The organism is Rhizobium sp. 01T417 (assembly GCF_056398905.1).
Genome location: NZ_JBFTQH010000009.1, coordinates 1 through 178,287, shown reverse-complemented (window position 1 = coordinate 178,287; position 178,287 = coordinate 1). Strand labels below are relative to the sequence as shown.

Sequence of the window (178,287 nt, the reverse complement as noted above, 5' to 3'; positions counted from 1 at the left end):
CCTGGTTGACGCCGACATGGAAGAAGAGTCCTCCAAGCTCAGCGCCCTGCAGACCCAGCAGCAGCTGGCGATCCAGTCGCTGTCGATCGCGAACTCCTCTTCGCAGAACATCCTCTCGCTGTTCCGCAGCTAATAGCAGGAGCGCTCGCGGGCGCTTCAAACCGAAAGATCGCCGATCGAAGCCGCGCTCCCCCGAGCGCGGCTTTTTTATGTTTGTTAACTCGGCGTTAACCAAACTCATGTTTTCTGCCGTCAATGAAACGGTATGTTAACCAAGCTTAAGAAGCGGTTAGCGGGCATGAAGCTGATTGCCGTTCCCGGTGGCGGACCGGAGTGTCCTTTTCAATATTTGCCAGCCAAGGACCAATAATTTCATGACCAGCATTTTGACGAACGTCGCGGCAATGTCCGCCCTCCAGACCCTCCGCAGCATCAATGGCAGCCTGGAAGAAACGCAGAGCCGTGTTTCGTCAGGCTACCGCGTCGCGGAAGCCAAGGACAACGCTGCCTATTGGTCTATTGCGACGACGATGCGCTCGGACAACAAGGCGCTGTCGGCCGTCTCCGACGCGCTTGGCCTCGGCGCGGCGAAGGTCGATACCGCATATTCCGCCATGGATAGCGCCATCGATATCGTCAGCGAGATCAAGGCCAAGATCGTAGCCGCAACGGAAAAGGGCGTCGACAAAACCAAGGTTCAGGACGAAATCGCGCAGCTGCAGCAACAGTTGCTGAGTGTTGCGCAATCTGCTTCCTTCTCCGGTGAAAACTGGGTTGCAGGCAATACAACGAAAAGCGTGGTCTCCTCGTTCGTCCGCGACGCGAATGGACAGGTGTCCGTCCAGACGACAGAATATTTCCTCGATGACTCGACCAGCGGCAACGTTCTGTTTGGCATGACGACAACCGGAGCAATCGACACTGCGACTGGTATCATCGGAACCTCCTCGGGCAGCGTTGGCTCGATCTTCAGCATGGACATCACGAGCTTCAGCGACAGCGATATTAACCTGGCATTGACCACCGTGGAAAACGGCCTCAGCGCGCTGACGAAGGCGGGTTCGCAGCTCGGCTCGATCTCCACCCGTATCGATCTTCAGGAAAGCTTCGTTTCGAACCTCAGCGACTCGATCGACTCGGGCGTCGGACGCCTCGTTGACGCTGACATGGAAGAGGAATCGAGCAAGCTGACCGCGCTGCAGACGCAGCAGCAACTGGCGATCCAGTCGCTGTCGATCGCCAACAACAGCGCACAGAACGTCCTCACGCTGTTCAAGGGCTAGAACGCCGCCAGCCACGAAGTGAGACCGAAAGCCGCGTCGCGAGATGCGGCTTTATCTTTGTTTTTGAAGCGATAATCAAGGTTGCGCGAGGCTTGCGGCACCGACGCCGTAGCCCTTGCGCCGGTCCGGAGCCTTGGTTACCTTCGCTTAACAGTTGATTTGTTTTAGCGACAAACCGGCCTGGAGGATCCAGTCGGGGGCATGACGCCAGCTCAGTCGCTGCCGCTCGCCGGCCTGTCCCGTTTCCCTATTCAGAGCCAGAAAATGACATACAAAATTACCAGCTCGGCACAGGTGAACGCCCTCGCGGCGCTGCGCATCATCAACAAGGACGCCGCAACGGTTCAGCAGCAGGTTTCGTCGGGTTACCGCGTCGAAACGGCTGCGGACGACGCAACCTATTGGTCCTTTGCAAGCGTCATGCGCTCGGACAGCAATTCGCTGCAGAACATTCACGACGCGCTCGGCGTCGGCGCATCGAAGGTCGATACTGCCTATACCTCGATGGACAGCCTGATTGACCAGTTGGGCGAGATCCGCAAGACGCTGCTGACGGCGAAGGAAGCCGGCGTCGACAAGACGAAGCTTAATACCAGCCTCAGCGAGTTGAAGGGACAACTGCAGACGACGGTTCAGTCGACCAGCATCGCCGGCGAGAACTGGCTTCTTAACCGAGATGCCACGCTTCCGACCTCGCGATCCGTGATCGGCGGTTTCGTGCGCGGCGCGAGTGGTGAATACCAGATGCAAACCATCGATTTTCCGGCGGACCAGACCGTCATGATCGATATGACGGACGCCAATCGCGGACTGCTCACGAAAACGGTAGATGCGAACACCCTGAATTCCGACGGCACTGCGACGGCGCGCAACTATTATCTGCTTAGCGCCGGCTCGACGACGCCGGCGACCGGAACGGAAATAAAGCTCGATAGCAATACGACGTCCGCACAGGTGGACGATATGATCGCAGTGGTCGATTCCCTGTTGTCGACACTGACGGAGACCGCGGCTGGCCTCGGCACGATGAGCGCGCGTATCGGCGATCGCGTTGCCTACACCGCGGACATGTCTGACTTGATCGACAAAGGTGTCGGCGCACTCGTTGACACCGACATGGACGAAACGGCGACCCTTCAGAAGGCGTTGCTTGCGCAACAGCAGATGGGCATTCAGACGATCTCGATCCTGAACACAGCCGCCAGCAAAGTACTGCTACTGCTGCAATAGTGAGGTGAGGCGCGGGTGAGCTTGTTGGGCCTCACCCTTCATCCTCGCGCAAGTTTGACTGCCTAGTTTCGATACAAAGGCGCAGTGCGGAAACCGTGCCTGATGAGTTGTCAGTTCATGATGGGGCGCGGCATGTCGCAGTCTTCTGCAGCGAGAGGGTGGATTCGGTGAGCGCGCTGCTTTCTCGGTATCTCAAGGATTTTGGAGAACCGGCCGTCGCCGCTCCCGTCGTGGATGCGGACGATTTCGCGAACGACTTTGGCGGCTTTGCCGATCTTGCCTCAGAGTCTGTCGTCGATCTCGAAGAAGAGCGCCACAATGCTCACGCCGAGGGCTATGCGGAAGCGACCGCCGTGTTGACGGAGAAGTATGAACTGGAAGCGCAAACGGTCGCCTTTGTTCACCAGCGCGAGGTCGAAGAGCTTCGCGACCGCTACGAGGTTGAGACTGCGGCGCTGGTCGCCTCCCGGCTTGATGCCATGGCGAGCGCGATTGCCGAGCTTGTCAGCGCGACTGTCGCAAGGGCGCTGGCCCCCGTAATGACCGATGTCCTGTCGCAGAAGGCTGCCGTCGATCTCGCCGGCATTCTTCGCGAGGCGGTATTGGAAGGCGATGTCGGCACCGTGACCGTCAAGGGACCTGCCCGGCTGTTCGATGTGTTGAAGGGTACTCTTGGCGAAAAGGCAGGTCTTCTGCGCCACCTTGAAACCGGCGATGTCGACCTGACTGTCGAATTTGGCGACGCCGTCCTTGTGACGCGCATGTCGGCCTGGGCGACGAGCTTGAAGAAAGTTCTGGAATGAGTGAGAGCGAAAACCACCATCACGGCAAGAACGAGATCATCATCGTCAAGCGGCATGGCGGCGGCGATCACGATGGGGCGCATGGCGGCGCCTGGAAGATCGCCTACGCCGACTTCATGACGGCCATGATGGCGTTCTTTCTCGTCATGTGGCTGGTCAACGCCGCGAACGAGGAAACCAAGGCCTCCGTCGCGACCTATTTCAATCCGATCAAGCTCTCCGACGAGAAGCCCACGCAAAAAGGCCTGAAGAAGCCTGTCGATCAGGCGGATGGCGATCAGAATCAGGAGAAGTCGAAGGAAAAGGAGGACAAGCCCAACGAGGGCGCGGCGGCGGCAAACGGCGACGACCAGACCTCGACATCCGGCGACCAAACGAACTACTCCGAAGCCGACTTCTTCGAGAATCCCTATTCGGTCCTGGCAGAAATTGCGCAGGAGGTCGGCCAGCAGGCAAACGTCAGCGCCAAGGGTGAGGGCGGCGCGAGCGACTCCGGTCCTGCAACCGGAGCCGACGGTGGCCAGGCTTATCGTGACCCGTTCGATCCCGACTTCTGGACGAAGCAGGTCGAAGTTACCCATGCCAACAAAAGGCAGCCGGCTTCGAAAGATGTTCCTGCTGATGAAGCAGCGGACGCCACGGAAGTTGCGAAGGCCGAATCCGGGAACCCGGCGGATCTGACGAAAGCGGCGGACGCCGGCGAGAGTCAGGACGCACAAGCCGCAGCGACAGCAGAGGACAAGCCGCAAGCCGAGGCGCAAAAAGCCGTTGGGCAGAAGAAGGCCGAGGACCTGCAAAAGGAAATCGCGCAGCAGATCAGCGGCGTGGCCGGCAAGCTCGCCGAAGGCCTCACGGTTACGGCGTCGGAAGGCGGCCTCTTGGTCAGCATCTCCGATCAGAGCGACGATTCCATGTTCAATATCGGGTCGGCCGTTCCGCGCAAGGAAATGGTGCTCGCAATGGAAAAGATCGGTGAGATCCTGAAGAGCAAGCCGGGCGCAGTCGCCATCCGCGGTCATACGGACGGCCGTCAATACAAGGGTGAAAACGAGAACTGGCGCTTGTCCATGGATCGTGCCCAGGCGGCCTACTACATGGTCGTTCGGGGCGGACTCGACGAAAAGCGCGTCTCGCAGGTTTCGGGCTTTGCCGATCGCATGCTGAAGGAGCCGGCCGATCCGTTCAATGCTGCCAACCGGCGCATCGAGATATTGCTGCAGGCGGATCAGGGATAATCCATGGTCCGTCACCACCAACGTCTTCTGCTTTTGCTTTTGGGGCTTGCGGTGAGCCCTGCTACCGGCGTGCACGCGGAAGATCAGGAGGACATTGTCCCTTACAAGATGCTCCGGTCGCTGCAGTTCGTGCAGGATTCCGTCGTGCTCGGGGATCACTCGGCTGCCGAGATGCAGCGCTTCATGCTCGGGACGATCGATCAGCGTCTACGCACGATCGATCCATCGGTTTTCGATGATGAGCGTAATGTCGATGCGGCGCTAATCTACGCGATGAGCGGTGGTAATCCGGAGACCCTCGAATATCTCGTCGCGCGCGACGTGAACGGTCACTTCGACAACCGGGTCAGCGACGTCCTGCGGAAATATCTGAGCGGCAAAGGCCTGCTTGTTGCAAAGAGCCTTGTCGAGACCGCAAACGAATACAAGGACAAGAAAATCGGTCCCTATCTGGCGCTGGTGGGCGGCAACGTCACCATTGCCAAGAGTCCAGTGGAAGCGCTGAAGCTGTATGATCAGGCTCGCCTCTATGCGCCGGGTACGATCGTCGAGGAGGCGGCGCTACGCCGCTCCGTGTCTATCTGCGTCGAAGCAGGGATGGTGGATAAGGGTCTCGACTACTCGCAGCGCTACGTGCGCCGTTTCCTGCATTCGCCATATGCCAGCCAGTTCGCGGATCTTTTTGTCAGCCTGCTGGTCAATCACGATCATGAGGTGAAGCCGGACGACGTTGTTAACATCCTCTCCTTCATGGACGAGGCCAGGCAGCGCGAGGTCTACCTCCGTATCGCCCGCGCGGCGGCGATCGCCGGCAAGGGCGATCTCGCACGGATGGCCGCGGCGCGCGCCCAGACGCTTGCAGGCGATTCTGATAACGCCTTTGGAGCGCTGGCGGATTTCTACGGCGGCATGGCGGCGATCCCGACCGACAAGATCGATGCGGCCACGAAGAACATCGAATCCATCCCCGAGCAGGAGTTGTCGCCGCGCGACCAGGCCCTCAGAGCCGCGGCAAAAGCTATTGCGGAACAAGTGCTTCGTCCGCCTGAACCGGCAAGCTTGACGCAAGCGACGACCCCTAAATCTAATGGCCAAGAAATTACTTCTGAACAGGCTGAAGCGGATCAGGGGGAGGTACCAAACCCAGTTCCAGGTCCCGTTGTGGGAGAATCGGCGGGGGGGCCGCCATCCGATGTTGGGGGACAGCAGGACGCCGACCCGTCATTCAACGCATTCGTGACGTCAAGCCGATCGCAGTTGGATGAGATCGACGGCCTCTTGAACAAAGAGAGTAATTGAGATGATGGACATCAGTGTTTTGGGGGGAGCATCCGGAGCAGGGGCTGCCTCTGGCATTGGCCGCCAGACGGGCAGCGGTGGCGATGCGGATGCAGGCGGGTTCTCCGATGTCCTGAACAAGGCAAGCGGCGGAAAGCATGACTCCGCCGAACAGTCCACGACCGGCCAGCAGGCAGGCGACGGCACCGATTGCAGCACATCTCTCGCTGCGCAGGCGCAGATGAAAGAGAAAGCGTCTGGTTCGGCGGACGAAGAAACGAAGACGACGGAACAGAACGGTAAGCCTAAGGGCAAGCACGCTGATGAAGCCGATTTGCGGGATCTTTCGGATAGGCTGGATGATGACGCTGTAACGGTTCGAAAGGGCGCCAAGGAGACGAAGGCCGACGGTGCCGACGACCAGAAGGTCGCCCCGGACGATAGCACGCTGTCTGATGTCCTGAGCTTACTCAAGCAAGTCCCGACGGACGGAACTGCGGCTGCAGCGTTCGCGGCGATGGCAGCCGCGAAGCCGGAAGGCAAGGTATCGACAGAACCGAAAGAAAAGTCCGTTGCCAGCGTCAAAGCCAAGGATGAGATGTCTGTTGACGCAGGTCTGACCGGCGTCGATACGTCCGCGGACGTCCAGCTACCCGGCACTGAGGCCGAAGGCGGTATCGACGCGACGACATTCCGGCTGACCCGTGCCGACGGCCGTGGTCAGTCCATGGACATGCATCTTGGCGTTGACACGGATGCCACCGAGTCCGGCGGCAAGGCTAACATCGAGAGCGTCTCTGTTCTGGATTCGCGCCGCTACATCGGTCTTGCGCAGAACACCAATTCTGCCGCCGTGACGGCCGCCATTTCCGGTGATCAGGAATGGGCGCACGCCATGCAGGCGAGTTCTTCGCTGTCGAACGCTGCTGAGTGGACGAGCACCGGCAAGGTGGTGAATACACTCAAGATCCAGATGAACCCGATCGAACTCGGTCTCGTCACGGCGACGATGCGGCTGCAAGGCGACGCGCTCAACGTCGATTTGAAGGTCGAGACACCAGCTGCCTACCGGCAGCTCAAGGAAGACCACGGGAAGATCATCGAGGCATTGCGCAGCCAGGGCTTCGCGATCGACAACGTGACGATCAGCATGGCGCCAGTCGACCGTTCGGACACGGGCAACCAAGCGACCGCACAGGGCCAGCAGCAGGGCCAGGCGTTTGCCCAGCAAGGCCAAGGCGGGGAGGCGCGTGAGCGCCAAAATCACTCAGGACAGCGAACTGGCGGAGGCTTCAATGGCTCGGGCGAAAGCGGTGTTGAAAGCACTTCTTCTGGCGCCGCTGGCAGTAGTCGCACTGGCGACGTCTACCTCTAGCGCTGAAGCGTCGAACAGCGCCTGCGAGGTGGAGATTCAAGCCGCCGCACTGAAATACGGTATTCCGGAAGGCATACTCTATTCCGTGGGTCTGACCGAAACCGGGCGCAAGGGATCCCTCTACCCTTACGCGCTGAACATCGAAGGCAAAGCCTTCTTTCCGCCCTCCGAGCAGGATGCTCTGAGGCAGGTCGATGTGGCGCGCCGATCGGGCGCGAAGCTCATCGACATCGGCTGCATGCAGATCAACCAATACTACCATGGTGAGAATTTCCGGTCCGCGGAGGAGATGTTCGACCCCCGCCGCAACGTGGAATACGCGGCAAGGTTCCTGCGCAATCTCCACGACCGACACGAAACCTGGACGATGGCAGTGGCCCGCTATCACGCCGGCCCCAACAATGACCCTGCCCAGAAGCAGTATGTCTGCCGGGTCATCGCCAATCTGGTCGCCACCGGCTACGGCAAATGGACTCGCAATGCGAGCACCTTCTGTCAAAATTGATTCAATCAAAACTAGCAGAAAACAGAACAAAACAGAAATGTGTCATATTGTGGCGAGAATCTGTCTCAATATGGCAAGGCAAATCACATTTTAGACCTTGTTAACTTTTCCACGAAATTTTTGTGTGCATAATTTCGGACCGCTACTACATCTAGATCAAATCGCGCCTCAATTCTTAATCAACTATTAATTCCTGCCAGTAAGTTCCTACAGCTTGTCCCGGAATCGCGCGATTCGTACCCATAGAGCATCGAGGTACCACAAGTGATTCGGAGGCGGACGAATGATCGTAGTGGTTGATGAGCGTGAGCTCGTGAAAGATGGTTACACTTCACTTTTTGGGCGGGAAGGCATTCCTTCCACAGGGTTTGATCCACGTGAATTTGGCGAATGGGTTCAGACGGCGGCGGACGCTGATGTCGCGGCCGTCGAGGCGTTCCTGATCGGGCAGGGGCAGCAGACTTTCGAGCTGCCGCGCGCGATCCGTGACCGTACCATGGCGCCGGTTATCGCAGTCAGCGATCAGCCGTCGCTGGAAAACACCCTTGCACTTTTTGATTGTGGCGTCGATGACGTCGTGCGCAAGCCTGTGCATCCCCGCGAGATCCTGGCTAGAGCTGCCGCCATTCGGCGCAGACTGAAAGCGATTTCCAGCCACACGGATATCGGTGCGATCCGCGTGTTCTCCGACGGCCGCGATCCGGAAATTCACGGTGAGGTTTTTGCGCTCCCCCGTCGCGAGCGTCGCATCCTTGAGTACTTGATTGCAAACCGCGGTCGTCGTGTCACCAAGACGCAGATCTTCAACGCGATCTACGGGATTTTCGACGACGAAGTCGAAGAAAACGTGGTTGAAAGCCATATTTCCAAGCTGCGCAAGAAGCTCCGGAAGAAGCTGGGCTTCGATCCGGTCGACTCGAAGCGCTTCCTTGGCTATTGCATTGACTGGAACTGATTTTTTCAGAACGGGCCGCGTTGCCTGAACCTGGTCGCTGCATTCTCGCGACATTGGTTCAACGCCAGACAGCCTCACGCAAGGCCCACCAAATACTCTCAAGCCTACTAAGGGGATCGAGGTTTTCAGATGAGCATTTTTGGCAGCATGAAGACGGCCGTGTCCGGCATGAACGCCCAGGCAAACCGCCTCAGCACCGTCGCCGATAACATCGCGAACGCAAACACGACGGGCTACAAGTCCGTTTCGACCGCTTTCTCGTCGCTGGTCCTGCCATCGACCTCGGGTAACTATAATTCGGGCGGCGTCCAGACATCCGTTCGCCAGTCGGTTTCGGAGCAGGGCGACATCTCCTACACGACATCAGGCTACGACCTGGCGATCTCGGGCGACGGCTTCTTCATCGTTCAGAGCCCGGACGGCGTTCCGGTTCTGACCCGCGCCGGCGATTTCACCAAAGACCCCGAAGGCAACCTGGTCAATTCCGCCGGCTTCAAGCTGATGGGTTATTCTTACGACGCTGGCGCGCCGGCCGTCGTCGTCAACGGTTTCTCGGGACTCGTGCCGATCAACGTCAACCAGTCCGGCTTGACGGCCATCGCTTCGACGACCGGTACCTTTACCGGCAACTTGAACTCCAATGCCAACGTCGCAACTGGCAACCTTCCGTCTTCCAACACGGCGCCGATCACAGCTGACACGAAGCAGATGTCGATGGTTGGTTACGACAAGCTCGGCAACACGGTTCAGTACGATTTCTACTTCACCAAGACGGCCGTGACGACGCCCCCGCCGGCAGCTCCGGGTGTTGCGAGCACGTGGGAGGTTGCAGTCTTCCGTCATGACGATGCGGCAACAGGTGGAACCTCATCATTTCCGTACACTTCGACGCCGGGTCCGGCTCTCGTTGGCTCGACAAATTTGACGTTCGATGCCAACGGCAAGATGGTAAGCACTGGCGCCCTCACCATCGCCGATCCCGTCACCACCGGTTCGATCGCCATGGACCTCAGCGGTTTCACCCAGCTCGCCGCTGATTTTGCAGGTAGCGGCACGCCGAACGGCCAGGCCGCCAGCCCGGTCAAGGATGTCACGATCGATAAGGACGGCACGGTATATGCCAAGTATGCGGATGGCACGTCGAAGCCGCTCTACCGCATTCCGCTAGCGACCGTCGCCAGCCCGGACAACATGACGCTGATGAGCGGCAACGTTTATAGCGCAAACGGCCAGTCCGGCGTGACGGTCACCGGCTTCCCGCAGACCAACGGTTTCGGCACGATCCAGGCGGGAGCACTTGAAAGCTCGAACGTCGACCTCGCCGGCGAACTGACCGAAATGATCGAGTCGCAGCGCAGCTACACTGCCAATTCCAAGGTGTTCCAGACGGGGTCCGACATCATGGACGTCCTCGTCAACCTCAAGAGATAAGTAGGGTTCGGATAAGCCATGTCGCTCACTTCCGCACTGAATACCGCGCAGAGCATATTCAGCAACACCGGCACTCAAAGCAGTGTGGTGTCGAACAATATCTCGAACTCCAGCAACAGCGACTACGTGCGCCGGCAGGCGATGATCACCACGTCGCTGAATGGAGCGCAGGTTGTGAAGATCAGCCGCGCGCAAGAAGACGCGCTAATGCGTCAGTGGCTGAAGGCGAGTGCGCAAGACAGTGGCCAGCAGACGCTGCTTGGTGGTCTGACCGACCTGAAATCGATCATGGGCGGCAACGACTACGAGACGTCGCCGGCCAACTACCTGGCGACGTTCCGCGAAAAGCTGCAGGCTTTCCGCACATCGCCAAGCAGCACCATTGCCGCGCAAAGCGCAGTCACGGCTGCGCAGGACGTCGCCAATTCGCTGAACAACGCGACGAAATCCGTGCAGGCGGTACGCCTGGGCGCCGACAAGGAAATTGCAACGCAGGTTTCGACGCTCAATACGCTGCTCGCGCAGTTCAAGACGGCGAACGATGCCGTCAAGAGCGAAACGGCAACCGGTGGTAACCCTGCCGATGCGCTGGACGAACGCGACAAGCTGCTGAAGCAGATTTCTTCGATTGTCGGTGTCAACGCCGTCGACCGTCAAAACGGCGACATGGCGCTCTATACGACGGACGGAACCGTCGTGTTCGACACCATTCCGCGAACGGTTACTTTCGTCGCGCAGGACACTTACACCGCCCAGACAAAGGGCAACGGCGTCTACATCGACGGCGTGCTGCTCGGCAGTGGCAAAGGGTCGACAACGACGGCGCAGGGAAGCCTGCAGTCACTGCTACAAGTGCGCGATGACATCGCAACGACGTTCCAGTCGCAGCTCGATGAGATCGCAAAGTCTCTCGTGACGATGTTCTCGGAGACCGGCGGCACTCCCACTACGACACAGCCAGGTCTTTTCGTCTGGAAGACGGCGACCGGAGCAACTGGCGGCACACCGACGACCACAGGCGTGATCGATGGCATCGCGGGTACGATTGCGGTCAATGCCGCCGTCATCACCAACCAGGGCGGCGACCCGATGAAATTGCGTGACGGCACGATCACCGGCCTCACGAATCTCAATCCGACGGGCAGCAGCGGTTTCTCCGACAATCTCGATGCGCTCTACACGGCGATGGGCGCGGCCCAGACCTTCTCGTCGACCGCCGGCATCTCGTCCAACGTGAACATCATGGACTACGCCTCCAATTCGATCGGATGGCTCGAGCAGTATCGAAGCGATGCGACGACTGCGTCCGAGAATACGGCAGCGGCGCTCTCGCGTTCGACGGAAGCTTATTCCAACGAGACCGGCGTCAATCTCGACGAAGAACYGACCCTGCTCCTCGACATCGAGCAGTCCTACAAGGCGGCCACCAAGATCCTAAACGCTGTCGATGAAATGTTGAAGTCATTGCTAGACATAGCGAGTTAAGCCATGAAAAGTTCATTTATTTCTAGTTCGGCCATTCAGAACGCAATGCGATTGACGATCCGCCAGTCGCAGAAGCAATTGGTAACCGCGTCTCTCGAGGCGACAACGGGCGTTTACGCCGACATCGGCGCCTCCCTGGGCTCTGGTGCAGCCAAGAGCGTGAATTTCACAGCTGAGGTCAGCCGCATCAAGGCCCTCAAGGGCAGCAATTCCATCGTATCGGCGCGTCTCGAAGCTTCGCAGCTCGGCCTCAACAGTATGAAGACGGCCGGCGACGCACTGGTCTCCAAGCTGACCGCGCTTCAGGGAAGCCAGGACAAGACCAGCATCGCGGTGGCCATGCAATCTGCCGGCGACGCGCTTTCGCAGCTGATGGACACGGGCAATTCGATGCTCAACGGCGAGTACCTGTTCTCGGGTATCAACACCGATGTGCAGCCGCTGACCAACCAACAGAATGCCGCAACGACCGCCATTCAGACGAACCTCGAAGCCTACGCGAGCGGCCTGGGCAAGCCGGTAAGCTCTTTGACCGGCGCCGAGATGGGCACCTTCATCACGAACTTCGTTGAGCCGATGTTCTCCCAGGACACGTTCAACGGCACCTCCACACCGGTTGCATTCCCGCCGCCCGGCGCACCGACCCCGGTTGCACCCGCGGCCTACGTCACGCCGCCGGCCTGGAGCGATTGGTCGGCTGCTTCGAACCAGAACATGACGAGCCGCATCAGCAACTCTGAAGTCGTCACGTCGTCGACCAATTCCAACTCGGACGGCATGCGCTACTTCGCGCTGGCTTCGATCACAGTGTCGGCGCTGGCCAGCCAAAATCTGGGCGCCGACGCACTGAGCAAGGTCACCTCCACGGCGATTGGCTATGCCGCGCAGGCCACGACCGGCATCGTGACCCAGGCGAGCCAACTCGGCCTTTCGCAGGAGCGCGTCGAGAAGGCCAATGACGCTCTCGATGCACAGTCGAGCATTCTTCAGAACAAGCTCGTCGATCTTCAGGGCGTGGATACGTCGGAAGCGTCGACGCTGGTCAATACCCTCCAGACTCAGCTGGAGACCGCCTACACCATCGTATCGAAAATCCAGCAGTTGAGTCTCGTGAATTACCTTTGATGATCAAAGGTACGAAAGACAAAGAAGGATGCATGAATGTATCAGTTCTCTTACTCCGAGATCATGGAGGACTCGGTGGCCGATGCGAAGGAGCGGGAGCGTCAAGTTCTCGACCGGTCCATAGAGCTGCTGTCGATTGCGCGAGACAAAGAGAAATACAGCCGGGAAGCCATTGATGCATTGTTCTACACCCGGCGCGTTTGGGTAAGTTTTATCGAGGATCTCAAGCATCCGGACAACCAGCTTGAGATCCAATTGCGGGCCAACCTCATCTCCATCGCGATCTGGATCTTGAAGGAGTGCGATCGGATCAGGCGCCGGCAATCGACAAACTACCAAGGCATTATCGACGTTACCACCATCATCAGGGATGGACTAAAATGAAAAGCACACTTCGTATCTCGCTAAAAGCCGGGGAAAAGATCTTCATCAACGGTGCGGTCCTGCGCGTCGATCGCAAGGTCGCGCTGGAATTCCTGAATGATGTAACATTCCTTCTCGAAAACCACGTCCTCCAGCCGGAAGACGCGACGACGCCTTTGCGCCAGCTCTATTTCATCGCGCAGATGATCCTCATCAATCCGGAAGGCAAGGATCAGTCGACCGCGATGTTCCGCAAGTCGATCACGATGCTGCTGACCTGCTTCAAGAACGAGGAAGTCCTCGCCGAACTGAAGCGCGTTGACGGTCTCGTTTCGACCGGCCGCGCCTTCGACGCCCTGAAGGCGATCCGCGGTCTCTATCCGATCGAGGATAGCATTCTCAACAACCAAGAAATGCACCCGACGATGGTCGAGCAGATTCGCAAGGAGATCGCACCATGGCGGTAGACGGCGTCTCAAACGTCAATAGTTCTTCGTCGTCGAGCACCTCGAGCGCGCAACAGAAGGCGACGCTCAACTACGACAACTTCCTGCAGCTCCTCATCGCGCAGATGAAAAACCAGGATCCGACGGATCCGGTGGACGCGAGCGAACAGATGTCGCAGCTGGCGAGCTTCTCGCAGGTCGAGCAGACGATCCAGACGAACAGCAAGCTGGACACGCTGCTGGCGAGCTCCAGCCTGACGCAGGCTGGCAGCTACATCGGCAAGTACATGACCAGCGCTGACGGCAGCGTGAAGGGCACGGTTGCGTCGGTGAAGGTTTATTCCGACGGCATCATTGCGACGACGACGGATGGCGGTAGTATTCTCGTTCAGGCGGGAATCACCCTGGCCGACAAGGCTCCGACGACGACCGACACATCGTCTTCGAGCTAGTTGAAATGACAAGGCGGTTCGGCCACACCGGACGGACCGCAAGGCGATATGAGGTTGCCTGCAATGAATGAAGCTGATGCACTTGACCTATTCCAGGCAGCGATCTGGACCGTTCTTGTTTCCGCCGGCCCGGCGGTCGCAGCGGCCATGATCGTCGGTCTGATCATCGCGCTGTTCCAGGCGCTGACGCAGGTTCAAGAAGCGACACTCACCTTCGTTCCGAAGATCGTGGCCGTCCTCGTCACCATCGGCATCTCGGCTCCGTTCGTCGGATCGCAGATTTCGATTTTCACCAATCTGGTGTTTTCGCGCATTCAGTCAGGTTTCTGAATCACTTTCGCGCAAGCTTCGCCATTTAAGTCTCGTTCCGAATTGGTGGGCATCATGCCCGCACCTCTCATGAAGAGACGGAATCGAAATGGCGCAACCTCCTGCACTCCCCCTCCCAAAAGCCGGACTTAGCGTACGTGATATCGGTTTTGCCATGGGCATCATCGTTATTATCTGCGTGCTCTTCCTGCCGATCCCGCCGTTCCTGATCGATATGGGACTGGCCTTCTCGATCGCCTTCTCGGTGCTGATCCTGATGGTGGCGCTGTGGATCCAGAAGCCGCTCGATTTCTCGTCCTTCCCGACCATTCTTCTGATCGCGACCATGACGCGATTGGCGCTGAACATCGCGACGACGCGCGTCATTCTATCGCATGGCAACGAGGGTCATGATGCCGCCGGCGGTGTCATCGCGGGCTTTGCCAGCCTTGTCATGTCCGGCGACTTCGTGATCGGTCTGATCGTCTTTTTGATCCTGATCACCATCAACTTCATCGTTATCACCAAGGGTGCTACGCGTATCGCGGAAGTCGGCGCGCGCTTCACCCTCGATGCGATCCCCGGCAAGCAGATGTCGATCGACGCCGACCTTTCGGCCGGCATCATCGACGAGAAGGAAGCACAGCGCCGCCGCAAGGAGCTGGAAGAGGAAAGCTCCTTCTTCGGCGCCATGGACGGTGCGTCCAAGTTCGTTCGCGGCGACGCGATTGCCGGCTTGCTGATCACGTGCATCAACGTCTTCGGCGGCATCATCATCGGTTATTTCCGCCATGGAATGCCGATCTCCGAAGCCGCCGACGTCTTCGTCAAGCTCTCGGTTGGTGACGGTCTCGTTTCGCAGATGCCGGCCCTCATCGTTTCTCTCGCAGCCGGCCTTCTCGTGTCGCGCGGCGGCACCGTCGGTTCCACCGAACAGGCAGTCGTCAACCAGCTCAGCGGTTATCCGCGGGCGCTTTCTGTTTCGGCGGTTCTGATGGCGATCCTCGGCCTGATGCCGGGTTTGCCATTTGTGCCCTTCATGTTCCTGTCCGGTCTGCTAGCCTTTGGTGCCTGGTTCATTCCCCGCCAGGTCGAGGCGGAGAACAAGGCTCGTCGCGAGCTGGAAGAAAAGAAGGTCGTCCAGAACAAGGAACTCGAAAAGGATTCCGTCAAGTCGGTGCTGCGCACATCGGAAATCGAGCTCGCGCTCGGCAAGATGGTGTCGACACGCCTGCTCGGCGCTCACCAGGAGCTTGCCTTCCGCGTCGGCAAGATGCGCAAGAAGTTCGCGACGCAGTACGGTTTCGTTGTTCCGGAGATCAAGGTCACGGACGATATCGGCATTGCCGAGAAGTCCTATCAGATCCGAATCCACGGCACGACGGTCGCGTCCAACATGCTGCGCGTTGGCGAAGTTCTTGTTGTCACCGGCTCCGGCCGCAAGCCAAGCATTCCGGGCGACGAGATTCGCGAACCAGCCTTCGGCATGCCGGCGGTGTCCATACTCGAAGCATTCGCCGACGATCTGAAGCGCGAGGGTTTCCAGCCGATCGACAATGTTTCTGTCGTCCTGACGCATATGAGCGAAGTCATCCGCAACAATCTGCCGGCGCTCCTGTCGTACAAGGATGTGAAGGTCCTGATCGACAGGCTCGATCCGGAATACAAGAAGCTGGCGGACGAGATCTGCTCGTCGCACATGTCCTATTCCGGCCTGCAGGCCGTGCTGAAATTGCTCCTCGCCGAGCGTGTGTCGATCCGCAACCTGCACCTCATCCTGGAAGCCGTCGCCGAACTCGCGCCGCATGTCCGCAAGACCGAGCAGATTGTCGAGCACGTACGTGTTCGCATGGCGCAGCAGCTTTGCGGGGATCTCGCGGACAACGGCGTGCTTCGCGTGCTGCGACTCGGCAGCAAGTGGGATCTCGCCTTCCATCAGGCGCTGAAGCGCGACAACAAGGGCGAGATCATCGAGTTCGACATCGACCCGCGCATGCTCGAAGAGTTCAGCGAGCAAGCGACAAAAGTTATCCGTGAATTCATGGATCGCGGCCTGCCGTTCGCCCTTGTCACCTCGCCGGAAACACGCTCCTATGTGCGCATGATCATCGAACGATTGTTCGCAACGCTCCCGGTCCTGTCGCATGTCGAGCTGGCCAAGGGCATCGAGATAAAGATTCTGGGCTCCATTTCATGATAACAGACCCGCAAGGGACCGTCCTGGCGCTGTTCCTGATCTTCTGCAGGATCGGCGGCTGTGTTCTGGTGATGCCCGGCTTTTCGTCTGCCCGTGTCGCACCGCACTTGCGGGTTTTCATTGCAGCTGCCTTGTCCCTTGCGATCCTTCCTGTGCTCTGGGAAACGGTCTATCCGATCGTCCACACATCGAACGCCACCTATATTGGCTACATTTTCAGCGAGTCGCTGGTTGGCGTCATGTACGGCATGCTTGCTCGGCTTTACACGCTCGGCCTGCAGTTCGCAGCCAGCGTGATTGCGATGATGGTCGGCTACACTCAACCGAGCGCGGGCGATATCTTCGAAGATTCCCCGGAAAGCAGCCTTTCAGGCTTCATCACCTTTGCCGGTATGATGATCCTGTTCATGATGGACTTTCATCACGTCGTCTTCCGGGCATTGGTCGATTCCTACACGTCGATGCCCTTCGGAGGCATCCTGCAGATGCGCAGCACGCTGATCTCGTTCACGGACACGCTGTCATCGACATTCATGATCATGCTGCGGCTCTCAAGCCCCTTCCTGATCTACGGCCTGATGTTCAACATCGCGATCGGCTTCATCAACAAGCTGGCGCCGCAGATTCCGGTGTATTTCATTTCGACGCCCTATCTGCTTCTCGGCGGCCTGTTCCTGTTCTATTTCTCAGTGGCGGCGCTGGTCAGCCAGTTCGGCCAATCCTTCGCCAGCGTGTTCATCGGCAGGTAGCGACATGGTAGACAAGACGCGCTCACAGAAACTGAAACGCCTCGTGGCGGTTCAACGTCATCTGGAGCAGATGGCTGAATTCGACCTTGCCGAAACGAGCCGTCAGCGGTCGGAAGTCAACGAGCAAATGGACAGCGTCATCCTGGCGCTCGGCTCCATGGACCCGGTCCATCATGCCTTCTCGCAAAGCTATGCGGATCGCTTCAACCGATTGGGGATCAAGGACAAGCAGCTGATCGGCATGCAGCAGATTCACGAAATGCGCGTTGTTCAGGAACGCGCCAAGGGCGATCGCCTGGAAGACGGCATGCGTGAGGCGCTCGAGGCCGAGCGCCGCGAAGCCGCCGACAACGCAGTCTATGATCTCATCGATCAAAAATTCGGTACGCCAGCCTCCAGCAAGCTTCAAAAATCATAATCGACACAATCTTAATCAAGAGGATTGTGACTTGGCTATTTCACCTCCGAGTGATCTGGTCCTGGATGTTGTCAAAGCTGCCGACCCGCTCGAGGTGCAGGCAGCCCAGGAAAAACTGAAGGCAAACCAGGCGGCGTTTGCCGCCAACAGTCTCGCCGAAGCCGGCAACGGCTTTACCTCGGCCGTCGATATTCTCGATCGCGCCGCGGGCAAGACCGGTTTGAGCGACAGCAAAAACCGCAGCACCAAGACAGAAGAGGTGCCGGAAACCTACCGCAAGTTCGAGGCCATGGTCCTGCAGAACTTCATCAAGAACATGCTGCCGAACGACAGCGAAGAAGTGTACGGCAAGGGTGCCACCGGTGATATCTGGAAGGGCATGATGGCCGAACAGCTCGGCAACGAGATTTCGAAGGGCGACGGCATCGGCATTGCCAAGCAGCTCTATCACGATGCGCTGAAGAAGCAGGAAGGCAAGGTCGCCAACGCTTCCACCGATCAGGACGATCGCAACATGGCGATGAGCATGATCGACGACTTCCAGCGCAAGACCTTCGGTACACCAACTGCGGACAACAAGTCCGCCAATGACGCCTGAGAAAATCGAGGACAAAAATGGAAATAATCTCGAACGACTATCGTATCAAATCGGTTCTTGGACGCCTCGAAATGATCATCGACAACGAGAACACGCGTATCGGCAACGATCCGCAGTTCGATCTCAAGGTGTCGAACACGCACAAGAGCCGCTGCCTCTACGAGCTGTCGATGCTCTTCCGCGACACAGACCCGAAGGAACTGGCTGCCACGCATCTTGATCAGCTGCATGGGCTCAAGAAGAAGCTGGTGCTGAACGCACGGCGCGTCGAAGCGCATCTGGAAGCGGTCCGCACCGTTGCCGATCTCCTGAAGAATGCAGTCCAGGATGCGGACGCCGACGGCACCTATTCCCAAGAGCAATTCGTAGCACGTGACGCTTGATGATTAAGCTCGTTCTGACAGGCGTCTGGGTTTGCGCGATCACGCTGGCATCGGTCTATTTCTCGGTGCACATGGCAACGGCACCTGCGCCGGCCCCCGATGATTCCAAGCAAAGCCAGCTCGAGCTTGTAAAGGGCGAGACGATCACCGTGCCGATCATCGCCGACGGTACAATTACCGGCTACTTCCTCGGCAGGATCTCTTTCATGATGAACAAGGACGCGGTGAAGAACGTGTCCTTGCCTCTGACGGAAATGACGACCGACGAGCTCTTTACATTGCTCGTCGGCAACAAGATGATCGACATCTCCAACATGAAATCCTTCGATCCGAACGCCTTTCGGGAGATGATAAAGAAGGACGTCAACCAGCATCTGGGTGGAGAGTATATCGAGCAGGTCATGCTGGAACAGCTCGACTACCTCCCCAAGACGAGTGACTCCGGACAACACAAGAGGACGGGCAAGCCCGTCAACGTCGTCGCTCCGGAACCGGTAGCGGATTAAAGCTGCCAGAGAGTGACTCGGTCCTTGCTTTAAGCGGCGCCCTTGGGGCGCCGTTTCTGCGTTTTTGTGCCGACTGTAGACGGTTAATAATTCCTTCCACCAAGGGGCGAAATTCAAACGGTTTTCCTAAGAGATAGTTGAAATCGCGCTGTTACAAGACCGGCCCGATGGGCTGACTGTGCACTGACATTCTGTTTCTCGGAATTCTCTCATGCGCTCCCAGGCCAACGCCACGGGTCGATGTTGAATCGTCTGGTGCGGCTATGTGATCTGTTCGGGGATGCATGCGCATGAAACACTATCGTCAGGAAACCGGCATGAACCTGATCGCGAATTTCGCGGTCTTGTCGTCGCGCCGCGCGATTTTCGATCTGCCGGTCTGCGACCTAGGCTGGGATGACGCCCTGGTGCTTTTCAATGAACTCCTGTCGATACCGGTCGGGCAGACATCCGTTTCCTTCGTCACCGCGCGCAACATGCTCATGGCGCTGCGCGACAGCGGCTATCGCGCCGTTCTTGCACAAAACCTGCTGCTTCCCAATGGTCCAGGTTTCAACATCGCGTCGAAGGTGGCGCATGGCTCGCCGTTCCCTGCCAGGTTGAGGGCCGGCGATTTCGTGCCGGCGCTGCTGACGTTCATGGAGACACCGCGCCGCATCGGCCTTATCGGCACGAACCCTCAAGAGGTTCGCCTGACTGCAGCGAAATTCCGTCGGCACGCGCCATGGCACGAGTTCACCGTCATTTCCGACACCCTCTCCCACACAGAAGGCAGGTCGCGGATCGTAGATCAGATCGACGGGCAAATGCTCGACATACTCGTCGTCGGAGCGCGCACTCCATTTCAGGAAAAATGGATCCAAGAGAACATCCGGGCGGATCACGCTCGCCTAGTGCTTGCTGTCGGCGACCTGTTCGATGTCGTGGCCGGTATGATCCGCCCCGTGCCGAAGATTGTACGGACGGTGGGACTTGAACGCGCCTATCGCTGGACGCAATGGCCGGCGCGCCCTGGCCTTCGTTCCGGCCTGGGCTTTGCTGCCTTCCTGTACTACGCCCTCCGGTACGACGGAACGCCGCATGCGGATACGGAACTGACCGACGCAAGGCCCGCCAGTTAACCTTTTCTTTGCCATGAACTTTTAGTGTTGGTTAACCCGTCCGCTTTCGCGGATGGCTTCGACCGTTCATACGCATGAGATCTGGCGATGTACGACAACAACCCGAGAAGCCAAGCCTTCCGCCGACCTGTGGCGGTCGAGGGCGAGCGTGTGGCGATGCCATCCAAAACTGCGGCCGCGATGCCGGCTGCGGAGGCAGAATTGCTCGGGGTGATCGAGCGTGCGCTCGAGCGGCAGCGGGCCAGCCGTGATGCCGAGGCGCCGCCGCCGCTTGTCAGCCGCATCGAAACGATCCTGGGCAAGCGGCTCGAGGCTGCGAACGATGCAGCGGCTGCCGCGATCGATCCGTCCTCTGTTGTGCCTTCGGAAGTTACATGCGCCACAGAAGCGACAGCGACCCCGAACGTGGCCACGCTGCCTACCGAACACAGTGCACCGAAATCGCAGCGTCTGAAGCCACTTGCGATAGTTGCTCTCATCTCCGCATTGGGCGCGGCGAGCGGTGCCCTGATCCCGGCCGAAACGGCGCGCTATAGCGCTGACGCTGTGTTCGCTGTCCAAGGTGACGGCGAAGGCCGTGCGGCCGTCGCTAAAGCGGCCGAGAAGACGCTTCGGTCTTCCCACGCGATCGCCGCAACGGTCGCTGCGTTGAAACTCGATCGCGATCCGGAATTTTTCGGCCTCTCCTCGGATGCGTTTGCGGTGGCTGTCGACCTGCTTTCGACCGATGGCGCTGCCGCCGATCCGCTTTCGCACGCAGAAGCATCGCTCGTTTCCGCAATCCGCACCACGAGCGACCCTCACGCCGGCACCATCGATGTCCAGGTGACGACCGGCAGCGCCGAGAAATCCGCGCGCATTGCGAACTACCTGGCGTCTGTCGTGACAGGCTCAGGAACCACAAAGGCCGCGGTCGAAGACGGGTCGCTGAAGAAGGCGGCCGACGCGGCGCAACTCGATCTTACGGCCTTCACGCAGAAAAGTGGCGAAGGCAACGTGAAGGTTGCCATCGATCTGCAGAGGCAGATCGGGAGCATGGACGCGGAACTGAAGGCAGGGGACGAGCGAATTGCTGCTGCCCAGGAAAGGGCCCGTCGTCTGAAGGCGGCGAAGGTTGGCGATGTCATTGCCGGTACGCTGGATGCGGACCTCATGTCGCCGACGCTCGTCGATCGCCGCGACAAGTATGTGGCGGCACAACTGTCTCTTTCACAGCTGTCGGCCAATCTCGGTCCCCGCCATCCCCGCTTGCAAGCTCAGCAGGCAGAGGTCGACGGCTTGAAAGCAGCGATCGGTGACGACATCGCCCGGCTGCTCCGCGAAACGACCGACGAGATGAAGCAGGCGACAGTCGAGAAGCGGCAGCTAAGCGACAGTCGCAATGCACTGATTGCGCAAAGCAAGGATACGGGTGTCGACCTGGCGAAACTCGCCGAGCTTCGCGACAAGGCGAGTGCGGCACGCCAGCGCCTTGAGGATGCGATCACGACCGGAGCGGTGACGCCTGGTGCCGGCAGCCTGCGACTGCAGAAGGCGGTGCAGGTCGCCGCAGTGCCGGCGGAGGAGGGCTGGCTCCCCACGTTGCTCGGCGCCTTTGCTGGCCTCGCATTTGGTCTTGCGACAGTGTCTTTCAAAGCGCGCGCCAGGTTCACGGCGTCCGCAAGGAAGGAACCGTCGCTGCCCACTCCCGCCCCGAAGCCGGTTGTCGTCGCGCCATCGGCAGCTGAGCCTGCCGCGATGCCGCAGGAAGTGGACATTATACGCGCGGAGCTCGCCGCCATGCGCGACAGGTTGCGTACCCGGCAGGCGGCATCCTGACCAGCTGCGACACGATTGTTCTTGCATTTGCCATTTTAGGCAGGATAGGGCGTGGACAGGCAAATCGCGCTGGGCGCCACCGGCTACAATGGGCGAAAGCAAGGGCAGGAGATAGTCTTGACGACAGTGATTGATGGCAAACAGGTCGCAGCTTCCGTAATCGAAACGGTGAAGGCGGCGACATCGGCGCTGGACAAGCAGAGCGGTGTCAAGACGGGTCTTGCGGTCGTGATCGTTGGCAATGATCCGGCCAGCCACGCCTACGTCAACTCCAAGAGCAAGATGGCGAAGGAATGCGGCTTCAAATCCGTCCAGCACACTTTGCCTGTCGAGACCACGCAGGATGAGTTGGCGGCACTCGTCGCGTCGCTGAACAACGACCCCTCGATCCACGGCATCCTTGTGCAACTGCCGCTGCCGAAGCATCTGAAATCCGAACCGATCATCCAATCGATCCTGCCGGAAAAGGATGTCGACGGTCTGCACGTCGTCAATGCCGGCAAGCTTGCAACCGGCGATCTTGTAACGGGCCTGGTATCCTGCACGCCAGCCGGCGCGATGGTCTTCGTGCGCCGCACGCACGGCGAAGATCTCTCCGGCCTGAATGCCGTCGTCATCGGCCGCTCGAACCTGTTCGGCAAGCCGATGGCGCAGTTGCTGCTGAACGCCAACGCGACGGTCACCATCGCTCACTCGCGCACCAAGAATCTGCCCGTTGTCTGCCGCAATGCGGATATTCTGGTTGCCGCCGTTGGCCGGCCGGAAATGGTCAAGAGTGATTGGGTGAAGCCCGGCGCCACGGTCATCGACGTCGGCATCAATCGCATTCCGGCTCCCGAGAAAGGTGAAGGCAAGACTCGTCTGGTCGGGGATGTCGCCTTTGAAGAGGCGGCAAGGGTCGCCGATGTCATTACGCCGGTTCCGGGTGGTGTGGGCCCGATGACCATTGCGATGCTGATGGCCAACACCGTCATTGCCGCTCATCGCACCGCCGGTCAGACACCGCCGACATTCTGATCCTGCCGTGGAGCAGGGCCCGTTGAGGCCCTGACGATCAGCTCGGTCTTCCAGAGCTCCTGCTCCGGGAAGGGCCCTTCCTGCTTGATCGTTCCGATGAGCCGTTGAGCGATGCGCACGCCTGCCGCCCGAAGCGAGGATCGTGTCGTCGTCAGCGGCACCGAGAAGTTCTCGGGCTTCAGATGTGGCAGGACGTCGTCATGCGCGATCAGCGAGATTTCCTCCCCGAGCTTCAGGCCGGCCTGGTTTACGGCGCGGATCGCGCCAAGCGCCAACACCGTACTGGAGCAGAGGATGGCCGTCGGCCGCTCCGGCTTCTGCAGAAAGCGCTCCATTGCGGTCTGGCCAAGCTCGTCCGTCATTGATGTGTGGCTCATGTGATCGTCCGGAAGCGACAATCCCCGCTCGGAAAGTGCGGCAATCATTCCGTTCTTGCGACGGATCGCAAAGTCGAGATGCTCCGGCCCGTTGAGCAGGGCAAAGCGCGTATGGCCGAGCTGAAGCAGCAGGCGCGCGGCATCGTAGAAAGCGCCTTCATTGTCGATGTCGAGGTAGGGATAGTCCGGCTCGGAGCCGAAGGAGCGGCCATGCACGAGGAAGGGCATCGAAAGCGACTTCAGCATCGGTAGTCGCGGATCATGGCCGCGCATATAGGCGACGAACAGCGCATCGACATTGCCGCTGATCGCAAGCCGCCTCAGCGCGCCCACTTCGTCGTTGGGATCGGCCGGCATGATCACGAAATGAAAGTCGTGGCGCACGGCCTCCTCGCCGAGGCCCGTCAGGAATTCGCCGAAATGGACGTCCGAATAGTGGTCGGGAGCGGTTGGCATTACGAGGCCGATGGAACCGGCCTTGCCGGTCGCAAGCCGCTGGGCCGCCTTGTTCGGACGGTATCCGGTTTCCTTGACGGCCTGCAGCACGCGCTCGCGCGTCGCCTCATTGACTTCGGGGTAGCCGTTCAATGCGCGGCTTACCGTCGTCTGCGACAGTCCAAGCAATTCCGATAGCTGTTTGAGATTCACGTGTTATGCTTCCTCCGCTCGCACTGGCCGCCAGCTCCCAATGGCATCCAAAGCGCTTTCAATTATGTAGCAGCTGCACCGCTTGACTCAAGCAAAATCGCGCCATATTCCCAAGGGTGTGGCGTCGGTACTTCGGGGATAACAGGGCCACGTCTGCTGCCATTTTCGCGAAATAGCTTGACTCTTTTCCATCGAAAGTGAAATGAGTGCATTTGTCAAAGCGCTTTGGAACGGCATCCAAATAGTTTCAAAAGTGCGGTTGGGATTGTGATGGGAGGTTGATCACATGAGAAAGACGTTTTTGATGGGCGTTGCCGCGGCGGCGCTTCTTGCTGCGGGTGCCGCGTCGGCTGCCGATCTGAAGTTTGCCCCCGGGCAGGATTCGAAGTTCAACTGGAAGAGCTACGACGACTTCAAGGCTGCTCATGCCGACCTGAAGGGCGAGCAGATGACCATCTTCGGGCCATGGCGCGGTGAAGACGAAGCCTTCTTCCGCAGCATTCTGGCCTATTTCACCGAAGCGACCGGCGTGGACGCCAAGTACTCGTCTTCGGAAAACTATGAACAGCAGATCGTCATCGACACGCAGGCTGGCTCGCCGCCGAACATCGCGATCCTGCCGCAGCCGGGCCTTCTCGCCGACCTCGCCGGCAAGGGCTTCCTGACGCCGCTCGGCGATGAGACCTCTGCTTGGGTCAAGGAAAACTATGGCGCCGGCGACAGCTGGGTTGGCTATGGCACCTACAAGGGCAAGGACGGCAAGGAAGCCTTCTACGCCTTCCCATACAAGGCCGATGTGAAGTCGCTTGTCTGGTATGTGCCGGAGAATTTCAAGGAAGCAGGCTACAAGGTCCCGACGACCATGGAAGAGCTCCATGCCCTGACGGACCAGATCGTCAAGGACGGCGGCGTGCCGTGGTGCATCGGCCTCGGCTCCGGTGGTGCGACCGGCTGGCCGGCAACGGACTGGATCGAAGACATCATGCTGCGCCAGCAGAAGCCTGATGTTTACGACAAGTGGACGACCAACGAAGTGAAGTTCACCGATCCGGCCGTCGTTGCCGCGATCGAGGAATTCGGCTCCTTCGCCAAGAACGAGAAGTATGTCAGCGGTGGCGTTGCAGCCGTAGCCGCGACCGATTTCCGCGACAGCCCGAAGGGGCTCTTCGGCGTGCCGCCCAAGTGCTATCTGCATCACCAGGCTTCGTTCATTCCGTCCTTCTTCCCAGAAGGCACGAAGCTCGGTCAGGATGCCGACTTCTTCTATATGCCGACCTATGCGGCACATGCCGACCTCGGCAAGCCGGTTCTGGGCGCTGGTACGCTCGTAACCGTCACGAAGGACTCCAAGGCCGCCCGGGCGTTCGTTGAATTCCTGAAGACGCCGATCGCACACGAAGTCTGGATGGCGCAGTCCAGCTTCCTGACGCCGTACAAGGGCGTCAACACGGCAGCCTATGCAAACGATCAGATGAAGCGGGAAGGCGAGATCCTGACGACTGCGACGACCTTCCGCTTCGATGGTTCCGACCTGATGCCGGGCAAGATCGGCGCGGGCGCATTCTGGACAGGCATGGTCGATTTCGTTGGTGGCAAGTCTGCGGAAGACACCGCCAAGGAAATTCAGGGTGCCTGGGACGCGATCAAGTAACATCGCCTGAGTTCCATGCCGTCGGTTGCGGCGGCATGGTTGAAATACATGGCCGGATACTGGGAGTGTCCGGCCACTGTCGCCTGTCGCGTCGAGCGATGGCGGCGTGACGACATCGGCGCGCATACCCGTCAGGACAGACAGGGTAGCAGGGGGAGGGACGAATGCTGTCGCAGATAGTTTCCGCTTTGGGGGTCGTGGTCGTGGCGGTCTTCGCCTGCTCGGCCTACTTCTATTTTTCCAACAAGATCCTGGATTGGTCCCTGCCGGTGAAGGATGGTGACATCCATTCCGCAGCGCGCAACCTGAATCGCCGGGCGATGATCCGCCCGTGGCTGTTCATCGGGCCGGCCCTTCTCCTCCTTGTCGTCTACCTCGTTTATCCCGTGGTCGCGACGCTGATCCTGTCCTTCTATGATCGCTCCGGTGAGCAGTTTGTCGGCTTTGCGAACTATCAGTGGGCTTTCACCGACCGCGAATTCCGCCGGTCGATCTTCAACAACATCCTGTGGCTGGCGGTCGTGCCGGCGGCCTGCACCTTCTTCGGCCTCGTCATCGCCGTGATGACCGACCGCATCTGGTGGGGCAATATCGCCAAGAGCATCGTCTTCATGCCGATGGCGATCTCTTTCGTCGGCGCATCGGTTATCTGGAAGTTCATCTACGAATACCGCGGCGGCAACGATGTGCAGATCGGCCTCCTCAACGCGATCGTCCAGCTGTTCGGCGGGACACCTCAGGTATGGATCTCGGTTCCCTTCTGGAACAACTTTTTCCTGATGATCATCCTCATCTGGATTCAGACAGGTTTTGCGATGGTAATCCTGTCCGCGGCGCTCCGCGGCATCCCTGAGGAAACCATTGAAGCCGCCGTCATCGATGGCGCAAACGGCTGGCAGATCTTCTGGCGCATCATGGTGCCGCAGGTCTGGGGTACGATCGCCGTTGTCTGGACCACGATTACCATTCTCGTGCTCAAGGTCTTCGACATCGTGCTGACCATGACCAACGGTCAATGGAATACGATGGTGCTCGCCAACCTGATGTTCAACTGGCTGTTCCGAGGCGGTGGTGACTCCGGCCGAAGTGCTGTTATCGCGCTGATCATCATGCTGGCCGTGACGCCGATCATGGTCTGGAACGTCCGTCGCGCCAATCGCGAGCTGGGAGGCCACTGAGATGACGCTTACCCGAGATTTCTTCAAGATCGGCCCCGCCCGTCTCTTTGTCCACTTTGCGGTCCTCGTGATCGTCGTTCTGTGGCTGATCCCGACGCTCGGTATCTTTGTCAGCGCGTTGCGCGACAAGGACCAGCTCGTCGTCTCCGGCTGGTGGACGGCCTTTGCGGGCTCGTCACGCACCGTTGCCGTGCGCCTTGGACAGCCCGACCAGCAGAAGCAGGAAGGCGCCATTTACGTCATTTCGGGCAATGTGCTGGAAGGACAGCAGGGGCGCTCCATCCGCGCTTTCGGCACGCGCGTCCAGCAGCCGTCCGCCTACAAGGCGGGCGAGACGGCTGATCTCGGCGACGGCGTGTCGCTCACCGTCGCAGCCGACGGCAACTATCGCTATATGAAGTATGCCGCCTTCGGACCGGATGACGGCGGCCGCCGTGTCTACATTTCTGTCGCCACGCCGCCGGAATTCACGCTGCAGAACTACAAGAACGTTCTGACCAGCGAGGGTATCGGGCAGTCCTTCATCAACTCGCTGACTGTCACCATCCCGGCCACGATCATCCCGATCCTGATTGCCGCCTTCGCGGCCTACGCGCTGAGCTGGATGGAGTTTCCGGGGCGCGCGTTGTTGATCGCGCTTGTTGTCGGCCTTATCGTCGTGCCGCTGCAGATGTCGCTCATTCCGCTTCTGCGACTTTACAACGGCATCGGCGCACTGCTCGACGCTCCGTCGAAGACCTATCCCGGCATCTGGTTCGCGCACACTGCCTTCGGCATGCCGCTCGCAATCTATCTGCTGCGCGCCTACATCGCCGGTCTCCCGAGGGAAATTATTGAGTCCGCCCGCGTCGACGGCGCCAGCGATTTTGAAATCTTTACCCGTATCGTACTGCCCTTGTCCTTCCCCGCGCTCGCATCCTTTGCGATCTTCCAGTTCCTGTGGGTGTGGAACGACCTGCTTGTCGCCATGGTCTTCCTCGGCACCGACAGGGATCACCTCGTGCTGACAGGCGCGCTGAACGCGCTGCTCGGGTCACGGGGTGGCAACTGGGAAATCCTGACGGCCTCGGCCTTCGTCACCATTGTCGTACCGCTGCTCGTGTTCTTCGGCTTGCAGCGCTATCTGGTGCGTGGTCTGCTCGCGGGCTCGGTCAAGGGCGGTTAGCAACCCAAGACGATCGAACAGGAAACATGAGCATGGCATCCCAATCCATTTTGACGGCCGACAAGGACTGGTGGCGCGGCGCGGTGATCTATCAGATCTATCCGCGCTCCTACCAGGACTCCAATGGCGACGGCATCGGCGATTTGAAGGGGATCACCGCCCGGCTGCCGCATGTCGCCGCCCTCGGCGCCGACGCGATCTGGATCTCGCCTTTCTTCACTTCGCCAATGCGCGATTTCGGCTACGATGTCTCCGACTACGAGAACGTCGATGCCATTTTCGGCACGCTGGTGGATTTCGACACGCTGATTTCAGAGGCCCATCGCCTCGGCATTCGCGTGATGATCGACCTCGTCATCTCGCACAGCTCGGACCAGCATCCCTGGTTCGTCGAGAGCCGATCCAGCAAGACCAACGCGAAGGCCGACTGGTATGTCTGGGCTGATGCCAAGCCTGATGGCACGCCGCCGAACAACTGGCTGTCGATTTTCGGCGGTTCCGCATGGGCGTGGGATCCGACGCGCATGCAGTACTACATGCACAACTTCCTGACCTCGCAGCCGGACATGAACCTGCACAATCCCGAGGTTCAGGACCGGTTGCTTGATGTCGTCCGCTTCTGGCTGAAGCGCGGCGTCGATGGCTTCCGCCTCGATACGATCAACTTCTACTTCCACGACAGGGAACTGCGCGACAATCCGGCGCTCGCCCCCGAGCGCCGCAACGCTTCAACCGCTCCGGCGGTCAATCCCTATAACTTCCAGGAGCACCTTTACGACAAGAACCGGCCGGAGAACCTGGAGTTCCTGAAGCGCTTCCGCGCCGTGCTCGAGGAGTATCCGGCGATTGCTGCCGTCGGCGAGGTGGGCGACAGTCAACGCGGTCTTGAGATCGTCGGCGAATACACGTCAGGCAATGACAAGATGCATATGTGCTATGCCTTCGAGTTCCTGGCGCCTGACCCCTTGTCGCCCGAACGCGTCGAGGAGGTGATGGAAGACTTCGCGGCCGCGGCACCCGATGGCTGGGCCTGCTGGGCGTTTTCCAACCACGATGTCATGCGCCATGTCAGCCGCTGGGGCTCGCTGGTCGCCGATCACGATTCATTCGCCAAGCAGTATGCGTCGCTCCTGATGACGATGCGCGGTTCCGTCTGCCTCTACCAGGGCGAGGAACTCGGCCTGACCGAGGCCGATCTCGCCTATCAGGACCTGCAGGATCCCTACGGCATCCAGTTCTGGCCGGAATTCAAGGGCCGTGATGGTTGCCGCACGCCGATGGTTTGGGATAGCCAGGTCGCCCAGGGCGGCTTCTCGACCGTCAAGCCGTGGCTGCCGGTTCCTGTCGAACACATCCTGCGCGCCGTCAGCGTCCAGCAGGGCGACGAGAACTCGGTCCTCGAGCACTATCGCCGCTTCCTCGCCTTCCGCAAGCTGCATCCGGCCTTTGCCAAGGGCGAGATCGAGTTCATGGAACCGCAGGAGGACGTGCTGATTTTCGTGCGCGAGTACGGCAACGAAAAGCTGCTTTGCGTCTTCAACATGAGCGCTACCGAAAGTGCCGTCGTTTTGCCTGCCGGTGACTGGCAGGCGTTGACGGGCCACGGCTTCGTCAGCAATAACTACGGTGAGAAGATCGATATTCCGGCATGGGGAGCGTACTTCGCTCGTCTCGCCTGACGACTTGAGGAGGAGGATTTAATGACTGGACTGACGCTCAAGGATATTCGCAAATCCTACGGTTCCGTGGACGTTCTCCACGGCATCGATCTGGAGATCAAGGAGGGCGAGTTCGTTGTGTTCGTCGGTCCTTCGGGCTGCGGAAAATCCACCCTGCTGCGCATGATTGCCGGCCTGGAGAACATTACCGGTGGCGACATGTATATCGATGGCCAGCTGGTCAACGATGTGCCGCCGTCGAAGCGCGGCATCGCCATGGTGTTCCAGTCCTATGCGCTCTATCCGCACATGACGGTCTACGACAACATGGCGTTCGGCATGAAGATCGCCGGCGAAAACAAGCAGGAGATCGATCGCCGTGTTCGTGCGGCGGCCGACAGTCTTCAACTCGGCAAATATCTCGATCGCCTGCCGAAAGCGCTCTCCGGTGGTCAGCGCCAGCGTGTTGCCATCGGCCGCGCCATTTGCCGCAATCCGAAGGTCTTCCTCTTCGACGAGCCGCTGTCGAACCTCGACGCAGCTCTCCGTGTCGCGACCCGCATCGAGATCGCCCGCCTGAGCGAGCAGATGGCCGGCACGACAATGATCTACGTCACGCACGACCAGGTCGAGGCGATGACACTTGCCGACCGCATCGTCGTTCTTTCCGCCGGCAACATCGAGCAGGTGGGCGCACCGCTGGAGCTCTACGAGCGTCCGGCCAATCTCTTCGTCGCCAAGTTCATCGGCTCTCCGGCCATGAACGTCATTCCGTCGACGATTACCGAGGCTGGCAACTCAACGACGGTGACGCTGACCGGCGGCAAGTCCGTAACGCTGGACATTCCGACGGCGGGCTCTGAGAAGGGCAAGACCGCGAGCTTCGGCGTTCGCCCCGAGGATCTACGCATCGCCGGTGCCGGCGACGACTACCTCTTCGAGGGCGAAGTCTCGATCGTTGAAGCGCTCGGCGAAGTGACACTGCTCTACATCGAGGGTCTCGTTCCGGGCGAGCCGATCATCGTCAAGCTGCCTGGCATTTACGATATCAAGAAGGGCCAGAAGATGCACTTCTCGGCCGACCGCTCCAAGCTGCATCTTTTCGATGCGGAAGGGCGCACGTATCGTAAATAAAGTTGCCTCGTTGCGAACGAGAAAAATCAGGCCCGGGGACCGCGATGTGTTGCCCGGGCTTTGTTATGTATTTGATCGAAAACGGGTTTATTCTTGCAGGTTCGCTGCGGCGTTCAGTGTGTATAGCGTGCCGGATCGAAACTACTCTCACCTTCTGTTAAACATCGCCAGCTAGTATTTCCTCATTGAATATCGAAGGGAATACGGCGGTGGCAGCATCGAATCCAATGCCTTCCGGGCAGCACTTTCTAAATAAGGAGGAATCCTTCATGTACGACCGCGAAGTGCGGTTCAAAATGGAGGATACGATGAATGCCGCACGCATCGAATATACTGAGAAGGGCGTCATGCACATGGCGTCCCGGCGTTGCGATATCATTCGCATTTCGAAGAGCACGGCCGTCCTCGCGCTCCTCACCCAGTACGCCCTTCCGAAGCAGTTCTATCTCGATATCCCGGATGCACGCATCACCAAGATCGGCTGCATGCTAACGCGGGTGAATGCCAACAACACGATCGAAGTTCGCTTTCTGCGCATGCTAAATGATAAGGAACTCAACAAGATCTTCGTCTACAGCACACACCCGGCACACCGCGATCGCGTGCTCGACATCCGCGGCTGATTTCGCCAAGCATCAAAAGCAAAGCCCGCGAGTTTCCTCGCGGGCTTCGTTGTTTCTAGAGCGGGCTATTGCCTCAATGGAAGAGGACGCTGGCCCCGCGATCCGAAGGACCGACGGCGCGGCGGAAGGGCGAAAACAGCTCGCGGCCCATGCCGAATTCGTTCTCGGAAAGATCGGCAACCACGGACTCGCGTTCCGCCAGATCGGCAGCATCGACCAGAACCTCCAGCGTGCCGGCGATCGCGTCGAGGCGAATGATGTCGCCGTCCTTGATGCGAGCGATCGGACCACCATCGACAGCCTCCGGCGTCACGTGGATTGCAGCCGGAACCTTGCCCGAAGCGCCGGACATACGGCCGTCGGTCAGAAGTGCCACGCGGAAGCCGCGATCCTGCAGCACGCCGAGTGGCGGCGTCAGCTTGTGCAGTTCCGGCATGCCATTCGCCTTCGGTCCCTGGAAGCGAACGACGGCGATAAAGTCCTTGTTGAGCTTGCCTTCCTTGAAAGCGTCCTGCAGTTCCTGCTGGCTGTGGAAGACGATGGCCGGCGCTTCGATGACGTGGCGGTCCGGCTTGACTGCAGAGATCTTGATGACGGCCTTGCCGATATTGCCGCGAAGCATTTTCAGGCCGCCATTGGCCTGGAAGGGGGTTTCGATATTGGCAAGCACCTTCGGGTCGACACTCTTTTCCGGTGCCGGTTCGCGCACGATCGTGCCATCGTCACCGAGGCGGGGATCGATCGTGTAAGCCTGCAGGCCATGGCCGAAGACCGTACGAACGTCGTCATGCACCATGCCGTGCTTGAGCAGCTCCTTGATAAGGAAGCCCATGCCGCCGGCGGCGTGGAAGTGGTTCACGTCGGCAAGGCCGTTCGGATAAACGCGCGCCAGCAGCGGCACGATCTCGGATAGCTCGGCAATATCCTGCCAGGTCAGCTGGATGCCTGCTGCCCGCGCCATGGCGACGAGGTGTAGCGTGTGGTTCGTCGAGCCGCCGGTCGCGTGCAGGCCGACGACGCCGTTGACGATAGAGCGCTCATCGATCATCTCACCGGCCGGCGTGTATTCGTTGCCCTGGGCCGTAATCGCCAACGCACGCTTGGCAGCTTCGCGTGTGAAGGCTTCGCGCAGCGGAGTGCCTGGATTGATGAAGGAGGAGCCAGGCATATGGAAGCCCATAATCTCCATCAGCATCTGGTTCGAATTCGCCGTGCCGTAGAAGGTGCAGGTGCCCGGACCGTGGTAGGACTTCGACTCTGCTTCCAGCAGTTCGGCGCGGCCGACCTTGCCTTCGGCATAAAGCTGGCGCACGCGTGACTTCTCGTCGTTCGGCAGGCCCGACGTCATCGGACCGGCCGGCACGAAGATCGCCGGCAGATGCCCGAAGGAGAGGGCGGCGATGACAAGGCCGGGCACGATCTTGTCGCAGACGCCGAGGAAAAGCGCGGCATCGAACATATTGTGGGAGAGGCCCACGCCGGCAGCCATGGCGATCAGGTCGCGCGAGAACAAGGAAAGCTCCATTCCTGGCTGCCCCTGGGTGACGCCATCGCACATGGCAGGAACACCGCCGGCGACCTGCGCGATGCCCCCGGCTTCCGCTGCCGCCTCGCGGATGATCGCCGGATAATGCTCGAAGGGCTGGTGCGCGGAGAGCATGTCGTTGTAGGAAGTGATGATGCCGAGGTTTGGCACGCGGTCGCCTGCAAGCGCGTCCTTCTCGGCGGGGGAACAGACCGCAAAGCCGTGCGCGAGGTTGGCGCAACCGAGAACCGAGCGGCTTACACCCTTGGAGGTCGCATTGCGAAGGCGCTCCAGATAAAGTCCGCGTGTCGGCTTCGATCGTTCGACGATGCGGGAGGTGATCGCAGAAATGCGTGCATTAGCGGACATGGGAGGTATCCTGCCTTGTTTGCTCTTCAGTTTTTCGTTCGCGGCTATCTGCCCGAAGGCTTATGGAGCCCAGTAGATTTCGACGGGGCTCGCCGCCCGCCGCAAAATGGCGCGGATCGGCATCTCTGCCTCGTCGCCGGCGCTCTGCGCTTTCGTCAGGACGTCCTTCTTGCTCTCGCCTTCGATGTGAAGCACGAGCAGCTTTGCATCCTGAAGGCTGGAGAAGGTGAAGGTGAGCCGCGGCTCGCCCGCGCCCTCCGCCTCCATGGTGATGATACCACGCGGCGTGTTGGGGTCGAGCGCGACCTTCAGATTGCTGCCGCGCGGAAAGAACGAGGCGGTATGGCCGTCGCCGCCCATTCCGAGGATCGCCACATCGAAGGGATTGCCGATCGTGGCCGTCGCGCTCGTCGCAAGCCTCGCAGCCTCCTCGACCGAGCCTGCTGCCTGGTAGAGCGGCAGGAAGTTTGCAGCCTTCGCCTTGTTCCGCAGGAGGTTTTCGGCCACCAGCAGATGGTTCGAGCGCGGATTGTTCGCCGCTACGAAGCGTTCGTCGACGAGTGTGATGGTCACTTTGTTCCAGTCGAGATCGCGGGCCGAAAGCTCTTGGAAAAACAGTTTCGGCGTCGAGCCGCCGGAAACGGCAAAGGTTGCCGCTCCCCGTGCGTCGATTGCCGCGGAAAGCGACGCAGCGACTTTGTCGGCAAGGTTGCGAGCCAGTTCCGCGCCATTGGCAAAAGCATGCATCGTCGCTGCCATCGTTCTTTATCCTACAGGTTGTCGTGCCAGGTGCGGCCGTCACGCTCGATGAGCGCGATCGACTGGCTGGGGCCCCAGGTGCCGGCGGTGTATCCCTGTACCTTCTGGCCGGTCGAATCCCAACCCTTCAAGATCGGGTCGACCCACTGCCATGCGGCCTCGACTTCGTCGCGGCGCATGAACAGCGTCTGGTTTGAACGAATGACGTCCATCAGCAGCCGTTCATAGGCGTCCGGATTGCGGACCTGGAAAGCGTCGGCAAAGCTCATGTCGAGCGAGACGTTGCGGAGGCGCATGCCGCCCGGGCCCGGATCCTTGATCATCAGCGACTGCTTGACGCCTTCATCAGGCTGCAGGCGAATGATGAGCTGGTTCTGGTTGATACGGCCGGCGGACTGGTCGAAGACCGAGTGCGGGATCGACTTGAAGGTGATGACGATTTCCGACATGCGGCCGGCAAGACGCTTGCCGGTACGGATGTAGAAGGGAACGCCAGCCCAGCGCCAGTTGCCGATTTCGGCCTTGATGGCAACGAAGGTTTCGGTGTTCGAAACGCCGCCTTCGAGCTCCTCAAGGTAACCCTTGACCGGACCGCTGCTGGAAGCGCCGGCGCGATACTGGCCGCGAACGGTATTGGTCTCGACGTTCGATGCATTGATCGGCTTCAATGCGCGCAGCACCTTCAGCTTCTCGTCGCGGACGGCCTCGGAGTCCATCGAGGAGGGGACCTCCATCGCGACCAGGCAGACGAGCTGCATGATGTGGTTCTGCACCATGTCGCGCAGCGCGCCAGCGGTGTCATAATATCCGGCGCGGCCTTCGAGGCCGACCGACTCGGCAACCGTGATCTGCACGTGGTCGATATGGTTGGCGTTCCACAGCGGCTCATAGAGCGCATTGGCAAAGCGCAACGCCATCAGGTTCTGCACCGTTTCCTTGCCGAGATAGTGGTCGATGCGGAAGATCTGCTCTTCCTTGAAGACCTTGCCGATCGTGTCGTTCAGCTGCAGGGCGGAAGCAAGGTCGCGGCCGATCGGCTTTTCAACGACAATGCGCGTCGACTTGGTGATCAGCTTGTGGTCATGAATTTTCTGCGAAATGTCGCCGAAGATGCCCGGAGCAACGGCGAGGTAGAAGGCGCGCACGCGATCCTTGCCTTCGTCCAGAAGCTTCTTGAGCTGATCCCAGCCGGCATCCGAACGCGCATCCACCGGCACGTAGTACAGGCGCTGCAGGAACTTCGTAACCTCGGCCTCGTTGTATTCGCCCTTCTTGAGGTGCTCCTTCAGGGCGTCCTGGGCAAACTTGCGATATTCCTCGCTCGTCAGCGGGCTACGCGACGCGCCGATGATACGGGTCGGTTCGGAGAACTGCCCCTCGATCTGACGATGGTAAAGGGCAGGCAGCAACTTGCGTTCCGCAAGGTCGCCGCTGCCACCGAAAACGACATAATCAAAGGGTTCAACGGGGATGGTTTGGCTGCTCATGAGGATGTCTCTCAATCAGACGGGTTATTGGCTCTTTAATCTAATCGATTTAAAAAAGCCAGTGTGCGATGCAATGAATCTCTCGGAAAGAGGTTTTAGATCGAATTGCCGGGCGATGAAATCCGCAATCTGACTAAAACTTGTCGCGCAGTGCAAACCAGGAGAGCGCCAGGAAAAGCAGCGGCGCGCGCATGGCCGCACCCCCGGGAAAGGCCGGAATATCGAGCGACTTGAAAAGATCGAGATCCGCCGATTTTCCCAGAACCGCTTCGGCATAGAGCTTTCCGCAGTAATTGGCGAGCATGACACCATGACCGGAATAGCCGCCGATCGACGTCACGCCAGGCATGACCTCGCGCACAAAAGGCTGACGCGGCATGGTGATGCCGACCGAACCGCCCCAGGCATGCGTGATCTCGATGTCCCGAAGCGCCGGGTAAATCTCGGCGATCTGCCGGCGGATGTGCTGCGTTATGTCGCGCGGATTGTCGGCCGTATAGGCTTCGCGCCCGCCGAAGAGCAATCGTCCGTCCTTGGACTTGCGGAAGTAGCGCACGACAAAGCGCGAGTCGGCCACGGACTCGCCGCCCGGCAGCACCTGCGGATGCGCGTCGAGCGGCACCGTGGCGCCAATGAAGGAGCGGATAGGCATCACGTGACTTGCCGTCACCGGCTCGAGATTGCCGACATAGCCGTTGCAGGCGATCAGCGCCCTGTCGGCAGTGATCGTGCCCCTTGGCGTCTCGATCAACACCTTGCTGCTGCCATGAAGGATCGCCGAGGCCTTGGTCATCTCGAAGATCTGCGCGCCGGCATTGGCGGCAACCCGGGCAAGGCCGATCAGCAGCTTCAGCGGATGGATGTGGCCCGTCCCAATGTCGCGAACGCCGCAGTGGTAGCGCGTCGAGCCGAGCCGTTCCTGCGTTTCGGCTTTGTCCATGAAGCGCACATGCGGATAGTTGTAGCGCATCGCCGCGATCTCGGCGTTTTCGTAGTAGTTGGCCCTGTAGCTCGGCTTGTGTGCAACGTTCATCTGCCCCGGCATGTAGTCCATGTCGATCTGATAGTCGGTCGCGAAATCCATGAGATGGTGCTTGGCCGCCTCGGCGAGATCGAACAGCGCGCGCGAACGCTCGTAGCCGATCTTTTCCTCAAGCTCTTCCGGCCACCAGCGTTGCCCGGTGCCGAGCTGGCCGCCGTTGCGCCCCGAGGCGCCGTCGCCGAACCGGCACGCCTCGATGAGAACCACCGAGACGCCGGATTTGGCGAGATTGTAGGCGGCCTGAAGGCCGGTGTAGCCGCCGCCGACGATTGCGACGTCGCATGTCTTCGAGCCGTCCATTTCCGGGTAGGTCGGCCGCTCGCCTGATGTTGCCTGATACCAGGAAATGCCGGGCGCAATCGGGCTCTGCCATCTCTCCTGCGATGTCATGATGAAGCCCTCCCTAAACATTCAGCAGAAGGAATTCGCGCTCCCAGGGGCTGATCACCTGCATGAAAGTTTCGAATTCTCCGCGCTTCACACCGGCGTAGATGCCGAGGAACTCCTTGCCGAACACTTCCTCGAAGGCTTCCTCGTCTTCCATCAACGCGACTGCTTCCAGAAGGCCGCGTGGCAGTTCGATCGAGCCCTCGTTTGCCGTATCCTCTGTTGGTGCTGTCGGCTCGATGCCCTTCATGATGCCGAGCAGGCCCGATGCGAGCGAGGCGGCGAGCGCAAGGTAAGGGTTGGCATCCGAACTCGGCAGGCGGTTTTCGACGCGCCGTGCCTGCGGATCGGATACCGGGACGCGGAACGCCGTCGTGCGGTTGTCATAACCCCAGGCATTGTTGACGGGCGCCGACATGTCAGGCGTCAGCCGCCGATAGGAGTTCACATAGGGCGCCAGCATCACCATGGAACTCGGCACGTATTTCTGCAGGCCGCCGATGAAATGGAAGAACTCACGAGAGGCGGAACCATCAGGGTTGGAGAAGATGTTCTTGCCGGTTTCCTGGTTCACGACCGACTGGTGGATGTGCATCGCCGAGCCCGGCTGTCCCTGCATCGGCTTGGCCATGAAGGTGGCATAGATGCCGTGCTTCATCGCCGCTTCGCGGATCGTGCGCTTGAACAGGAACACTTGGTCGGCAAGTTCGATCGGATTGCCGTGGCGCAGGTTGATTTCCAGCTGCGCCGGGCCTTCTTCGTGGATCAGCGTATCGATCTCGAGACCCTGCTTTTCCGAGAAATGGTAGATGTCGTCGATCAGTTCGTCGAATTCGTTGATGCCGGCGATCGAATAGCCCTGACCCCCGAGGATCGAACGGCCGGAGCGGCCCTTCGGCGGATGCAGCGGATAATCCGGGTCATCATTCTTCGCCACGAGGTAGAACTCGATCTCGGGCGCCACGATCGGCTTCCAGCCGCGATCGCCATAGAGTTTCAGCACGCGCTTCAGAACGTTTCGCGGCGTGTAGGGGACCTCTTCCCCATCCACGCTAACGATATCACAGATCACCTGCGCCGTCGGGTCGGTTTCCCAGGGGACGACCGAAAGCGTCGAAAGGTCAGGCACCAGCTTCAGGTCGCTGTCGCGCGGCTCGTAGCGGAAGCTTTCCGTCTCGTCCGGATATTCGCCGGAGATGGTGTGACGGTAGATCGCCGAAGGCAGCGCAAGCGAGGTGTTTGACGTGAACTTGGAACTCGGCATCATCTTGCCGCGCGGCACGCCGGCAAGATCCGGCGTAATGCATTCGATGTCTTCAATGCCGCGCGCCCGTAAGAACTGCGCTGCTTCCTTCCAGTTTTCCACGCCGCGCTGATGTCCGGGGTCCGGGGGTGTCTTCTTCGAGGCAGGTACGTTTCTGGCAGGCTTCAGCGTCGTCTTTTTTGGGGACATGACACACCGGTTTGCGTTGATCGTGACGGCATCATAGCTGGAGTTTGGCAATTGGCGAGGGGGACGCACGTTGACTTTCGCCTCTTGATGGAAAAAGAAGATGCCTTTCGACAAGGGAAGTGGTTTTGCAGCGAAAAAGCGATGTGATCGTCATCGGCGCGGGCGCAGCCGGCATGATGTGCGCCATTCGCGCCGCTCAGCGCGGCCGCTCGGTCATCGTTCTCGACCATGCGAAATCGCCGGGCGAAAAGATCCGCATCTCCGGGGGGGGGCGCTGCAATTTCACCAACATTCACGCCGGCCCGAAGAGCTTCCTCTCCGCCAATCCGCATTTCTGCAAGTCGGCGCTGGCGCGCTTCACGCCTTCGGATTTTATTGCCATGGTCGATCGTCATCGGATTGCCTGGCGCGAGAAGACGCTTGGGCAGCTGTTTTGCGACGACAGCGCCAAGGACATCATCCGCATGCTTCTCGATGAGATGCAGGCTGCCGGAGCGGCGTTGCATCTGCGCACCGAGATCGCGGACGTGGAAAAGAGCTGCGAAGGCTTCCGCATCTCGACGTCGGAGGGGGCATATGAATGTCGCTCGCTGGTGATCGCGAGCGGCGGCAAGTCTATCCCGAAAATGGGTGCCACGGGCTTTGCCTATCGCATTGCTGAGCAGTTCGGCCTTCCCATGGTGGAGACGCGGCCTGGACTTGTGCCGCTGACCCTGGATCAGGCGACGCTCGAAAGCCTTTCCGACCTGTCGGGCATATCGGCGCCAGCCGAAATCCGTCACGGCAAGACAGCATTCCGCGAAGCCCTGCTGTTCACCCATCGCGGCCTCAGCGGGCCTGCGATCCTGCAAATCTCCTCCTACTGGCGCGAGGGCGAGGACATCACCGTCGACATCGAGCCCGATGTCGATCTGTTCGAACATCTGAAGGCGGCGAAAAGGGTGAATGGCCGGCAGTCCGCTCAGACGGCGCTGGCCGAGATACTCCCGAAGCGGCTGGCGCAATATATGGCCGACCGAGAAGGCATCGTCGGCCATATGGCCGATCTTTCCGACAAGGTCCTGGCGCGTTTGGCCGAAGCGATACAAAGCTGGAAAATCAAGCCGTCCGGCTCTGAGGGCTACAGGACTGCCGAAGTGACGCTCGGCGGCATCGATACGACGGGGCTCGACTCCCGTACCATGGCGGCGAAGAGTATTCCGGGCCTCTATTTCATCGGTGAATGTGTCGACGTGACCGGCTGGCTCGGCGGCTATAACTTCCAGTGGGCCTGGGCTTCGGGCTTCGTCGCCGGTGAATCTTTATAGGCGCGAAACTATCTGCTCGATTCAAGAGTTCTTAAGAAGGGTGCGCCATCCTGCCTCATGACGGAATGGAAAAGCACTTCCTAAATAGAGCTTTACCAACAGGTCGTTTTGTTGGATTGTTGTGTCAGAAATGAAGTGAGGTTCTGCAAAATGAACAGGAACGCACGACGCGCCCGCGCCATTGCAATCGCTCAAGCCAAGCCCGACAACAAGCTCGTTGCCGCACGCTACTTCGTCCTCTCTGCCAGTGCATTGGCCGCCGTGGCCGCTCTCCTCCTCGCACGTTGGTTCTGACACTCCCGATCTCGGATCTGTGAGCATCGGCCGCATTCGGGCCGCCGGCCATCTCTGGGCCAAATCGATTTGACCACCGCTAAAATCGATTTGATTGCGGCTATCCGTAATTTCCGCTTATCCGAAAATTAAGACATCCTCTGCAAAACTTGCTCGATGATTTTTTGGGCGCTTCCGCGTTGGCGTGAGGCGAACCGGCAATGACTGCCGACCGGGCCTCGCCGTCCGGGACTCCAATGTTCCAATAAAGCAGCTCGATGCACTCGGTCGGCGCCCCGCCAGGCGGCCGGCGGGAGGAGTGGTGTATGGAAGGCCGGAACCGCTATGTTGATTGACAAGTTTCTTTCCCGTTTCAAGATCAAGACCAAGGTCCTGATCTTTGTATTGCCCTTCGTCGTGAGCATTTCTGCCGTCGGCCTGACCGGCCTCTATGCTTCGGGCATGCTGCAGGGACGTATGGAAATCTCCAACAGCGTCCTGCAGTCGCTCAGCGGGTTCAAGGATCTCTATGGCTCCATGGACGACTTCCTGCAAATGACCAGCCAGGAAGCGCGTGACAAGCTTTACGGGGACATCAAGACGCAACAGGGCACGCTGAACGCCACGCTGAAGCAGATCGGCGACAATGGCGGTCGCGACAACCTTCTTGCCGCCATCGACGGTACCTCGGGAATTTCCGACACCGTGGGCAAGCTCTGGACCCTGCACGAGCAGGAGCTCGCCCTTCGCAAGTCGATCGATGACGCGCAGAAGGTGATGATCACCAGCCGCTTCAACGTCAACTACGATGCGCAGCAACTCGAGGAAAACATCCGCAAGGATGAGGGCAACGCCACTGCAACGCTGCGCGCCGCCGACCGCCTGCTGAAGGGCGGTGATACCCTTGCGGCCGTCATGGCCGACTTCAACAAGGCCCAGCTGCCGGCTGACAAGCTGAAGGTCGTCACGGACGCCATTCCCGCTATCGCAAAGGCGCAGCGCCTGATCGAGATTTCGGTCCCCGCGAACCAGAAGAGCATGACACAGTCGCTGTCGCAGACGATCAGCGACGTGAAGGCGCAGGCAACGGCGGCCGATGCCGGCACCGACGAGGCGATCGCCAATCTCGGGCGACTTGTCTCCCGCTTCCGTCAGATGTCGACCTATACCCAGCTGACGGCAACGCAGATGATGCGCGCAGCGACGACGACCTTCGTCGAGCTCGACAGCCGTATCGCGCAGACGAACTCTGTTCTCGAAGACACGCGCCGTCTGGAGAGCGCGATCTACTCGCTGCAACTCGTGCTCGGTGAGTTCGCTGCCAAGCCTGGCAAGGAAAATCGCGTCCGCCTGCATCAGGAGATCGCGACGCTCGGCACCAACCTAAACACGCTGCTCGCCAGCGCGAAGGGCATGAATTTCGCGGAAGACATCGTCGCGGCAATGTCGCCTGCCCTTGCCTCCATGGATAAGGATGCGCAGAGCCTGGTCGACACGATCAACCAGCGCGTCACCGACTACGCATCCGCTCGCCAGCAGCTTGATGCCGTCTGGGGGCAGCTCACGACGTTTGCCGAATTGCAGAAGAAGAGCGCCGGTGCCGAGCGCACCCAGGCAAATGGCATCTCCGTGCTGACGACGGGCCTCGGCATCCTGGTTTCGATCATCGGCGGCATTGCCCTTGTCCTGACGCTGCAGCGCCCGATCGGCCAGATCACCGCCGCGATGCGCCGCATTGCCGATGGTGCGCTCGACACCAACATCTCGGGCGACCAGCGGTATGACGAAATCGGCGACATTGCCCGCGCGCTTGGCATCTTCAAGGAAAATGCGATCTCCAAGATCCGCATTGAGGAGCAGAGCGAGGAAGAGCGCGTCGCGGCCGAGCATGAACGCCAGCGCAACGACGCCGAGAAGCGCGAAATGGACCGCCAGATCGAGTTTGCTGTCAATGCGCTTGCCTCCGGTCTCGAGCGCATGTCGCAGGGTGATATTTCGACCACGATCGACACGCCGTTCATCGGTCGCCTCGAGCAGCTCCGCCAGGACTTCAACGGTTCGATGATGCGCCTGCAGGCCACCATGAGCCAGATCCGCGACAACGTCGAGATGATCCAGGGCAACGGCAACCAGATGGCTCAGTCTGCTGAAGACCTCTCCAAGCGTACTGAGCAGCAGGCGGCTTCGCTGGAGGAAACCGCCGCTGCCGTTGACCAGATCACTGTCACGGTCCGTTCTTCGGCCGAGCGGGCCAAGGACGCCGATCAGATCGTGCGTCAGGCAAAACGCAGCGCCGACGACTCCGCAGTTGTCGTCAGCAACGCGATCGACGCAATGGGCCGGATCGAAGCGGCGTCCCGGCAGATCGAACAGATCATCGGCGTCATCGACGAGATCGCATTCCAGACCAATCTGCTGGCTCTGAACGCCGGCATCGAGGCAGCACGCGCCGGTGAAGCCGGCAAGGGCTTCGCCGTCGTCGCCATGGAAGTGCGTGAATTGGCGCAGCGCTCCGCTGCTGCGGCGCAGGAGATCAAGGGTCTCATTAACAAGTCGACCACCGAAGTCAGCTCCGGCTCGCAGTTCGTGCAGGAGACCGGCACGGTGCTCGCGAAGATCAGTGCCCAGATCGTCACGATCAGCCAGCATGTCGAAACGATCGCCCGCGCGAGCCATGATCAGTCGAGCGCACTTGGTGAAGTCAACGCGACGGTCAACCAGATGGACCAGATGACGCAGCAGAATGCGGCCATGGTTGAAGAGACGACGGCAGCAAGCCGCGAGCTTGCGGTCGAGGCGGATTCACTGCTGCGGCTCATCCAGCAGTTCAAGATCGACGGCGACATGCAGGCGAGCGTCTACCGCGCGGCATAAGACGACGACCAAAACAAGCGCTTGGAAGGCCCCGGTATACCCGGGTTCTTCTGTTTTTCCGAATATCGGCCGCGTCTTTTTAAGTTTTCGACGATTATCAATTTTTTGAAGATTTTCTTTAAATTTTCGCATTAGCCTCCGGGGCTTACGTCTCAGGGGATACCTATGCTACGCCTGTTCTCGGCTTCCATCGTACGTCAGATCGTCGCCATCACACTCGTTCTACTCGTCTTCAGCACCGCAGCGATCGTCTGCGCCACCTATTACAATCTGAGCGCTTACGTGATGACGAGCGCCGTGTCTGACGCCAAGGATGCAAGCAGGACGATGGCGGTCCTCTACGGCGCGAGCGATGCCGGAGTGAAGGTCGACGTGAGCAACAACGAGCTTGCCGGGGTAACCGAGGAAAAGCTGCCATCGCTCGGCGATCACGTTCTGGTCGATCGCACCGCACAGTCGATTGCTGGCGTTGCCACCGTCTTTGAACGCCAAGGCAGCGACTACGTCCGTGTTTCCACGAACGTCAAGAAAGAGAACGGCGACCGCGCTGTCGGCACGAAGCTCGCGGCGGATCATCCCGCGCAGGCGGTACTGGCCAAGGGGCAGGCCTACTACGGCCCGGCTGACCTTTTCGGTCGGAAGTTCATGACAGGTTATTTTCCGGTGAAGAACACGGCCGGTTCAAACGTCGGCATCCTGTTCATCGGCATCCCGATGGAGGTCTATTACAGCAGCCTGCAGCAACTGCTGATGCTGGTGGCCGGTGTCGGTGTAGCGGTATTGCTGCTCGTCGGCGTGGCAGCCTACTTCGCCATCCGGGCGTCCATCAGGCCGCTCGAGGCGCTGACGGCGACCATTCATACGATTTCCGACGGCAATCTCGACAGGCCGATCCCTTGCGTTGAGAAGCAGAACGAATTCGGCGCGATCGGACGCGCGCTCGCGCTGTTCCGCGACAACGCCCGCGCCCGCCAGGACTTGGAGATGCAGGCGGCCGAACAGCGGCAGCTTAGCGATAGTGAACGTGCCCGCAACGACGCCGAGAAGCGCGCGCTTGACGGCCAGATCGACTTCGCCGTCAACCAGCTCGCCGCCGGTTTGGGGCGCCTGGCGCAGGGCGATGTTTCGCAGACGATCCAGACGCCGTTTGTCGGTCGCCTTGAGCAGCTTCGCGTCGATTTCAATGCGTCGCTCGTGCGGCTGCAGGAAACCTTGGCGCGCATTCGCGACAACACCGCTTCGATCCAGAACAACTCCGGCGCGATGCTGGCGTCTGCCGATGAGCTTTCGAAGCGTACGGAAGCACAGGCTGCCAACCTGGAGGAGACGGCGGCCGCAGTTGAGCAAATCACCGTGACCGTCAAATCGTCGGCTGTACGTGCCCGCGAAGCGAATGATGCCGTGTCCGCGACCAAGAAAAACGCCGATAGTTCAGGCGCTGTCGTCACCGACGCGGTCGCGGCGATGAACCGTATCGAAGAGGCGTCGAAGCAGATCGAGCAGATCATCGAAGTCATCGATGACATTGCGTTCCAGACGAACCTTCTGGCGTTGAATGCCGGTATCGAAGCCGCCCGGGCTGGCGAGGCGGGCAAGGGCTTTGCCGTGGTTGCGCAGGAGGTGCGCGAACTTGCACAGCGGTCCGCCGATGCGGCGCGCGAAATCAAGGGGCTGATCGAGAAGTCGACGCGCGAGGTTACCGCAGGCTCCGGCCTTGTGCAGAAGACCGGTGCCGTGCTCGCTGCGATCAGCCAGGAGATCATTGCGATCAGCAGCCATGTCGAAATGATTGCGACGGCAAGCCAGGATCAGTCCGCTGCCCTGCAGGAGGTCAACGGCGCGGTCAATGCGATGGACCAGATGACGCAGCAGAACGCCGCCATGGTCGAGGAAACGACCGAGGCGAGCCGCCAGCTCGCCAACGAGGCCGATGCGTTGATGACGCTGGTACAGCAGTTCCGGTTCGAAGCCGCCCAGAATTACGACCGCGTGAGGCATGCGGCGTGACCGACGTTCCCGGATCGGCAAGCGTCCGTTCTTCCGGAGCGGCGCTTCCCGCTCCATAGCCACGGAGACGTGAGGAAAGCCGCGAAGCGGACCGCGCGGGAGCTGCCGAGGCTCTCGTAGAATTCGCTTTCGGCCTTTGCCGAGTACTTGTCACGACTGCCATTTAGCAGGTCTGCAATCTGGGCGACGGCGATGAGAGTGATCATGGCGATGTCCTTCTATATGGGCATCGCCTTAGTTATTCCTCGAAATTTGGTTTATAAACGGGAATTTCCTCACTATGTTTTTCATCGATGAAAAACACACAATGGGATTCCTTTCAGCTATTCGTGCAGGTCGCTCGCTTCGGCGGGCTGACGGGCGCCAGTGCGTCGAGCGGGCTCAGTCCCGCCACGATTGGTCGTCGCATGCTCGATCTCGAGCATGAGATCGGCAAGGCGCTCTTCATCCGCAGCCAGAAGGGTTACAGCCTCACCGCGGATGGCCAGGTCCTTTTGGATCATCTGCAGGACATGGAGGCCGCGGCGCGCAAGATTGACGCCTGGCGGCAGGCCGGGAGCGTTGGTGCGACGGTCAAGGTTGCCGCCGGCACTTGGGTCGCGTGGCTTCTGACGGAGAATTTCGCCGCGATCCGCAAACCCGGCGATGCCTTCGCTATCTCTTTGACGGTCGGCGAAGCGCGCGCCAACCTCAATTACAGGGAAAGCGATATCGGCATCCGCGCCTTCGAGCCCGAAGAAAGCAACCTTGCCGCCCGCCTGCTGGGCGAGGTGGCCTACGCGGTCTATACGAGACGCAATGTTGACGCGACCGAGGACAGGTGGGTGGCCGTCTCCGAAGAGGATGCGATCTCGAACTATCTCCGCTGGCCGCACCGCAATGCAGGCGGCTTGATCGTTGCAACGGTCAACCGGCCACGCTCGCTGCTGGAGCTGGTGAGAGGAGGGGCGGGCAAGGCGGTCTTGCCATGCTTCGTCGGCGACCTCGATCCCGAACTGCAGCGTCTTGGCGGCGAACTGCCGGAATTGCGCCACCGGCAGTGGATCGTCATGAACAACGAGGATCGGCACCGGCCGGAAATCCGGACCGTTGCCGATCGCATGACGAAATTGCTGAAGAGCTATGTCGATCTGTTTGCGGGCAGGCGCGCCAGCCGAAGTTGAGGGCGCCCGCCGCGATCTCAGTTGCGCCCCGCGACTATGATGGGGATCAAAAGATCTCCCCAGTTACCGTCGCCGCCGTGGTGTCTCGCCGAGCGAACGATCTCGACGGAGACACCGGCATCGACCGCCTTCATGACCGACTGGTTCAGTCGGTGCAGATCGTTGGCGAGCGTGCGGATCGTCGTCTGCTGGTCTGTGGTCATGCAGGTGGACTGTTCTTCAGCGCGTTCCTTGACGCGTGCAAGAGTAGGCATGGCATTCTCCTCCTTGGTGCGATCATTCTGCTGCTGGTTTGAACTGTGCATGTTCGGTGGATTCCCTCATCGCCGTAGTCGACGAACGTCCGCCGGTGATGGCCATCGAAACGGCATCGAAGTAACCGGTGCCGACTTCGCGCTGATGCTTGGTCGCGGTGTAGCCGTTGATCTCCGCCGCGAACTCCGCCTCCTGCAATTCGGAATAGGCAGCCATCTGCCGGTCCTTGTAGCCGCGGGCGAGTTCGTACATGCCGAAGTTCAGCTGGTGGAAGCCGGCAAGCGTGATGAACTGGAACTTGTAGCCCATTGCGCCGAGTTCGCGCTGGAACTTGGCGATCGTCGCGTCATCCAGGTTTTTCTTCCAGTTGAACGACGGCGAGCAGTTGTAGGCGAGCAGCTTGCCGGGATGCACCTTGTGGACCCCCTCGGCAAAACGGCGTGCCTGCTCGAGATCCGGCTTCGACGTCTCGCACCAGATGAGATCGCAGTGCGGTGCATAGGCGACGGCACGGGCGATGCACGGCTCGAGCCCGTTGCGAACCTGATAGAAGCCTTCGACCGTGCGGCCGGCATCGTAGTCGACAAAGGGCTGGTCGCGTTCGTCGATATCTGAGGTCAGTAGCTTGGCGGCTTCCGCATCCGTGCGGGCAATGACGAGCGTCGGAACACCCATGACGTCGGCGGCGAGGCGAGCCGCATCGAGGTTGCGGATGTGTGCTGCGGTCGGGATCAGGACCTTGCCGCCGAGATGGCCGCACTTCTTCTCCGACGCCAGCTGGTCCTCGAAATGGACGCCGGCTGCACCGGCCTCGATATAGGCCTTCATGATCTCGAAGGCGTTCAGCGGGCCACCGAAGCCTGCTTCCGCGTCAGCAACAATCGGCGCAAACCAGGTCTCGACGGAGAGGCCGTTCTGCTCTGATGTTTCGATCTGATCGGCGCGCTGCAGGGTCCGGTTGATCCGCTTGGCCAGTTCCGGACCGGCGTTTGCCGGATAGAGGGATTGATCCGGATACATGGCCGAGGCGGTGTTGCTATCCGCGGCGACCTGCCAGCCGGACAGGTAGATTGCCTTCAATCCGGCGCGAACCATTTGCATCGCCTGATTGCCCGACAGGGCTCCGAGAGCATTGACGAAATCATCCTGATGCAGAAGCTGCCACAACCGCTTGGCGCCCATTTCCGCGAGGGAATAGCGCAGTTCGACGGAGCCGCGCAGCCGCTTGACGTCATCGATCGAGTAGGGACGCTCAACCCCATTGAATCGCCCAGCTGGAAGGTCCCGGTGCAGCTTGTCAAATTCTGTCATCTTATGCTCCTTGCAGATTATGTGGTCAGTTTGGATGATTGACAGAATTTACAGATCTCGGAAAAAGACCAGAGTTTTCTATGGAGTAGCCATCAGAAACGAGTTAGGATGCAAAGCCTTGACAGGCTGGCTCTGTCAATTTGTAAAGTATTGTAAAGTTATCTGCGCGGACTTTTGTAAAGGATTGTCACATGGCGGAGCGCAAGATTTTTGCGGGGCCAAAGGTCCGGCGCATTCGCAACGGCCTCGGTTTGACTCAGTCAGCGATGGCCGAGGAGCTTGGCATCTCTCCATCCTATCTCAACCTTATCGAGCGCAACCAGCGGCCACTGACGGTGCAACTGCTCCTGAAGCTGTCGTCGGTCTACAAAGTCGATCTGGAGGAGCTGAGGGACGAGAGCGGCGGCAGCCTCAACCAGCTGCGCGAGATTTTTACGGATCCGCTCCTGGCCGGCGAGCTTCCCGGCGACCAGGAACTCGTGGAGGTCGCGGAGGCCGCGCCCAACGCGGCAAGCGGCATCATCAAGCTGTACCGGGCCTATAGCGAACAGGCGAGCCGCCTGTCGGACCTGACGTCGTTGACGGCCGGCGCGGGGCAGGTACCGCTCGCCGGTGCGCGGCTGCCGGCCGACGAGGTCCGCGATATCATGGAGCGGCGCTCCGCCTATTTCTCTCAACTGGAGGCTGCGGCGGAGACCTTCCTGGCCCGCTTTGCCGAGACGCGCGATCTGCCGGCCGCGTTCAGGGAGTGGCTGCGGGCGGAACGCGGGATCAGCGTGCGTGTCCTTCCCGTTCACGTCATGCCCGATCTGCGGCGCCGCTTCGACCGGCACTCGATGCGGCTCTTCGTTTCCGAGCGCCTGTCGCCGGCCGATCAGGCGCATGAGATCGCCATCGAGGTGGCAACGCTCGCCTTGCGTGATGCGATCCTGGCGGAACTCGATGGTCTGGCGCTGTCGACGCCGGAGGCGAAGCGGATAGCGCGCTTCGAACTCTGTCGTTACGGCGCCTTGGCGCTTGCCATGCCCTATGGGCCATTTCTCTCCGCGGCCCAAGGCAGCCGATACGATGTAGATATCCTCCGTTCCCGCTTCGGAGTTTCCTATGCGCAGGCCGCAGCCCGGCTGGTCATGCTGCAGCGACCGGGCGCTTCCGCGATTCCCTTCTTTATGATTGAGATCGACGCCGCCGGTCACCGACTGCGGCGGGCTGGGGCGCAGGGTTTCCCGCATTCGCGTTTCGGCGGCGGCTGTCCCAAGCTGAACATTCATGCCGCCTTCCTGCAGCCGGGCCAGATCCTTGCCGAAACGGTCGAAATGCCGGATGGCGCCCGCTATCTCACGGTCTCCCGGACGCTTGAAGGGCCGAACGCCGCGTTCGGCGAGCGCGTCAGGCGCACCGCATTGCAGATCGGCTGCGACGCTGCCGCCGGCGAAGCGTCGGTCTACGGCCAGGTCGCAACGTCTCAGCAGCCAGTTGCGATAGGACCTGCTTGCCGCCTTTGCGAACGGCGCGGATGCCTCTCACGCGCCGAGCCGCCGGTCACACGACCATTGGGCCTCGACGAGATGGTTGCGGGCCTCAGCAGCTTTGATTTTCAATGATTGTGAAATGATTGAGAGTGCAGGTTTTTGCGCTTGTGGGCTCACAAAAACATTTCTAGTCTGCTTGCAAAACCAGAGGGTCGGCGTCTACAGGCGCCACAAAGCAAGAAGAAGACAGGAGATATCATGAGGTCAACATTCGCAAGACTTGCAGCGAGCGCCGTTGTGCTTGCATTCGCCGCTGCGCCGTCCTTTGCGCAGGAGCGGGTGGTCAACGTCTACAACTGGTCGGACTATATCGACAGCTCCATCCTTGAAGACTTCACCAAGGAAACCGGCATCAAGGTCGTCTACGATACCTTCGATTCCAACGAGACGGTTGAAACCAAGCTGCTCGCCGGCGGTACCGGCTATGACGTTGTCGTCCCGAGCGGCGACTTCCTGCAGCGCCAGATCCAGGCCGGCGTCTTCCAGAAGCTCGACAAATCCAAGCTGCCGAACCTTTCGAATATGTGGGATATGATCCAGCAGCGCACCGCCATGTACGACCCCGGTAACGAATACGCGGTGGACTACATGTGGGGCACCAACGGGATCGGATACAACAAGAAAAAGCTCGCCGAAATCCTCGGGCCGGACGCAAAGGCGCCGGGCCTCGAAGTCATCTTCGATCCGAAGGTTGCGGAAAAATTCAAGGACTGCGGCATCTATGTCCTCGATGCGCCGAAGGACGTTCTGCCGTCTGCCTTGACCTACATCGGACTTGACCCCAATTCGAGCAAGCCGGCCGATCTGCAGAAGGCCGGCGAAATGCTGGAAAAGGTACGGCCCTTCGTTCGCAAGTTCCACTCCTCGGAATACATCAACGCCTTGGCGAACGGCGACATCTGCATCGCTTTCGGTTATTCCGGCGACATCTTCCAGGCTGCCAACCGTGCGACCGAAGCCAAGAACGACGTGGAGGTCGGTTACTCCATTCCGTCACAGGGCGCGCAGATGTGGTTCGACATGATGGCGATCCCGGCGGATGCCAAGCATGTTGCCGAGGCGCACGAATTCCTCAACTACATGATGAAGCCTGAAGTCATCGCCAAGGCCAGCAACTACGTATTCTACGCCAACGGCAACAAGGCGTCGCAGCAGTTCATCGACAAGGAAATCCTCGAAGACCCGTCGGTCTATCCGAGCGAGGACGTGATGAAGAAGCTCTATAGCGTCACCCCATGGGATCCGAAAACGCAGCGCACGGCGACCCGGATCTGGACGAAAGTCGTCACCGGCCAGTAAAGAGTATCAGGCCCGGACGGCAACGCCCGGGCCTTTCCTTATCATGCCGATTGCGGGGACGTCGGTTCTCAAAATGACTTTTCGGGGCACATAATGAAGTCACTTGGCAATATTCGCCGTTCCTTTGCGCCGTGGGCAGACCCGGCATCGAAGCCGTTCATATCGTTCAATAACGTCACGAAGCGGTTCGGTGACTTCACCGCCGTCGATGACCTGTCCCTGAATATTTATCATCGTGAGTTCTTTGCCCTGCTTGGGGCTTCCGGATGTGGGAAATCCACGCTGCTGCGCATGCTTGCAGGCTTCGAGCAGCCGACCTCGGGCGAAATCGTCCTCGACGGTACCGACATGGCTGGAACGCCACCGTACAAGCGACCGGTCAACATGATGTTCCAGTCCTATGCGCTGTTTCCGCATATGACGGTGGAGAAGAATATCGCCTTCGGCCTGCGCCAGGATGGCATGCCCAAAGAGGAGATCACCGAGCGCGTTCTGCAGATGCTGAAGATGGTGAAGCTCGAGAAGTTCGCCACGCGCAAGCCGAACCAGCTGTCCGGTGGCCAGCGCCAGCGCGTGGCCCTGGCGCGTTCCCTTGCCAAGCGACCGAAGGTGCTGTTGCTCGACGAACCGCTTGGCGCGCTCGACAAAAAGCTGCGCGAGGAAACACAGTTCGAGCTCATGGACCTGCAGCAAAACCTCGGCCTGACCTTTGTCGTGGTCACCCACGACCAGGAGGAGGCGATGACCATGGCGGACCGCATTGCGGTCATGAGCCACGGAAAGGTCATCCAGGTCGCGACACCGGCGGAGATCTACGAGGCGCCGAATTCCCGCTTCGTCGCCGACTTCATCGGCGACGTAAATATCTTTGATGGCAAGGTCGCGAGCACGAACGACAGCACCGTCGAGATCGCCGTCGACGAAAATTTCTCGATCAGTGTCGTCACTCCCGAAAAGCCGGCAATGGGCGCGCCAGTCGGCTTTGCCATCCGTCCGGAAAAGCTGAAGGTCTCGCGCAAGCCGCCAGCCAATCCGAGGGTAAACGCGGCGTCCGGGGAGCTGTGGGACATCGCCTATCTCGGCGACATGACGGTCTTCCACGTGAAGCTGAAGAGCGGCAAGGTGGTCAAGGCCTCGCTCCTCAATGCGCAGCGCGCTGTCGACGACCCGTTCACCTACGACCAGGAAGTCTGGATTACCTTCGCCGAGGATGCCGGCGTCCTCCTCAAGGATTGAACCATGGGCAAGCTCGGTTCCGCATTCTACAATCGCCTGGTCATCATCATTCCCTATGTCTGGCTGCTGCTGTTCTTCATGGCGCCGTTCTTCATCGTCTTCCGCATATCGCTCTCGACGACGGCAATCGCCATGCCTCCCTACGAGCCGGTCTTTGCTCTGGCTGACGGCTGGGCCGAGTTCTGGGCGAAGATGCGCACCTTTTCCTTCGAGAATTACAGCTATCTGTTCGACGACCCGCTCTATTTGAACGCCTACATATCGAGCGTCGTGATCGCTGGCGTATCGACGTTCCTTACGCTGCTGATTGCTTATCCGATCGCCTACGGCATGGCCCAGGCCCCACGCAGCATCCGTCCGACGCTACTGATGCTCGTCATCCTGCCGTTCTGGACGAGCTTCCTAATCCGCGTCTACGCCTGGATCGCAATCCTGAAGCCGGAGGGATTGTTCAACCAGCTGCTACTGTCGGTGCACGCCATCGATACGCCGTTGATCATTCTGAACACGAATGTCGCGGTCTACATCGGCATTGTCTATTCCTATCTGCCGTTCATGGTCCTGCCCCTCTATTCCTCGCTGGAAAAGATGGACGGCACCTTGATCGAGGCAGCGCAGGATCTCGGCTGCACGCCTATTACCGCATTCTGGCGGGTAACCTTCCCGCTGTCGCTGCCAGGTGTGGTTGCCGGATGCATGCTGGTGTTCATCCCCGCGGTTGGCGAGTTCGTTATCCCCGACCTGCTTGGCGGATCGGAGACGCTGATGATCGGCAAGACGCTGTGGAACGAGTTTAACTCCAACCGCGATTGGCCGGTGTCCTCGGCGGTGGCGACGATCCTGCTCTTGATCCTGGTGATCCCGATCGTGTTCTTCCAGAACGCGCAGGCCAAGGCCGACGAGCAGGGGAGATAGACATGCTGAGATGGACCCGTTTCAACATCGCCTCCGTCGCGCTCGGCTTTGCGTTTCTCTATCTGCCGATCGTCCTGCTGGTGGTGTTTTCCTTCAACGAGTCGAAGCTGGTGACTGTCTGGGGCGGCTTCTCGACCAAATGGTACGTCTCGCTCCTGCACAATCAGGCTCTGCTCGATGCCGCCTGGGTGACGATCCGCGTCGGCCTCCTTTCGGCCACGGCGGCAACGGTCCTTGGAACGCTCGCCGCGATCGCCTTGGTGCGCTACACGCGCTTTCGCGGCCGCATGCTGTTTTCCGGCATGGTCTATGCACCGCTTGTCATGCCCGAGGTGATTACCGGCCTGTCGCTTCTACTGCTGTTCGTGGCGATCGGTTTCGACCGCGGCTTCTGGACGATCGCGCTGGCGCACACCACGCTCACCATGTGCTTCGTCGCCGTCGTTGTGCAGTCGCGACTGTTGACGTTCGACAGGTCGATTGAGGAAGCGGCGCAGGATCTTGGCGCACCACCGGTGCGGACCTTCTTCGAAGTGACGCTTCCGATCATCGCGCCTGCCGTGCTTTCCGGCTGGATCCTCGCCTTTACGCTGTCGCTGGATGACCTCGTCATCGCGAGCTTCACCTCCGGCCCTGGGGCGACGACGCTGCCGATGAAGATCTACAGCCAGGTCCGTCTCGGGGTAACGCCTGAAATCAACGCGGTCTGCACTATTCTCATTGCAGTCGTGGCGATTGGCGTCGTCTGCGCCTCCACCATCACGAAACGCCGTGAACTGCAGCGCGAGCGTGACGAACGTGCGGCTGCAAACGCGCCGTGATTATTTGGTCGATCCCTGCTGCGTGACGGGAGCCGGGGAGATCACCGGCTCCGGCCACGCGCCGCCAACGAAGAACGGCAGAGGCGGGAAACTCGTCGATGCTGTCGGGTCAGTTGCTTCGATCGTCCCCGACAGTGCCAATCCATTCGAGTGGTATGGGATGACGCCGGAAAGGATCAGCGTCTGCTGGGGACCTTCGATACGGCCGCCATGGATGGTCGCCACGCCATCGGCGAGATCGGCGGCGATGTCGAAATTGTCAAAGGCAAAGGCACGGTGGGATACCGCGTTCAGCGTGAAGAAGTCCGCGCGCGTGGCTTCTTCGCGTACGGCCTCCGCATCGAAGCCCGGAAGCGAGCCCGAGCGCGCGCGGAAAGCGATCCTGCCCGTCACGTCGCCGGCTTCGACCTTCCAGAGCGGCTTTGTCGTTTTGATCGACATGTCGAGAGAGCCGGTGGCAAGGGGGAGTGGCCCCTTCAGCTGAAGCCGCTCGATCAGCCCGGCGAAGTCGGCGCCGCGGATCGACAGTTGCAGTTTGCCGCCGCCGTCGAAATCACCGCGCATCGCCTCGAGATGAGCGGACAGGGAGCCGCCTTCAAACTCGCTGTCACCGATGTCGAACTTTGCCTCGTTGCTGGAAACGATGATGCCCGCTCCGACATCGGAGAGGATGAAAGGTTCGATGAGGGCCTGTTTCGCGGAAAGCCGGAGATCAAGATCGAGTTTCTGCAGCGCACCGCCATCAGGCCGTCCGCCAGCCTCGCCGGCGGCCAGACGAAGCACGAATGCATCGAAGAGCGACCTGAAATTCATCTGGTCGAAGGCCAGCGTGCCGCCGAGTTTGGCGCGTTTGCCTGGCGGAAAGGCTACGTCCATCACGCCCTTCGCATTCGACCCATTCATGCTCATATTGACATTGTCGAAGCGGAATCCGTTCGCAACCGAAGCGACATCGGTCTCGATCGAGAAGGTCTTGAGGGTCGCGATACCCGGCAGCGAGCGGTCGGCCCATGTCAACAGTGCCGGCAGATCGGGGATGTTTAGCGCCATGTTGCCGGAGAGGTCAAAGAGATGCGAGATGTTCGCGAGTCCCTGGAACCGTGCCGTGAGCAGGCTCGAAGTCAGCGATCCGCTCATTTCGGCCTTGTTGCCGCCGAAAATGAGAAGCGGGCTGGGGGACGAGAAATCGAGCTTGAGATCCTGCCCACTCATCCGTGCGATCAGCACGGCGGTAATCGGACTCGACAGTTTGCGCCAGCTGACGTCGGCGGTCACACCCTCGAAGCGATAAGTCCTGCCGCTTGCGACATCGGCGACGTTGACGGTGCCATCCTCAACTGTGATGGCACCGACGGCGGCATCCAGTTTCCGATCTAGAACCTCTCTTCCACCTTCCTCACGCGCGCCTGAGATCGCTCGCGCCAGAAGCCCCTCATTGGTCCAGTCGATCACGCCGCTGCTTTCACGGGTGAGTTGCAGGTTTGGGCGGAAAAGGTGGAACTCGTGGAAGCTCGCGCGCCCTCGGATCGCATCGATCAGGCTGAACTCGGCGGAGAGGCTTTCGATCGTTCCGAGCAGCCTATTGCTGTCGCCTTTCTGGTGAACCGAGATCTTGCTGAGGGTGATGCGAGGCGTCGGCCAGAATTCGATGACCGGCTTGCCCGCGACCTCGGCACGATAGCCGGCCCATTTGGACAGGGCATCCTCGATGCCGGAGCGAACGAGGCCGGTTGAAATCAGGTAGGGGGCGGCGACACGAAGCGCCACGAAGATCGACAAGACGACAAGCAGGGTGGCTGTGGCAAGCCGGGCGAAGCCAGGCAGCCAGCGTGACACGGGTCTGATTTTCTTCCGCCATCGCGGTTGTCTTGACGTACCCATGAATTCCGCCGGTATTTTCGGCCGTCGCCGCCGTTAATGCTCTGAAATGCCCGATATATCAAATGCAAGCTGCATGCAAACGCGAGCCTCTGACTTTGCTCGTCACTCCCTTTATAAGCTGATATTGCATGGTATACAGGCGAACAAATAGGAGAAGTCTCGAATGCGCGACGATAAGCCACTCTGGATGCCTTGGCGTACATCGGTCGAAGCGAGCCCGATGTACGCCTTCATGCAGCAGTGCAACCGTGACTTCGATCTCTCCCTGACAAGCTACCATGATTTGCACGCTTTTTCTGTCGCCGACAGGGAACGGTTCTGGACATCGGTCTGGGAGTTCTGCGGCGTCAAGGGCGAGCGCGGAGCACGCGCGCTCCTCGATGGCGATGTCATGCTCGATGCGCGCTTCTTCCCGGATGCGATGTTGAATTTTGCCGAGAACCTGCTTTCCGGAGAAGGCGCTGACGATGCACTGATCTTTCGGGGGGAGGACAAGGTTGCCGATCGTTGGAGCTGGGACCGGCTGCGTGGCCTGGTTTCCAGGTTGCAGCAGGCATTCAAGGCAATGGGGATCGGTCCCGGAGATCGGATTGCGGCGATGATGCCGAACATGCCCGAGACGGTGGCCTGCATGCTGGCGGCCGCGTCGATCGGCGCGATCTGGTCGTCCTGTTCGCCCGACTTCGGGGAGCAGGGTGTTCTTGACCGGTTTGGCCAGATCGGGCCGAAGCTTTTCATCGCCTGCGACGCCTATTGGTATGGCGGCAAGCTGCAGGACGTGAAGGCCAAGGTGGCGACCGTGACGAAGCAATTAGGCGCGCCATGCCTCGTCGTCCACTATGCAGGGGATGCCGCCGCGGTCGCAGACGAAACACCCGGCGCCAAGACGCTGGACGACTTCATCGCGCCCTTCGAGCCGCGTTCTGTCGAGTTTACGCGCCTGCCCTTCGCGCATCCGCTCTATATCCTCTTCTCATCGGGAACGACCGGCGTTCCGAAGTGCATCGTCCACTCGGTCGGCGGCACATTGTTGCAGCACCTCAAGGAACACCGGCTGCATTGCGGAATTCAACCCGGCGAGAGGCTTTTCTATTTCACCACATGCGGCTGGATGATGTGGAACTGGCTGGTGAGCGGCTTGGCGGCAGGTGCCACGCTTTGCCTTTTCGACGGCTCGCCTTTCGCGCCTGACGGCAATGTGCTCTTCGACTTTGCGGCAGCCGAGAAGTTTGCTGTTTTCGGGACCTCGGCGAAATATATCGACGCGGTGCGCAAGAGCGGGCTGACGCCGCGCACCACTCACGACCTCGCCAGTCTTCGGCTGATGACATCGACCGGATCGCCGCTCTCGCCGGAGGGCTTCTCCTTTGTCTACGAAGGCATCAAGGAAGACGTGCAACTCGCATCTATTTCCGGTGGCACGGATATTGTCTCCTGCTTCGTCCTCGGCAACCCCTTGCAGCCAGTCTGGCGTGGCGAAATCCAGGGGCCGGGCCTCGGCCTGGCGATGGATGTGTGGGACGACGAGGGCCGGCCGGTTCGCCAGGAAAAGGGTGAACTCGTCTGTACAAAGGCCTTTCCGTCGATGCCCGTGATGTTCTGGAACGATCCTGATGGGGCGAAGTACAGGGCAGCCTACTTCGAGCGTTTCGACAATGTATGGTGCCACGGCGACTTCGCGGAGTGGACCGCGCACGAGGGCATCATCATTCACGGGCGCTCTGACGCCACCCTCAATCCCGGCGGCGTCCGCATCGGAACCGCGGAGATCTACAATCAGGTCGAACAGATGGGCGAAGTCGCGGAGGCTCTCTGCATCGGCCAGGAATGGGATGACGATGTCCGCGTGGTTCTGTTCGTGCGCCTCGCGCCCGGCGTATTCCTGACCGATGACCTGACGAAGGCGATCAAGAGCCGCATTCGCACAGGCGCCTCGCCACGGCATGTGCCGGCAAAGATCATTGCCGTCAGCGATATTCCTCGCACCAAATCGGGGAAAATCGTTGAACTTGCGGTGCGCGAGGTCGTCCACGGTCGGCCGGTCAAGAACAAGGAGGCGCTTGCCAATCCGGAGGCGTTGGATCTCTTCGCGGGGCTTGCCGAACTGCGCGCGTGAGCAACGGGTGCAACCGGCCACTACAAGCTTTCACCGTTAACAGATTGAAGGCGGCGGCAACTTTTCGTTAAGAAACGTTGGTCATGAATGAATTTAACTTGGGGCTGCAGATGAACGAGGCAGCCGGAGCCTTGGGCTCCTGAAACATGATGTTGCTTAACTAAGCCCTTGTTGAACAGCACACCCCAACTCTCAGGCAGCCCCTCCGGCTGCCTTTTTTGGCTCAGCCTGCAAGGACCCGCTGTGACGGGAAGGCGATCTCTACCAGCGTGCCTTCGTTGGGTGCGGAACTGATCGCGAAAATGGCCCGGTTGGCATCGACCATCGCCTTGGTCAGCGGCAGGCCGAGTCCCGTACCTTCGCCACGCGGCCGAGACTGTGCGGACACCTGACGGAACGGCTTCATGGCTTGGTCCAGTTCGCTCCGTGTCATGCCGACGCCGGTATCGCGCACCCGCAAGACGACGCTGCCGTTTGCCTCATAGGAGGTGGAGACGACAATCTGTCCGCCCGCCGGCGTGAACCGTATCGAGTTCGACAGGATGTTGAGTGCAATCTGCTTGACCGAACGGAGGTCGGCGACGACGTCAGGCACGGCCTGGGATAGGGCTGTGCGGATGATGACACGCTGGCTGTTGGCCTGCGGCTGGAGGAGCGAGACCGCCTCCGAAACCGCCTCGTTCAGGTCGATGGCGCCGAAATCGAGGTCCATTTCGCCGGCCTCGATCTTCGAGATATCCAGCAGGTCGTTGACGATATCGAGGACATGGCGTCCGGAACGACCGATGTCGTTGGCATACTCGACATAGCGCGGATGCCCGATCGGGCCGAAGCGCTCGCTCGCCATCATGTCGGAAAAGCCGATGATCGCATTGAGGGGCGTACGGATCTCATGGCTGACGCGCGCGAGGAAGTCGGTCTTGTGTTCGCTCGCCGTCTCCGCTGCGCTCTTGGCGCTGCGCAGTTCATCCTCGGTACGCTTCCACTGGGTGATATCGCGGATGACCGCGCAATAGCCGCTCGAGGAGGTGAGGCGTCCCATCGTCATGAACAGCGGCACGAAGCCGCCGCCGGCTTCGCGTCCGATGACTTCGCGGCCATCGTTAAGCACGCTTGCGACGCCGTGGCCCGAGAGGCCGCCGAGGTAATCGAGCACAGCTCTTTGGCTCTCATGCGCAAACAGCATGACGAAGGGCTTTCCGCGGGTCTCGTCCTCATCGTAGTTGAACAGCGCGCTTGCCGAGCGGTTCATCGAGCGGATGTCGCCTTCAGCGCCGATCACCACGACGCCGTCGGTCGCCGTTTCCAGGATCGAGCGCAGTTCTTCGACTTCCACCTGCAGCTTGGCGACCTTCTCCAGCATCCTTTCGAACGAACGAGGCTCTGCGGGCGGCGCAGGGCGCGCGCGAACTGCCGCGTCGCTTGCCGCCGGCATCAACGCCAGCATCAAGGCGCTGCTTTCCTCCCAGCGAATGGACTGCAGCCGCGCCGTGACCGGAACGAGACTATCATCGACCGTTACCAGCATCATCGAACCGGAGCGGCCGGCACTTCCTTCGAGCTCCGAGCGCTGCAGTAGCGCATCGATGCCACCGACCTCGCCCAGGGCTTCCAGCGACTTGTAGCCGGTCAGTCGCATGAATTCCGGGTTGGCGTGGATCAACTGGTCGCCCGCATGGACGAGGACGGCGACAGGCAGCTGGTCGATGGCAGCCGCGGACAGGCCGGCGCCCATCTTTGCGCGCGGCGGAATGAAGCTCGCCAGCATATCCATCTGGCTGACGGTTTCTTCCAACCCCTCGGTCACACCGTCGTCGGGTGCGGAGGCCGAAGTGACCGTCTCGGGTTCGTTGACAGAAGGCTGTGCCTCGTCACCCTCTTTCTGTTCAGGCGAGGCGTCTACCGAATCGTCCTCGAATGCGGAGGATTGATCAGCATGCATACTGGCCTTCGGAGTTTCCGCTGCCGCGATGTCGCGCTTCCCGGTTTCGCTTACCCGAGGCTCGTCGTCGCTGCGCGGCTCGCGAACGCCGAAGGCTTCGAGACGCTTGGCGATCTCGCGGAAATTTGCCTGCTCGGCGGAGGTGAGCTGCGGCCCGGCCCCGTGGAGCTGTACGATCTTGTCGGTCAGGCGGCGGCTCGGACTTTCGACGATCCGCAGGGCCGGCGGCTCTGCTGATGGTTGTGGTTTCGTCGGCTCGGGTGTCGCCTCAATGTCAGCTTCGGTGGTTGCGGCCTCTTCTGCAGCCGGCTCGAAAGCCGGGGCGGCCGTCTCCACCACCGTCGGCTCGCTGGTCGCCACTTCATCGGCGAGCGCCGACAACGCTGCGTCTTCAGAGGTTTCCGCCTGCTGCTCGAGCGCTGCAGCGTCGATGCCGTTCGGGCCAAGTGTCAGGCCTAGCGCCAAAGGATCTTCGGCGGCATCGGACAGGCGCACGACACCGAAGCCGCGAAAACCGTCGAATTCCCGGCTTCGGGTGTAGGTGGGCAGGGCCGCGAGGTCGACCGGGACTGCCAGACTCGTCCCTTCGATCGGCCAGTTGATTGTCTTGCCCGACCATGTGTCGCGCCGCGCCAGAGCTTCGCTGATCTTGCCATCGGGATCGAGATTGAAGAGTGCCGAAACATCGCTGAAGGGCGTGCCGACGACGTCAGCCGCATGTGGTCCGACCGCCTCGGCAAATTCGCTCGACACCTCGCTGAACCGTCCCGCCGCGTCGATTTTCCAAACAAATCGGGTCGCGCGGCTATTTGGATTGAACTCAAAGGTACCCGCCTTGGCGGCCCGGGTTGGCTCCGACTGCTCTATCTCAGGGGCGACGGCGGCATCCTGATCGGCGGCGGCTCCGACATGTTCGGTTGCTGGTGCTTCCGCAGGACTGTATGCGACGGCAGCGGCCACAGCGGGTTCATCCGTCAGGCGTTCCGGCGTTGTCTCGGTTGCGTTCGGTTCCTCGGCAGCCTCGTCCGTCGGAGCCGGCAGCGGTTCGGCTTCCTGGCCCATCGCTTCAGCGCCGATCGCCTCCTCGGCGATTGCGGCAGCTTCCGTGGTCATGGCTTCGGGTTCGCCCTCGTGATTGTTCTCCTCGGGAAGCTCTTCCATGTCCTCGATGCCAGCAATGGCATCGATCGCGTCGACAAAGCTCGCGACCTGCGGTGCCTCCTTATGGTTAACGGCGGCTGTGGAAAAGTCCTCTGCGGGCGCCTGAGAGTCGATCGGGTCGAGATGCCCGATGACGGTTTCAACGGCGAATAGGAGATTGAGGGCCGGCTCGTCACTGAGTCGTCCGACGGCGGCCGGAAGGAGGCCCTTGCCGGTGGCAACGGGCCGTTTCACCAATCGGTCCGCGTGGCCGCCCGCAAGCGTCGTCATGGCCTTGGCGGTTTGCTCCGTGACGCCCAGCGCGGCAAAACCGGGCGACGCGGCGATGATTTCGCCGTCGGCGCCGATCACAGCCATATGCGTATCCGGATCGTCGAGTCCCTTGAGCATCCGTTCGGCGGATGCCTTGATCGACAGGGCGTTGGTCGCAACCGGCAGGGACAGAAGAACCGCGCGCTCCCCGGAGGAAAGGCGGATCAGTTCGACAGTTGCCTGAACGGCAACACGTTGGAAGCCCCGGGCAATGCGGATCATAAAGTTGCGGCTGTCGCCGACATTCACGAGCTGCCGGGCTGTGGCTTCCAGCTGGCGAAAGGTGATGTCAGCCGCATTTATGCCTTGGTCGAGCAGATCGTAGACCGCCGATTGCCCGAAGAGCTCGGCGCCGGCGCCGTTCGCCCAGAGCGCGCGGCCGAGATCCGCCGACAGCAGCACCATCGCTTCGCCACGCGAAAAGCGTTCCCGTACCCGGGCATGCACGGCGATGTCGATGAACGGGTACTGCACTGCGGGCATGATCGAACCTTCGGCTTCGGTCATCGTGAAAATTAATAGTCTATTAATAACGATAGCCCGGAACGGGGTCCAGAACGGCGTCCGGCTTTCGGCTGGAAAGGTTAACGCATTGTGCGCCGCACAAGTATGTTGCAATGCACAAAAATCTGCGCTATATAATGGACATCTAACCTACGAGGCCATCACGCATGCCGAGGCAAAAGGAGCGCAAACCAATGGCTAACATAAAGATGGACGACGTTTTTTCAATGTCGTCGTTTGATCCTTCGAAGTTCACTGAATCTTTCCGCGACTTCGCGGAAAAGGGCGCACAGCAGTCGCGTGAGGCCTATGCCAAGATGAAGAGCGCCGGCGAAGAAGCGAGCAAGACGCTCGAAGTCACGGTTCAGACTGCCCAGGCCGGCGCTGTTGAAATCGGCCACAAGGCGATCGACGCTCTGCGCACGAACGCGGAAAACTCGCTGACCCACATGGAAGCGCTGCTTGCAGTCAAGTCGGTCGCCGAGCTCGTCGAACTCCAGACGACTTTCCTGCGCAAGCAGGTCGAGCTGACGATCGAGCAGGCGAAGTCCATGCAGGAAACCTCCAAGCAGGTTGCCGAAAAGCTTGCGAAGCCTTCCAAGGAAGCAGCTGAAAAGGTCATGGCCTCCTTCAAGGCGGCCTGATTCTTTAACAGGACACACGAAGAGGCTGGACCATTTGTCCGGCCTTTTTGTATATTGGGGCGAGATAGGGCTTGAATTAATTTCCAAGTCCTCGTATGTGACCCCCGTCGCGTCGGACGCGACTTGTGCGGTTGTAGCTCAGTTGGTTAGAGCGCAGGTTTGTGGCACCTGAGGTCGGAGGTTCGAGACCCCCCAACCGTACCATTCTTCCACAATGAAATCAGAGTACAACCGACCCTGCCCGCCCGGGAACCATGTTCCGGGAATGCTACTTGGAACTTGTCTCGAACATCTGGCGCGTTGAAGGTCTAGGCGTTCTGCAATTGGCGTGRCAATACCGCCGAAAGCTCGTCGGGTCARCTTCCGCCGTCCGCGCCCTCCCAAAAAGAGGTGGCATTGCGAATGTTTTTCGAGATCCCCCGTTCTTCCCGCCACGTGCGTCCGGTGTCCTCAACTATCGGCTTGCGGTCCGGAGAGAATATATAGTTATCGTAGCCTGCGACGGCGCGCTCCAAGGCCGAATTCACACCTGAATAGAATTGCTTCTCCGGATCGAAGAGCGGGTCCATAAGAACGGCGCTCATCCTGGCGAAATTGCCCTCAATAACCGAGGGAGATGTCGTGAATTTCGGATAAGTTCTAGGAAGCGGAAGCTTGATGCCTAAGATGGTCGTGTAGCGCCTGCGCCTATGAAGATATCCCCGCCTCGCTATGTCCCAGTTTTGATTGGCAGTGTGGAATGATGCCTGCTTGACGTTCTCAGACTCGAAACAAGCCTCGATGCGAGAGTCGATGTCATCCAACGCCAGCCAGTCGTCTTCCAGGTGCATGACGAAGCCGCTCGTCGTCGACGACCAGAGCCTTTTCACCGCGGAACCAAAGCCCGCGTCAAAGGGCGTGAAAATAACAGGTGATGGGAAGTAGCGCCTTACGACTTCGACGCAGGCCCCTAAGTCAGCCTCGTCTCCGAATATGGGATCAATATTTACGAAGACGTTTTGCACATCGTGGTGGGCAAATGCTCGATGGGAGAAGCTGTCCAGTGTCGCGCGCAGGAGTTCCGGTCGACGACCGGCAATGATCGTTACGTCGATTTTCACTTTTGCGTCACCTACAGATTGCCACCAATTGGCTGGCTTTCGCCCAAGCAACCCTGTATGCGAACCCGACATGGATTTGGAGTCCGTAGTGAAAAAAATCGTAAGAGAAAGGGCAAACTCAAGAACGCGACTGGGCTTTTCGTGGCATCTGAAAGGAGAAAATTCAGCGCCAATGAGATCGCGCCCTTGGTGTTTTTCCGTTCGAAGCGTCAACCGCCGATTACCTCGATCTGCTTCAGATCGAAGTCTTTGGCTCTGCGAGCGTATGTGATGTCCCGGACTATTAATGTATATGCGGCTTCCGTAGGTAGCCGGTTCGGTCAGGAGGCGGAGAACTTCGGCGACAACCTAATGGCTGATTTGCTGGAGGGAATGTTTGGCCTCAAAGCCAACTACGTCAAGCATGGCTCCGCGGAACTCCTCGGCGTTGGCAGCATTCTGGACTCCTATTACAGAAGAAAGAAGGGCGCGAGTGTTCCGCTTCTTTCAAGACGTCCCTGGAGAACGCTGCATGTCTGGGGCTCGGGTTTCATGAACGAGAATTCTGCGGCCGTGTGGCCGCAACGATTGAAATTTCATGCCGTCCGCGGGCCGCTCACGGCCGCGAGAGTGAAGCAACGTTTGCCGTTGGGCGACCCGGCTCTCCTTCTCCCCAGGCTCTGGCCTATGCGGGGCATTAAGCAATTCGCTGTTGGAATTATCCCTCATTTTGCAACCCTTCCGCTTTTCAGGGACAGGTACGCGAGCAGCCTTCCTAAAGGATGGCAGATTGTCGATCTCCTGCAGAAGCCGAAGGAGATTTGCGAGTTGATTTCGGCGTGTGACGTGATCGTCTCCAGCAGCTTGCACGGGCTCATTGTCGCCGATGCGTACGTTGTACCGTCAAGGTGGGTAGCGCCGGAAAACTCTATTAAAGGCGATGGCTTCAAGTTCAGAGACTATGAGGCACAGCGAGGAGTTGCGTTTTCGCCTCCGGTCGAGTTCCATGAAATATTGAGCAATGGAATCAAGGGCGAAGACCTAACTGTCTCCACGCCAAGCAACCAGTTGCTTGACCAGCTAGTTTCGTCTTTTCCTTTCAAGTGACTTCCAAGATTCTGGGCCATCCTGATCGCTCTCCAAGAATGGTCGGTCTCAAAGGCTTATCACCGGCGAACCCGGAAAGCTTAGCCAGAGCACCGCTTCGCCTGCCGCGCGAGTGGGGACAAGGCGAATGCCCCGTTCCCCCAAGCGCATACCAATCAATACTTCGATGGAACGTAGAGTTCTGGCGGCAGCACCTTGCGCTCGTAGTCCGGATTGAAGACGCGGTTGGGCAGGGTGATCTCCTCGTGCGGCACCTCAGTGTAAGGGATCTGACGCAACAGGTGATCGATGCAGTTCAGCCGTGCGCGCTTCTTGTCGTTGCCTTCGACGATATGCCACGGGGCTTCCGGAATGTTGGTGCGCGCGAAGGTCTCTTCCTTCGCCTTGGTATAGCCTTCCCAGCGGACGCGCGATTGCAGGTCCATCGGCGAAAGCTTCCACTGCTTCAGCGGGTCGTGGATGCGCACGAGGAAGCGCATCTGCTGCTCTTCATCGGTGATCGAGAACCAGTATTTGACAAGCCGGATGCCTGAGCGAACGAGCATGCGTTCGAATTCCGGCACGTCGTTGAAGAACTCCTCGACCTGGTCCTCGCTCGCAAAGCCCATCACCCGCTCCACGCCCGAGCGATTGTACCAGGAGCGGTCGAAAAGAACGATTTCGCCCCCGGCAGGCAGATGCGGGACATAGCGCTGGAAGTACCACTGAGTCTTCTCGCGGTCGGAAGGCGCGGGCAGGGCGACGGCGCGGACAACGCGCGGATTGAGGCGTTGCGTGATGCGCTTGATCACGCCGCCCTTTCCGGCGGAGTCGCGACCCTCGAAGATCACGACGACCTTCTCCTTATTATAGACCACCCAATCCTGAAGCTTGATCAACTCCGCCTGCAGCGAAAGCAGCGCGCGAAAATAGTCGAGCCGCGGGATTGATGCCGGATGGGCGTTGCGATAGATTTTGCGGATCGCGTCTGACAGCGCCGGCTCCGAGAGTTCCAGCTCGTAGTCCTCATCGATGGTGTCGGCCAGTTCGGCTTCGAGCCAATCGGACTGGTTGATGTCGGATATGTTGTTCATAGGCGTTCACCCTCGATGCGTTCGTGGCGCGGTTTGAAACGTGGCGGCATGGCGACGATGTCTCTGAACAGTCGTCATCTTCCAGCAGATCCTTAGTCGGATTTATTCCCTTAGAATGAACCTCCTGTGACACTCGGCGTGGGCTTTGCTGCGTTCGAAGAGTGGTCGCTTTTTGCGTGCGCCCGCCGAGTGAATGAGGGCCGGGCAGTAACCTAGGGGCGGTGTCACATGAACCGCGGATGCGCTTTCATCGAGAACTCGTCTCCCGGCCTTTGTCGTCTCATTTGCCCAGTTTCGGCCGCAAATGATTCGCCCGAAACATGCGCCCATGCCTAAGAATAGGTGACAAATCGCCGCGTGCGAGACGTTTTTTCAACAGGTGGCAACGTCCATGTGGCCGGCGAGGCGGTCAGGAAAATGTGCTTTGCGAACAAGGGGCAATCAGATTTTGCCCACTTGCCCGAGGCTCCGTTGCCGCGCTCTCGTTGATCACGGATTAACCGTACTGCATTGCAAATCGTGATCGGGGGTGTCATTTTCCGGTCGGGGGTTAATTCAGAGTGATTTCAGAAGGAGACGTAAATGTCCATTTCGCTCAGCAATCTGGATGCATCCAAGGCTACCGCCGTTTCGGCCGTGAATGTAGCCGCTGCTGTACGTGCCGCTCGAGAGGCCGTAGGCTATAGCCTCGACGACCTCGCAGTGACTTGTGGCCTGGTTGTTAATGAGATTGAGGAAATCGAGAGTGGTGAGGATGCTGATCCCGCCAAGCTCAAGCGGATCGCCTCTGCATTGCAGGTGCCGCTCTCATCGTTTGCTCCGATGTGATAATGACCTCAGGGCCGGGCAGGCAGTCGCCCGCCTGGCCTTGCCTCTCCCAAAAACGCCTGTAACACCGCCCTTCATCTTTTCTTAACCATCTCCTCCGAACCGCTGAACGCTCTTGCTCGCGAAGGGTAATTTTACCGCCGCTGATTGTCCGGTGCGTTAGCAACTTCATCGCAAATGTCCGCCCTCGAACGAGCCGGGTGCCTGTGCACTTCGGCGGTTTTGTGTATAGAGGAGAGGGCAATGAGCCGGGCTCGACGCATTGGCGCCACGCGGATTGATTTGAACGAGCTCATCAAGCGTAGCGCGCTTGCCGTCCTTGCCATTCTTGCGGTCTTGCTCCCAGTCCTGAAAGTCAGCTTGGTCAGCGAGTCGGACGATATCGTTCTCGGGGATTTCCGGTTGCTGGGTGGGGCGGCCTATCTGCTGCTGGTGGCCTTTCTGTGCGGCCTTTCTACCGTTGTCATCGATAGCATGCGGGCACATTCGCGCTTCATCGACATGGCCGGATTGATCATCGCGGTCGCGGCCGTCTCGCGCGCTGCCTATAGTCTCAGCGCGAGCCTTATACGCAATCCGATCGCGGTTGATGCACCTCCCCAGAGACTGGATCAGTTGGCGCAAGTCTCCTTGTCCTATGGCAGCGTTCCGCTGTTGCTCATCCTGTTCGGCGCCTTGTGGCAGTCGCGAAAATCCTGGCGCAGCTAAGCGATCGATTGGGGATGGAACCGCGCTCGCTCCTTGGACGTTTTAGTCGATAGGAGAAATGCGCATGTCGAAGACGCTTCTATATGGCGCGACCAAGGTGGATGAAGGCAACGAAGCCTATTCCGCCATTGCGAGCCTTGAGCAATTCCAGTGGCGGAACCGTGTCCTTGTCATCTTTGCAGACAAGGGAAACGCGCGGGCTGCTCGCCAGGAAAACCAGTTGCTTGCCGATCGCGATGCCTTGCAGGACCGCGATATGGTCATTCTCAAGATCGTCGGCGGCAGTGTCAGGGAGCTTTTCGGCGCTGGCGAAAAGCTGGACGCTGCGGCGATTGCCCGCGATTTGGGTGATCCGACTGCCGGAGAGTTCGCAGCCTTTCTCGTCGGCAAGGATGGAACGGTAAAGCTCAAGGTGAGCGAGCCGGTCACCAGCGCCGAACTGTTTGCGATCATCGACAGCATGCCGGTGCGCGCTGCCGAAGTTGCGGCAGAGAAGCAGCAGACGAGCGAAGAATCTGAGAAGCGCGACTGACCCTGCCGCGTTGACCCGATGTTACAGGAATATGTGGCGCTCGGCGGCCACGAGTTCCTGCAGGAAATCGGAAACGGTACGCACCCGCACGAGTTCGCGTGCGCTTTCATGAAACGTCGTCCAGTACGCTCGCCGGATCGAGATATCGGGCAGGATGCGCACGAGTTCGAGATTCTGCCGGGCAATATAGTCGTGCAGGATGCCGATCCCGGCGCCGGAAAGCACGGCTTCTGTCTGCCCCGTCGCCGAAGAAATCTCGAAGGCGGCGTTCCAGTTCCGCATCACCTCGCCGGTGAAGTTCAGCGATTGGGAAAAGATCAGGTCCTCAACATAGCCGATCCGCCGGTGCTGTTTCAGCGCCTCGACGTTGGCGGGCTGGCCATTAAGTTCGGCATAGCTTCGTGATGCATAAAGGCCGAGCGTGTAGTCGGTGAGCTTGGCCGACACGAGCCGGCCTTGTTCGGGCCGCTCCAGCGTGATGGCGATATCCGCCTCACGCTGTGAAAGCGAGAATGATCGCGGCACCGGCACAAGCTGGATCTTCAGTTCCGGATGACGCTCGATCAGTCGACCCATGCGGGGCGCGAGAAAGGAAACGCCGAAACCGTCGGGCGCTCCCACCCGCACCGTCCCGGCGATTGCCGTATCGGTACGGCCAAGATTTGCCTGCACGGACAGCATTTCGGTTTCCATCCGCTCCGCAGAGGCGAGGAAAACCTCGCCCTCGGCCGTCAGCTCGCAGCCATTTGTGCGGCGGACGAAGAGGCGGCTCTTCAGCGCCTCTTCCAACGAGGTGAGCCGTCGAGAGAGGGTGGCATGGTTGAGCCCCAGACGTTTCGAGGCCGCAAGGATCTGCCCGGTGCGGGCCACGGCCAGGAACATGCGGACATCGTCCCAGTTCATGGCTTGCCACGCATCATGATCGGGTCGACGTCGATGAGCGTCAGGGACTTCACCATTCCCGCGGTTCTGTTCTTGTATTTGAGGAAATGCGGTGTCTGCAGGTGCGCTTCGTAGGCTGCCTGGTTCGCATAGACCTCGAGGATACGGATCTTTTGCGGACTGTCCCTGAGGGAAACGGCGTTCAGCGACAGAACGCCGGGCTCCAGTGCGACAGAGGCCTCGATCTCCTCGGTCAACAGAAGGCGATAGATTTCAAGCTGGTCGGGATCGATTTCGAGCTCGGCCATTCTGACAACCAGTTTCGTGCTCATCGAAGCACTATCTCCTCTTCAGTTTGCATCGACCGTGGTAGTCTAGCGGAGTCCTGCGTGGACCTTGAGAGAAGCATCAGCTCGATCAGCTGGGCTTCAATTTACGCACAACGGTTGCTTATCTCAGCGCATTGATTTGTGCAAATTGAAGTGTGATTGTTTCGGCATCCAAAAACAGGAGGAGGCACATCCATGCGTGAGATCGGTCATTTCATCGGCGGTAAGCACGTCGCCGGCACCAGCGGCCGCACCAGCAACGTCTTCAACCCGGCAACCGGCGAAGTCCAGGCCACTGTGGCGCTGGCAAATGTCGAGGAACTGCGCGCCGCAGTCGAGAACGCCAAGGCCGCTCAGCCAAAGTGGGCGGCGACGAACCCGCAGCGCCGCGCCCGCGTCTTCTTCAAGTTCGTCGAATTGCTGAACAAGCACATGGATGAACTCGCTGTCCTCCTCTCGACCGAGCACGGCAAGACAGTCGAAGACTCCAAGGGCGACATCGTTCGTGGTCTTGAGGTCTGCGAATTCGTCTGTGGTATTCCGCATCTGCAGAAGGGCGAATTCACGGAAGGCGCCGGCCCGGCAATCGACATGTACTCCATGCGCCAGGCGGTCGGCATCGGTGCGGGCATCACCCCGTTCAACTTCCCGGCCATGATCCCGATGTGGATGTTTGCGCCGGCAATAGCCTGCGGCAACGCCTTCATCCTGAAGCCGTCCGAGCGCGACCCGTCCGTGCCGCTGCGTCTCGCCGAACTCATGATCGAAGCAGGCCTCCCGGCAGGCATCCTCAACGTCGTCAATGGCGACAAGGCTGCCGTCGACGCTATCCTGACGGATCCGGATATTGGCGCGGTCTCCTTCGTCGGCTCCACGCCGATTGCCCGCTACGTCTACGGAACGGCCGCCATGAACGGCAAGCGCGCCCAGTGCTTCGGCGGCGCGAAGAACCACATGATCATCATGCCTGATGCAGACATGGACCAGGCCGTCAACGCACTGATGGGCGCAGGTTACGGCTCTGCCGGCGAACGCTGTATGGCGATCTCGGTCGCCGTCCCGGTCGGCGAGGAAACCGCTAATCGCCTCGTCGAGAAGCTGACGCCGAAGATCGAATCGCTGCGTATCGGCCCCTACACGGACGAGAAGGCCGATATGGGTCCGCTCGTTACCAAGGAAGCCTACGCCCGCGTCAACGGACTGATCGATCGTGGCGTCGAGCAGGGTGCAAAGCTCGTCGTCGATGGCCGCGGCTTCAAGCTGCAGGGTTATGAAGACGGATATTTCGTCGGCGGTACGCTGTTCGATCATGTCACGCCGGACATGGATATCTACAAGACGGAGATCTTCGGGCCCGTTCTCTCCGTCGTCCGTGCCAAGAACTACGAGGAAGCGCTCGACCTGCCGATGAAGCACGAATACGGCAACGGTGTCGCGATCTACACCCGCGACGGCGATGCCGCCCGTGACTTCGCCTCGCGCATCAACATCGGCATGATCGGCATCAACGTCCCGATCCCGGTTCCTCTGGCCTATCATTCCTTCGGCGGCTGGAAGGCCTCGAGCTTCGGTGACCTCAACCAGCATGGTTCGGACTCGATCAAGTTCTGGACCAAGACGAAGACGATTACCGCCCGCTGGCCCTCGGGCATCAAGGACGGCGCCGAATTCGTCATGCCGACGATGAAGTAAGACGAACGAACGATGTTATTGAGTTGGGGGCTTCGGCCCCCAATTTGCGTTGAACGTGGTTCTGGCCGTCATCGAAAGTCTCGCGTGACATGATCCCGGGTTCCGGACCAAATAACGTCGCGGCAATCCGTCTCACATAAGATGATTATGATTTTCATATTTTGGAATTGTTCAAAACTAGCAAAGCCACTATATAGACCACGTGTAACTGACGATTCTGGAGATCGGCATGCGTTTGACCAAGCAGACCAACTATGCGGTTCGCATGTTGATGTATTGTGCTGCCAATGAGGGGCAGCTGAGCCGGATTCCGGAGATTGCCAAGGCATACGGTGTTTCCGAACTCTTTCTGTTCAAGATCCTGCAGCCTCTGAACAAGGCAGGGTTGGTCGAGACGGTTCGCGGTCGCAACGGTGGCGTTCGGCTCGGCAAGCCTGCGAAAGACATCAGCCTCTTCGACGTGGTTCGCGTCACGGAAGACAGTTTTGCAATGGCAGAGTGTTTCGAGGATGACGGCATGGTCGAATGCCCGCTTGTCGACAGCTGCGGTTTGAACTCCGCCTTGCGCAAGGCCCTCAACGCTTTCTTCGACGTGCTGGCGCAATATTCGATTGACGACCTCGTCAAGGCGCGGCCGCAGATCAACTTCCTGCTGGGCCTGACCGGCGAGCACGAACGCCGCAAATCCCCCGTCGTGGCACCCGCTGCCTGATCGGCGATGACGAAATTTTGATCCGGCCGCGGCAGCGTCAAATGCCGCGGCCGTTCCGTTCTAGGGGAGTTTTTTGTCGGGAGTTTCGCGTGACGCGTGTGTGAAAAGGTCGCAGCTGGCGCGAAATTATACCAAATGCGACAAGAATCACGTTTATTCAGTCCGTTTATTTCTAAGTGCGGCCCATTTTTGGCGGAAAATTACTAAAGTTGCCCATCTGGAAGAATTTTCCACTTCGGTCGTTGATTTCAGCAAACAAATGTCGTTCCATCTGCCGTCATTCCGGGTTCCCCGGGATCTCAAATAAAAGAACAAACCTGGGAAACGATATCATGAAAAAGATGTCTGTCTTGCTGGCCGCGACGGTCCTGGCTTCGGCCATGGCATCCGCAGCCTGGTCTAAAACGCTCGTTTACTGCTCTGAAGGGTCGCCGGAAGGCTTCGATCCGGGCATTTATACCGCAGGCACCACCTTCGATGCCTCCTCGCGTACGGTTTACAGCCGTCTCGTCGAGTTCCAACATGGCAAGACCGAAATTGAGCCGGGCCTGGCCGAAAGCTGGACGGTTTCCGACGACGGTACGGTCTACACCTTCAAGCTGCGTCCGGGCGTCAAGTTCCAAACGACCGAATTCTTCACGCCGAGCCGCGATCTGAACGCTGACGACGTCGTCTTCTCGTTCGAGCGCCAGCTGAAGGCTGACGGCCCCTGGGCCAAGTACGTTGCCGGCGTTTCATACGAATATGCCGCGGGCATGGGCTTCCCGGAACTCATCAAGTCCGTCGAGAAGGTCGACGACCTGACCGTCAAGTTCATCCTGAACCATCCGGAAGCACCGTTCCTCGCCGACCTGGCAATGGACTTCGCGTCCGTCCTGTCGAAGGAATATGCTGACAAGCTGCAGGCTGACGGCAAGATGGAACAGATGAACCAGATGCCGCTCGGCACCGGTCCGTACACCTTCGTTGCCTACCAGCCGGATGCTGTCATCCGCTACAAGGCCAACGAAACCTACTTCAAGGGCAAGGAAAAGATCGACGATCTCGTGTTCGCGATCACCCCGGACGCTTCCGTCCGCGCTCAGAAGCTGAAGGCCGGCGAATGCCACATCATGCCGTATCCGAACGCGGCTGACATCAAGGACCTGCAGACGGACTCGAACCTGAAGGTTCTGGAACAGCCAGGCCTGAACGTTTCCTATCTCGCGTACAACACGCTCCAGGCTCCGTTCGACAAGGCCGAAGTGCGCAAGGCGCTGAACATGGCGATCAACAAGCAGGCGATTGTGCAGGCCGTCTTCCAGGGTGCTGGCCAGGTTGCCAAGAACCCGATCCCGCCGACCATGTGGTCGTATAACGACGACATCAAGGATGACGTATACAACCCGGACGAAGCAAAGAAGATGCTCGAAAAGGCTGGCGTCAAGGATCTCAGCATGAAGATCTGGGCTATGCCGGTTTCGCGTCCGTACATGCTGAACGCACGTCGCGCCGCTGAACTGATGCAGGCTGACCTTGCCAAGGTCGGCGTCAAGGTCGACATCGTCACCCACGAATGGGCTGAATACCTCAAGCTCTCCAAGGACAAGGCCCGTGACGGCGCTGCGATCCTCGGCTGGACCGGCGATAACGGCGACCCGGACAACTTCCTTGACACCCTGCTCGGCTGCGAAGCCGTCGGCGGCAACAACCGTGCACAGTGGTGCAACAAGGAATTCGACGATCTCGTGAAGAAGGCCAAGAAGACCGCTGACGTCGCAGAGCGCACCAAGCTCTACGAACAGGCGCAGGTCGTCTTCAAGAAGGAAGCTCCGTGGGCGACGATCGATCACTCCACGGAATTCGTACCGATGAGCGCCAAGGTTTCCGGCTACGTGCAGGATCCGGTTGGTGTTCACCGTTTCGACGGCGTTGATATCGCCGAGTAATCAAAATTATGCAAAGATGCCCGGCAATCCCGGGCTTGGCCGGCGGTCAGGTTTGATACCTGACCGCCGGAACACTATGGACACTTGCCAATGTTGCGATTTCTCATCGGACGCCTCGCGATCCTGATCCCAACCTTCATCGGCGTTTCACTCATCGCCTTCTCGTTCATCCGCCTGCTGCCCGGTGACCCGGTCATGCTGATGTCGGGCGAGCGCGTGATGGCGCCGGAACGCCATGCCCAGGTCATGCATGATCTCGGCCTCGATCGACCCGTCTATGTTCAATACCTGGACTACCTCGGTAACGTGGTGCAGGGTGATCTGGGCTCGTCGATCGTTACCAAGCGCCCGGTTCTGCAGGAGTTCGGCTCGCTCTTTCCGGCGACGCTTGAGCTTTCGCTTTGTGCGATCATTTTTGCCATCGTGCTTGGCATTCCCGCCGGCGTCTTCGCCGCGGTCAAGCGAGGAACCTGGTTCGACCAGAGCGTGATGGGCGTTGCCCTCGTCGGCTACTCGATGCCGATCTTCTGGTGGGGCCTGCTGCTCATCGTTCTCTTCTCGAACACGCTGCATTGGACACCCGTGTCCGGCCGCATTTCGCTGATGTATTTCTTCAAGCCGGTCACCGGCTTCATGCTGATCGACAGCCTGCTCTCCGGCCAGGCCGGTGCATTCAAGTCGGCGTTCGTCTCGCTCATTCTGCCGACGATCGTTCTCGGCACCATTCCGCTTGCGGTTATCGCGCGACAGACGCGCTCGGCCATGCTGGAAGTGCTCGGCGAAGATTATGTTCGCACCGCGCGCTCCAAGGGTCTCGCCCCCATCCGCGTCGTTGGCCTGCACGCGCTTCGCAACGCGATGATCCCGGTCGTGACGTCGATTGGTCTGCAGGTCGGCGTGTTGCTCGGCGGCGCGATCCTGACAGAAACGATCTTCTCCTGGCCTGGTATCGGCAAGTGGATGGTCGATGCGGTCTTCAAGCGCGACTACACCGTCGTTCAAGGTGGCCTGCTGCTCATCGCCGGCATCATCATGATCGTCAATCTGATCGTCGACCTCATGTACGGTCTGATCAACCCACGTATTCGTCACTAGGAGCGGCTTATGAGTGCGATAACCACCAAGTCGACCCAGCCGTCAGCGCTCTCTGAGTTCTGGTACTATTTCTCTCGCAACAAGGGTGYCGTCATCGGCTTCGGCATCTTCCTGCTCGTGCTTTTGACAGCGATCTTCGCGCCGTTGATTGCCCCGCATGATCCGAACGTTCCTTTCGACGGCATGCAGCGCGTCCCGCCGGTTTGGTCGGACAAGGGCAATCCGATGTTCCTGCTCGGAACGGATGCCGTCGGTCGCGATATGCTGTCGCGCCTCATCTATGGCACGCGCTTCTCGCTGTTCATCGGCCTCGTCGTCGCCTCGCTGTCGGCTGTCGCCGGCGTGCTGCTCGGCCTCGTTGCAGGCTATTTCCGCGGCCGCGTCGACACCTTCATCATGCGCGTCATGGATATCATCCTGGCATTCCCTTCGCTGCTGCTGGCCCTCGTGCTGGTCGCCGTTCTGGGACCGGGCCTGCTCAATGCCATGATCGCCATCTCGATCGTCAACCAGCCGCATTTCGTGCGACTGACGCGCGCCGCCGTCATCAGCGAACGCGAAAAGGAATATGTCGTAGCGTCGCGCGTCGCGGGCGCCGGCACCTTCCGTCTGATGTTCAAGACGATCCTGCCGAACTGCCTGGCTCCGCTGATCGTTCAGGCAACGCTCGCATTCTCCGCCGCGATCCTTGATGCCGCAGCCCTCGGCTTCCTCGGCATGGGCGCCCAGCCTCCGACATCGGAGTGGGGCACGATGCTTGCCGATGCGCGCGAATTCTTCCAGAGCTCCCCGTGGCTCGTCACTTTCCCCGGTCTTTGCATCCTGATCACCGTTCTTGCCATCAATCTGATGGGCGACGGCCTGCGCGATGCGCTCGACCCCAAGCTGAAGAGGTCCTGATATGGCACTTCTTGAAATCGAAAATCTCGCCGTTGAGTTTCAGACGTCCACGGGCCCGTTTCGCGCAGTTGATGGCGTGTCGCTCAAGGTGGATGCGGGTGAAGTCCTGGCAATCGTCGGAGAATCCGGATCCGGCAAGTCGGTCTCCATGCTCGCGGCGATGGGCCTTCTGCCCTGGACGGCAAAGGTAACGGCCGACAAGATGGTCTTCGACGGCCGCAACCTGCTTGGCATGTCGGCGAGCGAGCGGCGCAAGATCATTGGCAAGGATATGTCGATGATCTTCCAGGAGCCGATCGCCAGCCTCAATCCCTGTTTTACCGTCGGCTTCCAGATCGAAGAAGTTCTGCGAATCCATCTGGGGCTGGACAAGGCTGCACGGCGCAAGCGCGCCATCGAGCTGTTCGAGGCCGTTGGTATTCCCAATCCTGCCGAGCGCCTTGGCCATTTCCCGCACCAGATGTCGGGTGGTCAGTGCCAGCGCGTCATGATCGCCATCGCAATCGCCTGCAATCCGAAGCTCTTGATTGCCGATGAGCCGACCACTGCGCTCGACGTCACCATTCAGAAGCAGATCCTCGATCTCCTGATGCGGCTGCAGACGGAGCACCGCATGGGCCTGATCATGATCACGCACAACATGGGCGTTGTCGCCGAGACAGCCGATCGCGTGATCGTGCAGTATAAGGGCCGCAAGATGGAAGAGGCCGACGTCCTGTCGCTCTTCGAGTCGCCCAAGAGCGATTACACGAGAGCGCTGCTTGCCGCCCTGCCGGAAAATGCCACCGGTGATCGACTGCCGACCATCGGCGAAATTTTCAAGGGAGCGGCCCAATGACGCCAGTCCTCGAAGCAAAGAACATTGTCCGCAACTATTATCTGCCGGGCGGTCTCTTCAAGAAGGAGAGAACCGTACACGCCGTCAAGGGTGTGAGCTTCAAGGTAGAGCAGGGCAAGACGCTGGCGATCGTCGGCGAAAGCGGTTGCGGCAAGTCGACGCTCGCCCGCATCGTCACGATGATCGATCCGGCGAGCGGTGGCGATCTCTTCATCGACGGCAAGAAGATCGATATCGCTGCAGGCGATCTGACACCGGAAATTCGCCGCAAGGTGCAGATTGTCTTCCAGAACCCCTACGGCTCGCTGAACCCGCGCAAGAAGATCGGCGACATCCTGATGGAGCCCCTGATCATCAACACCGATACGGCCGCCGCTGAGCGGCGCGAATTGGCGATGGCGATGCTCAAGAAGGTCGGCCTGCAGGAGATCCATTTCAATCGCTATCCGCACATGTTCTCCGGCGGCCAGCGCCAGCGTATCGCGATCGCCCGCGCTTTGATGCTGAAGCCGCGGCTTCTGGTTCTCGATGAGCCGGTGTCTGCACTCGACCTTTCGGTCCAGGCTCAGGTTCTCAATCTGCTCGCGGATTTGCAGGACGAGCTGAACCTCACATATGTCTTCATCAGCCACGATCTCTCGGTCGTCCGCTATATGGCCGACGACGTCATGGTGATGTATTTCGGTGAAGCTGTGGAGTATGGCGCGCGGGATCAGGTTTTCAACGATCCGCAGCACAGCTATACGAAGACCTTGTTTGCGGCCACGCCGCGCGCGGATGTTGACACCATCAAGGCTCGCCTTGCGCGCAAGAGTGCGACACTCGCTGCTTCATAAGGTCGTCGTTCTCCCGTCCCCGGGAGTGCCGGAACGCTGAGAGAGACAAGCAATGCCAGAGACCAACGGAACCCCTTACGCCATCATCGTCATGGGGGTCAGTGGTTGCGGCAAGTCCTCGATCGGCCTGAAGATTTCGGACGCCCTCGGCATGCAATTTGTCGAGGGCGACCAGCTGCATCCTGCATCGAATGTCGAGAAGATGTCGAAGGGCATTCCCTTGACGGATGACGACCGGATGCCTTGGCTCGACCTCATCGGTCAGACAATGAAAGCGTCGCTTGATCGTGGGCAGGGCGTCATCGTTTCCTGCTCGGCGTTGAAGCGCATCTATCGCGACCGGCTGCGCAAGGCAGTGAATGGAAAACTCTGTTTTGTCTATCTGTCAGGCTCGAAGGAGCTGCTCACGAAGAGGATGGGTGAGCGCAAGGGTCACTTCATGCCTGCATCCTTGCTGGAAAGCCAACTCGCGACACTCGAAGTGCCGACCGGCGAGCTCGGCGTCGTGACCGTCGATATCGACAATACAATCGAAGGGATGGCGGAAACGGCGCTCCGCGATCTCAAGTCTTTGGGCGTTGCTTAGCCGTCGGTCCGCAGCAGGACCTTCTTCTCGAAGAAGAAATAGGGCCGCAGGCGAACGCCGATGACATTGCCGGCAAATGCGGCCACGGCCCAGAGATAGCCATGCAGGCTGCCCGACGAGATGCCGGAGAAATAGGCGCCGATGTTACAACCGTAGGCGATGCGTGCGCCGTATCCGAGCAGCAGGCCGCCGATCACAGCAGCTAGAACCGAACGCAGCGGAATATCCCAGCTCGGTGCAAATCGACCGGCGAGCGACGAGGCGAGCATTGCACCTGCAATGATGCCGAAATCCATGACGGAGGTGATATCCGCAAAGACGCTGTCGGCCAGCGCCTTGGCATTGGCGGGCGTCTGCCAATAAGCCCAGGCGGTCGGGTCAATGCAAATGATCTGTGCGCCCTTGGCGCCCCAAAGTGCAAAAGCCGAGGTGATGCCCCAGGGGCGACCGGCGATCGACAGAGTCACGAAGTTCAGCAAGGCAAGGGCAACGGCGCCGAGGACAAGCGGCCACGGTCCGCGCAGGAAACGCGAAAAGCCGCGGCGCGGGGAGGGCGCTTCCCTTTCGAGCGAGCCGTGCCAGCGCTTCTCGACGACAACAGTCAGTGCGGCGATCGCTGCAAAGATGATCAGCGAGACCGCGATGCCGCCGATGGCGCCAAAGCTCTGTACCAGCGAGGTCGGTGGAAGTGACGGCAGGCTCACCCACCAGTCGAAATTCACGGTGCCGAGCACCGAGCCGACGATAAAGAAGAACAGGGTGATGAGCATCCGCGCATTTCCGCCGCCGGCGGTAAACAGCGTACCGGAAGCGCAGCCGCCGCCGAGCTGCATGCCGATCCCGAACATGAAGGCGCCGACGAGCACGCCGATGCCTGCGGGCGACACCGAACCCTTGACCTCAAGGCCGAACAGCGTGCCGCTCGCCAGGAACGGAAAGAACAGCACGACGGCGATCGCCAGCAGGATCATCTGCACGCGCAGGCCGCGTCCGCGACCATCCATGATGAAGACGCGCCATGCGGAGGTGAAGCCGAAGGCGGCGTGATAGAGGGCAATGCCGAGGGCGCCGCCGACAAGGAACAGTGCGCCCTGAGCCGGGCCGTAATAGTAGCCGAGCAGTAGCGTGCCAAGGACAAGAACGACGAGCGCGCCGAGACCCGGCGTGCCGAGCGGGGGCTGCCGTGTCTCGAGGGCGGGGGAGGAGGCAATAGACATGTTGGATTTCCTGAGAGTTTCCCTCGTCTTATAGGCAACTCGGCGTAAACGTTGGAGGAATCAGGTCCTCCTTTCCGCCGGTCTGGCGGATTGTTGTCCTTCTATGAGCCTGTTTGGTATGCGTGCGTTGCTTATGGGTTGAAGCGCTGCGGCGAATAGGCCGAAATATCGATGAACGGTGCCTCGCCGGTGATCGCTTCCGCCAGGGCGCGGCCGGTGACAGGCCCGAGCGTCAACCCGTGATGAGCGTGGCCGAATGCGAACCACAGCCCGTCGTGCCGGGGCGCCTTACCGATGATAGGCATCATGTCGGGCGTGCACGGTCGGGCGCCCATCCACGGCTCCGGATCGAGCCGCTCGCCGAGCGGAAAGACTGTGCGTGCCACCTTCTCGGCGCGATCGAGCTGCACCGGTGTCTTCGGCGCATCGAGTGCCGCGAATTCCGCACCTGTTGTCAGCCGGATGCCCCGGCTCATAGGCGCGAGGAAATAACCGCGCTCGGCATCGAGCGTCCAGTTGTTGAGGGTCGCATCGCCTGCCGCGGCATAATGCATGTGATAGCCTCGCTTGACGCCGAGCGGGAAGGCATAGCCGAGCCGACGTGTTGCAACAGCAGCCCAGGGGCCGAGCGCCAAAACCGCATCTTCCGCGTCCAGAGCCCCCTCGCTGGTGACCACCCGCCAGCTCGAGCCGGAGCGACCGAGCGAATTGGCGTCGCCAGTGACACACCTTCCGCCCAGACTCTCGAGGTAGGTGCGGTAGGCCATCGTCAAACCGTGCGGATCGAGTACGGACCAAGGATCGCGCCACCGCAGGCCGCCGACGAAATCTCCCTTGATATGAGGCTCCAGCCGCGCGACGGCTGCGGCGTCCAACTGCTCGTGCATGACGCCGAACTCGGCTCTAAGGCGCTCTGCCTCGGCAAATTCCGCGTCGCGCCGGCCAGCCGTGCGGAAAATCTCCATCCAGCCGTTCTTGCGAATCAAGTGCTGTGCATTGGACGCTTCGATCAGATCATTGTGCTCCGAGATCGAGTGCTCGATCAGCGGGGCATAGGCGCGGGAGATCATCTCATGGCGTTTCGCGCCGGAATTCCACCAGTAGCGCGCAAGGAAAGCGAGCTGTCCGGGCAGCGCCTTGAGGTGGTAGTGAGCGTCGATCCGGTTGTTGAAAGCGTAGCGGATCAGAAGCCCGAGTTGCTGCGGAAAACCGTACGGCACGACGCCTTCGCGTTGAATGAGCCCGGCATTCCCGAACGAGGTCTCCTTGCCTGGGGCCTTGCGGTCGATCAGCGTCACCTGCCGACCCCTGCGCTGCAGATGAATGGCCGTCGACACGCCGACGATACCGGCGCCCAGTACAATTGCATTCTTTGTCATTGCCGTGCATTCCAACTATTCCAAGCAATGAAAATGCAACTACGGCAGGCTGCACGCAAACGAAAAATGTCGTTTTATTTCAAAAACATTGTCGTTCTGAGTGCCTCGTTTTCGGCTTTGATGCGGACGTAAAGTACGGCCGCGTTCAGCACTGAAAATGTCGCCGCGTAGAGGGGCATCCCGAAGGCAAGCGGAAGGACGGCGATTTCGCCAGCCACGATGACATAGTTCGGATGAGCCATGAATCGGTAGGGTCCGCTGCTGACGAGCGGAGCGCCCGGGAGAACGATGATGCGTGTTGTCCACCGCGCCTTGAGCGTGCCGATGACCCAGAGCCGGCCAGCCTGCAAAACCATGAAGACGGCAAACCAGATTGCGTCGACCGGACGACCGATCGCCAGCAGCCACAATCCGGCGATCCAACAGCCGTGCAGCGCTACCATGAAAGGATAGTGCTGCGGCGCGACCTCGTTCGCGCCGCTGTTTAGAAGCACCCGCGTATTGTGGCGGGCAAGGGCGAGTTCCGCGAGGCGCTGTGCGGTCACGAAGGCGAGCAGTGCAAGGGAGGGCCACATCATGCCGCTCTCTTCAAGGTCACGCAGCTGGCGGAGAAACCCGGTCCTAGGGCGACCATTGCGCTGCGTTCCGGCAATCCCTCCTTCAAGGCGCGCTCCAGCACGAAGAGGATCGTCGGCGAGGACATGTTTCCGTATTCCGCAAGCACCGCGCGCTCGTGATCCAGGGTTCCCGATTCTAGCGACAGCGCGCTCTCCAGGGCCATAAGCACTCTCGCGCCGCCGGGATGGCAGATGAAGCGACCTATATCGCGACGAGAGAGACCGTTTCTCGCCAATATCCCGTCGACGGCCGGGCCGAGTTCCGTCTCGGCAAAGGGCGGTAGCGATTGAGCGAGAACCACGCCGAAGCCGGTGTCGTCGATCTTCCAGCCCATGATACCGAGCGTATCGGGGAAAAGATGCTCCCCCGTCGACTCGACTTCGGCCTTACCCTCTCGCCCCGCCCGGAGAATGCAGGCGGCCGCGCCATCGCCGAAAAGTGCCGTGGCGATGATGTTTGCGCGCGTCAGCTCGTCCAGCCGGAAAGCCAGAGTGCAAAGTTCTATTGCCACGAAAAGCACCGTTGCGCCCGGCCGATCGCGGGCAAATCGCGAGGCGATGGCGAACCCGGAAACACCTGCTGCGCAGCCGAGTCCGAAAACGGGAACGCGTTCGATGTCCGAGCGGAAGCCCATTTTCTCTGCGAGCTGTGCATCGAGGCTCGGTGTAGCAATGCCCGTGGACGAGATGGTGACGATGCAGTCGACGTCGCATCCCTTTAGACCGGCCTGCTTGAGTGCATGGGTGGCCGTCTCGAAAAACAGGCTGCGCGCGACTTCGCCATAAGCCTCCATTCTGTCTTGCCAACCGTGCGGCTCGATGAACCATTCCAGCGGACGGGCGGCATAACGTCTCTTGATGCCGGCATTCTCGAAGACGCTTGCCAAATGCGAAAAATCCTTGAAGCGGGACGAAAACAGGCGCGCAGAGGTTTCCGCCGCCTCCTTTTGCGTGATGACGTGCTCCGGCGTCGCGACGGCAAGACTCAACAGTTTTACGGTATCACTCACGGGATGCTCCTTTTGCCCGGCGCGTGAGCGGCTAACACGTCAGGCCCGCATTTATTCGCCCGCACCGAGATCGCAAGGTGCAAAAAAGAAGAACACGCAATCGAATAAAGTGCCAGTCAACGGTGTTCATTCGCCGCCAACGTCATTTTCGTAGGAGATATCCCATGACGATCGCGACTGTTCGTATTGCTTCCATCCTGGTCGGCGGCTGCATTGCCGCGTTTGCACTCTCCACGCCCGCATTTTCGATTGGCGGCGGCAGCAGCAGCGGCGGCAGCAGTAGCGGATCCAGCGGGTCCAGCGGCTCCGGAGGCAGGAGCAGCGAAAGCACCATGCCGACCTGCAAGAAGGGCCAGATGTACGACAAGAGGACGAAGAGGTGCGTCAAACAGAGCAGCGCCAACGTGACGGAAGAAAACCGCACGGACTACGCCTATTCGCTGGCAAAGGCCGGACGCTATGAAGAAGCGCTCGCCATACTCGATACGCTGAAGGATCCGAATACCGCCGAGGCTCTGAACTATCGCGGCTACGCCACCCGCAAGCTCGGCCGCACGGATGAAGGCATTTCCTACTACCTGAAGTCCGTTGAGCTTGATCCCAAATACGCGCAGGTTCGTGAATATCTCGGCGAAGCCTACGTCATCAAGGGTCGGCTCGATCTTGCCAAGGAGCAGCTGGAAACAATCAAAACGATCTGCGGCACCGATTGCGAGGCGTATCGCGATCTGAACGAAGCGATCCTCAAGCCTTGACCATTGAAGAACAGCGGGAATGCGCAACCACGGTTGAATAGGAACCTTCCAATGCCGGTCGCGTACACCACATTTCCTGCCTATAGTCGCGCAGTACCAGAGCCGTCGGTGCAACCGGCGGCTTTGGAAGGAAAAATCGTGGCGGAGGCTCTCATCGCAAGCGAAGCCGATATCAAAAGTGGCCTGGCGGACAATCTGCTGCGGCTGTGGCGCTATGGCCTTGTGCTCTCGCATCGCCGCGACGTTGCCGACGATCTCGTGCAACAGACCTGTGTTCGCGCTCTGGAGCGCGTCGAGCAGTTCGAGACGGGAACGCGGCTGGACCGCTGGCTGTTCTCCATCCTTCATTCCATTTGGTTGAACGAGATCCGGTCGCAACGCGTGCGCCTCGGTCAGGGCTTCGTCGATGCAGACGAGGCCCTTGTTGTCGATGGCGCCCGCGACGCGGAAACCCATCTCATGGCAAACCAGGTTCTGCGGCTGGTCAATGCGCTGCCGGATGCGCAGCGTGCAGCGGTCTTTCTCGCCTATGTGGAAGGTCTTTCCTACAAGGAGGTCGCAAGCGTACTGGATATCCCGATCGGCACCGTGATGAGCCGCCTTGCCGCCGCGCGCGCCAAGATAGCCGCCAGTGTCTCGGGAGAGGGGGTTACATGAACGACAAGAACCAAATCCTCTCCGATGAGGAGTTGACGGCCTATATCGACGGTGAGCTGTCGGATACGGAGGTCTCGCGCATCGAGGCGCTTCTCGACTCGAACGCGCGTGCGGCCGCGAGGCTGGAGTTGCTGTCGCGGAGCAGTCTCCCCTTCAAGCAAGCCTTCGAGCCGCTGCTTGCCGAAGCTCCGAAGGCAAGGCTCGACACCTTGCTCGGTACGCCGGCCGACGCGAAGCCGGCTCCCGAACGCTTCGGTCGCCGCGGTTTCCTCGGTTCGCTTGCAGCCTGCCTCTTCGCCGGAATTGTGGCTGACCGGGCCTTCATCAGCATCCACAATCGCGTTGATGCTCCGGATGAAAGCAGCGAATGGCGCGCCGTCGTTGCCGAATACCTCGCCCTCTATACTGTCGATACCCTGGCCGGCCCGTCGCCTTCAGGCGAAGCGCAGGCAGCCCAGCTCGCCAGGCTCGTCGACAAACTTGGCATCTCCCTGTCACCCGAAGCGGTGTCGCTGCCCGGCATCGAGTTCAAGCGCGCCCAATTGCTGCAATACGACGAAAAGCCGCTCGCACAGATTGCCTATCTGGACCCGGAGACGGGGCCGCTGGCACTCTGCATCGTTCGCTCGGACGTCGGAAAGCAGGATCCCGACGTCGAAGGCCGACGCGGCATGAATGTCGTCTACTGGTCGAACGAAACGCACGCCTTCATGCTGATTGGACGCATTCCGATCGACCGGATGCAGGAACTGGCGGAGGATGTCCGCAAAAGGACTGCATGAGGTCTGAGGCGGAGTGGCGGCGAGAGCGGCTATGAAAAAAAAGGACTGCCCAATCCCGCGATTTTTTGAGATAGTTGCGTGGGGAGGATGACCTCTACGGCTCGCGTGGCCGGTTCGAATTGGTATCCCTTGAACGTCCTTGGACCCGCCCCATCCGCAGCGTGAGTCGGCTGTCGGCAAGCATTTAGCGAGCATTTTTCACTGTTCAGCACACGCTAGCCAGGAGCAATTCACATGGAAACGTGGAAACCTGATCCGACCTTTTATCCGTCGCCACGCATGGCCATGAAGGCGGCGCCCGAGACGTTTGCCTATGTCGTCGCCTTCGATCCAACGCGAGCGGTTCCCGATGAACTTGCCGTCGTCGATGTCGATCCGACATCGGCCAGTTACGGGCAGATCATAAACAAGCTCGCGATGCCTAATGTCGGTGACGAACTGCATCATTTCGGCTGGAATGCCTGTTCGTCCTGTCTGTGCCCGAACGCGCCGCACCCGCACGCGGAACGCCGCTATCTGGTCGTGCCGGGACTGAAATCTTCCCGAATCCATATCATCGACACCAAGCCGGACGGCAAAAATCCTCAGATCGTCAAGGTGATTGAGCCCGCGGACGTGGCCGAACGAGCCGGCTATTCCCGGCCGCACACCATCCATTGCGGCCCCGAGGGCATCTATGTGGCCGCGTTGGGCAATGCCGAAGGCAAGGCCCCAGGCGGGATTTTTCTGATTGATCACAGGACTTTCGAGGTCCGCGGACAGTGGGAGATAGATCGGGGAGAGCAACAGCTCTCCTATGACGTATGGTGGCACCTTGGCCACGACACGCTCGTTACCAGCGAGTGGGGCACGCCCGATACCTTCGAAAACGGGCTCGTCCCCGACATCCTGCTCGGCGCGAAATACGGACGCCGTCTGCATTTCTGGGATCTGCACACGCGCAAGCACCTGCAGACGATCGATTTCGGCGACAAGTACCAGCTCGTATTCGAGCTCAGGCCCGCGCACGACCCGACGAAAGCCTATGGCTTTGTCAACTGCGTGCTCAGCCTAGAGGATCTCTCCTCCTCGATTTGGGTCTGGCACCGTGACGGTGAAAAATGGGGGGTGACAAAGGTGATCGACATTCCGGCGGAGCCCGCCGATGCCGACCAACTGCCGCCAATGCTCAAGGGTTTCAAGGCCGTGCCGCCGCTTGTCACCGACATCGATCTCTCGATGGATGACAGATTTCTCTACGTGTCCTGCTGGGGAACCGGCGATCTCCTTCAGTACGATGTATCAGATCCGTTCAAACCGAGGCTGACCGGCAAGGTCCGCATTGGCGGTATCGTTTCGCGTGCGTCGCACCCAGGGGCCGAGAATGGCGCGCTGAACGGGGGCCCGCAGATGGTCGAGATCAGCCGCGATGGTCGTCGCATCTACTTCACCAACTCGCTTTACGGGGCGATCGATGAGCAGTTCTATCCCGATGGCATAACGGGCTGGATGGTGAAGCTCGATGCGAAGCCGGAAGGTGGCATTGCCTTCGACGAGAAATTCTTCGTCGAATGGCCCAAGTCACACCGTCCGCATCAGGTCCGCCTGCAAGGTGGAGACTGCTCGTCGGATTCCTATTGTTATCCCTAGGGAAACGACATCAGGCAAACGAGGCGCCGATGAACGAGCTCTGGCCCTGGGTGCTGCTGGCGGGACTGGGCGCCTTTCACGGTCTCAATCCCGCGATGGGGTGGCTGTTTGCCGTCGCGCTCGGCGTTCACCGGCAGAGTTTCACGGCGGTGGTTCAGGCCGTACCCGCCATTGCCCTCGGGCATGCTGTCTCCATCGCGTTGGTGGCCGGAGCTGTAGTCGCCGCCGGCCTTTTCGTGAACCAGGATGCTGTGCGCATGGCCACCGGCGTGACGCTCGTTGCCTGGGCGATCTGCCATCAAGTCTTCGGGCACAGTCGCCGCGTTCGCGTCGGCTTGCGGACGGGACTCGCCGGCCTTGTGTTCTGGTCGTTCCTGATGGCCACGGCCCATGGCGCCGGCCTCATGATCCTGCCCGCCCTGATGCCCCTCTGTCTGACCCAGCCGCCATTGCCGAATGTTGGCGGCGCCGGTTCCGCCGCCATGGCGATTGCCGCAGTCGGCGTCCACACGCTCGCAATGTTGGCGGTCACAAGCCTCATTGCGCTGACGGTTTATCGCTGGGTCGGGCTCGAAATATTGCGCAGTGCCTGGATCAACGTCGACTTGCTGTGGACGGGGGTTCTGTTCGCCACCGGTGTCGGGCTGCTGATCATCAGGTGAAGGCGAGTAGACCTGGCACACGCGCACCAGTAAGGACCAAACGCGCAGCCGTCCAGCTTGTATCAAGCAGAGGCAGCAGCCAAGACCTCGACCCGGCAGCCGCCTGAGGACCGGATCACCGAAATTGGTGCACTCGAACGACTTAGCGCGTGGCCGCGAGCTGAACGGCGGACTTGGCGTCTTCCGTTTTCATCCGACCTTCAACGACCGCTCGGCAGGCCTTCCAGGCTCGTTGCCACTTGGCCGCACTCTGGTTCGGTTCATGGACGAGCCAGGTCAATGCCTCCTCCGGGGAGCCGACGACAATACGAATGCGGTTGTCTCCCAGCACGAGAGGTGTTTCCCATCGGTGTACCAGCATGGCCACACTCCAATCATGTGAGGGTCCCTTATCGGCGCCATCGAGTACTCGTTCCGCCTTCAGATAGATGGGTATTCGCAGCAGGCAATCAAAGGGAAGAAATGGATGGCAGGTCGCCAAGTGCCTCAAACAGGAACGGATCGGTGTTTCTTGGGCGACGATAAGGCGACCGATACAGATGCCGATCGCCCTTCCGAACCTCAATTCTTCTTTGGGGCGCTTTGGCTGGCCTTCGGCTGAGAACTTTAAATGGGCAGGCCGGCTTTGTCGGCGGCCGCCTTTTCCTTCTTGGGCTTCCAAGAAGACGGAGCGGCTGAAGCTCCTCCGTCTGGAACGTGAGGCTTGCGCGCCCGCACCGACGGCGAAACCAAAGCGCGGGCGGCACGCTTCTTGGTCTAAACAACAACGTGATGGAGATCAGTGATCTCGGGATCTTCATGGCGAAGACACGACCATCCTCACAGTAAGGAGTTAGGCCATCCGGAACACTGCCTCTGCGTCAAGAGCCGCTGCGAGAAATGCGGACTGCGCGTCTCCCTGAGTGACTGTTTCCGTCATCGTACCAGCGTAGGCCTGCATTGCCGAGAAGAAGGCGCGGCCGTTCGTCACCAGGCCAATTCGCAAAAAAGCATATCAAGGTCTTCTTCTGGAGATGCAACAGGAAGCAGCACGCGGTTGCGTTCACAACGACTAAGACTAGCCAGCTCGGTACCGACACAGGGTCTCCGATTCCACATTCGAGAATAGTGGATCACACAGTTAGCCAGCGTAAGACATGAGGGAGAAACATTCCTCACCCGTGCGATCCACTCCCTCAATCCCCGCCTTGACGCGTTGTTCCATGCTATCGGCCCGCTACATCGGGAAGGCGGAGAGTCCTACAGCTCCAGGAAATTTCTACCGGGGAGGCCGTCCCTGAATGGAGGCGCGTGTCCGCTGGAAGCTTGGTGGAGATATTGCCGAAATCACCCGGCCAAAATGCCTTTCCAGTTCCCTGGATAGGTCGTCGGGGGAGGTCATCCCATGTTGGAAACGTTCGAAAAGTAGCTTGGCTGCGATGTTGTATCGCTCAGGATGAGCAACACTATTGGCAGCACTGTATCCAGCCGCATCCAAGATGCGTTGCAGCATAGTAAGGTCCCTGGAATGTAAGACATAACCGAATTCGGAAGACACTTCGGTCCTCCTTCAATTTGGGGCGAGGGCTGTGAGCCCTTGATGCAGCAGCGCCCGTGACATTGGCTGCTGAAGAAGCGAGCATGCCTGAGCGTGGCTCCGGATGCAACGCAATTCGTGCAATTTTTGTTTTTATCAGACTTCGAGAATAAAACCAAAAATTGCGCTTGCGTTTCACGCAGCGAGTGCCTATATGCCTTTCATCGGCATTGCTGATGAGCGCTGGAATATGTCTGCCGCTCGCAATTTGCCGCAATCGCTTTCTACTTTTGACCACGGATGTACTGGCACTGGTATGAGTAGCGATGTGAGGAAGGTCGGTGCGGTTTCGCCCCGGCCTTTTTTGTTGGCTGCTTCGCTGGTCGACGTCTTGAGGCTCACTGCGAAAGACGAACCCTGCGCGCAGGTCCTACGACAGGTCATGACCGACCTTGGCGGAGTAGGAAAGCTTGCTGAGCGCGTCGTCAAGGAACGGTGCAACTGCGGCGGCACCGATCGCCGGGGCAACAGCGATATCGAGAATTCGGCGCCGGCCAAGCGTGGTCGGGCTTTCATACGTAATGATCGCTGATGGCGGATAGAAGGAAAGGCAGAGATGGTTCGAAACGAACGGGCGCCGACCGGCTGCAGACCGGTGCATCAGCATTCGGATGCCATCCTGGAAGCCGCGAGTGTTCGCCTCATGGAGCAGCTCTAGATAGTTCGATCTGATCGCAAAGATATGAGATGCAGATACCCCGTTGTCGAGCCGCGAGCAGCTTGTCAGCTCAGCCATTCTCCAGATGGAGCTCCAGCACTTCGATGTCGGCGGGACGGCCGTTGCGTCTTGCGGCGATCGAGACGTCTTCAAGATGCAAGCGCATCACGTCGCGTTCATGTTCGCAAAGCTTTTGGAGCTGCGCCTTGGGCATCGGTTCCTTCGAGTTCATCTTCAGCTCGGCCATGAGCGTGTTGAGCTTCCGACCGACTGCTTGAGCCTTTTTATGGTCCGAACAATGAAGGCTCAATGAAAGCCGGCTGCCCGGCTGGCACCGCGTGAAAGAACTGGGAACACGCGCCCGCCGGTAAAAGATGTTGCCGCGGCGAATAAGGTTCTGGACGTCGTGGCGGACCGCCATGGGATAGTTGCCCTTGCCTGCCACTGCGACGCCCCCGCGCTCATTAGGCGGGCATCACCTGTGTGCTACAGCTCTGGGCATCAGGTCGCGCATGATGCCAAAACGATATCCGGCAGGACCGGAAAATCAAGGAATTAAGGGCATTTAGGGAGAATTGGCTGGGGAACCTGGATTCGAACCAAGATCGACGGAGTCAGAGTCCGCTGTTCTACCATTGAACTATTCCCCAGCAGGTGCGGCGCTCGAAGCGGCTCCGCTGGTGTGCGGCGCTTATAAACAAAAGCTGGCGGATTGCAAATACCTGTTTCGAAAAAAATGAACAGGGGTTTTACGCTGGCTTTTGAGCTCGAAGAGAGGACCTATTTCGCTAACGCCAAAAAGAATTTGGTGATTTCGCCATGCGCTGGTATCTTCGCGCCAACGCAAAATCGAATGAGCGCCTGCTGCATACCTTTTGGACTTGCGCGGCGCGATGGAAAAAGAACGTGGAAGACCCCGAACGCGGCCAAAGGCCGCAAGGTAACGGGGCGTCGGCGGCAGGGCGCAGGGATGGCAAGAAATCCAGGCGCCGCAAGGGCAAGCGTGGTGGGCAATCCCGCAATGCGAACCAGTCCGCTCAGCATGTCCTGTCCGGCGATGCCGGAGAGGCGGCGCGCCCAATTGAAGCCGACAATGTCGCGCGCAAGCGCAAGCGTCGCCGTCGTGGCGCAGGCGCTCCAGGCGAAGCGGTTCAACAGCATCAGGCAAGCAACGAAAACGCCCTAAGCGCGACGCACGCTGTTCGCGGTGACGGCGAATCGGTGCCGAGTCGCCGCAATCGCCGCAAGCATCGCGGCAAGCGCGGCCTCCAGGGACGCCCACTGGTCCATGAAAAGCCGACCGGACGTCCGGCCCAGCCGCAGCAGCCAGCGCCCGCCGGGCGGGCCGGGGCAGCCGAATTGCGAACCGGCCAGAACGATAATCGTGGGGCACGCCCGTCCGAAGGAGGGCAGCGCAGCCACGAATATCCGTGGCCGGATGAGCTTTACGCCGCTCTCGATCTCGGCACCAACAATTGCCGTCTTCTGATCGCGCAACCGACGCGGCCGGGTCAGTTTCGCGTTGTCGACGCCTTCTCCCGGATCGTACGCTTGGGCGAGGGACTGGCGGCAAGCGGCCGCCTCTCCGACGATGCGATGGATCGCGCCGTCGATGCGCTCCGCGTCTGCGCCTCCAAGCTGAAGAGCCGCGAAATCCGCCGTATGCGGCTGATCGCGACCGAGGCCTGCCGGCAGGCGAGCAACGGGGCCGTGTTCCTCGAACGCGTCATTGCCGAGACCGGCCTCGAACTCGAGATTATCGATCGGGAGACCGAAGCGCGGCTTGCCGTCTCGGGCTGCTCGTCGCTCGTCGGACGCGAGACCCGCTCCGTTGTCCTCTTCGATATCGGCGGCGGCTCCTCCGAAATCGCGGTCATTCGTATCGGCGACAACCGCTTCAATCGCCTCGCAAACCACATCACCCACTGGACCTCGCTTCCCGTCGGCGTCGTCACGCTATCGGAGCGTCATGGCGGGCGCGATGTCACCCCGGATGTTTTCGAGGGCATGGTGGTGGAAGTGGCGGGCATGCTCGACAACTTCGATTGCCCTGCGATCGACATCGGTCACGCGGATGATTTCCATCTCATCGGCACCTCGGGAACGGTGACGACGCTCGCAGGCGTCCACCTCGACCTGCCGCGCTACGACCGCCGCAAGGTCGACGGCATCTGGCTTTCGGACGACGAGGTCTCGGCGATGCAGGCAAAGCTGCTGTCGTGGGATTTCGCAAGCCGGGCCGCCAATCCCTGTATCGGACCGGATCGCGCCGATCTGGTGCTCGCCGGCTGCGCGATTCTGGAGGCGATCCGCCGCCGCTGGCCGAGCCCGCGCATGCGGGTTGCCGATCGCGGCTTGAGGGAAGGCCTGCTCACGGACATGATGGCGGACGACGGCGTCTGGCGGCGCCACCGCAACCGCCGCGGCCAGCGCGGCAAATAGGGGACAAGCATGGCGAAGCCAACGATTGCGGGTAGCCGCACCGGCCGCAAACTCGGCCAGCGCGTCAAGAACAAGAAGATGAAGGCGTCGTCGCGGCAATGGCTGCAGCGCCACATCAACGATCCCTATGTGCAGCGCGCCCAGCTCGAGGGCTATCGCGCTCGTGCCGCCTTCAAGCTGCTCGAGATCGACGAGAAGCACGGCATCCTGAAGGGCGCCCGCCGCATCATCGATCTGGGTGCCGCACCGGGAAGCTGGTCGCAGATCGCTGCCAAGGTCACGGGCTCGACGGATGAGGATATCCGTGTGGCGGCGATCGACTTCCTGGAGATGGATCAGCTGCCGGGCGTGAAGATCCTGCAGCTGGACTTCCTCGATCCGTCAGCGCCGGCACAGTTGATCGAGGCCGTCGGCGGCACGCCTGATCTGGTGATCTCGGACATGGCAGCCCCCACGACCGGCCACCACCGTACCGACCATTTGCGCACCATGCATCTCTGCGAAGTGGCGGCACACTTTGCCATCGAAGTGCTGGGGGAGGGTGGCCACTTCCTGGCAAAGACCTTCCAGGGAGGCACCGAACGCGATCTTCTCAACATGCTGAAGCGGCATTTCAAGCAGGTTGTCCACGTCAAGCCGCCGTCGTCGCGGGCCGAATCGGTGGAGATGTTCCTGCTGGCGAAAGGCTTCAAGGGCCGCCAGATGGAGCCCGATGTCACCGAAGCTTGATCTTTGGGCTGGTCTCGGGTGATGATCCGGTCTCCCAAGACTTGGAATGCCCGGGTACCATGCTCCTATACGTCACCCTCGGAACCAACGACATTGATGAAGCGCGGCGGTTTTACGATATCGTTCTGCCGCTGCTCGGCTATCGCCGCCAGCGCTACTCCGAAGAGGAAATCGGCTACGCCGCAGATGGCGACACCCGATGCCGGCTCTGGATCGTAACCCCGTTCAACCGCAGGCGGGCATCAACTGGCAACGGCTCGATGGTCGCGCTTCATGCCGAGCGCCGTGCGGACGTCGATGCGTTTCATGCCGCAGCCCTTGCCGCGGGCGGCGTAGACGAAGGCGCCCCCGGATTGCGGCCGTTCCATGCCAATTTCTATGCCGCCTATGTGCGCGATCCGGATGGCAACAAGCTGAGCGCCGTCTGCGAGACTCCGGAATAGGCCTTACTTCACGGCCTGTTGTTCCGCCTCGATCGTCGCCGGGGTGATGCGCTTCGCACGGTGGCCGGAAACAAGCGCGCCGGCGCTCCTGTCCATCCGGATGAACGGGATGGTCGCCACGACAGTCAGGATCGCGATCACGTAGAAGGCGACGTGGAAGTCGGCCACCTGCAGCGCCTCGCCGCGGAAATGGATCGATGTTTCAAGGATTGCTGCGGCAACCGCGACGCCAAGCGCCAGGCTGATCTGCTGCATCACCGAGCTCATCGACGTTGCCTGGCTCGCCTGTGCATCGTCGATGTCGGCAAAGGCCAGCGCATTGACGCCGGTAAAGAAGAACGAGCGCGAGAAGCCGCCGACCAAAAGAATGGCGATGATGACGAGATGTGGCGTCTGTGGCGTGAAGAAGCCGGTCGCGACCGTAACCACGGTCGTCACCCCTGCTGCCGAAAGCAGTGTGGTGCGGAAGCCGGCAGCCGCGAAAACGCGACGCGCCATGAACTTGGTCGTGATCGCCCCGATCGCGCCGGCAAAAGTGATGAGACCCGATTGGAACGGCGTCAGGCCGAAGCCGAGCTGCAGCATCAGCGGCGTCAGGAAGGGCATGGCGCCGATACAGATGCGAAACAGCGTGCCGCCGGTTGTCGATGCGCGGAACGTCGGATTGCGGAAGAGGTTCAGATTGAGGATCGGCGCTGGATGCCGTTTGGCATGGCGCACATAGAGAAAACCGCAGACGAGGCCGATTGCCGTCGCCATGATGCCGATAACGGGCGGCAAGGCCGGGAGGCTGACGACGGAAAGGCCGAAGACGACGCCGGCGGCCGAAAACGATGTCAGCAAAAAGCCGGTGAAATCCAGCTTCGGCGGCGCCGTCGCCTCAACCTCCGGCAGGAAAATCGTTGCCAGCCAGACGCCGACAATGCCGACCGGCACGTTGATCAGGAAGATCCAGTGCCAGGTGAAATAGGTGGTGATGAAGCCGCCTAACGGCGGTCCGGCCAACGGTCCGACGAGCGCCGGGATGGTCAGCAAGGCCATCGCCGAGACAAGCTCGCTTCGCTTCGTCGTTCGCAGAAGCACAAGGCGGCCAACCGGCGTCATCATCGCCCCGCCCATGCCCTGCAGGAAGCGCGCAATGACGAACTCGATCAGGCCGGACGAGATTGCGCAGAAGATCGACCCGACGACGAAGACGCAGATGGCCAGGCGGAAAATGCGCTTGGCGCCAAACCGGTCCGCCATCCAGCCGCTGATCGGAATGAAGACCGCAAGCGACACCATGTAGGAGGTCAGTGCCAGCTTCAGCGTGATCGGCCCGACGTGGAGATCGTTGGCGATGGCGGGCAGGGCGGTCGATATGACGGTGGAGTCCATCTGCTCCATGAAGAGAGCAACGGCGAGGATCAGCGGAACGATGCGGTTCATACGCGAAATGCCTTGAAGGTCTTGCGAAGGCGGTGGAGGCCCGTGCTCTGTAGTCCTCGCGACAGGCTCTGCCAACCCTTCATTCCGCTTCCGAAGCACGTTTGCATCACGTCTGCGTGAGACCGCTTGCTCAGCAAATTCAACGGCCAAGATTGACATATGCTTGTTTTGGTCGGGTGCAACAAACGCGGCGGCTGTTGGTCATTTGGGGGTATGCGGCAGTGATGCTGCACGCTATTGGGAGGCGGGATATGGCACTACCGGGGATGAAACGGCGCACTTTGCTTGCTGCGGGCATCAGCCTGCTGGCGACGCCGATGATTTTGAAAGAGACGGCCGCTATGGCCGTAAGTGGAGACAAGACCAAGATGGATGCGACGCCGCAGCCCCAGTTCAATCAGTTTAAACTCGGCTCCTACAAATTTACCGTCTTCAAGGACGGCGCCACGATTGCCGAAAAGCCCTATGAAACCTTCGCAACCAACCAGAAGCCGGAAACGGTTCAGGAGCTGCTTGCGAGGAATTTCCTGCCGACCGACAAGTTCGTCAATACTTACGCACCGACGCTGATCGACACAGGATCGGATGTCATCCTTGTCGATACGGGTTTTGGCGAAGGCGGTCGCGCCCGCGGCAGCGGGCTGCTTCGCGATGGGCTCAAGGCTGCCGGCTATTCGCCCGACGACATCACGCTGGTCGCGCTGACCCATCTGCATGGCGATCATATCGGCGGCCTGATGGAAGGGGGCGCACCGGCCTTCAAGAACGCGCGTTACGTCATCGGCCAGATCGAATACGATTTCTGGACGGACAAAGCGCGTGAAGGCACAGCCGCCGAAGGCGGTCACAAGACAGTTCTCGCCAACGTCGTGCCGCTTGCCGAGAAAGCGACGTTCATCGGCGATGGCGGCACCGTTGCAAGCGGCATCACCGCAATGCTGGCGCCGGGCCACACGCAGGGCCACATGGTTTTCCACATCGAATCCGAGGGTAAGCGCCTCGTGGCAACGGGCGACACCGCCAATCACTATATTCTGTCGCTGCAGAAGCCGGATTGGGAGGTTCGTTTCGATATGGACAAGGCGCAGGCAGCAGCAACGCGCCGCAAGGTCTTCGGCATGATCGCGGCCGACAAGATTGCCTTCCTAGGCTACCACATGCCGTTCCCCGCCGTCGGCTTTGTCGAGGCACACGACGACGGATATCGCTTCGTTCCGAAGACCTATCAGTTCGACCTGTGAGACCGCTGCATGGCAGCCACACCAAGCCCGGCGAACACGTCGGGCTTTTTGCTATTCACTTCCTGTCATAGACGTGTTACCAGCCCTCGCCAACTTCCAAAGCAACCCTTGCACACTGCCGGTGCGGACGATTCGTTCCGGGAGGCGTTGCATTTTTCTTAATTGAAGGAAATTGGCCATGGCTCGCATCATAGAAACGCCAACCGGTTTGGATGCACTCACCTTCGATGACGTGCTCCTGCAGCCCGGTCATTCCGAGGTCCTGCCCGGTCAGACGAGCGTTGCAACGCGCATCGCCACTGACTTCGAGCTGAATATCCCGATCATCTCTTCGGCCATGGACACCGTCACGGAAAGCCGCCTTGCCATCGCCATGGCTCAGGCCGGTGGCCTTGGCGTGATCCACAAGAACCTGACGCCGGCCGAGCAGGCCGAACAGGTCCGCCAGGTCAAGAAGTTCGAAAGCGGCATGGTCGTCAACCCGGTTACGATCGGTCCCGACGCGACGCTCGCCGATGCGCTCGGGCTGATGAAGACTTACAGCATCTCGGGCATCCCGGTCGTTGAAAAGTCCGGCCGTCTCGTCGGTATTCTGACCAATCGCGATGTTCGCTTCGCCTCCGATCCGAAGCAGAAGATCTACGAGTTGATGACGCGCGAGAATCTCGTCACGGTCAAGGAAAGCGTCGACCAGCAGGAAGCCAAGCGTCTGCTTCATGCGCATCGCATTGAGAAGCTGCTGGTGGTCGACGGAGAAGGCCGCTGCGTCGGTCTCATTACCGTCAAGGACATTGAAAAGTCGCAGCTCAACCCGAACGCATCCAAGGATGCGCAGGGCCGCCTTCGCGCCGCTGCCGCTGTCGGCGTCGGTGACGATGGTTTCGAGCGCGCCGAACGCCTGATCGAGGCAGGCGTCGATCTTCTCGTCGTCGATACCGCGCATGGTCATTCGCAGGGCGTTCTCAATGCCGTCGGACGAGTAAAGAAGCTGTCCAACTCCGTCCGCGTCATGGCCGGCAACGTCGCGACATCTGACGGCACCAAGGCGCTGATCGATGCAGGTGCCGATGCCGTCAAGGTCGGTATTGGCCCGGGCTCGATCTGCACGACGCGCATCGTCGCCGGTGTCGGCGTTCCGCAGCTCGCAGCCATCATGTCGGCGGTTGAGGCAGCACGGGCGCAGGATATCCCTGTCATCGCCGACGGTGGCATCAAGTTCTCGGGTGACGTCGCCAAGGCGATCGCATCCGGCGCTTCCGCTGTCATGATCGGTTCGCTGCTCGCCGGCACCGATGAGAGCCCGGGTGAAGTCTATCTCTACCAGGGCCGTTCCTTCAAAGCCTATCGCGGCATGGGTTCCGTCGGCGCCATGGCGCGCGGCTCGGCAGACCGCTACTTCCAGGCGGAAGTGCGCGATACGCTGAAGCTCGTGCCTGAGGGCATCGAAGGCCAAGTTCCCTACAAGGGCCCGGTTTCGGGCGTCCTGCATCAGCTTGCAGGCGGCCTCAAGGCAGCCATGGGCTATGTCGGCGGCAAGGACATCAAGGACTTCCAGGAGCGCGCGACCTTCGTGCGCATCTCCGGCGCCGGCCTTCGCGAAAGCCACCCTCACGATGTGACGATCACCCGCGAGAGCCCCAACTATCCGGGCTCCGGCGGCTGAAAATGAACGCGGGCAGCCGTATTCCGCTCTGGATTATTGCGCTGCTCGCGGCTATCTGCCTTGGCGTGCTTGCGTGGACGACGTTCGGCTTTGTTGTCCCCTTCAAGCACGAAACCGGGCAAGCCGTTCTCGATATCTATTTCGCCGGTTATGACGAATTGACCGTCGGCCGGATGCAGCGGCTCCTCGGCGAGAACGAGATTGCCAACAATCTGTTGCGGGCCATGTACGCTGGTCCCGAGCTGATCTTTCCGGCACTTCTGACGGCACTCCTCTTGCTGGTCTTGATCAAGCTGAGACCCGGCGGCTCATACTTCAACCGCCCGATTCGGCCGTTCTTCGCCAAGCTGATCTATGCGCTCCCCTTCATCTATGGCCTCGCCGACTACGGCGAGAATGTCTCCAGCTTGATCGCTTTCGGGGACAGTGCCTGGGCGGATCAGGCCGCGCAGTTGTTGCCGTGGATGACACGGCTGAAATTCGCAAGCCTCGCCATCTGCCTCGTCGTCATCATCCGCTTCGCTGTCGTTCGTGCGATGCGCGGCGAAGAGGGCGAGCAGTAGCTTACCGCGGCCAACGCCATGGCGGATTGGAAAGGCGAGCCGCCATGAACTCCGATAATACTTCGACCTTTGCCGGTCGTGCGCGTGCGGACGGCGTGACAAAATAAAGTGCCCCGCTGGGCAGGCTCCAATCGGTCAAGATCGCCTTCAAGCGCCCGTCAGCTAGATATTCGCTGGCCATGAACTCCGGCAGCTCGCAGATGCCGAGGCCGCGCAACGCCATTGGGATCAATGCTTCCGAATTGGTCGCCCGAAGTGGGCCGGTTGGGGTGACGAATTCCTCCTCGCCTGCCTTATTCGTCAGCCGCCATATGTCCTGGCGTGGCCGATAGGCATAGCCGAGGCAGTGATGCGCGGCCAGCTCTCGAGGATGCTCAGGACATCCGTATTTCTCGAGATAGGCAGGCGACGCCAGAATGAACGGCTTAACCGGCGCGAGCCGACGGGCAATTAGGGACGAGTCCGGCAAAACCGCGATACGAAGCGCAGCATCGAAACCTTCCCCCACGAGATCGACGTTCGCGTCGCTCATGTGAAGATCGATGCTGATGTCGGGGTAGAGTTCAAAGAACTCGGGCAGGATCGGTGCAATCCAATGCACGCCGAACGTCATTGGCGCTGCCAGCCGGATCAGACCGCGGGGACGGCTCGACAGCTCGAGCGCCGCATTCTCGATCTCCTCCGCATCGGAGTAGATCCGCGACGCGCGCTCGGCGAGACGGAGGCCGAATTCCGTCAGCGACAGTTGGCGCGATGTCCGATTGAACAGCCGGGCGCCCAGTCTCTGTTCCAGGCGTGCGACGCCGCGCGAAACGGTTGCTACGGAAATACCCAGCGTCTTTGCCGCGCGGGCGAACGATCGCTCCTCCGCCACTTTGGCAAACATCGCGAGGCCTTCGAAGTCTGGCAGCTTCATCATTTCGTATTTGCAACAATGGTTTTCATTCCTTTCTATTTCGAAACGATCGGCTCGTCGATATCTTCTGCTCAGTCGAACAAAAGGAGACGACGACAATGACTCAGAAATTGAATGGCAAGATTGCAGTGATAACCGGCGCCACGTCGGGCATCGGTCTCGCCACGGCGAAGCGTTTCGTCGCCGAAGGCGCTCGCCTCTTCATCACCGGCCGCCGCGCAGATGTGCTCGCCGCGGCTGTCGACGAGATCGGCGGCAACGTCATCGGCATCCAGGCCGACTCCGCCAAGCAGGCCGATCTCGATCGTCTGTTCAATCGCGTGAAGGAAGAGGCCGGCCGCATCGACGTGCTCTTCGCCAACGCAGGCGGGGGCTCGTTCGCGCCGCTCGGTCAGATCACCGAAGAACAGTTTGACGACACGTTCAACCGCAACGTCAAGGGCGTGCTCTTTACCGTGCAAACGGCACTGCCGCTGCTCGGTAACGGCTCGTCGGTTATTCTGACGGGCTCGACGGCCGGTGCGACGGGCACGCCCGCTTTCAGCGTCTACGCTGCCTCGAAGGCGGCGATCCGCAACTTCGCGCGCAACTGGATCCTCGATCTCAAGGACCGCGGCATCCGCGTCAACACGCTTAGCCCCGGCCCGACGGAAACGACCGGCCTGGTCGAACTCGCAGGCAAGGACAAGGCTGACCAGCAGGGCCTTCTCGACTATCTCAGTTCGCAGGTTCCGATGGGCCGCGTCGGTCGCGCCGAAGAAATCGCCTCCGCAGCTCTGTTCCTGGCTTCGGATGAATCGAGCTTCGTCTCTGGCGCAGAACTCTTCGCCGATGGCGGCATCGCCCAGGTCTGATGCAGCAGCCATGCCCGTCGCACAATCGCGACGGGCATTTGCGGCGTCGGTTGTTTTCCTCTACAGCGTGGAAATCAAACGGAAAAACCGCAAGGAAGAGACAGCATGACCGGCTACGAGATGTTCTGGCCCATTATTGCCCACGTAGCCCTAGTCTATTTCCTCTACATGCTTCTCTCGTACCGCCGGCAAAAGCTGGTTCGGGGGGGCAAGATCCGGCGATCGAACTACCGGGAAAATCGCGACGAGCCAGCGGAAGGCCTTGTCGTCAAGCATTGCCTCGCCAACCAGTTCGAGTTGCCGGTGCTTTTCTACGCCTGTTGCGTCCTTCTTTACATGACGGAAGCCGATAACCTCGTCGCCGTTGTTCTTGCCTGGATCTTTGTCGCATCGCGCTATCTGCACGCCTTCATCCACGTGACCAGCAACAATCTGCGTTATCGCAGCCCGCTCTTTGCCTGCGGCTATGTGGTGCTCGGCGCCATGTGGATGTGGGTTGCCGCCTGGATGGCATTCGCGAACGGTTGAGCGACTTGAAGTAACGCAGTTTTGTTCCTGCGTTACTGGCCGCTGACCTATCTTCCCCAACAGGCGAAAGCCGACAGGTAGGGAACGGGAGGCCTCAAATGAACAAGCCGGAAATCACGCAGGCGATGATCAACGCCTACGACGAATACACGCATCTGACACTCGATCGCCGCAACTTCATGGACAAGCTGACGAAACTGGCCGGTTCCGCCGGCGCAGCCGCTGTCATCGCACCGATGCTTGCGGCCAACAAGGCAAGCGCCGAAATGATCGCCGCCGACGACACGCGGGTGGTGGCCAAGGACGTCACCTATCCCGGTGGAGCTGGTGAGATGAAAGGTTACCTCGTCGAACCCAAGGATGCATCGGGAAAACTCGGCGCCGTGATTGTTATCCACGAGAACCGCGGTCTGAACCCGCACATCCGCGATGTCGCGCGCCGCATGGCGCTGGAGGGCTTCATCGCGCTGGCGCCAGACTTCCTCTCGCCCCAGGGCGGCACGCCGGAGAATGAGGACAAAGCCCGCGAGATGTTCAGCACGCTCGACCGACCCGCCACGGTGGCGAACGCGGAGGCGACGCTTACATATCTGAGCAAACTCGACAATTCCAATGGCAAGGTCGGCGTGATCGGTTTCTGCTGGGGTGGCGGGCTGGTTAACGATTTCGCTGTTGCCTCGCCGGACCTGAAGGCGGGTGTTGCCTATTACGGCGCCCAGCCGAAGGCGGCCGATGTGCCTGGTATCAAGGCTGCGCTGATGCTGCATTACGCCGGCCTCGACGACCGTATCAATGCCGGCATCGACGCCTACAAGAAGGCGCTGCAGGACAATGGCAAGGACTTCCAGATCTTCGTCTATGACGGCGTCAACCACGCCTTCAACAATGACACGTCGGCGGCTCGCTACGACAAGAAGGCGGCCGACCTCGCTTGGAGCAGGACTGTCGAATTCCTGAAGAAGAACCTGGCCTGATCAGGCCGCCAGCTCGCGCGGCGCAGGGGCGACAGCGATGATCGCCTCTGCCAGCGCCTCCATCTCCTTGCCACGATGGTTGCTGCGACGCCAGGCAAGGCAGATCTCGCGCGACGGCTGTGGATCGGTAAAGGGCACGATGCGGATCGAATTGCGGCTGGTCTCCGTCGGAATGGCGATCTCGGGAATGAGCGTCATGCCCATATCATGCGACACCATCTGCAGCAGCGTCGCCATTGAGGTCGCACCAAAGTTGACGAGGCTGCGCTTGCCGGCGCTGCAGACGGCAAGGGCCTGATCGCGCAGGCAATGTCCTTCCTCGAGCAGTAGCAGGCGATCGACATTTACTTCATGCTCGGTGAGCGGCGACATCAGCACCGCCTCGCCGTTGTCCGCTACGGCCATGAAGAAGCGGTCGGTGAAGAGCGGTCGCGTCTGGATGCCTTCGATATCGAGCGGCAAGGCCGCGATCACGGCATCGAGCTTTCCCGTCAGGAGGTCCGCCATCAACCGATCGGTGACCGCCTCCCGAAGTTCCACCTCAACGCTGGGGTAAGTCTTGCGCAGATGCGGAACGAACTGAGGGACGAGGTAGGGCGCGACTGTCGGAATAATTCCGATACGGATCAGACCTTCGAGCGTGCCTTCGCCCTTTCGGGCCGTCTGCTCGAGCAGGTCGACCTGATGCAGGATGGCGCGGACATAGTGCAGAACCTCTTCGCCTTTCGGCGTCAGGATCGTGCTCTGCCGCGTTCGCTCGACTAGCTTGGCGCCGAGATATTCTTCCATTTCCATGATCTGGGTCGACAGCGCCGGCTGGCTGATGTGGACCATTTCGGCGGCCCTGCCGAAATGGCGCGTCGTTGCCAGCGCATCGAAATAACGCATCTGTCGTAAGGTTAGCATGATAATCTCTTCCAATCGATAATCTCATTAAGTACGACTTGAGATTATCGAAGGTCAATGGAATTACGAGCAAGGCCGCTCTTCAGGTGGCATCTGAGTGGCCGCCGATTTGAGGGCACTTGAGGCACATGTAGCGCGCGCGAATCGGTGCGCGCAGCGACCGAGAAGCCACGGCCACAACGATTAACGTCCAACCCGTCGCAAGTGAGCAAAACAACACGCGGAGTTGACCAAATACGGGTGTATCACCCCGATTTTCTTATACTTTTCCCCATCCATACAATCCGATGCATCTCGTTTACGAGTCGTGAAGACCTGCATGTCATATCGGCGAGATGGCGCCGGTATGAACCACCTCCGTCGCTCCACATAGAACAAATGGGAACGACATGAAGGTCGGAAGTTTGGATCGTATTGGCCTCCGCCGGAAGCCAAAGCAGGAACGCAGTATTCAGCGGCTCGACCACATCTTGTCGGCCGCAGCCGCACTCATCGCTGAAAAGGGCGTAAGCGCCATGCGGATGACGGAACTGGCCGTCGCCGCCAAGGTTCCGATTGGTTCCGTTTATCAGTATTTTCCCGAGAAGGCGGCGATCGTCAAAGCGCTCTTCGACCGCCATGCGCTGGCGCTCCAGACGCGCATCGCCGAGGCCTTTGCGTCCGTGCACTCCGTCGACCATGCGCTCGAGGTACTCGTCGCGACGATCGACTGGCACTACGCCGACTATCGCAACGATGCCGCCTATCTCGGCATCTGGATGGGTACCGAAACCGACCACGACCTGCTGCTGCTCAACATCGAGCATAGCAAGCGGATTGCCGACATCTTTCAGGATACCGTCCGCCGCGTCGCACCTGAGCTCTCCGCAGCCGACATGCAGGCCCGCAGCTATCTGTTCAGCCATCTGCTCGGGGCATCGATCCGCCTTGCGGTCGTCAGCGAGGATTCCCTTGCAAGACGCATCCTGGATGAGTGGAAGCGCGTGATCCGAACAGCCTTCCTCTCACCGGTTGCCGCCTGAGCCTACCAACTCGGGACGATGCCAGCGACCTTGAGGCGGGGCTGAGCCCGCCCATAGGCGTTCTTGACGTCAGCGTCGAGATTGTCATCGACGACAGCGGGCGTGATGTTGTCGAGGCAGGCGGTGATATGCGCCGTGATCGCGTTCATCAGCGAGATGGAAACACCCGGCCGCTTCATGATGCCGATCTGGACCGGGGGCAGGGCAGGGAAGCCGTCCGCCTGGCTTAGCACCTTCATCCCCGTGCGCAGAGCCGATTCCGGCATGACGGAAACGGCCATGCCGGCGAGGACCGCGGCCGCGACGACGGTGCACGACCAGCTGGTGAACAGGATCTGGTGTTCGCGACCGACCGCATCCAGCGCCGAGCAGGCGAGCTGCCGCCACTGGCAGTCGCGACGGCCGACGGCGAGCGGCACAGGGGCATCGTCACGGATCGGATGGTTGGCAGAGCCGACCCAGCAGAGCGGTTCCGTTCGCACGACATCCGACATGCGTTCGCGCGGATTGTGGGTCACCAGCGCGATGTCGAGCTCGCCGCGATTCATGCGCTCGGCGAGGCCCACCGAGGGTTCGCAGACAATGTAAAGCTCGACGTTCGGATGCGTCTTGGCAAAGCGGCCGATGATCTCGGGCATGTAGCGGTCGGCGTAGTCATCGGGCGTGCCGATGCGCAGCGTGCCCTCGAGACGGTTGTCATCAAAGGCTGCGATCGCTTCGTTGTTGAGGCGAATGATTCGTCGCGCATAGTTCAAGAGCTTCTCGCCTTCGACGGTGAGGCGGTTGCCGCGCCCGTCCTTGATGAAAAGCTGCTTGCCGATGCGCTCTTCCAGTCGCCGCATCTGCATGGAGACAGCGGACTGCGTCTTGTAGACTCTGTCGGCAGCCTTGGTGAAGCTGCCGGAATCCACAATCGCAATGAAGGTCTGCAACTGATCAATATCGAGAGGCGCTGACATGAGTTCACCTATAAAGATCTCTGATGTTAATCATTAGAAACATTCGTTGGACTGATCAATAGGTGTTTGGCATCTTCGGGGTGCAAATCAAGCAAAGTGAAGGACAGACACCCTGCCTGTCCGCTCCGATTTCAACCCGATGCCTTGCCGCTCGACCTCGCGGGAGGGGTGGGTTGTTGCGCGCCAATGAAAGGATCGTCCCATGCGCACGACAGACCGGATACTCGAACTCGACTGCAGCCAGACCTCGCTGACGTTCTTCCAGCGTCTCGTAAATGGCTTTGCAACGCTGTCATCCGTACTGCGCGTGATCCGCAACCGTATGGAGATCAACAAGCTGAACGAGCTCGATGACAATCAATTGAAGGATATCGGCCTTAGCAGGACCGATCTCACTTCCGCGTTCCTGGCGTCCACCTTCTTTGAAGATCCGTCGGAACACCTGACTAAATCCGCGCGCAACCGCGGACCGAAGTCGCTCTTCCGGTCCCAAAAGGATTGAGACCGGCCCAGTTTTTCCCCGCAGGGTGATAGCCAATAGCCCTGCCTCTTACCCGGTGACCGGCCTCCCAGCCGTCTCCGGGTTTTTTTATGCCTTCGGGGGAGTGGAGGGCGCCTTCGGCATATAGGTCTCGAAGATCGCTTCCATGCTCTTCTGGTAGCTCTTCTGAACCTCGAGCCCGCTGTCGAACATGTTGTTCAGCATGTCGACGTAGCGTTCCGCCTCTGCCTTTGCCTGCTCTTTCGGGGCTTCGGCTCGTTTCGGCTCAACCGGCTTTCCGAGCGAGCCCATCATTTCCTGAAAGGCCTTTGCGAATGGATTGTCGAAAAACGGATTGGTGACCGTCTTCTCTGCCTCCGGCTTCTGCATGCCGAACATCTGCTGCATGGCCTGAGTGAAAGGATTGTCGAAGATGGTGGGCTCCGGAGCGGCCTTCTGCTTCGGCGCAAAGCCGGTGCTTTCCAGCCATTTCTGGATGGTTTCGCCCATGGCGGTGTTGATGAATGGATTGACGGGCGCGTTCATCTGCCCCATCGACTGCTTGAACAGGCCGCCCATCAAAGTATCGGCCATCACGGGCAGCATCTGCTTGTAGATCTCCTGGCCGATCCCGGTCATCTGGGCAGCCTGCGCCGCAACCGCCCGCGAGACCTCCTTGGAGCCGAACAGCTGCCCGAGGATGGTGTTGCCATCATCGATTCCTTGCGGGGTGAAGGCCTTGCCCATGTCCTCGAAATATTTGGCGTAGTTGCCGGAGGCGACCGCCTGCATCAGCCCCATGAAGTCGTAGGGGTTGCTGCTGCTCCGTTTCAGGCTGGCGGAAAATGCCGGCATCAGCGCGGCCATCGCCTTTGTGGCCTGCTCCTGGGCAAGATTGAACTGCTTGGAGACCGCATCCATCGCCGCGCCGTTCTGGGCCTGCATCATCATGTCGAAGAGTGGCAGCATGGTAATCCCTTTCCCGGTTTCGCAACGCGTAATTGCGTCACTATAGCCGGAAAAAGGAATGCGCAAACCGCTTTTTGCAGAAGGGCTTAGGGTAGACCCTAGTATTGATACTCTTCGAAGACAGGCTCCACGGAACCGTTCCAGCGGCCGTGATACAGCGCCAGCAGATCCTCGGCCAAAGTCGCCTTCTTGGCCATGACTTCGTCGAGCGGCGCAAGGAAGATGGTTTCGTCCTGGCCTTCCTTGTTGAGCTTGTTGCGCGCTCGGAGACCGGACTTCGAAACGGCGATCACTTCGCGCGCCGTCTCATAAAGCTCATGGCCGCGGAACTTTGCCCTTAAACCCTGAGACGGGACGGCATCGCGCAACGCGTTGACCTCGTCGAATGTCCAGTCCTTGGTCAGCATATCCGCGTCTTCGAGTGCAGCATCGTTGTAGAGAAGCCCGACCCAGAAGGCCGGCAACCCGCAAATGCGCCGCCACGGGCCGCCATCGGCACCGCGCATCTCTAGGAAGCGCTTCAGGCGAACGTCGGGGAAGAGGGTCGAAAGGTGGTTCGTCCAGTCGCCCATCGTCGGCTCCCAGGCGGCAACCGCGCCCTTCAGCGCGCCGTTCATGAACTGGCGGAACGTGATGTGGGTACAGTCGTGATAGTGCCCGTCGCGCACGATGAAATACATCGGCACGTCGAGGGCCCATTCGGCATAATCATGAAAACCGAAATCGTCGCGGAAGGTGAAGTCCAGCAGACCGGAGCGATTGTTGTCGGTGTCGCGCCAAATGTCGCCGCGCCAGGAGAGCAGGCCGTTGGGCTTGCCTTCGGTAAAGGGCGACGAGGCAAACAGCGCGGTTGCCAGAGACTGAAGCTTCATCGAAACCCGCATCTTCTTGCGCATGTCGGCTTCGGAGGAAAAGTCGAGGTTCACCTGGATGGTGCAGGTGCGATACATCATGTCGAGACCCTTGGCGCCGACCTTCGGCATGTAGCGGGTCATGATCTCGTAGCGGGATTTCGGCATGACAGGCGTTTCGGCCAGTGTCCATTTGGGGCTGCCGCCAATGCCGAGGAAGCGGATGCCCATCGGCTCGGCGATCTCGCGCAACGTCGCCAGATGGGTATTCGATTCCTTGCAGGTCTCGTGGATCGTTTCCAGCGGCGCGCCGGACAGTTCGAACTGGCCGCCAGGCTCGATCGATATCGCGCCCATTCCGTTCGGCTCGCCCAGGCCGATGATGTTGTCGCCGTCCATGATCGGGTCCCAGCCGGATTTCTGCTGAAGGCCTTTCAACAGCGCCGAAATGCTGGCCTCGCCGAAATACGGCACAGGGCCGTTGTCCGCCCGGAAGAAGGCAAACTTCTCATGCTCGGTACCGATGCGGAATTTTTCCGCCGGCTTGTTCCCCGCGGCAAGATAATCGGTCAGCTCCTGAACCGAAGAGAGTGGCGTCTGGTCGGTGGTATCGCGAGCCATTCAAGTCTACCTGCAATGGGAGAGCGCCTGGAAAAACCCGGGCAATTGGAAGGGTGATTAGGACCGCTCCCACGTATGTTGCAAGTGAAATTGTTTCAACGGTCCATCAAAAAAATAGCAGGATATTTCGGCTGCGACCGATCCTAAGGTTAATTCCAGTCGCCGATCGACGCTTGAATGACTGCCATGGCAGCAACCGCAGCCGTATCGGCTCTGAGGATCCGCGGCCCAAGCGGGATTGCGGTCACGAAATCAAGGCCGCGCAGCCGCGCGCGCTCTTCCTCAGAGAAACCGCCCTCTGGGCCGACAAGGAGCGCCAGCTGTCGCTCGCTGATCTTGGACAGCAGTGGTAGCGGGTTCTGCCCCGCATCGCCCTCGTCGCAATAGATGATGCGGCGGTCGCTCGGCCAAGTGTCCAGCAGGTCGAACAGCTTCACGGGCTCGGCAACGTCGGGGATATCGAGTATGCCGCATTGCTCCGCTGCCTCGATGACGTTTGCCTTCAGCTTGTCGAGATTGGTGATCTTGCCCTGCACATGCTGGGTCATCACTGGACGCAGAAGGCCTGCGCCCATCTCGACGGCCTTCTGCACCAGGTAGTCGAGTCGCCCGACCTTCAGTGGTGCAAAGAGATAGTGCAGATCGGACGCTGCCGGCTGCGGGCGGGTCTGCTCCTCGGCGACCACTACAATCCGTTTCCGCGTTGGAAAGGTGAGGCGCGCCTTCCACTCGCCATCGCGGCCATTGAAGACGAGCAGTTCGGCGCCATCAGTCATGCGCAGTACGTTGGCGAGATAGTTGAAGTGGTCGCCCGTCGTCTCGACCGTTGCTCCGGCGGCCAGGGGAGCGTCCACAAACAGCCGTTGCATCCGAAAATTGGCGCGCATCGAAAAGTCCTGCTCATACAAAGAGCGCGAACATAACCCAATAGATCATCGCTGCAAGCGCTGCCGAGGCCGGCACCGTGATGATCCAGGCGGCGATGATCGTCATGAAGTGCGAACGGCGAACGAGATAGCGGCGACGAACCTCATGCGTGTTCGGATCTTCCGGTTCATCAATCGCCCAGCTTTCCGCCTTGCGCCGCACGTACCGGATGCGTCGCTTCGAGTTCCGGGTGTACCACTCGCGGAAGAAGCCGACGCCAAACACGGAACCGACCGCGATATGCGTCGTACTGACGGGCATGCCGAGCCACGAGGCCACGATAACCGTGAAGGCCGTCGACAGCGCAACGCAATAGGCGCGCATGGGGTTGAGCTTGGTGATCTGTTCACCGACCAGCCGGATCAGGCGCGGCCCGAACAACAGTAGGCCGACCGAGATACCGAAGGCGCCGATGAGCAGCACCCAGATCGGGGGCTGGCCATTCGGGCCGGCTGCGGATCCCGCGACCGCGCGCACGATTGCCGAAAGTGGGCCGACTGCGTTGGATACGTCGTTGGCACCATGTGCGAAGGAGAGCAGAGCTGCCGAGCCAATCAGGGGAATCTGGAAGAGGACGCGCAGCGAGCTGTTGCGGTTTTCCAGCCCTACGGCCTGCCTGTGAACGAATGAACGCGCGGCAAACCATCCGAGGCCGCCGGCCGCGACGCCGAAAAGGAGGATTGTGAACGAGGAAAACGCGCCAGCGGGCGTAAGCTGCAGCACCATGTAGGAAGCAAAGCCACCGAGCATCATCGCGATCAGAACGGGGACCCAACGCCGCGCCGCGGCAATCTTGTCGTCGCGGTAGATGATCAGGCTCTTCACGAGGAAAAGCAGGCCGGCCGCAATCACGCCGCCAAGCAGCGGCGAAGTCACCCAGGCCGATGTGATCTCGACCATCACCCGCCAGTTCACCGGGTCCGGACCGACCGCGCCGATACCCGCTCCAATCACCGCGCCGACGATCGCGTGCGTGGTCGAGACCGGTGCGTTCATCCAGGTCGCGAGGTTGATCCACAATGCGGCGGCCATCAGTGCCGCTATCATGATCCAGCTGAGTGTGCCTGGTGGGACTTGCACGGCATCCACGATGCTGGAGGAGATCGTCTTGACGACCTCGCCGCCGGCAACTGTCGCCCCGAGAATTTCGAAGATGGCTGCGATGACAAGAGCTTGCCCCATCGTCATCGCTCGGGCGCCCACGGCGGCGCCGACGTTATTGGTAACGTCGTTTGCACCGATGTTCATGGCCATGTAGGCGGCGAGCGCCGCTGCCGCGATCACCAGCACGGCGCTTGGCCGGTCAAAGACATAGACGCCCGCGAAAAGCATGGCTAGCCCAAGGAAGATCAGCCCGAGGCCCGGCGCCACCAGTTTGCGCGAGACGAACTTCGTCGCATCCTCGACATGCGTAAGCTTGTCGAGGTCTTTGTCGAGCGTTCGTTTCGTGAGGACGGCTGATCGGTTGGGCATGCTATTCCTTCGTTGAATCCTGCTTTAGCGCCGCCAAGTTTAGCAGCGCAAGATGGCAGTATTCATTCCGCCGGAATTTGCTTTGGCATGCTTGCCGCAAGCTGTTCCGTCATGCGGCGCTTGAACAGCAGGATGAGATTGCGAAGTTCAGGCTCATGAACGCGCTTCACAGCCTCGTCGCAGGAGACCCACTCCACCTTGCGCTCGCCTTTTTCCTTGAAGTTCTTGGCGATCTCCAGAACCTCGAGAGCATAGACCTGCACTTTACAGGTGACCTTTAGGCCGTTCTTCAACACCTTAGGGTAGGAGTAGGAACCAAGGAGCTCGTTCTCGACGGTTCCGCGCGCACCGGCTTCCTCGAATGCCTCGCGTGCGGCGACCTCATACGAGCACCTTCCGTCCATCGGCCATCCCTTGGGGATCACCCAGCGGCCGGTGTCGCGGCTGGTCAGTAAAAGTACTTCAACGTCGTTGGTTTTCTTTTTGACCCGATAGCAGAGCGCAGCATATTGTTGACGCGGAGGGCGCCGAAACATGAGCTGGACGTCTGCAGCGAGGCGGGCGAGAAGAGTCAACGGTCGGGTCACCTTGGCGTTCTGTTCGAGTGAGTCGTCTATATTAGTATCCGCTGGAAAGCTTGCGCGATCCATACGCATTTCATGCTTTTGGCTCGGATTTGATAACTATCAATAGGAACTTTTTGTTTCGCCGGGTAACAAAAAATCCGTCAGATACTATCCTGATTCCGCCAATGCACAGGCGTTCAATATGAGCGCGCCTTGCATTTCAATCAACGGCGGCGTCATCTCATACACTGTTATGTCAATACTATGGTAATCATGCGTCTTCCTCCCTTAAAAGCCATTCGCGCCTTTGAAGCCGTATACCGTCACGGCAGCATTCTTGGCGCCGCCGCCGAGCTTGGTGTTGTACGCGGCGCGGTGCGCCAGCAGATCTCGATCCTGGAGAACTATTTCGGTGAGAAACTGTTCGAACGCGATGGCAGAAAATTGGCTGCGACCGCGAAAGCTGCACTGTTCGCGGAGGCCTCCACCGCTGCCTTCGCGACGCTGGAACGCGCCGCTGCAGATTTTGTCGGTGGCGAGGATCGCCGCATTCGCCTCGGCGTGCCTTCGGCCTTTGCTATATGGTGGCTGATGCCGCGGCTTGCAAACATGCAGGCTGAGCTTGGCGTCGTCGACGTCGATATCGTGCCGATGTCGGTCGTCGAGCCGCTGGCGCTGCACCCGGAACTCGACGCCGTCATCATGGGCGCCGAATACCGGCCAACGGCAGGGGTGACAGCGGTCAAGTTCATGGAGGACGAATTCGGACCCGTCGCGACACCGGATCTGGCAGAAAGGATCGCCGGCGATCCCGCGCGGATGGTGGAGATCACCGCTCTTGTCAGCCGCAGCGCGCCAACCCTTTGGCAGGAGTGGTTTGCCGAGAGCGGCACTCAGGCCGTGATGTTCCGGCGCAAGCAGGAATTCGAGGATCTGCTGCTGGTGCTCGGGGCGGTGCGATCGGGGATTGGTGTTGTGCTCGCGCCGCGCGCTGCCATCGAAGATGACTTGCAGCGCAATCTGCTTGCTGCACCCTATGGCTTCATTCGCCGACTGGCCGGCTATAGCCTGTGCTGTCGCAACGTCGACTCGCCGAAACCCGCGTTCGTCGCCCTTCGCGACTGGTTGCTCCGCTCTGGCGCGGCGACGCAATAGGGCAGATTTTCTGCCCTATTGCGCAGAATTATCTCCATGGTCGAAAGGCGCTGCCGAGCCTAACACTGCGTTGCGAGCAAAAGGACATGGATATGCAAAGAGTAGCAAGCCGCATCGAATGGATCGGCAACAGCTGCAGGTTGCTCAAGGCAACGGCGGCAGAATTCGAGAAGACCCAACCGTTCAACGGCTTGACCATCGGCACGGGGATTCATCTGGAGCCGAAGACCGTGGCGCTGCTGATGACCCTAAAAGCCGGCGGCGCACGGCTTGTCTGCACCGGAAATCTGAACAGCACGCAGCCTTCGACTGTCGAGTTTCTCCGTTCGCAGGGGATCACTGTGTTCGCGACCCAGACAACGGACCCAGTCGCGCATCATGAGAGCCTGCAGGCGGTCGTCGCGGAAAAGCCGGATCTTCTGCTCGACAACGGCGGCGACCTCTTGGCGATTGCGGCCGGGGCTCCTTACGCCAGCCTTCTCGGAGGCACCGAGGAGACTACGTCAGGCCGCACACGCCTGCTGCCGATACGGGCAAAATTGAACATGCCGATCCTGGTCATCAACGACAGCCCGATCAAGCAGTTCGCCGAAAACAGACATGCCGTCGGCCAGAGCCTTTTCGAAAGCTACATGCGCTTCACCAACCGCTCGACCAACGGCAAGCGTGTGACGGTTGTCGGCTACGGGGCCTGCGGCAAGGGAACCGCCGCCTGTTTCCGCAACGCGTTTTCAGCCGTCAGCGTCGTTGATATCGATCCGGTGACGGCGCTGGGGGCGCATCTTGACGGATTTTCCACGCCGCTGCGCAACGAGGCGATTGCCTCGGCCGACGTGCTCGTCACCGTTACGGGCTTTCCCGCGATCATCACCGCAGCCGACCTTCCGCTGATCAAGGATGGTGCAATCCTGATGAATGGCGGACATTTCCCGAATGAGATCGACGTTGCCGCATTCCGGCAGCACCCCGATGTCGTGCGGATCGATCGCTACGAGGCGGATCACATCGAGACCCTGCACCTGAAGGACGGTCGCTCTTTCCATGTTCTCGGCGGTGGCCACATGGCGAACCTCGCCGGTCCCAGGCCGCTCGGCAATTCCGTTGAATCGATGGATCTTGGTTTCACGCTGCAGGCGCGCTGCCTCGAGCGTGTCGCCAGACGCGAAGTCGGCGCCGAGAGCTGTCTCGTCCCGGTACCCGCGGATATCGATGCCATGGTGGCGAGCGCCTATCTCGATCTGGCGCGATAGGTGACGGGCGCGGCGAGATTCCGCCCCGCGCGTCCAGATTTCAGGCGATCTCCACCACCAGCTTGCCGTTTGCCTGACGGTTTTCGATCAACGCGTGCGCTTCGGCGGCGTCGGAAAGTCCGAAGCGGCGCGCGTCCAGCCTCGGCATCAGCTTGCCGGCCTCGACGAGCTTGCCCACCTCGCGCAGGATCTCGCCGTGGTGGCTTCGCCCTTCGCCGGTCAGAAGCGGCAGCAGCGTAAAGACGCCCGAATAGGTCGCCGCCTTGAACGACAGCGGGGCAAGCGCATGCGTCCCCCATCCGAGCGCGCTGACGACGTGGCCAAACCGGCCGACCGCCTGGAAGGCTGTATCGAGGCCCGGGCCGCCGACGGTATCGCAGACGATGTCGAAGCCCTTGCCGGCCGTGTGATTGCCGACATAGTCCGCCACGGTCTCTACCCTGTAGTCGATCGGCGTTGCTCCAAGGCTTCTGAGATAGCCAGCCTTGGAGCCACCGTCGACGGCAAACACATCAGCACCCGCGGCTTTTGCGATCTGTACGGCAATGTGCCCCACGCCACCGCCGGCGCCGAGGACAAGAACCTGCCGGCCTTCGCTGACATTGGCTCGATCGACCAATCCTTCCCAGGCGGTAATCGCGATCAGCGACAGGGCTGCTGCCTCCCGCATCGAGAGATTGTTGGGCTTCGGCGCGATCAGCCGGGCGTCGACCGCTGCGAATTCAGCCAACGAGCCCTGGATGCCGCCGACGCCACCGGTCATGCCATAGACTTCGTCGCCGCGATGGAACTCGGTGACGCCGGGACCGACCTGCTCGACGACGCCGGCAATGTCCATACCTAGAACGGCCGGGAACGGATGGCGCGCATGGGTGGCATTGCCGGCGCGGATCTTGGTGTCCAGCGGATTGACGCCGCTTCCCTTGATACGGACTAAAACCTCGCCTTCGCGCGGCGCCGGCCGGGCGATCTCGGCAAGGCGGAAATCCGCGTTCGGCGCGTCGATCAGGAGCGCCTTCATCGTTGTGATCTGTGACATGCAACTCTCCTTCGTCTGTTGTTGCCCGGAGAATGCGCCGTTGATATGAGAATGGAAATGAAAGACATTGCACAAAGTTCATACATTTTTGTATGGGAGTCGGCTTGTGGAATGGAGCGATCTCAAACTGTTTCTGGCGATTGCGCGCCAGGGAACTCTCGGCGCCGGCGCCCGCAGCCTCGGCCTGACGCAGCCGACGATGGGGCGTCGCCTTCGCGCCCTCGAAATCTCGCTCGGCCAGACCCTGTTTCAGCGGACAGCCGACGGGTTTGTGATGACCGACGAGGGCGCAGCCGTCTTTGCCCACGCCGAGCGGATGGAAGAGGAAGCACTCGGGCTCGAACGCGAACTTGCCGGACAGAGCCGGCAATTGAGCGGCTTCCTGCGCTTGTCCTCTTCGGAGTGGTTCGGTGCACATGTGCTGGCGCCGGTCCTTGCGGAATTCTCGCTGCGCTATCCGAAGATCGTCGTGGAATTGCTGACCGATAGCCGCCTGCTCAGTCTCTCCCGCCGGGAGGCGGATGTCGTCGTTCGGATCGCGCCCTTTACCGAGCCGGACGTGATATCGAGGAAGCTGCTGCATATCGACTACCGGCTTTACATCCGCCGAGGGGCGGAGCACCCGAAGGCAGGAGATGGCGCGGGCGCGCGCCTGGTAACGATGGACGAGGCGTTTGGCGGCATGCCTGATGTGACATGGCTGACGCGTCTTCTGCCAAAGGCCGAGATTGCCATGCGCAGCAACAACCGCGATGTCCAGGCGACGCTGTGCAGGAATGGGGCCGGGCTCGCCGTCCTGCCGCGCCCCCTTGGCGATTCAATCGCTGATATCGAGCCGGTCGACCTCGGTGAAGCGCCGCCGGGGCGCGACACCTGGATTGGCTATCACCGGGATATGAAACGGCAGGCGCGCTTGCGGGCGCTGCTTAATCTCGTCATCGAGAGACTGGCGAATTGAGCGCTGGAAACCTCTAGCGTTCCCAGTAGGGAACCGGGCCGCAGATCTCGGCGAGATAGTCGATGAACAGCCCTACCTTGGCCGGCAAGAACTGGCGGCTGGGAAAGACTGCGGAAAGCCCCCGCCTCGTGAGCAGGGCCTCAAGACTAAGCGGGCCAGTGGGTTTTGGGTGCCAGGTCCGCCGCGCCGGTCCTTAGGATCCGATCTCCCGGTTCGATCAACCCTGAAATTTTGCCTGTCGCGGTGACTGGAAAAGGCGACAAGGTATTGCGCATTAATCGCACTAGATCTCTATTAGGGGTAGTGAAGATTGTAAGCCACAGGTCGCTGTTTCATCCTGAGGTGCTCTGATCCCGGCAAGCGCTTATAGTGCACCCCCGCATTTCCTGGAGTTATGAAGATGGGTTGGTCTCTGAATCTCGGCACGATCGCTGGCACGACCATTCGCGTTCACTTCACCTTTCTGCTTTTGCTCGTCTGGATCTGGCTGATGCACTACCAGATCGGCGGCACGGCGTGACGCGGTAAACCCTGCCGCCTGGGCTTTGGAACAACGGTCGTCGACGACGTTGCGCGCCATCTCCTCTCGACAAAGCGGCATCAAAACCGGCGTTCTCATGGATGTTCAGTCGGAGCGATCCTGCAAGGCTGAGTGTGTAACTCCAGTCTCCTTAATCCGCTCCGAATGGACAACCTCCTGAAAACCCACAGCTAGCGTTCCCAGTAGGGAACCGGTCCGTAGATCTCGGCGAGATAGTCGATGAACAGCCGTACCTTGGCCGGCAGGAACTGGCGGCTGGGATAGACCGCGGAAAGCGTCACGTTGCGCGATCCTTCGTAGGCAATAAGGATGTGCACCAACCGTCCGTCTTGGAGCTCCCTGCCGATGTCCCAGGTGGAGCGCAGCGCGATGCCGAGCCCCGATATGACGGCCTCCCTGATGACCTCGCTTGAATTGGTGACGAGCATTCCTTCCGGCCGCAGGGAAAGCGGACCCTCCGGCCCCTCCAGCCGCCAGGCATCGTTGTTGTGGGCGGGCAGGCAGCGGTGGTGCTTGAGATCTTCGATGGTCTGGGGCGTGCCGTTAGCGGCAAGATAGTCCGGCGATGCGCAGAGCAGGCGACGCACGGGGGCAAGGCGCCGCGCGACGAGGCTTGAGTCCGTCAGTTCCGCAATACGGATGGCAAGGTCGAAGCCTTCGCCGATGATATCGGTGAATTCGTCGCTGAGCACGAGATTGATCGCCAAACCGGCATGCATATCCATGAAGGATTTCAGGTGCGGGGCGACATGCATGCGTCCGAACGAGGTGGGCGCCGTCACCTTCAGCGTGCCCTGCATCTGCGCCGAGCGTCCGGAAATGTAGTATTCGGCCTCCTCGATGCCGGCGAGAATGCCAAGCACGCGATCGTAGAAGCCCTGGCCTGCCTCCGTCAGGGAGATCTGCCTCGTCGTGCGCTGCAGGAGCCGCGTGCCGAGCCGATCTTCAAGCCGTTTTATCCGCTTCGACACGACCGCCGGCGAAAAGCCGAGAGCCCGGCCGGCAAGCGACATGCTCCCCGTCGAAACGACCTTTGCGAAAATTTCGAGATCACCGATATTGGTCATTCGTCAGATTGTTTATCCTTTTGGAATAAGTGCTTAGCATTTGCGCCGTAATCGGGAAAGTGCTAAGCCCGACTGAGCCGGCAGCGCAGAGGATGTCTCCGGTTTTCGCTGTCGGAGCGAAGGGAGAGAGTCATGTCCGATACTATTTCGTTTCTCGCCCCGCGTGCCGACGTGCTTGCCCGCCGCAGGCAGATCGTCGCAGATCTCATCGACCTGCTGCCGCCGGAATGCCTGGTGCACGAGGCGCGCGAGTTGATGCCGTTCGAGACCGATGCCTTCGTTTCCTATCGCCGGATGCCGCTTGCTGTTGCCCTGCCGCGGACGACCGCGGAAGTGGCTGCGGTCATGAAATACTGTCATCGCTATGGCGTGCCGGTGGTGCCGCGCGGCGCCGGAACGTCACTCTCGGGCGGAGCAATCCCACAGGAGGATGCGGTCGTCATTTGCGTTTCCAAGATGAACCGCATTCTCGAAATCGATCTGGCCAACCGCGTGGCGGTCGTCGAAGCCGGCGTAACCAACCTGAATATTTCAGAATCCGTCTCGGCGGACGGCTTCTTCTATGCGCCCGATCCGAGCTCACAGCTGGCCTGCACGATCGGCGGCAATATCGGCATGAATTCCGGTGGCGCGCATTGCCTGAAATATGGGGTGACGACCAACAACCTGCTCGGCGTCAAGATGGTGCTGACCGATGGCACCGTCATCGATTTCGGCGGCAAGGCATTGGACGCCGGAGGCTACGACTTGCTTGGCCTTGTCTGCGGACATGAGGGCCAGCTTGGGATAGTCACCGAAGCGACTGTCCGCCTGATCGCCAAACCGGAGGGCGCGCGGCCGGTCCTCTTCGGCTTTGATACGTCCGAGGAGGCGGGATCCTGTGTCGCCGACATCATCGCATCAGGGATCATTCCCGTCGCGATCGAATTCATGGACAAGCCAGCGATCGAAATCTGCGAGGCCTTCGCCAAGGCCGGCTATCCGCTGGATGTGGGGGCGCTATTGATCGTCGAGGTCGAAGGATCGGAGGCGGAAATGGACGACATGCTGAAGAGCATCGTCGAAATCGCGCGCAAGCATGGCGTGAAAACCGTCCGCGAATGCCAGTCGGCAACCGAGGCGGCGCTGATCTGGAAGGGCAGGAAATCCGCCTTCGGCGCGACTGGCCGGATAGCAGACTATATCTGCATGGACGGAACCGTGCCGCTCAGCCAGCTTTCTTATGTGCTGACGAAAACCTCTGAAATCATCGACAGCTATGGGCTTCGCGTCGCCAACGTCTTCCATGCCGGCGATGGCAATATGCATCCGCTGATCCTGTTCAATGCGAATGATCCGGAAGATGCCGCCCGTGCGGAAGCTGCGGGGATGGAGATCCTGAAGCTCTGTGTCGATGCGGGCGGCTGCCTCACGGGCGAGCATGGCGTCGGCATCGAAAAACGCGACCTGATGCGTCATCAGTATTCCGAGGCGGACCTGGAGCAGCAGATGGCGGCGCGCGCCGCCTTCGATCCGGCCTGGCTCCTGAACCCCTCCAAGGTTTTCCCGCTCGAGGGACGTCCGGCCGCATGATCGATCTATCGCCCACAACGGACGAAGAGGCCGCGGCAATCGTCCGCAGCCACACCGAGGCCGGCGAGCCGCTGGCGATCTGCGGCGGCAACACTCGCTCGGGTTTCGGGAACGCCGTGGCGGCGGAAAGCCGCCTGCGGTCGTCCAATCTGCGGGGCATCACGGCCTATAATCCCGGCGAGATGGTTTTGACCGCTCGCTCGGGAACGCCGTTGTCCGAGATCGAAGCCGCACTCGCCGAGAACGGTCAAATGATGGCCTTTGAGCCCATGGACCATCGGCCGATCATGGGAACGACAGGTGAGCCGACAATCGGCGGCGTCTTTGCCGCCAATGTCTCGGGGCCGCGCCGTTTCGTCGCCGGCGCTGCGCGCGACAGCCTGCTTGGCGTGAGCTTCATCAACGGCAAGGGCGAGATCATCAAGGCAGGCGGCCGCGTGATGAAGAACGTCACCGGATTGGATCTCGTCAAGCTGATGGCTGGCTCGCACGGCACGCTGGGCTTCCTGACGGAAGTAACTTTCCGCGTGCCACCGCGGCCGAGAACCGAAGCAACGATCGTCATCTCGGGGCTGAACGATGCGGAGGCCGCCAACGCCATGGCGGCGGCGATGGCGCTGCCGGTCGAAGTCTCCGGCGCCGCACATCTGCCGATGACCGTCGCCTGGAAATTTCTCGACAGTACGCTCTCCGAAGGCGAGGGAACCTGTCTCAGGATCGAAGGCCTGCCCGGCTCAGTCGATGCCAGGGCAACCAAGCTCGCCGCAGCCATGGCGGCATGCGGATCCGTCACGCGCTTCGAGCAGGCAGACAGTGTCCGTCTCTGGAGAGATATCCGCGATGTCGCGCCCTATGCCGACGGTACGGCTCGACCGGTGTGGCGCGTCTCCGTCGCCCCAGGGACCGGCCATCAGCTGGTCGCGGCACTTCGCCTCGAAGCCGGTGTTGACGCATACTATGACTGGCAGGGCGGCCTGATCTGGATGCGGATGGAGGCCGACGCGGATGCGGACCTTTTGCGCCGGTTCATCAAGGCGCTGGGCGGTGGCCATGCGACATTGATCCGCGCACCTGAAAAGATGCGATCTGGGATTGCGGCCTTTCAGCCCCAGCAGGAGGCTGTGGCCTTGCTATCGCAGCGACTGAAACTGAAATTCGATCCCGCCGGCATCTTCAATCCCGGGAAGATGGCAGGAACTTGAGGCATGCAGACCAATTTCACCCCGGCCCAACTTGCCGACCCGCACGTTGCCGAATCCGAGAAGATCCTGCGCAAATGCGTGCATTGCGGCTTCTGCACCGCGACCTGTCCGACCTATGTCACGCTCGGCAATGAGCTCGATAGCCCCCGTGGGCGCATCTATCTGATCAAGGACATGCTGGAAAACGGGCGCCCGGCCGACGCCGAGGTCGTTACCCATATCGACCGCTGCCTCTCCTGTCTCGCCTGCGTAACGACCTGTCCCTCCGGTGTCGATTATATGCACCTCGTCGACCATGCGCGGGCGCACATCGAAAAGACCTACAAGCGTCCTTTCATGAACCGGCTCGTGCGCGCCATCCTTGCTGCTGTTCTGCCTTATCCCGATCGGTTTCGCCTCGCGATCAAGCTGTCGTCAGCGGGGCGGCCGTTCGCAGGTCTTTTAGCGCGCGCGCCCGCATTGAAGCCATTTGCCGCGATGCTGGCGCTGGCGCCGCGTCGCATTCCCCCCACCTCCGCCTATGCCGCGGCGGCAAGCCACCCGCCGGTCGGCGAGAAACGCGGTCGCGTCGCGATCTTGACTGGTTGCGCGCAGCCGGTTCTCGATCCCGGGATCAACGAGGCAACAATCAGGCTCCTGACACGGCTTGGTGTTGAAGTCGTCGTTCCCAAGGGAGAGGTTTGTTGCGGCTCGCTCGTCCACCACATGGGACGGGAAGAGCAGGCATTGGCGAGCGCACGTGCCAACGTCGATGTGTGGACGCGTGAACTCGAAGAAGGCGGGCTCGACGCAATCATCATTACCGCTTCCGGCTGCGGCACGACGATCAAGGACTATGGCCATATGCTGCGGCTGGATGCGGCCTATGCCGAAAAGGCGGCACGCGTTTCGTCCTTGGCGAAGGACATCACGGAATATCTCGCATCGCTCGAGCTCCCCGCGCAGATGCCGAAGGGCATCATCGTCGCCTATCACTCTGCCTGCTCGATGCAACACGGTCAGAAAATCACGATGGCGCCGAAGCAGCTGTTGAAGGCGGCCGGATTCAATGTCCGCGATCCTGCCGAAGGTCACCTCTGCTGTGGGTCGGCGGGTACCTACAACATCATGCAATCCGACATTTCCGATGCGCTCAAGACCCGCAAGGTCAAGACCCTCGAAGCAACGAAGCCGCGTGTGATCGCAACCGGAAATATCGGCTGCATGATGCAGATCGCGACAGGGACGGCGATTCCGATCGTTCACACGGTGCAATTGTTGGATTGGGCCTACGGCGGAGATATGCCGGAGAAACTAAAGGATCTGCCGCTGGCTTAGAGGTGCCGGATCGTCCGGTGGTCTCGAAAGCCCATGCATCGCATAGCCCTTGCGCTTGCGACCCCGCATACGCGGTTTGAGATCGGCGACCGGTTGCCCGGCCGCCTAATTGCTTGGCTTAGCCGCCGAAAATCGTCCGCAGCACGTCGATGCCGCGATCTTCGAAGCTGATTTCGCCCTGCTTGTTGCCAGGGCCGACGACGATGACCTTCGTGCCGACGGGCGCACGATCGTAAAGATCGATCACATCCTTGTTCATCATGCGGATGCAGCCGGACGACATGTTGAGCCCAATCGACCACGGCTGGTTGGTGCCGTGGATGCGGAAGCTCGTATCGTTGCCGCCCTTGTAGAGATACATGGCGCGGGCGCCAAGCGGATTGTCCTCGCCGCCTTCCTGGAAGGTCGGGAGGATGTGGCCCTTCGCCGCCTCGCGAACACGCATCTCAGCCGGCGGCGTCCAGCCCGGCCATTCTGCCTTGCGGCCGATCTTCACCACGCCCGACCAGCCGAAGCCCTCGCGCCCGACGCCGATGCCATAGCGCGTCGCGCGGTCCTTGGTTTCGACGAGATACAGGAACTTGTGGTTGGTATCGATGATGATCGTGCCGGGTGCCTCGTTGGTGATGAGGTGCACGCGCTGGCGCTTGAACTGCGGCTTGACCGACTTCGGCGGTGCGGCGACCCGAACGACAGGCGCGCCATCGTGAGCGGGTGTAATCGGCTGCGCCGAGACCGATGCGGACATGGAAGTGACCAGAAGGCCGGTGGCCGCAAGAGCCGTCGCGAATTTCAGCATGGTTGATTCCCTCAAAGCAAAACCGGACCGAAGCTACCCTAACTTCGATCCAGTTCAAGATGTCGGCGCGGAATGAAACAGCTGCGATGTCTAATTGCAACTATTCTTGGCCGCGCGCCCGATATTCGGGAGCCTTTACATGACGATGACGCGGGTTCCAACCTTTACCCGCTCGTAAAGGTCAACGACATCCTCGTTGCGTAGCCGGATGCAGCCGGAGGAAACGGCGTTGCCGATCGTCCAGGGGGCGTTGGTACCGTGGATGCGGTAGAGCGTCGAACCGAGATACATGGCGCGCGCGCCAAGCGGATTCTCGGGACCGCCGTCCATGCGCGCCGGGAGATAGTGGCCCTTGGCGGCTTCGCGGCCAACCATTTCGGCTGGCGGCGTCCAGTCCGGCCATTCGGACTTGCGGGTAATCTTGTGCACGCCGGCCCATTCGAAGCCTGGCTTGCCGACGCCCACTCCGTAACGCCGCGCCTTGCCGCCCTCCATTACCAGGTAAAGGAAGCGGCTGTTGGTATCGATGACGATCGTGCCGGGCCGTTCCTTGGTGTCGTAGGTGACGATCTGCGGCAGAAATTGCGGCTCAAGCTGGCGGCGGACGACTGGGACGCCGGGATTGATGGCGGACACCGGTTGCGCCACGGCGGCCGGAGCGCGGCCGAAGACGCCGGATGTGAACAGACCGCGTTTCGGAAAGGCCGGTTGTCGGTAGACGACGGGACGAACCTTGCCGCCGAGCTGCATGACCCATGGGGCTGCAAGGTCCGGGCTTAGCACGACCGGCGGGCGCGTTGTATAACGGTCGTCGCCGAGCGCAGCGGTGGAAAAGACGCCGAGCATCGCTGCGGCGAGCAGAAGGGATTTCATCATCGGACGGACTCTCTACAAATGGCCGAAAATGCACGGACGGCAGCGGCCGCCTGCCGCCACGCTGCCACCGTTCCCGCCAGCGAATCGTAAATTTGAATTCATTCAAGTCCGAAGCGAGAGATAAACTTTTCGTCAGGGTTATCGTTCGGTTTGGAAAGAGAGTTTGCAAATGGTAAAGCCGGATTCGCAGCACGAAAGCGAAGCGGGATCATGAGCGATACGGGCATCATCATCGGCGAAGACGGCAAGAGCCGTTGTCACTGGCACGCCAACCTCCCGGATTACCTCAAGTATCACGACGAGGAATGGGGGCGGCCGGTAACGGATGACATCCGCCTCTTCGAGAAGATCTGCCTGGAGGGGTTCCAGTCCGGTCTCTCCTGGCTCACCATCCTGCGCAAGCGCGAGAATTTCCGCGCTGCCTTTGCCGGCTTCGACTTCGAGAAGGTTGCGCTCTTCGACGACAGCGATATCCAACGCTGCCTCGCCGATCCCGGCATCGTGCGCCATCGAGGCAAGATCGTCTCGACGATCAACAACGCCCGCCGTGCGATCGAACTGAGGCAGGAGTTCGGGTCGCTCGCCCGGTATTTCTGGAGCTTCGAGCCCGGTCATAACGATAGGCCAAAGGTGGTCGATCGTGCCACTGTCATGGCCAACCCGACAACGCCGACATCGGTTCTCATTTCCAAGAATCTGAAGAAGCGCGGCTGGACGTTTGTCGGCCCAACCACAGTTTATGCCTTCATGCAGGCAATGGGTCTCGTCAACGATCACATCGAAGGTTGCTTCTGCCGCGTCGAGGTAGAGGCGATGCGCAACGCGCTGGTGCGCCCATGAAGGCGCTCGCGGCAACCGTCGCATTCTGCCTGGTGGCATCCGTAGCGTTCGGCCAGTCACCGGAGCTGCAGCCCGGCGAGCGACTGGAGAAGCTGCAGTTTCCGGCTGCAACCATGGAGCTCAAGGGCTGGACGAAGCTCGGCAACGGGCGGGTTTACACACTTCCCGTCAAGGCTGGCCAGCATGTGAAGATCAGCTTTGCGACCAAGAGCAAGTTTGCCTTCCTTTCGATCTTCGATCTGGCAACGCCCGACGAGGAGGCGATCTTTGGTACCGATGAGGATGGCACCAGCTACACCGTCACGGTGAAGGACAACACCACCTGGCTGCTGCGGCCCTATTATTCCAAGGCGTCGCCGCGCCGCGGCCTGGGCGCGCCCTACAGCATTCTCGTCGAGCCGCAGGCAACAGCGCCGCAGCCCACGGCTCCGGCTGAACAGCAATCGCCGTCGCCACTTTTCCCTTCAAGGCAGTAATGAGGGGCTAGCCCAGGCCTTCGATCAACCTGCGCAGTTCTCCGAGATGTTCGATCTTGCGAAAGCGCGGTGCGTCCTTCGGTTCCTCGACATGCTCGACGACCCAGGTGAGTTCGTGCGGCACGAAGACGCCGTAGCTGCCGGCGGCAATCGCGGGGACAATGTCTGATTTCAGCGAGTTGCCGACCATCATCGCCCGTTCCGGGCCACCGCCGACCTTGGAGAAGATCCGCCGGTAGGTCACGGCGGTCTTGTCGGAGACGATCTCGACGGCGTGGAAGAAGTCGCCAAGCCCGGATTGCGCGAGCTTACGCTCCTGATCGAAAAGATCACCCTTGGTGATCATCACCAGCAGGTAGTTTTCCGAGAGCGCCGCCAAGGTCTCCTGCACATGCGGCAGGGTCTCGACGGGGTGAGAAAGCAGGTCGCGGCCGGTGTCGAGGATATTGGCAATGACACTGGCGGGCACCTTGCCCTCGGTGACCTCGATCGCCGTCTCGATCATGGACAGCGTAAATCCCTTGATGCCGAAACCGTACTGCCGGAGATTGCGCTTCTCTGCCTCCAGCAAGCGCTCGGAAATTCTTGGACCATTTGCAAAATCGGCCAGCAATTCCGTGAAATGCGCCTCGGTAAGCCGATAGTATTGCTCGTTCTGCCAGAGCGTGTCGTCGGCATCGAAACCGATGGTCGTCAGCATGCGGGTCGTCATCGCCCATCTCCGAGTAATCTGGTTTGAATCTATTGAAAGATGGCCGCGATACAAGAGCATCGCAAAGCCGTGAGGCGAGTACACGGCATGTTGAAGTGCCGCCGCCTCGCCTTACATCGATAGTGCCTTCCACGCGGCCGCATTCCGGCTGCTCCTGTCATGTGCAGGCCAACAACCAAAAAATGAACTCATCTGTCCGTAGGCAACCCTGCGGTCGTCACAAGGAAATTTTCGACCATGCGTTACAATCAACTTGGAAATACGGGACTATTCGTCTCGGAAATCTGCCTCGGTACGATGACATTCGGCGCCGCCGGCGAAAAGAACCTTTGGGGCTCGATCGCCGACGTCGACCAGAAAGCCGCCGATGAAATCGTTGCGAAGTCGCTGGCATCGGGCGTCAACTTCATCGACACGGCCGACGTCTATTCCTTCGGCGAATCCGAAAAGCTGCTCGGCCAGGCCCTGAAGAACCTCAGCGTTCCCCGTAAGGACGTGGTCATCGCCACGAAAGTCTATAGCACCATGGGCGACAAGCCGAACGACCGCGGCGCCTCGCGTGGCCACATCATGGATTCGGTCGAGGCCAGTCTCAAGCGGTTGCAGACCGATCATATCGATCTTTACCAGATCCATGCCACCGATCCGGTCACGCCGATCGACGAGACGCTGCGAGCCCTGGACGATCTCGTATCCCGCGGTCTCGTGCGCTATGTGGGTGTCTCCAACTGGCAGGCGTGGCGCATCGCCAAAGCGCTCGGCATCTCGGAACGTCGCGGTCTTGCCCGGTTCGAGACGGTACAGGCGTACTATTCGATCGCCGGCCGCGATCTCGAGCGTGACATCGTGCCGATGATGCAGGAGGAAAAGCTTGGTCTAATGGTCTGGTCGCCGCTGGCGGGCGGTCTTCTCTCCGGCAAGTACGGGCCGGGAGCGCCGGGCAACGGGGAAGGACGCCGCGCCTCGTTCGACTTCCCGCCGGTCGACAAGGATCGCGCCTGGGCCTGCGTTGCCGTGATGCGCGAGATCGCCGCGAAACACGGCACAAGCGTCGCGACCGTCGCGCTTGCCTACATCCTGGCGAAACCTTTCGTGACGACTGTCATCATCGGCGCAAAACGCGTCGAGCAGCTCGACCAGAACCTGGCGGCCGTCAACCTGAAGCTCGATGTGGACGACCTGAAGAAGCTGGACGAGGTCAGCGAACTCGCGCCCGAATATCCGGGCTGGATGCTGGCCCGGCAGGGGGCAGCCCGACGGCCGGAACCTTTCGAACCGAAGGGCTGATCAAGGCCTTGTGAAGGCGGACGCAGGGGCTTCGTGCTCCGGCGTCCTTTGCGATTACTTGCCGTGAGCCTTCAGCCAGGCCTGCATATCGGCGATCTCAGTCTCCTGGGCCTTGATGACGGCTTCCGCGAGCTTGCGAATTTCCGGATCCTTGCCGTACTCCAGCTCGATTTTCGCCATGTCGATCGCACCTTGATGGTGCGGGATCATGCCGCGGACGAAGTCGACATCGGCGTCGCCGCTATACTTCATCGTCATGTCTTTGTGCATTTTAGCGTTCGCCTGCGCAAAGGCGTGGCTCGATGCGCCGTGGTCGCCCATTGGCTTGCTCATGTCCATTTTCATCTCCTCTGCGAAGACGGGTGCGGACGAGAGTGCGAGCGTGGCCGCTATGGCGAGAACTTTCAGAGACATGGGATTTCCTTCCTCTGTCTGATACTGGAATTCAATGCGCGGCCGAAGCCGCAGCGTTCATGAAGACCGTCAGACAAGCCGGGGAGGCGGCGCCAGCGGTGCTGGGCGGGCATCCTGCATGGCGTGAGCCGGTCCGGGCGCAGGATAGGAAAACATCTGCTTGCCGGTCGCGGCGATGACGCTCAATGGCGGAATGACCAGGCAGGCCGAACAGAAGGGCATGTGCACCATACCGGCGGCCGAACAAGGATCCTGCTGCGCCGGCGACGACTTGGCCTTCTCGCCCATATCCATGCCGGCCATATGATGATGCTCGGCGCTGGGCGTCGCAGCGACCGGCTGCATGGACAGGCATGTCGGACAGCCAGCCCATGCGGACATGGTGCCGAAGGCAAACCAGCCGAAAACCATCGCTATGATTGCAAGAAACCGCATATCGTCAAAATAGGTGCAGCGCGCGAAGAAGCCAAGCCCACTTTATACACTTTGGCGAGAGAAGCGTCGGCCGACGTGCGGAGGCTGGCGCTAGTACGCGGCAACGACCTGATGGACGATCTGATAGCCATTGCTCTCTTCGCCGAGTGGCGCCACGGGCCACTGCCAGTTGGCCCGAACCGATGACAGCGCCACGCCGTGCAGCAGATCAGTCTCGTCATGAACCTTCCCCTGTCGGTCTATCACGGCATAGGTAACATCGGTAACCAGGCATGTCTTGCAGGGCGCTGCCTCAAGCGCCGACCGGTGCGCCTCGATCAGTTGTGCGACGGTATCGGCGGGCATGGCGCCGGCCTGTTCCGCCTCGTAACGGCGTTGTGCGCCGCGACCGATCTGGGAGAGGAGATTGGCCGAGACGACGAAGTCGAGATACGGAACGCTTCTCAGGAACGCCAGCGGCTCTGGTTGTTTGCCCGTGGCAAGCTCGTCGTAGCCGGAGAGATCGCGCTCGATCAGCCGAACATTGCTGTAGCGCTTGAGCCGCAGCCAGAGGCGCACCGAGGCAAGATGCACGAGATCGACGAGGACGACAGTGTCAAAGGTCCTGGCTAATTCCTCAATCGGCACGTCGCGGAGCAGGCCCGAGCCCAAAACGACCGCCGCCCTCCTCTGCCGCAACTCCGCAATGGCACTTCTCACAGCGTTCCGGCTTCGCTCCTCGTGCTCCGCCCATTGCCGGCTGCAACGGCCGGCGCGGGACCAGAGATTGACGGAGTATCGGATGAACCGGCGATGCGCCTTCAATGTCATCGGAACGGTGGCAGCATAGAGAAGCGCCTCGGCAATCATCGTGTAGCTCCCGCCATTCGATCCATTCTCTCTCGTTCAATCGATTCTGTGTTCCTGATCAAGGGCCTTCGCCCTTGCCGCACCCGGCCCTTTCCGCTAGGTAACCGCCACTGTCACAGCGAGCGGAATACCTTGGAAATGAACGACAAGCAGAAGAAACCACAAAAGCTCAAGGCCAGACTTCCCCGCGGCTTCGTCGATCGTTCGGCAGCAGACATTCGCGCCGTCAACGAAATGACCGCGAAGATCCGGGAAGTCTACGAGCATTATGGTTTCGATCCTGTCGAAACGCCGCTCTTCGAATACACCGACGCGCTCGGCAAGTTCCTGCCGGATGCCGACCGGCCGAACGAGGGCGTCTTCTCGCTGCAGGACGACGACGAGCAGTGGATGTCCTTGCGCTACGACCTGACGGCGCCGCTCGCCCGTCATGTTGCCGAGAATTTCAACGAGATCCAGCTGCCGCACCGCACCTATCGCGCCGGCTATGTCTTCCGCAATGAGAAGCCGGGCCCCGGTCGCTTCCGCCAGTTCATGCAGTTCGACGCCGATACGGTCGGTGCGCCGGGCGTGCAGGCCGATGCGGAAATGTGCATGATGATGGCCGATACGCTGGAAGCCCTCGGCATCAAGCGCGGCGACTACGTGATCCGCGTCAACAACCGCAAAGTTCTCGACGGTGTTCTCGAAGCAATCGGTCTCGGCGGCGATGACAAGGCCGGCCAGCGCCTCAACGTGCTACGCGCCATCGACAAGCTCGACAAGTTCGGTCTCGAGGGCGTTGCTCTCCTGCTTGGTCCCGGCCGCAAGGACGAGTCTGGCGACTTCACCAAGGGTGCTGGTCTCGACCAGGGACAGATCGACAAGGTTCTCTTCTTCGTCGGGATCAAGGACTATACCGAAAGCGCTGGGCAGCTTGCCGAGCTGGTTGCCGGAACGTCCAAGGGTGCGGAAGGTGTCGAGGAGCTGAACTTCATCGGCGCATTGGTGCGAAGCGCCGGCTATCAGTCGGATCGCGTCAAGATCGACCCCTCGGTTGTTCGCGGCCTCGAATATTACACCGGCCCGGTTTACGAAGCCGAGCTCCTCTTCGACGTGACTAACGAGAAGGGCGAGAAGGTCGTCTTCGGTTCCGTCGGTGGCGGCGGTCGCTACGACGGTCTCGTGTCCCGCTTCATGGGCCAGCCCGTGCCGGCCACTGGCTTCTCGATTGGCGTCTCTCGTCTGATGACGGCGCTGAAGAACCTCGGAAAGCTCGGCCAGGCCGAGGTCATCGAGCCGGTTCTGGTCACTGTCATGGACGGCGATGTCGAGTCGATGGGCCGCTACCAGCACATGACGCAGGAATTGCGCAAGGCTGGCATCCGCGCCGAGATGTTCCAGGGCAACTGGAAGAAGTTCGGCAATCAGCTGAAATACGCCGACCGCCGCGGCTGCCCCGTCGCCATTATCCAGGGCGGTGACGAGCGGGCGCAGGGCGTCGTGCAGATCAAGGACCTGATCGAAGGCAAGCGCCTGTCCGGCGAGATCGAGGACAACGCCAGCTGGCGCGAAGCGCGCGTCGCACAGGAGACAGTTGCCGAAGGCGACCTCGTCGCCAAGGTGAAGGAAATTCTGGCGGCGCAGGCCGAAGACCGCAACAGGGCGGGCTGAGATGGCCCTGATCAACCTGCCGGACTTCTCCGGCGAGCTCCTCTCAGAGTTTGCGGCGCGAAAGACGGAGCGGGTAGATACGCCCGTCATCCAGCCGGCCGAACCATTTCTTGACATCGCCGGCGAGGATCTTCGCCGGCGCATTTTCATGACCGAAAGCGAGACGGGCGCCAGCCTTTGCCTGCGGCCGGAGTTCACGATCCCCGTCTGCCTGCGCCACATCGAGAGCGCGACCGGCACGCCGAAGCGCTATTCCTATCTCGGCGAAGTTTTCCGCCAGCGGCGTGAAGGCGGCAACGAGTTCTATCAAGCCGGGATCGAGGATCTTGGCGACATCAATATTGCCGCTGCCGACGCRCGTGCGATCGGCGATGCGATCGGCGTGCTGGAGCGCGTCGTTCCCGGCAAGCGTCTTGCGGTGACACTCGGCGATCAGGCTGTCTTCGAAGCAGTGGTGCAGGCGCTTGGCCTGCCGCTCGGCTGGCAGAAGCGCCTGATCCATGCCTTCGGCAACATGAGCCAGCTCGAAGCTCTGCTGGCAAGCCTCGTCAGCCCTCAGTTCGTAACTGGATTGAGTGACGAGATGGCACATCTGATTGCCGCCGACGATGAAGCAGCACTTGTTGCACACATAGATGCGACGATGCAGGCGACGGGCTATTCGACGAATGCCAGCCGTTCGCCGCTCGAAATCGCGCGCCGTCTGAAGGAAAAGCTGATCCTCTCCGAAACGCGCCTCGATGATGCGGCCTTCCGCGTGCTGGAAGAATTCCTGTCGCTGAACGTACCGCTGATCAATGCTTCGGCGGCCTTGGCCGGTTTTGCCGATGCCGCGGGCCTCAAGCTCGGCAACGCGCTGGCGCGTTTCGACGGCCGCGTGGCCGCTCTGGCCAATGCCGGCGTCGATTTGGCGCTGATCGATTACCGCGCAGCCTTCGGGCGTCCGCTGGATTACTACACCGGCCTGGTTTTCGAGATCGGCGTCCAGGGCACGTCGGCGGTTCTCGCCGGTGGGGGCCGTTTCGATCGCCTGATGACCTTCCTGGGCGCCAAGGAACGCATTCCCGCCGTCGGCTTCTCGCTCTGGCTGGATCGCATCGAAACCGAGAGGGCCGTATGATGACGATTACCATCGCATTGCCCTCCAAGGGCCGGATGAAGGACGATGCCTCGGCGATCTTCGAACGCGCCGGGATCAGGATCACCGCTGTCGGCAACGATCGCTCCTATCGCGGACGCGTCGAAGGTTGGGACGACGTCGAAGTTGCCTTCCTTTCCGCCTCCGAGATTTCCCGTGAACTAGGCAGCGGCACCGTCGATTTCGGTGTCACCGGCGAAGACCTTGTCCGCGAGGGCCTGGCGGAGGCGGACAAGCGTGTCGAGATCTGCGCGCGTCTCGGATTCGGCCATGCCGATGTCGTGGTTGCCGTTCCTGAAATCTGGCTCGACGTCGACACTATGGCCGATCTCGGCGATGTTGCTTCCGACTTTCGCGCCCGTCACGGCCGGCGCCTGGCGATTGCCACGAAATACTGGCGGCTGACGCAGCAATTCTTCTCCAGCCAGCACGGCATCCAGCTCTACCGGATCGTCGAAAGCCTTGGGGCAACGGAAGGGGCGCCTGCCTCGGGATCGGCCGATATCATCGTCGACATCACCTCGACTGGTTCGACTCTTCGCGCGAACAACCTGAAGATCTTGTCCGACGGCGTCATCCTTCGCTCCCAGGCCTGCTTCGTCAGGGCACGCAAGGAAAGCCACGCGAACGACCCGACCGTTCAGCGGCTGATCGACGCCGTTCGCTCGGCACTCTGACCATCGCCAAATCAACACACGAAAAGACCCGCCGTCTGGTGACGGCGGGTTTTTCATGCTTGGGAGGATGCTTGATCGCTTAGGCGACTGCGTAGGCGCCGCGGCGTGCGTCGAGCGAGTAGAGGCCCGGGCCGACAATGGCGAGGAAGATGTAAGCGCCGGCCAGCGTGAAGTTCTTCATGACCATGATCTGGTTCAGGGCGTTGATCCAGCCGAGAGCGGCAGCCGGGAAATCCGGAACGTTGACCGTCGGCAGGTGGAAGACGACAGCGGTGAAGATACAAAAGGCGGCGAGCAGCCAGCCGACGGTCTTCGTCTGGTAGCCGACGAGAACCGCGAGGCCAGTTACAAATTCAAAGGCGCCTGCGAGATAGGTCAGGGCAGTCGACGCCGGAAGACCAGCACCGGCGATCATGCCAGCGGTTCCAGCCGGATCGGTCAGCTTGCCGAAGCCGGCAAGGATGAACATGAACGACAAGAGGACGCGAGCGACAAGAATGACAATATTGTTGGTATTCGACATGAACGTTGTCTCCGTTGAATGGCGTTTGAGGTTGTTGTGCCCCGGCACGGTTGCAACCTCGGATGCCACTTTGTCGCCTTTTTTTGCTGTTGTGGAAAGATAGACGGAAAGGGACACTTCGTTCTCTATTATTGAACGACCGATCTTGGCGAAGTCGGCTTGCCATCGATGGTGCGCCTCTTTTATGGTCGGCCGCCCAAGATGGAGACCCCGATGGCAGATCTTTCCGCATTTCCGATCACGACGCGCTGGCCAGCAGCGAACCCGGATATCATCCAGCTTTACTCGTTGCCAACCCCGAACGGCGTGAAGATATCGATTGCGCTTGAAGAGCTTGGCTTGTCCTATGAACCGCATCTGATCTCGTTCAGCACGAACGACCAGAAGTCGCCGGAATTCGTATCGCTCAATCCCAATGGCCGCATCCCGGCAATCATCGATCCCAATGGCCCCGATGGAAAGCCGATCGGCATTTTCGAATCCGGTGCCATCCTGCTCTATTTGGCAGAGAAGACAGGCAAACTCATTCCATCAGATACAGCCGGGCGCTACGAGACGATCCAGTGGGTCTTCTTCCAGATGGCCGGTATCGGACCGATGTTCGGACAGTTCGGGCACTTCTACAAATTCGCGGCCGATAAGGTTGCCAACAACTCGTATCCGATGGAGCGCTACCGCGACGAATCAAAGCGGCTTCTGAGCGTACTGGAAGCACGCCTCCAGGGTCGCCAGTGGATCATGGGCGATCTCTACACGATCGCCGATATCGCCACTTTCCCGTGGCTCCGCGGTGCAGACATCTTCTACGGCGGGCGTGAGGTGTTGGATTATAAGAGCTTCCCGGCCGTGATGGACTGGCTAGAGCGCTGCATCGCCCGGCCGGCCTCGGAAAAGGGGTTGAATATCCCGGCACGGCCTGCGTAAATCTGAGGCAAATATGCAAAAAGCCGGTCCAAAAGGCCGGCTTTTTTCATGTGCGGGAGCGTCTATTGGCGCCTGGCAAACTCGCCGCCGGTATTCGTCTTGAAACGAGGGAAGATGAAAACACCGAGCATGCTGCCGTGATTAGCATCGTCGTGGCCGTTCGACTCGCCCATGCAGAACAACGGCTGACGGAAGCCATTCGACATCATGATGGTGGTCGAGAAACAGAAGGATGAGGAGAGCGTCGCAGCCTGCTCGAAGAGTTCCAGGATGTGATCGTGATCCTTCGGATCGTAGCAGCGCATGAGGCTCAGAAGCCCGCATACCCGCGCCGGGAGTCCGTGCAGCAGGGCGCTCCATTCCTTGAGGCGGATCACGCCGCTGGACAGGTCTCCGACCCAGGTTTCCGAAATGGAAAACTGCGCCAGCATTTCAGGATCATGATTGCTGATATCCAGTGAGCCCGGCATAAGCGGTGCCGCGGCGTTGGTTCTCGCGATTTTGAACAAATTTTTCCCCAGCGTAGGTGCGGCTTCCCCCGCCGCACGTCCGGCAAAAATGAGCAGGTTCATGTTGCACCGCGCATCATGCTCGGGCGACCGGGAAATGGGGTCTGGATTGCCGGTTCTTCTCACGGAACCGCTTCCAATTTCACGGGGGCGTTACTCAACTTCTAATATATTTTTCGGGAGGGGGTTGTCCCGAATCCTACGTCGCATTCTCGTGGCCAGGATCGATGCGCATCGTGACCCATCGGCTGATGACACGCGCCGAATGCGAGGGGATTTATAGGCACTTTCATGCAAACGGCAATCCGCTTTTTGCATAATGCCGATCGCTACTGTGAGTGGAAAAACAACCGTGAAAGTATGGGGGACGCGAAAAAGAGCAAAAAAATGCGCAGCTGCCGAAGTGTAACCGGTTTCAATGCTCTCCTGAGCTCTGAAATGTGCATAAAATTGCAGCGAACGGATAACACAGCTTTTGGAAGAAATAATGCAGGCTCACAAGCTCTGCGAAAGCTTCGCCGAATGCGAGGCGCATTCAGATATGCGGTTAAACGTTTCACCTGACGATTGAAAAAGCTCACCTGGCGAATCATGCGCCGGAACGAAAAAGGGCGGTCCGAAGACCGCCCTTCCTATTTCCGGGAAAACCAGGAGATAGATCGGTGAAGCTTTATGGACGCTTCAGCGATAGGCTTTCGCCTATCACATCATGTCCATGCCGCCCATGCCGCCCATGCCGCCCGGCATGCCAGCCGGAGCGTCCTTCTTCGGCAGCTCGGCGATCATGGCTTCGGTGGTGATCAGCAGCGAAGCAACCGAAGCTGCGTCTTGCAGAGCCGTGCGAACAACCTTGACCGGGTCGACGATACCCATGGCGATCATGTCGCCGTATTCGCCGGTCTGGGCGTTGTAACCGAAGTTGTCCTGACCCTTCTCGAGGATCTTGCCAACAACGATCGATGCTTCGTCACCAGCGTTCTCGGCGATCTGACGGGCCGGAGCCTGCAGAGCGCGGCGAACGATGTTGATGCCAGCTTCCTGGTCGTCGTTCTCGCCCTTGACGGAGATCTTGGCGGAGGAACGCAGCAGGGCAACGCCGCCGCCCGGTACGATACCTTCCTGAACAGCAGCGCGCGTCGCGTTGAGCGCGTCGTCGATGCGGTCCTTCTTTTCCTTCACTTCGACTTCCGTCGAACCGCCGACGCGGATGACTGCAACGCCACCAGCGAGCTTAGCAAGACGCTCCTGCAGCTTTTCGCGGTCGTAGTCGGAGGTGGTTTCTTCGATCTGGGCCTTGATCTGGGCAACGCGGCCTTCGATGTCGGACTTGGCGCCCGAACCGTCGACGATCGTCGTGTTTTCCTTGGAGATCGAAACCTTCTTGGCGCGGCCGAGCATGTCGAGGGTAACCGACTCGAGCTTGATGCCGAGGTCTTCGGAGATGACAGTGCCGCCCGTGAGGATCGCGATGTCTTCGAGCATGGCCTTGCGGCGATCTCCGAAGCCAGGAGCCTTGACAGCAGCAATCTTCAGGCCGCCACGCAGCTTGTTGACGACGAGCGTAGCAAGAGCTTCGCCTTCGACGTCTTCAGCGATGATGAGGAGCGGCTTGCCGGTCTGAACGACAGCTTCGAGAACCGGGAGCATGGCCTGGAGGTTCGAGAGTTTCTTCTCGTGCAGGAGGATGAAGGCGTCTTCGAGATCAGCGATCATCTTTTCCGGGTTGGTGACGAAGTACGGGCTGAGGTAGCCGCGGTCGAACTGCATGCCTTCGACGACTTCGAGTTCGGTTTCAGCGGTCTTGGCTTCTTCGACGGTGATAACGCCTTCGTTGCCGACCTTCTGCATTGCTTCAGCAATGTCGAGACCGATCTGCTTTTCGCCGTTTGCGGAGATCGTGCCGACCTGGGCAACTTCTTCCGAGGTGTTGATCTTCTTGGCCTTGGCCTGGAGATCCTTCACGACTTCAGCAACAGCGAGGTCAATGCCGCGCTTCAGGTCCATCGGGTTCATGCCGGCTGCAACAGCCTTGGCGCCTTCGCGAACGATCGCCTGAGCGAGAACCGTTGCGGTCGTCGTGCCGTCGCCGGCGATGTCGTTGGTCTTCGAAGCAACTTCGCGGACCATCTGGGCGCCCATGTTTTCGAACTTGTCTTCCAGTTCGATTTCCTTGGCGACCGAAACGCCGTCCTTGGTGATGCGCGGAGCGCCGAAGGACTTGTCGATGATGACGTTACGACCCTTCGGGCCGAGCGTTACCTTCACTGCGTCAGCGAGAATGTCGACGCCACGCAGCATCTTTTCGCGCGCGGTGCGGCCGAATTTGATTTCTTTAGCTGCCATGATTGAAACTCCTGAATTCGAGTTGTCCGGGCTATGGGCCCGTAGCTAAAATCGGAAAGGGGAAAAACGGCTGATTAGCCGATGATGCCCATGATGTCGGCTTCCTTCATGATCAGAAGGTCTTCGCCGTTGATCTTGACTTCAGTGCCGGACCACTTGCCGAACAGAACGCGATCGCCAGCCTTGACGTCGAGAGCGACGACCTTGCCGGACTCGTCACGAGCGCCGGAACCGACGGCGACGATTTCGCCTTCCTGCGGCTTTTCCTTGGCGGTGTCGGGAATGATGATGCCGCCCTTGGTCTTTTCTTCGGACTCAACGCGACGGACAACGACGCGATCGTGAAGGGGGCGGAAATTGGTGCTTGCCATTGTCTAATCCCTCGATCAAATGACACTCGCAGGCCGAGAGCGGCCCGCACGGATGGGTGTTAGCACTCGTGCTTGGTGAGTGCTAGCGAGGCAGCATTTAGGAGTGGCCCAACGGGGAGTCAAGAACGGCCGCAATTTTTCTTCGCCGTCCTCACAAACAGCCTTAACAGCAAATCCTTGTCGGAAGTGCGACAGGTTGCGTTCTCTCCGAGATTTCCGAACGTCCTGAAGCTGGAGAGCTTTTGTATCCCCGGAACGTTTGCGGCACCCGCGGGGCGAGTGGCGTCAGGATTGCCGCGCATACACGCCGATGGTATCGAGCAGCTTGGGGCAGGGGGCGGCAACCGTGAACAAAACGATCGCGGCGGACGAAATCATAGCGGTACCGACACTTGGGGAGGCGGCGCGTGTATGGGCGCGCATCGGCTGCTTGGGCTTCGGCGGGCCGGCCGGTCAGATCGCCCTGATGCACACGACGATTGTCGATGAGAAGCGCTGGATTTCCGAGGAGCGCTTCCTGCACGGATTGAATTTCTGCATGCTGCTGCCTGGCCCGGAGGCTCAGCAACTGGCCACCTATATCGGCTGGCTGATGCACGGCGTGCGCGGCGGCCTCATTGCCGGCTTGTTGTTTGTATTGCCGGGCTTCCTTGTCATCCTGATGCTGTCGAGCCTCTACGCCGTCTTTCAGGAGGCCGCGTGGCTTCCCGCGCTTTTCTTCGGAGCAAAGGCTGCCGTTTTGGCAATCGTCATCGAGGCCTTGCTCCGGGTGCGGCGCCGAGCGCTGAGGGAGCGCTTTCATTATTATGTGGCCGGAGCGTCGTTCCTGGCTCTCTTCTTCCTGAACTTGCCGTTTCCTCTGGTTATCATCCTGGCCGGAGCAGCAGGCTTGTTATGGATGAAGTATTCCAAGCGTCGATTGGCAGCGCCGGTCTTGCCGCAAGCCTCTTCGCGCACGCATTTTCCCGCGGTTACGACGCATGTGATCGCAAGGCCTCTTGTGGTGCTCGTGTTCTGGATCCTTGTCTGGCAGTCGCCACTCTTTTTCATTCGCGGCCTCGATGTACCGACGGACCTGATCGCCGAAACCCTGAGCGGCGAAACCAATGTTTTCGGCGCGGTCTTCATCTTCTTCTCCAAGATGGCCGTCATCACCTTCGGAGGCGCGTACGCCGTCCTCTCCTATGTCGGCCAGGTCGCCGTCGGCCATTACGCCTGGCTTCAGCCGGCCGAGATACTCGATGGACTGGCACTTGCCGAGACGACGCCCGGGCCACTTGTTCTTGTTCTCTGTTTTGTCGGATTTCTCGCCGGCTATCGCAACCCGCTCGCCATGGCGCCGCTTGCCGGGGGCTTCCTTGGTGCTTTCCTCGCCGGCTGGGCGACCTTCGTGCCGAGCTTCATCTGGATCTTCGCCGGGGCTCCCTACATCGAGAAGCTGCGCAGCAACGAAAACCTCTCGTCGGCCCTTTCGGCGATCACCGCGGCGGTAGTCGGCGTCATCCTCAACCTTGCCCTTTGGTTCGGTCTGCACGTGCTCTTCGCCGAAGTTGGCCGTGCCGCACTCCTGTCCGGGAAAACCGGTCTGCCAATCGTCAGCGTCGCATGGCCGGAGTGGCGGACCCTCGATATCGCGGCGCTTGGGATCTTTGTAATGGCGTGCGTGATGCTCTTCCGATTCGAGAAGGGCCTCCTGACGATACTTGCTGTGTCGACTGCCGCAGGCCTGCTAATCAAAACGGGCGAGGCCCTTCTCTAATCGACGAGCACAGTTTTTTGCCGTTGCTCACTGCAAAATGCCTTGCCATCCCGGCATGCCTTTGCGATGTCACCTTGACTTAACGACAGCGGGAAATCGGAATGGCCAAGCGGATCGAGAACTTTGCAGAAATCACCAGCCACTACGACGCGGTGTTCTGCGATGTCTGGGGCGTCTTGCACAATGGAGCCGATCCCTTTCCCAAGGCGGCTGCGGCGCTGGAAGCAGCGCGCGGCGAGGGGCTAACCGTCGTTCTCATCACCAATTCGCCGCGCATCGCTCCGCAGGTCGTGACGCAGCTTCGCCAGATCGGCATCCAGGATGGCGCCTATGACCGCATCGTCACATCGGGCGACGTCACGCGGGGCCTGATCGCCGAGGGTCCGAAGAAGGTATTTCTGCTTGGACCGGATCGCGACGAGGCGATCATCGAGGGCCTTGGTGTCGAGCGCGTCGAGGCCAAGGATGCGGACTCGGTCGTCTGCACGGGCTTCTTCGACGACGAAACCGAGACCCCGGAAGACTACACCAAGATGCTGAAGGCATTTCAGGCGCGTGGCGTGCCGATGATCTGTGCCAATCCCGATCTGGTTGTCGAGCGCGGCCACAAGATCATCCCCTGCGCCGGCGCGATGGCGGCATATTACAATCAGCTCGGTGGCCAAACGCGCATTGCCGGCAAGCCGCACAAGCCGATCTACGAGGCCGTGCTATCTGCCGCCCGCGAAGCCCACGGGGACTTTCCGCTGAACCGTGTGCTTGCGATCGGAGACGGTATGCCGACCGATGTTCGCGGCGCTCTCGATTACGGGCTTGATCTCCTCTATATCAGCGGCGGCATCCACGCGACGGAATATACGCTGAATGGAGTGACCGACGAGGCGATCCTCACCGCCTATCTGGAGCGCGAAAGAGCGACGCCGAAGTGGTGGATGCCCCGCCTCGCATAACGAGCCTCGCAAGAGAAAAGCCAGCCGATGACCGTTTTTCACCGCAACGAAACCCGCGAACCCCTGCCGGCCCATCTGCATGGCGGCGTGATTGCCATCGGCAACTTCGACGGTGTGCATCGGGGCCATCAGTCCGTGCTCAACCGGGCCTTGGAGATATCGAGGCAGCGGGGCATTCCGGCACTGGTCCTGACGTTTGAGCCACATCCCCGCACTGTCTTCCGCCCGGAGCAGCCGGTCTTTCGCTTGACGCCGGCGCCGCTCAAGGCGCGCATCCTCGAAGCGATCGGCTTCAATGCCGTCATCGAATATCCCTTCGACCGGGAATTCTCACAGCGCTCGGCGGACGATTTCATCCATTCGATCCTCAAGGATTGGCTCAGCGCATCCGAGGTCGTGACCGGCTTCAACTTTCATTTCGGCCGCGGCCGGGAAGGCGGCCCGGCCTTCCTGATGGATGCCGGCCAGAAATACGGCTTTGGCGTGACGCTGATCGACGCGTTTCGTGACGAGAATACCGACGTCGTCTCCTCGAGCCACGTTCGCGAATTGTTGAGGGATGGCAATGTCAGCGAGGCGGCGGCGATGCTCGGCTATCACTATACGGTGGAAGCTGAAGTCATCGGCGGCGAGAAGCTTGGCCGTCAGCTCGGCTTTCCGACCGCGAATATGCGGTTGCCCGCCGAAGCAGACATTCAGGCGGGCATCTATGCCGTGCGCTTCCGCCTTGCCGATGGGACGCTCTATGATGGTGTCGCCAGCTACGGTCGCCGACCGACGGTCACCGACAATGGCGCGCCACTGCTCGAGACGTATCTCTTCGATTTCAGCGGCGACCTCTACGGGCAGCTCTGCTCCGTGTCCTTCCTCGGCTATCTGCGCCCGGAACTGAAGTTCGATGGCCTCGACCCCCTCGTGGAGCAGATGAACCGCGACAAAGAGGAGGCGAGTGCGCTGCTGACAGGCGTACAGCCGCTCGGCGAGCTCGACCGCAAGATCTGCTTCGCCTGAAGGTTCAGACGCTTTCGAAAATTGCGGCCCTTTCGGGACGACGGCCGTTGCCGTGTGGGGGCAGGGGTCTATGTCATCTGTTTGATTAGACGCGGATTCGCTGCGCCCCCAAGCACCGAAAGGCAATCATCAAATGGATAAAAGGTTTGGAACAGCAGCCTGCTGGCTGCTCATCATTCCCTATATCGGGCTCCTTTGGGTTCCCTTCTACAACTTTCACGACCCGGTTCTCTTCGGTTTCCCATTCTTCTACTGGTATCAGCTCGCCTGGGTGCCGGTTACCGCTTTCCTGACCTGGATCGCCTACCGGAGCATGCGCAATGACGACTGAACTCAACACCACCGCGCTTGCCGTCTTCGTTTTCTTCTTCGTGCTCGTCACGGTGATGGGGTTTGTCGCCACCCACTGGCGAAGGCCGAAGACGCTTGCCCATATCGACGAGTGGGGCCTTGGCGGCCGCAGCTTCGGCATCTGGATCACCTGGTTTCTGGTCGGCGGCGACTTCTACACCGCCTACACGGTCATCGCTGTTCCGGCACTGGTCTATACGGTTGGCGCCTACGGCTTCTTCGCGCTGCCCTACACCATTATTGTCTATCCCTTCGTCTTCATGGTCATGCCGCTCCTTTGGCAGCGGGCGAAAGACTTCGGCTACGTGACCGCCGGTGACGTGGTCCATGGCCAATACGGATCACGGGGTCTGGAGCTTGCCGTCGCCGCAACCGGTGTCATCGCCACGATGCCATACATCGCGCTGCAGCTCGTCGGCATGACCGCCGCGCTGAAGGCGCTGGGGCTGCATGGCGAGGTACCGCTGGCGATCGCCTTCATTGTGCTGGCGCTCTACACCTATTCGGCTGGCCTGCGGGCGCCGGCACTGATCGCCTTCGTCAAGGACATCATGATCTACATCGTGGTGATCGCCGCCGTGGCGCTCATTCCCTCGAAGCTTGGCGGCTATGCCAATGTCTTTGCTGCCGCTGATGCCGCGTTCCAGGCAAAGGGCTCCGGCAGCCTGCTTCTTCAGCCCAACCAGTATGTCGCCTACGCGACGCTGGCCCTCGGCTCGGCGCTTGCGGCCTTCATGTATCCGCATACGCTGACTGGCATCTTCGCCTCCAACAGCGGCAACACCATCCGCAAGAATGCTGCGTTGCTGCCGGCCTATACACTGCTGCTCGGCCTTCTGGCACTGCTCGGCTACATGGGACATGCCGCAGGCTTGAAGCTGGACAACGCCAACGATGTCGTGCCGGCGCTCTTCCAGACGCTGTTCCCGAGTTGGTTCGCGGGCTTCGCCTTCGCGGCGATTGCGATCGGTGCGCTGGTACCGGCGGCGGTGATGAGCATCGGCGCGTCCAACCTCTTCACCCGCAATTTCTGGAAGGCCTATGTCAATCCTCAGGTGACGGATGCCGGCGAGGCAAAGGTCGCGAAGGTGACGTCGCTCGTCGTCAAGGTCGGCGCGCTTCTTGTCATCCTTTTCCTGCCGACCCAATTCGCGCTCGACCTTCAGCTTCTCGGCGGCGTCTGGATCCTCCAGACGTTTCCGGCGCTGGTCTTCGGCCTCTACACCAATTGGTTCCGCGCGCCCGGTCTGATCGCAGGCTGGTTCGTCGGCTTCTTCGGTGGCACGCTCTTCGTCTGGATCAACGGCCTGAAACCGCTGCAGCCTGTCACCATCGGAGAGACCTCGTTTACCGTCTATATCGGCCTGCTGGCATTGGCGTTGAACGTCATCGTCGCCGTCATCGTCAATGTGCTGATCCCGGCAAAAGTGACGGCGCGCGCCTGATCGTCCCCCGAAAACAGAAGCCGCGGGCGGGCAAGTTCGCGGCTTTTCCATGCGATGACCTCATGGAATCCCTCTTCCTTTTCCCTGCAAAAGCGCCTATGAACCGGCGCGATGAACAAGTTCCGGCTGGCGATCACGATACGAATTATCGGCCCGGCCTTCCGCGCGCGCTAAGCGGCCGGAAGGTCCGGGTTTTCGGCGCTTGGACGACGAGCGCCTCCGTCACCAATTTTCAAGCCCGTTGCGCCCGCTCCCGTGGCGCCTAGAGACGATTGCTAGACATGACCGATACAGCCGAAAAAGTTGACTATTCGAAGACCCTCTATCTGCCGGAAACAGACTTCCCGATGCGCGCCGGTCTGCCGCAGAAGGAGCCGGAAACCGTTGCCCGCTGGCAGCAGATGGGCCTCTACAAGAAGTTGCGCGCTTCCGCCGCCGGCCGCGAAAAGTTCGTGCTCCACGATGGCCCTCCCTATGCCAACGGCAACATCCACATCGGCCACGCGCTGAACAAGATCCTCAAGGACGTCATCAACCGCTCGTTCCAGATGCGCGGTTTCGACGCCAACTACGTTCCCGGCTGGGACTGCCATGGCCTCCCGATCGAATGGAAGATCGAGGAAAAGTACCGCGAGAAGGGCAAGAACAAGGACGAGGTTCCGGTCAACGAATTCCGCCAGGAATGCCGTGACTTTGCCGCCAGTTGGATCAAGGTGCAGTCGGAGGAATTCAAGCGCCTCGGCATCGAGGGAGACTTCGACAACCCCTACACCACTATGAACTTCCACGCTGAATCGCGCATCGCCGGCGAACTCCTGAAGATCGCGAAGTCCGGCCAGCTCTATCGCGGCTCCAAGCCGATCATGTGGTCGGTCGTCGAGCGCACGGCGCTCGCGGAAGCCGAAGTCGAATACGCCGATGTCGAAAGCGACATGATCTGGGTGAAGTTCCCGGTGGCTGACGGCCCCAACGAACTCAAGGACGCCTTCGTGGTGATCTGGACGACGACGCCGTGGACGATCCCGGGCAACCGCGCGATCGCCTATTCCTCGCGGTATAGCTACGGCCTCTACGAGGTCGAAACGGCCGAGAACGACTTCGGACCGCAGCCCGGTGAACGGCTGATCTTCGCCAAGCGTCTCGCAGAAGAGTCGGCCGCGAAGGCGAAGGTGACCCTCAAGTTCGTCCGCGATGTCGCGGCGGCGGAATTTGCCGCGATCACCTGCGCACACCCTCTGCATGGCCTTGGCGGTGGCTATCACTTTGAAGTGCCGCTCCTCGACGGCGACCATGTCACCGACGAGACGGGCACCGGCTTCGTCCACACCGCGCCGAGCCATGGTCGCGAAGACTTTGACGCCTGGATGGACAACGCCCGGGCACTCGAAGCGCGCGGCATTTCGTCCGCGATCCCGTTCCCGGTCGACGATGCCGGCTTCTTCACGGCCGACGCGCCCGGCTTCGGTCCGGACGCCGAGGGCGGTGCTGCTCGCGTCATCGACGACAAGGGCAAGAAGGGCGATGCCAACGAGCGTGTCATCAAGGGGCTGATCGGTCGCCATGCGCTGTTTGCGCGCGGCCGCCTCAAGCACTCCTATCCGCATTCCTGGCGTTCGAAGAAGCCGGTCATCTTCCGCAACACGCCGCAGTGGTTTGTCTACATGGACAAGGAACTCGGCGACGGCTCGACGCTGCGTTCGCGCGCATTGAACGCGATCGACGCAACCCGCTTTGTGCCGGGAGCCGGCCAGAACCGCCTGCGCGCCATGATCGAACAGCGCCCCGATTGGGTCCTGTCGCGTCAGCGCGCCTGGGGCGTGCCGATCTGCCTGTTCGTCGATGATGACGGCGGCATCCTGCAGGATGATGCCGTCAACGCCCGCATCCTGAAAGCCTTCGAGAACGAGGGCGCCGATGCCTGGTTCGCCAATGGTGCTCGCGAGCGCTTCCTGGGCGAGAAGGCGAATCAGCCCTGGACGCAGGTGATGGACATCCTCGACGTCTGGTTTGACTCGGGCTCGACCCACACCTTCACGCTGGAAGATCGTCCCGACCTGAAATGGCCGGCCGATGTCTATCTCGAGGGATCGGACCAGCACCGTGGCTGGTTCCACTCGTCACTGCTGGAAAGCTGCGCGACGCGCGGCCGTGCGCCTTACAATGCCGTCGTCACCCATGGCTTCACCATGGATGAGAAGGGCGAAAAGATGTCGAAGTCCAAGGGCAACACCGTCACCCCGCAGGAGGTGATGAAGGATGCCGGCGCAGACATCCTCCGTCTTTGGGTCATGACGACGGACTATTGGGAAGACCAGCGCCTCGGCAAGGCGATCATTCAGACGAATATCGACGCCTATCGCAAGCTGCGCAACACGATCCGCTGGATGCTCGGCACGCTGGCACACGACAAGGGCGAGGTTATTGCGCTTGCCGATCTGCCGGAACTCGAGCAGCTGATGCTGCATCGTCTGGCGGAACTCGATCAGCTCGTCCGCGAAAGCTACGACGCCTTCGAGTTCAAGAAGATTGCCCGCGCGCTCATCGACTTCGCCAACGTCGAGCTGTCGGCCTTCTACTTCGACGTCCGCAAGGATGCGCTCTACTGTGATGCGCCGTCGAGCCTGCGCCGTCGTTCGGCCCTGCATGTCATTCGCACCATCTTCGAATGCATGGTGACCTGGCTGGCGCCGATGCTGCCGTTTACGACGGAAGAGGCCTGGCTGTCGCGCAATTCTTCGGCTGTATCGGTTCACCTCGAGCTGTTCCCGACCATTCCGGCCGAATGGAAGAACGAGGCACTCGCCGAGAAGTGGAAGAAGATCCGCGCCGTTCGTACGGTCGTTACCGGCGCGTTGGAAATCGAGCGCAAGGACAAGCGCATCGGCTCTTCGCTGGAGGCTGCCCCGGTTGTCCACGTCGCCGATGCGGAGCTCCTGAAGGCACTTGAGGGTCAGGACTTCGAGGAAATCTGCATCACTTCGGGCATCGTCGTAGACAGCGCCGAAGGACCGGCAGATGCCTTCCGTCTACTCGAGGTTTCAGGTGTCAGCGTCGAGCCGAAACTGGCCGAAGGCACCAAGTGCGCTCGCTCTTGGCGGATCACCACGGATGTCGGCTCCGATCCCGCCTATCCGGACGTCTCGGCCCGTGATGCGGCTGCATTGCGCGAACTATCGGTGCAAAACTGAAGAATATTGCCGGGTGAATTGCCTAACGGTGGTTCATCCGGTAAAAGCTGCCTGAAAATGGCCGGATTTTTGCGTCAGGGGGACGATTGTCCGGTAGGGCGAAGATTGCACCGGCATGGCTGGAAGGGTTTTCATGTTATCAACGCGTTGGTTCCGTTTGGGCGTCTGCCTGACCGTCGCCGTGGCAGGCGGCTCGCTGATTTCCGGCTGCGTGGGGAGCCCGCGCTACGGAACAGACAAGACCGCCATGGAACAGCTGACCGACGACATTGGTCAGTCCGTTTCTCTCACCGGCGACGGTCCGAAGAACAAGGGCGTCAAGTACAGCGCTCGTCCGGGCCTCGTTCTGCCGTCCGCAGCAGCCAAGCAAACCCTCGCCGAGCCGCAGCAGACCATCGCCAGCAAGGATAATCCGCAGTGGATCGAATCCCCGGAAGAAACGCGCGCCCGTCTGGTCAAGGAAGCTGACGAAAACAGCGACAACCCGAACTATCGCTCGCCGCTCGCAAGCGACAAGGTTGAAGGTGGTCGGCAAACGACTGAGGCCCAGACCAAGGCTTATCGCGAGGCTCGCGCCGCCCAGAAGGGTACCTATACAGATCGCCGCTACATCTCGGATCCGCCAACCGAATATCGCGCGGTCGACGATCCGGCAAAGCTGGACGATCTCGGCGAACCGGAGCTGAAGAAGGCGAAGAAGAAGAAAAAGGAAGCTGCGATCGCCGGTACCGGCAAGCAGTGGTGGAATTTCCTCCAGTAAGGTTTCAAGCGGGGCAGTCAGCCCCGCTTTGCTTTTGCCCACCTGTCAATCAGCAAGGCGTCCAGAAACTGGCAGGCTAGGAAGATCCTGCGGGCGGCCCGATCTTCGTGCTCCTGTTACGGCATATCCCGCTTCTGCGCGAAGAATGTCCGAAGGATTTCGGTGGATGTCGTTTCTTGCAAGCCGGAATAAACGTCCGGGGCGTGATGGCAGGTAGGTTGCTGGTAGAAGCGCACGCCGTTGTCGACGGCGCCACCCTTAGGGTCTTCCGCGCCATAATAGAGCCTGCGAATGCGCGCGAAGGATATGGCCGCCGCGCACATCGTACAGGGTTCCAGCGTGACGTAGAGGTCGGCGCCGGTCAGCCGTTCCTGACCAAGCTCTTCGCAAGCCATTCGAATGACGGCGACTTCGGCATGGGCGGTCACGTCGTTAAGCTCGCGCGTACGGTTGCCTGACGCGGCGACCACGGCCCCGTCAATCACCAGAACCGCTCCGATCGGCACCTCGCCACGCTCTCGGGCGGCGCGGGCCTGGTCCAGCGCCAGCTCCATAAATTGATTTGTCTTCACGATCCGACAATTTCCACTTAACCGCAGGGGCGCGACCTGATAGGAAGGCCCGAAAAGGCAGGCAAACAACAAATGACATTCAAAGACAAGCCAAAACGGCCAGGCGGCAAGCCATCCCCGCGCAATGCCGGCCCAAAATCCGGTGCCAAGCCGGCAAAGGCGCTCGTCGAGACCGAGGCGGACGACGTCGCCGAGGGCGATGCCAAGGCCGAGCGCATCTCGAAAGTGATGGCGCGCGCCGGCGTCGCATCGCGCCGCGATATCGAGCGCATGATCATGGACGGCCGCGTCAAGCTGAACGGCAAGCTCCTCGACACGCCCGTCGTCAACGTCACCTTGGCCGACAAGATCGAGGTGGACGGCGTTCCGATCCGCGGGATCGAGCGCACACGACTCTGGCTTTATCACAAGCCCGCTGGCCTCGTGACCACCAACATGGACCCGGAGGGACGGCCGACGGTTTTCGATAACCTGCCGGAAGACCTGCCGCGCGTCATGTCGATTGGCCGCCTCGACATCAACACCGAGGGTCTGCTGCTTCTGACCAACGATGGTGGCCTCGCCCGCGCGCTGGAACTGCCGACGACGGGCTGGCTACGCCGCTACCGCGTGCGCGCCCACGGCGAGATCGACCAGGACGCGCTGGACAAGCTCAAGGACGGCATTGCCGTCGATGGTGTCCTCTACGGCGCAATCGAAGCGACCCTCGATCGCACGCAGGGCTCGAACGTCTGGCTCACCATGGGCCTGCGCGAAGGCAAAAACCGCGAAATCAAGAACGTGCTCGGCGCGCTCGGTCTCGACGTCAACCGTCTGATCCGCGTTTCTTACGGCCCCTTCCAGCTCGGTGACCTGCCGGAGCGCGACGTCGTCGAAGTGCGTGGCCGCACCTTGCGCGACCAGCTTGGCCCGCGCCTGATCGAGGACGCGAAGGCCAATTTCGACGCGCCGATCTACAACACGCCTGCTGTTGTTGCCGAGGAAGAGCCGGAAGCGAAGCCGGAGCGCCGCGAACGCCCCCGCAAGCCTGAGGACAAGCGCGAGCGTGCGCTGAGCCGCCTCGACACCAAGCGGGACGACCGCCGTGATGACCGTCGCGATGGTGGCCGCATGGACGATGATCGCCCGAAGCGCCCCGCGCTCGGCAGCCGCCGCAACGCCAATGTCTGGATGGCGCCGGGCGCCCGACCGCTCGGCGAAAAGGCGGCCGCCAAGGCCGAGAAGAATGCGAAGACCGCCCGCAAACGCGGCGAGGCTCCGGGTTCCGCAAAGCCCGAGCGCTCGAGTCACGGCGACGACCGGCCGCGCGTTCAGATCAACCGCGCCCGCGATGACGAGGGCGAGTGGATCCGTTCCAGCGAGATCGTTCGCAAGCCGAAGGATGAAGGCGACGAGGGCTTCGGCCGGAAGCGCTCTTTCGGGGATCGTCCGGCTCGCGGTGAGCGGTCCTTTGGTGACCGCCTGGCGCGTGGCGAACGTTCGTTTGGCGACCGTCCCGCCCGCAGCGACAGACCGCACGGCGATCGCCCTTCGCGTGGCGACCGTCCCTTCGGTGACCGCCCTCGCGGGGATCGCAAGCCGCGCGAAGAGGGTGACGAGCGTCCGCGTTCATTTGGGGATCGTCCCCGTGGCGACCGCCCGTTTGGCGACAAGCCACGCGGCGATCGGCGCCCCCGCGCCGAGGGCGACGAGCGTCCTCGCGCCAAGAGCTTCTCGGGCGAGGCCCGTTCGGAGCGTCCGGCCGGCAAGTCCTTTGGTGACAAGCCGCGCGGCAAGAGCTTCGGCGGCAAACCCGGCGGCGGCAAGAATTTCTCCGGCAAGCCGAAGGGCGACAGGCCGGGCGGCGGTGGCAAGCCTTCGGGCGGGCCGTCGCGGGGTGGACCGAAAGGAAAGGGAATGACGCGCGGTGCGGATCGTCGGCGGTGAATTTCGCGGACGGCCGCTTGCCGTACCGAAGTCAAACGACATCCGGCCGACAGCCGACCGGACGCGTGAGAGCCTGTTCAATATTCTGAGCCATGCCTATCCGGAATGCGTCGACGGCACCCGGATACTGGATCTCTTTGCCGGCACCGGCGCCGTCGGCCTCGAAGCCGTCTCCCGCGGCTGCCGCCATGCGCTATTCGTCGAAAACAGTGTCGAGGGCAGGGGCCTGCTTTGGGAAAACATCGATGCGCTCGGCCTGCATGGCAGGACGCGCATCCTGAGGCGCGACGCGACCGATCTCGGCAGCGTCGGCAATCTCGAGCCGTTCCAGATGCTGTTTGCCGACCCGCCCTATGGCAAGGGTCTCGGCGAAAAGGCGATGGCCGCCGCCGCCAAGGGCGGTTGGCTGCAACCGGGCGCGATTGCGGTTCTTGAGGAACGCGCAGACGTTGCCGTTTCGGTCGATCCTTCCTATCTGTTTTTGGAAAACCGAACGTTCGGCGATACCAAGGTTCATTTCTTCCGCTATCAGCCCGAATAAGGGCTGAGGAAATCGGGGGCAGCGGTGCAGCAGGCAGGGACGATGGAAACCGAGGTGCCTGCCCCACGCGGCACATCACGAGCTATGCCCACTGTTGCTGTTGCCTTCGGCGGAGGCGGCGCGCGCGGCCTCTCCCACATCCACATCATCGAAACGCTGGATGAGCTCGGCATTCGCCCCGTGGCGATTGCCGGATCCTCGATCGGCTCGATCATGGGCGCGGGGATGGCGGCCGGAATGACCGGCGAAGCCATCCGCGAACATGTGATGATGACGGTCGGCAACAAGGCTGCCGTTGTCAGCCGCCTGTGGGGCCTGCGACCGCAGACGGTGCGCGATGCCGTTGCCAACGGCGTGCGCATCGGCCAGTTCAATCTCGAGCGTATCCTGAAAGCCTTCCTGCCCGCCGATCTGCCGGATCGCTTCGAGGACCTCTCAATCCCGATGACAGTGACGGCGACCGATTACTACGGCCAGTGCGAGGTGCTGACGAGCGGGGGAGCGCTGCTCCCGGCGCTGGCGGCTTCCTCCGCGATCCCCGCCGTCTTCATGCCGGTGCGGCTGCACGGTCGGGTGATGATCGATGGCGGCATCAGCAATCCCGTGCCTTACGAATGCCTGATGGATCGCGCCGACATCGTCATCGGCATCGACGTCGTAGGCGCGCCGGAAGGAGATGGCGCCCACATTCCAAACCGGATGGAAAGTATCTTCGGCTCCGGCCAGCTGATGATGCAGACCGCGATTTCCCTGAAGCTGCGGCTGCAGGCGCCGCACATCTTCCTTCGCCCCGCAGTCGGGCGCATCGGCGTGATGGATTTCCTCAAGGCGCGCCAAGTCCTGTCCATGTCGGTCGGCGTCAAGGACGAACTGAAATACGCACTCGATCGGGAGATCGAGGCGCGGATCGCCTCCTAGAAGCTTCGCCCAGGCTTAGTAGCCGTTAATGCCGGCCCCACGAACCGGGCCAATCCCCGCGGGAGTTGCGTAGGTGGTATTCCCTGCGCCCGAGCCGGTGGTTGCACACCCGGAAAGGGCAAGGATCGCGATGGCCGCGACGGCCAGAAGACAGCGTAGAGGCATGGCATTGTCCTATCATCGAAGACTGCGCGGGCCTCAGGGGCCGGAGCGGATACTCCCGCAAATCAATGGCGATGGCAACGGGTAGCTAAGAGCGTAGGTTCGATGCGCTGCCCGGAATTGATCTCCGGATGCATCCTCACTCGTCCGGGCTATGGCTCGGACATCAACACAGCCCGCCCGGTTCGCCGTGGCGCGCTTTGTCGTAGCCAGCATTCGTGGGTGCCCGGCAGGAAAAGGTTACCACCGTCGGCTAGTGCGGCGCACGTCGACGATGCGCCCATCCCTTTGACGGACCCCTATCTCGTAGCGGTTCCCATTGCGGATTGCGCGATAGGTAAAGTACCTCCCGCGGCAATTATCCCGAATGACGTCGCGAAATCCCCGGGTACGAAGCAGCCTCGCACCCTGAGGGCAGGTTATCGGTCGCCCGTGGTTCAGGCTGCTGCCGGAGCCGATGATGATCTGAGCGCTCGCTTCTTGGGGAAGCGCGACCGGTGAGACGAATACGACCAGAGCAAGTGCACATGAGAGAAGCGAAGATCCGAGTATAGCCTTGAGACTCATAACATCCTCCGGGTTAGCCCGCCTGAGTAAGGCAGGGCATGAGAAAATCGCCTAAGTTGTGGCTCAATACAAGTGATGACTCGACGACCCAGCCGGGGGAGTACGCTCATCAAACTCTAACGAACCTGCCACGCCTCTCAACGCGGCTTTACAAGGTGGCAAAACGCCCCCGCGATATCTAACTAGAACGGATAACTTAACACGGCCCGATTGCAAGAGCATGCTTGCTTTGATGGTGAACGGGACAAACACTAGTAGTTTCTGGCAGGGGGGCGTCTGCGGCGCCGGCAGCCTGTTGTTCAATGCCTGGATCGTGCCGTTCCTCACACGAGCCTTCGACAAAGTCGGTGCCGGGCCCGAAGAGGTGGCTGATGCCGTTTTCCGATGGATCGAGCAATACATAGACCTCGGTATCTCGAGTGGGGGCAACTTGTGGAGTGCTCCCGACCCGGATTTCCTTCGACTTGTCTACTACGCGTTGCAGGTTGCGTCCCGGCTACAGCAATCCTCATCGGTCTGCAGATAAGGCATCTAGTTGTACGCTTCTGGCCCCAAGGGCCATAAATATGATCGCGCCAGAGAGCCCGTCGCCTGTCCTCTTTCCAACGGGCGAGTACAGGTTCATCATGCCATGGGATGCTTGCCGCCGCTTAGCTGTTGCAGTAGACCCCCGAGCCCGGAACTTGGCATTGGAAAACTTTGGCGGTCAGGCTTTGTAGGATGCTCAATTGGAGAGTTCCATGACCCGCTTGCACAAGCCAATCGCAGCACTCGCTTTTCTCTTGCTCACTGCAATCAGTTCGTCATGTACCACCGGTGGGCCGGGAGCCCGCTCGCTAAATGAACCCGCGAACCCCGCCTGCGCAGATGGCTTCACGCCCAAAGGCGGCGGTTCATGTGACTTTTGAGATCTGGGAAAGATGGAGATTGCCCACTACCGGTCGAGTTCCTATCAGACGCGAAGGCCAAGGGATCGATGAGGGTGTATCACATCGTCGCTCACGCGGGCATCCTTTGAGCAAGCAGAACGTTTCAATCTAACGTGAAAGGGTTCTAAGCGTCGGCCGTCACCTCTGCCGTGCCCGCCAGCGGGTCCTCGTCGAAGCTAGCGGCGCGCTTTGGCTTCATGAGCGGCTCCGGTTTGACCGGCTGCGAGAAAAGCATGTCGCGGCCGGCCTGCAGTCCTTCGGTGACCTGGAGCACGAGGCGCGCCTCGTCGCGTTTGCGGATATCCTCGCCGATTTCATAGGCCTCCGCTTCGCCGACGCCCAAGGCTTCGAGCGTTCGCCGGCCGAAGAGCAGGCCTGACTCCAGCGTTTCGCGCAGTTCGTAGTCGACGTTGAGGTTGCGCAGCGCTATCGAGTGGATGCGGTCGTAGGAGCGCACGAAGAGCTTTGCGTGTGGATAATCCGCCTGCACCAGTTCGACGATCTTGTCGGTGATCTCGCGCTTCTGCGTGCAAACAACAACGATCTTCGCCCGGTCGATGCCGGCGGCCCTGAGCACGTCCTTTCGGGTGCCGTCGCCGAAGTAAATCCGGAAACCGAAAGAGGAAGCCTGCCGGATGCGATCGGCTGAAAAGTCGATGACGGTCACGGCGCGCCCGCCGGCGAGCAGAATCTGGGCGGCGATCTGTCCGAAACGCGAAAAGCCGACCATCAGCACATCCGCGCCGGCACCTTCGAAATCCTCGTCCAGTTGTTCTTCCTGATTGCCCGACAGCAGCCGCTTGGCGAGCATCGTTCCGATCGGCGTGAGGGCCATCGACAGGGTGACGATCGCAATCAGCAGCGAGGCGGTACTCGTCGGCATCAGGCCGGAAACGGCAGCGGCCGAAAACAGGACGAAGCCGAATTCGCCGCCCTGCGGCAGCAGAAAAGCGATCCTGATAGCGTCGTCATGCGGCGAGCCGGTTGCGCGGCAGAGTACGTAGATCACCAAGGCCTTCGCTGCCATGACAACAGGCACGGCGACGATGATGAAGAGTGCGTTGTCTCTGAGTACCTCGAGCTGGATCGAAAGCCCGACGGCGATGAAGAAGATAGCGAGCAACACGCCGCGGAAGGGCTCGATGTCCGCTTCCAGCTCGTGGCGATAGGAGGATTCGGCCAGCATCACGCCAGAAAGGAAGGCGCCCATGGCCATCGACAGTCCGGCAAGCTGCATCAGGCTCGCCGATCCCATCACCACGAAGAGGGCGGCGGCGATCATCGCCTCGCGGGCCCCGGTGCGGGCGATGATCTGAAAGAGCGGTGTCAGCAAGTAGCGTCCCATGACGATCATCGCGCCGACAGCACCAATGGCGATCGCGAAGTCCAGCAGGGGCGTTCCGCTGCCCTTGCCGCCGTTGAGAATACTGATCAGGGCCAACAGCGGCACGATCGCAAGGTCCTGAAACAGCAGCATCGAGAACGAGCGCTGCCCGTAGCGCGTATTCACGTCGCCTTCATCCTCGAGGATTTGCATCGCGAAGGCGGTGGAGGAGAGAGCAAGCCCGAAACCCGCAACGATGCTGCCACGCCAGTCGAGAACGCCGGAAAGGCCGCTCAACAGCGTCAGCAGTAGACCGGTCGCCACCACCTGCGCGGTTCCGAGCCCGAAGATGTCACGCCGCATTTGCCAGAGGCGCGAAGGCTTCAGCTCAAGCCCGATGATGAACAGGAGGAAGACGACGCCGAGTTCGGCAACATCCAGGATCTCTTCGCCATCCGTCAATCCATGGAAGATCGGGCCGATGACGACGCCGGCAGCCAGGTAGCCGAGCACCGTTCCGAGACCAAGGCGCTTGAAGATGGGCGCCGAAACCACGGCGCCGCCGAGGAGCAGGATCGTCTCGGCGAAGAGAGTGTTGGGCTCTGACATCAGGCGAGTTTCTTTCAATGCGGGGAGGCATACAAGCGGCGGGCAAAAGAATCGGCTCACGCGACCTTGATGCTTTTCGTAGTGCACAATAAATGGAACGCGAAGGAAAGGCCAAATCATGTCTTCAGAAATCGACTCCTCGACGCTTCTTTCCCGCGCAAGCCAATTGATCGACCTGGCAAAGAAGGCTGGCGCCGATGCCGCGGATGCGGTGGTCGTGCGCTCGCGATCGCAATCGGTCAGCGTGCGCCTCGGCAAGGTCGAGAGCACGGAATCGTCAGAAAGCGATGATTTCTCGCTGCGCGTCTTCATCGGTAAGCGCGTTGCCAGTGTCTCGGCAAATCCGGGCTTCGATCTTTTTGCTTTGGCCGAGCGGGCCGTGGCGATGGCCAAGGTGTCGCCGGAAGACCCGTTCGCCTGTCTGGCAGACGAGGACAGGCTTGCGAATTCCTATCCGGATCTCGAGCTCCTCGATACGACCGAGGTGTCGTCCGACCAACTCCGCGAAGCCGCCCTCGAGGCGGAAGCCGCGGCCCTTGCCGTCAATGGCGTGACCAATTCGTCCGGCGCCGGAGCCTCGGCCGGCATGGGTGGCCTTGTCCTTGTCACCTCCCACGGTTTCCAGGGCAGCTACATGGCCTCGCGTTTCGGCCGATCCGTCAGCGTCATCGCCGGCGAAGGCACGGCGATGGAACGCGACTATGATTTCGACAGCCGCATCTATTTCGGCGAGCTGGATAATGCCGCCGAGATCGGCCGCCGGGCCGGCGAGCGCACGGTCAAGCGCATCAACCCGCGCCAGGTGGATACTGGCAAGGATATCACCGTCGTTTTTGATCCCCGTGTTGCTCGTGGCTTCGTCGGACATATTGCCGGGGCCATCAATGGCGCCTCCGTTGCACGCAAGACCAGTTTCCTGCGCGACAAGATGGGGCAACAGGTCTTGAAGGCGGGGCTCTCGATCTCCGACGATCCGCTGATCGTACGTGGCCCGTCGTCGCGCCCCTTCGATGGCGAGGGCGTATCCGGCGAACGACTTCTGATGATCGAGGACGGTGTTCTCAAGCACTGGTTCCTCTCCACCTCGACGGCCCGCGAGATCGGAATGGAAACCAACGGCCGCGGGGTGCGCGGCGGCAATTCGGTGACGCCATCCGCGACGAACCTCGCTCTCGAGCCGGGCGACATTTCACCCGAGGACCTGATCCGCGGTGTCGGTAACGGCTTCTATGTGACCGAGCTGATCGGCCATGGCGTCAACATGATCACCGGCGAATACAGCCGCGGCGCGACCGGCTTTTGGATCGAGAATGGCGAACTGACCTTTGCCGTGTCTGAAGTGACGATCGCTTCGAACCTCAAGGACATGTTCATGCGGGTTACGCCGGCAAACGACATCGACCGCAAGTTTGGTGTCGCCGCTCCGACGCTTGCGATCGAGGGAATGACGCTCGCCGGGCGCTGATGGATTGGATTGCCGAAATGACTGACGTGGACACAGCCCTCTGGCGGAGCGATCTGGAATTGATCGCAGATGCTGCCAGGCAGGCCGGCAAAGTCGCACTCGGCTATTTCAATCAAGCGCCTGAGGTCTGGTGGAAGAACGAGGGGCGATCGCCCGTCAGCGCCGCCGATTTCGCGGCCAACCGGACGCTTGAATCCATTCTCCGCGCAGCCCGGCCGGATTATGGCTGGCTTTCGGAAGAAACTGAAGACAGCGGCGATCGGCTCTCACGGGACACGCTGTTCATCATCGACCCGATCGACGGCACGCGGGCATTCCTGGCGGGAATGGATCTGTGGTGCGTGAGCGTCGCGGTCGTGCGCCACGGGCGACCTGTCGCCGGCGTTCTCTACGCTCCTGCTCTGGAAGAACTCTTCGAGGCGGTCGAAGGTGGCGTGGCCCTGAAGAACGGGCGGCCGATTACTGTATCGACAAAACCGCTCGATGCACCAGGGCGCTTTGCCATCGCGGAGGATGTGCTCAAGGCATTCCCGGAACCGTTCAAGCATCGCATCGAGCGCGTGAAGCACGTGCCGTCCCTTGCCTATCGCATTGCCATGGTTGCCGACGGTCAAATTGACGGCACTTTCATCAAGCACAATTCACATGATTGGGATCTCGCGGCCGCGGATCTCATACTCCAGCGCGCCGGAGGCCGGCTGGTTGATCTCCGCGGTGACGTGCCGCTCTATAACCGCATGCAGGTCAGCCATGGCGAACTCTGCGCCGCCGCTGGGCCGCGACTCGCCGATCTTATAACCGGGATCGGTGAACGACGAGGCAGTTGACGTTTCCGTCAAAATCCCTCAGATGAAGCGGCGGAGGAGAATAGAGCAGAAAGAGAAGAAAATGACGGAATCCGGCGGCAAAAAGCAGCTCTTGCATCTCGTATTCGGCGGCGAACTGGAAAGCTTGGACGATGTTCAGTTCAGGGACCTCAAGGATCTCGATATCGTCGGCATTTATCCGGACTATGCCACGGCATTGACGGCCTGGAAGTCAAAGGCGCAATCGACTGTGGATAATGCGCATATGCGCTACTTCATCGTCCACATGCACCGTTTGCTGGACCCGGAAAGCAAGTCTGCGCAGTAACCCTCCCCCGGGCGCGGCTCGCTAACAGCCGTGAGCCGACTGACTGCCTGACGCATTCTGAACAAACTGATCGGCCATTGCGGCCGCAACAATAATTGGGAATGGGTTGATGTCGATCATTTGTGATCGGAGATTTGGCAGATGAGCGGTCGCATGGCGCGGTTTGCGCTGGGCGCCTATCAGGCAACGGGAACGTTGCTGACGCCGTTCGTCGGAGGGTACCTCGCCTATCGGGCCGCGAAGGGCAAGGAAGACCGTGCGCGCCGTTTGGAGCGCTCGGGCTATGCCAGCGCCGACCGTCCGGCCGGACCGCTGGTCTGGTTCCATGCCGCAAGCGTCGGTGAAACCAACGCCGTCATTCCGCTGATCCGCGAAATTCGCCGCCGCGACATCCACGTCATTCTGACCACCGGAACCATCACGTCCGCCAAGCTGGCCGCTGAGCGCATCGGCAACGAAGCGATCCATCAGTACGTGCCGCTCGACCTCAAGCCCGCCGTCAGCCGTTTCCTTGAATATTGGCAGCCGGACTGCGTACTGATCGCTGAGTCCGAAATCTGGCCGGCGACCCTGATGGAACTTGGCCGCCGCCGCATCCCGCAGATCCTCGTCAACGCGCGCATGTCGGACCGCTCCTTCGCGCGATGGAGTCGGCGTCCGGCACTTGCGGAAGCCCTGTTCGAGAACCTGGCGCTTGTTATTGCGCAATCGGATGTCGATGCCGAGCGCTTCCGCGATCTCGGCGCGCGCCACGTCATGATGTCGGGCAATCTCAAGGTCGATACCGACGCCCCGCCTTACGATGCTGCGGTATTCGCCGACTACAAGAAGCAGCTCGGCGGCCGCAAGACCTGGGCAGCGATCTCCACCTTCGACGGTGAGGAAAAGGCCGCAGGCATCGTCCATCGGGCGCTGAAGGAGCGGGACGAGCAGTTGACGATCATCGTGCCGCGGCATCCGGAACGCGCCGACGACATCGAAGCCGAGCTCGTCAAGCTGGGTCTCAAGGTCGCCCGCCGCACGCGCGGTGATGCGTTGGCCCCTGATGTCGATATCTTCCTAGGCGATACGATCGGCGAAATGGGCCTCTACCTGCGCCTGACGGAGGTTGCTTTTGTCGGGCGCTCGCTGTTTGCCGAAGGTGGGCAAAATCCGCTGGAGCCGGCGATGCTCGGTTGCGCGGTGCTGTCGGGCAGCAACGTGCAGAACTTCCGCGAAGCCTATCAGAAGCTGGCGCGGCGCGGCAGCGCGCGCATGGTCCGCGATACGGAGATGCTTGCCAAGGGCGTCCACTATTTGCTCACCAACGACGGAGCGCGTCGCACCATGATCGAAGCCGGGATCGGCGCCGTGCAAGAAATGCGGGGCGCGTTGACGGCGACGGTTAAGGGCTTGGAGCCCTATATCAATCCGCTCACCGTGAAGGCGAGGCTGCTGCCGAAGGCGGCTTTGCAGCGCTGAGGGCAGGGCGGCTATGAAGGCAATCAAGGGAATACTTTTCGACAAGGACGGCACGCTTCTCGACTACGACGAGAGCTGGCTGCCGGTGAACCGCGAGCTAGCGCGCATCGCTTCGGAAGGCGATCCCGAACTCGCGGACCGGCTGCTTCTGGCTTGCGGCATGGATCCCGTCAGCGGCCACATCGTTCCCGACAGTCTGCTGGCGGCCGGCAACACGCGCCAGATTTCGGAGGGGCTCGTCGCGGCCGGCTCGATGCTCGACGTGATCGAGCTGACGATCAAGCTGGACGAGCTCTTTTCTCATGCCGCCGAGTTTTCCGTAGCGGTCACTGATCTGGCCGCCTTTTTCGGTCGGCTGCATGCACGCGGCTTTCGCCTCGGTGTCGCCTCGAGCGACAACGAGCGCTCGATCAGGCAAACCGCCCAGCGCTTTGGCTTTGCGCCCTTCATCGACTATGTGGCCGGATACGATAGTGGCTTCGGCACCAAGCCGGAACCGGGCATGGTGCTTGGTTTCTGCACGGCGACGGGCCTTGATCCCTCCGAGGTCGCCGTTGTCGGCGATAACAACCACGATCTGCACATGGGCCGCAACGCCAAGGTCGGCGTGACCGTGGCCGTACTGACTGGCACCGGATCGCGTGAAACGCTCGCTGCCGCATCCGATTACTGCCTGAACGACATCACCGAGCTTGAAGGCCTGCTGCCCGACCGTCAGCTTGCTTGATTGACCAAGGGCTTGCTTTTTCTTGAAATTTACCTTCTCTTTCCGCCCGGTCGAGGACACAGCCCGTCAGCATGACGCTCGGGGTCCGAAAGGCAGGGCGGGGAAAATGGTATCCGAAGCGCCACCCTTCTGGTGGTCGAAAGCCGATTGGCGTGCCTGGGCGCTCTATCCGATTTCCTTCCTGTATGGGCGTGCGGCCGGCTATCGGATGGCCAACGCCAAGCGTGCCTCGGTTCCCGTGCCCGTTATCTGCGTCGGCAATTTCACCGTCGGCGGCGCCGGCAAGACGCCGACGGCGCTGACGATCGCCCGCGCGGCAAAGGCAAAGGGGCTGAAGCCTGGTTTTCTGAGCCGTGGCTATGGCGGTTCCCTCGATGTCACGACTGTTGTCGATCCGGTTCATCACCGCGCCCTGGCTGTCGGGGACGAACCTCTGCTTCTCGCTCGAGAGGCGCTCACCGTGATTTCCCGCCGCCGTGTCGAAGGGGCCCAGCGCCTCGTCAAGGAAGGCGTGGACCTGATCATCATGGATGACGGTTTTCAGACCGCTCGCCTGGCGATCGACTATGCGTTGCTGGTCATCGACGCCACGCGTGGCCTCGGCAATGGCCACATCGTTCCCGGTGGTCCTGTACGCGCGCCCATCCGTCAGCAGTTGCGCTACGCGACAGCCCTTTTGAAGGTTGGCGGGGGCGAAGCGGCCGACAATATCGTTCGGATCGCGGCGCGCGCCGCCAAACCCTATTTCACGGCTTCCCTGAAGGTGTGCGACAGCGCCGATCTTTCCGGCCGCAACGTGCTGGCCTTTGCCGGTATTGCCGATCCGTCGAAATTCTTCCGCACCGTCGAATCCGTCGGCGGGCATATCGCCGCTCGCCGCTCGTTCGGTGATCACGAGCATCTGACCGATGACGAGATCGACGACATTCTGACAACGGCAGAGAGCGACGGCCTTCAGATTGTCACGACGTCGAAGGATTTCGTCCGGCTCGCCGGCCATCATGGCAAAGCCGAGGAACTCGCGGCGAAATGCCGGGTGATTGAGGTGGAGATGGCCTTCGAGGATGCTCTGGCGCCAAGTCTCATCATCGATCGGGCCATCAATGCCTGCCGCGACCGGCGCTTGAAGGAAGGGCGGAAGGCCTAATCGGAAAATCTCGGGGTGCCGGTGTTCAGCGTCAGCGCTTCTGGTTCGGCAAAACGCCAGCGCGCTTGTCAGCCTCCAGCGAGGCTACGGCATCGGCGTAGGGCTCCTGGCGCGCGACGCTCCAATAGCGCAGTTCGTCGAGCGGGATCTGCTTGCCGGTAATTGCACATACGACGTAGGAGCCCGGCGACAGGATCTGAAAATCCGCATCGAGATAGCGTATCTGCGCTTCGCGGTTTCCATTTCCTTCGAACAAGTTCATGCGCTCCATTCCTTGCAGGCTGTCATACCCCTGCCATAACGCGCCGCAGCGGCCTTTTCCAGCTTTTTCAGCTACGGCCGAACAACCGTTCAATATCCGAGAGCTTGAGCTCGATATAGGTCGGTCGTCCGTGGTTGCACTGCCCTGAGCCGGGAGTAACTTCCATTTGACGGAGAAGGGCGTTCATTTCTTCGGGTCGCAGCCGTCGGCCCGAACGCACGGATCCGTGGCAGGCCATGGTCGCTGCAACATATTCCAGCTTGGCCGACAGGCCGGAGGCGGTATCCCATTCGGCGATCTCGTCCGCCAGCTGACGGATAAGTCCCGTGGCGTCCACCTCTCCCAGCATGGCAGGTGTCTCACGCACGGCGATCGCGCCGGAGCCGAAGCGCTCGATGGCCAGCCCCAGCTCGCCAAGCTCGGTGGCAAACTGCATAAGCCGATCGCAATCCTCTTCCGGCAGATCGACGATTTCGGGGATGAGGAGCACCTGCGAGGCGAGCCGTTTCGAATGCAGCGCCTTGCGCATCGCCTCGAATACTAGGCGCTCATGCGCGGCGTGCTGATCGACGATTACGAGGCCATCATCCGTCTGCGCCACGATATAATTTTCGTGAATCTGCGCCCGGGCGGCACCCAGCGGATAGCGCTGTGGCGGCTCTTCCGGCGCAACCGGCATTCTTGGGGTAGGGGCGATGTCGCTGCGGGCCGTCGGCGTCGCAAGGCCGTCGAAGGAGGCCTGCGGCCGTTCGCCGAAGCTGCCGTTTGCAGCCTGGTGGAATGGACGCGATGGCGAGGTCGCCGCCGACCAAGGCTGTTGGGGCCGTTGGGCGCCAGGCTGGAAACCGGGCCGGAAGGAGCGCAGCATGCCGTCTGCACCCGTTGTGGCTGCCCGGCTGCCGTCACGCGCCAGCGCCTCGCGCACGGCGCCGACGATCAGGCCGCGCACCAGTTGCGGGTCGCGAAAGCGCACATCCGATTTGGCCGGGTGCACGTTGACGTCGACAAGGGCCGGATCGAGCCTGATCGACAGTACTGCGACCGGATAACGCCCGGCTGGGATGGTCTCGGCATAGGCGCCGCGGATCGCCGACAGGATCAGCTTGTCCTGCACCGGGCGTCCGTTGACGAAGGCATATTGGTGGGCCGAGTTTCCGCGATTGAAGGTCGGCACGCCGGTAAAGCCTGTCAGCGATATGCCCTCCCGCTCCGCATCGATCTCGATCGCATTGTCGCGAAAATCCTTGCCAAGGATCTGCGCCATCCGCGCCAGATGATCGTCACCCGTCGCCGGCAACTCCAGCGTCGTTCGATCAGTCCCCGAGAGCACGAAGCGCACCCCGGGGAAGGCAATCGCCATGCGCTTGACGACCTCGGTGATCGCCGCAGCCTCGGCCTTTTCCGTCTTGAGGAATTTCAGGCGGGCCGGCGTCGCGAAGAAGAGATCGCGAACTTCGACGATCGTGCCCGGATTGCCGGGTGAGGGGCGAAGATGTGTAATTCTCCCGCCCTCGACGGCGATTTCGTTGCCGCCTGCGCTGTCCCGGCGGCGGCTCGAAATGCTGAGCCTGGCTACCGAGCCAATCGATGGCAGCGCTTCGCCGCGAAAACCCAGCGTGCGGATATCGTCCAGCGTATCTGAGATCTTCGAGGTGCAGTGGCGTCGTACGGCAAGCTCCAGATCCGCAACATCCATGCCAGACCCGTTGTCCGAAACCCGCAGCAGGCTCTTGCCGCCGCCCGACGTCGCAACCTCAATGCGCGTCGCGCCTGCGTCGAGGGCGTTTTCGATCAACTCCTTAGCGGCGCTCGCGGGCCGCTCGATGACTTCACCGGCGGCGATTTGATTGATGAGGGTCTCTGAAAGCTGTCTGATGGCCATGCGCCTATTCTCTTGGATTCGCGGGTCCGAGGGAAGGGCGAAAGCGCCACCGCCTTTCCGTTCTGCACGCCCTAATTCCGGCTGCTTAATATTAAGCGCGCCTTAAGACAAAGGTGCCATTTTGCAACTTATTCCGAGGACTGGGTTTAAATCGGACAGATGTGGGACGCGTAGGAATGAGTGCCGGCTTCGAACAAGCGGACACATCATCTGTAAGCAGCGAAATGCCGGCTGAATCAAGCCTGCAGACGGTGCTGTTTGACGCGGTATGCGAGAGCTTGGGCGCCGCATTCATCGTCTATGACAAGACCGACCACATGGTCTTTGCGAGCCGCCAGGTTCTCGATTTCTTTCCGATATCGGCGGCGATGCTGAAGCCGGGGAGGCGGTTGCGGGACTTCCTGGGCGCCATCTACGACACCGGCATCCGCACGCAGTCGGCCAGCAACCAAGGTGCGATGAGCCGTGAGGATTGGCTGTCCCAGAAGATCGCCTCGCACTGGCGCGAGCGCTTCGAGGCCGTCGAGCGGCATGGTGCGGATCGGTGGATCAGGTTTGGCAAGCGGCGCCTTGCGAGCGGCTACGGCGTCTGCGTCATCCAGGACATTTCCGAGAACAAGAAGCGCGAGGAACAGTGGCGCTCCGATCTCGAGCGTGTGCAGCTCACGGAGGATATCCTCGACAACCTGCCGTTCCCGCTCTTCGTCAAGGACCGCAATCTGAATTACGTCGCCGTCAACATCGCCTTCTGCGACAAGTATCAGACGACGGTCGATGAAGTGCTTGGCCGCAAGAGCAGCGACCTGTTCTCCGAGGATGTCGCCCAGCGTTTCGAGGAAAGCGACCGTCATGTTCTGGAGACGGGCGAAATGTCGATTTCCCGTCAGCGGCAGGTCTCCCGCGACGGCGTCGAACGCGACATCGTCACGCGCAAGCACCGGATCGGCAAGCCGGGGCGCTATTTTCTTGTCTCGACCATGCAGGATCTGCCGCGCGACGGCGACGATCTAGAAGAGTTCCGGTTCGCATCGACGGTCACGACGTCAAGCAAGAATTCCTATCGGCGCGCCTATGTTCCGATGAGCGGAAACGGCGAACGGCGCGAGCCGGCGGCAATGGAGGCGATCGTCCCGGAGAACTTCTCCGGTCGCAAGATCCTCGTCGTGACATCGGATGTCGTGGCAGAAGGCGCGGCCCTGCGGACCCTCGCCAAATACGGTTTCGAGGCCTGCTCGGTTCGCGGCGAGGACGAGGAGGAACAGTTCCTGGAAATCGCGAGCTCGTCCGGCATCGTGCTCGACCTGCTCGTGATCGACAACCAGCTCGGCATGCGCTGCCTCGAGCTCGCCGAGCAATACGGCATCCCGGCACTGGCGATGGACGGCTTCCAGCTCGCCAATGAGCTCACCTTCCAGATCGCCCGTCATTTCAACCGCAGCAACCGCGGCCAGATGGCCGAAGGCATTGACACCGACTGGGAAATCACTGCCGTGGAGGAGGCGAACACGCTCGACGTGCTCGTTGCCGAAGATAACGACATCAACCAGATCGTTTTCTCGCAGATTCTCGAAGGCCTCGGCTACCGTTACATGATCGCCCCAAGCGGCGATGAAGCCGTTCGCCTCTGGACAGAGCACCAGCCGAAAATCATCCTGATGGATATCTCTCTGCCGGGCTTCAACGGTTTCGAAGCGGCGCGGCTGATCCGCCAGACAGAGGAAGGCGGCAGTACAAGAACGCCGATCATCGGTGTTCTGACGCAAGCCTTCGAGCGCGATCGAGCTGAGTGCGCAAAGGCTGGAATGGACGACGTAATTATGAAGCCGGTAAGCCCAGATATTCTTCAAGGGATCTTTCAACAGTACCTTGCCCAGGACATCAGACAGGCCAGCATGTGACGAACAAAGCTCGTCAACTCCCTAAATCTTGGGACAAAACACGGTTCCAACGTGACCGATCCACTATCGAATTCTTAAGACTTGCCCGCCATCCTTCCTGCCGTTGGTGCAGTCTGGGTCTGAATGATGATGTCGGCTGAAATGCCTCTGGTGCCCGTAAGTCAGAATGAACTTCAGACAATGGCCTATACCGACCCACTGACCGGGCTCGGCAACCGCTACCGCATGCGCGACCGGATTGCCCAGATCTCAGCCGAACGCGCGAGCGATCCAGCACCATTTACGATCGGCATCGCCAATCTCGATTCCTTCAAGCCGATCAACGATCTTTTCGGCTCATCGGCGGGAGACGAAATTCTCTGCCAGGTCGCCCATCGATTGAAGGCCTGCATTCCCGACGGTGCCCTCGTGACGCGTCATGACGGCGATGAATTTGCCTTTGTCCTGCCGCTGGTGTTCGAGCGGGCCAGCGCCGAGAAGTTCGGCCAGATGATACGCGAAGTCCTGTCGGCGCCGTACGATCTCGGCGACCGCAATGTGCGGCTGTCGGCATCCTTCGGCTTTTCGATCTATCCCTTCGCGGGCGAGGAATTCGACGAACTGCTGAAAAGCGCCGAAACCGCGCTCTACCGTTCAAAACGCCGCGGCCGTGGCCAGATCACCGTCTATTCCCGCGAGATCGCCCAGGAAATGAAGCGCGCGACGCAATTGGAACAGGCGCTGCGCAATGCCATCATCTCCGATGTGATCGACGTGCATTTCCAGCCGATCGTCGCACTTTCCAATAACCAGGTCGTGGGCTTTGAAGCTCTGGCGCGATGGAACGATCCTGATCTTGGCTTTGTGTCACCGGGCGTTTTCGTCCCGCTGGCGGAGGAGCGCGGCTTCATTGATGCGCTGTCCGAGGCGCTCCTGCGCAAGGCGGCCGAGGCTGCCCTTTCCTGGCCGCGCGAACTTTTCCTCTCCTTCAATCTCTCCTCGGCGCAGTTGATGGATCCGGGGACGAGCAGCAGCATCCTGTCGATCCTCGGTCGTGTCGGCTTCGATCCGCACCGGCTCGAACTCGAAATCACCGAGACTGCGGTGATGGGCTCGGCCGACACGGCAAACCGGATCATTGCGGATCTCCGTCAGGCCGGCGTGCGCATTTCGCTGGATGACTTCGGGACGGGTCAATCGAGCCTCGGCCGCCTCCGCGACTTTATGTTCGACAAGATCAAGATCGATCGCGCCTTCGTGTCGCGCATCAATTCCGATCGCGCCTCGGAGCACATCATCAAGGCGATCCTAACCATGTGCGAGGGGCTCGACCTGGAAGTGGTCGCCGAAGGGATCGAGGACTATCTGGAAGCCGTCAAGCTGCGTTCGCTCGGCTGCGGTATGGGGCAGGGCTACCATTTCGGCAAGCCCGCTGACAGCATTGCCACGCTCCGGTTCTTGCACGAGAACTACTACGACACGTCTGATCGCGTCAGCGCCTGAAACTCCGATGGCGCCCTTTCGGACGCCACCGGTTACGCGGTACTCACTGCGCAGCATCTTACTTGTTCGTCGTTGAACCCGTGGCCGTGGTATCCGTTGTACCGCCAGGCGCAGGGGCCTTCTCGGCTGCAATCATCTGAAGCGTCTTGAACTGCGGAGCCGCCTTCAGCGTTTCTGCGGTCTCGGACGTGGTCAGCTTCACTGTGCCGTCCTGCGTGTTCTGAGCGACGGTGATCTTATCCATCGGAACGGCAACATCCTTTTCGCCGATTCCAAGGAAGCCGCCGACGCCGATGATCGCTGCGACCAGGCCGCCGTCCTTCTTCATGATCAGGTCGTTGACCTCACCGATGCTCTCGTTCTGGCCGGTGTAGACCGACTGGCCAATATAGGTGTTGGCACTGATCTGATCGGCGGCCTGCTCCGTTAGATATCCACCACTCGCCTGCGCGGTGTCAGCCGTTGCGGCCGGCGCCGGAGCCTGAGCGGCGTTGTACATCGGTGCTGTGGCGTCCGGGACCTTCGGCGGAGCTGCCGGGTCGGCCGGTGCGGTCTGTGTTGCCGGAGCGCCTGGTGTTGCCGGCTGAGTCTGTGAGAATGCCGCCGGTGCAAAAGCCGTGGCAAACAGCGCGCTAGCGGCAACGGTCTTAAGGAGTTTACTTGTCATTTTGAACCTACCTTTGCGTTCCTGAGGGATCTTTAGCCCGCTCCCGCCATGCTCGGCGTTTGCGGCCGGTTCCCTATTGAAATGAACGGGGTTTCACTTGGTTCCCGAAAAAAATCGCGCAAAAATTGCTAATTCCACGGAACTTTTAGCTCATACGATGTATGGCCACGCGGGGTTCGGTCGACAAAAAAAGGGGCGCCAAATGGCGCCCCGTGAAGCCTGATTATGGTTCTTCACATCACGTAAACCGGGTCGAAAACGCCCTTCACCGTAACATCCAGTTCGAGCAGGGAACCCGCCTGCGGTTGCATCGAGCGGGCATGCTCATCGAGCCCCTCCCACGCCGTGGTGACGGCAAGGCGGTCACCGTTTGTCCCGATGAAGGCAGGGCATGACGGCTGTGCCGCCGGCACCTTGTAGCGCGCAATGCGCAGTCCATCAGGGCTGTAGCGATCGACGGTACCGGCACCCCAACGCGCATTCCAGATGTATCCGTCGGCATCCACCACCGAGCCGTCGATGCCACCCGGCTCATCCATCGTGTCCACAAGCACGATCGGCTCGCCTGTCGGGAGACCGGTCTGCGGATCGACCATCACACGCATCAGCCGGCTGATGCGTGTATCGGTGAAGTAGCCCATCGTTCCATCCGGCGAGAAGCAGATCGAATTCGGGATGCTGATGCCATCGAATATCTTGGTCACGCGACCGCCGGCGACGTGGTAGATGGCGCCTGCACGGCTTTCCGCCCGCTTGCTCATCGTGCCGATCCAGAGCGAGCCGGAGGGGTGGGTGCGGCCGTCGTTCGAGCGGTTTTCCGGTTTGTCGCTTTCAAGAGCTGCATAGAAGGTCAGATTGCCGCTCTTCATATCGCGAATGAAAAGGCCTTGTTCGGTCGCAAGCAGCTGCCGCTCAGGATCGACCCGGGCGAGCACGCTCGCCATCATCGGCAGCGCATGCACCTTCTTCTCTTCCGTCGAAAGGTTCAGCTCGTGCAACTCCTTGCCGAGAATATTGAACCACCAGACCGTGTTGGTGTCCGGATCGTAGGCCGGCCCCTCACCAAGCACGGAGTTGGTGCTGCAGAGTGTCCTGCCCGCGAACTCATGAATTTCCGTCATATGCCTTAAGCTCCTACGGCTGCGTCATAGGCGTAAATGGTCGCCTTGGCACGCTCGGCAACCTCTGCGGCGGTCATTCCCGGCTTGTAGAGGCTGGTGCCGAGGCCGAAGGCATTTATGCCAGCCTTGGTGTAATCGGAGAAATTCTTGTCCGAAACACCACCAACGGCCGCAATCACGAGCTCCCGCGGCAGAATTGCGCGGATAGCGGTGATGCCCGACGGTCCGAGAACGCTGGCGGGGAAAAACTTCAACCCCGTTGCGCCGGCGCGGGCAGCCGCCAATGCCTCCGTCGGCGTGAAGACGCCCGGCATCGTCACCATACCGTAGTTGCGGGCGAGAATAATGACCTCGGGCTCGACGTTCGGCGTGACCAGCAGTTTGCCGCCTGCCGAATGGAGGCTGTCGACGGCCTCGGTCGTCAGCACGGTCCCGGCCCCGATGAGGCAATCGGCCGGCGCCATCTTTGCGGCAATCTCGATCGACTTGAACGGCTCGGGCGAGTTCAGCGGGATTTCGATGGCGGTCAGACCGTTTTCGATCAGTGCGCCGACCACGCCTTCGGTTTCTTCAGGCTTGATGCCACGTAGAATGGCAATCAGTGGACGCTTCATCGTAGGAAAGGGGATGCGGTTCATCGCTTTGGTACTTTCTCAGTTCGGCCAAATAGTTTTGGCGGCGGCAGCAAGGCCGCCACGGACGGCCGTGTCAGCATCAATGGTGTTGTAGGATAAAGATAATGCCTTGAAGGCCGCTTCATAAAGGCCCTGCAGCCGGCCGGCGGCGACGAGAGTGACGTCGACGCCCGTCCCCGCATCTGACATCGCGCCCGCGATTTCCAGGCCGATCAGGGTCCCGGATATCTTCGCCTGCGCGGCCGCAGCGGTCAGACCATGCAGCAACTGGCCCGAGCGCGCGGTAAAGAAGAGGTTGGTCGCCATCGCGGGTCGGTCATAGGCCGTTTTTACGGCGCTCTCGAAGGCTGCCTCGTCCGCCGGGCTCTGATCGGCACCGGCGATTGCATGCGACAGGATCGTGTGCTTGGAGATCGCGTCGAAAAGTTCGCCGGTCATGAAGCTGGAGAAACCGGTGACACGACCATTCTTGACATGCACCCATTTCGAATGCGTTCCGGGCATGCAGACTGCCTGCGACCCAGTGCTTTGCGGGCCAAGCGCACCGAGGAGCTGTGTTTCCTCGCCGCGCATGACATCTGGCCGCGCCGGATCCCTCTGTGCAAGTCCGGGCAGGATGCGGACGTCCCGGCTCTGGTCGGGGACGGATACGGCGCCGGTCAGGATCGAGGATAGCGATGCCGGGACATCGACATAGCCCGCTTCGACCCATCCCTGTTTCGCACCTGCCATGCCGCAGATGATGACCGGAAGATTTTCCGGCGCATTTACCTTGCCCAAGTGCGAGGCGAGAACCTCGGCAAATCCGGTCTTCGCTGCCGTCGTCATACCTTCATTGCCACGGCTTTCGGCCAGGACGCTGTCATCCTTGCCGATCAGCCAGAGCCGAAAACTGCTCGTTCCCCAATCCACCGCGACATAAGCGGGATCCGCCATCAGAAAATGCCTCCATCGACAATAAGAGATTGTGCGCTCATCGCTGCCGCGCAGCTAGACGCCAGAAACAGGCACGGACCGACGATCGCATCGGCGTGTAGAACCTTCTTGATGCATTGGCGCTGCACCGTTTGCGCAATGCCGTCCTCGGTCAGCCAAAGCTTCATCTGGCGATCCGTGACGATCATGCCGGGCAGAATGCAATTGACGCGGATGTTATCCGGTCCGAGCTTGCCGGCCAGGCTTTTCGTCAGCCCGATCACGCCGGCCTTCGCGGTCGTGTAGGCCGGGAATTCGGGCATGTTGAGGAGAAAGGCGATCGACGACATGTTGATCACCGCGCCGCCGCCAGCGGCACGCATCGAGGGCGCGACGGCTTGCGTGGTGAAGAAGACGTGCCGCAGGTTGGTCGCCTGGTTGTTGTCCCAATATTCCTCGGTCACCGTTTCGAAATCGTGCCGGTCGTCGCGGGCGGCATTGTTGACGAGCACGCTGATCGGACCGGAGTGAGCGACAACCTCGTCGACTGTTCTGCGGATGGCGGCGACATCGCGAAGGTCGGCCTTATGAAAGCGAACGGGATGCAAGGTGTCGCGCGACAGCCTCGCGACGAGGTCATGGCTTTCCGTTTCCGCGATGTCGATGAAGGAAACCTTGGCGCCTTGTCGGGCGAAGCCTTCGACAATCGCTGCCCCGATGCCTGATCCGCCTCCCGTGATCAGGACCGTGCGGTCCCTGAATTCCGGAAACTGCGCAACAATACCCGTCACTATTTCCTCCCGGCTTTCGGTTGTTCTATTATTTGGAACTTAATTTGACTATGTGGAATTATCCGACTACCCTGGCATTTCTGTCAAGGCGTTTGGGGCAACAATGAGTGCGGCAAAAGGGAGTGCGCCCGAGAGGCGCGACACGGGCACCCTCGGCAAGCTGATGGTCCTTCTCGACCTGGTGACCCACGCCGACGGTCCCATGCGCTTCACGGATATACTGGCAGTTGCCGATCAGCCGCGTGGTACGGTCCACCGCCAACTCAGCCATCTCGTGGAGGAGGGCCTGCTCGAGATCGATGCGGAGGGCAGATACTCGCCGGGCTTACGGCTTTTGGACTTCGCGTCTCGCAGTTGGGCGCGCAACGAGTTTCGTCTGGTTGCGGAGCCACATCTTAAGGCTCTCCAGAATTTGACTGGTGAAACGGTCCATCTCGGCGTGCTGCGCGGCACCTCGATCATCTACCTCGACAAGTTCGAAGGGCAGCAGCCCGTCAGAATGTATTCGCAGATTGGTAACGCCTCACCGGTCTATTGCACCGGCGTCGGCAAGGCGGCCCTTTCCATCCTGCCCAGAGAGCGGGTCAGGGCCTTGGTGGCGGACCTCTCCTTCCATCGGTTCACGGCAAACACCCATACGGCCGAGTCGCTTCTTGCTGAGATCGAGCAGATACGGGAGCAGGGCCATGCCTTCGACCGTGAGGAGCACGAGGTCGGGATTCGCTGTATTGCTGCGCCGATCTGGTCAGAAACTCAGTCGCTTGTTGGCGGCGTTTCCGTGACTGGTCCGGCTTACAGGCTCACTATGGAAAGGCTTTCGGAATGGGCGGCTCCGATCCAGCAGTCGGCTGAACGGATCATGGAGGCGATGCGCATCGGGCTTGGTCCGCGTCGCTGAACTGCTGACGGCCGGCTTGGCCTAAAGCACAATATTGAGATTTTCTGACGAATCGTCACAATTGATGCTCGTCAATCCCCCGTCTTGGGGTGTATGTGCTGGTAGATCGTCACCGGCGATACAAACTAGGGACGGCGCGGAGGCGTCGCCGCCCATCAGGCTTCCATCTTTTTTTGAGTTGAACAAGTAAATGACTTCATCGCAGCCAGGATCTTCCGTGGACGTACACGTTAGCGAGATCGCCGGACTGAAAACGCAGTTCGATATTTTCCGCTTCATGAAGAAGGTAACGGAAGCCTATCGGGCGCGGGCCTTTATGGTTTTCAATCTTCCTTCCGTGACAGCACGGGACCTGCAGAGCAGCACGGTCATCTCGAGCTGGCCGGTGGAACTTCTGGCTGCCTACGACCACGAGGGGCTTGTGGCCAATAGCCCGGTCATGAAGAGGCTTCGGACTTCGACAACGCCCTTCTTCAATGACGTGTCGCAAGCGAAACTGGATCGCCCCGACGGGAAGGCGGGCATCGTCAAGGCACTTTTCGAACGCTTTCGCATGATGCGTTGCGCCTATTTTCCAACCCACGAGCCCTCAGGCGGTCGTGGCGCCATTTCATTCTCAGGCGATCGCGAGGCATTCACCGCAGAAGAAATGCGCGAACTCCACTATATCTCCATCCACGTCTTCGACCGGTTGGCGGAGATCCGCAACCATGACAACTGCGTCACCGATACCTTGACCGATCGGGAGATCGATTGTCTGAACTGGACCGCGGCTGGCAAGACCAGTGTGGAGATTGCCGAAATCCTCACCCTGTCCGAGCATACGGTGAACCACTACCTGAACCGCGCGACAAAAAAGCTGGATACGGCAAACCGGACGCAGGCAGTCGCCAAGGCGCTGCGGATCGGTCTCATAAAGTAAGCGTTGCGCAAATTGTGGGCTTGCCGATCATTTGCGCCCAATTTCTCGCCAATTCCGACGACCCCGGCGCCATGCCGCGCCGGCATTGCTGGCGGTTTGCCAATTGGCATGTTTTCTGCTTGCTTACATTCAGCGGTCCAGAGGGGACCTGGCACGACGCCGGATAAACGGCGCGGCCTGCATACCGCCAGCCGATGCCACAGGCCCAACCTCGGGCGTAGGGCGTCGGCGGCGGTTGTTGCCTTTAGAACACGCCGCCGCCGGCATCCCTCACGCTTGCTCTTCCCATGGGCATTTTTCGCTGGCCATTTGTGACGCTTGCTCTAGTTCGCAAGGCTTAGCTCGCTATCCTGGAAGGCTGTTGTGACCATCAGGGCGAAAGCCCGGCGGACTTGGTGGACATAGTGGCCTTCCGGTGAGCCTCGCCTCCTCAAATGCGGTCCCGATCGCCGATTTTGTTTGGCGAAGAGGCGGCGCTCCTCTATCTAGAATGCCAAACACAGGCAGTGAGGATGGAATGACGGGCGTCACCAAGGAACAGGTTCTCGAAACGCTGAAGACCGTACGCGGCCCCGATCTCGAGCATGATATCGTCGAGCTCGGTATGGTGTCTGATGTCTTCATTTCCGACGGCAAAGTCTATTTTTCCATCACCGTTCCGGCCGATCAGGCAAAGGAGCTCGAGCCGCTTCGTCTGGCTGCCGAACGGGTCATCAAGGAAATGCCGGGCGTCAAGGGAGCGCTGGTTGCGCTGACGGCAGACAAGAAGGCCGGTTCCGGCTCGGCGCCGGTCTCGCGCCCGCAGCCGCAGGCCGGGCATGACCATCATGGCCCTGCGCACGCCCCGCAACAGCAGCCGCGCGCCGGCAAGCTCGGCGTTCCCGGTATCGGCGCGATCATCGCCGTCGCCTCCGGCAAGGGGGGCGTTGGAAAGTCCACGACGGCCGTCAATCTTGCGCTCGGCCTCCAGGCAAATGGCTTGCGTGTCGGCATTCTCGACGCCGATATCTACGGCCCCTCGATGCCGCGGCTGCTGAAGATTTCCGGCCGCCCCACCCAAATCGATGGGCGCATCATCAACCCGATGGAGAATTACGGGCTCAAGGTCATGTCGATGGGCTTCCTCGTCGATGAGGAGACCGCCATGATCTGGCGTGGCCCCATGGTGCAATCGGCATTGATGCAAATGCTGCGTGAGGTGGCCTGGGGCGAACTGGACGTGCTTGTCGTTGATATGCCGCCCGGCACCGGCGATGCGCAGTTGACGATGGCACAGCAGGTGCCGCTGGCGGGCGCCGTCATCGTTTCGACGCCGCAGGATCTCGCCCTCGTCGATGCTCGCAAGGGCTTGAACATGTTCAAGAAGGTCGAGGTCCCCGTGCTCGGCATCGTTGAGAACATGAGCTATTTCATCGCGCCCGATACCGGTACCCGCTACGATATCTTTGGTCATGGCGGGGCTCGCAAGGAAGCCGAGCGAATCGGCGTTCCTTTCCTCGGTGAAGTGCCGCTTACGATGAACATTCGTGAGACGTCCGACGCCGGCACGCCGCTTGTCGCGACGGAGCCGAACGGCATTGTTGCCGGCATCTATCGCGACATCGCGACCAAGGTCTGGCAGCAGCTCGGCGGGCAGCCGCAGCGGGCCGCACCGGAGATTGTTTTCGAGTGAAATGCTCCGCTGCCGCTAGACTCCCAATTGCGGAGGAAATGTGGTGAAACGGCGCAGTAAGCGTAAGATGTCTTGATTCTTTCGCAGCTTTCCGTCATATGGCGCGCCGTCGCCATGAGGCGGTTTTTTTGCGAATGCTCGATGATGGCCACCCCGCCGGGGCGGTTAGCTGCATGGTCGGAGTTATCTTGGTCGAAGGATTGGTGACTGCGATGCGGTTGAGCACGTTGCATATCCTGGCGGTTGCCGGATGTGCCAGGAGTCGTATGAACTTTCTTCAATCGCTTTCATTAAGATCGGGAACTTGCATCCCGCGCGCTCTCGCAGGCGGCGCGCCGTGGAAGGGCTTTCGATGAAAACAGCGATGCGCGCAACAAGCCCGGATTGCCGGAGGCCCAATCGGTGATCACGGCCTACTGTTCCAATTGCGAGTCGGTTGACGTTGGCGACCTGTCGCGAGGTACGTTACGCGACGATGTGATGTGGATCGACCTGATCGAGCCTTCGCGCGAAGAGGAGCTTTTCGTTGAGAAAGCTCTCGGCATCGAGGTTCCGACGCGAGACGATCTCAAGGACATCGAGCCGTCAGCCCGTCTCTACGTCGAAAACGATGCCGTCTTCATGACCGCTTCCCTCGTCTGGAAAGCCGAGACAGATGCACCGACGCTGACCGACGTGGCATTCATCCTCGCCGGCAAGCGGTTGGTCACGATCCGCTACGCGCAGCCCAAATCCTTTGCTCTCTTCATTGCCGCGCTCCACCGCGTGCCGCAGCAATGGCGCAGCGGTGCCGCATTGCTGGCAAAGCTTTTCGAAACGATCATCGATCGCACTGCCGAGATACTGGAGCAGTCCGTTGCCCGCATCGACATCCTGTCGACGCATGTCTTCGGCGATCGCGCCAGGAAGGTGCGCAAGCCGTCGAACTATCTGGAAGAGAAGCTCCGGGACATTGCGGGCCATCATCGCATCGTGAGCAAGGTCAGGGACAGCCTCGCCTCGTTGTCACGCCTCATGACCTTTTTCTTCACCATCCCGGCAGTTCAGCAGGATCGCGACACCAAGGAACTGTGCAAAACGGTCTCGCGCGACATCCAGTCGCTCAACGAGCATGCCTCCTTCATCGCCGGCAACATCACGTTCCTGCTCGACGCCTCGCTCGGCCTGATCAACATCGAGCAGAACTCGATCATCAAGATATTTTCGATCGCGTCCGTGGTGTTCTTGCCGCCGACGCTAGTCGCCTCCATCTACGGTATGAATTTCGAGTTTATGCCGGAACTGCACTATGCCCACGGATATCCGTTTTCGATTGGGCTAATGGTGCTGTCCGCCGTTATTCCCTTCTTCTTTTTCCGATGGAAAGGCTGGCTCTGAAGAGCCTGTTTTCATTTCATGCACGAAGGTAGCCATACACACGAACGACACATGAAGCCGCGCAAGCTGGCCTACCTTGCGCTCGGCTCCATTGGCGTCGTCTACGGCGATATCGGTACCAGCCCGCTGTACGCGTTCCGCGAAGCCCTTAAGCCCGTCATGGTCGACGGCCTCACCCGCTTCGAGGTGATCAGCCTCATCTCGCTGATGATCTGGACCCTGACCATTATCGTCACCATCAAGTACGTGCTCTTCCTGCTGCGCGCGGACAACGAAGGCGAAGGCGGCACGCTTTCCCTGCTGGCGTTGCTGATGAAGACGGCAAATGGACATACCGCGCTACTGATGTTGCTTGGCCTGGTCGGCGCGGCGCTGTTCCTCGGCGACGCGATGATCACGCCGGCTCTCTCAGTGCTATCGGCTGTCGAAGGTCTGAAGCTCGTGGCTCCAACTCTGACGAGTTACATCGTACCGATCTCGGTCTTCATCCTGGCTCTGCTATTTGTCGTCCAGTCTCGAGGGACCGGGGCCGTCGCCCGCTTTTTCGGGCCGATCATGGCGCTCTGGTTCATCGTGATGGCGGCCGCCGGCATTTCTCACATCTCGGATGATTTTGGCATCCTTGCCGCTTTCAACCCTTACTATGCCGTTAGCTTCCTGCTGCATGAGGGGTTCTACGGCGTGGTCGTGCTTGGCGCGGTCTTCCTAAGCGTGACCGGTGCCGAAGCGCTTTATGCCGATCTCGGGCACTTTGGTCGCCGGCCGATCCAGTGGGCATGGTTTGTGCTGGTTTTCCCGGCATTGACACTGAACTATCTGGGGCAGGGCGCTCTAGTGCTCGGCAATCCCGCGGCCGTGTCCGATCCGTTCTTCCTGGCCTTTCCGCAATGGGCGCTGCTGCCGGCCGTCATTCTCGCGACCGCGGCCACCATCATTGCCAGCCAGGCGGTCATCACCGGTGCCTTCTCGCTCGTCCGCCAGGGCATCAACCTCGGCTTCCTGCCACGCATGGAAATCCTCTTCACCTCGGAGACGAATACCGGGCAGATCTTCTTGCCCTCCGTTAATGCGTTGCTGTTCGTCGGCGTCATCTTCCTCGTCATCAGCTTCAAGACGTCGGACGCGCTGGCCATTGCCTACGGCATCTCGGTTACGGGCGCGATGGTCGTCACTTCGATCATGGCCTTCGAGTTCGTGCGCGCGCGATGGAACTGGTCGATTCCGGTCGCCACGTTGGCGCTTGCCCCGCTGCTCTGCCTGGAAATGATCTTCTTGGGTGCAAACCTGCTGAAGATCCACGACGGCGGTTACATTCCGATCCTGATGGCGACCGCCTTTACGATCCTCATGTGGACCTGGCGTCGCGGCACGGCCCTCCTGATGGAGAAGACGCGCCACACCGATATCCCGCTCGCCTCTTTTGTCAGCTCGATCGAGCGCAAGAGCGATCATTCGCCCGCCCAGGTACCCGGTACCGCGATCTTCCTGACGAGCGATCCGGAATCGGCGCCCGCGGCCTTGCTGCACAATCTGAAGCACAATCACGTTCTGCACGACAAGAACGTGATCCTCACGATCCGCACCATCAACAAGCCGCGCGTTGCGAGCGCCGATCGCTACAAGGTCGAGCAGATCTCGGAGCGGTTCTCGCGCGTCGAGCTCATGTTCGGCTTCATGGAGTCGCAGAACGTCTCGCAGGCCTTGGCGACGTTGCGCAAGACCGGCCTGAAGTTCGACATCATGTCGACCTCATTCTACCTCGGCCGCCGCAAGCTCGTTCCCGATGCGAAGTCCGGCATGCCTTATTGGCAGGACCGTCTTTATATCGCGCTTGCCAATGCCGCGGCCAATCCGTCGGACTATTTCCGCCTGCCGGCAAACCGCGTGGTGGAACTCGGCTCGCACGTCATTATCTAGAAGAGCAAATGCGCTTCTAAAAAGCCCGGCGATCCGCCGGGCTTTTTTATTTTCCCTCGCGCTAATCTTTCGTCTCAGGAGGGCCTCGGCATTAACCAAGCATCAAGGTTAATGAGACATTTTCAACGGCATGTTCATGCGTCTCATGCCGGAGTCTCGCGTTGCGTCGAAATAGCCCTTCCCGTGGCAAGCTGCGCCTCTTGCTTCAAAATTGGAGTTCACCCGCGCTCTTCGGCGTTTGCGGGTGGCTGATGTCACCGACGATGGCGTCGCATGCCGACCTCGCGGCTCTGCTTGCCGGCCTCGACCAGGGTAGGGAAAACTGGCGCATGGTTCTAACCAATTCGCCGGCAGGTTCGATCCATCAGGCTGAGCTGACCTTTGCCGATCCCGTAGTCACGGGCACGATTGCTGCCGGGGCCGGCATGGTTTTGCCCGACGGCCGCAAGGTCGCATTCATGGCGAAGGACAAGGGACACGAGGCGACGTCGGACGAGGACCGCGTCAATCGCCCGGCCAAGAAAGGCCGCGTCGTTGCTGTCGAAACGGTGCAGCCGCCGAAGGACTTTTCCGCCGGGTCCATTCTCCAGCGAACGGGCCTGCTCTTTCAGCCCACCTTCGACCTGAAGGACAAATCCGCCTTCGTGAAGCCGAAGATCAAGGGCAAGGAAATCCAGATCGCGACCAATTTCTATAAGAAGGAACCGCCCAAGCCGGACCGCGGCGTCTCGCCCATGCTGGCTGGTCTCGTGACCAACGCAAAGGCTGACGTGCTGGCGACGGCCTATGCGCCGTCCGCTCCCGACTACTCCCGTCAGTCGCCGTTCGATTCGATTCTCACCGACAAGGCCGACGACGGCCGCTTCGTGCCGCAGATCGGCCCGCGGGATCACGCCTGGGCCGCAAGCATCTTGGCGCCCTCGGTGTTTTCGGCGGCCGAGCAGCAGTGCCTGGCATCCGGCATCTATTTCGAAGCGCGTGGCGAAACGGTGAAGGGGCAGGCCGCCGTCGCGCAGGTCATTCTCAATCGCGTCCGCAATCCGGCCTACCCGAAGACGATCTGCGGCGTCGTCTACCAGAACGAGGATTGGCGCAACCGATGCCAGTTCTCCTTTGCCTGCGACAACATCAAGGACCGGGTGAACTCGCAGTATCACTGGAGAATCGCCCGCGAACTCGCGATGGCGGTCACCGCCGGCAAGATCTGGCTCCCGCAGGTTGGCTCCGCCACGCACTACCATGCCGTCTATGTTCGTCCGAAATGGGCAAAGACCATGGAAAAGGTCGGCCGCATCGGCCTGCACGTCTTCTATCGCACCTATGGCGGCGGTTGGAGCTGAGGAAAAAGCCAATCCTGACGCGATTTTGCGTCTCTTGGCAGCACAGGAAAGCGGATTCTTTCGGTCGATTTTGGATAAGTGCGCCAAGATCGGCCTAAGCCCATGTTTTTTATCGCCTATTTTATGGCTGGACATCCACCGCTCACGCCTTGACTATGCTTTTTGCTAAAACTATGTTGCGCGCGACTTCAAAACGGGCCGAAAGGTTCTCAAACCTTGGGGTCGTTGTCCGGAAAACCGGGGTAGCGGGATCGCGGACAGCGGCTGGCGGAGGAGAGCACCATGGCGGAAGACCGCGAGGAAAGTCTTGAGAAGCGCCGTGCGCAATTGGAAGCGAAACTCGCAACCAAGCGCGTAGAAGCGGGGAAGGAAGAGGCTATCGAAGCCAGCGCCGAGGCAAGCCGCAAAGGTTATGCCCAGGCGATGAAGCTTTCGAGCGAGTTCATCTCCGCTATCGTCGTAGGCGCCGTTCTTGGCTATCTCCTCGACCGTTTTGTCGGCACGGCGCCTTGGGGATTGATCGTTCTTCTTCTTCTTGGGTTTTGTGCCGGCGTATTGAACGTTCTGCGCGCTGCGGGGAAGGTTGCAAAACCGGATCCTACCGAGCGCCAGGATGGCGGAAAATAGGGCAGGGCGCTCTCCGGCGTTCGATCCAGTGCAATAATCCCGTCTCGCGCGGGCTAAAGATAGAGAGAACAAGCGGTGTCTAACGATCCGACCCATCAGTTCCTGATCCAGAAGATTGTGCCGATCGAAGTCGGCGGAATTGATTTCTCGTTTACGAATGCATCGCTCTTCATGGTGGCGTCCGCTGCCGTTGCCGCCGGCTTCCTGTATTTCTCGACGTCCAACCGGGCGATCGTGCCGGGCCGCTCACAGTCGGTTGCGGAGATGTCCTACGAGTTCATCGCCAACATGCTGAAGGAAGGCGCCGGATCCAAGGGGATGAAGTTCTTCCCATTGGTCTTCTCGCTCTTCATGTTCGTGTTGACGGCAAACCTGCTCGGCATGTTCCCGTACTTCTTTACGGTCACCAGCCAGATCATCGTCACCTTCGCGCTAGCGCTGCTCGTTATCGGCACGGTTCTCGTCTACGGCTTTTATAAGCACGGCTTCCACTTCCTGAATGTTTTTGTCCCGCAAGGCGTTCCTGGCATTCTTCTGCCCCTTGTTGTTTCGATCGAAATCATTTCCTTCCTGTCCCGCCCGATTTCGCTCTCTGTTCGTCTTTTCGCCAATATGCTGGCTGGTCACATCACCCTGAAGGTGTTCGCAGGCTTCGTTGCCTCGCTTGGAGCGCTGGGTGCGGTCGGTGTTGGTGGAGCCGTTCTTCCCCTGATTATGACGGTCGCCCTGACCGGTCTCGAGTTCCTCGTCGCCTTCCTCCAGGCTTACGTCTTTGCGGTGCTGACATGCATGTACCTCAATGACGCGATCCATCCGGGTGGCCACTAAGGGATACCGACATTGACGTCCCTCCGGCGTCAGTCAATTTCGCCGCAACACAACCATTTCAAAGGAGTTCAACATGGAAGCGGAAGCAGCAAAGTTCATCGGTGCAGGTCTGGCTTGCTTTGGTATGGCCGGTACGGCTCTCGGCCTCGGCAACATCTTCGGCAGCTACCTGTCCGGCGCTCTGCGCAACCCGTCTGCTGCTGACAGCCAGTTCGGCCGTCTGGTTTTCGGCTTCGCCGTTACGGAAGCTCTGGGCATCTTCTCGCTGCTCGTCGCTCTCCTCCTGCTCTTCGCCGTTTAATATAGGCGCATTGAAGGATCACGGCCTGCAGTTCGCATGCCGTGATCCTTTGCATTTGCAGTACACCTGGAGGTGAGCATGTTTTTTGTGACCCCGGCTTACGCCGAAGAGGCCCCGGCGGGAACCGCAGAAACTGGTGCAGCAACCGGTACAGACACGCATGCCGCCCCGGCAGCAGGCGATGTCCACACCGAGACCGGCGTACCAGCCGAGCATCATGGAGGCGGCGTGTTTCCGCCTTTCGATTCGACGACCTACGCTTCGCAGCTGCTTTGGCTGGCAATTACGTTTGTCGTCTTCTTCGTGCTCATGCAAAAGGTCATCGCGCCGCGCATCGGCAATATCCTCGAGCAGCGTCACAACCGCATCTCGCAGGACCTCGATGAGGCAGGCCGCCTGAAGGCGGAAGCGGACGCCGATGTTGCCGCTTACGAAGCCGAATTGGCCGCCGCGCGCGCCAAGTCGAACGCGATCGGCACAGCCGCCCGCGACGCTGCCAAGCTGAAGGCGGAAGCCGACCGCAAGGCCGTGGAAGCAGGTCTGGCCGAAAAGCTCAAGGCTGCCGAAGGTCGCATCGCAGACATTAAGGCGAAGGCATTCGCTGACGTCGGCACCATCGCCGAAGAAACAGCAACGGCTGTTGTAGAGCAGCTGATCGGCACCTCGGCAAAGGCAGATGTTGCCGCCGCAGTCGCTGATATCAAGAAGGGGGCTTGATCGATGGAATTTGCATTCGACGCAACATTCTTCGCATTTGTCGGCCTTGTCCTGTTCCTGGCGCTGGTTGTTTACCTCAAGGTTCCGGGCATGATGGCCAAGTCGCTGGACGACCGCGCCGATCAGATCCGCAACGAGCTCTCGGAAGCCAAGCGCCTGCGCGAGGAAGCCCAGCACCTGCTGGCCGAATATCAGCGCAAGCGTAAGGAAGCCGAAGCTGAAGCTGCACACATCGTTGCTGCAGCCGAGCGCGAGGCCGAAATGCTGACCGCCGAAGCCAAGAAGAAGACGGAAGAATTCGTCGCAAACCGCACGACGGTTTCCGAGCAGAAGATCAAGCAGGCGGAAGCCGATGCGATGAAGGCGGTGCGTTCCGCTGCCGTCGATCTGGCAATCGCTGCTGCCGAAAATGTTCTGGCAAAGAAGGCCGACACGAAGGTTCGGTCCGAACTCTTCAGCGACGCGGTCGGTCAGGTCAAGAGCCGCCTCAACTAAGCTGAGCGCCAAGTACTTAAGAGCCCGGCTGATGCCGGGCTCTTTTGTTGTGCGCCCAGCATGGGCGCATTCTTGTGGGTGGAAGTCCCACCGCAAGCTGGTCACAGCGAGCGAAGTGAAGCGCAACTGCGGCAGGGTGACCAACCGTGGGGAGGAAGCGATCCGATCAAAATTATCTGTAAAAACCCTTGCAAGTGGGAGCCGTCCACATATGGGGAGATCTCGCCTTGCGCCTGAAAGGGCGACGGTGTCGAGCCGGAGTGAGACGTCAGCGGAGGCGGTAGTAGGGAGCGCATAGGCGCGAACGAAGGTCCGAACGAGAGAGAGTGAAGTTCCTCCAAGGATGAGCAAGGCCATGCGTCAGATGCCGGAAGTGTCCGGGCGATCGGAGAGGCAAGCGGGTGAAGCCCGCCGGAGCTCCGGTCGCGACGAAGCCGAGCCCCCGCCGAGGATTGGGAACGACACAGGCGCGGGGCTGCTTGAGGTGGCCCTTCGGCGAGAGAACCTTCTGCGGGCGTGGAAGCAGGTGCGGGCCAACAAAGGCGCGGCGGGCGCGGATGGTCTGGACATTGACCAGACGGCCGCAATGCTACGCATGGCCTGCCATCCGCGACAGCCTGCGGGAGGGGACGTATCGGCCACAGCCGGTGCGTCGSGTGATGATCCCGAARCCAGGGGGCGGCGAGCGCGAGCTTGGCATCCCCACGGTGCTGGACCGTCTGATCCAACAGGCGCTCCTGCAAGTCCTCCAGGGTTGACCATGACATCCTGATCGACCGTCTGCGCAAGAAAATCCCCGATCCCGGCGTGATCCGCTTGGTACGGGCCTATCTGAACGCCGACATTGTTGATGGGGGTGTGGTCCTCAAGCGGACCCGAGGCACGCCGCAGGGTGGGCCGCTGTCGCCACTTCTGGCCAATGTGTTGCTGGATGAGGTGGACAAGGGACAAGG

General features: G+C 60.4%; 166 protein-coding genes, 2 tRNA genes and 2 pseudogenes. 114 read left to right on the top strand and 56 right to left on the bottom strand.

What is annotated here, in order from left to right; translation table 11 throughout:
* From AC1DPR_RS12515 to folD, 25 genes are all read left to right on the top strand, one after another.
* Window positions 1-133 (top strand): flagellin (locus AC1DPR_RS12515; RefSeq protein ID WP_340650587.1); only part of this gene is annotated, 133 nt, incomplete at its 5' end.
* 241 nt (window positions 134-374) lie between these two features.
* Window positions 375-1,283: a flagellin N-terminal helical domain-containing protein gene (locus AC1DPR_RS12510; RefSeq protein WP_018856795.1), complete on the top strand. Its 909-nt coding sequence runs from the start codon at window positions 375-377 to the stop codon at window positions 1,281-1,283.
* 264 nt (window positions 1,284-1,547) lie between these two features.
* Complete coding sequence (locus AC1DPR_RS12505) at window positions 1,548-2,513, top strand: flagellin N-terminal helical domain-containing protein (RefSeq protein WP_192240781.1); 966 nt, start codon at window positions 1,548-1,550, stop codon at window positions 2,511-2,513.
* A 167-nt stretch (window positions 2,514-2,680) separates the two neighbouring features.
* Window positions 2,681-3,316, top strand: a complete 636-nt coding sequence (locus tag AC1DPR_RS12500; RefSeq protein ID WP_477816424.1) for a hypothetical protein — start codon at window positions 2,681-2,683, stop codon at window positions 3,314-3,316.
* Complete coding sequence (locus AC1DPR_RS12495) at window positions 3,313-4,551, top strand: MotB family protein (RefSeq protein WP_018856798.1); 1,239 nt, start codon at window positions 3,313-3,315, stop codon at window positions 4,549-4,551. Before AC1DPR_RS12500 ends, AC1DPR_RS12495 begins: the two co-directional genes overlap by 4 nt.
* Before the next feature lie 3 nt (window positions 4,552-4,554).
* On the top strand, window positions 4,555-5,850 hold the full coding sequence (motC, locus tag AC1DPR_RS12490; RefSeq protein ID WP_340650584.1) for a chemotaxis protein MotC: 1,296 nt from the start codon (window positions 4,555-4,557) through the stop codon (window positions 5,848-5,850).
* Between the two features lies 1 nt (window position 5,851).
* The gene (fliK, locus tag AC1DPR_RS12485) at window positions 5,852-7,204 is read left to right on the top strand and encodes a flagellar hook-length control protein FliK (RefSeq protein WP_477816423.1); all 1,353 of its coding nucleotides are present in this window, start codon (window positions 5,852-5,854) and stop codon (window positions 7,202-7,204) included.
* Window positions 7,146-7,709, top strand: coding sequence for a lytic transglycosylase domain-containing protein (locus AC1DPR_RS12480; RefSeq protein ID WP_025659524.1), 564 nt, complete (start codon window positions 7,146-7,148; stop codon window positions 7,707-7,709). Before fliK ends, AC1DPR_RS12480 begins: the two co-directional genes overlap by 59 nt.
* Window positions 7,710-7,992: 283 nt before the next feature.
* Window positions 7,993-8,664, top strand: a complete 672-nt coding sequence (gene rem / locus AC1DPR_RS12475; RefSeq protein ID WP_018856802.1) for a transcriptional activator Rem — start codon at window positions 7,993-7,995, stop codon at window positions 8,662-8,664.
* Between the two features lie 129 nt (window positions 8,665-8,793).
* Window positions 8,794-10,095 carry a flagellar hook protein FlgE gene (locus AC1DPR_RS12470; RefSeq protein ID WP_018856803.1) on the top strand — a complete coding sequence of 434 codons (1,302 nt, stop codon included), beginning with the start codon at window positions 8,794-8,796 and terminating at the stop codon, window positions 10,093-10,095.
* A gap of 18 nt (window positions 10,096-10,113) precedes the next feature.
* Window positions 10,114-11,580: a flagellar hook-associated protein FlgK gene (gene flgK / locus AC1DPR_RS12465; RefSeq protein ID WP_477816422.1), complete on the top strand. Its 1,467-nt coding sequence runs from the start codon at window positions 10,114-10,116 to the stop codon at window positions 11,578-11,580.
* A 3-nt stretch (window positions 11,581-11,583) separates the two neighbouring features.
* Entirely contained in the window at window positions 11,584-12,705 is a 1,122-nt protein-coding gene (locus AC1DPR_RS12460; RefSeq protein ID WP_025659523.1) for a flagellar hook-associated family protein, read from the top strand.
* Between the two features lie 36 nt (window positions 12,706-12,741).
* Window positions 12,742-13,089: a flagellar biosynthesis regulator FlaF gene (flaF, locus tag AC1DPR_RS12455; RefSeq protein WP_007530128.1), complete on the top strand. Its 348-nt coding sequence runs from the start codon at window positions 12,742-12,744 to the stop codon at window positions 13,087-13,089.
* On the top strand, window positions 13,086-13,535 hold the full coding sequence (flbT, locus tag AC1DPR_RS12450; protein WP_018856806.1) for a flagellar biosynthesis repressor FlbT: 450 nt from the start codon (window positions 13,086-13,088) through the stop codon (window positions 13,533-13,535). Before flaF ends, flbT begins: the two co-directional genes overlap by 4 nt.
* The gene (flgD, locus tag AC1DPR_RS12445; protein WP_018856807.1) at window positions 13,526-13,966 is read left to right on the top strand and encodes a flagellar hook assembly protein FlgD; all 441 of its coding nucleotides are present in this window, start codon (window positions 13,526-13,528) and stop codon (window positions 13,964-13,966) included. The genes flbT and flgD overlap by 10 nt, the downstream gene beginning before the upstream one ends.
* A gap of 63 nt (window positions 13,967-14,029) precedes the next feature.
* Window positions 14,030-14,296 carry a flagellar biosynthesis protein FliQ gene (gene fliQ / locus AC1DPR_RS12440; protein WP_018856808.1) on the top strand — a complete coding sequence of 89 codons (267 nt, stop codon included), beginning with the start codon at window positions 14,030-14,032 and terminating at the stop codon, window positions 14,294-14,296.
* Window positions 14,297-14,384: 88 nt separating this feature from the next.
* On the top strand, window positions 14,385-16,472 hold the full coding sequence (gene flhA, locus AC1DPR_RS12435) for a flagellar biosynthesis protein FlhA (protein WP_025659521.1): 2,088 nt from the start codon (window positions 14,385-14,387) through the stop codon (window positions 16,470-16,472).
* On the top strand, window positions 16,469-17,221 hold the full coding sequence (gene fliR, locus AC1DPR_RS12430; RefSeq protein WP_018856810.1) for a flagellar biosynthetic protein FliR: 753 nt from the start codon (window positions 16,469-16,471) through the stop codon (window positions 17,219-17,221). The genes flhA and fliR overlap by 4 nt, the downstream gene beginning before the upstream one ends.
* A gap of 4 nt (window positions 17,222-17,225) precedes the next feature.
* The gene (locus tag AC1DPR_RS12425) at window positions 17,226-17,639 is read left to right on the top strand and encodes a hypothetical protein (RefSeq protein WP_018856811.1); all 414 of its coding nucleotides are present in this window, start codon (window positions 17,226-17,228) and stop codon (window positions 17,637-17,639) included.
* Window positions 17,640-17,670: 31 nt separating this feature from the next.
* Window positions 17,671-18,237 (top strand): rod-binding protein, encoded by a 567-nt coding sequence (locus AC1DPR_RS12420; protein ID WP_025659520.1) that lies wholly within the window; start codon window positions 17,671-17,673, stop codon window positions 18,235-18,237.
* A gap of 17 nt (window positions 18,238-18,254) precedes the next feature.
* A complete protein-coding gene (locus AC1DPR_RS12415; protein ID WP_018856813.1) occupies window positions 18,255-18,620 on the top strand; it encodes a hypothetical protein in 366 nt (121 codons plus the stop codon).
* Window positions 18,620-19,126 (top strand): membrane protein, encoded by a 507-nt coding sequence (locus AC1DPR_RS12410; RefSeq protein ID WP_025659519.1) that lies wholly within the window; start codon window positions 18,620-18,622, stop codon window positions 19,124-19,126. The genes AC1DPR_RS12415 and AC1DPR_RS12410 overlap by 1 nt, the downstream gene beginning before the upstream one ends.
* Before the next feature lie 317 nt (window positions 19,127-19,443).
* Entirely contained in the window at window positions 19,444-20,247 is an 804-nt protein-coding gene (locus AC1DPR_RS12405) for a WecB/TagA/CpsF family glycosyltransferase (RefSeq protein ID WP_113470057.1), read from the top strand.
* A gap of 87 nt (window positions 20,248-20,334) precedes the next feature.
* Window positions 20,335-22,065 (top strand): GumC domain-containing protein, encoded by a 1,731-nt coding sequence (locus AC1DPR_RS12400; protein ID WP_113470056.1) that lies wholly within the window; start codon window positions 20,335-20,337, stop codon window positions 22,063-22,065.
* A 117-nt stretch (window positions 22,066-22,182) separates the two neighbouring features.
* Window positions 22,183-23,082 (top strand): bifunctional methylenetetrahydrofolate dehydrogenase/methenyltetrahydrofolate cyclohydrolase FolD, encoded by a 900-nt coding sequence (gene folD / locus AC1DPR_RS12395; RefSeq protein WP_113470072.1) that lies wholly within the window; start codon window positions 22,183-22,185, stop codon window positions 23,080-23,082.
* Here the strand turns inward: folD and AC1DPR_RS12390 are convergent.
* Window positions 23,061-24,107 carry a LacI family DNA-binding transcriptional regulator gene (locus tag AC1DPR_RS12390; protein WP_113470055.1) on the bottom strand — a complete coding sequence of 349 codons (1,047 nt, stop codon included), beginning with the start codon at window positions 24,105-24,107 and terminating at the stop codon, window positions 23,061-23,063. The two genes, folD and AC1DPR_RS12390, sit on opposite strands and share 22 nt — an antisense overlap.
* Before the next feature lie 286 nt (window positions 24,108-24,393).
* Here AC1DPR_RS12390 and AC1DPR_RS12385 point away from each other — a divergent pair, with 286 nt between their 5' ends.
* The 6 genes from AC1DPR_RS12385 (at window position 24,394) to AC1DPR_RS12360 (ending at window position 31,516) form a co-directional block, all read left to right on the top strand.
* Entirely contained in the window at window positions 24,394-25,758 is a 1,365-nt protein-coding gene (locus tag AC1DPR_RS12385; RefSeq protein ID WP_113470054.1) for an ABC transporter substrate-binding protein, read from the top strand.
* A 164-nt stretch (window positions 25,759-25,922) separates the two neighbouring features.
* Window positions 25,923-26,936, top strand: a complete 1,014-nt coding sequence (locus AC1DPR_RS12380) for a carbohydrate ABC transporter permease (RefSeq protein WP_477816421.1) — start codon at window positions 25,923-25,925, stop codon at window positions 26,934-26,936.
* A gap of 1 nt (window position 26,937) precedes the next feature.
* A complete protein-coding gene (locus AC1DPR_RS12375) occupies window positions 26,938-28,101 on the top strand; it encodes a carbohydrate ABC transporter permease (protein ID WP_018856821.1) in 1,164 nt (387 codons plus the stop codon).
* Between the two features lie 26 nt (window positions 28,102-28,127).
* Window positions 28,128-29,780 carry a beta-galactosidase BglA gene (bglA, locus tag AC1DPR_RS12370; RefSeq protein ID WP_477816420.1) on the top strand — a complete coding sequence of 551 codons (1,653 nt, stop codon included), beginning with the start codon at window positions 28,128-28,130 and terminating at the stop codon, window positions 29,778-29,780.
* A gap of 21 nt (window positions 29,781-29,801) precedes the next feature.
* A complete protein-coding gene (locus AC1DPR_RS12365; protein ID WP_018856823.1) occupies window positions 29,802-30,893 on the top strand; it encodes an ABC transporter ATP-binding protein in 1,092 nt (363 codons plus the stop codon).
* Window positions 30,894-31,162: 269 nt separating this feature from the next.
* Window positions 31,163-31,516: a hypothetical protein gene (locus tag AC1DPR_RS12360; protein ID WP_018856824.1), complete on the top strand. Its 354-nt coding sequence runs from the start codon at window positions 31,163-31,165 to the stop codon at window positions 31,514-31,516.
* A 73-nt stretch (window positions 31,517-31,589) separates the two neighbouring features.
* Here AC1DPR_RS12360 and edd read toward each other — a convergent pair whose 3' ends face one another.
* The 5 genes from edd to AC1DPR_RS12335 all read right to left on the bottom strand — a co-directional run bounded on the left by edd (window position 31,590) and on the right by AC1DPR_RS12335 (window position 38,538).
* A complete protein-coding gene (gene edd, locus AC1DPR_RS12355) occupies window positions 31,590-33,410 on the bottom strand; it encodes a phosphogluconate dehydratase (RefSeq protein ID WP_018856825.1) in 1,821 nt (606 codons plus the stop codon).
* A gap of 60 nt (window positions 33,411-33,470) precedes the next feature.
* Window positions 33,471-34,169: a 6-phosphogluconolactonase gene (gene pgl, locus AC1DPR_RS12350; protein ID WP_018856826.1), complete on the bottom strand. Its 699-nt coding sequence runs from the start codon at window positions 34,167-34,169 to the stop codon at window positions 33,471-33,473.
* A gap of 11 nt (window positions 34,170-34,180) precedes the next feature.
* Window positions 34,181-35,656, bottom strand: coding sequence for a glucose-6-phosphate dehydrogenase (zwf, locus tag AC1DPR_RS12345; RefSeq protein ID WP_113470050.1), 1,476 nt, complete (start codon window positions 35,654-35,656; stop codon window positions 34,181-34,183).
* A 133-nt stretch (window positions 35,657-35,789) separates the two neighbouring features.
* Window positions 35,790-37,088: an NAD(P)/FAD-dependent oxidoreductase gene (locus AC1DPR_RS12340; protein WP_477816419.1), complete on the bottom strand. Its 1,299-nt coding sequence runs from the start codon at window positions 37,086-37,088 to the stop codon at window positions 35,790-35,792.
* Window positions 37,089-37,101: 13 nt separating this feature from the next.
* Window positions 37,102-38,538: a glutamine synthetase family protein gene (locus tag AC1DPR_RS12335; RefSeq protein WP_025659508.1), complete on the bottom strand. Its 1,437-nt coding sequence runs from the start codon at window positions 38,536-38,538 to the stop codon at window positions 37,102-37,104.
* A gap of 125 nt (window positions 38,539-38,663) precedes the next feature.
* On the opposite strand from AC1DPR_RS12335, the gene AC1DPR_RS12330 reads away from it, so the two are divergent.
* The 4 genes from AC1DPR_RS12330 to AC1DPR_RS12315 all read left to right on the top strand — a co-directional run bounded on the left by AC1DPR_RS12330 (window position 38,664) and on the right by AC1DPR_RS12315 (window position 44,999).
* Complete coding sequence (locus tag AC1DPR_RS12330; RefSeq protein WP_198011811.1) at window positions 38,664-39,845, top strand: BaiN/RdsA family NAD(P)/FAD-dependent oxidoreductase; 1,182 nt, start codon at window positions 38,664-38,666, stop codon at window positions 39,843-39,845.
* A 150-nt stretch (window positions 39,846-39,995) separates the two neighbouring features.
* Window positions 39,996-40,139: a hypothetical protein gene (locus tag AC1DPR_RS12325; protein ID WP_018856831.1), complete on the top strand. Its 144-nt coding sequence runs from the start codon at window positions 39,996-39,998 to the stop codon at window positions 40,137-40,139.
* A gap of 324 nt (window positions 40,140-40,463) precedes the next feature.
* On the top strand, window positions 40,464-42,992 hold the full coding sequence (locus AC1DPR_RS12320) for a methyl-accepting chemotaxis protein (RefSeq protein WP_018856832.1): 2,529 nt from the start codon (window positions 40,464-40,466) through the stop codon (window positions 42,990-42,992).
* Between the two features lie 165 nt (window positions 42,993-43,157).
* Complete coding sequence (locus AC1DPR_RS12315; protein WP_025659505.1) at window positions 43,158-44,999, top strand: methyl-accepting chemotaxis protein; 1,842 nt, start codon at window positions 43,158-43,160, stop codon at window positions 44,997-44,999.
* On the opposite strand, the gene AC1DPR_RS12310 is transcribed toward AC1DPR_RS12315, so the two are convergent.
* On the bottom strand, window positions 44,972-45,205 hold the full coding sequence (locus AC1DPR_RS12310; RefSeq protein WP_113470046.1) for a hypothetical protein: 234 nt from the start codon (window positions 45,203-45,205) through the stop codon (window positions 44,972-44,974). The genes AC1DPR_RS12315 and AC1DPR_RS12310 overlap by 28 nt on opposite strands.
* A gap of 87 nt (window positions 45,206-45,292) precedes the next feature.
* Here AC1DPR_RS12310 and AC1DPR_RS12305 point away from each other — a divergent pair, with 87 nt between their 5' ends.
* A complete protein-coding gene (locus AC1DPR_RS12305; protein WP_018856835.1) occupies window positions 45,293-46,162 on the top strand; it encodes a LysR family transcriptional regulator in 870 nt (289 codons plus the stop codon).
* Between the two features lie 17 nt (window positions 46,163-46,179).
* On the opposite strand, the gene AC1DPR_RS12300 is transcribed toward AC1DPR_RS12305, so the two are convergent.
* Together AC1DPR_RS12300 and aceA are read right to left on the bottom strand one after the other, a co-directional pair.
* Window positions 46,180-46,416: an SMc00767 family acetate metabolism repressor gene (locus AC1DPR_RS12300; RefSeq protein ID WP_025659502.1), complete on the bottom strand. Its 237-nt coding sequence runs from the start codon at window positions 46,414-46,416 to the stop codon at window positions 46,180-46,182.
* A gap of 22 nt (window positions 46,417-46,438) precedes the next feature.
* On the bottom strand, window positions 46,439-47,728 hold the full coding sequence (aceA, locus tag AC1DPR_RS12295) for an isocitrate lyase (RefSeq protein WP_018856837.1): 1,290 nt from the start codon (window positions 47,726-47,728) through the stop codon (window positions 46,439-46,441).
* Between the two features lie 191 nt (window positions 47,729-47,919).
* Here aceA and AC1DPR_RS12290 point away from each other — a divergent pair, with 191 nt between their 5' ends.
* The 5 genes from AC1DPR_RS12290 (at window position 47,920) to AC1DPR_RS12270 (ending at window position 53,531) form a co-directional block, all read left to right on the top strand.
* The gene (locus AC1DPR_RS12290) at window positions 47,920-49,332 is read left to right on the top strand and encodes a short-chain fatty acyl-CoA regulator family protein (RefSeq protein WP_113470045.1); all 1,413 of its coding nucleotides are present in this window, start codon (window positions 47,920-47,922) and stop codon (window positions 49,330-49,332) included.
* Window positions 49,333-49,458: 126 nt separating this feature from the next.
* Window positions 49,459-50,559 (top strand): polyamine ABC transporter substrate-binding protein, encoded by a 1,101-nt coding sequence (locus AC1DPR_RS12285; protein ID WP_062375939.1) that lies wholly within the window; start codon window positions 49,459-49,461, stop codon window positions 50,557-50,559.
* Between the two features lie 93 nt (window positions 50,560-50,652).
* The gene (locus AC1DPR_RS12280) at window positions 50,653-51,795 is read left to right on the top strand and encodes an ABC transporter ATP-binding protein (RefSeq protein WP_018856840.1); all 1,143 of its coding nucleotides are present in this window, start codon (window positions 50,653-50,655) and stop codon (window positions 51,793-51,795) included.
* A 3-nt stretch (window positions 51,796-51,798) separates the two neighbouring features.
* Complete coding sequence (locus AC1DPR_RS12275) at window positions 51,799-52,710, top strand: ABC transporter permease subunit (RefSeq protein ID WP_018856841.1); 912 nt, start codon at window positions 51,799-51,801, stop codon at window positions 52,708-52,710.
* A 2-nt stretch (window positions 52,711-52,712) separates the two neighbouring features.
* Window positions 52,713-53,531, top strand: a complete 819-nt coding sequence (locus tag AC1DPR_RS12270; protein WP_477816418.1) for an ABC transporter permease — start codon at window positions 52,713-52,715, stop codon at window positions 53,529-53,531.
* Here the strand turns inward: AC1DPR_RS12270 and AC1DPR_RS12265 are convergent, their stop codons facing one another.
* Window positions 53,532-55,412, bottom strand: coding sequence for an AsmA family protein (locus AC1DPR_RS12265; RefSeq protein ID WP_026371747.1), 1,881 nt, complete (start codon window positions 55,410-55,412; stop codon window positions 53,532-53,534).
* Window positions 55,413-55,575: 163 nt separating this feature from the next.
* Here AC1DPR_RS12265 and AC1DPR_RS12260 point away from each other — a divergent pair, with 163 nt between their 5' ends.
* Window positions 55,576-57,528 carry an acetoacetate--CoA ligase gene (locus AC1DPR_RS12260; protein ID WP_477816417.1) on the top strand — a complete coding sequence of 651 codons (1,953 nt, stop codon included), beginning with the start codon at window positions 55,576-55,578 and terminating at the stop codon, window positions 57,526-57,528.
* A gap of 223 nt (window positions 57,529-57,751) precedes the next feature.
* Here AC1DPR_RS12260 and AC1DPR_RS12255 read toward each other — a convergent pair whose 3' ends face one another.
* Window positions 57,752-61,426, bottom strand: coding sequence for a PAS domain-containing sensor histidine kinase (locus AC1DPR_RS12255; RefSeq protein WP_477816425.1), 3,675 nt, complete (start codon window positions 61,424-61,426; stop codon window positions 57,752-57,754).
* A 215-nt stretch (window positions 61,427-61,641) separates the two neighbouring features.
* Between AC1DPR_RS12255 and AC1DPR_RS12250 the strand changes: the two genes are divergently transcribed.
* Complete coding sequence (locus tag AC1DPR_RS12250; protein ID WP_477816416.1) at window positions 61,642-62,091, top strand: phasin; 450 nt, start codon at window positions 61,642-61,644, stop codon at window positions 62,089-62,091.
* 127 nt (window positions 62,092-62,218) lie between these two features.
* A tRNA-His gene (locus AC1DPR_RS12245) sits at window positions 62,219-62,295 on the top strand.
* Between the two features lie 152 nt (window positions 62,296-62,447).
* On the opposite strand, the gene AC1DPR_RS12240 is transcribed toward AC1DPR_RS12245, so the two are convergent.
* Window positions 62,448-63,191: a hypothetical protein gene (locus tag AC1DPR_RS12240; protein WP_062375956.1), complete on the bottom strand. Its 744-nt coding sequence runs from the start codon at window positions 63,189-63,191 to the stop codon at window positions 62,448-62,450.
* A gap of 141 nt (window positions 63,192-63,332) precedes the next feature.
* Here AC1DPR_RS12240 and AC1DPR_RS12235 point away from each other — a divergent pair, with 141 nt between their 5' ends.
* Entirely contained in the window at window positions 63,333-64,277 is a 945-nt protein-coding gene (locus tag AC1DPR_RS12235) for a polysaccharide pyruvyl transferase family protein (protein WP_477816415.1), read from the top strand.
* 155 nt (window positions 64,278-64,432) lie between these two features.
* Here AC1DPR_RS12235 and ppk2 read toward each other — a convergent pair whose 3' ends face one another.
* Window positions 64,433-65,350, bottom strand: coding sequence for a polyphosphate kinase 2 (ppk2, locus tag AC1DPR_RS12230; RefSeq protein ID WP_018856849.1), 918 nt, complete (start codon window positions 65,348-65,350; stop codon window positions 64,433-64,435).
* 582 nt (window positions 65,351-65,932) lie between these two features.
* On the opposite strand from ppk2, the gene AC1DPR_RS12225 reads away from it, so the two are divergent.
* The 3 genes from AC1DPR_RS12225 to AC1DPR_RS12215 all read left to right on the top strand — a co-directional run bounded on the left by AC1DPR_RS12225 (window position 65,933) and on the right by AC1DPR_RS12215 (window position 67,418).
* Entirely contained in the window at window positions 65,933-66,178 is a 246-nt protein-coding gene (locus AC1DPR_RS12225; protein WP_018856850.1) for a helix-turn-helix domain-containing protein, read from the top strand.
* Window positions 66,179-66,421: 243 nt separating this feature from the next.
* Window positions 66,422-66,886 carry a hypothetical protein gene (locus AC1DPR_RS12220; RefSeq protein WP_018856851.1) on the top strand — a complete coding sequence of 155 codons (465 nt, stop codon included), beginning with the start codon at window positions 66,422-66,424 and terminating at the stop codon, window positions 66,884-66,886.
* 64 nt (window positions 66,887-66,950) lie between these two features.
* Entirely contained in the window at window positions 66,951-67,418 is a 468-nt protein-coding gene (locus AC1DPR_RS12215) for a DUF4174 domain-containing protein (RefSeq protein WP_018856852.1), read from the top strand.
* A gap of 21 nt (window positions 67,419-67,439) precedes the next feature.
* Here the strand turns inward: AC1DPR_RS12215 and AC1DPR_RS12210 are convergent, their stop codons facing one another.
* Window positions 67,440-68,321: a LysR family transcriptional regulator gene (locus AC1DPR_RS12210; protein ID WP_018856853.1), complete on the bottom strand. Its 882-nt coding sequence runs from the start codon at window positions 68,319-68,321 to the stop codon at window positions 67,440-67,442.
* Complete coding sequence (locus tag AC1DPR_RS12205; RefSeq protein ID WP_018856854.1) at window positions 68,318-68,632, bottom strand: putative quinol monooxygenase; 315 nt, start codon at window positions 68,630-68,632, stop codon at window positions 68,318-68,320. Before AC1DPR_RS12205 ends, AC1DPR_RS12210 begins: the two co-directional genes overlap by 4 nt.
* Before the next feature lie 192 nt (window positions 68,633-68,824).
* On the opposite strand from AC1DPR_RS12205, the gene AC1DPR_RS12200 reads away from it, so the two are divergent.
* The 8 genes from AC1DPR_RS12200 to AC1DPR_RS12165 all read left to right on the top strand — a co-directional run bounded on the left by AC1DPR_RS12200 (window position 68,825) and on the right by AC1DPR_RS12165 (window position 77,216).
* Window positions 68,825-70,321 carry a CoA-acylating methylmalonate-semialdehyde dehydrogenase gene (locus tag AC1DPR_RS12200; RefSeq protein ID WP_018856855.1) on the top strand — a complete coding sequence of 499 codons (1,497 nt, stop codon included), beginning with the start codon at window positions 68,825-68,827 and terminating at the stop codon, window positions 70,319-70,321.
* Between the two features lie 229 nt (window positions 70,322-70,550).
* Window positions 70,551-71,033 carry an iron-responsive transcriptional regulator RirA gene (gene rirA, locus AC1DPR_RS12195; RefSeq protein WP_018856856.1) on the top strand — a complete coding sequence of 161 codons (483 nt, stop codon included), beginning with the start codon at window positions 70,551-70,553 and terminating at the stop codon, window positions 71,031-71,033.
* A 332-nt stretch (window positions 71,034-71,365) separates the two neighbouring features.
* Entirely contained in the window at window positions 71,366-72,961 is a 1,596-nt protein-coding gene (locus AC1DPR_RS12190; RefSeq protein ID WP_192240770.1) for an ABC transporter substrate-binding protein, read from the top strand.
* Between the two features lie 90 nt (window positions 72,962-73,051).
* Window positions 73,052-74,056, top strand: coding sequence for an ABC transporter permease subunit (locus AC1DPR_RS12185; RefSeq protein ID WP_016552833.1), 1,005 nt, complete (start codon window positions 73,052-73,054; stop codon window positions 74,054-74,056).
* 9 nt (window positions 74,057-74,065) lie between these two features.
* Entirely contained in the window at window positions 74,066-74,956 is an 891-nt protein-coding gene (locus AC1DPR_RS12180) for an ABC transporter permease subunit (protein WP_477816414.1), read from the top strand.
* Between the two features lies 1 nt (window position 74,957).
* Entirely contained in the window at window positions 74,958-75,794 is an 837-nt protein-coding gene (locus AC1DPR_RS12175) for an ABC transporter ATP-binding protein (protein WP_018856859.1), read from the top strand.
* Window positions 75,791-76,630 (top strand): dipeptide ABC transporter ATP-binding protein, encoded by an 840-nt coding sequence (locus tag AC1DPR_RS12170; protein ID WP_018856860.1) that lies wholly within the window; start codon window positions 75,791-75,793, stop codon window positions 76,628-76,630. The genes AC1DPR_RS12175 and AC1DPR_RS12170 overlap by 4 nt, the downstream gene beginning before the upstream one ends.
* A 52-nt stretch (window positions 76,631-76,682) precedes the next feature.
* Window positions 76,683-77,216, top strand: coding sequence for a gluconokinase (locus AC1DPR_RS12165; RefSeq protein ID WP_018856861.1), 534 nt, complete (start codon window positions 76,683-76,685; stop codon window positions 77,214-77,216).
* Here AC1DPR_RS12165 and AC1DPR_RS12160 read toward each other — a convergent pair.
* From AC1DPR_RS12160 to AC1DPR_RS12145, 4 genes are all read right to left on the bottom strand, one after another.
* Window positions 77,213-78,433, bottom strand: coding sequence for a YeeE/YedE family protein (locus tag AC1DPR_RS12160; RefSeq protein ID WP_477816413.1), 1,221 nt, complete (start codon window positions 78,431-78,433; stop codon window positions 77,213-77,215). The two genes, AC1DPR_RS12165 and AC1DPR_RS12160, sit on opposite strands and share 4 nt — an antisense overlap.
* A gap of 131 nt (window positions 78,434-78,564) precedes the next feature.
* Window positions 78,565-79,812, bottom strand: coding sequence for an NAD(P)/FAD-dependent oxidoreductase (locus AC1DPR_RS12155; RefSeq protein ID WP_113470040.1), 1,248 nt, complete (start codon window positions 79,810-79,812; stop codon window positions 78,565-78,567).
* A gap of 74 nt (window positions 79,813-79,886) precedes the next feature.
* The gene (locus AC1DPR_RS12150; RefSeq protein ID WP_018856864.1) at window positions 79,887-80,390 is read right to left on the bottom strand and encodes an isoprenylcysteine carboxyl methyltransferase family protein; all 504 of its coding nucleotides are present in this window, start codon (window positions 80,388-80,390) and stop codon (window positions 79,887-79,889) included.
* The gene (locus AC1DPR_RS12145) at window positions 80,387-81,439 is read right to left on the bottom strand and encodes a type III polyketide synthase (protein WP_018856865.1); all 1,053 of its coding nucleotides are present in this window, start codon (window positions 81,437-81,439) and stop codon (window positions 80,387-80,389) included. The genes AC1DPR_RS12150 and AC1DPR_RS12145 overlap by 4 nt, the downstream gene beginning before the upstream one ends.
* Window positions 81,440-81,603: 164 nt before the next feature.
* Between AC1DPR_RS12145 and AC1DPR_RS12140 the strand changes: the two genes are divergently transcribed.
* The 5 genes from AC1DPR_RS12140 to AC1DPR_RS12120 all read left to right on the top strand — a co-directional run bounded on the left by AC1DPR_RS12140 (window position 81,604) and on the right by AC1DPR_RS12120 (window position 85,924).
* Entirely contained in the window at window positions 81,604-82,194 is a 591-nt protein-coding gene (locus AC1DPR_RS12140) for a tetratricopeptide repeat protein (RefSeq protein ID WP_018856866.1), read from the top strand.
* 51 nt (window positions 82,195-82,245) lie between these two features.
* Complete coding sequence (locus tag AC1DPR_RS12135) at window positions 82,246-82,851, top strand: RNA polymerase sigma factor (protein WP_025659483.1); 606 nt, start codon at window positions 82,246-82,248, stop codon at window positions 82,849-82,851.
* Window positions 82,848-83,633, top strand: a complete 786-nt coding sequence (locus AC1DPR_RS12130; protein WP_477816412.1) for an anti-sigma factor family protein — start codon at window positions 82,848-82,850, stop codon at window positions 83,631-83,633. The genes AC1DPR_RS12135 and AC1DPR_RS12130 overlap by 4 nt, the downstream gene beginning before the upstream one ends.
* Before the next feature lie 234 nt (window positions 83,634-83,867).
* Complete coding sequence (locus AC1DPR_RS12125) at window positions 83,868-85,262, top strand: selenium-binding family protein (RefSeq protein WP_477816411.1); 1,395 nt, start codon at window positions 83,868-83,870, stop codon at window positions 85,260-85,262.
* 29 nt (window positions 85,263-85,291) lie between these two features.
* Window positions 85,292-85,924 carry a hypothetical protein gene (locus AC1DPR_RS12120; protein ID WP_113470037.1) on the top strand — a complete coding sequence of 211 codons (633 nt, stop codon included), beginning with the start codon at window positions 85,292-85,294 and terminating at the stop codon, window positions 85,922-85,924.
* Between the two features lie 142 nt (window positions 85,925-86,066).
* Here AC1DPR_RS12120 and AC1DPR_RS12115 read toward each other — a convergent pair whose 3' ends face one another.
* From AC1DPR_RS12115 to AC1DPR_RS12095, 5 genes and pseudogenes are all read right to left on the bottom strand, one after another.
* Window positions 86,067-86,285 (bottom strand): DUF982 domain-containing protein, encoded by a 219-nt coding sequence (locus AC1DPR_RS12115; RefSeq protein ID WP_025659479.1) that lies wholly within the window; start codon window positions 86,283-86,285, stop codon window positions 86,067-86,069.
* A gap of 471 nt (window positions 86,286-86,756) precedes the next feature.
* Window positions 86,757-86,894: a hypothetical protein gene (locus AC1DPR_RS12110; protein ID WP_162716094.1), complete on the bottom strand. Its 138-nt coding sequence runs from the start codon at window positions 86,892-86,894 to the stop codon at window positions 86,757-86,759.
* 1,012 nt (window positions 86,895-87,906) lie between these two features.
* A pseudogene (locus AC1DPR_RS12105) lies at window positions 87,907-88,005 on the bottom strand (LysR family transcriptional regulator); the annotation flags it as partial.
* Between the two features lie 223 nt (window positions 88,006-88,228).
* Complete coding sequence (locus AC1DPR_RS12100; protein ID WP_477816410.1) at window positions 88,229-88,603, bottom strand: DUF6538 domain-containing protein; 375 nt, start codon at window positions 88,601-88,603, stop codon at window positions 88,229-88,231.
* 131 nt (window positions 88,604-88,734) lie between these two features.
* A tRNA-Gln gene (locus tag AC1DPR_RS12095) sits at window positions 88,735-88,808 on the bottom strand.
* 256 nt (window positions 88,809-89,064) lie between these two features.
* Here AC1DPR_RS12095 and AC1DPR_RS12090 point away from each other — a divergent pair.
* From AC1DPR_RS12090 to AC1DPR_RS12080, 3 genes are read left to right on the top strand one after another with little or no spacing between them, the layout of a single operon-like run.
* On the top strand, window positions 89,065-90,600 hold the full coding sequence (locus AC1DPR_RS12090; RefSeq protein WP_025659477.1) for a Ppx/GppA phosphatase family protein: 1,536 nt from the start codon (window positions 89,065-89,067) through the stop codon (window positions 90,598-90,600).
* Between the two features lie 9 nt (window positions 90,601-90,609).
* On the top strand, window positions 90,610-91,329 hold the full coding sequence (locus AC1DPR_RS12085; RefSeq protein WP_018856877.1) for an RlmE family RNA methyltransferase: 720 nt from the start codon (window positions 90,610-90,612) through the stop codon (window positions 91,327-91,329).
* A gap of 59 nt (window positions 91,330-91,388) precedes the next feature.
* Window positions 91,389-91,772: a VOC family protein gene (locus AC1DPR_RS12080; protein WP_018856878.1), complete on the top strand. Its 384-nt coding sequence runs from the start codon at window positions 91,389-91,391 to the stop codon at window positions 91,770-91,772.
* Window positions 91,773-91,775: 3 nt separating this feature from the next.
* Here AC1DPR_RS12080 and AC1DPR_RS12075 read toward each other — a convergent pair whose 3' ends face one another.
* Window positions 91,776-93,200, bottom strand: coding sequence for a DHA2 family efflux MFS transporter permease subunit (locus AC1DPR_RS12075; RefSeq protein ID WP_113470019.1), 1,425 nt, complete (start codon window positions 93,198-93,200; stop codon window positions 91,776-91,778).
* Between the two features lie 251 nt (window positions 93,201-93,451).
* On the opposite strand from AC1DPR_RS12075, the gene AC1DPR_RS12070 reads away from it, so the two are divergent.
* The 3 genes from AC1DPR_RS12070 to AC1DPR_RS12060 all read left to right on the top strand — a co-directional run bounded on the left by AC1DPR_RS12070 (window position 93,452) and on the right by AC1DPR_RS12060 (window position 96,667).
* Window positions 93,452-94,441, top strand: a complete 990-nt coding sequence (locus AC1DPR_RS12070) for an MBL fold metallo-hydrolase (protein ID WP_477816409.1) — start codon at window positions 93,452-93,454, stop codon at window positions 94,439-94,441.
* A 178-nt stretch (window positions 94,442-94,619) separates the two neighbouring features.
* Window positions 94,620-96,104: an IMP dehydrogenase gene (gene guaB / locus AC1DPR_RS12065; protein WP_018856881.1), complete on the top strand. Its 1,485-nt coding sequence runs from the start codon at window positions 94,620-94,622 to the stop codon at window positions 96,102-96,104.
* Between the two features lie 2 nt (window positions 96,105-96,106).
* The gene (locus AC1DPR_RS12060) at window positions 96,107-96,667 is read left to right on the top strand and encodes a hypothetical protein (protein ID WP_113470017.1); all 561 of its coding nucleotides are present in this window, start codon (window positions 96,107-96,109) and stop codon (window positions 96,665-96,667) included.
* A 1-nt stretch (window position 96,668) separates the two neighbouring features.
* On the opposite strand, the gene AC1DPR_RS12055 is transcribed toward AC1DPR_RS12060, so the two are convergent.
* On the bottom strand, window positions 96,669-97,586 hold the full coding sequence (locus tag AC1DPR_RS12055; protein WP_477816408.1) for a LysR family transcriptional regulator: 918 nt from the start codon (window positions 97,584-97,586) through the stop codon (window positions 96,669-96,671).
* Window positions 97,587-97,681: 95 nt separating this feature from the next.
* On the opposite strand from AC1DPR_RS12055, the gene AC1DPR_RS12050 reads away from it, so the two are divergent.
* From AC1DPR_RS12050 to AC1DPR_RS12040, 3 genes are all read left to right on the top strand, one after another.
* Window positions 97,682-98,437 (top strand): SDR family oxidoreductase, encoded by a 756-nt coding sequence (locus AC1DPR_RS12050; RefSeq protein WP_477816407.1) that lies wholly within the window; start codon window positions 97,682-97,684, stop codon window positions 98,435-98,437.
* A 105-nt stretch (window positions 98,438-98,542) separates the two neighbouring features.
* Window positions 98,543-98,965, top strand: a complete 423-nt coding sequence (locus tag AC1DPR_RS12045) for an MAPEG family protein (protein ID WP_018116127.1) — start codon at window positions 98,543-98,545, stop codon at window positions 98,963-98,965.
* Between the two features lie 98 nt (window positions 98,966-99,063).
* A complete protein-coding gene (locus tag AC1DPR_RS12040; protein WP_112667585.1) occupies window positions 99,064-99,939 on the top strand; it encodes a dienelactone hydrolase family protein in 876 nt (291 codons plus the stop codon).
* Here AC1DPR_RS12040 and AC1DPR_RS12035 read toward each other — a convergent pair whose 3' ends face one another.
* On the bottom strand, window positions 99,940-100,845 hold the full coding sequence (locus AC1DPR_RS12035) for a hydrogen peroxide-inducible genes activator (RefSeq protein ID WP_025659470.1): 906 nt from the start codon (window positions 100,843-100,845) through the stop codon (window positions 99,940-99,942).
* Window positions 100,846-101,234: 389 nt separating this feature from the next.
* Between AC1DPR_RS12035 and AC1DPR_RS12030 the strand changes: the two genes are divergently transcribed.
* A complete protein-coding gene (locus AC1DPR_RS12030) occupies window positions 101,235-101,867 on the top strand; it encodes a TetR family transcriptional regulator (RefSeq protein ID WP_018856887.1) in 633 nt (210 codons plus the stop codon).
* Between the two features lie 2 nt (window positions 101,868-101,869).
* Here AC1DPR_RS12030 and AC1DPR_RS12025 read toward each other — a convergent pair whose 3' ends face one another.
* Window positions 101,870-102,826, bottom strand: coding sequence for a LysR substrate-binding domain-containing protein (locus tag AC1DPR_RS12025; protein ID WP_018856888.1), 957 nt, complete (start codon window positions 102,824-102,826; stop codon window positions 101,870-101,872).
* Window positions 102,827-103,028: 202 nt separating this feature from the next.
* Between AC1DPR_RS12025 and AC1DPR_RS12020 the strand changes: the two genes are divergently transcribed.
* A complete protein-coding gene (locus tag AC1DPR_RS12020; protein WP_018856889.1) occupies window positions 103,029-103,328 on the top strand; it encodes a DUF1127 domain-containing protein in 300 nt (99 codons plus the stop codon).
* 87 nt (window positions 103,329-103,415) lie between these two features.
* On the opposite strand, the gene AC1DPR_RS12015 is transcribed toward AC1DPR_RS12020, so the two are convergent.
* The 5 genes from AC1DPR_RS12015 to AC1DPR_RS11995 all read right to left on the bottom strand — a co-directional run bounded on the left by AC1DPR_RS12015 (window position 103,416) and on the right by AC1DPR_RS11995 (window position 108,723).
* On the bottom strand, window positions 103,416-104,276 hold the full coding sequence (locus AC1DPR_RS12015; protein ID WP_018856890.1) for a DUF937 domain-containing protein: 861 nt from the start codon (window positions 104,274-104,276) through the stop codon (window positions 103,416-103,418).
* Window positions 104,277-104,374: 98 nt separating this feature from the next.
* Window positions 104,375-105,748 (bottom strand): glutamate--cysteine ligase, encoded by a 1,374-nt coding sequence (locus tag AC1DPR_RS12010; RefSeq protein WP_018856891.1) that lies wholly within the window; start codon window positions 105,746-105,748, stop codon window positions 104,375-104,377.
* Window positions 105,749-105,897: 149 nt separating this feature from the next.
* On the bottom strand, window positions 105,898-106,635 hold the full coding sequence (locus tag AC1DPR_RS12005; RefSeq protein ID WP_018856892.1) for a 16S rRNA (uracil(1498)-N(3))-methyltransferase: 738 nt from the start codon (window positions 106,633-106,635) through the stop codon (window positions 105,898-105,900).
* 13 nt (window positions 106,636-106,648) lie between these two features.
* Window positions 106,649-108,148, bottom strand: a complete 1,500-nt coding sequence (locus tag AC1DPR_RS12000) for an inorganic phosphate transporter (RefSeq protein WP_018856893.1) — start codon at window positions 108,146-108,148, stop codon at window positions 106,649-106,651.
* Window positions 108,149-108,210: 62 nt separating this feature from the next.
* Window positions 108,211-108,723, bottom strand: a complete 513-nt coding sequence (locus AC1DPR_RS11995) for an NUDIX hydrolase (protein WP_026371750.1) — start codon at window positions 108,721-108,723, stop codon at window positions 108,211-108,213.
* Between the two features lie 255 nt (window positions 108,724-108,978).
* Here AC1DPR_RS11995 and AC1DPR_RS11990 point away from each other — a divergent pair, with 255 nt between their 5' ends.
* Together AC1DPR_RS11990 and AC1DPR_RS11985 are read left to right on the top strand one after the other, a co-directional pair.
* A complete protein-coding gene (locus AC1DPR_RS11990; protein WP_018856895.1) occupies window positions 108,979-109,869 on the top strand; it encodes a LysR substrate-binding domain-containing protein in 891 nt (296 codons plus the stop codon).
* A gap of 92 nt (window positions 109,870-109,961) precedes the next feature.
* Window positions 109,962-111,119, top strand: a complete 1,158-nt coding sequence (locus AC1DPR_RS11985) for an adenosylhomocysteinase (protein WP_113470065.1) — start codon at window positions 109,962-109,964, stop codon at window positions 111,117-111,119.
* Between the two features lie 40 nt (window positions 111,120-111,159).
* Here AC1DPR_RS11985 and AC1DPR_RS11980 read toward each other — a convergent pair whose 3' ends face one another.
* Window positions 111,160-112,158: a zinc-dependent alcohol dehydrogenase family protein gene (locus AC1DPR_RS11980; RefSeq protein WP_018856897.1), complete on the bottom strand. Its 999-nt coding sequence runs from the start codon at window positions 112,156-112,158 to the stop codon at window positions 111,160-111,162.
* 106 nt (window positions 112,159-112,264) lie between these two features.
* Here AC1DPR_RS11980 and AC1DPR_RS11975 point away from each other — a divergent pair, with 106 nt between their 5' ends.
* Window positions 112,265-113,116: a LysR substrate-binding domain-containing protein gene (locus AC1DPR_RS11975; protein WP_018116688.1), complete on the top strand. Its 852-nt coding sequence runs from the start codon at window positions 112,265-112,267 to the stop codon at window positions 113,114-113,116.
* Window positions 113,117-113,129: 13 nt separating this feature from the next.
* Here the strand turns inward: AC1DPR_RS11975 and AC1DPR_RS11970 are convergent.
* Window positions 113,130-113,234 (bottom strand): annotated as a pseudogene (locus tag AC1DPR_RS11970) (LysR family transcriptional regulator); the annotation flags it as partial.
* A 593-nt stretch (window positions 113,235-113,827) separates the two neighbouring features.
* Entirely contained in the window at window positions 113,828-114,724 is an 897-nt protein-coding gene (locus AC1DPR_RS11965; protein ID WP_113470014.1) for a LysR family transcriptional regulator, read from the bottom strand.
* Window positions 114,725-114,856: 132 nt separating this feature from the next.
* Between AC1DPR_RS11965 and AC1DPR_RS11960 the strand changes: the two genes are divergently transcribed.
* The 3 genes from AC1DPR_RS11960 to glcF are packed head-to-tail and all read left to right on the top strand — an operon-like array spanning window position 114,857 to window position 118,815.
* Window positions 114,857-116,296, top strand: a complete 1,440-nt coding sequence (locus tag AC1DPR_RS11960; RefSeq protein WP_018856901.1) for an FAD-linked oxidase C-terminal domain-containing protein — start codon at window positions 114,857-114,859, stop codon at window positions 116,294-116,296.
* Window positions 116,293-117,498, top strand: coding sequence for a glycolate oxidase subunit GlcE (gene glcE, locus AC1DPR_RS11955; RefSeq protein WP_113470013.1), 1,206 nt, complete (start codon window positions 116,293-116,295; stop codon window positions 117,496-117,498). Before AC1DPR_RS11960 ends, glcE begins: the two co-directional genes overlap by 4 nt.
* Before the next feature lie 3 nt (window positions 117,499-117,501).
* Window positions 117,502-118,815, top strand: a complete 1,314-nt coding sequence (gene glcF / locus AC1DPR_RS11950; RefSeq protein ID WP_113470012.1) for a glycolate oxidase subunit GlcF — start codon at window positions 117,502-117,504, stop codon at window positions 118,813-118,815.
* A 118-nt stretch (window positions 118,816-118,933) separates the two neighbouring features.
* Here glcF and AC1DPR_RS11945 read toward each other — a convergent pair whose 3' ends face one another.
* Both AC1DPR_RS11945 and AC1DPR_RS11940 read right to left on the bottom strand, forming a co-directional pair.
* Window positions 118,934-119,614, bottom strand: coding sequence for a L,D-transpeptidase (locus tag AC1DPR_RS11945; RefSeq protein WP_018856904.1), 681 nt, complete (start codon window positions 119,612-119,614; stop codon window positions 118,934-118,936).
* Window positions 119,615-119,749: 135 nt separating this feature from the next.
* Window positions 119,750-120,490, bottom strand: a complete 741-nt coding sequence (locus tag AC1DPR_RS11940) for a L,D-transpeptidase (protein ID WP_018856905.1) — start codon at window positions 120,488-120,490, stop codon at window positions 119,750-119,752.
* Window positions 120,491-120,700: 210 nt separating this feature from the next.
* On the opposite strand from AC1DPR_RS11940, the gene AC1DPR_RS11935 reads away from it, so the two are divergent.
* Together AC1DPR_RS11935 and AC1DPR_RS11930 are read left to right on the top strand one after the other, a co-directional pair.
* The gene (locus AC1DPR_RS11935) at window positions 120,701-121,330 is read left to right on the top strand and encodes a DNA-3-methyladenine glycosylase I (RefSeq protein WP_018116680.1); all 630 of its coding nucleotides are present in this window, start codon (window positions 120,701-120,703) and stop codon (window positions 121,328-121,330) included.
* Entirely contained in the window at window positions 121,327-121,806 is a 480-nt protein-coding gene (locus AC1DPR_RS11930; RefSeq protein ID WP_018856906.1) for a hypothetical protein, read from the top strand. Before AC1DPR_RS11935 ends, AC1DPR_RS11930 begins: the two co-directional genes overlap by 4 nt.
* 7 nt (window positions 121,807-121,813) lie before the next feature.
* Here AC1DPR_RS11930 and AC1DPR_RS11925 read toward each other — a convergent pair whose 3' ends face one another.
* Window positions 121,814-122,518, bottom strand: a complete 705-nt coding sequence (locus AC1DPR_RS11925; protein WP_018116678.1) for an HAD family hydrolase — start codon at window positions 122,516-122,518, stop codon at window positions 121,814-121,816.
* A 237-nt stretch (window positions 122,519-122,755) separates the two neighbouring features.
* Between AC1DPR_RS11925 and AC1DPR_RS11920 the strand changes: the two genes are divergently transcribed.
* The gene (locus AC1DPR_RS11920; protein WP_113470011.1) at window positions 122,756-123,805 is read left to right on the top strand and encodes an aldo/keto reductase; all 1,050 of its coding nucleotides are present in this window, start codon (window positions 122,756-122,758) and stop codon (window positions 123,803-123,805) included.
* Window positions 123,806-123,859: 54 nt separating this feature from the next.
* Here the strand turns inward: AC1DPR_RS11920 and copM are convergent, their stop codons facing one another.
* The 3 genes from copM to AC1DPR_RS11905 all read right to left on the bottom strand — a co-directional run bounded on the left by copM (window position 123,860) and on the right by AC1DPR_RS11905 (window position 125,503).
* A complete protein-coding gene (copM, locus tag AC1DPR_RS11915) occupies window positions 123,860-124,219 on the bottom strand; it encodes a CopM family metallochaperone (RefSeq protein ID WP_018856908.1) in 360 nt (119 codons plus the stop codon).
* 69 nt (window positions 124,220-124,288) lie between these two features.
* Window positions 124,289-124,654 carry a hypothetical protein gene (locus AC1DPR_RS11910; protein WP_477816406.1) on the bottom strand — a complete coding sequence of 122 codons (366 nt, stop codon included), beginning with the start codon at window positions 124,652-124,654 and terminating at the stop codon, window positions 124,289-124,291.
* Window positions 124,655-124,744: 90 nt separating this feature from the next.
* A complete protein-coding gene (locus AC1DPR_RS11905; RefSeq protein ID WP_018856910.1) occupies window positions 124,745-125,503 on the bottom strand; it encodes a hypothetical protein in 759 nt (252 codons plus the stop codon).
* A 138-nt stretch (window positions 125,504-125,641) separates the two neighbouring features.
* On the opposite strand from AC1DPR_RS11905, the gene hisS reads away from it, so the two are divergent.
* Genes hisS through hisG form a run of 3 tightly spaced genes read left to right on the top strand, consistent with a single transcriptional unit; the run spans window position 125,642 to window position 128,971 of the window.
* Window positions 125,642-127,156 carry a histidine--tRNA ligase gene (hisS, locus tag AC1DPR_RS11900; protein ID WP_113470009.1) on the top strand — a complete coding sequence of 505 codons (1,515 nt, stop codon included), beginning with the start codon at window positions 125,642-125,644 and terminating at the stop codon, window positions 127,154-127,156.
* Between the two features lies 1 nt (window position 127,157).
* On the top strand, window positions 127,158-128,276 hold the full coding sequence (locus AC1DPR_RS11895; RefSeq protein ID WP_113470008.1) for an ATP phosphoribosyltransferase regulatory subunit: 1,119 nt from the start codon (window positions 127,158-127,160) through the stop codon (window positions 128,274-128,276).
* The gene (hisG, locus tag AC1DPR_RS11890; RefSeq protein WP_026371752.1) at window positions 128,276-128,971 is read left to right on the top strand and encodes an ATP phosphoribosyltransferase; all 696 of its coding nucleotides are present in this window, start codon (window positions 128,276-128,278) and stop codon (window positions 128,969-128,971) included. The genes AC1DPR_RS11895 and hisG overlap by 1 nt, the downstream gene beginning before the upstream one ends.
* A gap of 79 nt (window positions 128,972-129,050) precedes the next feature.
* Here hisG and AC1DPR_RS11885 read toward each other — a convergent pair whose 3' ends face one another.
* Window positions 129,051-129,494, bottom strand: coding sequence for a DoxX family protein (locus tag AC1DPR_RS11885; RefSeq protein ID WP_026371753.1), 444 nt, complete (start codon window positions 129,492-129,494; stop codon window positions 129,051-129,053).
* A gap of 213 nt (window positions 129,495-129,707) precedes the next feature.
* Between AC1DPR_RS11885 and AC1DPR_RS11880 the strand changes: the two genes are divergently transcribed.
* Window positions 129,708-130,418 (top strand): glutathione binding-like protein, encoded by a 711-nt coding sequence (locus AC1DPR_RS11880; RefSeq protein WP_018856915.1) that lies wholly within the window; start codon window positions 129,708-129,710, stop codon window positions 130,416-130,418.
* A gap of 62 nt (window positions 130,419-130,480) precedes the next feature.
* On the opposite strand, the gene AC1DPR_RS11875 is transcribed toward AC1DPR_RS11880, so the two are convergent.
* The 3 genes from AC1DPR_RS11875 to groES all read right to left on the bottom strand — a co-directional run bounded on the left by AC1DPR_RS11875 (window position 130,481) and on the right by groES (window position 133,641).
* Complete coding sequence (locus tag AC1DPR_RS11875) at window positions 130,481-130,927, bottom strand: hypothetical protein (protein ID WP_037089657.1); 447 nt, start codon at window positions 130,925-130,927, stop codon at window positions 130,481-130,483.
* A gap of 702 nt (window positions 130,928-131,629) precedes the next feature.
* Window positions 131,630-133,270, bottom strand: a complete 1,641-nt coding sequence (gene groL / locus AC1DPR_RS11870) for a chaperonin GroEL (protein WP_018116667.1) — start codon at window positions 133,268-133,270, stop codon at window positions 131,630-131,632.
* Window positions 133,271-133,344: 74 nt separating this feature from the next.
* A complete protein-coding gene (gene groES, locus AC1DPR_RS11865) occupies window positions 133,345-133,641 on the bottom strand; it encodes a co-chaperone GroES (RefSeq protein ID WP_004675403.1) in 297 nt (98 codons plus the stop codon).
* 310 nt (window positions 133,642-133,951) lie between these two features.
* On the opposite strand from groES, the gene chrA reads away from it, so the two are divergent.
* The 7 genes from chrA (at window position 133,952) to AC1DPR_RS11830 (ending at window position 143,105) form a co-directional block, all read left to right on the top strand.
* A complete protein-coding gene (gene chrA, locus AC1DPR_RS11860) occupies window positions 133,952-135,400 on the top strand; it encodes a chromate efflux transporter (protein ID WP_018856917.1) in 1,449 nt (482 codons plus the stop codon).
* Window positions 135,401-135,501: 101 nt separating this feature from the next.
* Entirely contained in the window at window positions 135,502-136,350 is an 849-nt protein-coding gene (locus AC1DPR_RS11855) for a TIGR01459 family HAD-type hydrolase (RefSeq protein ID WP_113470007.1), read from the top strand.
* A 27-nt stretch (window positions 136,351-136,377) separates the two neighbouring features.
* A complete protein-coding gene (locus tag AC1DPR_RS11850) occupies window positions 136,378-137,361 on the top strand; it encodes a bifunctional riboflavin kinase/FAD synthetase (RefSeq protein ID WP_018856918.1) in 984 nt (327 codons plus the stop codon).
* Between the two features lie 133 nt (window positions 137,362-137,494).
* Window positions 137,495-137,692 carry a DUF3311 domain-containing protein gene (locus AC1DPR_RS11845; RefSeq protein ID WP_018856919.1) on the top strand — a complete coding sequence of 66 codons (198 nt, stop codon included), beginning with the start codon at window positions 137,495-137,497 and terminating at the stop codon, window positions 137,690-137,692.
* A complete protein-coding gene (gene mctP, locus AC1DPR_RS11840) occupies window positions 137,682-139,157 on the top strand; it encodes a monocarboxylate uptake permease MctP (protein WP_018856920.1) in 1,476 nt (491 codons plus the stop codon). Before AC1DPR_RS11845 ends, mctP begins: the two co-directional genes overlap by 11 nt.
* 281 nt (window positions 139,158-139,438) lie before the next feature.
* On the top strand, window positions 139,439-142,345 hold the full coding sequence (ileS, locus tag AC1DPR_RS11835; RefSeq protein WP_025659446.1) for an isoleucine--tRNA ligase: 2,907 nt from the start codon (window positions 139,439-139,441) through the stop codon (window positions 142,343-142,345).
* A 133-nt stretch (window positions 142,346-142,478) separates the two neighbouring features.
* Entirely contained in the window at window positions 142,479-143,105 is a 627-nt protein-coding gene (locus tag AC1DPR_RS11830; protein WP_018856922.1) for a hypothetical protein, read from the top strand.
* A 116-nt stretch (window positions 143,106-143,221) separates the two neighbouring features.
* Here AC1DPR_RS11830 and AC1DPR_RS11825 read toward each other — a convergent pair whose 3' ends face one another.
* On the bottom strand, window positions 143,222-143,659 hold the full coding sequence (locus AC1DPR_RS11825; RefSeq protein WP_018856923.1) for a nucleoside deaminase: 438 nt from the start codon (window positions 143,657-143,659) through the stop codon (window positions 143,222-143,224).
* A 90-nt stretch (window positions 143,660-143,749) separates the two neighbouring features.
* Between AC1DPR_RS11825 and AC1DPR_RS11820 the strand changes: the two genes are divergently transcribed.
* From AC1DPR_RS11820 to AC1DPR_RS11810, 3 genes are read left to right on the top strand one after another with little or no spacing between them, the layout of a single operon-like run.
* Window positions 143,750-145,603, top strand: coding sequence for a pseudouridine synthase (locus tag AC1DPR_RS11820; protein ID WP_113470006.1), 1,854 nt, complete (start codon window positions 143,750-143,752; stop codon window positions 145,601-145,603).
* The gene (rsmD, locus tag AC1DPR_RS11815) at window positions 145,584-146,144 is read left to right on the top strand and encodes a 16S rRNA (guanine(966)-N(2))-methyltransferase RsmD (protein WP_018116136.1); all 561 of its coding nucleotides are present in this window, start codon (window positions 145,584-145,586) and stop codon (window positions 146,142-146,144) included. Before AC1DPR_RS11820 ends, rsmD begins: the two co-directional genes overlap by 20 nt.
* Before the next feature lie 42 nt (window positions 146,145-146,186).
* Entirely contained in the window at window positions 146,187-147,062 is an 876-nt protein-coding gene (locus AC1DPR_RS11810; protein WP_477816405.1) for a patatin-like phospholipase family protein, read from the top strand.
* Window positions 147,063-147,077: 15 nt separating this feature from the next.
* Here the strand turns inward: AC1DPR_RS11810 and AC1DPR_RS11805 are convergent, their stop codons facing one another.
* A complete protein-coding gene (locus AC1DPR_RS11805; protein WP_167354932.1) occupies window positions 147,078-147,227 on the bottom strand; it encodes a hypothetical protein in 150 nt (49 codons plus the stop codon).
* A gap of 1,617 nt (window positions 147,228-148,844) precedes the next feature.
* Entirely contained in the window at window positions 148,845-150,653 is a 1,809-nt protein-coding gene (locus AC1DPR_RS11800) for a monovalent cation:proton antiporter-2 (CPA2) family protein (RefSeq protein WP_026371755.1), read from the bottom strand.
* Between the two features lie 118 nt (window positions 150,654-150,771).
* Here AC1DPR_RS11800 and AC1DPR_RS11795 point away from each other — a divergent pair, with 118 nt between their 5' ends.
* The 6 genes from AC1DPR_RS11795 (at window position 150,772) to lpxK (ending at window position 156,587) form a co-directional block, all read left to right on the top strand.
* Window positions 150,772-152,118, top strand: a complete 1,347-nt coding sequence (locus AC1DPR_RS11795) for a TldD/PmbA family protein (protein ID WP_477816404.1) — start codon at window positions 150,772-150,774, stop codon at window positions 152,116-152,118.
* A gap of 17 nt (window positions 152,119-152,135) precedes the next feature.
* Window positions 152,136-152,945 carry a 3'(2'),5'-bisphosphate nucleotidase CysQ gene (locus AC1DPR_RS11790; protein WP_477816403.1) on the top strand — a complete coding sequence of 270 codons (810 nt, stop codon included), beginning with the start codon at window positions 152,136-152,138 and terminating at the stop codon, window positions 152,943-152,945.
* A gap of 61 nt (window positions 152,946-153,006) precedes the next feature.
* Window positions 153,007-153,252 carry a DUF4170 domain-containing protein gene (locus AC1DPR_RS11785; protein ID WP_018856931.1) on the top strand — a complete coding sequence of 82 codons (246 nt, stop codon included), beginning with the start codon at window positions 153,007-153,009 and terminating at the stop codon, window positions 153,250-153,252.
* A 141-nt stretch (window positions 153,253-153,393) separates the two neighbouring features.
* The gene (gene waaA, locus AC1DPR_RS11780; RefSeq protein WP_018856932.1) at window positions 153,394-154,713 is read left to right on the top strand and encodes a lipid IV(A) 3-deoxy-D-manno-octulosonic acid transferase; all 1,320 of its coding nucleotides are present in this window, start codon (window positions 153,394-153,396) and stop codon (window positions 154,711-154,713) included.
* Window positions 154,714-154,726: 13 nt separating this feature from the next.
* Window positions 154,727-155,440, top strand: coding sequence for an HAD family hydrolase (locus AC1DPR_RS11775; RefSeq protein WP_018856933.1), 714 nt, complete (start codon window positions 154,727-154,729; stop codon window positions 155,438-155,440).
* Between the two features lie 106 nt (window positions 155,441-155,546).
* On the top strand, window positions 155,547-156,587 hold the full coding sequence (lpxK, locus tag AC1DPR_RS11770; RefSeq protein WP_018856934.1) for a tetraacyldisaccharide 4'-kinase: 1,041 nt from the start codon (window positions 155,547-155,549) through the stop codon (window positions 156,585-156,587).
* A 31-nt stretch (window positions 156,588-156,618) separates the two neighbouring features.
* Here the strand turns inward: lpxK and AC1DPR_RS11765 are convergent, their stop codons facing one another.
* Both AC1DPR_RS11765 and mutL read right to left on the bottom strand, forming a co-directional pair.
* Window positions 156,619-156,849: a DUF2093 domain-containing protein gene (locus AC1DPR_RS11765; RefSeq protein ID WP_007530431.1), complete on the bottom strand. Its 231-nt coding sequence runs from the start codon at window positions 156,847-156,849 to the stop codon at window positions 156,619-156,621.
* A 67-nt stretch (window positions 156,850-156,916) separates the two neighbouring features.
* Window positions 156,917-158,731, bottom strand: coding sequence for a DNA mismatch repair endonuclease MutL (gene mutL / locus AC1DPR_RS11760; RefSeq protein ID WP_018856935.1), 1,815 nt, complete (start codon window positions 158,729-158,731; stop codon window positions 156,917-156,919).
* A gap of 176 nt (window positions 158,732-158,907) precedes the next feature.
* Between mutL and AC1DPR_RS11755 the strand changes: the two genes are divergently transcribed.
* Together AC1DPR_RS11755 and AC1DPR_RS11750 are read left to right on the top strand one after the other, a co-directional pair.
* Entirely contained in the window at window positions 158,908-160,629 is a 1,722-nt protein-coding gene (locus AC1DPR_RS11755) for a response regulator (RefSeq protein ID WP_113470002.1), read from the top strand.
* Between the two features lie 123 nt (window positions 160,630-160,752).
* Window positions 160,753-162,111 carry a putative bifunctional diguanylate cyclase/phosphodiesterase gene (locus AC1DPR_RS11750; protein WP_025659431.1) on the top strand — a complete coding sequence of 453 codons (1,359 nt, stop codon included), beginning with the start codon at window positions 160,753-160,755 and terminating at the stop codon, window positions 162,109-162,111.
* 58 nt (window positions 162,112-162,169) lie between these two features.
* On the opposite strand, the gene AC1DPR_RS11745 is transcribed toward AC1DPR_RS11750, so the two are convergent.
* The 5 genes from AC1DPR_RS11745 to AC1DPR_RS11725 form a co-directional block, all read right to left on the bottom strand.
* Complete coding sequence (locus AC1DPR_RS11745; RefSeq protein ID WP_113470001.1) at window positions 162,170-162,778, bottom strand: PRC-barrel domain-containing protein; 609 nt, start codon at window positions 162,776-162,778, stop codon at window positions 162,170-162,172.
* Between the two features lie 233 nt (window positions 162,779-163,011).
* Window positions 163,012-163,899 (bottom strand): SMP-30/gluconolactonase/LRE family protein, encoded by an 888-nt coding sequence (locus AC1DPR_RS11740; RefSeq protein ID WP_113470000.1) that lies wholly within the window; start codon window positions 163,897-163,899, stop codon window positions 163,012-163,014.
* Between the two features lie 5 nt (window positions 163,900-163,904).
* Complete coding sequence (locus AC1DPR_RS11735) at window positions 163,905-164,537, bottom strand: 2-dehydro-3-deoxy-6-phosphogalactonate aldolase (protein ID WP_113469999.1); 633 nt, start codon at window positions 164,535-164,537, stop codon at window positions 163,905-163,907.
* Between the two features lie 15 nt (window positions 164,538-164,552).
* Window positions 164,553-165,470: a 2-dehydro-3-deoxygalactonokinase gene (locus AC1DPR_RS11730; protein ID WP_018856941.1), complete on the bottom strand. Its 918-nt coding sequence runs from the start codon at window positions 165,468-165,470 to the stop codon at window positions 164,553-164,555.
* Complete coding sequence (locus AC1DPR_RS11725; RefSeq protein ID WP_018856942.1) at window positions 165,470-166,240, bottom strand: SDR family NAD(P)-dependent oxidoreductase; 771 nt, start codon at window positions 166,238-166,240, stop codon at window positions 165,470-165,472. Before AC1DPR_RS11725 ends, AC1DPR_RS11730 begins: the two co-directional genes overlap by 1 nt.
* A 103-nt stretch (window positions 166,241-166,343) precedes the next feature.
* Here AC1DPR_RS11725 and AC1DPR_RS11720 point away from each other — a divergent pair, with 103 nt between their 5' ends.
* From AC1DPR_RS11720 to AC1DPR_RS11670, 11 genes are all read left to right on the top strand, one after another.
* Window positions 166,344-167,138: an IclR family transcriptional regulator gene (locus tag AC1DPR_RS11720; RefSeq protein WP_018856943.1), complete on the top strand. Its 795-nt coding sequence runs from the start codon at window positions 166,344-166,346 to the stop codon at window positions 167,136-167,138.
* A 190-nt stretch (window positions 167,139-167,328) separates the two neighbouring features.
* Complete coding sequence (locus AC1DPR_RS11715; protein ID WP_018856944.1) at window positions 167,329-168,060, top strand: LuxR family transcriptional regulator; 732 nt, start codon at window positions 167,329-167,331, stop codon at window positions 168,058-168,060.
* 517 nt (window positions 168,061-168,577) lie between these two features.
* Window positions 168,578-169,732 (top strand): iron-sulfur cluster carrier protein ApbC, encoded by a 1,155-nt coding sequence (apbC, locus tag AC1DPR_RS11710; RefSeq protein ID WP_018856945.1) that lies wholly within the window; start codon window positions 168,578-168,580, stop codon window positions 169,730-169,732.
* Between the two features lie 402 nt (window positions 169,733-170,134).
* Complete coding sequence (locus AC1DPR_RS11705) at window positions 170,135-171,109, top strand: magnesium transporter CorA family protein (protein WP_018856946.1); 975 nt, start codon at window positions 170,135-170,137, stop codon at window positions 171,107-171,109.
* Window positions 171,110-171,127: 18 nt separating this feature from the next.
* The gene (locus tag AC1DPR_RS11700) at window positions 171,128-173,026 is read left to right on the top strand and encodes a potassium transporter Kup (RefSeq protein ID WP_025659423.1); all 1,899 of its coding nucleotides are present in this window, start codon (window positions 171,128-171,130) and stop codon (window positions 173,024-173,026) included.
* Window positions 173,027-173,187: 161 nt separating this feature from the next.
* Window positions 173,188-174,366, top strand: a complete 1,179-nt coding sequence (locus tag AC1DPR_RS11695) for a cell wall hydrolase (RefSeq protein ID WP_026372067.1) — start codon at window positions 173,188-173,190, stop codon at window positions 174,364-174,366.
* A gap of 282 nt (window positions 174,367-174,648) precedes the next feature.
* Window positions 174,649-174,993, top strand: coding sequence for an AtpZ/AtpI family protein (locus AC1DPR_RS11690; RefSeq protein WP_018859315.1), 345 nt, complete (start codon window positions 174,649-174,651; stop codon window positions 174,991-174,993).
* 75 nt (window positions 174,994-175,068) lie between these two features.
* Window positions 175,069-175,821: a F0F1 ATP synthase subunit A gene (locus tag AC1DPR_RS11685; protein WP_018859316.1), complete on the top strand. Its 753-nt coding sequence runs from the start codon at window positions 175,069-175,071 to the stop codon at window positions 175,819-175,821.
* A 73-nt stretch (window positions 175,822-175,894) separates the two neighbouring features.
* Window positions 175,895-176,122, top strand: a complete 228-nt coding sequence (locus tag AC1DPR_RS11680; protein ID WP_003588243.1) for a F0F1 ATP synthase subunit C — start codon at window positions 175,895-175,897, stop codon at window positions 176,120-176,122.
* Between the two features lie 78 nt (window positions 176,123-176,200).
* Entirely contained in the window at window positions 176,201-176,839 is a 639-nt protein-coding gene (locus AC1DPR_RS11675) for a F0F1 ATP synthase subunit B (RefSeq protein ID WP_018859317.1), read from the top strand.
* Window positions 176,840-176,842: 3 nt separating this feature from the next.
* The gene (locus AC1DPR_RS11670) at window positions 176,843-177,334 is read left to right on the top strand and encodes a F0F1 ATP synthase subunit B (RefSeq protein WP_018859318.1); all 492 of its coding nucleotides are present in this window, start codon (window positions 176,843-176,845) and stop codon (window positions 177,332-177,334) included.
* The last annotated feature ends 953 nt before the right edge of the window (window positions 177,335-178,287 follow it).

What these genes read in the sequence shown, in the direction of transcription:
- AC1DPR_RS12380 (WP_477816421.1), top strand. Translation starts at nt 25,923, where the DNA reads ATGCTGTCGCAGATAGTTTCCGCTTTGGGGGTCGTGGTCGTGGCGGTC.
- AC1DPR_RS11920 (WP_113470011.1), top strand. Translation starts at nt 122,756, where the DNA reads ATGCGTTACAATCAACTTGGAAATACGGGACTATTCGTCTCGGAAATC.
- AC1DPR_RS12055 (WP_477816408.1), bottom strand. Translation starts at nt 97,586, where the DNA reads ATGATGAAGCTGCCAGACTTCGAAGGCCTCGCGATGTTTGCCAAAGTG.
- AC1DPR_RS12255 (WP_477816425.1), bottom strand. Translation starts at nt 61,426, where the DNA reads ATGCCCGCAGTGCAGTACCCGTTCATCGACATCGCCGTGCATGCCCGG.
- AC1DPR_RS11720 (WP_018856943.1), top strand. Translation starts at nt 166,344, where the DNA reads ATGAGTGCGGCAAAAGGGAGTGCGCCCGAGAGGCGCGACACGGGCACC.
- AC1DPR_RS12175 (WP_018856859.1), top strand. Translation starts at nt 74,958, where the DNA reads ATGGCACTTCTTGAAATCGAAAATCTCGCCGTTGAGTTTCAGACGTCC.
- AC1DPR_RS11675 (WP_018859317.1), top strand. Translation starts at nt 176,201, where the DNA reads ATGTTTTTTGTGACCCCGGCTTACGCCGAAGAGGCCCCGGCGGGAACC.
- AC1DPR_RS11930 (WP_018856906.1), top strand. Translation starts at nt 121,327, where the DNA reads ATGAAGGCGCTCGCGGCAACCGTCGCATTCTGCCTGGTGGCATCCGTA.
- AC1DPR_RS11805 (WP_167354932.1), bottom strand. Translation starts at nt 147,227, where the DNA reads ATGCCTCTACGCTGTCTTCTGGCCGTCGCGGCCATCGCGATCCTTGCC.
- AC1DPR_RS12160 (WP_477816413.1), bottom strand. Translation starts at nt 78,433, where the DNA reads ATGTCTATTGCCTCCTCCCCCGCCCTCGAGACACGGCAGCCCCCGCTC.
- AC1DPR_RS12035 (WP_025659470.1), bottom strand. Translation starts at nt 100,845, where the DNA reads ATGCTAACCTTACGACAGATGCGTTATTTCGATGCGCTGGCAACGACG.
- lpxK (WP_018856934.1), top strand. Translation starts at nt 155,547, where the DNA reads ATGGTATCCGAAGCGCCACCCTTCTGGTGGTCGAAAGCCGATTGGCGT.
- AC1DPR_RS12165 (WP_018856861.1), top strand. Translation starts at nt 76,683, where the DNA reads ATGCCAGAGACCAACGGAACCCCTTACGCCATCATCGTCATGGGGGTC.
- AC1DPR_RS12190 (WP_192240770.1), top strand. Translation starts at nt 71,366, where the DNA reads ATGAAAAAGATGTCTGTCTTGCTGGCCGCGACGGTCCTGGCTTCGGCC.
- AC1DPR_RS11775 (WP_018856933.1), top strand. Translation starts at nt 154,727, where the DNA reads ATGAAGGCAATCAAGGGAATACTTTTCGACAAGGACGGCACGCTTCTC.
- chrA (WP_018856917.1), top strand. Translation starts at nt 133,952, where the DNA reads ATGGTATCGAGCAGCTTGGGGCAGGGGGCGGCAACCGTGAACAAAACG.
- hisS (WP_113470009.1), top strand. Translation starts at nt 125,642, where the DNA reads ATGAACGACAAGCAGAAGAAACCACAAAAGCTCAAGGCCAGACTTCCC.
- AC1DPR_RS12470 (WP_018856803.1), top strand. Translation starts at nt 8,794, where the DNA reads ATGAGCATTTTTGGCAGCATGAAGACGGCCGTGTCCGGCATGAACGCC.
- AC1DPR_RS11845 (WP_018856919.1), top strand. Translation starts at nt 137,495, where the DNA reads ATGGATAAAAGGTTTGGAACAGCAGCCTGCTGGCTGCTCATCATTCCC.
- AC1DPR_RS12410 (WP_025659519.1), top strand. Translation starts at nt 18,620, where the DNA reads ATGATTAAGCTCGTTCTGACAGGCGTCTGGGTTTGCGCGATCACGCTG.
- AC1DPR_RS12130 (WP_477816412.1), top strand. Translation starts at nt 82,848, where the DNA reads ATGAACGACAAGAACCAAATCCTCTCCGATGAGGAGTTGACGGCCTAT.
- apbC (WP_018856945.1), top strand. Translation starts at nt 168,578, where the DNA reads ATGACGGGCGTCACCAAGGAACAGGTTCTCGAAACGCTGAAGACCGTA.
- AC1DPR_RS12320 (WP_018856832.1), top strand. Translation starts at nt 40,464, where the DNA reads ATGTTGATTGACAAGTTTCTTTCCCGTTTCAAGATCAAGACCAAGGTC.
- AC1DPR_RS11715 (WP_018856944.1), top strand. Translation starts at nt 167,329, where the DNA reads ATGACTTCATCGCAGCCAGGATCTTCCGTGGACGTACACGTTAGCGAG.
- AC1DPR_RS12225 (WP_018856850.1), top strand. Translation starts at nt 65,933, where the DNA reads ATGTCCATTTCGCTCAGCAATCTGGATGCATCCAAGGCTACCGCCGTT.
- AC1DPR_RS12265 (WP_026371747.1), bottom strand. Translation starts at nt 55,412, where the DNA reads ATGGGTACGTCAAGACAACCGCGATGGCGGAAGAAAATCAGACCCGTG.
- AC1DPR_RS11730 (WP_018856941.1), bottom strand. Translation starts at nt 165,470, where the DNA reads ATGGCGGATCCCGCTTATGTCGCGGTGGATTGGGGAACGAGCAGTTTT.
- AC1DPR_RS12285 (WP_062375939.1), top strand. Translation starts at nt 49,459, where the DNA reads ATGAGGTCAACATTCGCAAGACTTGCAGCGAGCGCCGTTGTGCTTGCA.
- AC1DPR_RS12275 (WP_018856841.1), top strand. Translation starts at nt 51,799, where the DNA reads ATGGGCAAGCTCGGTTCCGCATTCTACAATCGCCTGGTCATCATCATT.
- AC1DPR_RS12000 (WP_018856893.1), bottom strand. Translation starts at nt 108,148, where the DNA reads ATGCCCAACCGATCAGCCGTCCTCACGAAACGAACGCTCGACAAAGAC.
- AC1DPR_RS12415 (WP_018856813.1), top strand. Translation starts at nt 18,255, where the DNA reads ATGGAAATAATCTCGAACGACTATCGTATCAAATCGGTTCTTGGACGC.
- AC1DPR_RS12340 (WP_477816419.1), bottom strand. Translation starts at nt 37,088, where the DNA reads ATGACATCGCAGGAGAGATGGCAGAGCCCGATTGCGCCCGGCATTTCC.
- pgl (WP_018856826.1), bottom strand. Translation starts at nt 34,169, where the DNA reads ATGGCAGCGACGATGCATGCTTTTGCCAATGGCGCGGAACTGGCTCGC.
- AC1DPR_RS12125 (WP_477816411.1), top strand. Translation starts at nt 83,868, where the DNA reads ATGGAAACGTGGAAACCTGATCCGACCTTTTATCCGTCGCCACGCATG.
- glcE (WP_113470013.1), top strand. Translation starts at nt 116,293, where the DNA reads ATGATCGATCTATCGCCCACAACGGACGAAGAGGCCGCGGCAATCGTC.
- guaB (WP_018856881.1), top strand. Translation starts at nt 94,620, where the DNA reads ATGGCTCGCATCATAGAAACGCCAACCGGTTTGGATGCACTCACCTTC.
- AC1DPR_RS12040 (WP_112667585.1), top strand. Translation starts at nt 99,064, where the DNA reads ATGAACAAGCCGGAAATCACGCAGGCGATGATCAACGCCTACGACGAA.
- AC1DPR_RS12425 (WP_018856811.1), top strand. Translation starts at nt 17,226, where the DNA reads ATGGTAGACAAGACGCGCTCACAGAAACTGAAACGCCTCGTGGCGGTT.
- AC1DPR_RS12115 (WP_025659479.1), bottom strand. Translation starts at nt 86,285, where the DNA reads ATGCTGGTACACCGATGGGAAACACCTCTCGTGCTGGGAGACAACCGC.
- AC1DPR_RS12045 (WP_018116127.1), top strand. Translation starts at nt 98,543, where the DNA reads ATGACCGGCTACGAGATGTTCTGGCCCATTATTGCCCACGTAGCCCTA.
- AC1DPR_RS11935 (WP_018116680.1), top strand. Translation starts at nt 120,701, where the DNA reads ATGAGCGATACGGGCATCATCATCGGCGAAGACGGCAAGAGCCGTTGT.
- AC1DPR_RS11825 (WP_018856923.1), bottom strand. Translation starts at nt 143,659, where the DNA reads ATGGAGCTGGCGCTGGACCAGGCCCGCGCCGCCCGAGAGCGTGGCGAG.
- bglA (WP_477816420.1), top strand. Translation starts at nt 28,128, where the DNA reads ATGAGCATGGCATCCCAATCCATTTTGACGGCCGACAAGGACTGGTGG.
- AC1DPR_RS12375 (WP_018856821.1), top strand. Translation starts at nt 26,938, where the DNA reads ATGACGCTTACCCGAGATTTCTTCAAGATCGGCCCCGCCCGTCTCTTT.
- AC1DPR_RS11830 (WP_018856922.1), top strand. Translation starts at nt 142,479, where the DNA reads ATGTTATCAACGCGTTGGTTCCGTTTGGGCGTCTGCCTGACCGTCGCC.
- AC1DPR_RS11765 (WP_007530431.1), bottom strand. Translation starts at nt 156,849, where the DNA reads ATGAACTTGTTCGAAGGAAATGGAAACCGCGAAGCGCAGATACGCTAT.
- rem (WP_018856802.1), top strand. Translation starts at nt 7,993, where the DNA reads ATGATCGTAGTGGTTGATGAGCGTGAGCTCGTGAAAGATGGTTACACT.
- flhA (WP_025659521.1), top strand. Translation starts at nt 14,385, where the DNA reads ATGGCGCAACCTCCTGCACTCCCCCTCCCAAAAGCCGGACTTAGCGTA.
- AC1DPR_RS12505 (WP_192240781.1), top strand. Translation starts at nt 1,548, where the DNA reads ATGACATACAAAATTACCAGCTCGGCACAGGTGAACGCCCTCGCGGCG.
- AC1DPR_RS12010 (WP_018856891.1), bottom strand. Translation starts at nt 105,748, where the DNA reads ATGGCTCGCGATACCACCGACCAGACGCCACTCTCTTCGGTTCAGGAG.
- AC1DPR_RS11905 (WP_018856910.1), bottom strand. Translation starts at nt 125,503, where the DNA reads ATGATTGCCGAGGCGCTTCTCTATGCTGCCACCGTTCCGATGACATTG.
- AC1DPR_RS11925 (WP_018116678.1), bottom strand. Translation starts at nt 122,518, where the DNA reads ATGACGACCCGCATGCTGACGACCATCGGTTTCGATGCCGACGACACG.
- AC1DPR_RS12495 (WP_018856798.1), top strand. Translation starts at nt 3,313, where the DNA reads ATGAGTGAGAGCGAAAACCACCATCACGGCAAGAACGAGATCATCATC.
- ileS (WP_025659446.1), top strand. Translation starts at nt 139,439, where the DNA reads ATGACCGATACAGCCGAAAAAGTTGACTATTCGAAGACCCTCTATCTG.
- flbT (WP_018856806.1), top strand. Translation starts at nt 13,086, where the DNA reads ATGAAAAGCACACTTCGTATCTCGCTAAAAGCCGGGGAAAAGATCTTC.
- AC1DPR_RS12015 (WP_018856890.1), bottom strand. Translation starts at nt 104,276, where the DNA reads ATGCTGCCACTCTTCGACATGATGATGCAGGCCCAGAACGGCGCGGCG.
- AC1DPR_RS11960 (WP_018856901.1), top strand. Translation starts at nt 114,857, where the DNA reads ATGTCCGATACTATTTCGTTTCTCGCCCCGCGTGCCGACGTGCTTGCC.
- AC1DPR_RS11735 (WP_113469999.1), bottom strand. Translation starts at nt 164,537, where the DNA reads ATGAACCGCATCCCCTTTCCTACGATGAAGCGTCCACTGATTGCCATT.
- AC1DPR_RS12155 (WP_113470040.1), bottom strand. Translation starts at nt 79,812, where the DNA reads ATGACAAAGAATGCAATTGTACTGGGCGCCGGTATCGTCGGCGTGTCG.
- AC1DPR_RS12210 (WP_018856853.1), bottom strand. Translation starts at nt 68,321, where the DNA reads ATGAACTGGGACGATGTCCGCATGTTCCTGGCCGTGGCCCGCACCGGG.
- AC1DPR_RS12200 (WP_018856855.1), top strand. Translation starts at nt 68,825, where the DNA reads ATGCGTGAGATCGGTCATTTCATCGGCGGTAAGCACGTCGCCGGCACC.
- AC1DPR_RS11850 (WP_018856918.1), top strand. Translation starts at nt 136,378, where the DNA reads ATGACCGTTTTTCACCGCAACGAAACCCGCGAACCCCTGCCGGCCCAT.
- flaF (WP_007530128.1), top strand. Translation starts at nt 12,742, where the DNA reads ATGTATCAGTTCTCTTACTCCGAGATCATGGAGGACTCGGTGGCCGAT.
- mctP (WP_018856920.1), top strand. Translation starts at nt 137,682, where the DNA reads ATGACGACTGAACTCAACACCACCGCGCTTGCCGTCTTCGTTTTCTTC.
- groL (WP_018116667.1), bottom strand. Translation starts at nt 133,270, where the DNA reads ATGGCAGCTAAAGAAATCAAATTCGGCCGCACCGCGCGCGAAAAGATG.
- AC1DPR_RS12185 (WP_016552833.1), top strand. Translation starts at nt 73,052, where the DNA reads ATGTTGCGATTTCTCATCGGACGCCTCGCGATCCTGATCCCAACCTTC.
- edd (WP_018856825.1), bottom strand. Translation starts at nt 33,410, where the DNA reads ATGTCCGCTAATGCACGCATTTCTGCGATCACCTCCCGCATCGTCGAA.
- AC1DPR_RS12005 (WP_018856892.1), bottom strand. Translation starts at nt 106,635, where the DNA reads ATGCGCGCCAATTTTCGGATGCAACGGCTGTTTGTGGACGCTCCCCTG.
- AC1DPR_RS12315 (WP_025659505.1), top strand. Translation starts at nt 43,158, where the DNA reads ATGCTACGCCTGTTCTCGGCTTCCATCGTACGTCAGATCGTCGCCATC.
- AC1DPR_RS11910 (WP_477816406.1), bottom strand. Translation starts at nt 124,654, where the DNA reads ATGCGGTTTCTTGCAATCATAGCGATGGTTTTCGGCTGGTTTGCCTTC.
- AC1DPR_RS11690 (WP_018859315.1), top strand. Translation starts at nt 174,649, where the DNA reads ATGGCGGAAGACCGCGAGGAAAGTCTTGAGAAGCGCCGTGCGCAATTG.
- AC1DPR_RS12030 (WP_018856887.1), top strand. Translation starts at nt 101,235, where the DNA reads ATGAAGGTCGGAAGTTTGGATCGTATTGGCCTCCGCCGGAAGCCAAAG.
- AC1DPR_RS12170 (WP_018856860.1), top strand. Translation starts at nt 75,791, where the DNA reads ATGACGCCAGTCCTCGAAGCAAAGAACATTGTCCGCAACTATTATCTG.
- AC1DPR_RS12085 (WP_018856877.1), top strand. Translation starts at nt 90,610, where the DNA reads ATGGCGAAGCCAACGATTGCGGGTAGCCGCACCGGCCGCAAACTCGGC.
- AC1DPR_RS11945 (WP_018856904.1), bottom strand. Translation starts at nt 119,614, where the DNA reads ATGCTGAAATTCGCGACGGCTCTTGCGGCCACCGGCCTTCTGGTCACT.
- zwf (WP_113470050.1), bottom strand. Translation starts at nt 35,656, where the DNA reads ATGAGCAGCCAAACCATCCCCGTTGAACCCTTTGATTATGTCGTTTTC.
- fliQ (WP_018856808.1), top strand. Translation starts at nt 14,030, where the DNA reads ATGAATGAAGCTGATGCACTTGACCTATTCCAGGCAGCGATCTGGACC.
- AC1DPR_RS12140 (WP_018856866.1), top strand. Translation starts at nt 81,604, where the DNA reads ATGACGATCGCGACTGTTCGTATTGCTTCCATCCTGGTCGGCGGCTGC.
- AC1DPR_RS11855 (WP_113470007.1), top strand. Translation starts at nt 135,502, where the DNA reads ATGGCCAAGCGGATCGAGAACTTTGCAGAAATCACCAGCCACTACGAC.
- AC1DPR_RS12310 (WP_113470046.1), bottom strand. Translation starts at nt 45,205, where the DNA reads ATGATCACTCTCATCGCCGTCGCCCAGATTGCAGACCTGCTAAATGGC.
- AC1DPR_RS12070 (WP_477816409.1), top strand. Translation starts at nt 93,452, where the DNA reads ATGGCACTACCGGGGATGAAACGGCGCACTTTGCTTGCTGCGGGCATC.
- AC1DPR_RS12305 (WP_018856835.1), top strand. Translation starts at nt 45,293, where the DNA reads ATGAAAAACACACAATGGGATTCCTTTCAGCTATTCGTGCAGGTCGCT.
- AC1DPR_RS11820 (WP_113470006.1), top strand. Translation starts at nt 143,750, where the DNA reads ATGACATTCAAAGACAAGCCAAAACGGCCAGGCGGCAAGCCATCCCCG.
- aceA (WP_018856837.1), bottom strand. Translation starts at nt 47,728, where the DNA reads ATGACAGAATTTGACAAGCTGCACCGGGACCTTCCAGCTGGGCGATTC.
- AC1DPR_RS11980 (WP_018856897.1), bottom strand. Translation starts at nt 112,158, where the DNA reads ATGTCACAGATCACAACGATGAAGGCGCTCCTGATCGACGCGCCGAAC.
- AC1DPR_RS12220 (WP_018856851.1), top strand. Translation starts at nt 66,422, where the DNA reads ATGAGCCGGGCTCGACGCATTGGCGCCACGCGGATTGATTTGAACGAG.
- AC1DPR_RS11885 (WP_026371753.1), bottom strand. Translation starts at nt 129,494, where the DNA reads ATGTCGAATACCAACAATATTGTCATTCTTGTCGCTCGCGTCCTCTTG.
- AC1DPR_RS12335 (WP_025659508.1), bottom strand. Translation starts at nt 38,538, where the DNA reads ATGTCCCCAAAAAAGACGACGCTGAAGCCTGCCAGAAACGTACCTGCC.
- AC1DPR_RS11700 (WP_025659423.1), top strand. Translation starts at nt 171,128, where the DNA reads ATGCACGAAGGTAGCCATACACACGAACGACACATGAAGCCGCGCAAG.
- AC1DPR_RS12385 (WP_113470054.1), top strand. Translation starts at nt 24,394, where the DNA reads ATGAGAAAGACGTTTTTGATGGGCGTTGCCGCGGCGGCGCTTCTTGCT.
- AC1DPR_RS12300 (WP_025659502.1), bottom strand. Translation starts at nt 46,416, where the DNA reads ATGCCTACTCTTGCACGCGTCAAGGAACGCGCTGAAGAACAGTCCACC.
- AC1DPR_RS12025 (WP_018856888.1), bottom strand. Translation starts at nt 102,826, where the DNA reads ATGTCAGCGCCTCTCGATATTGATCAGTTGCAGACCTTCATTGCGATT.
- AC1DPR_RS12250 (WP_477816416.1), top strand. Translation starts at nt 61,642, where the DNA reads ATGGCTAACATAAAGATGGACGACGTTTTTTCAATGTCGTCGTTTGAT.
- AC1DPR_RS11745 (WP_113470001.1), bottom strand. Translation starts at nt 162,778, where the DNA reads ATGACAAGTAAACTCCTTAAGACCGTTGCCGCTAGCGCGCTGTTTGCC.
- groES (WP_004675403.1), bottom strand. Translation starts at nt 133,641, where the DNA reads ATGGCAAGCACCAATTTCCGCCCCCTTCACGATCGCGTCGTTGTCCGT.
- AC1DPR_RS12325 (WP_018856831.1), top strand. Translation starts at nt 39,996, where the DNA reads ATGAACAGGAACGCACGACGCGCCCGCGCCATTGCAATCGCTCAAGCC.
- waaA (WP_018856932.1), top strand. Translation starts at nt 153,394, where the DNA reads ATGAGCGGTCGCATGGCGCGGTTTGCGCTGGGCGCCTATCAGGCAACG.
- AC1DPR_RS11680 (WP_003588243.1), top strand. Translation starts at nt 175,895, where the DNA reads ATGGAAGCGGAAGCAGCAAAGTTCATCGGTGCAGGTCTGGCTTGCTTT.
- AC1DPR_RS12050 (WP_477816407.1), top strand. Translation starts at nt 97,682, where the DNA reads ATGACTCAGAAATTGAATGGCAAGATTGCAGTGATAACCGGCGCCACG.
- AC1DPR_RS12405 (WP_113470057.1), top strand. Translation starts at nt 19,444, where the DNA reads ATGAACCTGATCGCGAATTTCGCGGTCTTGTCGTCGCGCCGCGCGATT.
- ppk2 (WP_018856849.1), bottom strand. Translation starts at nt 65,350, where the DNA reads ATGAACAACATATCCGACATCAACCAGTCCGATTGGCTCGAAGCCGAA.
- AC1DPR_RS12020 (WP_018856889.1), top strand. Translation starts at nt 103,029, where the DNA reads ATGCGCACGACAGACCGGATACTCGAACTCGACTGCAGCCAGACCTCG.
- AC1DPR_RS12360 (WP_018856824.1), top strand. Translation starts at nt 31,163, where the DNA reads ATGTACGACCGCGAAGTGCGGTTCAAAATGGAGGATACGATGAATGCC.
- hisG (WP_026371752.1), top strand. Translation starts at nt 128,276, where the DNA reads ATGACGATTACCATCGCATTGCCCTCCAAGGGCCGGATGAAGGACGAT.
- fliR (WP_018856810.1), top strand. Translation starts at nt 16,469, where the DNA reads ATGATAACAGACCCGCAAGGGACCGTCCTGGCGCTGTTCCTGATCTTC.
- AC1DPR_RS12290 (WP_113470045.1), top strand. Translation starts at nt 47,920, where the DNA reads ATGGCGGAGCGCAAGATTTTTGCGGGGCCAAAGGTCCGGCGCATTCGC.
- AC1DPR_RS12150 (WP_018856864.1), bottom strand. Translation starts at nt 80,390, where the DNA reads ATGATGTGGCCCTCCCTTGCACTGCTCGCCTTCGTGACCGCACAGCGC.
- AC1DPR_RS11670 (WP_018859318.1), top strand. Translation starts at nt 176,843, where the DNA reads ATGGAATTTGCATTCGACGCAACATTCTTCGCATTTGTCGGCCTTGTC.
- flgD (WP_018856807.1), top strand. Translation starts at nt 13,526, where the DNA reads ATGGCGGTAGACGGCGTCTCAAACGTCAATAGTTCTTCGTCGTCGAGC.
- AC1DPR_RS11800 (WP_026371755.1), bottom strand. Translation starts at nt 150,653, where the DNA reads ATGTCAGAGCCCAACACTCTCTTCGCCGAGACGATCCTGCTCCTCGGC.
- AC1DPR_RS12270 (WP_477816418.1), top strand. Translation starts at nt 52,713, where the DNA reads ATGCTGAGATGGACCCGTTTCAACATCGCCTCCGTCGCGCTCGGCTTT.
- AC1DPR_RS11940 (WP_018856905.1), bottom strand. Translation starts at nt 120,490, where the DNA reads ATGATGAAATCCCTTCTGCTCGCCGCAGCGATGCTCGGCGTCTTTTCC.
- fliK (WP_477816423.1), top strand. Translation starts at nt 5,852, where the DNA reads ATGATGGACATCAGTGTTTTGGGGGGAGCATCCGGAGCAGGGGCTGCC.
- AC1DPR_RS11750 (WP_025659431.1), top strand. Translation starts at nt 160,753, where the DNA reads ATGATGATGTCGGCTGAAATGCCTCTGGTGCCCGTAAGTCAGAATGAA.
- AC1DPR_RS12135 (WP_025659483.1), top strand. Translation starts at nt 82,246, where the DNA reads ATGCCGGTCGCGTACACCACATTTCCTGCCTATAGTCGCGCAGTACCA.
- AC1DPR_RS11795 (WP_477816404.1), top strand. Translation starts at nt 150,772, where the DNA reads ATGTCTTCAGAAATCGACTCCTCGACGCTTCTTTCCCGCGCAAGCCAA.
- copM (WP_018856908.1), bottom strand. Translation starts at nt 124,219, where the DNA reads ATGTCTCTGAAAGTTCTCGCCATAGCGGCCACGCTCGCACTCTCGTCC.
- AC1DPR_RS12215 (WP_018856852.1), top strand. Translation starts at nt 66,951, where the DNA reads ATGTCGAAGACGCTTCTATATGGCGCGACCAAGGTGGATGAAGGCAAC.
- AC1DPR_RS11740 (WP_113470000.1), bottom strand. Translation starts at nt 163,899, where the DNA reads ATGACGGAAATTCATGAGTTCGCGGGCAGGACACTCTGCAGCACCAAC.
- AC1DPR_RS12205 (WP_018856854.1), bottom strand. Translation starts at nt 68,632, where the DNA reads ATGAGCACGAAACTGGTTGTCAGAATGGCCGAGCTCGAAATCGATCCC.
- AC1DPR_RS12460 (WP_025659523.1), top strand. Translation starts at nt 11,584, where the DNA reads ATGAAAAGTTCATTTATTTCTAGTTCGGCCATTCAGAACGCAATGCGA.
- AC1DPR_RS12400 (WP_113470056.1), top strand. Translation starts at nt 20,335, where the DNA reads ATGTACGACAACAACCCGAGAAGCCAAGCCTTCCGCCGACCTGTGGCG.
- AC1DPR_RS12080 (WP_018856878.1), top strand. Translation starts at nt 91,389, where the DNA reads ATGCTCCTATACGTCACCCTCGGAACCAACGACATTGATGAAGCGCGG.
- AC1DPR_RS12510 (WP_018856795.1), top strand. Translation starts at nt 375, where the DNA reads ATGACCAGCATTTTGACGAACGTCGCGGCAATGTCCGCCCTCCAGACC.
- motC (WP_340650584.1), top strand. Translation starts at nt 4,555, where the DNA reads ATGGTCCGTCACCACCAACGTCTTCTGCTTTTGCTTTTGGGGCTTGCG.
- AC1DPR_RS11785 (WP_018856931.1), top strand. Translation starts at nt 153,007, where the DNA reads ATGACGGAATCCGGCGGCAAAAAGCAGCTCTTGCATCTCGTATTCGGC.
- AC1DPR_RS12120 (WP_113470037.1), top strand. Translation starts at nt 85,292, where the DNA reads ATGAACGAGCTCTGGCCCTGGGTGCTGCTGGCGGGACTGGGCGCCTTT.
- mutL (WP_018856935.1), bottom strand. Translation starts at nt 158,731, where the DNA reads ATGGCCATCAGACAGCTTTCAGAGACCCTCATCAATCAAATCGCCGCC.
- AC1DPR_RS11790 (WP_477816403.1), top strand. Translation starts at nt 152,136, where the DNA reads ATGACTGACGTGGACACAGCCCTCTGGCGGAGCGATCTGGAATTGATC.
- AC1DPR_RS11755 (WP_113470002.1), top strand. Translation starts at nt 158,908, where the DNA reads ATGAGTGCCGGCTTCGAACAAGCGGACACATCATCTGTAAGCAGCGAA.
- AC1DPR_RS12060 (WP_113470017.1), top strand. Translation starts at nt 96,107, where the DNA reads ATGAACGCGGGCAGCCGTATTCCGCTCTGGATTATTGCGCTGCTCGCG.
- AC1DPR_RS11880 (WP_018856915.1), top strand. Translation starts at nt 129,708, where the DNA reads ATGGCAGATCTTTCCGCATTTCCGATCACGACGCGCTGGCCAGCAGCG.
- AC1DPR_RS11810 (WP_477816405.1), top strand. Translation starts at nt 146,187, where the DNA reads ATGGAAACCGAGGTGCCTGCCCCACGCGGCACATCACGAGCTATGCCC.
- AC1DPR_RS12280 (WP_018856840.1), top strand. Translation starts at nt 50,653, where the DNA reads ATGAAGTCACTTGGCAATATTCGCCGTTCCTTTGCGCCGTGGGCAGAC.
- AC1DPR_RS11965 (WP_113470014.1), bottom strand. Translation starts at nt 114,724, where the DNA reads ATGACCAATATCGGTGATCTCGAAATTTTCGCAAAGGTCGTTTCGACG.
- AC1DPR_RS12260 (WP_477816417.1), top strand. Translation starts at nt 55,576, where the DNA reads ATGCGCGACGATAAGCCACTCTGGATGCCTTGGCGTACATCGGTCGAA.
- AC1DPR_RS11985 (WP_113470065.1), top strand. Translation starts at nt 109,962, where the DNA reads ATGCAAAGAGTAGCAAGCCGCATCGAATGGATCGGCAACAGCTGCAGG.
- glcF (WP_113470012.1), top strand. Translation starts at nt 117,502, where the DNA reads ATGCAGACCAATTTCACCCCGGCCCAACTTGCCGACCCGCACGTTGCC.
- AC1DPR_RS12075 (WP_113470019.1), bottom strand. Translation starts at nt 93,200, where the DNA reads ATGAACCGCATCGTTCCGCTGATCCTCGCCGTTGCTCTCTTCATGGAG.
- AC1DPR_RS11990 (WP_018856895.1), top strand. Translation starts at nt 108,979, where the DNA reads ATGGTAATCATGCGTCTTCCTCCCTTAAAAGCCATTCGCGCCTTTGAA.
- AC1DPR_RS12365 (WP_018856823.1), top strand. Translation starts at nt 29,802, where the DNA reads ATGACTGGACTGACGCTCAAGGATATTCGCAAATCCTACGGTTCCGTG.
- rirA (WP_018856856.1), top strand. Translation starts at nt 70,551, where the DNA reads ATGCGTTTGACCAAGCAGACCAACTATGCGGTTCGCATGTTGATGTAT.